The organism is Peribacillus sp. N1 (genome assembly GCF_054600815.1).
In genome coordinates, this window is the sequence record NZ_BAAHZO010000004.1 from 346,030 (window position 1) to 522,351 (window position 176,322).

Sequence of the window (176,322 nt, forward strand, 5' to 3'; positions counted from 1 at the left end):
ACGGAAGCGATTAATAATAACAGCGGTACGGCGACGGTGAAGGGATACATTGTCGGTACAGCTAAAAGCGGTACAAGCTATCAACAAACATCGCCTTTTACTGAAGGTACGAATATAGGTATTGCGGATAGACCGGATGAAACGGATGTTAAGAAAATCATGCCTGTTCAGCTTCCAGCCGGAAATATCCGAACTGCTTTGAATTTGGTCGAACATCCAGAATTACTCAATGCGCAGGTGACGATTACGGGGAAGCTTGAAAAGTACTTTTCAGTACCCGGCCTGAAATCCGCGACGGATTACAAAATTATCACTGATGGAGGAACGACTCCAGAACAGCCTGATGTAAAGGTACTGGACTCCATTGCCGAAGCACGCACGAATACTGAAGATGTCGTGCAGGTCGATGGGGTGGTCACCACGGGCCTTGGTTATTGGGGAGGAAAGGGTTTTTATATCCAGGATGAAACGGCTGGGCTATATGTTTATGGTTCTTCGTGGCCTGCGGATGTAAAGCTAGGGGATAAGGTTACTTTAATCGGACAAGTATCCGCTTATAATAATGAATTACAAATTCAACCAACCTCCCTTAAAGTGGTTTCCTCCGGGAATGAACTTCCTGATATCCAAAAAATTGATGCATCTGGCGTAAATGAGGAAACACAAGGTGAGCTGGTTACCATTGAGAAAGCAACCATTACAGAATTGGCAGCATCGGGAACATACGGAACATTCGAATTCAAGGCGGAAGATACTGAAGGGAAATCTGTTGTCGTTCGCCATGATAACCGGACCGGTTCAAGTTATGAAGATTTCGTGAAGAGCTTTAAAGCAGGGGATGTCATTTCTGTAACCGGAATCGGATCGAGGTTCAATGACACGTATCAGTTGAAGCCGCGTGGTATTGAAGATTATGAACTGTTGAACAAACCAGCCGTTTACACGGATATTTTCCCTGGTACGGTTAGTGAAAATACAAAGGTATCACTTGAATCTGGTTGGGAAGCAGCGAAAATCCATTATACGCTGGATGGATCCGCACCGACGTCTTCAAGTGCTGTGTACACAGAACCTATCATTTTAACGAAAGATACGGTCATCAAGGCAATCGCTGTCAATGACAAGATATCGGAAGTTTTCACATTTGCCTATACCGTTACCAAAACCAATGAAGTGAAGATTCGTGACATTCAAGGGATGAATCATTTTTCATCATATGAAACTCAACTCGTCTCAGGTGTGGAAGGTGTCGTCACGTATGTAAAAGATGCGAATAACTTTTACATGCAAGATCCCAACCCGGATAAGGACCTGAAGACATCCGAGGGAATACTTGTGTACAACAAAGCACATGGCCTGAAAGCGGGAGATCATGTCAAAGTGGCAGGTAAAGTTGCCGAATGGTATATCGAAGGATACGCTGAAATGAAAACGACGGATCTGCCAACAACTGAATTGACCAATACGACGATTGAAAAGCTTGGCACTGCAGCTATGCCAGAACCGATCATCATTGGAAAAGATGTCATTCCGCCGTCTGAGAACATCGATGATGATAGATTGACAGACTTTAACCCAAGTGAAGACGGCATTGATTTCTACGAGAGTTTGGAAGGCATGCTCGTAGAAGTATATAACCCGAAAGTGGTAGCTCCTCAAGACTATGGTGAATTGGTCGTGATTCCGGGGAATGTGGAAACGACGACTGCAGTTGGAGGCGTCAAAATAACGGAAACGGATTTCAATCCTGAAAGAATTACCTTGGATATAAATGATGAGTCATTTACAGCTAAAACCGGTGATTACTTTGAAGGCTCGGTTAAGGGTGTCATCAGCTATGGATATAGCAACTATAGGGTACTGACGGATAAAGCTCAGCTGCCGGCATTAAAGGATGGCGGTACGGCTCGGGAAGTGACATCCTTAGAGAAGGATGCTGATAAGCTATCGATCGCTTCCTATAATATCGAGAATTTCTCGACTCAAACCGCTAATTCGAAAGTTGAAACGATCGCAACATCCATCATTACCAATCTAAAACAACCCGATATCATCGGCGTAACGGAAATGCAAGATAATGATGGGGCAACAGATAGCGGGACAACGGATTCTGCTCAAAGTGCCAAGAAGTTAACTGACAAAATAAAAGAGCTGGGCGGACCTCAATATCAATACATCGATATCGCTCCAGAAGATAAACTTGATGGCGGGGCACCCGGCGGAAATATCCGGGTAGGCTTTTTATATAATGTCGACCGTGTCAAATTGACTGAAGGAACGAAAGGAACGGCAATACAGTCCGTGGCCTTCAAAGATGGAAAACTTACCTTGAACCCTGGACGAATCGAGCCTACCGATCCCGCCTTCACTTCTAGCAGGAAGCCTTTGGCTGCTCAATTCGAATTTAAAGGTGAAAGCGTAGTGGTGGTAGCCAATCATTTTAATTCCAAGGGTGGTGACCAGCCGTTATTCGGCAAAAACCAGCCTCCTGTCCTTTCAAGTGAAACGCAAAGGCTTCAAATTGCCTCCATCGTCAATCGGTTTGTCAGTGATATCAAGTCACAGGATGCCAAAGCGAATATTGTCCTGCTTGGAGACTTTAATGATTTTGAATTTTCGGCTCCGCTTAAAACATTAAAGGGCAAAGACCTAACCAATATGATCGAAAAAGTTCCATTTGAAAAACGTTATTCTTACACATATCAAGGCAATTCACAAGTACTGGACCATATCCTTGTTTCGAATAATATGGCCGCGACAACGAAAGTCGATATTATCCATATTAACTCATCCTTCATGGAAGTTCATGGAAGGGCTAGCGATCATGACCCTGTATTGATTTCAACCTCTTTATCTGAATCTGGTGGAGTCGAAACTCCTGCACCAGAAAAAACGTATAATTTAACAAACGTTAAAACAAAAAAACTTACGATCGCTTCACCTAGTGTTTTGATTGATCTTGACGAAACATCGAACATTGAAGAAGGTATCTGGTTAAAAGGTTCATATGCTGTACTCAAAGGCCTTGGGCTGAAGAATGCTGCTGTGACGATAAAACCGGATAAGGAAGGCGCAATCATTGATTTTGGAGGCATGGCGGTGAAGGAAGTCATCATTGATAACGCTAATGTAAAAGAAATCAGGGGCGCTGAAAATGTTCAGAAATGGTCGGTAACAGATGGCGTAGACACATCGAATATCAAGTTTGTCGATTCCAAGGGGGAAGCGATTGCTTCCCCTTTTGACCCTAAAGAAAATCATGCGCCCGTCGTGACGAAAAACCTGGAAAATCTTGAAGTGAAAGCAGGCTCCAAGGTCACCATCGATTTGAGTGAGCACTTCTCAGATCCAGATGGAGATGAACTTACCTATTCATCGACTATCGGTACGGTCACCGGCCAGACATTAATCCTTCCTGCAAATGAAGCTGGAACATACCTTGTCGCAGTCAAGGCCGAGGACCAGCAATCGGAAGCGGTTGCCCGTTTCACGTTGACCGTATCGAATGATAAGCCGCTTGAAGCTTATTACGAAACGGCTGCAGGAAAAACGGGAACGGAATTGAAAGCGGTTCTGCACTCGATTATTAAGGGGCACACCATGTTATCTTATGATCAAGTGTGGAATGCCCTTAAGGAAACGGATGAAGACCCTGTGAACAAGCAGAATGTCATCTTGCTTTACTCTGGAAAATCCATCTCTGAGAACGCGAATGGGGGCAATACCGGACAATGGAACCGTGAACATGTTTGGGCAAAGTCCCACGGTGATTTTGGGACAAGCAAAGGGCCTGGGACAGACCTTCATCACCTCCGTCCCGCTGATGTGACAGTGAATGGTAAACGGGGCCACCTTGATTTCGACGAGGGCGGTCAAACATATAGTGGATGTGAATGTAAGTTTGATTCAGATTCATGGGAGCCGCCAAATCATGTTAAAGGCGATATAGCAAGGATGTTATTTTACATGGCCGTCCGATATGAAGGAAACGGCGAGTTGGATCTTGAATTATCCGATACAGTCAATACGTATCCGAAGCCGCTTCATGGAAAGCTATCGACACTATTGAAATGGAATGAACTCGATCCAGTAGACGATTTCGAGAGCCATCGCAATGATGTCATTCAGGACTGGCAAAATAACCGCAATCCATTCATCGATCATCCTGAATGGGCATCCGAAATTTGGGGTGCCGCTAAATCCATCGATGAGAAAAAGGCAAGTTAAAATCGGAGATAGAAGGGAAAGCAGCCTGATGGCTGCTTTTTTAGTTTGCTGACACAAGGGGGGCGAAAGTGCAACCATGATGTTAAGAGGAGACTTGGTTTAACTAGCTAGCGGAGACCCTGTTAAATGAGTGCGTCGCTTGGCATTTAATGCGTGGACCGCAAAATAATGAAAAAAATTGTTAAAGGTCGAATAAAGGGCGGTTTAGGTCGAATCGAGCGGGTGAAAGGTCGAATCGAGCGGGTGAAAGGTCGAATAAAGTAGGTGAACGGTCGAATCGAGAGGGTGGAAGACCGAATAAAGTAGGTGAACGGTCGAATCGAGCGGGTGAAAGGTCGAATAAAGTAGGTGAACGGTCGAATCGAGAGGGTGAAAGGTCGAATAAAGTACGTGAACGGTCGAGGAAATGACCTTCTTATTCAATAAAGGGGCCCTTTAATGGATGAATTGAGTCGCTACTATTAGCTGGTTTGCTTAAAAAGAAAAAGTCGTGACTATGCAAGTGCTCATGATTTTTTATCTACAAACTAAGAGTGGCCACAAGGCTGCTTTTTTCATGCTTTTATATAAAGTTAATCATTGATAGTTAATTATCTTAAAATACTGAAAAATCAAACGTTTATTTTACAGTAAATAAAAAATATTTTGGTAGGTATGTTATGTAATATATGTTAATATGGGATATGCAATGAAAGGGTTTTCATTGCAGGAATGACAAAAATATTTTAATATAGTAATTATGCCGCTTTTTAATCTTCATTCATCCTTAAAAGACGGTTAAAAAATATATTGCCAGAAATGGGGCATTTCACGATGAAATACAGATCTGCATTCGATATAATCGGTCCCGTCATGATTGGACCTTCAAGCTCACATACAGCAGGAGCTGCCAGAATTGGCAGAGTAGCACGGACATTATTCGGAAAGCAACCGAAGAAAGCGATTATTTCTTTATATGGTTCTTTTGCAAAAACATATAGGGGACACGGTACGGATGTTGCTGTCGTAGGAGGGATCTTGGATTTCGATACGGATGATGAGCGAATTCCTGCCTCTTTAACGATAGCGGAAGAAGCCGGTATGGACGTTTCCTTTACAATCGAGGATACGGTGATGGATCATCCTAATACAGTCAAGATCAGACTGTTCGACGAAGATAAGGAATTAGAACTTGTTGGGATCTCGATTGGCGGCGGAACGATAGAAATAACGGAATTGAATACGTTCAAGCTTAAATTGTCGGGTGAAAACCCAGCCATTTTAGTCGTGCATAACGATGTATTTGGAATCATATCTTCCGTTTCGACAGTATTGGCGAATCATGAAATTAACATTGGCCATATGGAAGTTTCACGGAAAGAAAAAGGTCAAATGGCTCTCATGGTGATTGAAGTCGATCAGAAAATCAAGGGCGATGTCATGAAGGAAATTGAACGATTGGAAAACGTGTCACAAGTCATAAGGATGGTTGAATGATAAGTGCTGGCATAGATATGGAGGTAAAAACATGTTCCGAAATGTAGCAGAGTTAGTAGAACTTGCTGAAAGTAAACAGGTAAAAATCGCGGAAATCATGATTTTACAAGAAATGGAGTTCTCAGGCCTGTCGAGAGAACAGATCATCGAAAAGATGGACAGGAATTTGACAGTGATGGAACAAGCGGTGGAAAGAGGTCTGAAAGGTGTGCAATCCGTGACAGGCCTAACGGGCGGAGACGCTGTTCTTTTGCAAAATTATATCAAGTCGGGCAAGGCACTGGCAGGTAATTTATTATTGGATGCCGTCAGTAAAGCTGTTGCGACGAACGAAGTGAACGCAGCAATGGGAATGATTTGTGCCACTCCGACTGCAGGTTCTGCGGGCGTTGTGCCCGGTACATTATTTGCCGTGAAAGAAAAATTAAACCCGACCCGGGCAGAGATGATTGAATTTCTTTTCACTTCCGCTGCCTTCGGATTCGTGGTTGCAAACAACGCTTCCATTTCTGGAGCGGCTGGCGGCTGCCAAGCAGAAGTGGGCTCGGCAAGCGGAATGGCCGCAGCTGCGATAGTGGAACTGGCCGGCGGTACACCAAGCCAAGCCGCAGAAGCGATGGCAATCACATTGAAAAATATGCTTGGACTGGTTTGTGATCCAGTGGCTGGATTGGTCGAAGTTCCTTGCGTGAAACGTAACGCAATGGGGGCTTCCAACGCGATAACGGCAGCTGATATGGCGCTTGCAGGCATTACGAGCCGTATTCCATGTGACGAAGTTATCGATGCCATGTATAAAATCGGATTGACCATGCCGGTTGCACTTCGTGAAACGGCAGAAGGCGGCCTGGCTGCGACTCCTACTGGGCGTAGATTGGCAAAGGAAATTTTCGGTTCATATAAATAAACATTCAGTCCCATTAACAAAAGGTTTGTTAATGGGATTTTTAGTTTGTCTTAAAAAAACAACTCCAATCCCTTAACCTGCTCAATAATAAGATTATCTTTTTGTGAATGAAAAAAGGAAATTAGAGGAAGATGGAGGAATTTGGCGTTTATGGACACGGAGATGGAAAGAATCGTTAAAAAATCTGAATTATCAGTGAATATGGAGCCATAGCAACTTTGTTAGTTATCAATTTCAATGATAAGATGAGTACGAAATTCACTATGGGAAGGATTGATTCTTCATTAATTTTCTCGAATTAACGTACACGTCGGCAATGGAAAAAGCGATGTTTCAGGCTCATGGAATCGGCTATGCACTATATGCTCAAAAACTGGAGCAGCGCATGATGGTTGAACAAGAACGGGAACAGGATTATCTAAAAAGCAGGCGTATATCAGACGAGATGAGAGCCAATCTTTTTTTGGGTAGTTAATTTCGAAGATATCGAATAACATAAAACGAAAAAACATGAACAAGCGAAAGAGCAATCTTAAAGATTGCTCTTTTTGTCCTGCCCTAAAGGGGTATTTTCTATTAAAAAGGAGGTGACACCAATTTTAAATAGAATGTATGTTGATGAAGAGGAGGATTGATCTTAGTGGAGAGAAGAGCATTACTGGTATCAGCATTACCGGGATATGAAGAAGAAATTGGGCGGTGGCTATGGTGTTTAGAAGATGTTCGCCGTACGTTGATAACGAAATTGACTGGAATCAGCCAAAATATACTTGATACGAAAATCGATGAAAGGCAAACGATTGGCTCGATGTTGTATCACATAGCTCTGATAGAGGCAGATTGGTTATACGAGGAGGTCCTTGTTTCGGAATGGGATTCGGAAATACGCGCGTTGTTTCCATTAGGATGTCGTGCCGAAGATGGCTCCCTAAACCACATTGAAGGACAAACATTAGAAGAACATTTCTACCGCCTCAATAATGTACGTGAAGTATTTCTTTCAAACTTTCGCACAATGGACCTAACGGATTGGCGTAAACCGAGGGTACTTGAACAATATGACGTCACGCCTGAATGGGTCGTTTACCATTTGGTTGAACATGAATCACATCATCGAGGACAGATTTTTCAGTTGCTGAAGAAATTACGGAATGAATGACTCCTGTCGAATAACTGGCTAGCCGAGCCCCCAAAGCCGCTTGCTTTGATGAGGCTTGGCAGACAGTCGGCGGAAAGGGAGCGGATTTCTGAAATCAACTGGAACGTCTTTTAAATAAAAGGCTCTTTTCGTAAAAATGGTTGTTTTTAAAACGAAACTATTTAAGGTTGATTGGAGCGGAAGTGCGAGACTCCTGCGGGAGCAGCGGGACAGGTGAGACCCCACAGGCGTTCACGCCGAGGAGGCTCACCGCCCGCCCCGCGGAAAGCGAGCATCTGGAGTGGAGATCAACCACACCGCATTACTTGGTAAATAGCAACAAAGTATGCGAAAACAGCCAAAGAAAAAAACTGTAGGCAAACTCGCTTATCTTCGAGTTCGTCTACAGTTTATATGCCTGGACTGATTTTATTTCATTTAATCTATTTGGTGATTATGACCGAATTTCGACTTTAAGACGCTGCTTGCATACCCAATGAATCCTCCAACAATGGCAGGGACGATCCACCCAAGCCCAGCTTCATACATAGGAAGTATTGCAGTGAAGAAATCATTGATGAATGAAATGTGTACACCTGCTCCATTTAATCCATCAAATAAACTGACGATGAATGTTAAAAGTAAGCTGCCTTGATAAACTTCAGGTCTTCCCTTAAATAAGGAATGAAGAAATGTTAGGAAGATCAAAACAATGGCTAATGGATAAATGGCTGTCATAACCGGTACTGAAATGGCAATTAACTCGGTTAGTCCAATATTGGCAATGATTGCACTGAATATGGATAAACTTATGGCAATCGTTTTGTAAGGCAGACTTGGAAATAGTTTATGGAAGTACGTCGAGCAAGAGGTAATGAGTCCTACGCTCGTCGTTATACAAGCCACTGTGATCATTAATCCCAATAATAGCCCACCATACGATCCAAAGTAGTAATCCGATACTTTCGCCAAGATAATGCCTCCATTATCCAAGCGTCCAAGTTCCCCAACGCTTGAAGCACCCATATAAGAGAGAGCTGTATAAATGGTAGCAAGGATAACGGCCGCAATGGCAGTCGCTTTTCCACAAACGATCATTATTTGTTTTTTTGTTTTGGCACCTTTTTCTTTAATGGCATTAATGATGATGATGCCAAAAACAAAAGATGCAAGAGTATCCATGGTTAAATATCCTTCTCTGAATCCATTGAAAAATGGTTGAACCATATAATGCTCGGCAGGTGCTTCAAAATCACCAATTGGATTAACGAAAGCGACTACCACCAGGATTCCAATAAACGTCAACTTGATGGGTGTCAAAACTTTCCCCACAATTTCGACAATTTTCGCAGGATTGAGCGAAAGAAGGCACGAAACCGTAAAAAAGATGATGGTGAAAATAAGTAAAGGCAATGGACCTGGATCTTCAGGCAAAAAAGGTTTTACACCGATCTCAAAAGAAACGTTTCCTGTTCTAGGCATTGCGAATAATGGACCAATGGCTAAATAAAGAACGGTTGTGAATACAATACCAAAGACTGGATGGACACGGCTCGCTAACGATTGTAAGTCATCTTTTCCAGAAAAACCGAGAGCCAGCACACCAAGTAACGGTAATCCTACTCCTGTGACCAAAAACCCTGCATTAGCGGTCCAGATATTCATACCTGCCGATTGACCAAGCATTGGCGGGAAAATTAAATTCCCTGCCCCGAAGAAAAGGGCAAATAACATGAAACCAATCACTACTATAAATGAAGATGGAACCTTATTAGACAAAATAAACCCTCCGAAAAAACCAAAATTTGCTATTTTAGAAAATTATTAAATTTTCTAAAAATTATATAAACAGTAATACTAAGACCGTACAGTATTATAACTAAATTAATTTGATATTTCAATATATTTTTTGTTTTTTATTATTTACCTTGATGATCAGTGGTCCGCCCTTACCTTATTTTGAACATCTAAAGGCTGCTCATACTCATAAAATTTGAAATGTAAAGGAAATGAGGAGGTTGAAAAAAATGCTTAACGTCGCGAACCAGTTTGAACTCACGATAAAGATTGACGGTTTAGACGCGGGCTTTAATTGTGGAAAAATTAAGGAGGTGTTTAGAATGGTTGAGAAAATACTGGGATTGTTCTTTGAAAAACGGAAACAAAGCAAAAAGGATGTTTTATTACTAATTTTCATATTCATGCTTCCTATAATTAATTTGGTTAAGTATATCACGGATATGGACTTATCTTGGTTAGCTGGCATGGTATCAATTGCAATCATTTCTCTTGCGGCATCGATATATTTTGAAGGAAAAAGAAGCAGGGAAAATGATAGATGAAATTCGGTTTTTGTTTGAGGGGACGTTAGGCTAAATGTTGTAGTAAAGTAAAATAGTGGCGTTAAAATAACACACATGTCCACTCATTGTGTTAAATTAGGAACAATTTCAGTTGTTAAAAGTGAGTTTATATTATCGTTCTGGGATTAATAACAAAGATTGCTAAAGATTTTAGTGGCCTTCGATGTATAGTTTGCGTAGAAAATTTTCCTGGCTAAAATTGGCACGTTAAATGCAAGGATAATTAATATGAATTGTCTTAACTAAACGGGGAGTGCGAACATGTTGATTTCTTTATTTATTGAAAAAGGCTTGGATAAGGAATGGGCAGAAATGCTATTGGATGCCCGGGAGCTGGGGATTTCTATAGAAGAAATTAGAGAATTCTTGAATCAATCGCAATCTCTGAGACCTGAATAAGGTCTTTTTTTATTTCATTTAATAAAGCGTGAGAATAAATGGAAGAAGGCATATTACACAATTTCACTCGAATTGTGCACTAACGCACGAATCGTACTCAATTGGTCATTGAATATCTTGTTCCTGTTAATAATATTACACAGATGATCCTTATTGCACATATATGCAGAGCTTGTCATCGAAGAAGTACAGAATGAAGTAGATGTAAACGAAGGTAAAAATCAAGGATTAAGTAAAGAGGTTATCTTTCAATTATTTGGAGTAGCTATTGTTAGGATAGTAGAATCGTATTTCACGAATGGAATACCTGATCCACCTCAAGTCTTGGCAGAGCAAGTGGGGATTTTGTTAGAGAGGAATTTTTAATACTGGGCGTTTCTGGAGAAACGGGACGCCTTTTTCCCATTCCGAACAAGTACTTAAACTAATGGGGCTTTATTTCAAGGGGGTTGCTTTGGCAGCTCTTTTTTTCATGGAGCGATACTCCTTAAATTATTAGAAATTGAATCGAAGCTCTAAGATATCCTATCAACGGGAGTAAAAATAACTTGTACTCAACAGGGTTTGTATAGTCCTCTTCTGTCAATAATGGTTATGGAATCAGAATTTCTGCTTTTTGTATATAACTTACCGTTTAGTCGTGAAAGGAACTTATGAAAATGCTCGAGAAGGGTAAAATCGGAAGCCGTCAACTGATGATATTAGTGATTTTATATACGCTTGGAGATTCTATTTTAGTCATTCCCTCCGTTGTCGCTTCCGAAGCTGAACAAGATGCTTGGATTTCGGGCATGATAAGCGTGGCAATAGCACCGTTATTGATTGTTTTTATATATGACGCCTTAAGGAAATGCTATCCTGATTTAACATTAGTGGAATACAGCCAAAAAATTCTGGGTAAGTGGCTGGGAATGGCAATTTCTCTTTTATTTATAAGCTACTTTTTTATAACCGCAGCGGCTTATCTGAGTGAAATTGGGGATTTTATAAACAGTCATATTATGCCTGATACTCCAATTCAGGTGATCATGATTCTTTTTATGAGTGTCGTCCTCATGGCCGCGCGTCTTGGTTTGGAACCTTTGGCCCGAAGCGCGGAAATATTTTTTCCCTATGTTGTATTACTTGTATCAACACTGATAATTCTGCTGCTTCCCGAGATTAAATTACAAAACCTGCAACCCGTATGGGAGGGAGGATTGAAACCGGTTATAAGGGGATCTATACCATTTATTGTCTTCCCGTTTGTTGAATCGGTTGCGGTTCTTATGATCCTCCCGTTCGTAAGTCAAAAAGACAGAATAAGAAAAAGCCTTTTTGTCGGTCAATTGTTGGGTGGAATTGTTTTAATCATTATAACTATGTTAGCCACTCTTGTACTTGGTTCCGAGTCAACAGCAAGACATAGTTATCCAATCTATATGTTGGCAAAGAAAATAAATATCGCTGATTTCTTGATGCGGCTGGAAGCAATACTAGCCATAATATGGTTCATCACCATTTTTATTAGATTTAGTTTGTTTTTTTATGTGACCGTTTTAGGCTTGGCACAAACGTTTAAATTGCAAGATTATCGTCCTCTGATTTTTCCGTTTGGTATCCTTTTGATTGCCTTTACATTGATTATGACACCGAATATTGTTCATTATAGTGAATTCATTACCGAAATCTGGCCGTATTATGCTATGACATTCGGGTTTCTGCTTCCATTGATACTACTAATAATCGCCAAGGTTCAGAAAAATGATCGGCGTAACTAAGTTCGGGTCTTAAAAGGAAGTACGAAGTTCATGAGAAACATCGTAAGAGAACAAAAAGTAAGATATCTTTCGCGCTTTTGAAAGAATCATAGGATTAATGACACCAAGAGAGGTGAGGAACATGACGACAAGCGGGATTTCGAATAAAAATCCAAACGGCAGTGTCAGGTTAATCATGAATTTAAAATATTTTTCAGATGTGAACATCGTTTCAAATTGTCCTTCAGACAAGGATAGTAAAAAGGAAAGTACGGTTGGATACACAACAAAATAACCAAATGATAAGCCGGTAATAAAGAGGACAAATAATCCAGGAATGTACGATAGAGTCGTTTTTCGTTCTTTTTCAGAAAGCCCCGGTTTTACAAATAACCATGTTTGATGGGCAGCAATCGAAATAGTAAGAGCAATCGCGATCACTCCTGAAATCATAAAATACACCCAAAGGATTTCGCTTGGCCCCAATACAGCTAAATTATGGTTGAGATCACGGATAAGCCATGCGTAAATTTCCTGTACATAAATGAATGATCAAAATAAGAAAACGATAAAAGCTACCAAAGTATAGATTAACCGTTTCCTGAGTTCTCCGAGGTGCTCAACCAAAAGCATTTCTTGATTAGTCATACAACTTCTCCATTCCTAAAAACAAGAGGAAGATGCAAGCTTGTTGCTTACATCCTCTTCAAAATTACTTGGATTGCGTCTTTTCTTCTTCGTCTGAAGAAATTAAATCTTTCGTAGAGTTTTTAAACTCTCTTAATGTACTTCCAAAAGCACGTCCAATTTCGGGGGAAATTAAAGAGACCTTACTAATAAGGTTTCCCACCATTTTTTTTATCACGAACGATTTTACAACCAAGCAACAGTTACTTCGTGGTAAAACTCAATCACATATTTTGATAAAGGGCAGTAAATGTACTGTTCTGGTCCCATACTCATAATCTCTTCAATATTATCCAAAAGTGTATTTTATGAAGAGAAAGTTTCAGGACCAACAAAGGATCGCGAGCAACTTCAAAAAATGTTAGAAAATTTAAAGGAAGGTGATATTATATATGTTACAGACTTAACTCGGATTACTCGAAGTACGCAGGATTTATTTGAACTACTTGATATAATACGAAGTAAAAAAGCAAGCATAAAGTCACTCAAGGATACTTGGCTAGATTTATCAGAGGATAATCCATATAGCCAATTCTTAATTACGGTAGTGGCTGGTGTTAACCAATTAGAACGAGACCTTATCCGTATGCGTCAACGTGAAGGGATTGAACTAGCAAAAAAAGAAGGAAAGTTTAAAGGTCGGTTAAAGAAATATAATGAGAATCACGCAGGAATGAATTATGCAGTAAAGCTATATAAAGAAGGAGGTATGACTGTAAATCAAATTTGTGAAATTACAAACGTGTCTAGAGCTTCATTATATAGAAAACTGTCAGAGATTAATTATTAATCACTCTTCAAATTATAGAAAGAATATATTGAACAATAGAACTGGATGAAATAATAAATAAACATTTTAAGGAACGAATTGAAAAGAGGTTATAATATGGGGAGAGATCGGAAATTTAATACAGTTGACCTATTCCTTTGCACCAAAAAGCTTATTATTCAAACAGGGTATGAAGGGTTTACAATTGGCCAACTAGCAACACAATTAAATGTTACACGATCTGCAATTTATAAGTATTATCAAAATAAAGATGAGTTACTATTAGATTTTATGGTAGAGGAAATGAAAAATACATTAGCGAGTTTTTCTTCTCTTTCGGAGTCCTTGCCATTTTTAGAAAAGATAAACTTACTTTTGCAAAAGATATTCACCCACAGGGATTTACATTTGATTCTTGGGATTCAAGATGTCATCCCTACAAAAGGTGATCCACAATTAGAAGCTAAGAAAAACCATCTTTCTCTTATGCACCGCGAACTATATAAGCCTCTTATCCATATAGTGCAGCAAGGAAAGATAGAAGGCTTCATCGAAATGGATATGCCGAATGAATTGTTATTAGGGTTTATATTTCAAAGTATTTCTATTCCTAATCATTCAGAAATGAACGCTGAACAAGTGCTCATCTATACGAAGAAGTTGATTCTAAATGGAATTCTAAAAAAAAAGTGACGAATATGTAACTTATGTGTATAATAATATTTGTAAAAGACATATAAGTTATTTTTTTGTTTAAAAGTGACGAATGTGTAACTTATAATAATATTTGTAAAAGACATATAAGTTATTTTTTTGTTTGAAAGTGACGCATATGTAACTAATTTGAAGGGGGATTTTAGATTTGTTTTTAGCAATTAAAGAATTAAAGCATTCTAAATTTCGTTATGGAATGATGAGTATTATTATCATTCTTATTGCTTGGCTAGTATTTATTTTATCGGGACTGGGAAATGGTCTTTCAACACTAAGTGCTGCCACGATTAAAAACTTGGACGCAGATTATGTAGTTTATGAGAGAAGTGCTGGTGCTACGTTTAGTAAATCTATTATGTCTGGTAATTTAATTGACGATATTAAAAAAAATAAAGATGTAAAGGATGCAGCTGTTTTTGGGTCATCAATGGCAGCTGTTTCCAAAGGAAAAACTGATGATAGCAGTAAGAAAACAGATGTTTCTTTAGTTGGAATTACTGCCGATTCATTTATTGAACCAAACGTAATAGAAGGAAAACAACTTTCTACTAATAAGAAGTATGGTGTTCTTGCTAATAGTAATTTAAAAGATGACGGGTACAAAGTTGGGGATGAAATTCGTGTTTCCAATTCCAAAATGAAATTAAACATTATTGGTTTTGTCGAAAATGAAACCTTCAACCATTTACCAGTATTATTTGCGAATATGGATACTTGGAGAGAGTATCAGTATGCAGCACCAGGAGCTGACAACGGCATTGAAAATCCAGTCCAAGCAATTGTTTTAAAAGCTCCTCAATTAGATAAAGCCCAGCTGGATAAACAGTTCAAAGGGATTGAAACTGTTACAAAATCAACAGCTGTAAAAGGGATGCCGGGATATAAGGAAGAGAACGGTACAATTGTAATGATGCTTTCATTCTTAATTGTCATTTCGGCTTTTATAATCTCCGTTTTTTTCTATGTTATTACAATTCAAAAGACGTCGCAATTTGGTGTAATGAAGGCAATTGGTGCCTCAAATCGATTTATTTCTAAAGCTATTGTTGCTCAGGTGTTCGTTTTGTCGTTTTTGGGAATTTTAGTAGGTATAGGTTTAACATACTTGACAGCTCTTTCCTTCCCTAAGGATATGCCATTTAATTTAGATGGTAAGCTAGTAGTCTTGTACGCAATTACTTTATTAGTTATAAGTCTATTAAGTTCTCTTGTTTCAGTCCGGCAAATTACAAAAATTGATCCATTAACAGCTTTAGGGAGAGTGGAATAAATGAGTGGTATTCAGTTGCAACAAGTTACAAAACAATATAAAGAGGGGACTACTACTCTAACAGCATTAAAAGAGGCTTCTTTAACAGTGAATTCTGGAGAGTTGGTGGCAATTGTAGGTCCATCTGGCTCGGGAAAAAGTACTTTACTATCTATTATCGGTGCATTAATAAACTCAACGTCTGGGAAGGTAATTGTAAATGGAAAAGATGTGGGGTCGTTAAATGAGAAACAACTAGCCGACTTCCGTTTAAATGAAATAGGTTTTATTTTACAAACATCTAACTTAATTCCTTACTTATCTGTAATTGATCAGTTGATTTTAATAAAACGAATGGCGGGTAAAGTAAATAAAGAAGATCATCAATTTGCAAAAAGTTTACTGAAAGAACTTGGGTTAGTAAATAAGATGCACAAAATGCCTAATGAATTATCTGGCGGTGAGCGACAGCGTGTAGCGATTGCCCGAGCCTTTTTCAACCAGCCAAGCGTTATTCTTGCTGATGAACCAACAGCAAGTTTAGATTCAAAACGTGCTCACGAAGTTGTGAAATTAATTGCTGATGAAGTGAAAAAGCGAAATAAAGCAGCGATAATGGTTACGCACGATGAACGTATGTTGGCTTACTGCGACCAGGTTTATCATATGGAAGATGGGAATTTAAAGTTAAATATTATTTGAATAAGAAGGGGAGTTAATTATGTTTGTTATTACTAATCGCATTAAAACAAAAAAAGGATTTGCCAATCATTTAGCACCGGGTTTCACGAAAGATTCCCAAGTTCATCAATTTGAAGGCTTTATTAAAACTGAAGTTTTAGTCTCCGATGGCAATAAAGCGTTCGATGAAATGAATGTGAATATGTACTGGGATAGCTTAGAAAATTTTAAAGTTTGGCGTGAAAGTGATGCGTTCAGAAATGTCCATAAGCGATCTTCTGGAGATTCGGAATCAAAAGAATCTCCATTACTTGAAAGTGAAATTGTTATTTCTGAACTGATTTCTACAACCAAATAAAGGTACCAATGATTTCCTGAATAAAGATAAGCTAATGTTTTCAATTAACCATTGAGAACATTAGCTTTTTCATATTTGTATTTCTTTATCGTTGTAAATCCGCATTTTCCTGACGCTCCCCCAATAGAGAAGAAACTAAGTTCTGAATTTTGACAAACGTAAACTATCATAAGTATCAGTCATTTCAAATACAAATGATGTGAGTAAGAACTCTTTGATGTTGTGTTTTGTACTTTCGTTACTTCTGCTATCTACAAACAAGAACCACGCAAGATAGTTATCTATATACTTTGTAGCCACGCCTTTAAATCGGTTTATCCATTGTTTCATACGAGAATGGAGACCATTTACATTTTGAATGTGATACAAGCCCTTAATAACATGCTTACCATCGTTTGATTTAATGCGATTTGCTCTATTCCAATATTAATGAAGGTCAGCATAACAAGAATAGGTGCATTTAATTTAATAGAGGCAGGATTGAAAGAAAAGGCTACTTTGATCAAAAAGAGGATTTAATAGACAATAAAAAATAGTTTGACTTTTTTTACAACTATGTTTATATTTGGTTTAATACTAACTACCGTTAGTTAATAAAATTCTAAAAGTAGGTGTTAGAAATAAAAAGTAATTTAATGAATCATAGGTTGTAAGCGATTACACCTTGTGTTTGTAAATTTATATGAAAAGATTTTTATTTAAAACCAGGAGATGATACTTATGAAATATCCACTTACACCAGATGTAAAGCCAGAGTTTTGTACAACAGGAACCTTTATGCGTTTACCTTCTCAAAAGCATGATGCAAAGCTGGCAATTGTGGGTATGCCTTTTGATACAGCAGCTTCTTTTAGGGTGGGAGCCAGGTTTGCTCCTCAAGCCATTCGCCAAGCATCCATGACCCTGTTTCCTTATCATCCTATTCATAAGGTATATCCTTTTGAACAATTGAATGCCATTGATATAGGGGATATCCCTGTTATTCCCCATAATATTCATCGAAGTTATGATCTAATGAAGGAATCCATGTTTGAATTGATGTCCAAAGGGGTCATACCTATTGGATTAGGGGGAGATCATTCTGTCACTTTAGCTAGTTTACGAGCTGCGGCAAAGGTATATGGCCCGGTAGCCATGATTCATTTTGATTCCCATACAGATACTTGGGATACATATTATGAGGAAAAATATTGGCATGGATCTCCATTTATACGTGCACACGAAGAAGGTTTGCTGCAGGCAGATAAAGTATTTCAAGTAGGAATCCGAGGTACGCTAAACCACTCTGGAGATTTACAGGCAAGTCTTGATTTAGGTTATCGTTTGATTACAACTGGTGAACTTTCCAATCGTGGATTTGAAGATGTTTTGAAAGAGATTAGAAAAACCATTGGTAACACACCTTGTTTCTTGACATTTGATATAGATTTCGTTGATCCTTCTTTTGCTCCAGGTACAGGTACACCTGAAGCAGGCGGTTTTAGCAGCTTTGAAACACTTAAAATGATTCGTGCCCTAACTGACTTTAACTTTATAGGATATGATGTGGTTGAAGTGCTGCCATCATATGATCCAAGTCAAATCACTTCACTTTTAGCAGCAACACTTGTACATGAGTTTGCCAGCCTAGCAGCATTAAGTACGAAAGAAGTCAATCAATAAAAAGCAGTCATTACATTAGATAAAGGGGGCAGCTCTTTGCGATGAAAGGATTACCCGAGCTTAAGCGTTCACTAAATGCAAGATATGTTATTGTATTTGGACTTTCCTTTATGGCGCCTGTGACAGTCTTTAGCACATATGGTATCGCCATTGATCGTACCCAGGGAATGATTCCGACAGCATATATAATTGCTTTAATTGTCATGCTGTTCACTTCATATAGTTACGCAAAAATGGTTCAGGTGTATCCGACTACAGGTTCAGCTTATACCTTTGTGCAGAAAGGAATTAATTCACATCTTGGTTTTCTGGTAGGATGGGTAATTTTATTGGATTATCTTTTCAGTCCTATGATCAGTGCTTTACTTTTTGGGATTATGGTGAATGCTTACTTCCCTGGTATTCCTATCATTGCAGTTATTATTTCTTTTATTATAGGTGTGACTACCATTAATATTTTTGGGATTAAGGTTGCTGCAAATGTGAATACCTTTTTGGTGTTATTTCAATTTCTTTTTATCATTATCTTCAGCCTGCTTTGTATAAATGGACTTTTAGCAGGAAAAGGTACCGGAGAGTTGTTTTCGAAGGATCCGTTTTTTAGTCCTGACGTAAATTTTAATAATCTGCTCTCGATTGTACCTCTATTATGTTTTAGTTTTCTTGGGTTTGATGCGGTTACAACATTAGCTGAAGAAACCAAAAATCCGAAAAAAACACTTCCTAAAGCTATTTATGCTACGACATTGATCGGGGGGGTATTATTTGTTGCATCTACCTATTTTGCACAATCCATTTTCCCGAACTTCAATGCTTTTAAGAACCCTGATACAGCTATAGTGGATATCATGATTTATACCGGGGGTAATTTTCTGAATAGTTTGTTTATTTCCGTGGTAGTGACATCTGCTACTGCTTCTGCAATAGCTTCAGGAGGCAGCGGAGCTAGGATCTTATATGCAATGGGGAGAGATAATGTTCTGCCTAAGAGGGTTTTCGGATATGTTTCTCCAAAATTCCAAACGCCCATTTTCAATATCCTAATCATTGCTTGTGTTGCAATGAGTGCTGTATTTTTGGATATCGCAACAGCTACTTCTTTCATTAACTTTGGAGCCCTGTTTGCTTTTACATTCGTTAATCTTTCAGTGCTTATCCATTATTTTGTGAGGCAGAAGCAGAGATCGCCTAAAAGTATCGTTTTATATTTACTTCTTCCCTTAATAGGCACCGGTATAACTATATTGTTTATGACAAAGTTAGATATCCATTCTTTAGTATTAGGGATTACTTGGATGGCAGTAGGGTTCATATATTTATTGTACTTAACTAAAATGTTTAAGGAACGTCCTCCTGAACTGAATTTTGCAGAGCAAAAAGAAGAATTTGATGTAAAACTAGTGCAATGATCAGTTACTGTTTATTATTTTGAATGAAAAGAGGTAAACTCCATGGCTATTAAAAACGCGGATATTGTTCTTTCCAGTGATGCTATTTTTACAGGGCTTGCACAAGAGCCGACGTCTGGTGCAATTGCTATCTTAGGTGACAAAATTATGAGTGTAGGATCAAAAGCGGAGATTGAACCTTTTATAGGTAGTGAGACAAAAGTATTTAACTATGGAAATCAATTAATTATGCCTGGTTTTCATGATTTTCATCTCCACATCATGTTTAGTGCCCTAAGTTTAAATAGTGTCAATTTATTTGAAGCCAGGTCAGCTCATGAAGTAGCTGCAAAAGTACTGGAATTTTCTAAAGAATGTCCTGAGGAAGAATGGATCATTGGTATGCAATGGGACGCAGGTTATTGGCATGATAAACAAGAGCCCCATTATAAAATACTTGATGCTGTTATTCCAGATCGTCCTGTTGTTCTTTTTCATGCTGAAGGTCATTATACATGGGTGAACAGTAAGGCCATGGATTTAGCAGGAGTTACTGAGGATATACGTGATCCGGATTTTGGTCGCTATGAAAGAGATAAGAATGGTTTACTTACTGGGATTTTATATGAAGAAGCCCAGCAAATCGTTTTAAAAGAGGCATTACGGTTAACACAAGATAAAAAAGAAACGATACTAAAAAAGTATTTAAGATTGTTATCGCAATATGGGATTACTTCTGTAAACGATTTGTTTGCTCCAATAGATGACTTCCTTCAAGACTATGACCTTTTCGAGAAATTAGATAAGCAAGGAAAATTAACGACTAGATTTCATATCACTCCTGAATTAGATGGCAATTTGGATAAAGCCCAAAAGCTGAGAAATAAATATGAATCAAAGAAACTTCAATTTTCAGGATTAAAGCAATTTGTTGATGGAACAGTCACGGGTCATACCGCTTACTTCCTGAAACCTTACTCCGATCAAGTGGATATCTGTGGTCATCCAGCTCTAAATCCAGAAGTATTGATTGATCGAGTTGTTAAAGCAGATGAACTTGGATTTAGAATCCGGTTTCACGCTATTGGAGATGCGGCAATTCGTTTAGCTTTAGACGCTTTTGAAGAAGCAGTACGTAAGAATGGAAAAAGAGACTCAAGGCATACAATAGAACATATTGAAGTAATCGATTCGGATGACATTGAACGTTTTTCCAAACTAGGGGTCATTGCCTCGATGCAGCCTGATCACATGGCTGCTTCATCAAGAGAGGTATATTCTTCAATTATAGGTCCTGAAAGGGAAAAAAATGTTTTCCTGACGAAGTCGCTTTTAAATTCAGGTGCATCTTTAGCATTAGGAACAGACTTTCCGGTTTCCATCTCATTAAATCCAATGCGGCAAATATATACTGCCATTACAAGAGTTGATAGCAGTGGAGATCCAAAAAACACATGGCATCCTGAACAAAAGCTCACTTTGGCAGAGGCATTGCAAGCATATACATATGGCTCAGCCTATGGAAGTTTCAGAGAGCATGAGCTAGGTACAATAGAAGAGGGAAAACTTGCTGATCTTGTGGTTTTAGACAGAAATCTTTTCGATATTCCAGAAAGTGAAGTGCTCAAAGCTAAAGTGGAACTTACAATAAACGATGGGGAAGTTGTGTATAAAAGTGAAGAAACATCTTTATCCAGCATATTCTAATTCTCTAATCATTTAGAGAAACAGAGGTATCAAATCTTTAGTTTAAAAAGGGAAATGAGTTTATAATGATATTAACTAACGTTAGATAGTTTGGGGGATCATTATGACAAAAAATGAAATTAAAAACATTTCCTTAACGCTTTTTACCAAGTATGGATACGAGGGAACAGCTTTATCGGAAATTGCCAAGAGGGTAGGTATACAAAAACCCTCAATCTATAACCATTTCAAAAATAAGGATGACCTTTTCTTGTGTCTGTTTGAAGAAATACTAGAAGAGCATATAAACCAGGTCGAACAATTTGTCGAAGAAATAAATACACTCTCTTCTGAAGAAAAGTTAAAGCATATCCTTCTTGATACTTGTAACTATTATAAAAACCATGAAGATAAAGCAACTTTTTTAAAGAGGGCAATGATTTTCCCGCCGGAGCATTTGAAGCACATATTAAATGATAAATTCCTTAGATCTGAAGAATCATTTTCCGCTATCTTACATGATATCTTTGTCGAAGGAATTGACAAAAAAGAAATACGCCAAGGGACAATCGAGAACTTAATCATGTCCTATCTCTGTTTGATTGATGGGATATTCATGGAATTTTCTTATTATGGAAAAGAGAATATGGAACCTAGAATTCAGAATATATGGGAAAATTTTTGGTATGGACTAAGTGGATGATACATTCAAACAGTTCATGCTCTAAAAGCTATCTAATAGGAATACATTATTTGCTCATATAGAGTAAGTGAGTTTGTCGACAATAGGGATTCCATCTGAATTTTTAAACAAAGTTGATTGGATCGGGTGTTCGAGACCCCTGCGGGAAAAGCGTGTCCAGGGGAGACACCGCAATGCGCATAGGCGCCGAGGAGGCTCCCGGAACGCCCGCGGAAAGCGAGTGCCTGGAGTGGAAATCAACGTTCATATTCTAACACTCCCTCAAAAAATGTAGGCAATCCTAATTAATATCAAATTTGTCTACAGTCTGCCTTGCTCATACCGAGTATGTTTTTTAAATATAATAAAAGCTATGTGAATATAAGGTTTCACATAGCTTTATTATTATTTTTGGTTATGTGATTAGCATGGTCGTCATCTACACGTAAATCTTATTTTTAATCTGAAGCTAGGAATACCTGCCAAAAATCCTGCTTTAAAGTAAACTTACAATTCCTTTGACTTAATCCTTTTAATTAACTCTTCAAACCAATATATTGTGTGATCAGTCCTGGTCGAAAAATAGCTACCCAAAAATTCACGAATATTCTCGTTGCCATTAGGTTCTGACTCGAAATTCCCTAGCTGCTCCCAAATAGCCTTGATGGACTTTACTTTTTTTTCTAGTATTTCTACTACTTTGTCCCGATCTACATACTTGATGTTGGCTAAACCTACAATCATATCCTTAATTTCATCCGCACTTTCAAATAATTTATAGATTTTCTTTGGTAGTTCTTCGCGACCCTTAGCCGTAATCGCAAATACTTGTTTATCTGGCCGATGTTCTTCTTTTATGACTTCAACTGGTTCGACTAAACCTTGTTTTACTAATGATTCAAAATGGTAGTACAGTTTACTTTCAGTTAACCCACCCAGGCGATCCAACGGAATGGGTTCTGAAAGCTGTTTTTTTAATTTATAAGGATAGTTTTTATCCTCCATCAGCTTGCTCAATATAAAAATTTGAATAGACATTTACTACGCTCCTTTAAGAAGTATTATCTCCTTATTGTAGCAAAAACTAAGCTGAGATTTCTGCCGCTTTCTTTTCAACTTCTGTTTCAGAAACCTGTACTGGCATTGGTTTTTGTAAAAACGCGACAATAGCCATATTAATTAGCATTGCAACGGCACCTACCGCAGCCATTGACCAAATATATGGACTTGGACTGATGCTGCCAAATAGGTTAGCAAAGTATGCTTGCACCGAGTAATACATCGGTGAAATGTGGCTCATCCATTCATACGGTAAATGCATCATATCACGTGTGATAGTGGCACCATTAGCTATTGTTTGCATTAATAAAATCGGTAAGTTTAAAATCATGCCGCCTTCACCAAATAAGAAGATTAAAATCGCAGTGAAATTAAAACATACCATATAGTTTAGTATTTGTTGACCTACTATACCGAAGAATAGGTCACCGCTCGGCTTGTCAATTAAATATGCTACACCTACAGCGATGATTGATGAAACCACTGCAATCAATAATGCAGCCATTTGCACATAAGTGAATAACCGTGTTTTGCTTGCTTTTCCCCGGCTGGCTCTAAATGCACCCACTAATTGCATCGCCCCGATCATCGCCCCTACATAACCGGCCATTGTTAAGAACATAGGCAGCATATTATGATTCATGCCATCCGGTATTTCGTTGATTGTAACGACATTTCCTACATAGGATTTCTCAATCTTTTCGGCTAATTCAGCGGCTTGCTTTTCTGGTACATTAAAGTTCATCAATACGCCCTGAGCTGTTTGTTGCGAGAATTGTGTGCTTAACTGACTGTTAATTTCAGTTACGATCGCATTCATGGTAGAAGAAACGACCGTTGCCCCTGCCTCATTGATTGTAAAATCGATGCTTGATGACGCTTCACCTTTTTGTATATTCTCAGAGAAGGTTTTTGGGATGTGAACGACTAATGCTAAATCATTGTGCTCCAAATCTTTTAAGGCTTGTTTATTGGTTATATCCGTCTCGATTTCTTTAAAGGGTAAATTTTCTTGTAAATTTTCGGCGATCATCGCTCCATTTTTACCAGCATCATCATTGATGATGGCGATCGGTAATTTATCGACATTTCCTGGAATGGCTGTATACCCAGGCAAGAAGATGCCTAGCATGGCAACTGCATAGAAAATCCCCATAAAGATTGCCGCTGTTGCACCTCTTGTTTTTAAGAATGCAGTAAATTTCATATGTTGAATCCATCCTTTTAATTTCAGTATTTTACTCAATTTGAAGTACTTTAATTAGAGTACTTTGAATTTTATTTTATTTTTTATAAAAAGTCAATTGAAAAAATTTATGTATATGAAAAACTCGCAACAAAGCAGAACGTCAAAACTTCTGCTTTGTTGCGAGTAACTAATAGGGAGGGGGGGGGCATTTTGATTCCTTCGGCACTTCTCTGACTAGCATATATGACAACGATTTAGATACTCATTTTCTCAGTGTCATTAAACCTGTTTAATACAACTTCAACAAAAGCCTCTACTGCTGGAGACAGCCATTTCTTCTTTTTTATCAGCATATAGGAATAAATGGGATCGAGATTTTCTGAATGATTAAGGATTTTCAGCTTGCCGCTCTCCACTTCATCTTTCACTGTAATATAAGGCAATACCGAAAATCCAAGTCCGCTCATGACAATCTGTTTGATTGCTTCAATACTCCATAACTCCATGGTTTGAAAGATATCCATTTCATGCTTTATTAAATATTTTTCAAACATGGTCCGATAACTGCAGCCTTCTTCATTTGTGATGAAGAAATGGTTGGTATTTGTGCTGATATTTTTATATGCATCAAAATGATCAGGACCGTCAAGACTGCTCACAAGAACGATTCTCTCCTCAATTAAAGAATAATGAATGCATTTCTTCGGTTTTATTTCCGGATAGACCATTAAAGCGACATCTACCTGCCCACTTATTAAGTCGATATGGTTTTGTCCACATGGACCGTTGGTTAATATGATTTTTACATTAGGATATTGTAATGAATAATCCCTTATTATTGGACCTAACCTGGAGATTGTTAAAGACTCTGGCGCAGCCACTTTTAAAACACCTTTAACTTCGTGGGTACTCCGCATGTTCTTGATCTGTTCGTGAGTGGAAAGTAAATCCTCCGCTAAAGGTATTAAGTCCCTGCCTATATGAGTAAGCTGCAAATTTCTATTTGCATAAGTGAAAAGTTCCCCGCCAATCTCATGTTCAAGCGCCTGTATATGAGAAGTTATCGTGGATTGAGTATAACCCAACTTTGAAGCAGTCCCTGTATAACTTCCTATCTCTACAATGGTCAGAAACGTTTTAAGGTGTCTAATTTCCATATCGTCGGCTCCTTAAGATGGTTGATGTATCGAAAAAAATGATAACGAATTTTTTAATTTCAATTTTATTAATGGTTATAGTCATCTTACAATAAAGACTGTTCGTTAGGAAATAGTGAATGAAGGTGAGATTATGAGTATAGTAGCGTTTCTTTCATATGTGATGATTACTTCGATTACGCCGGGTCCAAGTAACATCTTATTGATGAATGAAGCAAGGAGGTTTGGCTTCTTTGGGTCTTGGAGGTTCACTAGCGGCATCATGGCAGGATTTGCAGTATTAGGGATCATGAGCGGAGTATTTACAACAAGCCTCTACAATTGGATACCTATCGTGGAGCCATATTTTAAAATGGCCGGTGCCGCATATCTTCTTTACTTAGCTTGGCAGATTAGTATGCCCAAAGGGTCAAAGAAGGAATCCAGAGATGTGCAGTCTTCTTTTATATCAGGCTTCATTCTTCAAATCATCAATGTCAAAAGCATTTTGTTCTATTTAACCGTGTTGAGTGTGTTTATTTTACCGTTTAATGAGTCGCTTGAATTCGTTGCTATATATTTAGCTTTAACGATTTTTCTGGGATGGATGGCATTGCTTCTGTGGTCTGGATTCGGCTCGCTTTTTAAAGATTTTTTTGCTAAACATGATAAGTCCTTTCGGTTAATTATGTGTCTATTATTGATTTACTCTGCCGGTACAATTTTTCTGTGATTACTCAAAAAGTAGCTGTCTTTAAGTTCTTAGCTTGCTTAAAAACGGTAAGCTTAAAAAAAATTAAGCAATCTTAATTTATGAACAATGACATTAATGAGGTCTTTTTTTCATACGATATTTTTGGGGTGAAAAAATGGCAAGAGTAAGTTACCGGAGCTCAGATGTCGACTTAATGGCAAGGATGATGAGAGCAGAAGCCGAAGGTGAAGGAAAACAAGGGATGTTATATGTTGGAAATGTAATTGTTAATCGTCTTAAAGCGAATTGTATAGACTTTATAGATTTAAGAACAATTCCACAGGTCATTTATCAAGTACAAGGAGGAAATTATTCTTTTGAAGCAGTTCAAAAAGGTAATGTATTTTATCAAAGAGCAAGATCTGCTGAAAAAAGATTAGCAAAACAGAATTTGGATTATTGGAGGGAACACCCAGGGAAATATGCCCTTTGGTATTTTAATCCATATGCCCCGTGCCCTCCAACATGGTACGATCAACCTTTTGCTGGTCAATTTAAAAATCATTGTTATTATGAACCAAAACCTGGAACATGTGAAAGTGTTTATACCGGAGGTTGACTGGGAGCTATTATTTCATTTCAAGGAGCTGATCAGCAGCTCCTTTTTTTATGCAACAATCGGGCATTTCAAAAAGGTAATATGGATTTTATGGTAAAATATAGTAAAAAACGGATTATTGTTTGGGGGACTTTTAGTGGAGGCTATAATATTTTTTGTTTATTTTACTGTTGGGTTATTCATTCTCTATATAGTTATTGAAACAGCAGTAAGAAAAGGAATTAACAATTCAATTATCGGTCAATTTCTTGAAAAAAAATATGGGGTTAAAGAAGATAAAAAGTCTTTTCTTGATGATGATTTAGATAATGAAAATAAAACGGATCAGTAAAATGAGGGAGGTTGCTGCGGTAACCTTTTTTTAGTGGGAATCTTTTAAAAATAAATTCAAAAAGACAACAATGATCTTACTCAAACAGACGCCAGTTTGTAGAAAAGCACACCTATTCAATGTCTTTCCGAGGGCGACGAAATTCTCCGTGGTAGACCTTCCGCTTTTCTCGTTCGGATTCAATATTTTCGATGAAAGCCGTTTTTACTTCCTCCAGTAACAACCCCTTTAATTTCCGAAGCTTTATTGGTCCCACTCCTGGTAACTTATCAGGTATAAGAACTTCGAAATTACCCCGCCTTTTATAAAAACGAATGCTGCCAAGCCCCGTCCTTTCGACTTTCCCCAAAGTATATGCGAATTCAAATCGTTGCTGAATGAATGAAGATAACTCAGGCAGCCCTAAACCTTCATATAGGGGAGGGAATTCATGATAAACTGGAGGTTCTTTGAATGATATTGAAGAGATCTTCAAATGGATACCTCTCCTTTGGTGGAATAAAGACAGACATACGTTGCCTATATTATTGTGCTATGGGCCGTTTTTTTAAACATCCTTACAGTGATGGTGCTTTCCTGTAAGGGGAATATTTCATGCTAGAAGAATTTTACAGGAATCTAGATAGTTATAAATCTTTTAAATTAATTGGGGCTAAAGTTCAATATGTAATGACAATAAATCTTCAGCAAACGTGCGCGATTCTTTAATAGGATCGCTTTTTTCATTGAACTAACGGGACACCTCAATAAGAAGTCTACGGTATTAAAAATAGATAAAACGATAAAACTTTAAATGGAAGGTTATTAGATGGTACATAAGTTGAAGGGGGCTAAATGATGACCGAATTAAATGGGAAAGTAATTATAGTAACAGGTGGGGGCAGCGGAATCGGAAAGGAGACTGCATTGCAGCTATCAACAAAAGGTGCATCCATAGTAATTGCAGATTATAATGAAAATTCTGCCAAGGAAGTGGTTGCTGAGATAGAAGCCGCATCTGGTATGGCAGCTTCCTATAAAGTTGATGTATCAAAAGGTGATGAAGTTAGTGCCCTTATTGATTGGACAGTAGAAAGATTCAGTACTTTAAACGGGATCTTTAACAATGCTGGAATTGGTCTGGTAAAACCTTTCTTGGAGATGGATCCAGAATCATATCATCGGGTCATTGATGTTGACCAACACAGTGTATATTATGGGATGTATTATGGAGCTAAAAAGATGGTTGAATTAAATGTAAAAGGTACTATCGTTAATACAGCATCAATTTATGGAACAATGGCAGCAGTTGGCAGCTTTAATTATAACGCAGCTAAGGCAGCTGTGGTCATGATGTCTAAATCCGGGGCATTAGAGTTAGCTGAACATGGTATCCGAGTCGTAGGAGTTGCTCCAGGATTCATCGATACGCCAATACTTGGTGACAATGAAGAAGTGAAAAATGCTCTAGCTGCACAGCATATGCGGGAAAAGCTCATCCAACCGAAGCACGTAGCTAGCGTAGTTACGTTCTTGTTTAGTGAAGGGGCCAGTGCAATTAATGGTCAAACAATTCCTGTTGACGATGGTTTCCTAAGCTTCAAATCTAAATAAGAATTCTTAAAAAAAGACTTAACGGTGTAAATTTTTTACGCCGTATTTTTATGTGAATTAGCTTTTAACCTACAATTGAGAAGCATACCTAAGATTTTTAGATCTTAGAAGAGAAGGTTAAAGGTTGTAGAATTGATACCAATTCTATTTAGGAATGTAACCTTCCGTTCAGTTGTTGTTTAAATCTTAATAATTTAAGAGAGTCGCGAGATTGTGATTCGGAACTTAACGTTTGTATCCTTTGAATAAATTACTCCTGTAAAAGCCAGATTATTAACATAGGAAATATAAGTGATATAAATGAGGGTCCTGTATGAACCAAGCTGGTGTGAATGAAAAGTATAAGGTATCGCCATTTTATGTGTTTTTTTTACTGCATTCCATGCAAACTGGGTTAGGCGTGTTAAATTTTCAAAGAGATTTAGCCAAGGCGACGGGAACCGATGGCTGGATCTCCATACTCCTAGCCGGACTGATTGTTCATATATTAATTTGGCTTATATATAAGATTTTCAGTATTGTTCCCGGTGATATCATTTCTGCTAATAATCATGCATTTGGTAAATGGATCGGAAATATCTTTAGTCTCTTATTCATTCTGTACTTTTTCGCCCTTGGAATGACGGTCATAATCGGCTATATAAATGTCATTCATGTTTGGATGTTTGAAGAGATACCATCTTGGGCATTTGCTTTGGTTTTCCTGATCCTGATTTATTATATATGTACGGGAGGTTTCCGAACCATTACGGGTATAGCCTTTTTAACCGTAATCGTTTCATACTGGCTATTATTTGTACCATTATATGGTTTTAAATACGCAGATTTCAATGGTTTTCTTCCTATTTTCGATCATACTTTAATGGAAATAATGAAAGGAACTAGAAGTACTTCATTATCAATGCTTGGTTTTGAAATGATCCTGATGTTTTATCCATTCATCAAAAATCCTGAAACATCACAAAAATATGCTCATGGAGGAGCCTTGGCCACTACGTTATTGATCCTATTACTTTATTTTGTTTCGACAGTCTTCTATTCACAGAAACAGTTGGTCCTTACCCTATGGCCAACACTCTCATTGACCAGTGTCATTGAATTCCCCTTTATTCAACGTTTCGAATACATAACTGTTTCTTGGTGGGCCATCGTCATCATTCCCAACATGGTCATTCCTTTGTGGGCTGCCAGCAGGGGTGTCAAGCGCTTATTCAACGTCCAGCAAATGTATCCCTTATGGGTAATGTCCATAATCATATTGCTTGTCAGTATATTTTTTTTCGATGTCGATTCCTTATATGTATTAAATAAAATAATCAATCCATACAGCGTGGGCTTCCTTGTTTTATACTTGCCGCTTCTTTTTGTTTTAATAAGCATAAAAAAATCGAGAAAACGTTTATGACAAATTATCATTTATATAAATATATTACTCAGACTGTAGACAAACTTGAAGAAAAGAGAGTTTGCCTGCAGTTTTTTATTTTAAAAACCGTTCCAGGTGATGTCAGAAATCCGCTCCCTTTCCGCCGACTGTCTGCCAAGCCGCATCAAAGCAAGCGTCTATTTTTAAATGAGCTATTACAGAACCTCTATCAGCTTAGTTTGGGGTTAAATTCACAATATCTTATGGAGTTAACGGCAGGTTAGTAACCCAGTATCTTCACATTTACATCCAATATTTATGGCACTATTCTGATCTTTTTAGAAAAAAAGCAATTACTCATTTTTGTATATATATTAATTTGAAAGTATTTAATAAAAAAAAGCCAGGAAACCCTGCCTATATATTTATCTTTTTATGAAATACTTCATATAGGAGAAGGCAGCATAAAAGGGTCATCTTTTTTAATTCGTTAATGATATCCCTTCTAAAACCTGATCCCAAATGGCATTATTACTGGGATCATTACGAGGAACTCGTACAAAGCATATCCCATCATGTGGCCAGTTCATGTCAGTAACTCCTTTTAGACCATCTACCGGCTGCATAAACAATAGGTTAAACTTACCCGTTGTAAGTTGAGATAAAATAGATTGTAATTCAATAATATCTTCATAGTTCGCCGTTGACCACTCATATCTGATGAATAAAGTATTTTTACTATGTTCGATTTTTGTAAAGAAGTTTTGGATGCGATGATTCAGCTTATTTTTAAATGCTGGATATTAACAATCCAATCTTGGTTTGGTATCTTCGGAAAATCATGAACGGAATCAATCTTATATTGGCTATCATGAATAAAATGGGCTTTTGATGGTTGAGTACCCCCTGGTTCAAGAACAACATTTCCTTCATCAACAAAATGAGCGAGTATATTTTTCTCATGCATATTTTCTAACTCCATATATCCCTCGAATTTATTCTTTAATAATCTATTTACTTCAGGGAGAAAACCAGACTGAACCCATCCAAGGGAAATGAATTCCTTCTTAAATCATGCCTCTTTGTATGGAGGGCAGGACCACACCAGCTGCCCAAACCAGCGATCAATTCATATGATCCTTTTATGTCCAATAAATTCAAATAATCACTCCTCTGCTTTTTAATATTCTATATCAGAGCAATTCTATTTGATTGGACAATTAAAAAATGTGTGTAAAAAAGATGTCAACTATGAAAAGTTTATAACTTTAAATATCTCTGTTTAAAAGGTTTTCACGGAAGCCTTTATTCATTGTTGAACCAGAGGAGTAAGATACCAAACTTTTCTTTTATCGAAAGCAAGTTCGTAAATTCTTGTACTTAAAGCATAGGGTGCGTTACTGAAGATCGGTGCTGTCTTTAAGGCAGCTTTTTCTTATGGCTCTAACGGGCCAGTTTGTTGAAGAAGGATATTTTCTGTTTTTAGAGAATTAAGATTTAAGAATACAGGATATTGCAAAATAACAGGAACATAGGAGGTATGAAATATGAAGATCCACAGAATAGATCATGTAGGTGTAATCGTAAATGATCTCTCTGCTGCTAAAGAGTTTTTTCTCGATTTTGGACTTGAAGTGCAAGGGGAATGGGAGATGGAAGGAGAATTGATGGATAAGATGAGTGGGCTTAATGACGTTAAAGTAGCATGTGTAGGATTGGGGAAGCCAGACGGTCAGGCATGGATAGAGCTAATTAAATTTCATACGCCGTCAGATGAAAAAGATATTCAGCAACCTTTTGCAAATACCCTGGGTATCAGGCATATTGCATTTGCTGTTGAAGATATTGAAGCACTTGTTGCCAAATTGAAAAAGAAAGGTACGGAAATCTTTAGTGAGATACAACAATATGAAGATAGTTATAAGTTATGCTACTGTCGTGGACCAGAGGGAATTATTTTAGAGTTGGCGGAGCAAATCAAATGAATTAAGGGTAATTAATGGTTGTTGGGTCAATTGTGGATTTAAAATAAAGTAACGATGCTTTGCCCCTTTAGATGTTATCAAAAGGATTATTTTTATAGTGAAAGGAAAAGTACATCTGAATTAAAAGTGGATAGGCAATTGTTGAGTGACAATAGAGTTGTTCCGCAATCGGGCAATTATATTGAATAAGAGGTTAGATAAAACTCCACATTTTTATGCAGCAACCAGGCTTTTTCAGAAGCCAAAAACGTTGATGTGAAAAAATGTATAAAATCATGCATGAATGATAAAAAACGAACAGATGCCAAACCCTTTAACTGTATGGGATTTACATTACTTTGTTTACTGGATATAAAAAAAGCCACCCTCAAAATGGTGGCTTGTGATATTTGTCATTCTTGTTTTATAAATAAAGAACCTGCTGTATCAAAGTCATTGATGGTATACCCTCTGTTAATTTTCATGAACAGCAATTCTTCCAATTACTTAGGAAACTTTATAAATAATAACACCACTAATCCTGAGATATATTAATAACAGCAATAATGCAACAATGCATATCGTTCCGATCAAAGCTAAAACATTAAGGATTTTATTTGCTTTTGTACTAAACAGCTTACAAAATACAATATAAACTCCAACTCCAATAATTCCACCTAATGTATTTCCCATAAAGTCAGTTATATCGCTAGCTCCTATAGCAAAGCTGAATTGCAATACTTCAAATAACAAACTAACTCCTGCTATTACTGCAATTTTATTCAAGAAAGACCAATTTGGTTTTAGCATACTGATATAAATTCCAAATGGGATAAATGCAAGTACATTATAGATTATTTCATTAAAATCTATTTGATTATTAACATTAGCTGACCCAGCAAAAGGGATTAAGTTGATTTCCCTAAAATCCGGCAAGCCTTGAAATGCAAATTGCATTTTAAAGACTATAATCCATGTTAATGCAAATAAATATACGGCCAACAAGCCAGCAGTTATTTTTTTTTGATTCTTCCATATAAATCCTCGATTCCTAATTCTATTTCAAATTTATAATCTAAGCTATATCCTACTTACTTTACACTATGCTATCATCTCCGGAAATTTTTCAGTTATTTCACTATTAAGTAATTGGTATCCGGTTGTTAATTCTTTGTATGTAAATAGATTTATGTTTTGATTTCTGCTCTTCTTCATTTTTAGTCTCCTCCTTGATGTAACTTGTTTATAGGATAGGAAAAACTTTAAAAATAAAAAGTGGGGTAAATATAAAATTTTTCTTAAATTTATACTTGGATCTTATTATTAATCTTCTTAGGAATCCGCCATTGGTAATTGTGTCTTTAAAATGAAATTGCGATGTTTGTAAGAAAGATGCAAATTTTTGATAAAGTAATGATACTTTATCTTTTCAATCAAAGATCTCTAAACGAGTTTTGATTAAAAAATTATGCCAGATTGCGAAGGAAGAATTGCTGACTTTACAAAAGTGAACCGAAAAGAAGGCGCTTTTGAGTGGAGTTATTATTTGGAATTTAATGCATACGATTGGAACCAATGCCCATTTCAAACGTAAGTAATGTAAAAGACTTAAGGTTGGGAGGCATAAGTATGAGGCAGCTTTATATAAAGCAGAAGGTATTCAGTCTTAGCGGGAAATTTACAGTAAAGGATCAGCAGGAGAAGGATATATATTACGTGGAGGGAAGTTTTATGCAAGTTCCAAAGACTTTCTCCATTATGAATACAGCAAGGGATGAAATAGCACTCATTACGAAAAAGGTGTTCAGCTTTTTACCAAAGTTTTTGGTTGAGGTGAATGGTCGAGAGGTATTAACAATAAAGAAGGAATTTTCCTTCTTTAAAGCACGATATACAATTGATGCGGCAGGCATTGATGTACATGGTAATTGGTGGGATATGGATTTTCAAATTTTACAGCATGGTAAAATCGTAGGCAAAGTGGGCAAGGAATGGTTCACTTGGGGCGATAGCTACAAGGTACAAATAATAGATGAAGAGATGGAAACCATTATTATCGCACTCGTTGTTGCTATTGATTGTGTGAAGGCTGATCAAGCAGCTGCTTCCTCAGCAGCGTCGATTTAAAGTAGAAGTGTAAAATTAAAAGGCTGACAGTTTTTAAAAAATCACTGCTTGAATAGGTGCGGTGAAACGTATCATAAATAAATGACAAGGCCATTTGGTACCAAGGTTTTATATTCGTTATTCAGTAATCGAGCGCGATTCTTGAATAAGGTTCGCATTTCTTATAGAACTAACAGGCTGAAGATCGGAGCTGTCTTTAAGGCAGCTTTTTCTTTATGGAACTATTGGGGCAGGTTAGTTGAATAAAGAAGGGAATATAAAATTTAAAGCGAATGAATTTATTTAACAAATTCGGTTTAGGAGTGAGAAATATGAACCCCATATTAAATCAAATCGGAACAATTTTTATTCCCGTAAGTAATATTGAAAAAGCTCGAAAATGGTATTGTGACTTATTGGGGTTAGCAGCAGCTGGTGAGATATTATACGGTCACTTATATATTGTACCTATGAATGGAATAGGGATTGTTTTAGATAGCAAGATTTATTCAGAGGAAAATATTTTTAAAACTCCAGTTTTTCATTTTAACAGTAATAATATAGACGAAGCATATGAATATATTAAGGAAAGAAAAGTGGAATTATCAACAGAAATTATGCATAATCATTGGTTTAATTTCAAAGACCCTGATGGGAATCATTTAATGGTATGCAAGTGTTAATCTTTTGAATGGGACTAAAGATAAATCGCTGTTGCGGTCATTTTTCTTGTTAAACTAACGGGTGCGTTAGCTGAAGATCGGGGCTGTCTATAAGGCAGCTTTTTCTTATAGAACTAAAGGGGCAGGTTAGTTGAATAACAGTTACAGAAATCAGTATGAAATCCTTACTTCAATGCAGGAAGTAAGGATTTTTTGTTGAACAAATAAAATTAGAATATTATGGGATTTTTATGTGAATAGGAGAGTTTAATATGTCGTTTATGATGGTTAAAAAAGAATTTAAGCTTGTTGGATTAAAAGGTAGTGGGGAGTTTGTTAACTTTGGTAATTTAGTACCCTTGCTTGCAAAGCAACTATTAAGTCGATTAAACGAAATCCTAAATCTAACAGAGAACGAAATTGCATTATTTGAGCCTAAAAAGGATGAGGAGCATAGGATAGGTCATTATTATGTAGGGTTAATTGTGAGTGAGAAATTAAATGAAGTACCAACAGGAATGGATTATATTGAAATAAATAACAGTTACATAACTACAAGAGGGAATATATCTAATTTGGGAGAACTTCATTTGAATTTATTGAATTGGGCAGAAGAACAAGGTTATCAAAGAGATCTCGATTCTTATATTATCGAGACATATCACCCTATGGGGGAAGGAGATGAAGAAGTACAGATTTATTTACCAATTCAAGCTTAAAAGACAAATCGAAAGCCTTCTTCAACAAACGGGTAGTTTAGTGAAAGAAAATAAGGGTCATTTTTTTATGGACCTCGAGTAGTTTACAATTATGAAAATTTGCCCAATTTGAATAACAAAAGTTGGTGAAAGAATGTACTTAAGCTAACGGGTGCGTTAGTTTTAGAAATGAGCTGTCTTTAAGGCAGCTTTTTCTTATGGAACTATCGGGGCAGGATAGTTCCATAAGTAGATGTTTTTAATGTGGTATTATATGGATATAGAAATAACTTACATAATTTGTAGGGAGATGATTTAATGTCATTTAATATTTTAATACCAATTATCATAATGGGTATCATAACTCTTTGCGGCTTTGGAATTTTCAAGATTGCCAAAATCATAAAAAGGTAATAACTTTCAATAATTTAAATATAGGTGCAATAGTTGAGAATTGAGGCTGGCGGATGTGGCAGCCTTTACTTAATGAATTGAGGGGGCAGGATAGTTGAACAGTTTACGGATTATAGAAAGTCATAAGTTGAGAGGAATATATAGATGTCAAACCATGAAAACGAAGAAATGCTAACTGGAGGGAATGTTTCAAATGTTTATCGTTCGGGAGATACTGTTCGACGAGAATTAAAGCCATATAGTCCCAAAATTCATAAGCTATTAAAGCATTTGGAGAGCAAAGGTTTCAGTTATGCACCAAAGTTTTTAGGTATTGATGTAAAAGGAAGAGAGATATTATCATTTATTGAAGGAGAAGCTGGTAATTATCCTTTAAAGGAATACATGTGGTCTGAAGATGTCTTAATAGAAATAGCGAAAATGCTCCGTCTTTATCATGATTCTGTCAGTGATTTTTCATTTGATGGTAGCTGGGAATCGATAGATAACACCCCCCAACAATTTGAGGTACTATGCCATAATGATTTTGCAATGTACAACATTATTTTTAATAATGAAAGACCAATGGGCATTATTGATTTTGATGTTGCTGGACCTGGTCCAAGACTTTGGGACATAGCTTATTCTCTTTATACTTGCGTCCCCTTAAGTAGATTTTATCTTTCTGAAACAGGTGAGAAAGTTTATTATAATTCATTACAGCATGCTAACTGTATAAAACAAAGAGTTAGATTGTTTTTTGATTCTTACGGTGAGGGAATAGAAGAAAATTATTTGGAAATGGTATTGCTACGATTAGAAGGGTTATGTAAAACCATTACAAGAAAAGCCAGTGAAGGTGATACTGCTTTTCAAAAAATAATTGCTGAAGGGCATCTCGAACATTATGAAAATGATATCAAGTTCATTCGACAACATGGAAAAGAGTGGATTTAAGGGTAGGTTTTTGTTGAACTAACCGGTGCTTAACTTCGGAGCTGATCAGCAGCTTCTTTCTCATGCAACAAACGGGGCAGGTTAGCTTGAAGAGGGAAAAGCGAGTATTTGGGATATTTTTATAATGGACAGTAATAAAGGGGAGTGGAAAATGGAAAGTGAATCTTCGTTAAAAGAACATTTACGTCAACTGGAAGAGAAGTTGTTAAAACCAGAAATTCGTACATCTAAAAAAGAGCTTAATAATTTACTTGCAGACAATTTTTTTGAATTTGGAAGTTCTGGTAAAGTCTTGTACAAAGATGAGGGGATTGGCGAAGAAGGAATAGGGGAGGTAAAGATGAGATTGAGTGATTTTGATATACATCCATTGTCTGAAGAAATAGTGTTAACTACCTACCGAATATTTAACGAAGGTAAAAAACAACATTCATTGCGAAGTTCAATTTGGAAATTAAGAGATGGAAGATGGAAAATGTTTTTTCACCAAGGTACAAAAACAACTCCTTCGCTTTAATTACTGACTAATGGGTGCGTAGCTTAAGATTGGAACTGCCTTTTAGGCAGTTTTTTCTTTATGGAGCTATCGAAATTGTACATCCTTCACAAAGTAAGAAAAAAAGCCGACTGCAACTATCCTCCATTTTTCGAAACTATGCGGCTATAGGCGGCCCCGGTATTGTACCGGGACCATTTTCTTTCGTCCCCTTTAGTGGTCAGTAGAATCGGACTGGTACACTCCTTGGTTAAAGAATTGGGTAAAAGTTGGCACGAAAACAATCTAACTACTGTTGAAGAAGCTTTTGTTTTTGTTAGGGATGAACAGAAAAAATACAAAGTATCACCAGAAAATAATTACTGACATGGTCGTAATTAGGAATTTAATCTTTAAGTAACGGGTGCGTTAGCTGAAGATCGGAGCTGTCTTTAGGGCAGCTTTTTCTTAAGGAACTTAACGGGGCAGGATAGTTCCAAAACATTAAAAGTTAACGTACTTCCCTTCTAAGATGTATTCGTCTCGATTTACTTTCTCAATATTGCACCTAACAGAACAATAGTATATTGTTCTGTTAGGTGATATGGTTCATCAACTTAAACCATTAAACTGATTACTGGAGGTATTTTACTGAATGAATAAACAGGACCAACTAAATATTATCAAAGAGGATTTTATTAATTGTCAAAAAGTACTATTGGCAATTGGTGATGAAACACGTCAATCGATCTTGTTAGTTCTAATGGGGACGGATTGTCAAACAGGATTACGTGTGGGTGAAATCACTAAACAAACACATCTTTCTCGACCTGCTGTGTCCCATCATCTTAAGGTTTTACGGGATGCCGGTGTTATTTTAATGCGTAAAGAAGGGACAAAAAACTTTTATTATATTAATGTACGTACAGAATTAGGTTTATTAAGAACGCTTGTGTTGGATATTGATAAGTTCATGCAGAACTTTTATTGAAATGATGGAATATAAACACACATAAGTTGGAGGTATAGGTATGAGAGCAATGGTTATTGATAGGTATGGGAAAGTTCCAATGCATTTGGTAGAAATGCCCACACCTGAAATTGGTGAATATGAGGTACTCGCAGAAATTCATGCAGCTAGTATTAATCCTGTTGATTTTAAGATACGCGATGGGAAAGTGAAATTGTTAGTTAAATATAAAATGCCTCTTATCTTAGGAAATGACTTTTCTGGTGTCGTTGCAAGGGTTGGCACAAAAGTGACTCGTTTTAAAGTTGGTGACGAAATATATGCACGTCCACGTAAGAGTAAAATCGGTACTTTTGCTGAATATATCGCTATTCATGAAGATGACATCGCTTTAAAACCTAAAAATTTAAGCTTTGAAGAAGCAGCATCGATTCCACTGGTTGGGTTAACCGCCTATCAAGCCCTAACTGACATTTTGAAATTACAAAAGGGACAGAAGATTTTAATTCAAGCTGGGGCTGGTGGTGTCGGTACCTTTGCTATTCAACTGGCCAAATTAATGGGTGCCACTGTTGCAACGACTGCCAGTGAAGCTGGTGCGAATTTAGTAAAATCTCTTGGTGCAGATGAAATTATCAATTACAAGATAGAAAAATTTGAAGAGATACTGAAAAACTATGATGCCGTATTTGATACACTTGGGGGTGAGATACTTGAAAAATCATTCGAAGTGATAAAAAACGGAGGGAAAATTGTTTCCGTTTCGGGATTACCGAATGCTCGTTTTGGTAAAGAATATGGTTCCGGATTTTTTAAAACGTTGTTGTTTTCTGCAGCAAGTAATAAACTTACTGCGCTTGAAAAAAGGCATAATGTTCAGTATACGTTTTTGTTTATGAAGCCAAGTGGAGAGCAATTACGTATAATCGCAAACTTTATTGAGACTCGTAAAATTAAACCTATAATTGATAGAGTTTTTCCTTTTGAAGATGCTCAAAAAGCGATGGAATATGCGGAGTCAGGAAGGGCGAAAGGGAAAATAATATTAAAAATCAGATAGTCGTCAAACGAAGTTAAAAATATTTCCCAACTTTCCATTTTTCCTTTTTAATAACTCTATAAAGTCACTCCCTTTTAATCAATCTTTTTTCAGTATGGAGTCTTTTGTAAGGATATTAAATCTAGGGTAAAGGTAACTTTTTTCAATCAATCTTTATTCTAAAGCTACAAATGATCTTCAACGCACAGGTGCTTTAATGAAGTAACCAAAGCCTAAATCACAATTATAACACCGGTAATTTAGGCTTTATGTATTGTGATTTCCTTAACGTTGTAAATCCGACACTATCCTGACGCTACCCCTTAATGAACTATCGGGGCAGGTTAGTTGAAGAAGGAACTATTTTGAACTATCTAGAAGTAAAGACTATAAAGAAAAAGGATAATGAGGTGTTTGTATAGAAAAGGTACCTGTTAAAACGATTAAGAAGATAGAAGAGGACATTGAAAAAAATGATTTAGGGAAAGCAAGGGATAGACTACACGGGTTAATTTCAACCTATCCTAATGAGTTAGAACTTCGCAGAAAGTTGGGGGACATTTATTTTGGATTAAAATACCCTTCGATGGCCGGTCGATATTGGTATCTAGAAAAGAATAAGACACCTGAAATGGTAGATGCGTGTATTCAGTTTGAAAATTCTATGGGTAACGATCCTATTAGAATAGCAAGAGTTCTAAAATTTAAAGGAGATAGTGAAATTATAAAAAGACTGCAAGATCAAGCAATTTCTCCTATACAAAATAAAGTTAAAGAAAAATTAACGGAAGAACCTGATGAGACATTGGAGGATAAGTTATTTACTATTGGGTGTATCACGATATTAATATTAATCATTTTCTTTACATTAATCGGAATTTACACTCTCTTTAGCTGGTTTTTTTGATCCCTAGAATCTGCGAGGTATTTATAGTTGCTGTTCTCCCTAACGCGTGCGTTGGCAGGAAATCGGAGCTGTCTTTAAGGCAGCTTTTTCTTTATGCAACTATAGGGGCAGGTTGGGGAGAAGGAAATTTCGGTAAGATAGCGAATTATGCAATAAAATGAAGCTAAAGGTGATTAGCTATGACCACAAATGATGTGCAATATCTACGCTCAGGATTAAGAGTCAGGTGTGAGAAGGATGTAAATCCATCAGTAAGACGAACTTTGTTTAAGCTTTGCGGTTTGGTTACGTACATATATGGAATTTCCTATAAGGGTTGTTGTATATCTAAAAACGGATTCTCAACTTAAAACCAGAGATACAAGAGAACTGGCAAGTGCTACTTTTTTTGCACCTTATGATAAAACTGTTGAACCTTACATAAGAATTGCAACAGGAGATTATGAAGAATTAGTTTCAGAAAGGAAAAAATGATGCTTTATGGGCAATTTTACGCAGCACGGCTCATGAAATAATCCATTATCAACAATGGCTAGAAATAAGGAAATGGATGAGAAAGAAGCAGAAAACAGAAGCGAAGAATTATTAGATAGTTACTATGAATTTTTGTGATTTGATATTATTGTTTGAATAAACAGGTCCATTAGTTGAGATATAGAGTTGCCATGTGGTGGCTTTTTTCTTTATGGAACTAACGGGGCATGATAGTTGCACGAGGCTTAATTATTTTCGTTGCAGAATATATGCTCATAAATAGTTCAGGTTGAGGAGATTAGAACTATAAAAGTTGTGAGTTGAGTTTAGCTGTAATTGCAATTAGTTCAGTAGTAATAGCTTTGAGAATGGGCAATGTAGCTAATTACTTGTATGACTTAGTTATCAGGAAATCGCTAATCTTTTCTCATCCTGCTAGGCCATTTTCTTTTTAACTAACAGGTGCTTTAGTTCGTAAAAAGATAAAAGGAGAGTACATATTATTCATGGTTAATATGTGCTCTCCTTTAATATTAAGGCTTTTATAATTTTGGTCTTGATAATTGAAGTTCAGTTATAAAATCTCCATCTTCGAAGGGTTGCTCTGTTTTGTGTAGCGTTGGGAAGATAAACAAAGTTACCATCATAAAAAATTGTCGCACTAAAAATCAATATTCTCTTAGGTAGATAATATAAAATCAAAGGGAAGGTGTTATTGATTCGAAGCACAAAGGAACAGGTACCAATGGTGGTACCCTATTGATATAGCTTATTTCATTTAACTTCTTACAATTGTATTTTCTTCTTTGCATGCTTTAATTACTTCTAACCAATGATTCGGCTTTTGTCCTTTAAACTTCTCTTTCAAATTGAATGTAGCTAATCTTTCTAATTTGTTTTTTGCTGCCTTAGACATGACTGAATTAAGATTAGAAACTTCTAACATTTGGATAGAACCATCTAGTTCAATTGATCTTCTTAATGCATGAATAGACGTTCCCGTTACTAATCGATTCATGGTTTCTTTAAAGCTCTTGCTATCCATAGTTTCACTTATCGAATCTAAAACCAATTCTTCTATATTAAATTCATGGGCGGCCTCTAACAACTCTAAATAAAGCGCGGCTACTCCCTTCATATAAATACTACGGACTAGTTTTATAGCAGAAGCGTCGCCAGGATTCTCACTCACCTTAGTTATATCCATGCCGTATGGAGTCATTAAGGCGATAAGCCGATCTACTCCGTTACCACTTGCTGAAATAGGAACTTTATGTTTATAAACTGGTAAGGGTCCTAACATTGCTGCGTCGACAAAAAATGCTTTTTTTTCTTGTATGTTTTTGTTAATATTTTGTTTTACTACAGGAGTCGAAGCCGATACATCAACGTAAATACAATCTTTCTTCAGATGAAGTTTTAACACTTCGCTAACCTCGTAAGCTTTATCAGCTGGTACTGCTACCATGACTACATCAACTTCATTTAATACGCCCTCGGGATCGGAACGAAGCTCCACTTGCGCTTGTATAGCCCGTTCTTTTATTTGCGGACCGAAAGTAGGATGGTCTAACATGACATCATGAGCGAGGATCTTTTCTAAACCTTCTTGTTTTAATCCAACGGATAATTCAAAGGCTGCTTCTCCAAATCCAATAAAACCTAATTTCATTCTAAAGTTCTCCCTTCTTTTTATAGTCCATACGCTTTTATTTGTTCTCTCAACCAAGGAGGTTCAATGCTTCCTTCTGGTTTACCTTGCTTGCGGGTTGTTTCATAAGCTGTAATGGTTTCTATGCGCGTTTTCTCATAATCTAGTTTTTTCTCTGCCTTAGAAAGAGCCACTTCAATCTTGTCTCTTGGAACCACAATAACACCATCATCATCACCAATGATCAAATCTCCTGGAATTACAGATACCCCTCCACAAGAAATAGGTTTATGAAGCTCACCAGGACCATCTTTAAGAGGACCGTTTGGAATAAATCCTTTTGCAAAAATAGGGAATTTTAATTGGCTAAGTGTTTCTTTATCACGAACTAATCCATCAATGATGACTCCTTCAAGTCCAATGGCTTTCGCAGCTCCTGCCATCAATTCTCCAAGGTAGGCGTTTGAAGTATGTCCTTTTCCATCCGCAACTAATACATAACCTTCTTTCCCATCATAGATAGCTTGATGAAGGAACAAATTATCTCCAGGTCTTAAGCTTACTGTTAGAGCAGTACCAACTACTTTCATACCTGGTGCTACAGGCTTTATTTTATAATCCATAGAACCTGTACATCCCATCGCATCTGATATAAGTGTAGTGTTAAGACGTTTTGCTCTTTCGATAATTTCTTCCGACAATAACGGTGCTAAGTTACTCAATGACATGCACTCCTTTTACTTTTTTATGTTTCCAATAACTAAACAATTAGCTACTAAATGTAACTTGTTATCTTTGATGTACTATCAACTAAGATAACGCTTTCAAAAATTACATAATTTTTAGTGTATTTCCTGTCTCTTCAACACTTTGTCACGTTATTTTACTAAGTTTATTGACAAAAAAAGAGTTGTAGGTCATTGGAAAATCCACTATTTTTGTTAACTTCAGTTCCAAAGTAATAAATATTACTAAAACTTGTTTGGGGGTAATATTTATTACTAATAACTTAAATGTATACTAACAGCGTTATTTATTAAAGTAAACCCTTTTTTTAATGACATTGAAAAGAAACTGAATTTTAAGAAGAAAAAGGGCTTAAGAACAAAGAAAGCGAATTAGATTGTTAACTTGAAAGGTTCAATCACCTTTATTAGCTCATTTATTCCGAAGTTCTAAAAGAAATTAATTTTATTTACTACTTATGAAGTAATCATGCATAACGTTTATGGATACGTTCTAGAAGTTTCAGGTAAGGAAATTATTAATACTCTTATTTAAGGGACTCCTTTTTACATTAATAAATAAAAATGCTAAAATTCAATTAAATATCGTAATAAATACTTTATTGGAATAAAAAAATATAAAATTTACACTATAATATGTTCAATTGGAGCGAATCTTATGGAAAACCCAATAATAAAATTAAAAAACAAGATATCAGAATTAACAGAAACACAACAAAGAGTTGCGGACTATATTATTAAAAATCCTGTGGATGTCGCTTTTTTAACCGTTGATCAGTTGGCTGGAATTGTAGGAACTAGTACTACCACCATTATGAGATTGACTTTTAGTCTGAATTATTCGGGATATACTGAATTTCAAAAAGGACTTCAGGAACTTTTACGTAATAGAGCAGCTCCTCAAATTAGATTAGAGGCAAATTTGAAAGATTTAAATGAAAGTGATTTGTGGATTCGCTCTGCAGAAAGTCAACTCGATAATATTCAATCTACAGTAGAGATGATTTCCACGGAGAGTTTAAATAAAACGATGGAAATGATTGTGTCTGCAGATCGAATATTTTGTACCAGTGTGAGAAGTGGATTACCAGTGGCACAACATTTAACTTTTGGACTTAATCGTCTACTTGGAAACTGTGAATTGATTGTTGCTGATTTAAGCGATTGGGTTGACAAAGGAATTAATTTTACTTCGAAGGATTTAGTCATCGCAACCTCTTTTCCAAGATACGCTAGAAGAATTGTTGAATTCGCGATGGTAGCTAAAGACAATAAGGCACAAATTATTTCTATTACTGATAGTTATTCTTCTCCTCTAGTTAAGTATTCGGATTTAGTATTGCCATGTAATTCTAGTAGTATCGCTTTTCATAATTCACCAATAGCATCTATGCTTGTAGCAGATTATCTTGTAAGCGCCATAGCCATTAATTATCCTGAAAAAACAAAAAATCGTCTTGATGAAATTAATTCAATTCTTACCAAAATGAATTATCACTATAGTGATTAAATTTAAAAGATGATAGGAGCAAGGATTCAATTGAACCCTTGCTCCTATCATCTTTTTATTTCTTCTTAACCAGATATCCTACTCACCATCATCTACTCTCTGCTTGATAAAAAAAGGTTTACTTTCAATAAGCATCCATGATAGTATGCTTTTAATAGTTAAAAATATTACAACATAAATTATAAAGGTAAAAAATATTACTACGAAAAAGGACGTTAATTCTTAGAGATATAGTTAGTTTTCTCCAATTTATGGTTTTGTTAAAAATATCACCAGTATATGCCTGAATTTTTTTACAAAAGAAATTATTATAATATGCTGAATGACTATTGGAATCTAAGAATCATCGAATATTGCTTTATTTTTAAAATTAAAGGTTTTTGAAAACGTTATCTTTTTGAGTTTTTTGTTTACAGATAATAAATGATCTTTATGTTACTTTAACTATTAGAAAAATTTCTTACATGTAATGAGCACTCTTTAATTAAAGTGGTGATTCATAAAAAAATTTTAAATGAAAAAGAGGTGTAATTAGGTGAATAATTTAAAACTGTAAAAATCAGATCAGACTATTAAAAGAGCAAGATACCAGCGTATTGGTAATATTATCTTAACGGATCTAATGATCAATTGGATGTATAATTACTAGTACTTCAAGATATGGTTCATAGCAACAATTACAGGGGAATTCAATAATGTCAGTTTTGTAAACCCTTACAATGAAGTGGTGTTAAGAGTCCATTAAGCAGTGCTAACTTATATTATAGAAAATTTTCATATATGATTCGAAATAACGTATTCAACATGTATTCTAAAAAGTCAGGGAAGATAAAGAGGGGGCATACTATGTTAACATTTCTGGGATTTGCCATGATTGTGGTCTTTATGTATTTAATCATGAGTAAGCGCTTATCAGCATTCAGTGCACTTACGGTTGTTCCGATAGTTTTTGCGCTAATTGCAGGATTTACGGATTTAGGACCGATGATGTTAAAAGGTCTAGAGACTATAGCTCCTACTGCTATTATGATTATTTTTGCCATTCTTTATTTTGGTGTATTAATTGATACAGGATTATTTGATCCACTAGTATCAAAAATTTTAAAAATGGTAGGCGGTGACCCATTAAAAATTGTGCTGGGCACTGCGATTTTATCATTGGTAGTTGCTTTAGATGGTGATGGTACTATTACCTACCTTATTGTAGTAACAGCTTTTCTTCCTTTATATAATAAACTGGGTATGAATAAACTCATTTTGGCCTGCATTCCTGCGTTAGCGATGGGGGTTATGAACTTGTTACCGTGGGGTGGACCAGCTGCCCAAGCTACGGCGGCGGTAAAAGTGGATATAATAGACTTGCTTTTGCCAATCATTCCTTCTATGATTGCGGGTGTGTTATGGATTTTAGGAGTGGCATACTTCTTGGGTCGACGTGAGCGTAAGAGATTAGGAGTTATCAATATTGAAGCTAGCTTTAATGAAGAAGAACTTGCTGCTGCACTTGAGGTAGGAATGGACTCATCAATAAAACGACCTAAATTATTTTGGTTTAACCTAGGCCTTACGATTTTAGTATTGGCAGCTTTACTTACGGGCTTCCTACCGTTGCCTGCGTTATTCATGCTCGGCTTTGCCATCGTTATGATTGTAAATTATCCAAACTTGCAGGACCAGAAGGATCGCTTACACGCACATGCAGGTAATATATTAACTGTTGTCTCCATGATATTTGCAGCAGGTGTATTTACTGGGATTATAGATGGTACTGGCATGGTTAGCGCGATGGCAGATACCCTAATAGCAGTTATTCCAGACTCTCTCGGACCAAAATTAACAGTCATTGTTGCACTTATAAGCATGCCATTTACATTTTTCATGGCGAATGCTCCCTTTTATTTCGGGATTATTCCGATTATGGCAGAAACAGCTGCCAACTTCGGTATCCATCCGATGGAAGTTGGACAAGCTTCTTTATTAGGACAACCCTTGCACTTGTTAAGTCCACTCCAAGGTTCTATCTATATATTAATGGGGCTTCTTGGTATAGAAATAGGTGATCATATTCGCTTTACAGCCAAGTATGCGGTAGGTACAGCATTAGTTATGATAATTGTTGGTGTTTTGTTCGGAGTACTATCCATTTAATCATATAAACATAATAAATTGCAGAGAGCTAGTAATTCAAAATAGCTCTCTTTTATTGGTCTAGAATTACTTATTATTGTAACTATTTTATTTCATGCTTATTTATAAAGTACTAAAGTTGATTTTACTTTTTAATTAACTTCTAATGCACCAGGATTAAGCAGCGTACAAAAGCTTTAAAAGAAGTCCAGGATGCTTAGTAGGCCTTGGTATAACAATGGGTAATGCAGATGAATAATTAATTTTTTTTGCTGATCTTTACAAAAAAAAACAGTGAATACGGTATAGCTTTTATATAGAAAAAGTAATTGAAATTTTGTACTTAAACTAACGGGTGCCTAAGTTCATTAACAGGGGTTGTTTCGGCAGCCTTTTTCTTATGGAACTAAAGGGGTAGGTTAGTTGAATTAAAGGGGAAAAAAGAATGCAATAGTTTTCATTTTACTTAAAAGCTGTAAGTTATTATAACTAAGCATTTATATTACATAAATAATGACATGACTGTAGGCTATTTTTCATACAATATTTTTGGGGTGAAAAAATGACAAGAGCAAAATACACAAGTTCAGACGTTGACTTAATGGCAAGGATGATGAGAGCAGAAGCCGAAGGTGAAGGAAAACAAGGAATGTTATATGTTGGAAATGTAATTGTGAATCGTCTTGTAGCTAATTGTTTAGACTTTAAAGGTTTAAGAACAATTCCACAAGTCATTTATCAAGTACAAGGAGGAAATTATTCTTTTGAAGCTGTTCAAAAAGGGAATGTATTTTATCAAAGAGCGAGAGGTATTGAAAGAAGATTAGCAGAACAGAATTTGAAGCACTGGAGACAGCATCCGGCTAGATATGCTCTTTGGTATTTTAATCCATATGCTCCATGCCCTCCAACATGGTATGATCAGCCACATACTGGTCAATTTAAAGACCATTGTTTTTATGAACCAAAACCTGGAACATGTGATAGTGTTTATAGAGGTTAAGCTTACTCTTTGAGTAAGCTTTTTTACATATTTAAAATATTTATACAATTTATAAAACTTTTAGTAATAGTTTTTATCTAAAAAAGTAAGATTGTGAATTATTGTACTTCAGCTAACGGGTGCGTTAGCTGAAGATCGGAGTTTTCTTAAGGCAGCTCCTTTTCTATGCAACAAACGGGGCAGGTTAGTTCCATAAGCGTTGTGTACTCGAAATACGAAGACTTAGTTTATTTATTTTTCCCCAACTTCTCGTTACCCGTTTAAAGTTACCCGTAATTTTAGCTAACAATAACTGTAGTTCTGTTATATTATTTTCAACTTCATTGATTCTTTCTATTAGACGAAGAGCCTCCCTATCCTTTAAAAATTTAATTTGTTTACCTTTGTAATAGATTACTACTGTTCCTTTTTTCGTTATTCGATAAGTAAATGGTTCTTCACTTAATCTGTTTCGTTTGTCTATATCGCTCACTACACCGTCTCCCTACTTATTTATAAAAGGCAGTTAATTCTCCTGTTTTCTTTAAATATTTTTATTCACAGTCTGTGTCAAATCTGCGATAAGTCTTATAGAACTAACGGGTGCGTTCGTTAATTAGTGAGCTGTGGCGATTGGCCTTTTTCTTATGGAGCTAATGTAAGCAGGGTAGTTTTAATTAGCTATAAAAAATGTCATTAATATTTCAAAATAGATGCATATCCGTTTCGGATCTATTCATTAGTTCATATCCTATTAATACTAGGGAGGAGATGAATAGATTGGCATCTAATGATGAATTGATTTGTCAAAAGTTTGCTAGGATTATCGGCGGCCAAGAAGGATTTGCGGGTGGCAAATGTGTGGTAACCATAAATCGAAATGAAATAAAAGTAAAAATTTTAGGGGAACGTTTTAGTGTAACCTCTTCTTTCTCATATGAATCCCGAGATAATCAGACTGGACGAGCATTGTGCCTAGGCAGGGTAGCACTCTTGCAAAAAGAAGTCGGGAATTTTGTTGCTTCCATTCTTAAACAAGGAATAATAGTTTCATCCGTACACAATGAGTGGCTATTCGATAATCCGAATTTGATTTACGTTAATATCGAAGCTGTTGATGATCCATTAGTTTTTGCAAGGAAAGTCAGAAAAGCGTTAAGGAACTAATGGATTTCCCACTAATGGTAAAACGGAGCTGTCATAAAAGCAGCTATAAACTGATCACGGTAAAAACCGAGTTTTGTTGAACTAAAGGTGTGTTAACTGAAGATCGGAGCTGTCTTTAAGGCAGCTTTTTCTTATGCAACCATCGGGCAGATTAGTGGAAGAAGGTATTTATTGTTCAGCTAAAGAATAGTATTCGGTAAAGGTTGATTTTAAGGAATAAACTAACTTAATACAGGAGGGGAAAATGGTTGATAATAGTTATGAGAAACAACATCTCAAAAAACTTAGGACTTTTACTTATATCACGATAGCATTAATATTTTCAATGATATTTCTATTTATTAGCATTTTTCTTTTGTATTTTCCTATGATAGGCATTTTAGACCTTGTGTACTTTACACCAAAAATAGCAATTTTCGCATTCTTGATTTCTTGTGTATTTTCTGTTTTAGCTATAAAAAATCTCTTTGGTAAGATATTGTTAGTATTAAACATATTTCTAATGCTATTTATGATTTTTTATGGACCATAACTAGATACAATTAAATGAGGACTACACATTTTAGATATCTAATATGTGTAGTCCTTTTCCTATCAATTGTGGAAAATATTTGTTTTTTGAAGGTGATTCTCTTATTTTGTTGTATTTTTATTAATTGATGGATTAATAAAAATACAACAAACGGAGGGAAATCACATGTTTAACAATTGGAAAAAAACACTGATGGCTGGAGTGATCAGCTTATCCTTGCTAGGTACTGGGTACGCCAGTCACGACCTGATCTCCTCGCAAAACGTCTCGGCTGAACCGGCAGCTAAAAATGCACCAGGGCATTTGAAAAAAGTGGAGTCTTCCCAGCTTGATGAAATTATCAAACGTGGATACATCAGGGTAGGAATGACCGGGGACTACAAACCATTTACCTATTTGAACCCGGAAACAAATGAGTATGAAGGCTTTGACGTGGACGCTGCCAAAGAGCTTGGCAAAGACCTTGGTGTGGAGGTGAAATTTGTCGCTACCACATGGCCTGCGATGATGAAAGACTTGCAAACGGACAAATTTGATATCGCTGTGGGCGGTGTGACTCGCAACACAGCCAGACAAAAAAGCGCTTATGTATCCCAAGGTTACCTTTCATTCGGTAAGGTGCCTTTGATTCGCAAGGAAGATAAAGACAAGTATCTTACCATTGAAGATATCAACAAGCCTTCTGTACGCATTGGCGTAAATCCAGGCGGAACAAACGAAGAATTTGTCCGTCAGTATCTAAGCAATGCTAACGTAACGGTTGTAGAAAACAATCTTGATATCCCACATCTTGTTGCAGAAGGTACGTATGATGTTATGATCACAGACACAGTAGAAGCAATGCTGTATGCAAAAGATGATCCAAGATTGTATGCGGCTCAAACTGACAAGCCTTTCACAAACAGTGAAAAAGGTTATATGATCCCAAGAGGCGATTTCATTTATGCAAGCTACTTGGAAATGTGGATAGATGAAATGAAGCTCCAAGGAAAATTTGATTCCCTCTACAAAAAGTGGATGGAATAGAATCTACCCTTAAAACTGCCGTGTAGGGAAGCATTTTTTCGCTAACAGGTGCTTTAGTTTGGTTAGAAGTGAATTAGAAGTTTTTTTACGGTTTATAAAACTATTAGCTTGTCTCAGTATTACTCTTTGGACATTACGCCCGGTCACCCCAATTTCCATAGCACATTAGAAATAATGTCACAAAAGTCTTAAATAGGTTAACATTCTTTAATTCCCACCGGTGTTTGTACCTTAAAAAAAGGCCATCATTTGATGGCCTTTTAAATGTAAAAAACATCCTTAATTAACTAAAATGGCAGGCTAGCTCATTAATTTTCAAGCAGAAAAATAAAAAACCACTCAGAGTGTTTTTTAATCGCGCATTGCTCCTGCCTCTCGGGAAGTCATTGCACCTTGTCCTTCGCTTACATCTTTTTGAATTTGTTGTTTTACTTTTTGTGCATCAGATCCGGCAAATTCCGGTTTCATAATTGAACCCAAGTTTCCTTTAGCTGGTTGATTTTGTTGCATACAAGTCCTCCTCAATTTATTGTTTGAAATCTTATTATTTACAAAAAAGTTCAAGAGTACTATTTGAAATTTGTTTAACAATTGGGCCCGATTGTTGAAGAAACAGAAGCAAATTACTTTTGCAAAAATAGCCCTGAAAACGAGTAACATCTCTCGGAAACTCAAGTGATGCTCTACATACTTCATCGTATTATTTTGTGGAATTGAGGGGAATAGCAGCTCCTTTTCTTATGCAGCTAAAGGGGCAGTGACTTCAAACAATTTAAGTTATTCAAATAGGTATTTTTTTGTTGAAAAACAATACTTTTAGTGTAAAATTACACTAAAAAGGAGAATTTAGTATATATGGAAAAAGAAGACTTCATCAATTTAATATCAGAAAAAATGAAACTTGTTCGAACAGAACAAAGTTTTTCTCAGGATAAGATGTCTGAAATTCTAGGGATTTCAAAAAAAACACTAGTTCAAATTGAAAAAAGAAGAACAGAAGCCAATTGGACCACCGTTGTTGCCTTTTGTGCTTTGTTTAATCATAGCCAATTATTGATATCATCAATTGGTGACAATCCAGTTGATTTTGTTCAGTTAATTGCTAGCAAAAATGGTGGTACGCCTAAAGAAAAAACAATGGGTGGTAAGATATGGTGGAAAGAAATAGAGTCTAGAGGGGATTTTCGTTTGCAACAAAATTTGATTAGTAACCATTACCGTATATTGGATCAATATGATTATCGTTGGCATAGTTCTTTTGATAAAGAAGAGAGTTTAAGTCGTTTAAATGAATTACAGGGGGGGAATATCGAGATAGACAAAGGTATAGGGGTATATGAAGAATAAGATTTTGCTTGTTCTATTGATAATAAGTTTAGGAGTGAATTTTTATATATTCGGAAAATGGTTTCTGACTGAACAAAGGTATGAACCTTCCTCTGAAGAAAAGGTTATTTTAAGTGAAATGGTACTGAAAACAATTGAGAGTGAAGAGTATAAAAAGATAGCAGAAAAAGAGAATATCATTGCTATTGATGCAAACATGGATAAAAATAAAGGTGGAGTATTCCCCTACTATTTTGAGGTAAGTGTTCGTACTGACATACAAACATATCTGTTTGCTTGCAGTAATGAACAATGCTCAGAAATGGAAAGCTCAGGAACGACTTATTCTCGATATAAAGAAGAAGAACCCCGAATTCCATTTGAAAAATAGAGAAAAGCCAAAAAATAACTGAAATAAAATAAAGCCTATAATAGCAAGGGTCGTAGGCTTATTTTATTCTTATAGTTGTTTAATTTACAATAAAGTCGTACCGATTTAAAAAAAGTTTAACCGTTTTTCTTATGAAACTATAGGGGCAGGTTAGTTCAAGAAACAAAAAGGGGTTCTACCTAAATTTTAAAACGAACAAGACTAGATTATACTTAATGTTTTTTTTACTATAATCCTTATTGGATTAAAGAAATTTGCGACACTCCTGCCGAATTACTGGCTAGCCGGGACACCGCAGCCGCTCGCGGCGAGGAGGCTTGGCAGGCAGTCGGCGGAAAGGGAGCGATTTCTGAAATCAACTGGAACGTTTTTTAAATAAAAAACTTCAGTCAATCTCTCTTTTCTTCGAATTTGTCTACAGTCTGAAACCATTCTATAATGAATGGTTTTTATCTTTATCATAATTTGGTGATGTACTGGAGTGTGTTAATATGCGGTCTAATACTTTTTTAGTAAATGGCATAAAGAAATTAAGTATTAGCCCCCCTAAACAAACGGTTAATAAAGTTCCAACGCCAATTGGTCCATTTGAAATCATTGCCAATATCAAGAATAGGAGGTAAATGAATGTTCTCGAAAGGAATATATTTGTTTTAGTTAATTCTTGTATGATTAATGTTAATCGGTCAACTGGGATCGGTGCAAAATTTGTGTGTAAATATGTTGCAGTTCCTAATCCTATAACAACTAAGCCGATTCCAAAACAAACAACTTTGCTGTACCAAAGTTCAGGTGTTATCAAATTGTGGAATAAAAAAAGCCACATATCAATACCGATACCAGTTATAAATGCTGTTAACAATCCCAATACTTCTGGTCTTTGTCTTTTTAAGAATGAATTACTGCATATCAATATTAAAGCTATTATTATTTCCCAACTTCCCACAGTAAGCCCCACATTTATGGACAGTCCCACCAAAAGTGCATCAAAAGGTGAAGTTCCAAGGTCTGATTGTATAGTGAAAGAAATACCAAGGGTTAATATTAAAATTCCCAATACATAAAAAACATATTTCACTTTACTTGGCCCCTCCATCATATTTTTTTGTTGCAAACGCAACAAAGCTGAGTTAAATTAAATATATGATATTTTTATTGCATTTGCAACAAAAATACGAACTAAGGGGTTAATTATGAAGGACATTCTTCGTGGAATTGGAATGATAGCAAGGGCATTAGATTCCATAAGTAATATTGAATTTAAAGAGTATGACCTTACAAAAGGGCAGTATTTGTACCTTGTTCGAATATGTGAAAACCCAGGCGTCATTCAAGAAAAGTTAGCTGAGATGATAAAAGTAGATCGAACAACAGCAGCTCGTGCTATAAAAAAACTTGAAATCAATGGCTTTATTGTAAAGAAAGAAGATAAACATAACAAAAAAATTAAAAAACTCTTTCCAACAGAGAAAGGGAATAAAGTTTATCCTTTCATAAAAAGCGAAAATGATTATTCCAATATCGTTGCATTAGAGGGATTTTCCAAAAGAGAAGTAGAAACCATTTTCAATCTTCTTCAAAGAGTTAGAAAAAATATAGAAAAAGACTGGGAATTTGTAAAAAAGGGAACAAGAGAAATTATTGATTATATAAAGGAGCGAATATATTTAAATGACTATAAAAAAGTGTACCCTTGAAGATACACGCAAACTTCAAGAAATTAGTTATGAAACATTTAATGAGACATTTAAGCATCAGAATTCTCCCGAGAATATGAATGCCTATTTGGAAAGGGCATTTAACTTAAAACAATTAGAAAAAGAATTATCCAATATTTCTTCACAATTCTTTTTTGTTTATTTTGATAATGAGGTCGCTGGATATTTAAAGGTCAATACCAATGATGCTCAGACTGAAGGAATGGGTGATGAATCACTTGAAATCGAGCGGATTTATATAAAGAACAAATTTCAAAAACTTGGGCTTGGTAAATATCTGTTAAATAAAGCTATGGAAATCGCAATGGAACGTAATAAAAAGAAAATCTGGCTGGGCGTATGGGAAAAAAATGAAAATGCTATTGGCTTTTATCAGAAAATTGGGTTTGTACAAACTGGAGCCCATTCTTTTTATATGGGTGATGAAGAACAAACGGACTTTATAATGACCAAAACACTCATATAACGAATTAAAGAACGGTAAAGGCAAAGCCCATAAAATAACCTTGAATGTTACTGCATGAACGGGTGAGTTAGCTGAAATAACCGAACTGGAACTTATTATTCACTTTGTTATTTTACCCGAATTACATGGAAGATTTTCATGTTACTATCGGTTTTAATTCGGGGTATATTTCTCCTTTCTGATCTCATACTAAAGTTAAGAAGGAGGGGTATACATGGCAAAACGAACAAAGAAAAATGATGCAGATCAAAAGAACAAACAAGGATTTGATTCAAGCAAAACCGATTCAGAATTCTCTAAAGAATTTGGCAGTGCAAACGCTAATCAAGCACATAAAAATAAAGCAAAAAAAGAAAAAGCATCTAAAAATCAAGGTGAATGGAAAGGCATGCATTAACTTATACTTGCCAGACCCACACTGTTTACTGAACTTTATGTAAAGGAGCTTATTTAGATGACTCAATCTAAGCGACAACAAGAACGCCAATGGAAAGATCGTAAACAATCGCAGCATCCACATGGTAAGGTCAATTCCTTTGAACAATTAGCTGAAGATACGGGCAAAAATGAATCTAAAACTAAGTAAAACTGTTTAAGAATGAGAGGCAATCCCAAAGGGTCAGATCCCCATAATAGTGAGGTCAACTCCCTTGGGGTAGCCTCTCTTTTAGGTTTACAATTTTTATGGTAATAGTATGGACAATAATTAGGATGTCTTCCCCTGAAGTAGATACTGTAAAAGTCAAAAGACAAAGACTACATAAAATACCGATTATTACAAAACCTTTTAGTAAGGAGCTTTTTGGAAGGGGGGAATGATCAGATATATGTTTTCGTTACGTGGAGATGCTCATAAAATTTATCTTCAATTAAAAAAAGCCTCAATCAAAGACCGAACTTTCAAAAGTATGAAGAAACTAATGGAAGTGGACGAAATTCAAAATTTTTATAGTTCGATTGATAGTGATACGTTAAAAAAAATTTATTATTGTATGATAAAAGAGAAAAACGGATCGGGAATCATTCCTATTATAATTTCCTCTGGGCCTTGGCTTTTTCTTCTGTTTTCAAATCAATTGCAGGATTTCCTTTTTAAAGATGGGAGTTTGCTTTGGGTTTTCTTTATTTTAATTTATATTATCATTCTTTCCATTAGTGTGTTTCTTCACTTTCATGAAAGATCATGGTCTTTTGTTCATATTGAAATCATTCAAGAAATTTTACATGAACGAAAAGGGATAAGGGAAAAGGCCTGAGGTTCCCTCAATGGGAGTCTTGCGGGAAAAACATATACTTTCTCACGGTTTTCTGGTGTATTATTAGCACGAAATATTATAGCAAAAATGAGGCATCGAAACCTTTAATGAATAGTGATTATTTTTCTGCATATTCAATCTTAATCCCATTTACTCTTTCATCCAACTCGTAAGTTCGGATGTTTTTTTTATACAGGGGCTTGTACAATTTGATCGATGATTGGAACGTAGGGCACCCAATCAACTTTGTTTTAACTTTTAGAAAGAACCCTTTTGTCTACAAACTGCGCGATTCTTAAAGAAGAATCGCTTTTCTTATTGAACTTACGGGGCAGATTACTTTAACAAATGTAATGTAATATATAATAAAAAAAGCGTGTAGTAGAGGAGTCAGAAAAAATATGGAATGTCATTGTGAACAAAAAGAAACAAGTGAGTTAAAAGTTGAAGGTGATGTTGGGGCGGACCCTATATGGTGCAATCAATGTGGTTGTAACTTGGAAATAGAGGACTTTCCGATTTCAAATAAGTTAAGTAGAGAATTGATTGAATGGGCAAATATGTATGGTGAATGGATTGATTGGGATGAAGATAAATTGCTTCCTAATGGGATAGAACTTGAAGAAGAACACAATAAACAAGGATTAAATTTAACAGAGAAAGTTAAGAAAGAACTTGAAGGGAAATATAGAATTAAATTTTCACCTTCGACAATGGCAAGAATGTATGCCAATAAAAATCATTAATCCTCATTCCATTAACGTTAGATGAATATCGGAGCTGTCTTAAGGCAGCTTTTTTTATATGCAACTATCGCGGGAGGTTAGTTCATGAAGGACAAATGAAAGTTTATATCGAAATTAATTAAGTAAGAGATTAATTAAATGTAAAAGAGGTAGAACAATGGCTGTTTCAATCAACCCCATTTCCAAAGATGAAAAGCATATTCTTCAGAATTTATATTCCCTTTATTTACATGACCTTTCGGAGTTTACCGAGGGTTTAGACATATCAACAGATGGTTCATTTGAATTTGATTCATTTGAATTAATTTGGAAGAAGGAAGGATTAACACCATATTTTTTGAAAAAAGATATGAAAATTGTCGGGTTTTTATTACTGTTAGAAAGGCCGTTTTTAAATAAGGACTATGATTACAGCATTAATGATATTTTTATTTTAAAAAAATATAGAAGAAAAGGTGCTGCAATTTCATTATTAAAGGAATTGTTTAAACAAAAAAAAGGTAGTTACTTTGTTGTTCAATTAGCCAAGAATATCCCTGCTGTTATATTTTGGAGAAAGATTTTTAGTGAGCTAAATATAGATTTTGAAGAAAAAAAGAAAATTGTCGATAATGAAGAATGTTTGGTTCAATCCTTTCAAATTTAAACAGATATTAAACAACGGGTGCATTAGCTGAAAATCGGAGCTGTCTTTAAGTCAGCCTTTTCTTTAGGGAACTAAGATTAAAAAGCGATCTTAAGATCTTAATATATTCAATTGATAATAAAAAAGGTTCAGGTTAGCACAACCTGAACCCAAAATATTATTGAAGCGTATTTAGATTTTGTGCCCTTAAGTAACTTACAACTACCTCTCCAATTTGTCTGCCTAACCTTAAGCCTTCATTGTTATCCACGTTAAAATGTACGCCAGCGTACAAACGAGATTGAGCACTTTCTTCCATTATTTTTTTTATTTCTGAAGACTCTTGAGGGAAGAAATAACTTAATACTGTCTCTGCACATCCCGCCACAGTTGCGTGTGCAGAAGGGTAAGCGGGAAAACGAGGGGTAAACAACACAGTAGACAGATTTCTGCCATATTGATTGGGACGTGCAACATCCCAATGATATTTAAGAAACCACGTGATAACAAAGGTATCATTCATAGCCGCGTGGAAATAACTCTGAACCCTTGCAACACTCGGTGATCCCAGCATATACTTTTCAGCTAAATTGAAAATTAGAGTGGTAATTTTCGCCGTTAATTCACCTGTTCCCCAATATTGTGCGATGCTTATTTGCTGGGATGTCAATGACTTTAATGTATCTTCTACAATGAATAACTCTGTTACCCAATCAATATCTAGAGGATTTTTACTTCGCCAAATGATTCGTTGATGAAAGGGGTCCAGGAACTCATTGTCTCTTCCCCTTGAAATAAAAAACATTGGCCAATTTCCTGCATCTGGAGAACCTTTAGGGGGGTTACTTTCCCCTGGGTAAGGAAATTCTGTCCATCTTCTATAACTTGTTCTCATAAAGACCACCCCCTAATAAATGTTCTCCTTGTTCCTTATGATTAAGAGTAATGAAATATGACCATATAACTTTTTGATCCCTTATCAGAGAGAAAGATCATGGGGTTGAGCCAATTTATGCCTTTATAGCTGATTCTCCCAGCTTTACAACATAAATTAACATTTAAAAGTTTTATTTTAAAAACTTCCAAATATTTAAAGGTATTCTAATGATCATATCCTGAAATAATAAAAAAAAAGCAGGAGAAATAATATGAACAGCAAAAAAATTTATAAAGGATTTATCGCTATTTTTATATCTGTCTTAATGTTGAGTCACTCGGTCTATGCGAATGAATGGGAAGATAAAGAAGTACCTATAAACTTTAAAACTGAGATATTACCTTGGGAGATAGTAAACAACACTATTCCTAATAAAACGACTTTCACCATTATAGACATTGAAACGGAATTATCATTTAATGTTCAACGAAGAGCAGGCAGTCATCATGTCGATGCTCAGCCACTAACCAAGAATGATACTCAGATTATGAAGAAAATTTATCATAATCAATGGAGCTGGAAAAGAAGAGCGATTATTGTATTAATTAATAATCAAATGATCGCTGCCTCTATGAATGGAATGCCACATGGTGCAGGTTCTCTTCAAAATGGTTTTCCAGGCCACTTCTGTATTCATTTCTATGGAAGTTTAACGCATCGTTTAAAAAACGAAGATTCCGCGCATAAATTGATGATACTGAAAGCGGCCGGTAAGCTTGATGAATATTTAGGCACGATAAGTCCCTACGAACTTATCCATATTTTTACCATTGCCATAAATCAAGGAGATCGAAAATTATTATCAATGACCTTATCAAATTCGGATCATTCCAATCGTTTCATTAAACTTGCTGAAAATATTACATACTTTGGGGTTGAAGATTTTTCAAGACAACCACTTGAAGACGCAAACGGGTTAATATTCGTGGATGTACCGGTTCAAGTGAAGGTTTATAAAGAGAGAAAAGGGAGTGAAAGCAAAATCATCCATTTTATGATCCGGAGGGAGAGTTTGACTGGTCGTTGGTTCATTGATCAAGAGGCGATTTATGAAGCCTTAAAATAAGATTTGTGAAGATACGGAAAAATAAATTCCAATCCATTGTGGGGGTGCATTCTATGCGATTAACATGGATTGCCGGACTTTTACTATTCGTTCAACCTGTGAATATTTCTGAAAGTTTATCGGTAACCCACCAAGGACAAACGATTGCCAGTGTCAACCATGCTGATATTACATTGCCCTTACTGGATGTTCCTATCATGGACGTGGATAAATACAATCAATTTGTCGAAAAAATAGATCGACAAGTGTACCAAAAACCTGTAGATGCCACAATAGACAAACAAGGTAATATTCTTCCTGGGCGGGTAGGTTACAGGCTATACCATCAAGCTTTTAAAGAGCAATTTTATTCCTTTTTGTACAGTAGTAAAGCATATAAACTAGAAGTACCTTTGCTTGCTATTCATCCAAAAGTTGACAGCGAATTACTTGCAGAGATTCGTGAAAAAAAGATAGGTGAATATAGAACTTATTTTAATGTGAACAACAAAAATCGTACAAATAATATCTCGCTTGCTACAGAAGCCATTAATAATTATGTCGTGTTTCCTGGAGAGGTATTTTCTTTTAATCAAGCCGTTGGCAAGAGATCAGTAAATAAAGGATATATGCTCGCTCGAGTTATCGTTAAAGGAGAGTTTTCTGAAGGGATTGGTGGAGGGGTATGTCAGGTGTCATCCACCCTGTTTAATGCTATCGACAATGCAGGATTGCAAACTATTCAACGCTATTCCCATACTAGGAGCGTTCCGTATGTTCCATCTGGCCGCGATGCTACAGTAAGCTGGTATGGTCCTGATTTTAGTTTTAAAAACACATACAATCAACCTATTCTAATCCGAGCTACAACCCAAGGAGGAATGGTAAGTATCATGGTTTACTCTTCAGATATGATAAATTATAAGACACGAAAAGTTCCCGCTGCTTCAAATCAGAAATCAAAAGAACAGATTTACCGTTCCTAAAAGTACACTTTTACGAACGGTTACTTTTTTATAAAATCATCTACTAAAATATTTCTGAAAAATTTCATTTTCAATCCAACAATATGGACGGAATACGCAATAGCCTTTCCGTTGTATAATTTCTGAGCCTTCCCCTTGCAGCTAATCTTCGGAGCTATAAATGAATTTCACCAACAATTAAATCCTGATACTAGCTATAGAATTGTTTCCTGTCTGCAGGAGTGACAAACTCCATTATGCCGGCTGGCTTTATCCGGTTATTTTCTTCAATTCCTAGAAGCAAACCAAATTTGTCTATTCTTAATCCGGTTATTAATGCATTGGTATATTGATAATTAATTACCTTATCAAGACCTAATTTATAAAAAACTTTAATAAAGAAAAGGAGAGCACATATTAGCCATGTATAATATGTGCTCTCCTTTTCTTTTTTATTAAACTAACGCATCTGTTAGTTTAAGTAGCCTTTTTGTAGAGTTGACACAAACTGTGCGGTGAACATTAATACACCTTAAGAATAGTAATAAAATAAATGAATGTGGTATCCTATTAATTAGTAATATTATCCAAATAAGTGGATGAATTATTATCGTTAGTATTAGATTTTTTATTCATTGCATCAATGTCACTGCATAATAATACGAAACATACGGACAAACACATTGAAATTTTAAAAGAATACGATTGGTTTACAGCTTTGTATTACAACCCTAAACTAGGCTTTTTAATTACGACAAACAAATTAGAGGTTACATAGGACAACGTTATTCAATTAATAGAATGATCAAAGAAAACGAGTGAAATGCTCATGTATTCACGTCTCTACCGCACAAAACATTCCTTGAAAATTTGACTGGAATTCCTTAACAACCATTTATACAAACATATCCTTATATAAATAACAACCCAAGGGAGAGATAAGTATTTTTTTATACGTTTATGAAGCAGGAATAATCCTAGCAATGATTGTATTCGGACTCGCTTATGTATTTGTAAAAGGGATAGAGGATAGAACGCAAATCTTACTTCAATTTTCGCTAGGCATATTGATTTTAGTGTTTTCCTTATCTGTGATTGGTGGGTTTGAGGGAATGCCGTATGCTGTGTTGAGCCTTGGAGTATTCACACTGGCGATTCTATACTTTTTCTTAAAGAAATATGTTATAGGAAAGAAAATACTTTTTATAGGGGTTCCACTCATCATCGTTATTCATATATTCATTGGGTTCATCAATCAAGTGGACTACTGGGTAGTGGATAAAGAAAGACTGACGGATGATGAAACCGGGAATTATATTGAAAAAATCGAGAAAGATACATCGATTGTCGGTTACAAAAAGTTTAATGGAGGTGAAGGGGAGGACTTTTTATTAATATCAATGGGTGGTGAAAGAAAGGGAAATACCATTGAAGTGTTGGAAGTGAAAGATGATAGTGAGAAGACTATCATTCGCATTCGGACATCTTATAATAAAAATCCTGAGCCCAATCCGTATATAGCTGTAGCACTTACTCGTATTAAATCAAAGGTAGTCATTTTGGATACGGATGGAACAAATTATGGGGATGGTATATTTGATTAAACCTTTTTAATTTGTTCATACTTGGATGGTTCCTTTTTCTTATGGAACTAACGGGGCAGGTTTGTTGAAGCAGGATATTTTCTGTTTTAAGCGATTTAGAATTTCAAACAAACTTTACACGAATACAGGTATTGAAAATAACAGGAATATAGGAGGTATGAGATATGAAGATCAATAGAATAAATCATGTGAGTATAAACGTAAATGATCTTTCAGAGGCTAAAGCGTTTTTTCTTGATTTAGGACTTGAAGTACAAGCGGAATGGGAATTGGATGGAGAACAGTTGGACAGAATAGTTGGGCTTAATGATGTTAAAATGTGTAGGATTGGGGATGCCAGATGGTCAGGCATGGATAGAGCTAGTCAAATTTTATAGGCCTTCAGATGAAAAAGATATTCAGCAACCTTTGGCAAATACGCTGGGTATCCGACATATTTGCTTTGCTGTTGAAGATATTGAAGCTATTGTTGCAAAATTAAAAAAGAAAGGCACGGAAATCTTTAGTGAGATACAGCAATATGAAGAAAGTTATAAGTTATGCTACGTTCGTGGTCCAGAGGGAATTATTTTAGAATTGGCGGAGAAAATCAAATAAATATTGAATGGGACTTTACATGATTTAGACCTCCAACTTTAAAGATTTCTTCTTAAACTATCGGGTGCTTTACTTGAAGAAGTCAAATAAAAAAGTCGGTTCCTTAACGTACAGGGAATTCGACTTTTTTATGTTTGGATTTGCTTAGCGTACAAAATTTCCGAAATGTTGGCGATACCCCTTTATACAACTAACGGGGCAGAATAGTTGAAGAAATGATATTATTATGGAATAAATTAACATGACATTTGGGAAGGTTGAGCAAAATTGGAGATTTGGAAATTAAGTGAAAAAGTATCGAAAATTAGCGATGTAATACCTTATTATTTTTTTAGTCTATTCTTGTCTTGTATCTCTTTTTCTGTTTTTATAATTGTATTTAGTGGAGAACCCTCTTGGTTGCAGTTAATGCCTGTTATTATTTATTCTTTTTATGTTGTTATACCTTATTTACTTTTTGCAGTACCATTGCAAATTATATTTAATAAACGCCCGAGAAAATTTAATGTGTTTTATCTTTTAATTTACACGGTACTTTCTTTTGTAGCAGTATTTTTATTTAATGTAATGTTATTTAGAGTTGAACCTACATATTTAGTTAAAACCCAAATATATTACTGTTTTAGTTTTGCAGCAGCTGCTATTTATTGGTTTTGGGATTCTGTCTTCTTACAAAAGAAAAACTGAAATATCCTAGTTCTTCAGCTAACAGGGTGCGTTAGCTGAAGATCGGAGCTGTCTTTAAGGCAACTTTTTCTTATGGCACTATCGGGGCAGGATTGTTGAAAAAGGAATTCAACCTATGTTTGTATAAATAGTAATATTTAACAATGTATGGCATTTCTCTAATAGTATTTTAACAGTTAAATTATTTTCTAAATGGGGAGGGGCATTTTTGCAAACTTTTTTTAGATATAACTGGATGGTAAGATTAGACTGGTATCGTTGGTGTGAAGAGTTAAGTGAAGAAGAACTTCTGCGGAACCGAACGGGTGGAATGGGAAGTATATTGCATACACTTTTCCATATTGTTGATGTCGAATGGAGCTGGATACGTCTCTTACAAGGTAAAACTGACTTTCAGGAGAGTTTCGATAGTTATAAAAGCTTGAACAAAGTTCGAAAATTGGACGCTGAATTTCATTTAGAAGTGGAAAAATTTATGAACAACTGGGATGCTAGTATGGAAAATCAATTATTTTATGATACCTTGCAAGATGGAAAAATTGTGACAGATACTTGGGGTGAAATAATGCGACATACTATTGCTCACGAAATTCACCATATAGGGCAATTATCAATTTGGGCAAGGGAATTAGGGAAAAAGCCTGTTTCTGCAAACCTTATAGGTCGGGGTCTTTCCTCTCATTCCAATAAATAATTCAAATAGATATTAATTTAGTCGGTTTCTATATATATTGGGTGTAATCCTTCAATTAGAAATCGCCTTTTCGAGGTTCTGCTGCAGGTGCTGCAGGTCAGTTTTGTTAAGCAATATCAGTTTGTGAAGAATGGTACTTAAAGTAACAGGTGCGTTAGTTCCTTAAGAAAAAGTAAAAAAAGTCGATTCCTTAACGTTGAACTGACCCCATAAAGTTAGACAGGTTATTTCGTTAGGCAGCCCGTTGGGCATGAGCTCGGTATTGTACCGGGCTCATGCCTTTTAATTTGCCTTGATTCGTTTGTGTTTATAGTATTCTATACATTTTGCTAGTTCTTGTTTCTAAGGATCGTTTCGTGAGAAAAGCCCGCCTCTTCAGCACGCATTGCGAAAACTGAAGAGCCGGACTTAACATAAGTTGAAATCATTTCACTTCTACCCATCCGTTTTTAATAGCAAGAACAACAGCTTGTGTACGGTCGTTTACAATCATTTTTTGAAGAATGTTAGTCACATGGTTTTTTACTGTTTTTTCACTGATATATAAAGTTTCGCCGATGGCACGGTTGCTTTTTCCGTATGCTAAAATTTGAAGAACTTCACACTCGCGTCGAGTCAATAGGTGAAGCGGTCTTCTGATCTCTACAGCATGCACTGAATCACGATCAGTAGCTAAATGGCGATATTCTTTGACTAGATTATGTGTCATCTTCGGATGAAGGTATGAGCCACCTTCTGCTACTGCACGAACAGCATCAATTAACGCATCTGCGTCCATTTCTTTCAACAGATAACCTTGTGCTCCTGTTTTCAATGCATGCTGTACATAGTTTTCATCATCATGAATCGATAAAATGATGACTTTCGTTTCAGGGTAACGGTTTACAAGCATTTTAGTTGCTTCGATACCGTTCATATTCTGCATGTTGATATCCAGGATAACGACATCTGGTTTGTGTGTGCTAACAAGATCCATAGCCTCGCTTCCGTCATCGCCTTCGGCAACAACATCAAAGGATGATTCAAAATCTAATATACGCTTAACGCCTTCACGGAAAAGCTGATGGTCATCGATAATGATGATACTAGTCTTCAATGGCTTCTTCCTTCTAATTTATTTAAATGCCTATTCTCTAAAATTTATAAATGATAGGGAATTCCTTTTCAGCAGCATTTACAAAGAATAGCATATTTTTTCGTTTTGGGGATAATCCTTTTTCTTAGCTTGATTGCGATGTGGCGGTACCCCTATAGTAACTAAATTGTAAACGGATTGTTATACAGATAGCATTGTTGGAGGAGACTTCATTGTATATAATTAATCCTCGTTAAGGAGTGTTGAAAGATGATAAACGTAACAGTAGATAAGTTAAAATTCAAGAAACAATTATCGATGCTTGAACAAATCACACTGAAAGATTTTCTGTATACCTGGGTAGGTAGCTCAAGCAAGGGATTGGATGATTTTTTTCACCTTGAGTACACAGAAGATGTATTTGCCAAAATAGAAAAAATGACGAATGACACCGATTTGTTAATTTCTGATGATGAGTATTTCAGATACATAACATTGACGGAAGATAATCAATTTGTGATAGGTGTTTTAGATATGAATTCAGAATTAAAACATAGAATAATTTCACTAGATAAGTTTAAATAATTCTTCGTTTTCTTTAACCCATACAAAAAGAGGCAGCGTGGTACGTTGTCTTTTTTATTTGTTCACTATATGTCATTGTTTGTTATACCTTGGATAATGATATTAAACGAGAAAAAATATTAAAAGGGCCAGATGTAAAGAAGGAAGACGTTCTACAAGATGCATTAGATGAGATAGTACGAAGTGATTACTTTATGGCGAAAACCGACCAAGGAGAGTATAGGATAAATTCTTCCTTAATATACAGGTTTTGCATGAAATGCATTGTTATAAATACCATACTGACCATAAATGGCTAGTGAGTAAATAAAAGGTTATTTCTTTGCATAGTTTTCTTAAATTTTGTTGAATAACTTGAATATGGGAGAGAAGATTAATGTCAGAAACGTATCGTTCTCGTCAGGAACGAAAACAAGTGGAAAAAACAAAACAAGATCAAAAAAAAGATAAAAATTCCCCTAAAAGAAGGTCTTTCTTGAATAAAGTTTTACTTTGGTTTTTACTGTTAGGTGTTGTTTCAATTGGAATAGGGGCAGTTACGGTTGCAGCAATGATTAAGGATGCACCTAAAATAGATGCTTCAAAACTAGTCGATCCGCTTTCTACCAAATTATACGATAAAAACGGGAATTTCCTTTACGAATATGGTAAAGAAAAGCGGACAAAAATTGAGTATTCTCAAGTTCCAAAAATGTTGGAACATGCTTTCATTGCCACGGAGGATGCACATTTTTATGAACACAATGGCATTGATATAAAAGGAACTGCAAGAGCAATCTCCAAGAACCTAATAGGGGATTTCGGATCTCAAGGCGGAAGTACCATTACACAGCAGGTCATTAAAAACTCCTTTTTGTCACCTCAGAAAACAATAAAGCGGAAGGTACAGGAATGGAGCTTGGCCTATCAGCTTGAGCAAAAGTATTCCAAACATCAAATCTTAATGATGTATTTAAATAAGATATACCTTGGAGACGGGACATATGGTGTAGCAGCTGCCGCCAAAAATTACTACGGAATCGATGCCGATCATCTAAATAAATTAACGCTTCCGGAGGCCGCTATGTTGGCGGGGCTCCCACAGAGTCCAAGTAATTACGATCCCACTGAACCCGAACATGTGAAAGCTGCAACAAATCGTCGTAATATTGTTTTAGAAGCTATGTATAAACAAGGGTATATTACGAAAAAGCAATTGGAGGATGCAAAGAAGGTTTCAGTTACAGCAGGACTTGTTCCAAAAACGAAACAGCAAGGAATGCCGTACGAGGCGTTTTTGGACGCTGTTGTAAAAGAAGTTGAAAGAAAGCTGAAAAATGTAGATATCAGTTCGGATGGATTATCTATTTATACGACGCTAGATCCAAAAGCTCAGACCTTTGCGGACAAAATAATGAACACCGATACGATTATTTCTTATCCAAATGACAATTTTCAAGGAGCTTTCGTATTTTCAGATACAAAAACAGGAGAAGTTCGAGCTATTGGAAGCGGTCGAAACCAATATAAAGCTTCCTTCCGAGGTAACAACTTTGCGATTGATATTAAACGTCAACCAGGATCTACTTTCAAGCCAGTCTTTGATTATGGTCCGGCTATTGAAAATTCAAAATGGTCTACAGCACACCAAATTAATGATCATGAGATAACCTACTCAAATGGTCAGTCTATTTCTAACTGGGATCATCAATATCACGGAATGATGTCGATTAGAACAGCACTTCAATGGTCATACAATATTCCAGCACTTCTTACCCTTCAAGATGTGGGGATGGATAAAGCACAAAATTTTGCAGAAAATCTGGGTATTACTTTTAATAATAATAAGGTGTATGAATCATATGCGATTGGAAGTAATACGGTTAATCCATTAGAGTTGGCAGGGGCATATAGTGCTTTTGGAAATAACGGTGAATTCAATACACCACATTTTGTTCGTAAAGTTGTCTATCCTGATGGCAGAGTTGTTAATTTAACTCCAAAGCCAAAACGTGCTATGCATGATTACACAGCTTATTTGGTGACGGATATGTTACGGACAGTCGTAAAATCTGGTACAGGAAAAACAGCAAATGTCCTTGGACTAGATGTGGCTGGAAAAACTGGCACAACCAATTTTGACAGTAAAACCAAAGCACAATATGGATATCCAACCGGTGCGGTAAATGATAGTTGGTTCGCTGGTTATACACCGCAATACACTATGGCGGTTTGGACTGGATATACTAAAAATGGTCCAGGTAATTATATGGATGGAAATACAACTAAAATCTCGCACCAAATGTTTAAGGCCATGCTGGAAGCGTTTGGAACAGACCAAAGTAGCTTCCAGCAGCCTAGTGATGTATACCAGGTGAATAATGAACTGTTCATTAAAGGTGCAAATCCTGAAGAAGGTCCACCAATTACAAAAAATAATAAAGATAAACCATTTTATATTGGTGGAAATAAAGAGGATAAAAAACATAAACAACAAGAGGAAAATAAATACCAACAAGAGGAAGAGAAGCATAAACAACAAGAGGAAAAGAAATACCAAAAGGAAGAGAAGCATAAACAACAAGAGGAAAAGAAACACAAACAATAAAGATTTTTAGGATGGGATCGCATTGGTTCCATCCTTTTTATGATACACATAAGAGAATGTGAAGGTTTCTACTTAAACTATAGGGTGCGTTAGCTGAAGATCTGAGCTGTCTTTAAGGCAGCTTTTTCTTATGGAACTAAAGGGGCAGTTTAGTTCAACAAGAAAAATTGGCTCATAATGATTGTTGTTCTCATAGTGGTATTTTTATTGAAAGTGTTATCTGTAAATTATCGGAATATTATTGGTATAAAAAAACTATTCAACTAATAGGTGCTTTACTGTAATGCAGAGGTTGCTACCGCAGCCTTTTTCTAATGGAACTAACGGGGCATGATAGTTGAACAAGCAAATCAATGTCTATGCTACAATTATTACAGGCGTAGCCATTAATATAAGTTGATGTTTGGGAGTTCACTATGGGAAAAATAAAAATAGCTTTATTACACCTATTGCCTATCGCTGGTGATGTGGAGTATAACCAAAAACTAATTGAACAAGCCATTCATATAGCATCAAATAATAATGCCGAATGGATTATAACACCCGAACTATGTGTTAGCGGACTTCAATTCAATCATAAGATTGGGACTGGATGGATTAACCGGCAACCTGATGCTTGGATGGGTAATTTGAGCCGTAAACTAAAGAGTTTGAAAAGCACTGTATTTTTGGGTTGCCCTGAAAAAGGCAGTAACGGAGAGTTGTATAATTCTGTGTTTGTCATAGATAAACAAGGTCATTTATTAGGCAAACAGAGAAAAATAAGTGTTATTGATGATTGGTCAGCATCAGGGGATGTAATAGAGCCAATAAAAACAGACAATGTTGAGATTGGTATTATGATTTGTGCAGACGCCTATCCCAAAGATATTGCTTACAGCTTATTTGAGAAGGTAGCAGAAATATTAATTGCACCGTCTTCCTGGGGTCCCGGATTACACGGTCCAGAGGGAGAATGGGAACAAAGGTCATTAGAAACAGGACTGCCCGTATTTGTCTGTAATCGTACTGGAGAAGACGAAACTGTCCGTTTTTGGGATGCAGAAAGCATGATCATAAAAAATGGAGTACGCCTTTTGACACATAAATCAAAACAATCAGCCATCCTTACTTTTGAATGGGATTTACAAAGCATGGAATTAATATCCCCTCATTTCGATATCGATTACATATAATGAGTACATACTAATATACTACACTCTTGTTGAATTAAAGGGTGCTTAGCTAAAGATCGAAGCTGCCTTTAAGGCAGCTTTTCTTTATGTAATTATAGGGGCAATTTTTATTGCCGATATTATCTTCAGAATAAAGTACAGGCTACTGGAATCAATCTAATCACCTCCTTATTTGCATGAGGGCAATTGATAAAATTCGAAATAATATTATGGATTTTATATCTTTTGAATAGTTTCACATGTATCTAGATAATTAACATGAGAAATTTGAGTGAAACAAATGAGGGGCTTAAATGGATCAAGCTAGTGTTAATAACTTCGGAAAAAAAACTTTAGGACTATGATTGTCCAATATTCATATTGGACAAATTACGAGCTTACCAGAATATTTCAGTAAGATGCTTTTACTGACGGAACGATTATATTATCTAGATGGCTAAAAACTGATTGACATTGATAATCATTATCATTATTATATAAAGTAATATTTGATATTGATAATCATTTTCAATTAATACTCTTGCAAATTCCTATTCCCTGTCAATAAATATTAAAAGGCGTCAACATATTGAATAAACAGTTTTGGATCAGGAAGAAAAATGAAAATAGTTCAACCTTAAAAGAATAGAAAGGTAAGTCTGACAAAAAACAGTCAACTGACTAAGTTAGCGATAACAAATAAAATTCAATAAATATTGAATATGGGTGGAGGAGGAACATCTGTGGATAAAAATTTTATAATATTGGAACAATTTCAGCATCAAGTAAGCTGCTGCTGTCCTGGGCAAAAGCACCAACATATGATTGAGTTCCTTCAAGGTGATGTTTGGACAATTACAAACGAGCGGAAGTATGTTGATTGCTTAGGATGGCACTTTTTAATAGATATCAATAACGAGTTTCAGTTTTTTATGCATGTGGAAGATATTGAGGAACTGTATTCCAAGGGAAGCATTTGCTCCATTTTGGATTTGAATCTAAAAATTAACCATTTAAGCTTTAAAATAAACGAAGCCCTCGATGCACATGATAGGCAGTCGTTTCTTTCATTTGCCGATGAACTGAGTAACGTACAGAAAATAAAGAATAAAATCAACACTGGAGATTTACATGCTTTTTGGGAAAACACGACAATTTTATGAACATATTCAATAAAGATGCAATTGGCTTTTATATTTCAAAAACATCGATACCTATCTTTTTTGCTAATAGGTGTGGAAATTCAATTTCACCAAATTTAAATTAAAGGTGATAATGCTGCTGAGTAGTTTGAATTTTTACTAATAATCATCAGTGTTGGAAGGGGAACTTATCATGTCTAAAATCCTTATGATTTTTGCCAGTATGAGTGGAAATACAGAAGAAATGGCGGATATCATTATAGAAGGAATCACAGAAATCAGTGATGTGAATATCGAAAAGATAGATATAATGGAAGGTCCTGAAGCCTCCATACTTGGAGAGTACGATGGTATCTTATTAGGTGCATATACGTGGGGAGACGGAGAATTACCGGATGATTTTTTAGACTTTTATGAGGAAATGGATCATATTGATTTAACTGGCAAGAAAGCAGCGGTGTTTGGATCCTGCGATTCCTCTTACTCACAATATGGTGCGGCCGTAGATATTTTGTCCGAAAAATTAAGGGAACAGGGTGCTGATATCGTCCTGGAAGGGTTAAAAGTAGAATTAAACCCAGATGATGAGGATATCAAAAACTGCCGAAATTTCGGGAGGGATTTTATAAAGAATAGTCTTGTCTCTTCAATATAGAATTAGCTATTTTATGAGGAAAGAGAGGTGAGGGGAATGATGGGTAAGGAACATCGGATTTCCATTGCTACTTTAACTGATTACCATTTACAAGATTTTATAAGATGTCCTTATCAATTTTACTTTCATCATATAGAAGGAAAAATCACAACTCGATTGGATTGGAGGAAAATGGTTCAAGCTGTGGTTAATCAAGTTGTAAGCCGCTATTATAAACTGCCTCCAATATGTCAGACATCTAAGAAAGTTATGGAGTTAATAGATGATCATTGGAGTGCCATTGATGTACGTCAGTTCGAGTCAAGGAGTCATTATTATATGGCTCTTGCTAATATAACTGACCATTTACTCCAATTTTTAACTTCCAAAAAAATTCAAAATCCACCTTTATTTTTATATGAAAAGTTTAACATCAATATTGAGGAGTTGGGGACCGAACTCTCCTTGACTTTTGAAGTAGCAGAATGGTCAAGCGGCTCATACATCATAAAAAAATATGTAGTTGATACACACGAAGAAATGAACTTATTATTTACTAATATGATTTCGGTGTTTTGTGAAAGGGCATTTGGTCAATTACCGGCAAGAATAGAGATTTTCTCGCTTATGGAAGGCAAAATAGAAACTTATATTCCAACGATGAATGATGTTTCGGATGGATTGGAATACCTCAACATAATCAAGAATCTTTTACAAGAACCAAAAAAGTATTTGAAAACGAATTCTTTACTGGTTTGCAAAAGCTGCTCTTATCAAAAAAGGTGTTATGACGGTAATAATACAAACCAAGAAATGGCGAATTTTCAATAATTTTATATATGTTCAGAAAACCTCGGATTATATCAGGTTATGGACAAAAGCATACATACAGATCAAGGTTGTTCCAATACTTATCTCTTAGTATATAAAAGGTGTGTATAAGGATGGATTACAAGATTGGTGCCAATAAGATTCTAATTGAGCTTACTAAGGGAGGTTGCTGAGGCAGCCTTTTTCTTTTTGGCTCTTTCTAGGCAGGATAGTTGAATAAAGATATCAAATATAAGTATTGGGGGAGTTGAAAGAAAATGAATGACGAAAAAATTGGCTCGGCTAGCGGAGTAGTAATAGCTGTAAGTAAAAGTGATAAACACACATTCAGCAAGGAAAATTGCAATAGTATAAAACTGCTGAAGGGTTTGGGCGTTGAAGGAGATGCCCATTCGGGTAAAACTGTTAAGCATCGTTCACGTGTAGCGCAGAACCCAAATCAACCTAACCTGCGGTAAGTGCACCTAATCCACTCAGAATTATTAGATGAATTGAAAGACAGGTTTAATGTTTCAACTGGACAAATGGGTGAAAATATTACCACAAAAGGTATCGATCTGCTTGAATTACCGAAGGATTCGTTACTATTTATTGGGGAAACAGCAGTTATTAAAGTAACAGGCCTACGAAATCCATGTGCCCAGATTGATCAATTTAAATCAGGACTTATGAACGCTGTTTTGGACCGGGATCTGCATGGGAACTTGATACGTAAAGCAGGAATAATGAGCATAGTTTTGGAAAGTGGTGTGGTTCACCCCGGGGACCTGGTTAGAATTCAATTACCACCGTTACCTCATACACCCCTTGAAAGGGTATAGTGTTTTCAATAGAACTGTTTTTATTTTCTTTAAAACAATTAGGGGGTTGCTGAGGCAGCCTTTTTCATATGCATTTAAAAGAAATTCGTTTGAAATATAGGTAAATTATGGTAATCTAAAATTAGAGGTGATTACTTGAGGAAATGCTTTGTTTTTATAAGCCTATTTTTTGTTTTATTCTTTTTATCAGCTTGTTCATCAAATCCTTCTCTGGAACTAGTGGATGCGAAAGTTGATATTGTTAAAGATAAGGATTTGCTCGGTGCAATTGTGATAACTGAAGGGGAAAGAAAGGGAGTTGAGCTGATCCCGACAGCTTTATTTTACGAATTCACCATTAAAAATACAGGTAATAAAACAGCAGATATTGAAGAAGTTGATAAAGGAATTGAACTTAAGATTGAGCCCAAAGACAAATTAAAAGCCGTGTCGGAAGACGTAATAGGCTTCAATATTTATGATCCTGAAGATTATAACGGGAGTGGTGTAGGGTTCGGTCATTCATTTTTACCGGTTCTTAATCCTGATCAAAAGGGTGAGTATACTCTTAACTACGATTTAGGTGTAAGCGAAGAAAATTCCCAAGTTCCACTGCTTGTACCTTCAAAAGAAAAATTAGCTAAACTTAAAGAGTATGCATTTGATGCTTTTTTAGTTGTGACAATTGATAATCAAGAAATAGCAAGATTTGACCTGAGTAAACTTAAAAACTAACGGGTGCTTTTTGAAGGTGGATTTAAAAGGTAAATTAAACTTGGTTCTGATATAAATTTGTTTTGAAGGAAGGTTGCTGAGGCAGCCTTTTTCTTATGGCACTAAAGGAGCGGGATAGCGGAAGTAAGCAATGGAATGATATGGTATATAGATAAGCAAACTGCTGAATAAGGAGGTTATTATATGAGTTATAAGAACACACTTATTACCATTTCAGAGGATTCAAAAGTTACTTCAGCAAAGGTACCTGTCATAAAAAACGAAAAACCCACAATTGCTTATATTGAACATGATTTAATTAACAATAACCCATATAAATTTACACAAGAAGACGTCCAATTTAAAACTTTTTTAATCAAGAGTCAAATAGAAGAGGAAAATACAGCTGAACTTCGAGAACAGTTCTTTTCAAAACCCAAGGCATGCTTCAGAGCTTCTACTTTGGTGAAAAATTATGGTTGGGGAATTCATTATGATAATCAAGGGAAAATTGCCATATATGATGTTAACAGTAAAATGTATAACCAATTGCTTAAGCAAGCTGACATTACAAAACTTAAAGGTATGCGTTCTAAAAGAAAATAAATACAAAATTACTTTTATATACGGGGCAGGTTAGAATACGTAAGATTGTATTATAAATACAAGGGGGGATATATAGAAATGATGAAAAAAAGTAAACAAAATGCTGAACATTACATATGGGGAGATAATTGTGATGGGAGTTTAGCGTAAGAAGGTATAGAATAACAGAATATTTCCAACAGAACCTATTCATAGGGGGTGCTTAGTTTGAATAATCACAATGAAACGCCTGAAGAGAAAAGAGAGAGATTAAGACAAGAAGAACTTAAAAAAAATCCAATAGGTACATTAAAAGATGGATTTAATGGAAATGGCAATTTAGCAGACTTAGTTGGTGGTTTAGGTTGGAAAGGAATGGGGATATTAATTGTTGTTTTAATAGTTGGATATGTTTTATATAAACTGTTTTTTTAAAGATGTTACTTAACCTTCTTCAACTAAAGGGTACTTACTTCATATCACGAGCTGATCAGCATCTCCTTTTCTTATTATTAACATAAGTACCTTTCAGAAATAATGAAAATATAAAAAAACTTGGCGTGATCAACAATATTTAAATGATTAAGGGAGGAAGAATTATGTCAATTAACGTAAGACCAAGAAGAATGATTTTAGATTTAGCAGTTACTTTAGATGGTTTTATAGAAGGAAAAAATGGGGAAGTTGATTGGTGCATCATGGACCCTGAGATGGGGTTTATTAATTTCTTAAATCAAATTGATACTATTTTATATGGAAGAAAAAGCTACGATTTATGGGGACAATTCACTCCAGGAATTGAAGATGCGGATACTGAAAAAGAACTTTGGGAAATGGTTCATAGTAAAGAAAAATACGTGTTTTCCAGAACGCAAAAAGGGACTGAAAATAAAGCGATCTATATAAATGATAATATTGTTGAAGAAGTAAATAAATTAAAGAATAAACCTGGTAAAGACATCTGGCTATATGGCGGAGCAAGTCTTATTACAACATTTATCAATTTAGGGCTTGTTGATGAATTTAGATTATCTGTTCATCCTGTTATTTTGGGAGAAGGAAAACCTTTGTTTATTGATATAAAGCAGAGGTTAAATCTAAAATTGGTTAATACAAGAACGTTCTCCTCTGGCGTTGTGCAACTAATATATCATTTGAATGAAAATTAATTATAGTGTTCATTCGTAAATATGCGATAGTTATTGTTGTCATTTCCCTTCAACAATCGGGCGCTTTAATGGTGCAATGAAAAAGCTTAATTTCTTAATGCTCAGAAATTAGGCTTTTTAATATTGTGAGCATGATTTAATTAAATAACCTATATAAATAAGAAGAAACCGGAATTATAGATAGTTCATGAACTTTAATTAAGCAAGGTTGATGAAGATGACGCAACAAAAGATGATTGAATTTAAGAAACTATAGTCATTTTTAATCATTTTAATAGTCAGTTTATTCTGATATTATGAAAGGGATAAAGATTGGAGGAGGAAATAACATAAAAAGCTTATTTTTAATCTTAAGTACCTTTGTGTTAGTTCTGGTAAGTGGAATCGTATTTGGTACTTCTTCTGCTCAAGCAAGTGTTCCTCAGTATTCTTTTCAAACAGAAGATGGAAAATGGGATGGTGAAATTGGAAATCCTAACAAAGGTAGTGACTTAGAGGTAGAACTGGTTTCCCCAATCTATTTAAAGACCTCTTCTGGAAGTAAGTTATTGACTAATTATAGTAACATATGGTCTCGTCTCTGCAATGCTAGTACTGGAAAGTGCACAGGCTATCATAGCTTAGCAGGTGGAAAGACATTATTCACAGATATGAAAATAGGTAAATTTTATGTTGATGTGAAAGATGGATACTCTTCTGGTAAAGTATCTGGAAAACTACAGATTGTTTTCAAATAACTTGTATTACTTGCTACCCACACTTGATGGGTAGCTTTTTTTATATGAAAAGTTTCTGAAATAAATTAAATCTAAGTATTTTTGTATAATTTTTTACGAAGATTGAGCTTTACCACTGCCTTTTACGGAAAAGAAGTGAAGTTTACTGACATGACTAGTACGTTACAAACGCTACAAAGGGTGTCGAGCTAAATGGTGTTTGTGTAGACATGAAATAAAGTTTGATATTTTGTTAATGAACTTATGGGGCAGGTTAGTTGAACAAGGATTGAAGCTTTATTAATTTAGGAATCGTTTAAAAGAGAGTGGCGGGTAGGAAACGATTACGATTATGGGTGGTGGTGTATAATTGAAACTTTTAGTAAATGCGGCAACGAACTTACGAGAGCCTATATTTCCGGATTTCAAGGAGAATTTCTGATAAACAAAAAACCAAGAGGTCTTTTCACCGATAGTCCGATTTACAGCAAGTATCTTCTTATGTTTGCTCTAAATGTGGGTATTTAGAGTTCTATGTAGAACAACCTGTGAAAAGGATTTCTACATCTTGAAAAGACTCAAGGTTGCTGAGGTAACCTTTTTCATATGTTATTAACGGGTGCGTTAGCTGAAAATCGGAGCGTCTTTAAGGCAGCTCTTTTCTTATGGAACTAAAGGAACAGGTTAGTTGAATAACAATTGTTGAATTTTATTAAGAAAAATAAATAAAAATTGACTAGAGAAAAAGTTAATGCTAAATTTAACTAACGAACGGTCGGAAGGTTGGGAAATTGACTGCAGAGCGAATTAAAGAAGTTGCCTTAAAGTATTTCGCACAAAATGGATATTGGCGTGGACTTTCTAATGATTAATGGTCTTGGAGGGGATTTTATGAAACGAAATTGGGCATATGTTATCATTGCCGGTATTATTGCTTGGTATTTGCATTGGCGTGGACTTTCTAATGATTAATGATCTTGGAGGGAATTTTATGAAACGAAATTGGGCATATGTTATTATTGCCGGTATTATTGAGGTAATGTGGGCAATGGGGTTGAAGTATTCAAATAATTTGATTACTTGGGCCGGTACATTTTTTCTTATATATGTATCCTTTGTTGTATTGATGAAAGCTACAAAAAAACTACCCGTTGCTACTGTCTATGCTGTCTTTACAGGAATAGGAACAGCGGGAACAGTCTTGGTGGAAATGGTGGTTTTTGGAGAACCTTTCAGTTGGACAAAAATATTGTTTATTCTCCTGCTTCTGTCTGGTGTAGTAGGATTAAAACTTGTCACAACTGAACCAAGCAAGAAAGAAGGTGCAGTATAAATGGCTTGGTTATATCTTATCTTGGCTGGAACTTTTGAAGTAGTTGGGGTTACGGGTATGAATAAAGTTGTTAAAGATAAAAACTTACAGTCGTATATAGTATTGTTTATGGGATTTATAATTAGTTTTGGTTTTCTAAGTCTAGCTATGAAAACTCTCCCTATGGGAATCTCCTATGCGGTATGGACAGGGATTGGAACTGTGGGAGGAGTAATTATTGGAATGTTGTTTTATGGAGAATCAAAAGATTGGAAACGAATTTTATTTATAGGGGCAATTTTAGTAGCGGTAGTGGGGTTGAAATTGACATCATAAATAATATACGTTGTTGAACTAACGGGTGCTTTAGCTTATGATCGGAGCTGTCTTTAAGACAGCTTTTTCCTTATGCAATTAACGGGGCAGGATAGTTGTAGAAGAACTGATAAATAAAAACAGCCAGGTTCTGGCTGTTTTTATATAAAAAATCCAAATGCTTGAAATAAAAACTAAAATTCAATCAGACTTATGGGATCATTTTATTAATTCCAGTTTTTCTCTATAAATTGAACTGCGGGTTGTAAATTTGTTTTGTTAGCAATTGAAATGACAGCTGGAACCACAGAAGGGTCCGTTTTGGAGAAATTGGGGATCCGTGGATTTAACCGAAAAAAACGATTTCCTAGAAGCTGAGAACTGACCATGGATTCATAGTAACCGGATCCACTAGCGACAATCTGTAGAAATGGCAGTAAGGGTTCATTGGGCGATCGGTCCAAAAGAACTCCCCAATTTTGGGGGAGGTTCTTCATATTTTCGGGACGTATGTTATCTGCACTTACCATCCCCCACCCCTTCGTATCTCTTCTTAATCGAGTCGGCTCTTCACCTGTTCCAATGGATAATACCGCAATTTGATCCAACGGCTGTTTGGCTTTCCCCACTGCAAACGCGATACTGGCTGTACTGGGGTTAGTTGCTACAGTATACCCATCCACATAGTTTTGATAGGCTCGTTGCGTCGCGGGAGCACCACTGCTCCGTAGTATTACATCACTCGCTTTCTCATTTAAATAGGGAGAGCCAGGAAAGTTGTGGAATAACACAGGAGTCCAACGATTCAGCTCCGGTGAGAATAAATGAAATGCAGGGACAACAATTCGTCTTTTTAAGTTTTTGAGGAGAAGATCTGATGGAAAAAATGTTTGTACCGCTTTAATGAAACCAGAATATGGCAATTGTTGATTGAAAACAGGTCCACCTGGTCGGGAAACGCTGAAAGCCGGCAGGATTTTATCCTTAAAAAACTGGAGTGTCTCCTTCGGCGATCTTCCACTTGCTAACGCAAGGGCAGTGAATGAACCGATTGAATTTCCCGAAAAAACATTGGTTCGACTAATTAATTTTGGGTTTTGCTGAGCCAGTCTGTTCAAAAGTTGTAAACTTAAAGCACCTAAGGTGCCGCCTCCATCAAAGGACATGATCCGGTATTTTGTCAAAGCTGATTTCTCCCTTCTAATCAGGTCACAAGTATCATTCAGTATATGTTTATTTTTCAGGGGCAGGATTATGTAGCTAAACATCCAAGAAAAGACTTCATCGAGTATAAAAAAAACTACGACGAGGATAGAGGAGACTACGTTTGAGTGGCAGTACGGGCAAGCCGAACAGGAATTATTATGCACGTACTTTGTTTGTAATGGGTGAAGAGAAAGTCAGAAAGTACAACCAAAAAAACTTGAAAGAAAATAAAAAAGCCATAGCGGTAGGCTACGGCTGCCTGTTCCGTCCTCAAACAGGCTATTTTGCAACCTTATGCACAAAAGGTTATTGATGATTATTATTATTAAATATCTTGCGATCCTTTAAGATGGAGATCGCTTTTTCCAACAACAGGATTGTGAACAATTAAATTAATTAATTGTCTTTTTGCTCTGTTTTTACTGTCATAAATGCACACGGTGCTGCGGCATCTCTTTTTCTTATTCAACAAACGAAGCAGTAGAGTTGAATAAGAAATAACTTTACAAGGCTCTGTTAAATAACTATGTTGATTTGCAGCTAAAATAATAGCTTGGCAAAAACGCCAAGCTATTATTATTTGTTTGGTTAGAACGTTGGTTTGACTATATTTCATATCTTCCATAGTCATTACCCAATATTAATATCCCCTATTAAGTAGAGTGATGCTTTTCCAGCCATCTTTACCCGTGTGTCCTCGTGCTTACAAAAAAGTGTACCGCCTCTATTGGATAACTGTCTTGCTACCATTTCACGTTTCTTTAGTTTCTCTCCCCAAAAGGGCACTAAACCGCAGTGGGCAGAACCGCATACTGGGTCCTCATTTACCTTTAACTTTGGGAAAAATGCTCTTGAAACAAAATCATAATCATTTCCTTTGGCGGTAACAATAACTCCAAGACCCTCTGGCAACTGTTCTAGTTTTGAAAAGTCAGGACTTAGATTTTTCACTGCTTCTTCTGACTCTAATACAAATAACAAATCTCTATTTAGATATGCTTCTATCGGTGTGGTTCCCAAAGCATCAATCATTTGTTCAGTAAGAGGTATCTCCTTTGAAGGGACAGTTGGGAAATCAAGTTCATACAAATCATCTTTTCTATTTACTGTAAGTACCCCACTCATCGTGTCGAATTGAATGGTTTTCAATTGCTTTTCAACATAGTTCATAATGACAAAAGCAGTTGCTAAAGTTGCGTGACCACAAAGGTTGATCTCTCCTCCAGGCGTAAACCATCTAAGTTTATAGTTTTCCGCACCTTTTACTGCAAATGCCGTTTCAGAAAGATTATTTTCAATAGCAACCTTTTGCATAATGTCATCAGAAATCCATTCATTCATAACACAAACCCCAGCAGGATTTCCTTCAAAGACCTTTTCTGCAAATGCATCAACCACATAATACTTCATAATTTTTTCCTCCTAGATTAATCAAATTGAACGTAAAATGTTCAGGTGTTATACTTGAATATCCTTATATTAATGGGTATATATGTATAACAGTCAACTTGATCATATAACACTTAATTTTCAACACAGTGCTGATGGAGGCTTTATTATGAAGATTGAAATAAACAGGAACTCCAATATCCCGATTAATCAACAAATTTATGAGAATATAGCAGATAGAATAAGGTCAGGGGGGTTATCGGAAGATGAACGTTTGCCTTCCGTTAGAGCGTTAGCAAAACAATTAGGGGTAAGTGTACTTACAGTTGTAAGAGTGTATGCATTGTTAGAAAAAAATGAGTTAATTGAACGGATACAAGGGAAGGGGACATTTGTTAAAGCTAATATTACATCAGAAGATAAAGAGAATAATAAAAAGAACAATTTCGAGTGGCAATTATCCGTTTTAGATTATCTTCCCCGGACTCAATTTGGTACACATTATGGATCATTTGAAAACTGTTTTCAGTTTTCTGTTGCAGCGATTTGTCCATCTTTACTTCCGAATCGTTATCTGGAGAAAGAAATCCATTCAAATTTAGAAAAGAATCCCAGTATTTTATCAAGGTATGGACCTGCACAAGGGGATGAGGAACTTAGAAAAGCTATGAGCGAGTATCTTCGCAAACAAGATTTAAGTATTGACCATAAAGATATATTGGTAACTAATGGAACTCAACAAGGAATAGATTTGGTGGCGAAAACTTTTATAGGACCAGGTGATGTTGTGGTTACAGAAGCACCCACTTATCCTAATGCAATTGATACATTTCGTGCTCGTGGGGCTACTATTATTCCTGTTCCATTAGATAAAGAAGGAATGAGAATGGACCTGTTACAAAGAGTTTGCGAAATATATAAACCCAAAATGATATATACCATCCCTAACTTTCAGAATCCATCTGGAAGGGTTTTAAGTCGAAAAAGAAGGGAGCAATTATTAATATTTGCCCAAGAACATCAAATAATCATTGTAGAAGACGAACCCTGGAGTGAGATATTTTTTGACAAGAAACCTCCATCACCTATAAAAAGTCTTGATACAAATGGTTTCGTCATTTATTTAAAGGGGCTAAGCAAGACATTGGTTCCTGGTTGCCGGATAGGACTGCTGGCCGCAAATGGCACTCTGTTTAATCGTTTAGTGGCATCTAAAGTGAATACGGACCTTGGTAGTCCATTATTAACACAAAAGGCAATTCTCCCATTTTTTCATTCGAAAAGGATGGAGGACCATATGGAAAAGCTGAGATTTGCTTTGAAATTAAGAAGGGATAAAGTTATAGAACTCTTCAATTCCCATATGCCGAATGAAGTTCAATGGATTGAACCAACAGGTGGATTAAATATATGGGTATCCATTCCATCAGAGTGGAACACGAACCATTTATTAATCGAATGTCAAAAAGAGAATATTTACTTTCTTCCTGGTTCAGCTTGTTTCGCAGGAGAACCGGAAAACCATCATTTAAGGTTAAACTTTTCCTATTTATCGGATAGTGAATTAGAAAATGGAATTTTAAAATTTTGCAATATCACAAGAAAATTTTTATCTTCAAATCAACTATTTAGACAATCCCCCATTATGTAAAGAAAGGCTGCAACAAAAATCCTTTCAGATTAAAGTTTGATGGTTGTAAATTTTCAGTTCATCTCATAGAAATTGTATAAAGACCCTGGTTTCCTGCTTACGTAAGGAAGTCAGGGTTTTGACGTATCCGCAACCTGAATTTGTAGGTTTATCTATACAGAAGCAATATATAACCCTGCAATAACATACTATAAGCTTTTAAAGTTAGGATGTACAATTACATGAGGATATCTTGAAAGGAGTTTACCTCATGAATATTACATCTTTTGTATTTTACTGTTTTATTGTTACATTTACACCAGGACCCACTAATATCGTCATATTATCCACCGTGCATAACTCTGGTACAAAAAAGGCATTGGAATATACGTATGGAGCAACGATTGCTTTTGGTTTCTTACTTGCTATTTCTGCTATGTTAAATACGATACTTGCAACGATCATACCAAAAATTTTAATTGTTATGCAGATAATCGGAAGCTTTTATATGTTGTATCTTGCTTATCAAGTTTACAAAATGGATTCATCAAAACCAACTGTAAACCAAACGGGTACCTTTATGTCTGGATTTCTTACGCAGTTTTTAAATCCAAAGGTAGTACTATTTACAATGACTGTCATTCCTACGTATATTATGCCCTATTATGTCTCAATGCCTGCGGTTACAATAAGCGTTATCGCTATAACTGTTATAGGATTCTTAGCATTTATTACATGGGTACTTTTTGGTGCAATCTTCAAGGAGTTTTTACAGAAGCATAAAAAGATTGTTAATATATTGATGGCAGTGTTTTTAGTTTATGCTGCAATCATGATCTGGATGTAGGTAGCTACTTAAGAGGTGAATGAAATGGATAAATTTATCTATAAAAAATCGGCGGGTATTACGGCTTTGTCAGCAAGTATTTCTGATTTCACATATAAGAAACACTCTCATAAAGAGTATGCAATAGGAGTCACATTGCGTGGCATTCAACACTATAACTTGGATGGCAGTTTACACTTGTCTTATCAAAATGGCGTTATGCTTTTTAATCCGGAACAGGCACATGACGGAATGGCACATGATGAGACAGGACTAGATTATGTGATGCTATATATTGAGCCACAATTGCTTCTGGAGGTTATTGAGAAGAAGGATATCATACGCTTTTCAAACCCCATTGTGTATGATTATAGGCTTAAACAAGGAATACTAAGTCTTTCTAATGCAATATTAAGCGAAAAAGACGAGGCATTGTGCAGTGAATTACTGTTATCCCTCACAGATAACCTTATTCAAACTGATCTTTCTACAGACTATAAGAAAGATAACACTCTAATTAGAAAAGCGAAGGATATGCTTCACACCAACTTAGAAACTATACCTAAACTTGACGAGCTATGTAAAGAGCTTGATTTATCGAAATTTAAGTTTATCCGGTTATTCAAGACTCATACTGGCATTTCACCATATCAATACTTTCTTAACTGCAAGATAGAATATGCAAAGCAGTTAATAGAAAAAAATAGAGATATTCATTCAGCTGTAGCTGAATGTGGTTTTGTTGATTTAACCCATTTAAATAAACACTTTAAAAGCGTATACGGAACAACAGCCTTTGAATATATTTCACATTTAAATTGATTAGTAGTTTGTTCGATTATTATTGGTGACTTTAAGGAGGAATGGCTTATTAAAAAATCCAGTATTATTTTCTTTGAAAGAAAATTCCCAAGTGCAAACATGTTCCTTATTAAGGATCAGCTCCCGGTCCTTATTGATACTGGTTTTGGAAGTGATGTGAAAGATACAGAGCAATTAATTAAAGAAGTAGGCATTTCACCAGAAGAATTACACCTTATTGTGAACACGCACTATCATAGTGACCATGTAGGAGGCAATTTTCATTTTCAAAAAAATTATGGAGTAAGGATTGGTGCTTATAAATGGGAAGCAGAATTAATTAATTCTTGCGACTCGGAAGCCTGTAGTTCAGAATGGTTAGATCAGCCTGTAGAACCTTATCGAGTCGATCTAAAGTTCTCTGATAACGATGATATTAATACAGGAAGCAGAACGTTAAAAATCTTGCACACACCAGGACATACGTTAGGACATATTTCTTTATATGAACCGGAAGAAGAAGTATTAATTTGCGGGGATCTCTTCCACAAAGGTGATATCGGATGGTTAAATATCTTTCGAGAGGGTGTTTCATCTATCCAACGATCGATAGAAAGTTTGGATCGGTTGGCCATGCTTCGAATTCAACATGCATATTCAGGACATGGACCACAAATAGAGAATCCTCTGGCTGCCATTGATACAGCAAGGGAACGGTTTGAAAAGTGGCTCAGAATGCCAGAAAAAGTTGCATGGCATGCCTGCAAAAGGATTTTTTCATTCACATTAATCATTAAAAACGGATTGACAAAAGAAGAACTCGATAACTACCTACTAAAGTGTGGTTGGTTCCAAGATTTTGCACGCTACTCTTTCCAACTTCAGCCAGAAGAATTTATCCCAATCCTGCTCGATGAAATGATTCGTTCTGGAGCAGCAAGCTGGCACAATAATCATTTAATTGCTTCCACCCCATACCAAGCACCACAAAAGAAATGGATGAATAAGAACATAAAGCCGAAAGATTGGAAACCTCAAGATTTTCTCACATAAGGATATCTGAAAAACGTTTCTGGTTTCTATGCAGCGTAATTATCTTCCTTGCCTCAGATAAAAATCTTATATCCAAAAGCTTAATCGAAAACAAATTACCAAAAAAATTCTTCAATGACGCTGTTAGTTATTAAGATATAAAATTCGCGTTTTTTCCGCGGGCATTAATCAACTTCATAAAACTTTCAGGAGGGATTTAAATGTCATTAAAAGTAGGAGATATCATTACGTTTGAACGGACTTTTACAGTAAGGGATGTTGAATTATTTACAGAGATTTCAGGTGATGAAGGGAATCATCATATAACCCCAGATGAACAGGGAAGACTTGTAATTCAAGGGTTATTAACGGCAACTCTACCAACAAAAATAGGTGGAGATCATCACGTAATGGCTCGTACTATGAATTTTGAGTTTTTAAGACCTGTGTTTACCGGGGATACAATAATTTGTGAAGTTAAAATTGAAAAATATGAAAGGCAAGAAAATAATAGAACAGCTATTATTGCATTCTTTTTATGTAAAAATCAGTATGAAAAAGAAGTATTAAAAGGGGATTTTTCAGGTGTAATACTTTAAATTTTGGGGGGAATATGTGTCTTAATGAACTAACGGGTGCGTTAGCTGAAGAGTGAAGATGTCTTAAGGCAGCTTTTTAATGGTTCAGATTAGCTTAACCTGGACCATATAAACATTATTGTGGCGTATTTAGATTTTGTGCCCTTAATAAGCTTACAACTAACTCGAGGTTGAGTGAATAATTTCTTGTTACAAATACTATTAGTTTTCTTCTTTCAATAAGGAAGGTTGTTGAAGCAGCCTTTCTCTATAGCACTATCGGGGCAGCTTAGTTGAAGAAGGTAATTGTCTTTTTCGTCTAGAATATGTCTATTGAGAACTGTGGAGTAAAAAAACCTGTTTTGCCAAAAGGCTAATTTATCAATGCAATTGCAGTATCAATCAATATTTTAGGAGGGGTTCAAATGGATAAAAGAGTTCAATTTGACTTTGAAATAGAGTTTACTAATGGCGGTGGGCTTCAAGGGCAGGAATTCCGCCTTGATATTGATGGAGATGACATTACTGACCAAGAGTTAGCCAAGTATATTGTAGAGGATATGAGGTTACTAATGGTTGGGGAAGTTAAGATATTTAATAAAAAAATAATTAATGAAATACATAAACGAAAACCTGTTGATGAGAACTCTGAAAAGTAATCGACTTCTTCAGCTAACAAGTGCGTTAGCTAAGATTGGAGCTGCCTTTAAGGCAGCTTTTTCTTATGCAATAAACGAGGTTGTTGAACAAACCTACATATATATTGTTGCAGTGTTTATTGAAAACGAAGAATTAAATTTAAAACCATAGAATAAGTATTAGATGGTAAAAGGGATTTCCTTAGTTATTTTTTCTTCTTTTGAATTTCTTTCCTGCTTATAAAACTACCCTAAGGTGAGTGAACATGAAAAATAGAATAAAAATAAAAATGATAAAAATACTCAGCGGAAACAGGGAAACTAGATTAACCGTTCAAGTTGCAGATACTCAAAGAAAAAGAGATAAGGGCTTAATGTTTGTTGGGAAATTACCCGAAAACGAGGGGATGTTATTTGTGTTTCCAGTAAAAATATATGGTGGCTTTTGGATGAAAAACACATTAATTCCTTTATCTATTGCTTTTCTTGATTCAGATGGGGAAATTCTAAAAATACTACATATGGAGCCTTGTAAAGAAGATATATGTCCTACCTATGATCCAGGAATTTCTTATCACTATGCAATTGAAGTGAATCTTGGCTGGTTTGAAAAGAATCAAATTAAAGAAGGGGATTATGTAAGATTTTATTGAAATTCATCTCACCTTACCTCTAGTTTTAGTGGTGAGGTGATTTTTTAGGTAAAATTACTGAAAAAAGGGTGCATTGGCTGAAGGTAGGAGCTGTCTTTAAGGTAGCTCTTTCTGATGCAGCTATTGGTCAGTTTATAGGAGTGCCATTTGATCTTTGTTCAAAGCTCTTTTCATAATGCTTATTGATTTTAAGTAACATGAGGGGTAATTTACTTTTTATGGTATTGTAAATACAGGGACTTATTCAGCTAAAGAGCAGTTATTACAAACGTTTATCTGAAACGATTGAATTGTGCTTTCTTAAGGGGGGATTAGCATAAATCGCTCACGGACCAATATGTTTCTCTTATTTTTGGCAATCCTATTTTTCGCAGGTATTATTCTTTTTTCATATAGGTTGTTTGTTTGGGGATTATTGCCACTCATATTCTTGCTTATTCTCTACATCTCACCTAATAAATACCGTTCATCAGTTTCTCTGTTCATTTTCTTCTTATTAGGTACATTGGTGTATCAACTCGGAAGCAGCTATATCAATGAATGGAACATATCAAAAGAAATGAAAATCATAATAAACAGATGTTTACTTATGTTCATTATGATTGGAACAATGATTTCACTATTGTTGTCTAAGCAGAAGATATTTTTCTACACACTATTACCAGATTGGCACAGGCGTATCACAATGCCGTTTCATACAATTAAATTACCGTATTTTTTACTTATTGGGCTAATGGTATCGAGCACATTACTTATACCATTATTTAGTCAAGAAATGAGCGATTTAAAAACAGTATTACTTTTCGGTATATTGTTTGCCATCATAAACGCTACACTTGAAGAAGTAATTTGGAGAGGTATTATGTTATCTAGTTTAAAAAGAAATGTTTCCACCTTTTATGCTGTCGTAATAACCAGTATCGGGTTCGGGCTACTACATATATCAATTGGAATTCCTGTAATCATAAGCTTACTTTTTTCTTTTGGGGGGCTTTTTTATGCAATCGTAGTTTTAAAGAGCGATAGTATATATCCATCCATAGTTTTTCACATTGTTATCAACTTGGGTATGGTTTTCAATGGCTGGATAATTTGAACTTATTCCAAACCGGGTTCTTAATGTACTACCGGGTGCTTTAGCTGAAAAATCGGAGCTGTCTTTAAGGCAGCTTTTCCTTTTTGCAACTTCGGGGCAGATTAAGATATATCCATCTGTTTAATTGAGTGCCAGCTCATGTTATAATGAATAGCTTACGATAATTACTGTTTCTGAACGGATGCCAGAAAAGCCTCCGCATAGCGATAAAATATGGAGGTGTAAGAGAATGAATAAACAATGGACGATTGGTAAAATTAAAGAATTTGTTGAGAACAATTCGGAAAGTAAGTTGCTGACGACGGAATATCACGGTTTTTCTCAAAAGTTACTATTTAAATGTACATGTGGCAGCAACTTTGAAAAAACATTCAAGAAATTCAAAAATAATAACCAACGTAAATGTGATGTGTGCCAACCGCCTAAAGCGGCACGATAACATATAGTGAATAAACCGAAGTGCTAATTTCTATTAAAGAGAAGTTGGCACTATTTTTATTTTGAGAAATAAAAGTGGATTTCACTAAAGGGGAGTTTAGACGAATAATCCTTCTGGAACTACCGGGTGCTTTAACGGAAGATCGGAGCTGAAGCTTTTTCTTTGTGCAACTAAATACCCAGGAAAGTTGAGTAGCATGTTACAATAAAAGGCGGTTTGCGTAAATTTTTTCTAATAATAATTTTAAAGAAGCGGGATCAGCTAATAGTGAGGTGCGGAATGAAAAGTTCGAAAAAGAGAAAAAAACAATCCGAAAAAATATTAAAGACCCTAAAGGTACCAATAAATAAACATTTACCCTTAACGGAAAATGAAGAAGAAGTTTCCCTTAGAACAAAGGAAGAAATTATAAACAGAATTATTTCATTAGCAATAGTCTCAGCAAAAGCCATGGAGGCTCCGCCAGAAAAAATTGAGGAATTTATTGAAAGGTATAATGCTAATGAATTATTCACAGAAGAGGAACAAAATTTTTTAAAGAAAAAACAACCTAATCAGAACGAGCTGATCCAATACTCTTGGAAGTTAGAATGTATTTGGCTTCTGCTTTGGTCTGTAAATCTAATATCCGATATAGATGTCCCAGCCGATACGTGCAATGCTGAATATGTTTTTGAGAAGGTTTTTTCTCTTCATTCTAAACAAGAGCTGCTTGGTGAATCCACTTTAAAACCAACCAGTGATATATTAGATAGTCTTGATTTTATATATAGGGCACATTGGGCGGTACGAGAAGCCCAAATAAATCATTTGGAAGTTGCATCATCTCTAGATGAAGGCGTTGTATATGAAAGGCACTACACTCTTAATTGGCTAGTGAATTATATGGATCAAGAATGGGAGGAAATAAGTACAGATACATAAAAGCTGCAATACATACTTTTTTGCTCCTATATCAGGGTTAAATGTGAAGTTATCCACTTAATTTAACAGGTAGGAAGGTTGCTCAGGCAGCCTTTTTCTTATGGCACTACGGAGGCAGGCTAGCTGAATAAGGGACGAATTACCAGTACAAAAGTTTTGATATTTTGAGATAATCAATAAGCACCAAGACTTTGATTTGTGCTTGGTTTTAGGTATGTATAAAATTAAGTAAACATTTCATGGGGAATGTATACTAGGTCTATCAATCGGAATATTTATTGCGGCCTAAGGCAATACACAGATAAAATTACATATAAATTGTAGGTTCCATAAAATAAATAGTTAAATAACTTAAGCTTAATTAACTAAAGGTCGGTTTAGTTGAAGAGTGAGTCGCGACGAGAGCTCTTTTTTCACGTAAAAGAACAGGCATGTTATAGTATAGGAGAACCGGATTTTATATGATCTGTGGTAATCTTAATCATCAAAGGAGTTTATTCATAATGCATGTGCTACAAAAAACACAAAAAATAGTTCGCTATCAGAATCAACAGGGCAAAATACATTACGGTATTGTTGAGGATGACATGATATTACAACTGTCTAGCAGTTTTGCTGAACTTGTCAACAAGGAAATAAAGTATGACGGGGTCGAGCTGAAATATAGTGACGTAAAAATCTTGGAACCTGTAAAACCATCGAAAGTGGTTAATTTCGGCTGGACATATGCTGGTCATGCGAAGGAAACGGGTGGAGAGGCAAACCTTGTTGAACCATTTTTATTTTTAAAGCCATTATCTTCGCTTATTGCAGACAAGGAGAATATTATCCTTCCTCCAAACGAGCTATCCAACCAAGTGGAACTTGAAGGGGAAGTGGCCCTTGTCATTGGAAAGCGCGGAAAAAACATCAAAGAAGAAGATGCGCTTGATTATGTATTTGGTTGCACGATATTTAATGATGTCACAGCAAGAGATCTAACAAAAAAAGATCCGCAGTTTACGCGGGGCAAAGGATTTGATACATTCGGACCTTTGGGACCGTGCATCGTTACCGGGGTGGATCCTACAAATTTAAGGATTGTGACCACTTTAAACGGCCGTGTTGTCCAAGACGGAAATACCAATGAAATGTCACTAAGCATTCCTTTTCTAATCAGCTGGCTTTCACAGGTAATGACACTGGAGCCCGGTGACATTTTGGCTACGGGTTCACCATCTGGCAGCTGCACGATCAAGTCGGGGGATGAAGTCGTTGTTGAAGTCGAGAATATCGGTCGGTTATGTAATGGTGTTCAGTAAGATTTGCTTGAATTTCTAATAAGTTAACAAAGATCAGAGCTGCCTTTAAGGCAGCTTTTTTTCTTTAATTAAGGATATAATGGATGATAATTTTTTGAGTAATAGATGCATAAGTACGGAGTCCCAGCCAATGGCTGTCTTGTCAATGTAGTAATTATACGTAAGAGTGCATGGCATCTATGAAAATATTTTTTAGCTAACATGGCTTGATATATGACTATAAAATTTAATAATGATTGGAATTCGATGATGTTTAGTAAAATAAAGTACACAGCATCAGAGGCGGTGTTAACAGTCGGGAAAAGTAAACTTCTTATGGAACTAAATGAATTTTTCTTGAAGTATAGATAAGTGGAATGTAGTGCTAGAGGATGTTTTACATAATAAAAAATAGAAGCAGACGATACAGTGAGGATCTATAGAGATTCTCTCTGTACCTCTGCTTTTGAATGAACATTAAAATAAAATCACCAATTATTTCTCAAAACAATTTTTCCCATCGCCTTGCCTGACTCCAAGTACTCATGGGCTTTTGAGACTTCTTCAAACGTAAACATGTTTGGATCCACAAGCGGGCGCAGCTTACCTTCCTCAACCACACTGGCAACCTTCTTCAAAATTTCTCCATATTGCTTATGCATGTCCTTGTTTAATATCTTCAACAACATAAAGGTAACATGTAGGGAGAGCCCTTTTGAATGCACGGGGGAGAGGTCATGAGTGGAACGGGCAGCAATGGCTGCCACTGTTCCATGTACCGCGGCTGCCTCAAAAGAGCGATCCAGGTTTTCTCCGCCTACCGTGTCAAAAACAACGTCAAAACCTTTTCCGTCTGTATATTTTTGTACATAATCGTGAACGCTTTCTTCTCGATAATTAATAGTTACATCTGCACCAAGACGCGTGCCAATCTCCAGTTTCTCTTGCGAAGAGGCAGTTGTATAGACTGTTGCGCCTCCCCATTTGGCTAGCTGAATGGCAATGTGTCCTACACCCCCGGTGGCTGCATGGATCAGTATATTTTGTCCAGGGACAAGATTTGCCCGATTAAATAAAGCTTCCCATGCTGTAATGGAAACTAGTGGTAAAGCAGCGGCTTCTTCCATCGTCAAGTTTTTCGGCTTGTGAGCAAGTAAATCAGCATCTGCAAGCATGAACTCTGCAAGTGCACCGCCAGTCCCTTTAAAACCACCCGCGCATCCAAACACTTCATCGCCAACTTTAAACTCAGTCACTCCTTCACCCACTGCAGATACCAAACCTGCGACATCACCATGTAAAACGGCTGGGAACTCGGGGGAAACGGCTGGAACTGCACCAGCACGGACTTTCGTATCAATAGGATTTACACTTGTAGCCTTGACTTGAATAAGTACATGTCCAGGTATTAATTCGGGTTTTGGAACCTCTTTAAATTGAAATACTGATGGATCACCAAATGATTGAATAATTTGTGCTTTCACTCAAATCACTCCTATTTATTTTTTTATGGGAAAATGTCTGGTCACTATTCATCGTTAGGATGAATTAAAGCAAGCAGATTTTTTGATATTGCCACACCAGAAACATAAGCATCCGAATAGTAACATCCTAAAATGGTGTGAAAAATACGAATATTTAATCTTTGCTTGCAAAATCAATGATACTTTATATAATATAAAATTAAAAGTACGCACATTTTTGTTGAATAGGATAAAATTTGTAATATAGTATACAATTTGATACTAAAAAGATTGGGGTGGCAATATGAAGGAATTTAAAACGGAAAAGTGTCCCGATACTACTGCTTGTCCTGTTGCAGTTACAGTAGATGTGATAGGAGGCAAATGGAAAGGGATCATATTATATAACTTAATTTCCGGCCCTAAACGTTTTAACGAATTAGGGAGACTTATGCCCTATACCACAAAACGTATGTTAACGTTGCAACTTCGTGAATTGGAACAAGATGGTATTGTCCATCGTGAAATATATCGCGAGATTCCTCCAAAAGTTGAATATTCCCTTACTGTTTTTGGAGAAACATTAAAACCTATTATTTACCTAATGAGAGATTGGGGACACGTGTACGGAAATGAGGTATTAATGAAACGAAAGGTCTCAGAAAATATGTAGCATCCATAGGGGGCTCTGCCGACAAAACCAGAAAGTTGGCTTTCAGCTTATCTATGACTTTTGTTTTTTTTACCTAGAAGATTAAGGGGAATAATTGGATGTAAAATGAAGTTAAGAAATTATATTGCGAAATATTCCCTGATTTTATAATACGCACAGGTGCTTTACCTTCTTAAGGGAGTTGCTTCGGCAGCTCTTTTTCTTTATGGAGATAAAAGCAGGTGAGTTCAACAGTGCAGTTTGATCTTTGTTCAACAATTGGGTTATTTTCTTGAATATGAGAAGGGATTATTCGTAAGAAAATCGAAGTGAATCAAAGGAATAAAAGTTCAAAGCACTTTTGAAAAAATATTCTTCTCCACTGACATACTGTTGTCAGCATTAGACGTATACAATAGCTATTGGAACAGCAACTAGGAAATTACCCGGCGACCTAAATTAAAGTATAGTTACTTACTCGAAGTTGAGGAGGAAATCGATTATGAGCGACACAAAGACATTACGAGGACTCACCACCGTCAGTTTTTGGGCGGCTGATCTAGTGGCGGCAAAGAAGTGGTACGCCGAGCTGTTGGGTATCGACCCATACTTCGAACGCCCAGGATATGCCGAGTTTCGCCTCGGCGACTACCAGCACGAGCTTGGCCTGATCGATAGCCGCTACGCGCCCGATGGTTCGTCGACCGGCCGGGCAGGTGGTGCTGTCGTGTACTGGCACGTCGACGATGTGACAGCAACTTTCGAGAAGCTGCTGTCTATGGGGGCGAAAGAACACGAGGCACCCACAGTTCGCGGTCAGGGGTTCATTACTGCCTCAGTGGTTGATCCCTTTGGGAACATCCTAGGCATTATGTACAATCAGCACTATTTGGAGGTTCTGGGTTCGACCGGAAAAGCGTGATCCGTACTTTGGACATTCAGCTTAACGCATGTCCAGTTTGTACTACTCGCATCGATGGTTTGTTTACACAATTTATTTTACAGAATCATTTACTCGAACAAATGATAATGATTAATTAGTATTCCGCGAAAGGGAGGGATTCTTTAAGAAGAATCCCTTTTCTTAATGAACTAACGGGGCAGGATAGCGGCAACGAATTGGACTTTTACATCATTAAAGGGGGAGAAGGATGGAAATTCGTTCAGTGAAAGGGGCAGATTACTATGCCATATCTCCGCTAATCAATGAATGGTGGGGCGGAAGGCAAATGTCTGATATGCTACCGAAATTATTCTTTGAACATTTTACAAATACAAGTTTCATAGCCGAAAAGGAAGGGAACATAGTCGGTTTCCTAATAGGGATTCTATCTCAATCTCAATCTGATGAGGCATATATACACTTTGTCGGAGTGCATCCTGAATACAGAAAAAATGATATCGGAAGACAGCTATATAATCAATTCTTTCATGTCGTTAATCAAAATGGCCGCAATGTTGTCCGTTGTGTAACGTCTCCGCTCAACAAATCTTCAATCGCCTATCATACTAAGATGGGATTTGAAATGGAAGAGGGAGATACATTCATTGATGGTGTTTCAGTCCACTCTGACTATGACGGACATAATCAAGATAGAGTTTTATTCATGAAACAGTTATCAAATTCTTAATGAACTAAGGTCGACCAGTAAAAATCCGGTTGACCTTTTTTATAGAATCCACTAAGGCAGGACTGTCAGCTAAAGCGTTTATTCATTCCTAATGCTGCCTGGAATAGCACGTACAATACCCGTTCTTTGTAATATTTCTCTGAAGAACCTCATAATTATCTAATCTGCTCATTGTAAGCCCTTCATGATTGACTGGTTTTTTTTGTAATTTTCTTCTTCTTAGGCAGCTCTTCTTTTATGGTTCTATAGAAACAGGTTAGTTCACATAAGATAAGATATAATTTGGATTAATATACAAAATTTTAATGAAAATAGAAAGGAAGCATGAATATGACAGAAATGGTACCGCTAACATCGGAGAATTTGGAGCTATGTATCGAACTATACATAAATGTTTTTAATCGTGAACCATGGAATGAAGGATGGACATATGAAACGGCTAAAGAGAGACTTTCCGACTTATTGCATACGCCTAAATTTCTTGGCTTTTTATTTCATATTGATCACAATCCAGTTGGTTTCATTGCTGGAAATAGTAAGGTGTCTTATCAAGGTTTAACTTATTATTTGGCAGAGCTTTGTGTGAATAATGAAATGCAAGGCAAAGGGCAGGGCTCAAAAATGCTTCGTTCTTTAGAAGCTGAACTGCAGAAGAGAGAGATTAAAAGTCTATATTTATTAACGGCTAATGACGGTCTTGCAGAAGCATTTTATCTGAAAAATGATTATGTTGTAAATGAAGATAGGGTGGTTATGAAGAAAATTTTATTTTGAAAAGTAGTCAAGGGGTGATGGAATTGTCGAAATCTGTAAAGCTGTATCAATTAAGCCGAAAAATACATAAATGGACTGGTTTGGTTTTATCTGTTTTTTTTATGTTCATCGCAGTCACAGGCCTAGTACTTGTTTATATGTTACCACTCGGAGTGGCTGATGAGTTAAGGACGGGAAAAGAGGCGGGGCCAGCTCAAGCGATACCTATGGAGAAGGTCGTGTCCATTGCTACGTCTCAGGATCTTCCAGGTGCGGACTCGGTTGAAGATATATTCAGAATTGAATATAGACCAAGTGCAAATGTGTACCAGGTTCGCTTTAATAACGGTCAAGGTGTTCAAATAGATGTGAGTACAGGAAAAGTGTTATCCACAAATCCGGATTATTCGACTTTCCTGATTACTTTGCATGATGGATCGTTCTTTGGCGATTGGTATAGATACAGTATCCTCACAATGACCGGTTTATCCTTAATCCTGCTGTCATTTTCAGGGTATTACATGTTCGGTTATCCTCTCTATAAGCGTCTAATGGCGAAAAAAAAGCAATCTTAATATGAGGTGGTAATGTGTCTATAACTGGTTTGAATCACTTTTTATTTTCAGTTTCTAATTTAGAAAGTTCCATTGAGTTTTATCAAAATGTTTTTGATGCAAAATTGTTGGTTAAGGGGAGAAACACTGCCTATTTTGATTTGAATGGAATGTGGATTGCCCTGAATGTAGAAAAGGATATACCCCGTAATGAAATAAGCCAATCATACACACATATAGCATTTTCCATAGAAGAAGCTGACATTATGAACATGTACGAGAAACTAAAGCTATTGAATGTAAACATCCTGTCAGGACGTCCAAGAGATGAAAAAGATAAGAAGTCCATTTATTTCACTGATCCAGATGGTCATAAGTTTGAGTTTCATACAGGGACTTTACAAAATAGAATGGATTACTACAAACAAGAAAAAGCACATATGGAGTTTTTTGACTGATAAGTAAGCTATTTTCAAAGGAAAAGGGGAACATTCATGAAAACTATCGGCCTTATTGGCGGAATGAGCTGGGAGTCATCGTTAGCATATTATCGACTCATCAACGAAGATGTAAAAGTCAAATTGGGAGGATTGCATTCAGCCAAGTGCATTTTATATAGCGTCGATTTTGAAGAAATCGAACGCTATCAAGCTGATGGAGATTGGGAAAGCTCTGGTAAATTATTAGGCGATGTAGCCCTGTCTTTGGAAAAGGCAGGTGCCGAAATGATTGTGATTTGTACAAATACGATGCATAAAGTGGTCGGATATATTGAAGAAAAAGTCAGTTTACCGATTTTACACATTGCTGATTCAACAGCTAAACAAATTCAAAAGTCCAAAATCAGTACGGTTGGTTTACTTGGCACTAAATATACGATGGAGCAAGACTTTTATAAAACACGAATTAAGTCTAATGGTATCAAGGTTTTGATACCAAATGATGAGGATAGAAAAGTGATCAATAAAGTAATTTATGAAGAATTATGTTTAGGGGAAATTCAACAATCATCAAGGGAATATTACAAAAAGGTTATCAAGGGGTTAGTTGATGATGGAGCGGAAGGAATAATATTAGGCTGCACAGAAATTGGTTTACTAGTTAAACCAGAGGATTCAGAAGTGCCATTATTTGATACAGCTGTAATCCATGCCATTGAAGCTGTTAATATGGCATTAGAAAAATGTTAGACACGGTAATAAGGAAGGTTGCAGCAGCCTTTTTGTTTTGCAACTAAAGGGGCAGGGTATGTAAATATTAGGCAAAAAGACGTTTGGGAATTCTTCCAAACGTCTTTTATTTAATTAGCATTAACTCTAAAGGTAAGAAACGACTCTCCTTTAAGTTCAGATGATTAAATGGTGGTTGCCATCAGCTCTCGTTCGTTTTCTTGTATGCAGACATGGAAGCATGCGCAGATTCATTGAACCCTTTAACGATGAGCCAGACTGCTAAAATCATTTCATTAGCTGCTACTGGCAGTGCCAAAATAGCACCCCAAACAGAAATTTGTTGAATTACACCGAACATTACTAACAGGGCACAAATAAAAACAAGAGTTGCCCCGGTCATACCTAAGATCGGGATAAACCTGGGTACGAGCTTGGTTTTATAAAATATATAACTGTACATCATCGTGTTTATACCCAACAGGAAGAGGGGACCAAGCATAAATGTCCAGTCATGTACTGCTTTTAATACTATACCTGAAGTTTGAAAAGATACGGTATCCGGGGCACCTGCTGCTACAAATTCGCGGCTTAAGGTCAACAGGGATAGTACGCTGATTACACCAATAGTGATGACAATCGCTTCGAGAAACCTGAAGCAAACATGCCAAAGAGCTATAGTTTCATTATACCTTCTTAAAATTGGAAACATTGTAGTTGCAGTACCAATCGCTGAAGCGACAAGAATTAATTCCATAAGCGCTCCAAGTGTCACCAGGTTGGCATGGTCAGACCCATTAATCAGATAATCCGGACCATTTAGGATAGGCTTGTATAAAATTAGACCTAATATTGCTGTAACTGCTGCAAGTATGAACAGAACCCCTACAATTATTGCGCTCTTTTTGGTAGTATTCATTTGTTCATCTCCCTTTTTAATGTATGGCGATAAGACTAATAACCGTTGGGTTACAAACAAATTTAATACTTCACTACTTGTTATTTATCATATTACTGAGCTTATTCCAATTATTACCCTATTAGAAAAATAGGCAGCTAATCGTAGCATTTCTGTCTTTAACGTCATTACTGTTGTCAAAATTATCATTTACAAAACCCTTATCTCAACTGTCGGCTACAGCTTAACTCCCAAAAGAAAGTCAATAACATTTGTATGTACATTCTTTAGAAGTGAAAGGAAAAGAAACGCTAATCAAAGTCCCCTTATCGAATAAGGAGTTCTGTTTTCATCAGACAAATGGGAATGAACGATTTTTTTATCTACAAGATGAACCATATTTGTATTTGAGGCTTGAAATACATTTATTCTGAAAGTTGATGATGGACTTTCTGTCTGAAAGATGTAAAATATAGGTTTAATTGAAGTTCATCTTATTTACATAATGGAGCTTAATAAAGGTTAAAGTGAAAAAACAATCTGGAGGAATTTTTCAATGGCTTTGTCCGAAATGAACAGTAAATTGTTTAGAATGATTAATGATCTAGGTAAACAATACCCCGATTTAAATCCATTTTTTGTATTCATAGCTGAATACATGATTTTTATCTTAGTATTGGCAGTCCTGATGTTTTTGTTTTCTCGAAGAAATAAAAATAGAATCATGGTAATCTGTGCATTTATTACACTAGTTATCTCGGAAATATTGGCGAAAATAGCAGGGCAGTTCCACTCGAATTATCAACCATTTGCTGAGTTGCCCAACGTTAATAAGTTAGTTGAAAAAGCAGTCAATAATTCCTTTCCAAGTGACCATACGATTATATTTTTTTCATTTTGTATAACCTTCTGGTTGTTCAAAAAGGGTTGGGGGTTTTTATGGGTAATTTTGGCTGTCTTTGTAGGTATTTCGCGAATTTGGGTAGGTGTCCATTATCCAGCAGATGTTCTTGTCGGAGCTATCATCAGTATCATTTCAGCCACGATCGTTTACAAAATTGTTCTTAAGTTAAGTCTTACTAAGAAATTTTTAGGAAATCAAGTAGAGGGCGAACAGTCCATTCTATCTGCCCTTTCCAAACAAAAGAAAGGTAAGTCAAAGGACTTTTAAAAAAGAGTTACCTAATATACTATTAAAATCATTGCTTCACTACAATTGTTGATATAAATATTATTTCAAGAACCAAACGGAGCAGGGCAGAAAATGATGTATTTATCAAAAGAAAAACATTTTGATGTTCTTCTTGAAATGTATGAATTATTAGACATTAAGTTTTAAATTAACCATTCTTCGACTGATCCGGATAGTTTAACAAAGGGTTGCTGCGGCAACCTTTTTCTTTGGAACTAAAGGGGCAGGTTAGTGGAATAAAAAGTGAATTAATCCATTATTATCTGTATTATGTTAACTGCATAAATCAGTTGTACAGAGATAATAAATTTGTTTAATTTGCAATTATTTTGCGGTAATGAAATTAAATATCAAATAAAGGAAATATGTTCCTGACAGTCGAATATTAGCCTAGAACCATAATTAACTATTCCGATGAGGAGGATTCTTGTGCGTCCACGACCATTATCTATTGAAAATCCAGAGTATGATAGGTATGTTAGTCTTGTGCCAGATGGAGATATTGAAGAAATACTTAGTAAGCAACGAACTAAGACCATTACCTTCTTGAGCAGCATATCAGAGGAGTCAGCAAGGAAGGCGTACGCACCAGGGAAATGGACTTTAAAAGAAGTGATTGGGCATTTGGCCGACGTGGAACGTGTGATGTCGTATCGAATGCTTGCCATTGCACGAAATGAAAGTGCACCACTCCCAGCAATGGATCAGGATCAATACGTTTCTGCGGCAAACTTCAACAAATTATCCTGGGAGCAGCTACTAGCTGGTTTAGACATGGTACGCTCCAACACGTTAAGTCTTATTTCAACCATTGATGATGCAGCGTGGGATCGTTATGGAACTGTAATGAACAGCCCAGTTTCGATAGGTACCTTTGCATATGGCATTGTCGGGCACGAGTTACACCATATGAAAGTGATTAGTGATAAATACTTATAAGTCTTTTCTATTAATGAAAAAACCTAATTTCTCATTTAATGCTGAGAAATTAGGTTTTTTAATATTGAAACTTCCTTAACGTTGTAAATCCGCATTTTCCTGACGCTACTGTACAGAGATAATAAAGTTGTTTAATTTACAATGAAGTCATTAAAAAATAATAATGTTGTTTAAAAACCCTTATGTCACTAAAGGGGCAGGTTAGTTGTATACGAACTGTGCATATTCAATTTATTAACTTATCGATTTCCTCTCTTTCAAAAGCTGAATAAAAAGCACTTTCTATTTAACTTTTCTAGAAATATAATGAAACGGAAAGGAGGCAATAAGAATGAAACATAATTCTATGCACCAATGGCATAAAGAGCATAATAAACGGGTAGCAGAATTTCACAAAAAACACGCTGCTCAAGTAGCTAATGGAGAAAACGGAAACGGTTGGTTAGCCAAGCTCGAAACGTCTTTTTTTAATAAAGTACTTGTTCCTCTTAAAGTTGTGAAATAACATCTTTTTTTCTGCTCCTGCTTTTTGAGGAGCAGTTATTTTTTGATTTTATATAAATACTTTATGACACAGTATGTGTCAACTCTGCAATAAGTCTTATAGAACTAACAGGTGCTTTAGCTGAAGATCGGAGCTGTCTTTAAAGGCAGCTTTTTCTTTATGGAACTATCGGGACAGGATAGTTCCATAAGGATACTAATATTAGATCTAACGAGGAACTTATTTCTAAAACAACTGATAAACATCAGTTCTATAAAAACAAAAAGATCTCTAATCTAAACTTTTAGAGATTTTTTTATGCAAAAGCACAACTTTTATTTAATTATTACGTCTAAGTATTGAATTTAAGAAAAGGAGGGGTGGAAACTTGTCGGAGTACATAAAAGTAGAAATTGCAGATTGGTATGACCAACATAGTAAATCCATTTTAAGCTTTATTTTTTTGATGGTTAAGGATTATCAACAAGCAGAGGATTTGACCCATGATACCTTTGTAAAAGCGTACTTATATTATAATTCATTTAATCAGCATTCCACTGAAAGAACATGGCTATTCAGTATCGCTCACAACTTAACGGTTGATTTTTTAAGAAAACGTAAACCCAGCAGGTTCTTTAAAGAAGTATTTCTTTTGCAAAAGGATAATAACTCATTGCCTGAAGAAATGATTCGAATAAAAGAGGAATCATCTGAACTATATAAAGCGTTAGGGGAAATCAAAGATACATATCGAATGGTGATCGTTTTAAGAAAAATCAAAGGTTTTTCTATTGAGGATACAGCAAAGATATTGAGTTGGTCTGAGAGTAAAGTTAAATCAACTCTTTTTAGAGCTATTCCAGCATTAAAAAAACAACTAATAAAGGAGGGGTATTTGGATGAAAAAACAATATGAAGATACTGATTTAGATATCTCCTTAAAGAAGTTAAATGCCGATCTACTGTGGAAAACAAAGCAAAAACAAAAACTGAAAAAACGAATCATTTCTGATATTGAAAAGTTGGAGTCCCAAGAGAGAAGCAAAATTCCCCTCCTATCAACTAGTTTCAAAAAAGTAAGTTTGATAAGGAAAATTACATACTCTGGTATCGCGTTGATCATATTATTGGGTTTATTTATTGGCTCAGCTTTTATTTCTCCTGCAATGGCAGAGGTTGTATCAAAAGTCTCCTTCATAAATCAAATTGTGCAAAGCTTGAAGGAAACGGATGACAGGAAAGGAAAGCTAGATGCTTTATATGACGAGATATCTAAAAAGTTAAACGAGAATAAGGAGTATAAAGGAAAAGTAGAAGTTGGAATGTCATGGCTTTTTTCCTCTGAGCCCCCTTCATTCACTGTTTGGGTAGAGGATGTAGATTTTAAACAAGAACATGGGGATGAAATTAAAGATATTATTTTTAAATGCGCTAAGTCTTATAAAATTGATGAAGTTGAGATTGTATTAGAAGTACGGGATAATGTTGAACCAAGTGAAAAAAATATAGAATTAGAGAAACTTACAGATGAAATACTTACAATAACGCAAGAGGTTGTAGAAGAAAAGGGTTATACCATTTTAGCTAGTGGAGTAACTACGAACCCCAAAAAGGTTTCCGTTAAAGTGGGGATTGAAGGAACAGAGCAACATTACAAAGAAGTGAAGAATCAAATAGAAAAACATGTACATGATGTCATATATGCAAAAAAGCATGAGAAGTTTGAAGTTGAAGTCAAAAGAGAAAGTGAAGACGAAATTAAGGGTCAGAATTGGCAGCCTATTTTTACAGCAGTCATGGAAGAAACACATAAAAAGTTTAAAGAAACAAATGGTTTTGCCTACTCCTTTCATCCAAAACCTCTTGAAATCATTTTAAAGACTTCATTATCCAAAGGAGAGGAGACTGAAGAGCAAGCTGAAAGAATTGAAGAGTATGCAAGACAGGTAGTTGAAGTAAAAAGGAAGGAATTATCCGTTGAAGCAATACCATATAAAATCATTATACGTGATAAAGAACATAAGAAATTGTATGAGAAATTGCACAATTAAAATATATTGCTTCTTCAACTAACAGGTACTTTACTTCTCTATGGAGCTGGAAACAGCTCCATAGAGAAATAAAGGGGCAGGATAGTTTAAGTACACTTTTTAACAATGTTACTAAAAAAGCCCTGTTTAACAGGGCAATTCTTGACTAACTATTATTTAATTTGTTTTATTCCTCATCTATTGTTTTGTAACATAATTCATCCAAAACCCGCCATCATTCAATTTATCTATTTCTTTTAAATAAAAATTTAATGGTCCTGCCTTTGGGAGATGAGAGCTAGATTCAAAAAGTGTCAAAGAGTTAGTAGAACCATCAGCTATTGTGACTAAGACCAAACTTAACTCATCAATTAAACCCTCATTTAGAAACGCTCCGTTTAAAACGCCCCCGCCTTCCAACATTATTTTGTCGATTGAAAATAATTTTTTAAACTTTTGAACTACTACCATAAAATCTAATTGTTCTTTTCCACCGAAAATATACGAAATACCTATTTTTTGTAAATAAGCAAGATAAGCATCAGAGACTAGCTCTGTAAGAACTTCTACTATATGATCTTCTGTCCTATTCTCGCTCCATTCTGAAATGTAGTTTCTTGTCCATCCTAATTTCCCAGAAGGGTCTACTGCAATTGCATACGTTTTAGCATCTGTAGTTGCTACATAATCAGTTCTTGGTATTGACGGAATGTTTTCATGTGTTAAATCTAATTTATGTCCAAAGGTGAAGTTTTCCTCCATGGTAATCCTGCCACACATCCATGCTTTGCATCCGTAACGTTCATGAATTTTTTCATACTCGTCAATTAAATATTGGGTGCGTTATTCCTCCAAATAATCCCTAATTATTTTCCCATCCAATGATGTCAGCATTTGGCATATTATATATGGCCTTTCCAAAGTATTCCTCCTTTCTATAAGAACACATCATAATCCTAGGATTGATATAAAAAATGCCCTGAATAACAGGGCATTTTTTATCCTCAACTATTATTTTACTTTACTGTATTCCTCATCTGTTACTGGTTCCAACCATTCCGGTGTACCTGCAGTGATTGCAATGTGTTCAAACCAGCTATCTTTTGTAGCACCATGCCAGTGTTTTACACCATCGTGGGTGACAATAACATCTCCAGCTTTTAAGAATTGAGCAGGTTTACCTTCTTCTTGGTACCAACCTTCGCCACCAGTTACTAATAAAAGTTGGAATCCATCACGATGAATATGCCAGTTATTTCTGCATCCTGGTTCAAAGGTCACATTCCCTACACCAACACTCACTTTAGGGTCAGCAATTAATGATTTAAGATAACTTTGTCCCACGAAATATTCTGCATATGCTTCATTTTTCTCACCCACTGGGAAAATGACGCCATTTTTTACTTCTTCATGTTTTGCCATTTTAACTCCTCCATGAAACTATATTTTTTATTATTAACCTACTTGAACTGTGGGGCGTATAATCATTTCATTAATTCCTACATCAGATGGTTGTTCAATGGCAAAGGCTATTGCACGAGCGATACGGTCAGAATCGATGGCAGCTTTGTAAAATTCATCTAATCCTGCTTTCATCGCTGGGTCTGTTGTAGTCTCTAACAATTCGCTTGTAACAGCTCCAGGAGAGATATTTGTTACACGGATATTCGTGGCACTCATTGCTTCTTCTTGGCGTAAACCTTCAGAAATGGCTTTTACAGCAAATTTAGTACCACAATATACCGTTCCACCAGGGTAGATGTTATGTCCAGCTACAGAAGAAAGATTAATAACGTGACCTGATTTGCGTTCTCTCATAGATGGAACGATAGCAGCGATAGCATACAATACACCTTTGACGTTAACATCAATCATCATATCCCATTCATCAACTTTATTTTCTGCAAGAAATGCTTGTGGCATGATTCCAGCATTGTTGACTAGCACATCAATTTTTCCAAACTCATTAAGAGCATACGCAGCGAGTTCTTCCATCTGTTGACGAGAAGTAACATCCGTTACTTTATAAATAGCTTGTCCACCATTGTTTTTAATTTCATCTTGTAATTTCTTTAAACGATCTTCACGACGAGCTGCAAGTACCAACTTTGCACCTTTAGACGCAAGTTCTTTTGCAGTAGCTTCTCCAATCCCAGAAGAAGCACCTGTAATAATGACAACTTTATCTTGAATATTTGGCATAATAAATAACACCCTTTCTTAATTTTCAGGAATAATTTCGTTCACACATGTTAATGCATTCAATGTCCTTGGAAAACCTATATATGGAAGGCAGTGGGTGATTGCGGTGATTAAAATTTCCTTATCATTGTCCACATTTTTGTTACCCTGCACATGTGCTTTTACTTGACCTTCAGCACCACCTAAAGCAGTTATGATACAGAGTGTTAACAACTCTCGTGTTTTCAAATCAAGTCCGCTCCGGGTGTAGAAGTCTCCGAAGCAAAAAGAGGAGAGATAATCCTGTATGTGCTTTTGATTTTCTGGTGCGCCTTCTCTCACTTTTGCAATGACATCACCAAAAATCTCTACCTGTACTGAAAGTCCCTTGTCAAAACGATTATCTTCAACAACATTCTTTTGGCTTTCAATTGGTAACGCAATATTCTTGGATTTGAAAACCTCATTGACTTCATTGATAGCATTTAACGTTTTCGGGAATCCAATGTACGGAGCACATTGGTAAACAGCCTCTTTGATCTCTACAGCAGTTAGCCCTACATTCAGTGCAGCACTAACATGTGCTTTTAGTTGGGGCAATGTTTGATTGGTCGCAAGAACCACCAGGGTAATCAACTCACGCATTTTATCGTCAAGGTTACCTTGATAAAATACTTCCCCGAAAATGAAATGGCTTAGAATGTCCTGAAAATCAGGATCAGTAGCATGTGCGGCAGTTACTCCCTCACCAAATAGCTGTTTGAACTTTTCCTGGCTCTTTTCAACACGGTCCATAACTAAACCCCCTCTTTGGATTTAATTAACTCTTCTATTATTCCAAGGTAGTAAAATTTGATGTGTTAGTAAATCATATATTGATGCGGTATCGCACATCTGTATATAATGTAAAATGAAAAGAGGATGTCTGCAACAATCAAAACGCCAGGATTTGTGCGTTATTGCACAAGTTAATTGAAATTGTGCGATAATTTTTAAGAAAGTTTGGTGAAAACTACAATGTCAAGGGTAGATAGAAGAGTACAAAAATCTCAAGAAGCAATAAAAAATGCTTTTATTGAACTAATGTCTGAAAAAAGCTTTGATCATATTACGATACAGGATATTTCCGACAGAGCAAATGTCGGTCGCAGAACGATTTATGACCATTACATGGATAAATTTGATTTACTGGATAAGCTTATTGAAGAACATATTAACGAACTAAGGATACTGTGCGAATCGGCATCTGAATTGAATTTTGTCGAGGGAAATCTGATTTGGTTTGAATACTTTGAACTTAATAGTTCATTCTTTTCAACAATGTTAGGGAGTAAAGGAGCCCCTGCTTTTCGTAGTCATTTCCTGGAATTTGTAATCCAAGAGTTAGAGGGTGAAGTAGATGTAACTGAAGGGAAAAATCAAGGTTTAAGTAAGGATTTAATTCTTAAATTCTTTGGGGCAGCTATAGTAGAAATAGTAGAAGCGTGGTTCACTAATGGATTATCAGAACCGACTCAAGTCGTGGCAGAACAAGTGGGGCTTTTGTTAGATAGGAATTTATAGTTAAAGGATAGCTTCTCAGCAGCGTCGATTTAAAGTAGAAGTGTAAAATTAAAAGGCTGACAGTTTTTAAAAAATCACTGCTTGAATAGGTGCGGTGAACCGTATCATAAATAAATGACAAGGCCATTTGGTACCAAGGTTTTATATTCGTTCTTCAGTAATCGGGCGCGATTCTTGAATAGACTTTATAGTGGGTAATTAAAGATGTTCATTTAATCTTGTTCATTTAACCTTCTTAATCTATAGTAGATGGATATATAAGGTGTAGAGGTGAAGAGATGGCATTGCGGCTATTACGGTATTTTATTTTTTTTCTTGGATTAACTTTCTTTGGATTAGGGAATGCGATTGCGGTGAATGTTCAATCCTTGGGGCTGCATCCTTGGGAGGTTTTAAACGTCGCCCTGTTCGAGCGGTTCGGGTTCACAATTGGTACGTGGAGTGTCATGTGTGGTTTAGTACTTGTGTTGATAACCTTTGTCGTGGATAGGAAGTATATTAATATTGGTACCTTTCTAAATGCCTTGTCAATCGGCCCGATCATGGATTTCTTTTTGCATCTCGACATTCTTCCTCATGAAACGGAGCATTGGTGGTTGAATATACTCATCTTGTTGATGGGTATCATCATAACCGGAATTGGCGGAGGAATTTATGTGGCTGCGGGAATTGGGGCTGGTCCTAGGGATGGTTTCATGCTTTCCGTTTCGGAAAAAACCGGGTTATCGGTCAGTTGGGCAAGAATCGTTGTCGAGAGCCTCATCTTGATTATCGGGTTCATCCTTGGAGGTCCAGTGTTTATTATGACGTTTGCATATACCTTTATTCAAAGCCCGATCTTTCAGTTTTCCATGAAGCTGATGCGTTCCTTTATCGTTAGTTTGGAGCAGAAGAGAAAGGGACAATTTGAGATTCCGTTATAATTGGAAGGAGGATGTCCTTTGGTCACCTCCTTTCGTGCTCTTATTCCACTAACGGGTGCTTTACTTCATTATCAGGAGCTGATCAGCAGCTCCTTTTCTTATGCAACTATCGGGTCAGGTTAGTTTAATAAGAGGTATAATTTTATAAAAGCTCACAGGTGGTGGGAAGATGACTTTAAAAGAGTTTATTGAGTTCCAAGAAGGTATAGCAATCGGGGAAGAATACTCATTTATATATCAAAATGAAGAATATTGGATAAGCCAAAATCCAGGTGCATATTATCTTACGCGAGTCAGAGGTGCCTATACTCAAGAGTTTGAAACTTCTGAGGCTCTTTTTAAATACGGAACAATCGAAGAAAAACTACTTTCAGAAATTTATATGGATTTTGAGTGGTAAAATAAGTGTTGATATATTCTTGTTGAACCAACGGGTGAGTTAGCTGAAAATCAGAGCTGTCTTTAAGGCAGCTTTTTCTTATGGGACTAACGGGGCAGTTTAACTCTATAAAAAATTGGAAGGTAAATCCAATTAATAGTATAGTCATATGTAACAGATCCTTTTTGTGGTCTTTTTCTTGATCGAAGAAAAATTCAGCTGAGGGGTATTGTACCAAATAATTTACATTGCTTTTATTTTTTGAGAAAGTAAAGGTACAATAGTACTTATATAGTTTTATGATGATAAAAGATAATGAGGTAGGTAAAAAATGATTGCAAAAACAGAAGAAGATTTTAATGGTTTGAAGGAAATTGGCAAAATTATTGCCTCAATTAGAGATGAATTGGTACAAAGAACAATTCCTGGCATAACGACCAAAGAACTTGATGATATAGCCGGAGAACTTTTAGAAAAAGCAGGTGCAGTTTCAGCTCCAAAAGGTGAATATGATTTTCCTGGCTACACTTGCATTAGTCTTAATGAAGAAGTGGCACATGGTATTCCGGGTCATCGGGTTATTCATGAAGGGGATCTAGTTAATATAGATGTATCTGCTTCAAAGAACGGTTATTTCGCAGATACAGGAATCTCATTTGTAGTAGGAGAAGGAGAAGAAGTATTAACGAGATTATGCGACGTTGCTAAAAAGGCATTTGAAGCAGGTCTTAAGAAAGCAAAACCCGGTTCCAAAAAAAGTAGAATCGGAAAAGCAGTATTCGAAACAGCGAGACAGCATGGATTCACTGTTATCAAAAACCTTACAGGACATGGTGTTGGTCGTAGAATACACGAAGCACCTGACCATATTTTAAATTATAATGATCCATGGGATAATGAAATATTAAAGGAAGGGATGGTTATCGCATTCGAACCATTTATCTCAACCTTTGAAGAAGAAGTATTCCAAAAAGAAGACGATTGGACCTATGCTACAGAAAAAAGCTATGTAGCTCAATTAGAACATACGATTATTCTTACTAAAAATGGTCCGATTATTGTCACACTTTAATTTAAACAATGAAGTTTCAAAATTATAAGCCTTATTTAGATATTGTGATTGTAAATAAATGTCCTTAAACTAACGAGTGCATTAACTTAAGATTAGAGCTGTCTTTAAGGGAGCCTTTTCTTTATGGAACTAAAGGGCCGGATTGTGGGGGATTGGAAGAAGGAAAGCTATGTATAATTAGTGATGTAAGTTTATGCTTTTTATGTAATAATTATTTTGTAGAGATGTAAAGTTACAATTCATACATAGTGAAGGTGGCGATCATAATGGCAACGGGAACGCATACTGTAGTAGTTCCAGTAGATGTACAAGCAGTTTGGGATTATGTAAGTGATCTCGAAAAATGGGCAACGACAGTACCAGCCTATAAAGAACATGAAATCATAAATGACAAGCAATCTATTTGGACGTTTGAAGGTAGTGTGAAAGGTATTAAAAAAACAATACAAGCACAGGTAGATATTACCGAATGGAATGAACCTTCAAATATTAAGTTTGTACTAAAAGGTTTATCAGATAATTTTACAGGGAGCGGTCACTTTACTGCAGAAGATGTTAATGGTAAAACAATAATGACTTGTACGGTGGAAATCCATGCAGGCGGATTATCTGGTGCGGTGTTAACACCAATTATTAAATGGGCTGTTCCAAAAGTAGCATCTCGTTTAACAGAATCTATCGCACGTAAAATTGCAGTATTCTCATAGTTTTCAAAGATTGAAAGCCAATTCATTTTGGAGATACCTTCTCTGAAGTATAGATGGTAACATTCTGAAGTGACCAATATAATTATTTCGAGAAATTTTATAATTAGCGGAAGGGGGGCTGTCCAAAAAGGATGGCCTCTTTTTTTCAATATTCCAGAATCGCTTTTCTTAATGAACTAACATGAGCGTTAGCTGAAGATCGAGCTGTCTTTAAGGCAGCTTTTTCTTTATGGAACTATCGGGGCAGGTTAGTGGAATAAGCGTAGTGTATTCCTAATGCGACATAGCAAAATATTGTTTCTGTTTCTTTTTTTAAATTTGTAAAATTATAAATAGGGATAGTCCAATGACTATCCCTAACATTACATATGATTTCGATTAACGAGTTCTTCCGCCTAATTGTTGTTCAGCCATTTGCACTAAACGTTTTGTAATTTCTCCACCAACAGATCCGTTCGCACGAGATGTTGTATCAGCGCCAAGTGTAACACCGAATTCACTAGCGATTTCGTATTTCATTTGTTCTAGAGCTTGCTCTGCACCATTAACTACTAATTGATTACTGTTGTTATTTCTAGCCATGTTGTCAGCTCCTATGAATGTAATGTGTTGCTAGTCATAGGTTTTGATATTGTTAAGAGTTATATGCATAGAATTTAAAATAAATCAAGGCAGTGATTAAGTGAAATTAAACTCTTCTGTTGCTCTAGAAGGGAAGAGTTACAGGAAAACATTGAAGCCACCGGCAAGGTAAGGGTTTCAGAAGCTCCGAAAAGCAAATAATCTGATGTAGAGTTTTTCTCCTCCTATTGCACAGTTTATGTCATAGCCGAAGTTAAGGTAAAGAAAAGGCGATAATAAACGGGATATTAATATGAGAGCTGTTCTTAGACGGCTTTTAATTTTTGAATAGAAGGTACAGATTAGTGTGAGGAGGCACTGCCTTCTGTTAACAACGGAAGGCCTCCCTTATGCCGGCGGTTCTCGGTTAGAATCAAAGGCTAAGAAGTTATAACATTAATTTGGAGCCGGTGTTTTAGCACTGATGATAACACCTGTAACGATTGAATAAATAGACTATTGTCTTTTATAAATCTAAAACGGGCGCCGGCAATTTCGTATAAAAAATTCACCATGAAGTATTATATGAAGATAATATCTATTTCGAAGGAGGAAAAAATTGAGCGGTCATTAAAAGCGAATTATCATTATTCACCGAGTACCTTGTATCATTATTATTCACAGCTTGCCTTGCGGTTTTTCTCACAAAGTTCACTGATTCATTTCCATGGCTTTCCTTTATTGGTGTTTCAATAGGTCTTGCCCTCATGATCTCCTGTTGGGAACAAAAGAAAAACCAATGGTCTCTTTTTATTACAGGCTTATTATTGAACACCGTTGTTTGGTCTATTGTTTTGAATTGGTCCTCATTTTTTTAAATATATTTACTCCTGAAAAATACAAAACAGCCTGATCCATATTGATTGGATTTGGCTGTTTTATTTTAAGTTTAATTAAGGCCATCACTATTTTTGAAACTTACCTGCAAATGTGGGATGCTGAAAATGTATTTGTTGATGGTTCTTCGGCATTTCCTCATAACAGTTCGTTTAACCCAACTGGTACATTAGGTGCTTTTTCATATAGAGCGGCAGAGGGAATTGTAAAATACCTTAAAAAAGGGGGTTCTCTCGTATAAGCCCTTTTCTTTGACCTAAAAATAACATGACCTGCTCCCACAATAATTGGGTGCAGTTTTTTAATTTTAGGATGCTAAAAAAACAAACATGCATGCTCCATTTAAGACTAAGGGCATCGTTTAAGGTACATATTAAAATTAATACCAAAAACTTAAGATACGGGGGGTTATAAAATGAAAGGCAAATGGAAAATCACTATTTTATTCGCATTACTTTCGGTAAGTATTCTGTCAGCATGTAACGCTGGTAATAACGACTTTAATGATCAAGAGGAAGTAGATTATCGTCCTGTTCGAAATGACACTGACACGAATCCAAATAATAATGATGATAATAATCGATCATTTAAGCATGATGAAAACCCTGATCAAACAGATAAACAAATGGAAAAAGGCGATAACCTTGAATTTAATAAAACGAGAGGCGATTTATAGAACCCTACTAAACTAATGTCCAAAGGCTTTTCGATTCGATTTCTGGTGATGTTAGTCTAATGTTGTTGGAACTGTTTCCATAAGAAGACAAAATTTTATTTGGGATACCATTGGTAAAACTCCCAAAACCCGCTTATCCTCCAGTTTGACTTTATTTCTCATTCTTGCACAAATGTATTCCATGGAGTTGACATGATAAAATGAAATTTAACAAGAAAAAAATCAACGTTGTAGATATTAAAAAAGCGAAGAAAAGTGTGTTTGCTACAGGGGTAGGAAATGCAATGGAGTGGTTTGATTTTGGCTTATATTCCTATTTAGCTGTTATCATTAGTCAAAACTTTTTTAGTGCTGTTGAAAATGATGAGCTAAAATTAGTGTTCACCTTTGCAACATTTGCGATTGCCTTTTTAATGCGCCCAGTAGGCGGTATCATATTTGGTAAAATCGGAGATAAATTAGGAAGAAAAGTCGTTTTAACAACCACGATTATTTTGATGGCTTTTTCAACATTACTAATTGGTTTATTACCTACATATGATCAAATCGGTATATGGGCACCTATACTCTTATTAATAGCTAGAATTATTCAGGGTTTTTCAACTGGTGGCGAATACGCTGGTGCAATGGTCTATATTGCAGAGTCTTCTCCAGACAATAAACGTAATATGCTTGGAAGTGGATTGGAAATTGGTACGCTCATTGGTTATATATTAGCTTCACTACTTGCCAGTACACTCTTTATCTATCTGATCAACAGATGGCCTCATGGGGTTGGAGAATACCGTTTCTACTTGGCTTACCTTTAGGGCTTATTGGGTTGTACTTAAGAAAAAGTTTAGAGGAATCACCGATTTTTGAAAATGAACTTTCTGATGATGAAGCCCAAGAGGAAAGCTTTCTATCTATTTTTAAAAATCACAAAAAGGATATTCTTGTATGTTTTGTAGCTGTTGCATTCTTTAATATTACAAGCTATATGCTATTATCATACATGCCTTCTTATTTAGATGAGATTATTGGATTATCTAGTACAGTAGGAACCCTATTAATTACGATTCTAATGATTATTATGGTGCCACTTACTTTAATGTTTGGAAAGCTCAGTGATAAAATTGGAAATAAGACTGTTTTCTTAATCGGTTTAGGCGGTTTAAGTCTATTATCTGCCTTTGCTTTTTATTTAATTAACTTGAATGCTTTAGTATTTATTTCGTTAGGTGTTCTAATTCTAGGTGTTCTGCTTTCAATTTATGAAGGCACAATGCCTGGATCGTTACCAACCATGTTCTATACTGATATTCGATATCGAACATTATCAGTGACATTTAATGTTTCGGTTTCAATATTTGGTGGAACTACCCCTTTAGTTTCCACATGGTTAGTTCACCAAACTGGGAATAACTTAGCACCTGGTTTCTATCTAACAGCCGTGAATATTATCGGATTTTTAGTGATATTATTCTTGTTCAATAGTACTTCAGGAAAATCCCTAAAAGGTTCTTACCCAACAGTTGCTTCTAAATCTGAATATCAAGAAGCTGTTGAAAATCCAAAAGATTCCCTATGGTGGAAAACGGAAAAAAGAGAAAAATAAATGGAATTAAAAAGCACCCATTCAATGGGATGACTACTCGAAATACAGACACTCAAACATGAGTGTCTGTATTTCGGGTTTTTGTTTTACTTATTGAGGTCTCGCCAGCTATTTAACATTATCTATAAAGGGTGGTGAGGAATTATGAAAAAGAATTATACGGTTTTCTTTTTACTTTTGTTTATTGAAGCTATTTCTAGTGGTATGCCACTTAAAAATTATTTCGACTATTCTATGATTACTGGAATTGGTTTAGCGACAGTATATTCGCTTGGAAAAAGGAACAGGGTAAATAATTCACATCATTAAATGGTTTATAATTGGTAGTCAGGGCAGGTGAGTTTTTTGTTAAATTACATCATTTTTATTATAACTTTTTTTATTATTGCAATAGTGTTTGAACGTTGGTTGAAGAGGAAATTGAAGATTGATAAAAGTAAGGGGGCATTTTATAAAGGTGTCAATCCATTTCAGAGGTGGACTGAAATGGCTATGATAATAGCATTTCTTTTATTAATATGGTTTGTTGATAATCCTATTTCCTGGCTTATTGGCTACTTTCTTATTTCATTAAGTTTTCGTGCTTTCATGGAATGGAAATATAAAAGGGAAGAAAAAGAATACATCTTAACTTTATACTCTATGTTTATATACCTTTTTGTTTTGGTCATAGGCTTTTATTTAATTTAATATTATCTAAATAAATACAGCCCCAATAAGGGACTTTTTTTACTGTGTCCTTAATGAACTAACCTGTGCTTTAGCTGAAGATCGGAGCTGTCTTTAAGGCAGCTCTTTCTTTATCCAATTAACGGTGCAGGTTAGTTTGTTTAATAAGCGTAGTATGTTCGTACTGTGTAAAAACAAACACGAACATTTTATGGAAAAAATTACATTAATTAGTTAAAATGTTTACGAGGTGATTTTGTTTTGGGATACACAGGTTTGTTCGTAATGCTGGCAATTATCTTTTTAATAGTAATTTCCAATAGGCATTTATTTTGGTGGATAAAAGCCACAATAGCAGCCTATTATTTTGTAATTTCTTATATCTTTATCACTACTAAAAACAAAATTGATAAACAATATGAGAATATACTTCCTGTACCAGATGCATATTGGGATAAGAATTCAGGATGGGTTAATACAATGGTTGGTTATTATTTCTGGCCTTTGGCTGTAATTCTCCTTTTTATTTACTACAAATGGTATAGAAGTGTACAAAGCAGGATAGCAAAAGGATGAATTGTTGTTAGTTTCATTCCAGCAACTGCTATTTTTTTAATTATTACTTTTTTCTTTGGATTCGGATACGGGTACAGACCATAAGGTTTGTACTTTATTTTTATTGCATAGTTAGTGTCAACTCTACACTAAGCCTTTTAGAACTAATGGTGCTTTACTTCAATAAGGCGAGCCTTTTTCTTATAGAACTATCGGGGGAGAGGGCTGTTTGATCTTTAATTGGGCCATATTCTGGAGTAACTGATTGTGCAAATGACTAAAATTAGAAAAAAAAATGGTGGATAAAAAAGGTAATATGAAGACTGCAAGTAACTCCATAGTTCTTTCCCCCACTAATGGGTTCCTTTCCGGAATATCCATGCTGCGTGAATATTCCAGGCACGAGCGTTCCGCACACTACTAGTAAAAAATTTTAAAAGAATTTATGGATTTGAATTTGTTGCCATACAATTTTATAATTGTATGATTAATGATTGTATGAAAAAGGATGAGGAATGTGCCGATTAATTCGTTTGAGGATTATCCAATGACATGGAAGCCGACAATAAATCGAGAAGACAGACCGATTTATCAGGCATTAGCTAAGCAGTTAGAATATGACATTATAGAGGGGCGCTTAGTGCCTGGCACGAAACTTCCACCACAAAGGGAGTTAGCAGATTACTTAGAGGTGAATCTAAGTACGATTTCGAAAGCTTTTAAAGTATCTGAGTTAAAAGGACTGGTCAGTGCGACCATAGGTAGCGGCACTTATGTTTCGTATGATGCGATTTCGAACGCTTATTTGCTTGCAGAAGAAAAGCCAAAGCATTTAATTGAAATGGGAGCAATTTTACCAGATCGTGTGTCGTATGGGCCTTTATTTGACTTATTGCAATCGATGTTACAAGAATCAGATTGTGCGAGATGGTTTGGATACAGTCGACCAGGCGATTCGATTTGGCAAAAAGATGCAGGCGTCAAATTATTGAAATTTGCCGGTTTTGAAACGACCAGAGAACATATCTTACTTGCTAATGGCGGACAAAACGCCATCACAGCAACACTTGCAAGCCTTTGTCAGCATGGAGATCGAATTGGAGTAGATCACCATACATATCCAGGCTTAAAGACAGCAGCCGCGATGCTGGGAATTCAGCTTGTACCGATTCGTTCAGAGTCTGATGAAATGAGTCCGGAAGCACTTCTTTATGCATGTAAAAATGAAAATATTAAAGGATTATATATTATCCCAGATTATCAGAATCCGATGACATATACGATGAGCGTTGAAACTCGTAAGGCTATTGCTGAGATTGCTGTAAAGTATAATTTATTTATTATTGAAGATGGAGCGTACCATTTAATCCAAGAAAAAGTATTGCCGGCTGTAGCGACATATGCCCCTGAGCATACGATTTATATAGCGAGTTTATCGAAATCGATGGCACCTGGACTCCGTCTTGCTTATGTGGCAGTTCCTTTAAAATACCTGAATTCTACTCGAAAGGCTCTTTATAATTTAAATATTTCCGTATCGCCACTACTTGCAGAGTTAGCATCACGAGTAATTGTATCGAATCAGTTTGAAAACATTGTTGCATTTCATAAAGAGGAAACAAAAGCTCGCAATCAGTTGGTTAATCAATATTTAGGTAAAGAGAACTGTTTAGGTGAAGAAACAGGGATTTTTCATTGGTTACATCTGCCGCATCAGTATACAGGTGACCAATTTGAACAACTAGCTGCAGCACAAGGTGTACAGGTATATAGTGGACGGCGATTTGCGGTAGGTAATGTCGCTCCAGCAAATGCCGTACGTGTGGGGTTTGTGCTCCAGAAACGAGAGAGGAACTTGAAAAAGCTCTTATTATACTTAGAAAAATAATTGAAATGTAAAATAAATATTGTTTGCCATACAATAATTATATTGTATGGCTTTTTTTTTACGTGTTATGATAATTCAAACTTAGTTGGGGGATGAAAGGCAATATTAATTTTGGTGTCATAAGCTTATCATTGGAATAAGTTTATTGTAAAAAATCTGAATATTCCAATAAAATCGGAATTGGGTAGGTAAAAAAAATTGAAATGTTAAAGGAAGGAAGGTTTACAAATGGATAATAAATTTGCTGAGAGGGCCCGTCTAGTTAATTCGTCTGAGACCCGTGAAATATTAAAAGTAACAGAAAGGCCAGAAGTCATTTCTTTTGCGGGAGGACTTCCAGCTCCGGAGCTGTTTCCTGTTGAAGCCCTTAAAGTTGCTTGCAATGTTGTATTGAATGAAGAGGGCGCGGCTTCTCTTCAATATAGTACCACTGAAGGCTATGGTCCTTTGAGAGAAGCTATTTGTCAAAGGATGAAAGCCATTGGGATTAACTCTGCTATTAACAATGTTCTTATCACTTCAGGGTCCCAGCAAGCGATAGATCTTACTGGAAGACTATTTATTAACGAAGGAGATACTATTATTTGTGAAAGCCCAACCTATCTTGCAGCAATTAATGCATTTAAATCATACAATGCAAACTTTGTGGAAGTTGCTATGGACAATGATGGGATGATAATGGAAGAGCTGGAGAGGAAACTGCAAGAGCATCCAAGCGCAAAATTCATCTATACTATTCCCGATTTCCAGAACCCTACAGGTCGTACATTAACACTTCAAAGACGTAAAAGAATGATCGAACTTGCTAATCAATACGATGTACTGATTGTAGAAGATAATCCCTATGGAGCTATAAGGTTTGCTGGAGAGGAGATACCGCCGGTGAAACGTTTTGACACAGAGAACAGAGTAATTTATATGAGCACGTTCTCTAAAATTTTCACTCCAGGCATGCGAATTGGATGGATTTGTGCAGATCAATCGTTTATTGATAAGTACGTGGCTTTCAAGCAAACAGCTGATTTACATACTGACAGCTTTGCTCAAAGGATAACAGCAAAGTATATGGAACTTTACGATATGGAAGAGCATATTAAAAAAATCAAAGCAGTTTATAAAGCAAGATGTACAATAATGTTAAAATGCATAAAAGAATTCTTTCCGGAAGATTTGTCTTACAGTAAGCCAGAAGGTGGATTGTTTATTTGGATTGAGCTCCCAATGGGGGTTGATTCCAAACATATATTTTCAGAGTGCTTGAAAAATAATGTTGCTTGTGTTCCTGGTGTTCCATTCTTTCCAAATGGCACACAGAAGAACACTTTACGTTTAAATTACTCGAATATGCCTGAAGAGCAAATCATTGAAGGCATGAAGCGTATGGGTGATGTATTACATCGTGAACTAAATAAAGAGACAATATGTTTGTAACTAAAGGAAACAAAAATATAATTAAATCAAACACCAAAACCATTAATAAATACCTTCTAAATGTTTAATGAAAGCACTAATCTTAAAAATATCCAATTCAAAAAATAAGATTTTAATTATATTTTTTTATAAATCTTACATTTGAATAATCAGGAGGCTTATTATGCCAATATCATTTATAAATCCATATATTACAAAGTCCGTTTCGACATCACCACCACCACCGTTTACTCCTTTATATACGCTTATATATAAAACAGATTAAGAATCTGCGAAATATATAAGCTGTTTCGCAGATTCGAAGGAGTAGACGATGAAATCTAAAATTCAGTTTATATTATCAATGATTATTTTCGGTACAATGGGTTTAGTTGTGAAATACATTGATTTATCTTCGAGTGAAACAGCTTTTCTAAGCAGTTCAATTGGGTGTCTATTTTTAATGTTTGTATTTTTCATTATGAAGAAATCCATTCCATGGAATTTAGTGAAAGTTAATGCTTCTGCCCTTTTTCTTTCTGCGATTGCATTAGGAGGGAATTGGATTTTTCTTTATCAATCCTACGATCATACAACACTTGCTAATGCAACACTGGGGTATTATTTTGCGCCAGTGTTTGTCATGGTTCTCTCGCCATTTGTACTTAAGGAGCTTTTACCAATTAAAAAAATTGTTTGTATTGGTGTAGCGATATTAGGTATGTTATTGATTATTGGAAACGGCATTAGCGCCTCTGGTAAAGATGATCTACTTGGAATCCTTTTCGGATTAGTTGCGGCTGCATTTTACGCGGCCTTAATGTTATTAAATAAATTCATTCAAAACATGGGCATGTTAGAGATTACAATCATTCAACTTGGAACAACTGCTTTACTTCTCTTTCCCTATGTATTATTCACTGAGGGATTTGGTATCTTGGAAGTCTCAAGATCTTCCATTCCTTTTATAATACTATTAGGCGTTGTTAACACTGGTATTGGCTTTTGGTTATTTTTTTCTGGTATGCTAAAGTTAAAGGGACAAAGCATTGCTATGCTAAGCTATGTAGATCCTTTTGTAGCTATACTGATTTCTGCTGTAATCTTACAAGAAAAAATGACAATTGTTCAAATTATAGGTGGCACACTCCTTTTAGGTTCAACTTTTATTAGTGAAAATAATTCAATTAATTTTCGAAAACGACATACGAAGATTTTAACAAAATAAAGAAATGGGGCAGTGAGGGGAAATCCCGCACTGCCTTTTATTATGTTCAAGTAAAAAGACTAAGCTTTATTAATCACCTTACTTCCACTAAACTACTTCTTTATTTAACTTACGCAGAGTTTGTGTCACTCTACAATAAGTCTTAATGAGCAAACGGGGCAGGATAGTTCAATAAGATGTCGCAGCACACACTAAAAGAATGGTACAGCTTTCAAGAAAAATAGAAAGCGGAAACCAAAAATGGTTTCCGTTTGTTTATTTTGAACTTAGGATTCTAATTGCATGATATGCTTTTCTTGGAAAATACTTAAACTTTTTGAAACTTTTCTTGTTTATAGATTCCACTAATTAGTAAAGGGGGTCAAATAAGATGGAAATAGAAAGCCACCGGCTAGTTAAAAAAGCAATCAAAGGTAATAAAAGCGCCTTTGAAAAGTTAGTTCAACAACATTATGAAAGAATCTACCGTACTGCCTATCTTTATGTACATAACGAAGAAGATGCGTTGGATGTTGTCCAAGAAGCAACCTATCAGGCCTTTACATCTATCCATTCGTTAAAAAATCCGGAGTATTTTATGACCTGGCTCACCAGGATTGTCATACGATGTTCGGGACATGTCCTAAAGAGAAAAAGCAATGTCGTTCCTTTGAGTGATGAGATATTGTCAAACCTGCCGGGTCAAGTTAATCCAAACATTGAAGAATCATTACTGCTGATTGATGCAATTCAGCAGCTGAAAGAGAATTACCGTACTGTTATTATTCTATTTTACTATTACGACTACTCGATAAAAACGATTAGCAGTGTCATGGAAATTCCAGAGAATACCGTAAAAACTTATTTAAGCAGAGGGAAAGCGGAGTTGAAAAAGTCCTATAAAAATGAGGAGGAGGACAAATGCCATGGATAAGAAGGAACTCAAAGAAGCAATAGAACAAATAGCTGTACCGAAAGAAAAAGTATTTAGTGCCATTTCCAAAGGGATAAACAAGGAAGGTAATAGTGGAAAGGCAAAGAAAAAAAAGGTTCTTGCAGGTGTGGCGACTGCTGCTGCTCTTCTTGGAATCACCGTAGCCTCAGGATTTGTTAATCCTACAATGAATAGAGTATTAGCTAATACCCCTTTAATAGGCGGGATTTTTCAAGAATTTAATGATTCAACAGGCGTGGAATTAGCTAACCAGGATGCAGTTACAGAATTAAACCAATCAATTACAAAAAATGGGGTAACTGTAAGACTGACCAGCGCTTACTTTGATGGCAATGTAGTATCAATTACAGGATTTGTAGATGAAGATGTGGAAAAGGGGCATAACGAAAAAGGAGAAGTAAGCTTTGATGTAAACTTTGAACACAATAAAGGGGATCATGACCCTTGGTTAAATGGAAAGTCAAATGACATTAAGAAAGTGGAAAATGGATATAACTTTCAATGGAAAATGGTATATCCTTATAAATCATTTAAGGAGAATTCTACTCTTCCCATAACGATTCATAATATCAACGGGATAAAAGGTGAATGGAATTTTGATATTCCAATTCAACAAGAAAAAAATCGTACATTAGCCATTAATCAAGAGCAAGGGTACCCGGATGATGAGGTCAAAATCCGTATTAAAGAGGTCCTCACCGCAAGGGCGTCATCTTCGCTTATTTATGAGACGGTGGAAAAATACAAAGATGATGAAATTTATATACTAAAAGCAATTGATAATAAAGGAAAGGTATATAGGTTTGGAAACGGAACATCTCTAGAGGAGGCAGCACTAGAGGATGGATATCATAGTACTGCTCGAACAAAAATGACCAAGCTGAACTCAAATACTACTTCACTTACTTTTTATCCGCAGCTATCTGTTGCAGACCCAAAAGTACAACAGCTATTGGACAAAAAATCATTTACGTTAAAAAGCAAACGGCTCAATTTAGGCCTTCAGGTAAATGATATAACTAAAAAGGGTAGTAAACTAGTAATCGATTATCAATTTACAGGGCTCTCCAAGGAATTGAGTAAACACCAGCTTGATTTATTTGAAAATAATTTGAAATATGAATTATTGTTGGTAGATAAGGAATATATAGGGGGAATAGATCCTGAAAATCCAGTGCCACCTAAAAATCATAGCATTCGCATTAATAAAGTGAAAACTATCGATAAAAAGACAGCGCACTTCCAATCTACATTCGATATAAATGGAGAAGAAAAAATCATGAACTTTAAACTGGAAAATACAATTTTGCAATTCAATTTTTCAAACTTTATTCCAGCTAAGGAATTACAACCATTTACTGTTGTACTTCCAGTGGGGAATGAATAAACAATTAAAGTAGCTCATTTTAGGGACCATATAGTTGACGAGTGGAATGCTACTAGTGCATTGAATAATTAGTAATATCGGGGCGATGACTTATATAAGTCACCGTCTTTTTTTATTAGTTAGAAGTCTGTGAAATATTGTACTTAAACTATAGGGTGCGTTAGCTGAAGATCGGAGCTGTCTTTAAGGCAGCTTTTTCTGCATTTAAAGTGGGAAGATAATCCGATAATAAAAAAATACCGATTAATTAGAGGAGAAGGGTGTTTAATAATATTTAGGGGCTATTTCGTTTGCTTTAATTATCTTGGTTATTTGTTTCTTTTATGGAAATATAAAACAAGTAATTGACCCTGGAGTAACAACTTTTCGTGTATTGACGATATGTGGAAATCAATATATCTTTCTCTTTCTCTTTTCTTAGTGAGAAAGGACTTTGGAGAAATTTAGCTTTAGGTCTTAGTATATTTGTTGGTTTAGTTTACTTTATGAGCTGTTGAATTAATGAGAATAATATTCCAGGGTAATGGATTTTAAATTGTTTATTCAACAAACAGGTGCTTACTTCATTACCAGGAGCTGATCAACAGCTCCTTTTTCTTATGGGCGTACCCTAATAGTTCTCACATGTCACTGCAAAATTCTATATACTAAAATTAATTAAACTAGAATACACGAAGAACCTTTAAATAGAAGTGTAATACGAGGAGGAGATATCATGCTTATTACGGAACGGCATCAATTAATTATAAAGCTATTAAAAGAAAAGGAGAATGTTAAGATTCATGAGCTAGTAGAATTAACAAATACTTCAGAATCTACTTTGCGTCGTGATTTAGATCAATTAGAAAAGCAGAACTACTTAAAACGTGTACATGGTGGAGCTTCACTTTTACATAGTAAACGAGACGAACCAAGTGTGTTTGAGAAAATAACGCAGAACCTTGAGGAAAAAGCTAAGATAGCAAAATATGCGGCAGAACTAATTTTGGACGGCGACTGTGTTTATCTTGATGCTGGAACAACAACGTATCAGATGATCAAACATTTAAGACAAAAAGATATCGTTGTTATTACAAACGGAATTGGTCATTTAGATGCATTACTTGAAAATGAAATATGTACATATTTTATTGGTGGATTTGTTAAAAAGATTACCAGAGCAACAGTTGGACGTTATGCATACGAAAGTATAAAAAAATACAGATTTGATAAGTGTTTCATGGGTGCGAACGCTATTCATTATAATTTTGGATTGACTACCCCTGATCCAGAAGAGGCGCAAATAAAAGAAAGAGCCATTTTTTTGTCACGTGAGGCCTTTGTATTAGCGGATCATACAAAATTTGGAGAAGTATCATTTTCTAAGTTTGCAGATTTAAACCAGACAAAAGTTATTACGAATGAGGAAGGTACAATAACGTTAGGAAAATATAAGGAGAAAACGGAGATAATTATTGTGAGGGACTAAAAACTAAATTAGTTATCGTTGAAGGAAAGCTGGTATTCAAACTGTCTGATTAGACATTTAGAATACCAGCTTTTTTTGAATATTCTGAAATTATTTTATTGAAAATTTTTCCCTTTGTTGTATCAATATAATAAAGAATGCTTGATTAATTGTAATGTGGCCAATTAACAATGAGGGAAAATCTGCTCCATCTATTAAATCTTCCATTTGAAACGTTTAATATTTTATTTTATCAATATATTTTTTGGAATAATTGGAACCATTGACAATTATAAACAGCTTTAATATAATCAAAATCAATCAAAAACAACCAAAATCAATCAATTGTAATTCTAATGTGTAAAGGGTAATTATATTGTTTTACAAGATATGAAAGCGTTATCAATAAATTGGATGTTATGTGAAAAAACTATCAAAATCAATCATATTTCCATTATTTCAATCAAAATTATTCATTTAAGGAGGTGATCTAGTTTAAGAGTTTAAGAGATTGAGAGCGGTAACAATTTCTCGTTCTGTAGCTAATTATTTTCATCTTCAAAAACTAGGGGGATTAATATGGATAAATATGTAAAAATAATAGGAATACTAGTTTTGGCGTTTGTAATTGCCGCGATGACGGCATGTAGTGGGGCTAGTGAATCATCAAATGGATCAACAGACGGTAACGAAGGACAAAAAGGTAACAAACAATTAACGATCGGTGTAGCGGTGGGTAGTTTAGCAAACCCTTTCTTCGTCTCCATGGCTAAAGGTGCTGAAGAAGCAGGAAAAGAATTAGGTGCTGAAGTTCTAGTTGAAAGCGCTGAATATGATTTAGCAAAACAAGCTGCTCAAATTGAAAACTTTATTACGAAAAAGGTAGATATTATTCTTTTAAATGCTGTTGATACAAAAGGAATTGCGGCAGCTGTTCAACAGGCCAAAGCTGCTGATATTCCAGTAGTTGCTGTAGATACTAATGCTGAAGGTGGTGTCGATGCCACTGTTACTTCAGACAACTATCAAGCTGGTAAACTAGCCGGAGAATATGTGATTGAACAATTAGGTGGAAAAGGAAAAATAGCTATTATTGATGGACCTCCTGTTTCGGCTGTATCTGATCGTATTCAAGGATTTGAAGATGCAATAAAGGATTCCGAAATTAAAGTAATTGCGAAGCAAAATGGAGAAGGGAATCGCGAAAAGGCATTAACGGTGATGGAAAGTATTTTACAAGCTAATTCATCTGGCTCTATTGACGCTGTTTTTGCGATTAATGATCCAGAAGCAATTGGTGTTGAAATTGCTCAAGAGCAAGCGAATCGTAAAGATGAATTTTTCATTGTCGGAGTGGACGGTGCTCCTGAAGCCACAGAAGCAATGGCAAAGGAAGGAAGTACAATTGCTGCAACTTCAGCTCAGTCACCTAGTAACATGATCAAAAAAGCTGTTGAAATCGGAATGAAAGTGAAAAATGGTGAAGAAGTTGAGGAGCTTATTAAAGTTCCAGTTGAGATTGTAACTCAAGATACATTAGATTCTTACCAAGGTTGGTAAGAATCTTTCAATAAATAGGCTGATAAGGATTCCTCCTTTAATCAGCCTATTCAAATCAATATAAGGGGTGAGATAAAGGTATGGCTGTCAATGAAATGTCCCTTAAAGGCCAACAAAGTCTAAAAAAGCCAGTGTTGAATATGGAAGGGATTAGTAAAACGTTCTCAAGTGTAACCGTATTGAACAATGTGAGAATTGAACTTTATCCAGGTGAAGTACATGCATTAATGGGAGAGAATGGCGCTGGAAAGTCAACTTTCATGAAAATCCTCGCAGGCATTCATACACCTGATGACAATGGTGGGAAAATCTACTTAAAAGGTCAACCAATTTTATGGAAGGACCCTACTGATGCAAGGAACAAAGGAATTAGTGTTATTCATCAGGAGTTAAACCTTGCTCCTAATTTAACAATAAGTGAAAATATCTTAATGGGTTCGACCTTTCCTAGAAATGGTTTAGGAATGGTGAAATGGGATGAGGTCCATGAACGTGCCCAAGAGGTGTTAGATTCAATGGGGTCGAATCTAAATCCACGCCAATTGGTTTCGACCTTAAGTGTTGCTCAACAACAAATGGTCGAGATCGCTCGAGCATTATCCTTTAATGCAGAGGTACTCATAATGGATGAACCAACCGCCTCCTTAACAGATAAAGAAATAAAAAAGCTGTTTGAAATTATTGATGATTTGAAAAAGCAGGGAGTTGCTATTGTATATATCTCTCACAGAATGGAAGAAATCTTTAAAATTTCTAATAGGTTCACTGTATTACGTGACGGTGAATGGATTGCAAGTGGGCCGATTGAAGAGACAAATCCTGATCATCTTGTAAAGCTAATGGTAGGACGGGATTTAAAGGACTTGTTTAATCGGTCAAAAGCTTTTGGTACAAAAAATTCAAAGGAAGTTTCACCTGTACTTGAATTGAAAAATGTTTCTGATAACACGATTGTAAAGAATGTATCTTTAAAAATTTACCCAGGTGAAATTGTTGGTTTGGCGGGGCTTGTTGGAGCTGGCAGAACAGAATTGGTTAGGGCCATTTTCGGTTTGTCCGAGTTGAAAAGTGGCGAAATATTGGTTGATGGTCAATCTGTTAGAATCAAATCCTCAATAGATGCTATTGCTAATAGGATTGCACATGTACCTGAAAGCAGGAAAGAACAAGGGTTATTTTTATCAATGTCCGTAAAAGAGAATATCATAATGGCTGAATTGAAAAAACATGCTAAAGCAGGAATTGTTAGTTGGAAGCAAGCAAATGAAAGCGCTAACCAATATATTGAAGACTTAAATATAAAAATAGCTTCCCCAGAACAGCAAGTATCAAACTTAAGTGGTGGGAATCAACAAAAGGTAGTGATCGCTAGGTGGCTATCAATTGCACCAAAGGTATTACTACTTGATGAGCCAACACGAGGGGTTGATATAGGTGCCAAGACTGAAATCCACAAGATTGTTTCGAAGCTTGCAGATGAAGGATTGGCCGTTTTAATGATATCATCTGAACTTCCTGAAGTATTGGGGGTAAGTGATCGAATACTTGTCATGAGTGAAGGAAGGTTAACAGGCGAGCTTTCGAAGGAAGAAGCTACACAGGAAACAATTATGCGTTTAGCTACCAAAGGGGGGAGAGAGAAATGAGAGGGAATACGCAAACTATTACACATTCACAACGCCTAAATATAGGAAATGTCCTTTATTCTTTATGGAGTAGGCTTGGCATGATCATGATTTTATTATTATTGTGTGTAGTACTTTCATTTACAGCACCAAATTTTTTAGATACAGCCAATTTATTGAATGTATTAAAACAAGTCTCTATTATTGCTATTTTAGCTGCTGGGATGACAATTGTTATTTTAACTGGTGGAATTGATTTATCAGTTGGTGCAACAGTTGCTCTATCTGGCGTTATCTCAGTCATGGTCTCTTCTACAGGAGTTAATCCTATAATTGCGATGTTATCAGGCGTACTAGTAGGGTATGCAGTAGGACTGATTAATGGGTTTCTCACAGCCAAAGCAAAGTTACCAGCATTTATTGTTACACTAGGCAGCTTCACATATGTTCGTGGACTCGCTTATGTCATTAGTGGCGGTTATCCAATTGTTTTACAAAACGAAACATTTAAATTCATCGGTGGTGGAAGTATTTTCGGAATCCCCACTCCTATTTATATCATGTCTTTAGTATATGTTGTGATGTTTTTTGTTCTTAAATATACGATGTTTGGTCGTCATATTTATGCGATTGGTGGCAATGAAGAGGCGGCTCGGTTAACTGGAATTAAGGTTGAAAAGTCTTTAATCAATGTGTATTCGATTAGTGGTTTACTAGCTGGTTTAGGAGGAGTCGTTTTAGCGGGAAGGTTGTTTTCTGGACAGCCAACTGCTGGTCAAATGTATGAATTAGACGCAATTGCTGCTGTAATTCTAGGAGGAACAAGTTTAACAGGTGGAAAAGGGAAAATAATAGGAACAATTATTGGGGTTTTAATTATGGGGGTAATCAGTAATGGGTTAACTCTAATGGATGTCAACTATTATTGGCAGTTAGTTGTAAAAGGTGGAGTTATTGTAGCAGCCGTTTTATTAGATCGATTGCGCGGAAATAGTCCAGCATAACGATCACATGTCATTTTAGATTTTAAAAAAGGGATGTGATTAAAAGTGAAGAGGATTATTAGTATTCTACTAATATGTTCAACTGTTACTTGTTTACCATTTAATAGTGCAAATGCAGAAGACCCTGGGTATTATAATGAACCATACCGTAATCAATTTCATTTTTCTCCTGAAGCTAACTGGATGAATGATCCGAATGGTATGGTTTTTTATAAAGGTGAATATCATTTGTTTTATCAATATCATCCGTATGGAACGGCATGGGGACCTATGCATTGGGGGCATGCTGTCAGTAAAGATCTTGTTAATTGGGAGCATTTGCCGATTGCTTTATCGCCGGATGAAAACGGTCAGATTTTCTCGGGGAGTGCTGTTATTGATTGGAACAATACAGCTGGCTTTGGAAAAGAAGCAATGGTTGCCATCTTTACGCATTCAGGGGATAAGCAAGTCCAAAGTATAGCGTATAGCCTAGACAAAGGAAGAACTTGGGAAAAGTATAAAGGGAATCCCGTAATGCCAGACCCTCCTATACAAGATTGGCGCGATCCTAAAGTATTTTGGCATGAAGAATCAAACCAATGGGTTATGTCGTTAGCGGCTAAGGATAAGATCATGTTTTATACCTCACCTAATTTAAAAGAGTGGGAGTATGCAAGTGAATTCGGCGAAGATGGTGGAATACAAGCAAATAGCTTAGACAGAACTTCTTATACCATGTCATCCCAGAAAGGTGAATCATTTAGCTATGAGGGAGATATTACCCTTAATGAGAAGAATGGGAGAGAAGGGGCAGGCGGTTTAGTTTTTCGGTCAGATAGGAGTGCAAAGAACGGCTATGTTGCGAGCTTAGATGCCAAAAACGATGTCATAACATTAAGTAAGAATGTAGATGGAACAAACGAGGAAATTGCGAGAAAACCTTTTACCCTCAAAACTTCAACTACCTACCATGTGAAGGTGGAAACAGATGGGGATCAAATTCAAGTCTTTGTAAACGATCAATCCGTTATAAAAAAAACAGATATAGAATTCGATTATGGATACTATGGATTGTCAGCGTGGAATTCAACGGCTGCCTTTCGAAATGTGGAGTTCAAGAATACATCTAACTTTGAAACCAATTTATCAAAATGGACAGATGTAAACGGAAGCTGGGAGAACACGATGGTCGGAAAAAGTGGAGCCTCTACCGAGGATGCTTTTGTAATGAGTGGTCAAACAGGGGATAACTTTTTTTATGAAGCAAACATTGAGGTATCTGGGGAAAAAGGCGGCAACGGAGCTGGCTCGCTCGTTTTTCGTGCAGATCCTAATGCAACAAACGGTTATATGGCGAATATCGATGCTTTAAACGATACAATAAAAATCATGAAAATTGAAAATGGAGAAATATCCATTCTAGCTGAAAAAACAATAAATCTAGATACAGATAAAAGGTACCATTTAAAAGCAAGCACTCATGGGAAAAATATTAAAATTTCTTTAGATGGTAATCTCATTCATGATGTAAATGATTCAACTTTTTCATCAGGGCATTTTGGCTTAAATGTTTGGAATTCATCCACGTTATTCCAAGATGTTCAAGTTGGTAAGAACATCATGACAAATGAGAAGGAAATTACTAATCATGATTTTGAGACAGGTGATATAACTGGGTGGAGTACAATCGAAGGTAATGCTTTCACAAAAGATCATGTGACAAATGTACCATCATACTGGGGAGGGGATTTCGGCCATCAAGGAAACTACCACTTATGGGGGTTTACTGATCTTCAAAAGGGAGATGACGCAACAGGTGAACTGCACTCCGCATATTTTAAACTAGATGGCTCTGGAGAAATCAACTTTCTGTTGGGCGGTGGTAATGATATCAACAACCGCTATGTTTCGTTAGTGAGAGCCTCTGATGATCAAGAATTAATTCGACAAGCCAATACCAAATTTAAAGAAGAAAAATATCAAAAATACGTCTGGGATGCTTCTAAATACATTGGTGAAGTGTTATATATTAAAGCTGTAGACCAAGCTACAGGTGGTTGGGGTCATTTAAACATGGATGATGTTAATGTTTATAATGAAGGGGCCATGCCAAATGAAGTAGACCAAGTTGCCAAAGAGCCTGAGAAAGACGATTCGAAAGAAAGCGGCATCCTTACAGACTGGTCTGCTGTTTCTGGAGAGTGGATACCTTCTACTCATGGTAGTAACGGAGGGATTTGGGAATGTCCTACTCTAATCGAATTACCAATTGATGGTGACCCTTCAAAAACAAAATGGGTACTACAGGTAAGCATTAATGATGGCGCTCCTGCAGGCGGGTCAGGTATGCAATATTTTGTAGGTACCTTTGACGGGAAAACGTTTAAAAATGAAAACCCTTCCGATCAAGTGTTATGGACTGACTACGGGGCAGATTATTATGCCGCAGTTGATTGGAGCGGAATTGAAGGGAAGAATGGCGAAAAATATTGGATTGGCTGGATGAGTAATTGGCAATATGCAAATAATACACCAACTTCGACTTGGAGAAGTTCAACGACATTGCCAAGAAAGATGGAACTAACTCAGACAGAAGAAGGTTTACGTTTAAAACAAACACCAGTTTCTTTAAAAACCATTCGAGATAAGAGTGAAAAAATTTCATATAAAAATAAAGTCATATCTGGTGAAAGTAATCTCCTATCTAAACTATCAGAAGATACATTTGAAATGATAGCAGAGTTTGATGTAGATGATATAAAAGCAACTGAATTCGGCTTTCAAGTTCGTAAAGGAGCAACTGAATATACGACTATTGGCTATGATGTTGCGACCAAACAGTTATTCGTAGACCGTTCAAATTCAGGAAGCTTTGATTATGGGAACAATGTAGTTGGTAAGCATGACGGACCGTTAAATGCATTAAATGGGACTTTGAAAATGCATATTTTCATTGACCAATCTGCTGTAGAAGTGTTTGGAAACAAAGGTGGGACGGTTATTTCTGATCAAATTTTCCCGGATTCATCAAGTAAAGGATTACAAATTTATAGTAAAGGTGGAGAAGTTACATTAAAGTCTTTGAAAATATACCCTTTAAAGAGTATATGGAAAAGATAAAGACTAATATTTCAATCCTATTAAAGAGGGGTTGATAGTAAGAGTTTATGAAGGCTGTCGAAAATGATCGATAGCCTTTCATTTTACCTAAATCACAAGAATGGAGAGTGTAATGTAAATGAATAAAACAAACCGCGCAGTCATATGCGTTGGGGAGCTTTTGATCGATTTTTATTGTACAGATATTGATGTTAATTTAATAGAAGGTAATCATTTTCTAAAGAAAGCCGGGGGTGCACCAGCGAATGTCGCAGCTACTATTTCAAAGCTAGGTGGGGAAGCGAGTCTTATAGGAAAAGTAGGAAATGACCCATTTGGATTATTTTTAATAGAAACGATAAAAGAGGTGGGGGTTGATACATCGATGATTGTTACTGACGATTTAGCACCAACTACTTTAGCATTTGTTTCTTTACAAGCAAATGGTGAAAGGGATTTTGTATTCAATAGAGGAGCGGATCGAAATTTAACAGAGGATAACATATACCTAGATAGATTAAGTGGTGCAAAGATCATTCACTTTGGATCTGCAACTGCATTTCTGGAAAACCCTTTTAAAACAACTTATTTAAAGGCAATGGAATTTGCACAAAATAGGGGGATATTTCTATCGTTTGACCCTAACTTCCGACATGATTTATGGAAAAATAGAGTGGCTGAATTTATTAGTTTAGCTAGAAAGGGTATATCAATGGCTGACTTTGTAAAACTAAGCGAAGTAGAGCTTGAACTAATCACGGGAAAAATTGATAAATATGATGGAATAGCAATGCTCCATCATTTAGGGGTAAAAATAGTGGCTGTCACCCTTGGATGGGAAGGCACTCTTCTTTCAAATGGAAGTGGAATGAGTGTAATAAACAGCGTCGAAGTAAATTCAATTGACTCAACTGGTGCTGGTGATGCATTTGTCGGTGCTGCTTTATTTCAATTTGCAAATCTTGAGTCTTGTGACACAATTCTTAGTGATTTTAGTAAACTTAAAGAGATCATTCTTTTTGCAAATAAAGTAGGTGCCGTCGTGTGTACGAAGGTAGGAGCGATTTCTTCTCTACCAAACGAAGAGGATATATATAAGATTTAGTCTTCATCGTATTGTTTCGGATTGTGAAAAAATCGCGGTACACCTGGCTTAGGAGGTCTAGGTGTATCGCTATTTTTAGTTTATATTGGTCCCTTAGCGGATAAATATTATATATATATAAATAAGAAGAACCGTGAACTGAAGTGAATTAGGTTTGATTTTGATTAACTAGTAAAAAAACAGATGAATAACAAAATCATGCCTTAATCGTTACTTAGAACAGTAATTAGGTAATTACTAATAGTGCCTCGCCCATTTGGATTGAAGGCACTATTTAGTGATTTAAGAAAAATGTGCCCACTTAATGTGAACTTTGTGAAATATTGTACTTAAACTAACGGGTGCATTAGCACCATAGGATAATGGGTTGGATGGCATGTGTGGCTGTCCTAGTATCTGGCGTAGGCGGGGCCAATACTAGGAAGAGGGCTTAGGAAATGTCCTGTTTTATTTTGTTAAAACTATTTTTTTATGCGGTCAGAAGTCAAAATGTTAATGTCCAACGATGTATAAATACATACATAAACAATAAAAACGAAAGACATTAAACCCCTTGAGACCTAAGGGGTTTTTAGCATGCTGCTAAATAAATACGAACCTACAGCTTTCATAATTAGATAAATAAAGATGAAATAGAAAAGCTCTAGTGGTTAATCTAGTGATTTTATTGATCATCTAGCAAAGCCTTGCTACATCAAGGTTGTATAAAATCCTGAATATACGATAATAAATGACTAAGAACCAAACCCTTGATACACATGGGTTTGGCTTTTTTAGCTACTACCTAAAATAGAGTTGTATAACATATTCATTCGTTCCTTTGAGGTCTTCTTCAACGAGGTAGTTTATTTTCTTAATTTAATGGACAAATTATTATAAGTTGAATTGTGTAATGGTACGTTAGTACAAATAGGTTTATGTTTGTCAAAAAACATATAGAAATTGGAGAGAAATGAATAGTAAAATAGAGAACTTAACAAAACGACTATCTGCTGCTCAAATAATTGTTTTTTATTACCTAGTGGCTGTAGTGGTTTCAACCATTTTATTGCTGCTTCCTATTACTCAAACGCAGAATGCAGAGCTCTCATTTATTGATGGAGTATTCATTTCTATTAGTGCGGTAACTGTAACAGGATTATCTCCGGTAGATGTAAGCCAGCTGCTTAGTGTTCCCGGTACGTTTATTTTTGCAATCATCCTCCAGTTTGGTGGAATTGGGATCATGGCTTTCGGAACAATACTATGGCTTGCATCAGGAAAGAAAATAGGACTCAGGGCAAGAATACTCATGACGACAGAACAAAACAGCCCCACTTTTTCCGGGATTGTTCGGTTCATACGAATGATCTTCTTTTTCTTTGTCATGATTGAGCTATTAGGGGCTATTGTCTTCGGTACATATTTTTTGAAGTATTTCCCAACATGGCAAGAGGCATATTTGCAGGGTTTCTTCGCCTCTGTGTCTGCTACGACAAATGCCGGTTTTGATATCACAGGAAAATCACTGATGCCGTTTGCAGACGATTATTTTGTCCTGACCCTTAATATAGTACTCTTTATTATCGGATCCCTTGGGTTTCCTGTTCTAATGGAGGTAAGTCAGTGGCTGAGGCATAAGGGTAAGATGCCATTCCGGTTCACCTTGTTCACAAAAATTACAACCGTAACTTTTTTCATACTGATCGTAATCGGAGCCATTTTCATCTATCTGTTTGAGTACAGTCATTTCTATTCAGAAACCTGGCATCAATCCTTTGTCCATTCTTTGTTTTATTCGATATCTTCAAGGACTGGCGGAATGGCGATCAGCGACGTCAACCAATTTTCAGTGCCTACCATTTTGTTACTGAGTATTTTTATGTTCATAGGGGCATCCCCTAGCAGTGCTGGGGGTGGGATAAGAACCACCACGTTTGCTGTGATGCTGCTTACCATTTACAACTATGCGAAAGGGAACAGAACAATAAAAATATTCAAAAGGGAGATCGATGAGGAAGATATCATCAAGTCATTCATCGTTTTCACAACAGGTATGATACTGTGCAGTTTGGCAGTTGTCATTCTTGCATGCATTGAATCTGCCTTTTCCCTAATGGAAATTTTATTTGAAGTTTCCTCTGCTTTTGGCACTGTAGGCCTTTCGCTTGGCATTACACCGGAATTGAGTACTGCCGGGAAGGCCGTAATCATGATTTTAATGTTTATAGGGAAAATCGGGATGTTTACCTTCTTATTCAGTATGGGAGGCAAACCAGTTAAACATCCGTATCACTATCCCAAAGAGCGCATCATTATAGGATAAAAAATGTACTACAGCAAAGGTAATCAATTAATAAAGATATACAAAAGTGCAATAGTTGTATTGAAAATCCTTTTCTTCTTCAACTATCTCCTCCACTTATATTAAATAAGCAGTAAAAAGGATCCTTCAGTTTTGAAGGTCCTTTTTTTATACCGTCTCATGAGGATAAATACGTATAAGAGACATATATAAATCAGACTCTCGAATATACCCCGTAATTCTTCTAATAATGCGTTCCAAAAAAATCGTGAAATCTTCATTATTTAAACATAATCAATTTTGTTATGCATAAAAATAAACGTAATTAACTTTTGTTTGCAATATAACAAACATAATAATATAATGTTTGTTAATTAGTAAGAGTAGAATGTGGTGTTTAAAATATGAATTTCGCCTGTCCTATGTTTATCAGAAATCTTAAATAAGAAGATAATTAGGATTTTTAAGCAGAAATTTCTGACGGAACATCGTATTGGGGGAAGGAAAATAACGAAAAAATAAAAAGGAGCAATGATATGAATAAAGATGAATATAAGTATAAATCAATTATCACTGTTGAAAATTACGACAAAGTAGATGGTAAGGCTGCCTATGGTAAAGAAATCGAATCGTTAAGCACAGGAATGCTACAGGGGAAATCTCCTAGAACAGGAGATATCGTTGGAAAAATTGTAATGACTGATGATTCTGCTCAAGAAATTAAGTTATCTGCCACTAGAATTTTAGATTTAGCCATCCTTATTTTATCGACCAACTTATATTTTAGAGATGCTTATAAATTTGAAAAGCTGTATGATCCTGAAAATCAAATCGTTACTGCTTTAGGGTTGCAGGGAAATAAGATGCAATTAGAAATTGACACAAAAAATGAGAATTTAGATAAAGATATTCAATATTTTTATGATATGTTGCAATCGGATGGCGAAATTTTGGGAGAAAGATTTAGAATCATCAACAATATTATGAAGGAAATGGGATATCGGTAAGGAGAATCATAAAATGATAAGAGGATTTGTCGTTTCAGATGGCAGAAAATTTACAGAAGAAGAAAAACAAATGATTTGGAAAAAGTCTCCTAGCCATCAAGAAAGTGTGGAGGAATTACGTGTTGCAGATACAATCAATAGGAATTGGCATAATGGAGAACTGCGAGTCATCAATGTACTGCTAGAGGGGGATGCTGGCTCAGGTAAAACACAACTTGCCAAAGCTCTCTCTCATGATCTTCGATTGCCATATACGAAAATTACCTGTTTTGCCGACATGGATAAATCAGATGTTTTCGGCTCACTTTTGCCAGTAATGGAAGAAGCACAAGTGGAAGATAAAAAAATAATTCAGTTTTTTGAAAATAATAGCACGGCTCAGCAGCTTTTAGAAAATTTGTCTTCCTATCTACAGTTAAATATGGCAGAAACGAAAGAATACTTGGCAAAACTTGAAAAGAAAATCAAAGACATCGGTAAGAATGTAACATATAAGTATTATCCATCAGAAATTGTTCGTGCACTACAAGAAGGCTACCTGTTAGAGATACAAGAACCTACTGTCATTAGAGATGCATCGGTTTTAGTTGCATTGAATTCTGCTCTTGAAATTGATGGTATTTTAAATACTCCAACTGGAATGATCAAACGGCACCATGATGCTGTAGTAGTTATTACAACCAATAGAAATTATCAGGGGAATAGACCTCTTAATGAATCATTACGTGATCGAGTTCAACACACGGAACGAATGAATCTTCCTTCTAAGGAAGTGATGGTCAACCGGGCTCTCAGTAAAGTTGGTTTTGCAGATGAAGAGCTATTAGCAATGATGGCTGAAATCATTATTTTATTAGATGCTACTTCAAAAGCTAATGGAATCAAGGGTGTAGCAGGAATGAGAAGTTATTTCTATTGGGTGAATGCAGTGCATCAAGGAGAAAATATCTTTGATTCTATTTATCAAAAAGTCATCTATAAAATTACCACCGATGAAACTGAGATTAGAATACTAGAAAAAGAATTAGAAAGCAGTCAATTATTGGAGCGTATTCAATCTTATTTACTGAATCAAAAGAATCCAATGAACAAACCGCAAGCTCCTCCAGGGTCAACAATGGTAGATAATTATGAGGAACAACAAGACGGTGAGGAGGAACTTCAAAAAGATACATCTTCCATTGATTTTACAAAAGAAGAGGAGGAAATTCAAAATAGTGATTCCGCTCTGCCTCAACAAGAAAAAGGGAAACCATTAGAAATTTTTTCTGAAAAGAGATCAAAGGACATTGAAATCGATAGTAATAAAGGAAAAGAGCATGAGGAATCTCAAACAGGCATTTCTCAGCAACAAGTAAAACAGTTGCCGGAAATACTAGAGAAGCAAGAAGCTGATAAGAAAAAAGAGTTGAATAAAGAAGCTCGAACGCTTATGAAAAACACGATTCATCAAAAAGAAGGGATCATTATTCACCGCCCTCATGCAACGAAGGAAAGTATGAGTGAAGCAGAACATATTAAAAAGGAAATAACACCTCTTGTGGAGAGTATGGCAAGAAAAATTCTTGCTGTATTAGAAAAAGAAGAGTCAGTAACATACACTCCAGGGAAGTTATACGGTACGCGATTTAATGCTTCTAAGGTTGTGATGGGAGACTATCGTTACTTTGATAAAAAAAATCCTCCAACTGAAAATCCCTCTCTAGCTATAGCGATACGTATAGATGAGTCTGGTTCCATGGTTCGGGCTCAACGAATGGAGAGTGCCAAAAAAGCAATAATCTCTTTAACAGAGTTTTGTAGAATGTTAAATGTTCCTTTGATGATTTATGGAGACACTGCAGATATTAGTCAAAGGGAAATGACTTCACTATACTCGTACAAAGAGTTTGATGATGGGTACGATGGGGCTATAGGGAAAATTGCGACAATGAAGCCTCGCCAAAATAATCGAGATGGTGTTAATTTACGAATATTGGCAGAAAAACTATCGAAACAAATCGCTTCTACCAAGCTATTGATAAATATTAGTGATGGACAACCAAAAGCCATGCCTAATTATTCAGGGGATGCAGCGAGGGTGGATATCCAATCAGTTATTAGAGAATATGAAAGAAAAGACGTGCTATTCCTATCTGTTGCTATTGGAGAAGATAAAGAAAAGATTGCAGAATTACACGGAAGAGAGAGGTTTCTCGATATGACTGACCTTAAATTGTTTCCTCAAAAATTAGTGGAAACAATCAGTCGCTTTTTATAGGAGGGATTTGAAAATGGTTGAAAAAAGCAAAAAGACACTGGTACGGTATCAATAAAGATTTTTTCTGTTTTTTTAACCCCGTCCTATATTTAGAACGGGGTTATGCTTGTTTGAGGTTTTAAAATTAAATAACTTTATTGTCTTTTTACAATTTTCTCGGTATTGTAAGCGGAAAATTAGGCCTTTTCTTCAATATGCCTTCAGTGGTCGGTGTATTCCATGATAAATTATAGTCTAACCTTAACCTCAGTACCGTCCTTAGCTTTAACATCTACTAGCACGATTCCCTTATAATTTTTCAGTTCCTTGACGATAGGCTTTAGCGTTTTTTTGTCTATTAGTGGAAAGGTAAAGTCCAGTTTTTTTCTTTCGAAGTGCTCTTTTGTCCATTTGTTTGCATTTTGCTGAATAAGTTTTGAAGATAAAATTGAAATAACAATGTTTAAAATGGCATATGGAATTGGGAGGGTAAACCGAACGCCTTTCGCTTTCACTTTAACATGCATCATAAGCGAATCACTAATCAATGATGACCGAAACGGTATCCCCGTTTGCCGATTTAATATCAACAATTTGGCCATCTAATTCGTTTTCGATTGCTTCAATAATAAGGCTTATGTCTATATCTTTAACGTATTTTTCCGATTGAGGAATACTCGCTGCGATGCTATGTCCAGCCACTAATACTGCCTTGACAAGTTTTATAGGCAAATTGACCGTGACGTTATCATTTTCGGCTGATACAACACGAACTTTTAATGTTTTATCTAAATATTTAGTCGGTTTTTCAAGAAGCTTATTACCTGTTTCTTCTTTCTCTTTTAATATTTGAATCAGTTCTGATCCCTTATCTGCATCAATCTTCCCTTCTTGAACCATTGTTAACACTCTTGTAATTTCCTCTTTCATGATAAATTCCTCCTATTCCTCTTTTAAGAGCTTAATGGCTTCTTCTGGTGTTATTTCGCCATTTTCCAACATGGTGACAACTTTTTTCTCGTCCACTTCATTTTTCTTCTTCTGCACATATCCAAGGGATGAAATGATGTCTGTTAGCTTGCCTCGAACCGTTGGATACGAAATCCCCAGTTCCTTTTCAACTTCTTTGATATTCCCTCTGCATGTTAAAAATACTTCCACAAAATGAAGCTGATCCTTTGATAAGGATGCCAGCTTAGATATTTCAAATTCATTTTCAATCGTAGTGTGACAATGAGAGCACTGCAACTTTGTAATTTTCAATGTTTTACTGCAGACAGGACAATTTGTGATTAATTTATAAGCCATAATGAAATCCCTTCCTTTTAGTTAATTCGATTATAAAACAACAAATTAAAAATATAAATAATAAAATTTAAATTTTTAATAAAAATAATCAATAATATTAATTCGTAATTTAATATTATTGATTATTTGTTATTCATTCAAGAATTATATTTACCATAATGGTTGAAATTGTAGACATTCTTCTTGGGCGAAATCCCCAGTTACATAATGAGCACGATTACTTAGTCTTTGAACACCTAGTCTTTATTAGGAATACCTTTTTCAGTTAAACTCCTCTGAGGTCCACCAAAACAAGGGTGATTAGGAGTTTGAGATTTTCAAGTATTGTACTATGATAAATTTAAATTATTTGAGTTCGGAAGGGTATGGTACAGTGACCCTACTCTTACAGAATTATCTAAGGAGTGGTAAAATGGCACGTGTTTTATTTATTAATGGTGGATCAGAAGGACATATCAATCCAACTATTGGAGTTGTGCAAGAGCTTATTTCACGAGGAGAAGAGGTAGTGTACTTTACGATAGAAGCTTTTCGAGAACGAATTGAGAAGACGGGAGCTACTGTACGAACAATTGACGGTGAAAAATTTATAGAAGCTTTTCTCTCAGGGGGAAGAAATTATTTACTCGAAAGAATCAACGGTCTTTTACATACGGTAGATATCGTCATACCTAGCGTGCTTGAACAGATCAAAGGAGAGCATTTTGATTACATCATCCATGATTCCATGTTTGGCTGTGGACGTATGCTTGCCCAAATCCTTAAGCTTCCCGCAATCAATTCTTGTACTTCTTTTGCACAGACAAAAGCATCATTCGATAAAATGCTGGAACAGCTTTCTAAAGAAATTCCTCCAGAAATAGGTAAAACTATACACGATGAATTTCAAAGATTGACGGTAAGGGTGAAGGAAAAATATGAAGTGGAGATCCATTCTGCTTACGAAGTTTTTTGTAATCCTGCACCACTTTCAATCGTCTATACAACTAGGGAGTTTCAGCCTTTTAAAGAAGCATTCGACCAAACTTACAAATTTGTAGGTCCATCCATCTCTTCACGATTAAAGCAGGATAACTTTGACCTTGCTGATATCAAAGGAAAAAATCCCCTTTACATTTCTCTTGGGACAGTTTTTAACCGGTCTCTTGATTTTTATAAGCTTTGTTTTGAAGCATTTGGAAATAGTAATCACACGGTTGTTATGTCGGTCGGTCAACAAACCCCGCTAATTGAATTAGGAGAAATCCCCAAAAACTTCATTGTGAAAAAATATGTTCCACAAACGGAAGTGCTAAAATACACTAAATTATTTATCACACATGGTGGAATGAATAGTACCAATGAGGGGCTCTACTACGGGGTTCCGCTAATTGTCATCCCGCAAAGCGCGGATCAGCCGATGATTGCAGGGCAAGTTGCCAATATCGGAGCCGGTATTACATTACAAATGCAAAGCTTGACTGCAAAACAACTGCGTAAGGCCGCAGATCATGTGTTAAACGACCCAACTTTCCATAAAACTGTTTCAAGTTTAAAAGAATCCTTTCAAAAATCGGGTGGGTATCACCAAGCTGTTGATGAGATTTTTGAATTTATAGGTCAATACGATATTTAAAATAAATTATCGGTGGCATTTTCTTGGTGGCAATTCTTTTTTTATTGTAAATGAAGGAATTCTGCTATTTATATGGTTATCCTTAGAATAATGGATATGGTATATTTTTTGATTCTCAGGATGCTGGCTATATGCTTAATATTAAGGATGATTGAAAATTTCGAGTAGACAGAAACGAGAGTGTCGTATATTTGAGAAAATAGGCAAGGGTTTAAATGAGGGTGCTGCGGCACCCTTTTATTATGGAGCTACGGGGCAATTTAGCTGAAGAGTAGTGACATATAAAGGTATTGTCCTATTTACATAGAATATTTTAAGAGAATAGCATGTGAAAAATTGGGGGACATATATGGACATTTGTTTTATTGGTGGCGGAAATCACACGAATAATGAATTAGGTGAAGTGTTCCTGGAACTTTCAAAAATGATTAAACATGATGCTAAGATTTTAATTATCCCTTTTGCAACCGACAATTCCAGGTATGAAAGTTGGATGGCAAGTATAAAACAAGCCTTTTCAATCATGGAGAATGTAAGTATTGAATTATTAAACGAAGACCTTTCAGACAAAGAAATGAAAGAGTCTATAAAAGAACATGATATTCTTTACTTTATTGGTGGAAAGCCAGAAAGGTTAATCCATGTTATAGAAGAAAAAGGACTTGTCCCAATTATCAAAGACTTTCAAGGTTTAATCATCGGATATAGTGCGGGTTCATTAGCCTTCTGTAATGATTGCATAATTACAAAAGATAAAGACTATCCAGAAACGACAGTGATCAAGGGCTTAGGATTAGTGGGGTTTAGCGTTGAGGTCCATTACGGGGATAATATAGATGGAGAATTATTTCCCCTATCAAATGAGCGAAAGATATATGCAATACCAAATGGAAGTGCAGTTTTCTCCAAGAACGGGGAACTATTTAAATGTATAAATGATATCTATTCCTTTCAAAATATGAAAAAGGAAATAGTGAATTCCTAAGTCTAAAAGAACCAACAAGCCCTTTCCCCCAATTGGAGCAAGGGCGCCGGGCGCTAAAGGATAGAGAAAAGGAGACTGCAATGAAAATAAATTTAATGATTTTCATTACATCAATAAAAGAACAAGAAAATGGTATATCAATGATGAAAACAGTTGAATCTGATATTCGTCCTGTCAAAGGGGATATAATGGATGATCCAGGATTCGATTCAGGATTTCATAATGGATATGAAGTTGTAAAGGTTTCGATTAATTATGCCTCAAATGAATGTTTTGTTTCGCTGCACCCGCTTGCGATTGAGATTAAGGAAATCAGGATGGAAACCTATATAGAGAAACTGGAAGCAAACGGTTGGCGTGCTGTCTCAAAAGAGGAATTGAAAAGTATGTAAAAAGGTAAACCCATAAAATTGACGTAAGGAGCATGTAAATGGAAAAATACTCAACAACCACTTTAAAGATGATTAGAAATTTTGATGTAATGCCTGAAAGGGTATTTGATGCATGGTTGGACCCTGGGATGATGAGAAAATGGTTTTTTACATTGGAGGGGACAAATAAAGTGGCACAAAATGATCCTCAAGTGGGAGGAACTTGGGAGATTATTGATCATCGCGGTGGAAAAGATTATCGGGCGATAGGGGAGTACCTTGAAATGGACCCTCCCAATAAATTAGTGTTCACTTTTAAAATGCCGCAATTCAGTGAAGCGGCAGATACAATTACAGTTGAACTGCAAGAACTTCAAAAGGGCTGTGAAATGACATTTTCACAAAACATCACCGTTCCTCATGAAGAAAATTGGACACAATCCGATATCGAAAAAGCTCTTAGAGAGTATCACGATGGATCTGAACATGGCTGGAACTTAATGTTTATGGGACTGAAGGAACTGGTTGAAACTGGACAAGTTAGCTATAAAGGTTAATAGTCGTTGGCCACAGTTATTAGACAAAAGGGAATCGGAATCGCATCCCGAACCCTGAAGGTTGGAATGGATTGAAGAAATTTGCGACATCCTGCCGAAAAACTGGCTAGCCGAGACCCCACAGACGTTTGCGCCGAGGAGGCTTGGCAGACAATCGGCGGTAAGGAAGCGGATTTCCTGAAAGCAGCTGATGTTTTCTTGAAGAAACTATAGGCTGATCTCACACCGAATTATGTATAAGACTAGGTCCTTTAAGTTTTTTTCCTGTACTCCTTATTGGATGGAAGAAATTTGCGACACTCCTGCCGAAAAACTGGCTAGCCGAGACCCCACAGGCGCTTGTGCCGAGGAGGCTTGGCAGACAGTCGGCGGAAAGGGAGCGGATTTCTGAAATCACTGGAACGTCTTCTTGAAAAAAACTGTAGGCTGATCTCACACCGAAATATGTATAAGACTAGGTCCTTTAAGTTTTTTCCTGTACTCCTTATTGGATTTTTGAAATCAGATGGAACGTTTGCGAAACTCAATTACCGAGTTTGTGCTAATAGTCGTTTGCCAATGAAAAGCTCTCCAAATTAACTGGAGGGCTTTTCGAAATGTATTTTTATATATTGACAATCCCCTTTTAATTGGTAATATTTACTTTATTATTACATATGTGATTTTTAATAGAAGGCGGTTTAATTATGGATGGGAAAAACAGTTACGACGAGTTTCATAAACTGATAGAAAGTGGGCAATATCGCAAATTGGTCATGTTATTATGACTAACTTTATGTACATATTTTGTTTATTAGTATGGGGTCTTAATTTTATTGCCGTTAAGATTCAAGGTACACCTGTGAGTTTAGAATTATCTTTAACCTATCGTTTAGGTTTGACGGCCATCCTATTTTTCATTTTATTGTGCATGCTTAGACCTAAAGGAAAACCTAAGAAAAAGGATGTTCCATTCATTATTGTGTTTGGAATTTGTAATTTTGCTTTAAGCTATTTATGCCTTTATTACGCCACTATCTTAAGTTCAGCAGCAATGGTTACGTTAATATTTTCATTGAAAGTCATTTTAACGCCCATTGCCCTTCGTGTTTTTTTGAAGGAACCATTGCATTCACGTATCTTAATTGGCGGGATAATTGGTGTGCTGGCTGTTTGTATTGTTATTTATCCGAGTTTACATGATATTCATGGATTCAATGATATAAAGGGCATCATGATGGCTGTTCTTGGTACCATCCTCACTGCATTGGGCGATGCAAGCTCAGCTAGAAATGCCAGGAAGAAAGTGAACCCAATCTATGCCAATGTACTTGGATTTGCAGCAGGAGGAATTCTTTTGGCGGCCATTGTGTTCATCCAAGGACAAGCAGTCACTATACCGACATCCATTCCATATTTATCTGCTTTGTTCTATTTAACTATATTCGCTTCCTTTGGAGCTTGGCTATTCTACCTCAAGCTTGTAGAAAAGATAGGCGGGGCGAAAAGTGGATACATGGTTGCCCTTTTTCCGGCAATTGGAGGTATAGCTTCAGTGATGATTGGTGAATCAAATCCAACCATTTTCTTGGGAGCTGGCTGTCTTTTCAGTTGTTTAGGTGCGGCGATTGCATTAGGTTTTGGCATGAATATTGGTAAAAGTAATTTGAAAGAAGAAATTTAATTCGATTTTCAGAGAGGGATGGGACAATGGAAAGTAAATGGCCAACTGAAATGAAAGTAGCGCAGATCCGGGTTGCACGTCCTACTGATCAACTAAAAAAGGTTATACACTTCTATTGTGAAGGATTAGGTTTGAAAAAAATCGGTTCTTTTGAAGGGCACGAGGGATATGACGGTATCATGATCGGTCTTCCTGATTCCAGCTATCATCTGGAGTTTACTCAACATAAGGATGGCAGTCCTTGTCCTGCCCCATCAAAAGATAATCTGCTTGTCTTTTATATTCCTGAACGTAAAACCATTGAGGAAATCACGAATAGGTTGAAAGGTATGGGCTATGAACCGGTTTCTCCGGAAAATCCATATTGGGAAAAATCAGGTGTTACTTTTGAAGATCCGGATGGTTGGAGAATTGTATTGATGAATTCGCCCGGCATAGGAAATTAAATTTTGAAATGAAAACGACCGAAAAGCACCATGCTTTTCGGTCGTTTTGGGTTTATGAGGACATCGTGATCCCGCCATTGATGTGAATGCACTGTCCTGTTATATAGGCACCTTCATCAGATGCCAGCAGCACGTAGGCACCTGCATGATCTGCAGGCTGCCCGGGGCGGCCAAGCGGTGCCTCGGTACCAAATTCGGCAACGGATTGTTCGTCGAATGTCGCAGGGATGAGCGGAGTCCAAATCGGTCCTGGTGCAACCATATTGACCCGGATCCCTTTTTTAGCCACATTCTGTGCAAGGCTGCGTGTGAATCCGACGATTGCTCCTTTTGTCGCTGTATAATCCATCAAAGTTGCATGGCCTCTGTAAGGATTGATCGATGTTGTGTTGATGACCGAGTTGCCTTGTTTCATATGAGGAACCGCGTGCTTGCTCATGTAAAATACTGAATAAATATTGGTGCGGAACGTTTTGTCCCATTGCTCGTCCGTGATATCTTCAATGTTTTCCGTCGGAAATTGCACCGCTGCATTATTGACGAGGATGTCCAGCTTTCCGAACTCGTCCAGCGTCTTCGTAATCAATTCTTTACAATTCGCCTCCACGGAAACGTCACTTGGAAGTAGGAGGCAGCGAACGCCTTCCGCTTCAATCAGCTGCTTTGTTTCTTCGGCATCACCGTGCTCATCTAAATAATTCACAACCACATGGGCGCCTTCCTTTGCATAAGCAATGGCAACCGCACGTCCGATGCCGCTATCTCCGCCTGTAATCAAGGCAACGCGGTCCTTAAGCTTACCGCTTCCTATGTAATCCTTTGGCTGAATCGGAAGTGGATTCATCTCAGATTCAATACCAGGCTGTCTTTCCTGCGTTTGTCCGGGCTGTCCATTCTTTTGCTGTTCATATATATTCAATGAAATCTCCTCCTCATAAACTATTGATCTAGTCATACTTTAGCCGTTAAAAAGTACGGTTAAACATCGACATTCCCACCGATTCCATCTGCAAACGATTACAAAAATATAGTGAAGAAGGACTTACGGTGTTCAAAGTTGAATTACATTTAAATAAAAATTTCAGGGGTGTTAATATGAATTCGACAGGAACAATACAAGAATTGACCAAAAAAGAACAATGGTTAGAAGCCTTTCCAATCATGAATCAGTTGCGTACTGACTTAACTCAAAAAACATATCTGGAGTTACTTGAAGAAATGAGGAAGGACGGATACTGTTTGTTTGCTTTATATAAAGATAACCAGGTTGTATCCTTGGCTGGTTTAAGCTGGAGAGTGAACTTTTATAATAAACGTCACGTGTTTATTTATGACCTTGTAACAGATTCTGCACACCGCTCATTTGGATATGGAGAGAAGTTATTAAGTTATATACATAACTGGGCAAAAGAAAACGGAGCTGCATATGTGGCATTGGAATCTGGGATCCAACGAAACGAAGCCCACCGTTTCTATGAAGAGAAATTAGATTATGATAAATGGTGCTACTCATTTAGAAAAACGCTGTGAGTAAGAAAAGCGACGTAAAAGAGCTGAGTATTCAGCTTTTTTTGTGCCATTTTATGGAGTAAATGGAGTGAATGTAGACACGTTGTCCACTATGTGTATTGGATTATTAACATTTTAAGTAAGAAGAGATCAATTTAAGATAAATTCACGAGTAAACACGTGAAATTCACGAGTAAATTGCCAAAACTCCCGACGATTCACAAGTAAAAGTTCGAAATTCAAGAGTAAATCGCTGAAACTCACAAGAATAAGCCCCAAACTCACCGCATGGTTCTGGCGGATTTTGTTCATCGGAATCAGTTTATTCATCATTTTTACGACTGTAAATTCATTCTTTCGCTGAAAAACCCAAATTTTTGTAATGATTTATTTAGCCTTGGACATACTTAATTAAGATATCAAAATGTAACATTTAATTAAGGAGGAAACCAAATGGCTAACGAAAATATACAAATGAAAATGGAACATATTTGGCAGGATACCTGTGGTTCTTGGGAAAATTGTACGGAAACCACAATTCAGTCATTCTTGGCAAAATCCGAAGAAGGCAATATAGATCCGCAGTATTGCATGAGCTGGGTGGAACAACATAAAGCACAAATACCTGAGTGGGATGCCGTTTCAAAAGTGTCGCTCGACTGGGTTAATCAACATACGTCAACGGGTTCACCCATTTCAATCAAGGAAGATTATTAAAAGGCTTATGAATGGTTCGAACTCCACTATATTTAAGAGGTGAAGATAGTTGTCAAATAATGAGGAAAACGGTAAAGCAAATCGTCGGGATCCAGATTACAGAGTTAATGCTTGGGATGAAATGAATGGTGAAGATAAGTTTGTACAATCAGCCATCCAAGAGGAATTCAATAATCCAGTAATTGAAGAAACGATTTTGAAGTTCAATAAAATAGCGAATGAAGAAGAAAAGGAAACTTGATTTTTGGACGCGCCCTATAGGGCGTTTTTTTTTTGAAAAAAGGAAGAAGGAGCTGCTAATAACTTATTATTCAAAAGCTTTATCTTTTAGATTTATAAAAAACAATAATATACAAATAAAGGGAAAAGGCATCTTGGTATCGTATAAAGCATAGTATAAATCGTTTTTAATAATAAGTTAGCAATATCATTATGGGAGTGAAGATCATGGAAGCTGCTGTAGAACGGATTTTTTCTAATGAATTGGTGAAATTGGCTGGAGATTTTTTTCAAGTGAATGCGGGGAATCCGGTTAAACTTGGAGATGCAGAGAACTACGTATTTGAGGTTTACAGGGATGGAACGCCATACATTTTAAGAATGACACATCAATCACATCGTCCAAAAGCTCAAGTGCTTGCTGAGTTAAAGTGGATTGAGCATTTACAGAATAATGGTATTGAAATTCCTAAGGTTCTCTTTTCGAAAGATAATAACTTAGTTGAAATTGTAAAGGGCTCGGATGGTTCAGAATTTTATTGTTGCCTGTTTGAAAAAGCTCCTGGTGTAAGAATGAAAGTCACCGATGAAAATTTCAATGAACCTTTATTTTTTGAATGGGGAAGAACCATTGGCCAAATGCATAAACAAACTAAAAGTTATAAGCCAGAAGCGGAATATAAAAGGCTGGATTGGCATGATGAAGAATTATTGAATGCTCAGCTCTTTCAATCCGATGTACCGGAGCAATTGATGCGCCAACAAGAATTAGTCACGAAGAAGTTAAATGCCCTTCCGGTTCATCAAGATAATTTTGGATTGATTCATTCTGATATACATAACGGCAATTTCCATTTTCATGAGGGGAAGATTCATGTTTTTGACTTTGATGACTGTTCTTATCATTGGTTTGCCAGTGATTTGGCCATACCTCTGTACTATCTGATGTGGAGCTTGGAACGTGAAGGGACAAAAGGGCTCGATGAATATGCTGCCAAGTTCATGAGGGAATTCATAAAAGGCTATGAGACGGAAAATATTCTTGCGCCTATAGAATATGAAACGATTCCTCTATTTTTAAAGCTAAGGGATTTAACGTTATATAATTTTTTCAATAAAAAATACGATTTGAAGAATGCGGATAGTCCATTATACAAAACCGTTCAAAAAATCGAACAAAGAATCATCGAAAGCCGTCCTATTGTTCACTTCGATCCGAACATGGTTCATTAAGGGGGATTGGAATGTCAGATATAAAAAATAATGGGCTTGCATATAGAATTCGGACTGGTGTATTGGAAGATGCGGAAGCGGTTTTGGATGTGCAAAATTCCGTTATTTCCGAAGGCGAGTATTTTATTGCCGTATCGGAGGAGTTCAATAAAACATATGAACAGCAACGAGATTGGATACGAAGGTTATTGGAAAATGAACGGGAAACCATCATCGTGGCCGAAATGAATGATAAAGTGGTTGGATGGATAGCCTTTCAATCGGAGAATAGGAAGAGAATGTCCCACAAGGGCTCATTTGGGGTGATGATCAGAAAAAATTTCAGAGGGATGGGATTGGGAAAGGAGCTTATTGAAGCGTTATTGGATTGGGCAGAAGCCAATCCGTTGATTGAGAAGGTGAGTTTAGGAGTTTTTTCCACTAATCATCGGGCAATATCATTGTATAAAAGGCTGGGGTTTGTTGAAGAAGGCCGTAAAATAAAAGAATTCAAGATGAGCGAAAGTGAATACGTTGATGATATTATCATGTACAAAATGGTTTGATCAGACCGAAAGAGCATGAATGGATTCATTACATGCTCTTCCGGTTTGGTTATGTATCTATTTTTATAGTAAAACGATATTTATGTCATGCATTATTTAATTACTCTTACCTTCACTTGCTTTCTTCCCCACGTTAAAGCATCCGCTTCCTTCGCGATGAAGACATCGATTCTGTTTCCTTTTATCGCACCGCCCGTGTCTGCAGCGATAGCTTGTCCGTAGCCTTCGACTTCAACGATGGAGCCTAGCGGAATCACGTTCGGATCGACTGCTATCAGTTTGGCATCATCATATTTTTCTAAATCGACACCCATTCTTGTAGTGCCTGAGCATCCCTCGCAGCTTGCTGTATATGCTGTACTTGTAACCGTCAGTTCTTTAACGGCTGAGCTTGCCGAACTGGCTCTTTCTTCTAATTTACTGATGGTCCGTGCACCGGCTATACCGTCAGCGGATAAGCCCTTTTGCTTTTGAAAGTTGATAACGGCTTGCTTTGTACCTGAACCATAAATGCCATCGACCGTTGATGAGTAAACATCCCAGGCTTTCAATAGCCTTTGCAGTTCAGCTACAGGCCTTCCCATATCCCCGCTTTTCAGTACCTGTATTTTCTGATTCGTTTGTGTTCCTGCTATTCCATCGACTTTCAGCCCTGATTTTTCCTGGAACTTCTTTACGGATTCCTTTGTAATCGGTCCGTAGTAACCTGTTGCTTCATGATAGGGAAAAACCCCTTTTGTCAGTAATAATTCTTGTAATTGTTTTACATCACTATTACTCATCCCAAATGAAAGTGTGCGATCCAAAGCAGCGGCTTCGCCTTTTGTTGGCATGCAAACTCCTAGAATGAATACAGAAGCCGTTAGGATCGTTAATAAAATTTTCTTCATGTTTATCCTCCTCGTTGTTTCCTGCAATTAAACCATTCGTTAAACTATCACTCTTTTAGGCGCAGTTAAGGAAAAACACCGCGAAGGCACTAAGTAATTGTTAAAACATGTAACATATAAAAAAGAAATGAGGCGGACATCGGGTTACCATATCCTTAGTGATTAACTAATTATGGAAAAAATCACCTTTATATGGAAATGGACCGAAACCGTTTGGTTGAACAGGGGCATTCATTCATGTACGTTTAAGTTAATAGAAGTTCTATTTTAAGGTTAAAGGAGGAAATCATTTGATTAAGGCAGTTATTTTCGACTTTGATGGTTTAATTTTAGATACGGAAACGGCTTGGTATGAGGCTTATAAAGAAACGATGGCTTTTTATGAATCTGATTTGCCCCTCGAACATTTTGTTACATGTATCGGAACGGATAATACTGAGCTTAATCAGTACTTTAAAGATCAGTTGGGGGAAAGGTGTAATATTGAAGAAATTGAATCCAGAGCAAAAAGCCTCCATGAAGTAAAGATGAAAACATCACAGGCACGTGAAGGTGTGAAGGATTATTTAGAAGAAGCAAAAAGAAATGGATATAAAATCGCCCTCGCTTCAAGCTCGACAAAAGAGTGGGTCACTCATCATTTGGCGGAACTCGGACTGTTACACTATTTTGAAGTTATTATCACAGGGGATGAAGTCGAGAAAGTAAAACCAGCGCCTGATTTGTATGTAAAGGCAATTGATGTTCTGGCCATTCAGCCGACAGAAGCCGTAGCATTTGAAGATTCGTTAAATGGGCTTCAAGCGGCCCTGACTGCAGGTTTAAAATGTGTGATCGTTCCTAATCCCGTGACGGAAGCTTTAGCTTTTGTAAATCATCATTTACGCCTCCGTTCCATGATGGATAAGAGCTTGTCTGACGTCATAAAACATATTGAGCAATAAGCGTTCGAAGGAAAGTATAGTATGATAAAGGGATGAAACCGAGCCGAAGATGGCAGAGTCTTCGGTTTTTCTGGTTTTAATGAAAGTTATATTTTGGTGGGGAGGGTGAGTTTATGGGATTGCATATCAATGACGAAGGAGTCCGGCTACGGGAGGTCAATGAGAGTGATCTTCCAATCTTTTTCGAGCAGCAATTGGATCCTGCCGCAAACTATATGGCTGCCTTCACATCTAAAGATCCATCAGACAAGGCGGTTTTTTTGACACACTGGAAGAACATCTTATCGAACCGGGATATTCAAAAAATGACCATAATCCACAACGGATGTGTTGCGGGCAGTATTCTCAAGTTTGAACAGTTTGGTAACCCGGAAGTGAGTTATTGGATCGGGAAGCAATATTGGGGGAAAGGGATCGCTACAGGGGCACTGCTCCATTTTTTGCCGAAAATAAAAGTCCGCCCTCTTTATGCCCGCGCAGCCAAGGATAATCTTGGTTCCATCAGGGTGCTGGAGAAATGCGGATTTGAAAGATTTGATGAAGACAAAGGTTATTCCCATGCAAGAGGCAAAGAGGTTGAAGAATTCATTTTGAAACTTGAAAGTTAAGATAATAATAACAATATCGTTTAGCCTATGAGGAAACGGGTGACAGACAATGGGATATAAGATTTTTTCCATCATTTTTATTTTATGCGGTCTTTTTGTAATGTGGTTCGCCATTTTTGGCAAAAAGAAAGAGATTAAAGAGATCGGCATACCAACGAATTTCATCGATGTAGTTTTAATGATGATATATAAGCTTTTACCTTCCATTATTAGAAAAATCCTTCTTTTTGCATTGGGTCTGTCCATTTCTATCGGATTTACCTATATATTGATTAAGTTATGAAAAATTTTCCTTATTAGATTAAATAATCCTGAAACTTTATTCTTGCGGAATCGTATTAAATGGTAACGATATATAGGAGTTGTTGCTATTTCGAGGAAAAAAAGTGATGGCAGTGTTTAGGATAATTGGGGCGGGAAGTTGACGCAGACGGAAGGCTTGATGTTATTTCACAATAAGGTCAAGAACGGGAAACCATAAAATTCAAATCTATTGATTGCAGCTGATTCAAGGGGTGTTTATATCCAAATGGAAGAATATCAGTATAGTAATAATATGCATAATATGGTAATGTTGAATTTGTGTGATTTTGGAAATTTATAAAAAAGGAAGGTATTATATGTCTGAATCGGTTCTTAAGGTTCAATCCTTAACTAAAAAAATTGGAAAAGCAACCATCGTAGACAATGTTAGCTTTGAAATAAAAAGCAATGAAATATTCGGTTTGCTTGGTCCGAATGGAGCGGGTAAGACCACGATCATCCGTATGATCACAGGTCTCATCAATCGTACGGGCGGTACTGTCATGATCAATGGCAGTGACCTGGATAATGATTTCGAAGGTGCGATGAATCAATTGGGGGCCATTGTTGAAAACCCGGAGTTCTATAAGTACATGACAGGCAGAAAGAATATCCTGCATTATGCCCGAATGTCATCCAATGACATATCCACTGAGAGAATAGAAGAGGTCATTAAGCTTGTCAAACTGGATCATGCCATCGATAAGAAGGTTAAAACCTATTCATTAGGAATGCGCCAGCGCCTTGGAGTGGCACAGGCCATTTTACATAAACCGTCGTTATTGATTTTTGATGAACCGACGAATGGCTTGGATCCGCAAGGGATCCGCGAGTTTCGTGATTATTTGAAAGTACTGGCAAGTGAAGGCGTCGGGATATTGATTTCATCACATTTACTATCGGAAATGCAATTGATGTGTGATAGTTTTGCCGTTATCGAAAAGGGAAAACTGATCCATACGAAAGAACATATTGTTGATGAAAAAACCGAAACGATCAATGAAGTTTCATTCACTGTCAGTGATGGGAAGCTAGCTAAAAAAATCCTTCAAGAACAGTTTGCGGATATTACGATTCTAAAAAATGGTGCGAAGACAATCTCCGTATCGGCCACCCGAGAACAAACGGCCAATATAAACCGGAGTTTTAATGTAAATGAACTGGATGTCTTTGAAATTGGCATAACCAGAAAATCGCTGGAAGATAAATTCTTCGAAATCACTGAGCAGGAAATGAGGGAGTCTGTATGATGTCCTTAGTAAAAAATGAATGGATGAAAATCTTTTCAAAAGTATCAACTTATATATTCATCGCTTTTCTATTATTGGCAGCATTAGGGGCTGCGGTCATCGATTATAAACTAAGTCCTGACGAAACGAATAAAGATTGGAAGCAAGAGTTAAACGCAGATATCCAAGAACAGGAAAAGGCTTTGGAAGCTAAGGAAATCAGTGAAGATGAAAAAGCCGCCATCATGGAAGACATTAATTACAACAAGCAACTGTTGGCTGATAATATAAACCCTGACTTAAACACGAATTGGACCTATATGGCTGAATGGACTACATCATTAACATCATTTGTCACTTTATTCGTCGTTATAGTTTGCAGCTCACTCGTTTCTTCTGAATTTTCCGATGGCACCATTAAACAACTGTTGATCAGGCCTTATAAACGTTGGAAGATCCTATTTTCCAAATATATTACTTCCCTGTTATTTGCAGCGTTACTACTTGCGAGCCTGCTTATATTCAGTTATCTAATCGGAATCATATTCTTTGGCAATGGTTCGTATTCAGACAAAATCATGGATCCTGCATCTTTCGAATTCAGTCCGGTGGTAGTCGGCGAATATTTCGTGGACATGATCGTTTACTGGATACCAGGATTCCTAGTCATCACGACCATCGCTTTCATGTTAAGCACATTATTTAAAAACCAAGCACTTGCAGTAGGGATATCCATTTTCATCCTATTTGCATCTTCGACATTAAATATGGTCATTCAATCATTCATCGGAAAATACGAGTGGTTAAAATTTGTCTTATTCCCCCACCTTGATTTAAGGGGCTATATTTCCGGAACCATAGAAATGTTCGATGGAGCTACACTTGGATTCTCGATGGGTGTACTCGGCATCTATTATCTTATCTTTTTAGCGCTAACTTTCTTCTTCTTCCAGAAAAAAGATATCACTAATTAAATAATCCTTACTGGAAAAACCGAAATCAGTGGCTGATTTCGGTTTTTTCTTATTGAGGCCATGAATATTGCCGAGAGTGAAATATAAATGGAAGATTTGTATGCATTGCTATTGCCACATATAAATTGTTTATTCTCTTGAGATCAGGGAGGGAAGAAGTGGTTATTCCCCATCCCAAGGACCTCTGGTATAACTCAGTCTGTAGTCTACGAAGAGACAGTCGTTCATTTAATCGAAAAAATCAGGGTTTTCACGTTTAAAGAATTACCAAGCTTGTCGAGTTCCTTGTCAGGCTCTTCCCCTAAAACCTTAGTCACTCATGCTTTTCTTTATAGATGAAGTAATCGAAGTCTGCGTGCTGACCTTGACCGGATGTATCCTGGCACTGCATGCCCACAAAGGCTCCAGTAAAGAATCCTCCTCCTTGAATATAATCATCAGAGAGCTTGTATGATTGGAATGTGATAGGAATCAGGGTCCAGGTTTCGCCATCGAATGAATAGGAGTATTCGTAAATCGCCGTTTTCACATCCACTCGCAGGTAAACATAGTTGACATCGTGCGGAATGACAATTTCCTTATTCTTAAGCGGCAGATCGAAAGAAAAGTTATCACAGGTCACGAACTCAAGGATTCTTCCCTTTTCCTCGTGCCAGGAAATCTGAAGGGATGTCCAATTTTGCGTATTATAGTAGTTTACTAACCCTGCTGATTGTTGGAAGGTATCCGGTCTGAAAGCTACTTTGGTTTCTGCAGTGAAGGTAAAGTGCTGCCAGCGTCTTGCGACAAAGGCTTGTGTGAATTTAGATGTTAGCGATTCTTTGCCATATATACGTAAATGTCCCGGGTTGTCATTTAGTGAAACGATATCCTCACCAAGTGGGATACGTAAGGTTTGGAAATGTTGATTCAATGTCTTGAAATTGAAATCATCCTTTTCCTCATATCCTTTTTCCCACTTTACTTCCTTGATGTCCGGGCCTTCAATTTCTTTGGACGGTTGATTGCCTCCAACCACATAAGGCCAGTCATTTTTCCATTCCAAGCGTTGGATGGCCGTTTCCCTTCCTAATGGGCAGAATCCTCTTGGATCCAATAGGGGTTGATTGTCCTGAGGTAATGGGCGGCCTGTTAAATGAACTAGAAACCATTCATTTGTATGTGTTTGAATGATGGATGCATGTCCAGATTTTTGCAGCGGATTTCTGGGATATGGCATGGAAGTGATCAATGGATTCTCAGGATGCACTTCATAGGGTCCCCGTAAATTTTCTGAACGGGCGATAGTGGCTTGATGATCATATTTTGTCCCGCCTTCTGCTGTTAACAGGTAGTAATGGCCATTCATTTTATATAAATGCGGGGCTTCCGTCAGTTTGATATCCGTTCCCTTGAAGATGATTTCGGCTTTTCCGATAAGTTTCTTTTGGTCAACACTATATTCCTGGAGCATGATTCCATAAAAATTATGATTGCCGACGCGATGATCCCAATACATGTTAACGAAATACTTCCTGCCATCATCATCATGGAATAGTGATGGATCAAAGCCTGAGCTGTTCATGTGAATGGGTTCTGACCACTCCCCATCGATGGTATCGCAAGTAACCAGGTAATTGTGACAATCCTTCCATTGACCTTCTGTAACCTTCACATCGGTATAGATAAGCCAGAATTTCCCGTCACTAAAAGATAAAGCGGGTGCCCATATCCCCCCGGAATCCGGGTTACCCATCATATTCAATTGACTCAGCCGATTCAGGGGTCTTGATGCCAATCGCCAATTCTTTAAATCCTTTGAATGGTAAATCCCTACACCGGGAAACCATTCAAACGTTGAAACAGCAATATAATAATCTTCCCCTGCTCGGCAAATGCATGGGTCGGGATTGAATCCAGTTAAAATGGGGTTTTGAATCGTTGTCATGGGAATCCACCTCGTATATTGATATTTTTTATGAATAATAGCAATGCAATGAATAACATAAGCAGAGCGGCAATCCAAAAGAGTGTATGCGCTTTCTTTTTCTTGCATGGTCCTTTTTTCAATAGGAAACCATCCCTGGGAGGGAGTTGTGATATCTGTGGAATATCTAAGATGGGCAAAATTCACTACGATTCCCTGCAGGACAGTTTCCTATTCAAATTTAAGGGTTTGTAATCTTTAGAGTATCGCCTCTATATTCGGAATATCATCCTTGAAAAAGTTTTCGACGGAAAATGCGGCTACCCCTAAAGCTGTTGAATGGGTCGATAGCTCTGAAAAATTTATTCGTAAATCTTTTTGGTGAAACCATTGTGTTTGATTGACCATTCGTTTGTTTAATGGATCAGTCAGCCATTGTTTCGCAGAAGCCATCCGATTGCCTATGATGACCTGCTGGGGATTGAAGATATTAATGATGTTATTGATGCCCACGCCTAAATAGTCACCGATATATTCAAATAAGTGAATGGTTTTCAAATCTCCATCTTCCGCAAGAGACAATAAACTTTCCAAGGAAAGCTCCTCGTCTGCAGGTGGGGCTATTCCTAAACGAATGGCTTGTTTCATTAAGGATTGTTCCGATGCATACAATTCCCAGCATCCTACATTTCCACATCTGCACTCCGCACCGTGTATATCGATCGTCATATGGCCCAATTCACCTGAAAGTCCATTATTTCCTCTGTAGAGCTGATCATTAAGAATGAGGCCGACGCCTATCCCGATTCCAACACTTACATAGACAATATTGTTGAAATCCTTGCCGGCACCAAATTTTTTCTCCCCATAAGCACCAGCATTCGCTTCGTTTTCAACGATGACAGGAAGACTGTATCTCGTTTGCATCAATGATTGTAAATCGATGTTTTTCCAACCGAGATTAGGTGCAAGCAAGATTTTTCCGTTTGTGCTGACCGTTCCCGGAACCCCAATTCCAATTCCTACGATACCGTATGGACTTTGCGGTGCAGAAGAGATGAGGTGATCGATGGTTTCGTACAATTTGATCTCAAGTTCTTCGAATGATAGCTCATTGAATTTCAAAGTTTTTTCGTGACAGATATTCCCATCGAGATCTGTTAGCACCCCCAGTAAATAATTGACGCCTAAATCGATACCAATGGAATATCCAGCTGCCTGATTAAAGAGCAGCATGACTGGCCTCCTGCCACCGCTTGATTCGCCTGGTCCAGATTCATAGATGAACTGTTCTTCCAGCAGTTCACTTACGAGGGAAGAAACAGTCCCTTTGTTCAAACCGGTGTGGGCGGCAATATCAGCTCTTGAAATGGGCGAACGATCCTTGATGGTTTGCAGAACTAATGATTTATTTCCTTCCTTGACTACATGTTGATTCCAAGTTTTATTCAATCGATTTTCACCTTCGTTTTTTTAGACTTTATTACATTGTAGCATTTTATAAAACGATTACAAACTTTGTTTGTCGACTAGACAAACGATGTGTTGTTTGATAATCTATTAATAAGCTCAAAAAACAGAATAATCAATATTTTAATATCTTGGGGAGGGTTAGGAGTGGGCAAAAAGAAAGCGTTTACATTATTATTTGCCGTTATATCATCTATTTTATTAATCTCAGGTTGTTCAGGCTCGGGTACTGAAAAAGCAAGTTCTGATGACAAAAAAGTGGTTAAATTCATGCATTTATGGCCGGAAGGAAGTTCTAAAACGCATAATCAGATTGTAAAAGAGATCATCGGGGATTTTGAAAAGGAAAATCCTGATGTGAAAATCGACCTGGAGGTACTAAGTAATGAGCAATATAAAGATAAATTAAAAGTACTGTCCACTTCTGATGAATTACCGGATGTGGGGATGACCTGGGCAGCAGGGTTCTTGGAGCCTTATGTCAACGGCAAGAAGTTTGCCCCTCTGGATGATTTATTGGAAGGGGATCTTAAAGACCGTTTCGTATCAGGAACTGCAGAGGCTTACGCAATCGATGGTAAAACCTATGGTCTCCCTTTGGAATTGAATGTTGCGAATGTATTCTATAACAAAGCAATATTTGAAAAATATGGCCTTGAAGTGCCCAAAACGTATGAAGAGTTCGAACAGGTAGTGAAAACGCTATCCGACAAGGAAGTGGCACCCATCGCACTTGGAAATAAAGACCGTTGGACAGGTTCATTATGGTATATGTATTTGGCTGATCGCATGGGCGGTTCAGACGTATTGACAAATGCAATCAATAGATCTGGCTCTTTTGAAGACCCTGCATTGGTTTCGGCAGCGAAAAAAGTCCAGGACCTTGTGGATATGGATGCTTTCGTGAAAGGCTTTAACGGTTTATCCGATGAGGAAGCTAAAAGCATGTTCATGAACGAACAGGCAGCGATGTATTTGATCGCTACTTGGGACTTGCCCAATTACACGACAAATGAAGGGGTTCCCCAAGAATTCAGAGATTCTGTAGGCTATTTCAAATTTCCGACAGTCGACGGGAAAGGGGACATGAACAGTTTCGTTGGCGGACCTGGTGTTGGGTTATTCGTTGCAGAGGATTCGGAAGTAAAAGAAGAAGCGAAGGCATTTACATCATTCTTCGTAAAAGAATGGGGAGAAAAATCCGTGACTAAAGCAGGCGTGATTCCCGCAACTAAAGTGGATGCCGAGTCTTTGGATCTACCGCAAATGTATGTGGATGTGTTGAATGAATTGAATGCAGCAACGAATATCACATTATTTGCTGACGTTCAAATGAATTCAGATGTAGCGCAAGTCCACTTGGATATGATCCAGGCTTTGTTCGGTAAGGAAGTAACACCGAAAAAATTCGCAAAAGAACATGAAGAGGCCCTTTCGAAAGAATGAATGATTGATAGAAATTGATTTCACTTTATGTAATCTTAGTCAAAACATGAGGAGGGCATATCCTTGATGATGGATGGTCCTTTTCAACTTTTTATAACGATGGGGTTGAATGGTTATGAATAAAGTAATGTCCAATAAGTGGATTATAGCCTTGTACGTCCTTCCTGCACTCTTATTAATCGCTGTACTCATATTCATCCCATTATTTTTAACGGGATATTATGGATTGATGAAGTGGGATGGTATCGGCCCCATGGAATTCATTGGGCTGGAAAATTACACCGAAGCATTGAAAGACGATAAATTTTGGTATAGTGCCTGGCATTCCTTTTTGCTGGCGATATTCTCTACACTCAGTTTAGTGATCTATTTAGCAATATCACTTGTGTTAGCTTCAAAAATAAAAGGATCCGATCTATTAAGGAAAATATATTTGATTCCGATGCTTTTGTCTTCAGTTGCGATAGCTCAGCTTTGGATTAAGGTGTTTAACCCGACGAACGGAATGTTGAATAGTCTGCTTATGGCAATCGGGGTCGAAAATCCCCCGGCATGGCTGGCGGAGCCAACTATTGTGCTCTATGCGATATTCATCCCGATCTTATGGCAATATGCCGGTTTTTATATTTTGATTTATTATGCAGCTTTGAAAAACATACCTGAGTCATTGGTGGAAGCGGCAAAAATCGATGGGGCAACCAGTTTTCAAATCGCTTGCAAAATCAAATTGCCATTAATAATGGGTGTGGTTAAGGTGACCATAGTATTGGCTGTGGTCGGATCCTTGAAATACTTTGACCTGATTTACGTAATGACTGGCGGCGGACCGAACGGATCTAGTGAGGTCATGGCATCCTACATGTATAAGCTGGCCTTCTCGAGCAATAACTTCGGCTTTGGCAGTGCAGTTGGCTTTTTGTTATTGATCATCACCCTGATCGTGACGGTCTTCGTCCGTAAAGTTACAGCGACAAAAGAAGAAATCCAATACTAAGGGAGGGTTACATAATGGGGCGCGTGGGTTACTTTTTTCTCTATCTCTTATTAACGCTGGTAGCTGTTTTTCAAATCTTCCCGGTCATTTGGCTATTCCTGTTTTCCTTAAAGGATAACCGTGAAATCTTCTCAGGTTCTCCGTTTGCATGGCCAGCTGAATTAAGATGGGAAAATTATGTGAAGGTTTGGGAAAGCGGTATAGGCGTTTACTTCTGGAATAGTATTTGGATTACAGGCATAGCGATCATTCTTACCGTTTTATTAGCGAGCATGGCCACTTTCGCCATTTCACGGATGAGGTGGAAATTAAGCAAGCTTGTGTTGGGATTGTTCATGGTTGGCCTGATGATCCCGATTCATTCCGCAATAATCCCCTTATTCAGCATGTTCTTAAATATTAATCTGATTGATAATCCATGGTCGATCGTTATAACGTATACGGCTTATAACTTGCCCATCACCATGATGATCCTGCTTGGGTTCTACTATACTTTGCCGGTTGAAATAGAAGAGGCAGCCATCATAGATGGATGTTCTGTCCACCGGATGTTCTTCCAGGTCATTCTTCCGATGACGTTACCGGTCATGTCCACAACCGTCATTATCAATATGATTTATAATTGGAATGAATTCGTATTCGTCAATACGTTTATAAGTTCAGATAAATATAAAACGCTGACAGTGGGCATCCAAAACTTCATCGGGCAATATATGACGGACTGGGCGGCAATCGGGGCTACATTAATCATTAGTATCCTACCGATATTGCTTGCATTCGTCTTCTTTAGCAATAAAGTCGTCGAAGGGATTTCTTCGAGTGCCGTGAAAGGATAAAGAGCGATAAAATAAATCACCACACCGAAGCGAATCGATAAACGGTGGGTGATTTTTTATTTATTTATTTATTCTGTTTTCCTTGGACTTTATTGAAAGCATGTAAACAAAGCCACATTGTAATGAAGGCATAAGTGCTTCCGCCGAAAATGAAGGCCAGTGCCGGAAGTGTTCTCATCACCATGAAAAGCAAGCCTAGGCAAAGCAGGATTAAAAAGCTGTTGAGCGGATTGATCAACATGATCAAAAAAGCATTCTTCATGACCTTGAACACAGGTAAGTCATAATGAACAAAGGCAGGAAATAGATAGAATATGAATATAGTGAATACTAAGATGAAGGCGAATAACGGGATGTAAGTCCATGTCAAAACATCGTTTATATGATTCTGGATATAGTAGAGGTCGATGCCGATGATGCCGGCAATGGCTGTGATGAATATTCCCAGTCCATTACTTTTCAAGAAATCGCGTTTGAAAAATTTCCAGTAGGTATTAAAGAGGGGAATATCCGTGTTTCCTCTTAACCAATCCCGGATGATTGCGAACATGGCTGTTGTGGATGGAAAGAATCCGAAAAGGACTCCGCCTGCAATAGTGAAAAATATCCACAGAATATGCAGGTAAGCGAATTTAGTGATCCATTCAAGTATGTTATAAATGACTCGGCTGGCATTGTCCATAAATGTGTCGTTCCTCCTTGAAATGAGTCGCATGATGGGTGAACTTAGAGAGGGAGCGGCTTAATTCACGCCAATAATAAGGCTACATTACTCATTTTACATGATTAACTAGTAAAATGGGGGTATTTTCATAAACTTAGTTTATCTAATATACAAACTAACTTAATGTTGCTATAATGGAAATGTAAGCAGTTACATTTACCGGATATCATTCATGAAATAATAAGGGGGTAAAAACAATGTCCTATTTTAACAACATCAGTAAAATAAATTATGAAGGTGCCACCTCTTCAAATCCATATGCATTTAAATTTTACAATCCGGAGGAGGTCATCGGCGGGAAGACAATGAAGGAATACCTGCGTTATGCCGTGGCATATTGGCATACATTCACTGCCGATGGGTCAGATCCATTTGGTGCAGGCACGATGATCCGTCCATGGGACAAATTCAGTGGAATGGATATGGCAAAAGCGCGTGTAGAAGCGGCCTTCGAATTCTTTGAAAAACTAGGTGTACCATTCTTCTGTTTCCACGACGCCGATATTGCTCCTGAAGGAAGTAGTTTGAGAGAAACCTATAACAACTTAGATGAAATCGTCGCAATGATCAAAGACTATATGAAAGATAGTCAAACCAAATTGCTTTGGAATACGGCGAATAACTTCACGAACCCCCGTTTCACTCATGGCGCAGCATCTTCAAATAATGCGGATGTTTTCGCCTATTCTGCTGCGAAGGTAAAAAAAGGATTGGAAATCGGTAAGGAACTAGGCGCGGAAAACTATGTATTCTGGGGCGGACGTGAAGGATATGAAACGCTGCTTAACACCGATATGAAGCTTGAATTGGATAACCTCGGGCGTTTCTTCCATATGGCGGTCGATTATGCGAAAGAAATCGGGTTCGATGCACAATTACTGATTGAACCAAAACCGAAAGAGCCGACAACACATCAATACGATTTCGATGTAGCGACAGGTCATGCATTCCTGCAGAATTATGGTCTCCAAGATCACTTCAAATTTAATATTGAAGCAAACCATGCCACTCTTGCCGGCCATACATTCGAACACGAGCTTCGCTATGCACGGATAAATGGTATGCTTGGATCCGTTGATGCCAATCAGGGAGATCCATTATTGGGCTGGGATACGGATGAGTTCCCAACCGACTTGTACTCTACAACCCTAGCAATGTATGAAATCATTAAAAATGGCGGTTTAGGCCGTGGTGGCTTGAACTTTGATGCTAAAGTCCGTCGTGGTTCATTTGAATTGGAAGACCTATTCCATGCACACATTGCAGGAATGGACAGTTTTGCAGCCGGCCTGAAGGTTGCCCAAAAGTTGATCGACGATAGAATCCTTGATGATGTGATTGAAAACCGCTATAGCAGCTATACAGAAGGAATCGGGTTGGAAATCGTCGAAGGGAATACAGACCTTCGTAAACTGGAAGAATATGCGCTTGGATTGAAAGAAATCAAAAATCAATCAGGACGCTTGGAGAAAGTTAAAGGGACGATCAACCAATATTTGTTAAGAGCTTACGCAGGGGAATAAAGCTTAATAGAATGAGGTGCTGCCATGAAATACGTAATCGGTATCGATCTGGGGACAAGTGCGGTAAAAATTTTACTCGTGAATCAACATGGCGAGGTCATGCAGGAAGTAGCTAAATCCTATTCATTGATTCATCTGAAAACAGGCTACAGTGAACAGGACCCTGACACGTGGGTGGAACAGACAGTTGCCGGGCTTGCCGAGCTACTGAAAAGCTTTGATGGAAACCCGGAAGATATTGAAGGGATCAGCTTTTCCGGGCAAATGCATGGACTTGTCCTGCTGGATGAAGAAAACCGTGTATTGCGTGATGCTATCCTTTGGAATGATACGCGGACGACCGATCAGTGTCAGACCATTTATGACACGGTCGGGGAAGAACGACTGTTGGAAATAACGAAAAACCCTGCATTGGAAGGATTCACTTTACCCAAAATCCTATGGGTGAAAGAGCATGAGCCTGAAGTATTTAAAAATGCAGCGAAATTCGTCCTTCCAAAGGATTACCTGAGATATAAACTGACTGGGGAATTACATATGGAATACTCCGATGCAGCCGGCACATTATTATTGAATGTCAGCGAGAAGGAATGGAGTAAAGAAATCTGTGAGATGCTTGGTCTTGATATCGGGCTATGTCCGACATTGGTCGAATCACATGCGGAAGTGGGCAGGATAACGGACGAAGTGGCAGAACGCACGGGGCTAACCGTTTCCACCCGTGTATTTGCAGGCGGTGCAGACAATGCTTGCGGTGCCATTGGCGCTGGCATTTTAGAAGACGGAAAAACACTCTGCAGCATCGGCACTTCAGGGGTGATATTGTCCTATGAAGCAAGGGATGACAGGGGTTTTCAAGGAAAAGTCCACTACTTTAATCATGGTGCACCTGATGCCTTCTACACGATGGGAGTAACCTTGGCAGCAGGCTACAGCCTCACTTGGTTTAAAGAAGTTTTTGCCAAAGGTGAATCATTTGAAACGTTATTGGCAGATGTAGGTGATGTGCCCGTCGGATCTAATGGACTTTTATTCACTCCGTACTTAGTGGGCGAAAGGACCCCGCATGCAGATGCGGCAATACGCGGAAGCTTCATTGGAATCGATGGCTCCCATCAGCGTAAAGACTTTGTACGGGCGGTGCTTGAAGGCATCACTTTCTCCTTGAATGAATCCATTGATATCTTCCGCAGGAGCGGAAAAAATATCGATACAATCATTTCGATTGGCGGAGGTGCCAAAAACGAAGCGTGGCTGCAAATGCAAGCGGACTTATTCAATTCGAAAATTGTCAGGCTATCAAGTGAACAAGGCCCAGGCTTGGGGGCAGCCATGTTAGCTGCTTATGGCTGCGGCTGGTTCGATTCTTTAAAGGAATGTGCAGCCCAATTCATAAAAGAAGAGAAACAGTACATGCCCAATAAAGAGAATGCTGAAAAGTATGAAGCCTTATTCCTGATTTACCAAGAAATCTATGCACAAACAAAGAACTTGAATGAAAAACTATTGGAATATCGCAATTGATGATTCATAAGCTTTATTGAAACTTAATATAAATATTCAATTCCCGTCCCCTTTAAATGGAACGTGTAAAAAGACCACGAGCGATCGTGGTGTTACACCTCTGTTTGAAGGGGATTTTATCATGGGAAAAAACGGAGGGTATCTGAATCTACTAGATATACTCTTCTTACTTCGATTGGATCATTGAATCTGGTACAGAATGAAACCTTAACCAATTTTATCCGTATAAGATAATATAAGGATATTTTGGTTGGGTAATAGGGGTGCAAAATGAATGAAAAAAAGGTTCTGTTAATTGGACTTATAGGATTCTCTTTATTTTTAATAGGTATGATCATATCACAATGGACGGTTTTTGGAGTAGCGATCGGGATAGGCGGAGGATTCATAATGGGAATCAGTTCAGTTCTGTTTTCTAGTTAGTTCCTCCTTTTTAGTTTTACAACAGGGAAGATAGTCGAAAATGACTTCACGCGCGAATCGACTAATTCAGTTAGGTTAAAGTTCAAAAAGGAAAACGGTATTGCCAATACTTTATTTCCGATATGGATGGAGTAGATTTAAAGATGGGGAAAATGCATTATAAACGAAAGTTAATCATTGTACTTATTATTATTGGAACAGCATTAGGGCTCTATGTGTACTCGGCATTCTCTGAGAAATTGACAAAATCAACAGATTTGTCTGATGAATCCATCGGGGGATTTAAAGTGTTGGATAACATATCGAGTCCAGAATTCATTAGGGAATATGGTGAACCCATCGATCAGGATAATAACTATTCATATAATTATTATTATTGGAAAGGCGGGTTAAAAACGGCCTCTATAAATTCAGACGAAGATAAAGGGAAAATTGTGCGGTTAATCATTTCAAGTACGGACGACGCTCCATTTGAAAGCTCCCTTCAAACAAGCAAAGGGATTAAATTAGGGAGTAAGAAAGCAGAAGTTCTTTCGAAGTACGGAGATCATTATTATAAAAGTTATGAACAGGGAGCGGACATTATCGGCTACATTGACCATAAACGAAATATTACCTTAGAATTTTGGTGTGTTCAAGGTGGAAAGGTTGCAGAAATACGATTGGATGATGCAGATGTTATTTGATGTTTTTTCACCGAAAAGAATGATTAGAATCTAATTTAAAGTAAGATTTTATAGGAGTGTTCCATATTAAACAATTTGGCCGTTTAAGTGAATAAGAAAGCGATGCGATAAAGAATATGTTCATTGAAAATTTCATCTATCATTACATCATTTATCCGATCATATTTGTTGGGATATATGCATTATTTGCTATTTTTAAGCTTGATGATACCCCCGTTCCTATAAGTGATGCTATGCATATGATTTTAATCTATTATTTTGCAATTAGTGTGTATAATGCTTTGCCTACCATAAAATCTAATCGTAATAAAAAAGCAGCCAGTAAAACAGTACTCAATGGAATTTACATATTTTTGCATGAATTCCGAAACCATTTATCCACGTCATCCGTATATGTAATTATGAACGGTGCTGGGAAGCTCCGGTATTTATAAGCATTTATCATTTTAATAAATTTGGGAGATGAAGGATCATGAGCGAAAAGGGTTGTATGAAATGCGGAAGCAATGATGCTGCTAAGAAGGATGTAGCGATGACAGGAACAGGCTTGTCAAAAATGTTCGATGTCCAGAATAATCAATTTACGGTTGTGTATTGCAAGCAGTGCGGTTATTCGGAGTTTTATAATAGGCAATCATCTGCAGGCAGTAATCTGCTGGATTTATTCTTGGGATGATCACTGGCACGGAAAGAATCCCCTTTTTCATGAAAAGGGGATTCTTGTTTTTTCATACTGCCCATTACCCGATGAAGTGATCTTGAACGACTTTTGTAAATTCCTTGGCGACGGGTGTAAGGTGTTTAGATGATTTCATGACCAATCCGATCTCCCGGGAAAGTTCCGGGTTCAAGGGCATGCTTTTGAGGCGTTCGGGTTTTTCCGGTAAAGCCAGGTCTGGCATAATCGTGATGCCTAATTTTCCTGCTACCATTGAGAGCACGGTTTGATTGTCTTTAATGTCGTATGAAATGTTTGGTTTTATCTTGGCTTCCAGGAATCTATCTTCTATGAGTGTTTCACAGCCAGATCGCAGCATGATGAATGGTTGATCAATGAAGTCTTCCAGGTTCAATGAGGTTTTCCCTGAAAGCGGATGGCCTTTGTATACGACAGCTGATAAAGGATCATTTAGCAAAGGGATGAATTCCACGTTCTTTACTGGTTTTGCTGCAAAGCCGATGTCCACTGTTCCTTCTTCGATCCATGTTAAGATTTCCTCATATCCACCTTCATGAATCAGCAAATCGATATTAGGGTATTTTTCTTTAAAGATAGAGAATAGCTTTGGTATGAATCTGGCAGTGAAGCTTGGAAAACTGCCAATCGTTATTTTACCGATTTCCATTCCATTCACTGCTGCAATCTTTTGTTCGATATGTGCAAGGTTGGCAGCGATGGTCCGCATATGTGGAATAACTTGTTCTCCCGCAGTCGTGAGTGTTATTCCTTTTCGGTCACGCTTCAATAAAGTCACACCAAGTTCCGTTTCAAGTGCTGTAATGTTATGGCTCACGCCTGATTGAGTCAGTCCGATCCGGTCTCCCGCTTTCGTAAAACTTCCGTGTTCAACAACATGTAAAAAGACTTCCAGTTGAAAAAAATTCAAATGCCCCACACCCTTCTTTTATGAATTATACATGAGAAACTCTAATCCAAGTAATGAAAAACATTCATTTTACTTATGATTTGGTCGAGAATACAATAAAATTACAAATTAAAATACGAATGGGTGATGGGAAGATGATGAAACGGAAATACGGGCAAATTTTTTCACCGTACACGCTTTCTAATGGAACGGTTCTTAAAAACAGGATTGTAGTTGCGCCGATGACCACTTATTCAGGTCAAGAGGATGGCTTGGTTTCTGACGAGGAATTAGCTTACTATAAAAGAAGGGCAGATGGACCTGCGTTGTTCATTACTGCAGCTGCCGCCATTTCCCCTGTTGCGACAAGCTTTCCCCGGCAAATGAAAGTATATGATGAACAAAGCATCGCTGGACTTACTGAGCTTTCAAAAACAATCAAATCCAAAGGTGCAAAAGCCATTCTCCAGCTTCATCATGGTGGAAGCGAGAGCCTTCCAAGCTGTACAGGCGGAGAAAAAATGGTTAGTCCGAGCGGAATCATTGCAAGCGTTTATAAAGGAATGGGCGAAGAGTACATTCCAAGGTCAATGAGCCACACTGAGATTCTATCCACTATTCAAGACTTTGGAAGAGCCACCCGCCATGCCATTCGTTCAGGATTCGACGGTGTGGAAATCCATGGAGCGAATGGCTATCTCCTTCAGCAGTTTTTCTCACCCCACTCCAACAGACGGAGAGATCATTGGGGAGGGAGTTTGAAGAATAGAATGCATTTTCCACTCGCTGTCATCGCGGAGGTGAAGCGGATCTGTGATCTATATGCAGACAAGGAATTCGTTATTGGGTATCGCTTCTCCCCCGAAGAACCGGAAGAAGGCGGATTGAAAATGGATGATACAGTTGCATTGGTAGATGAATTGGCAACTCAGGGGCTTTCCTATTTACATCTTTCTGTTAAAAATGTCTGGTCCATGCCTAGAAGCGGATTGAACAGGGGATTGACAAGGACCGAAATTCTCCGCGATGTCATCGCTGACAGGACCAGTTTCATATCTCTTGGATCGATTCATACTCCAGAGGAAGCAAATGCTGTGCTTGAGAAAAATATACCGCTTTTCGCATTAGGAAGGGAATTACTGATGGAACCGGACTGGGCCGCCAAAATAAAGGAAGGCAGGGAAGATGAGATCATGACAATCTTGCCACGTGATAGCAGGTGCAAATTAAGTATTCCGGATCAAATGTGGGCGAATATCATTACTCGTGACGGCATGCCCGAGAAATGATAGTATTAATGTAAAAAATGGAAATTTTATGAGGGGAAATTAAATGAATAAAATAGCACTTCTTCAACTGTCTCTAGCCATGACAATCTTCGGTTCTGTCGGTTTCTTTTCGGAACTTTCAGGACTTCCTGCATTGGAATTGGTTTTTGTTCGCTGCATTTGTGCTGCCGTATTCTTATGTACAGCCTGGATGATTACCGGACATTTCAAGAACGAAATATGGAATGGCAGGGAGGTAATGCTCATCATTTTCTGCGCGGTGGCCAACTTGTTAAACTGGATATTCCTCTTTAAATCTTTTGAGCTGATATCAGTGACAATCGCCATTTCGCTTTATCATTTAGCGCCAATCATTGTACTCATTATAGGGAGCTTCATCTTTAGGGAGAAAATGAATTTATTCTCCATCTTGGCCATTTCCCTTTGCTTCATTGGCACATTACTCATTATGGGAACAGATGGATTTCGATCATCATCTCCTGAATGGGAGGGCATCATGTATGGAATCATTGCTGCATTTTTCTATGCGGCAACCATGCTTTTAGGAAAGAGCATTACAAAGACCAGTGTATATGCGACCACATTTCTGCAAATGTTCATTGGATTTCTATTACTGATTCCTTTTGTCGATTATTCCATATATACAACTTTAAATTCTTCCGAATGGTTTTATACGGTTCTTACCGGCATCATCCATACAGGCGTCGTGTATTTGCTGTTTTTTAATAGTATTCGCCATTTGCCTACAAATGTAGTATCTTTCATGATTTTTGTCGATCCGGCAGTTGCCATCCTTTTGGATATTCTGCTTTCAGGATTTAAACCGGACGGTATTCAAATTCTGGGTATTTCCTTGATATTTATTGGGGTGGTCTATTCACTTAAAACGACTAGACCGACTGAAAATGATGTCATGCAGAAAAGGCCGCACACAATGTGAGGCCTTTTTCCTTTATGCATTTACCTATTGATTAAAATGATAGACATCCCAAATGTCAGGGGTTTCTGATCCAATGTACCAAGCAGCTGCACCGCCTAGATGATTTTGTTTTACCAGGTCAATCCGGAGCTTGATCGATTTTTTATCCTCTATCCAAATTTGATGCTTTTTCCCTTTGGAAGTATAGACCACGTAATTTTGTTGAGTCTTTTTATCCCATACCTTTTTAAGTTTTTGAGATGAAATGATTTTGTTGACCTCAGCCATGGTACGGTCATGACTTATCACTTTTTTGGTCGACAAATCGGTCACCCATTCTCTCGTATAAAATGGTACAGCCAATATGATCTTATGAGCAGGTACTTCTTTCATTAAAAGCTTGGTTCCTTCTTTGATCCAAGGTAACGAGGAAACGGACCCGGCTACTGGGCTCCCTCCCCAATGCTCGTCATAACCCATTATGATTATATAGTCCGCTATTTTGCCAAGTGCTTTCCTATCTAGGCTTTTTGACCAATAAGGGTCTTCATTTTCTCGGGTGACATCCACAGACACTTTAATTCCATGCGGTTTTAGTGCCTTTTTTAGTTCGCCTATGAAAAGTACAAAGTCCTTCTTATTTTTTGGGTCGATGTTTTCGAAATCTACATTTATTCCATCACTTTTCGTTTTAACAAGTGAATCCCGTAAAGTTGAAACCAATTTCTGGCGTTTTTTTGTATTGCCTAGTACTGAACCAGTTAAAACAGGGTCAAATTTATTCCCGATAAGCTGCCAAACTTGTTTTCCTTGTTTATGTGCAGCTTGGATGTATTTTGTATCTACAGAAACCGAAACGTAATTACCGGTATCCGTCAGCGTATAAGAACGGGGAGAAACTACATTCAAATTGGGTTGTTTAAGTTGCTGGGTATAGTTTTCTTTCGATCCATTATGCTTCCAGCCCATGACGATACGGTTTTGCGCCTTTTTTTGAAGCTGGGATTTCTTTATCCATCCCTTTTTTCCGCCAAGCAATTGGACCTGGTAGTAATAATCCGGAACCTTCAATTTTTGGCCCACTTTAAGGGTAACCGAACTTAAGTTATTTAATTTCGTCAAATCACTTGTTGTTACCTTGTATTTAGTAGAAATCTTCCACAATGTATCTCCTGATACAACCTTATGAATCTTATATTTCTGGGGAATCTTCAGGTTTTGGCCGACAGTTATTTCGGAAGATGTTAATTTATTTTCGTTTTGTAGCGCACTTACTGTAACACCATATTGATTTGCTATTTTCCATAGTGTGTTTCCAGTCTTTACTTTATGAATGATGGGCCCAGCGGAATCCCCTACTGAAGAAGAAATGACGGGAAACGCCTCGCCCTTTTTTAAAGTCTTTAATAGAGTAGAACCTAATTTAGGAGAACTAAAAACTTTTGTATTGTCCACTTTAACAGAACCTATGTATTGGGTTTTACTTGATGAATGACCACTGGTTGGAAAAAGACACATACAAAGAAGGCTTAACATAATAAAACATCTATAGAATTTTTTCACAATTATTTTATTCCCCTTTGTAAAATTTAACTTTACTAGTTTACTATGGAGAATAGCTTTAAAATAGAGGTACATTGTGGAAAGGCATTTCTAACCTTTGTGTGGGTTGAATAAATCTGTTCGTGGGTCGAATTAATTCGTGTGTAGATAGAATTAATTCATGTGTAGGTCGAATAATTTCGCTGTAGGACGAATTAATTCATGTGTAGGTCGAATTATTACGCTGTAGGACGAATTATTTCGCTGAGGGTCGAATTAATCCAAGTGTAGGTCGGATTATTACGCTGAGGGTCGAATTAATTCATGTGTAGGTCGAATTATTTCGCTGAAGGACGAATTATTCCTTATGAAGACCGTTAATTCGTAAGTTCTAGTCCATATATGAAGAAGGGGAGATTTCATATGTCACATTTTGCATTACAGTTTCATGAATTTAACGCATGGGCAAACGAACAAATCTTTAACCGCTTAAAAGAGCTTCCAAAGGATGTTTACCATCAAGAAGTACAAAGTGTGTTTCCATCGATATCGAGTGTGATGGCCCATGTGTATCTTTCCGATTTGGGGTGGGTGGAGGTTTTTTCCGGTAAAAGCATGAAACATGCATTGGAGTTGGCTGAACAACTGAAGGAACAAACAGAGTCAAAGGAATTAGAGGAAATGGAGGCCATGTTTTTTGAGTTGTCCGGTCGGTACAAATCGCTGCTTGGTCAAAAAGAAAATTTAGATAAGCCTCTTATAATTGAGAATCCAGCTGGCGGTCTAATGAAAACAGGTGTTGCCGAATTGATTCCGCATGTCGTGAACCATGGAACATATCACCGTGGCAATATCACAGCTATGTTGCGACAAATGGGTCATGCCTCTACTTCAACGGATTACGGTCTTTATTTATTTGTAAAAGGAGGGTAACTGGATTTCATTTGCTTACTGCTGGGACTTTTAGCCTGACATTGAAAAATTGACAGTCCTGTTCTTAATGTGAGGCTACCTGTCATTTTGAAGATAATGAAATCCTATACATGTGAGCAGGTTAACCGGTTTTTACTGGTTGGCCTTTTTTACGTTTGCAGCTGGAAATGACTAGTACATGACATTTGTCATCTTCTAGTCATGACACCTGGTACTAATAATTTCAGGTTGATTTCTTTATACTATGTAATAACGACAAATAAAAGGAAGTGCAATTGAATAATGACCTTGCAAAATACGAAGAACTTGAAAAAACAAATTGCTCCTTTTGAACATTCAACGACAAAGCAAAGTATATGGCAGATCATCAATACCTTGGGGCCATTCATTATTTTATGGTACCTAGCATATATAAGTCTTTCCGTTTCTTATTGGTTAGCTTTAATTCCTGCTGTGTTTGCTGCTGGCTTCTTGACAAGAATATTCATCATATTTCATGATTGTACGCATCATTCATTTTTCAAAAACCGCCGTGCGAATAGAGCAGTCGGTACGATCATGGGTGTTTTGACTTTATTCCCGTTTGATCAATGGGGACATGAGCATTCTGTTCATCACGCAACAAGCGGTAATTTGGATAAACGGGGTACAGGGGATATTTGGACCCTTACGGTCGATGAGTATTTGGCTGCACCGTTTAAACTTCGTTTTGCCTATCGTTTTTATCGCAATCCAATTGTTATGTTCGGTTTGGGACCAATTTATGTTTTCCTTCTTAAAAATAGATTTAACCGTAAAGGCGCTAGAAAGAAGGAAAAAAATAATACGTATTTGACGAATGCATTAATCGTCGTTTTAGCGGCATTGCTTTGCCTGGCAGTAGGCTGGCAGTCGTTCCTTCTTGTACAAGGTTCCATTTTCATGATTTCTGGTTCAGTCGGCATTTGGCTGTTTTACGTCCAGCATACATTTGAGGACTCTTATTTTGAAGAAAATGAGGAGTGGGAATATGTATTGGCAGCAGTGGAAGGAAGTTCTTTTTATAAACTTCCAAAACTGATGCAGTTCCTCACTGGTAATATCGGTTACCATCATGTTCATCATTTAAGTCCAAGGGTACCTAACTATAAATTGGAAATGGCGCACAACAATACGCAGCCTTTAGAGAACGTTCCAACGATTACTCTTGCGACAAGCTTGCGCTCACTCCGGTTCCGTTTATGGGATGAGGAATCCAAGAATTTTATCGGTTTCAAAGATATAAAATATTTAACGAAAAAAAGCGTTCCCGCTCAAGTGAAATCTGAACTGTAACGTTCATGTATCATACCAGACTCCCTTAATAATCCTCGGATTTGGGGGAGTCTTTGCTTCATATAAGGAACTCGATAAAGGAGAGAACTTAAAATGATTCGAATTGTCATTGCAGAGAATCAGCAAATGCTGTTAGAGGCAATAAGTTCTCTACTCAATCTTGAAGAAGATATAGAAATTGTCGGGCAAGCCGGTAATGGAGAAGAGGCGGTGGCTCTTGTACACCAATTACAGCCTGATGTGTGTATCATGGATATGGAGATGCCTGTAATGAGCGGACTTGAGGCAGCAGAAGCATTAAGGTCAATTGAATGTAAAGTGGTCATTTTAACGACATTCCGAAGGACTGGTTATTTTCAACTCGCACTAAAGGCTAATGTAAGTGGTTATTTATTGAAGGATAGCCCGGGTGAAGAGTTAGCTTGCTCGATTCGCAGCATAATGGATGGCAAGCGAATATATTCCCCAGAACTTATAGATGAGTCTTCCAGCAATAATGGCCGGGAAATGGGAGTGTTAGGTTTGTTAGCCGATGGTCAATCAAAAATTGAGCCGTCTAATCAGCAAAGCGGCACAATTGGAACAGTAAGGAAATATTTTTCCACCATCAAAGATAAAATCAAGTTACCGGCTGGTTAGGATTTGTTTCTTAAATCCTGTTGACACGTTTTTTTAAATTGTGTACGATGGATTAAATTATAATATTGAAAATTCTGTGATAAAGAGAGTAGTTCATTTTGAAATGGAAAGCGAGTTAGGGATGGTGGGAGCCTAATGCAGGACGGATGAATGAAGCGCACTTTGGAGAAATTTCTTGAACCGTTTAGTAGGGAATATCGGGGAGTCACCTCGTTAACAATGGAAAGTGGTCACAATTTGTGGCAACTAGAGTGGTACCACGGGAATTCATGCTCTCGTCTCTTATTTAGAGGCGGGGGCTTTTTTGTTTAGGAGGGAAAATGACGATGAATAAACCAATTGCAGAATTGATTTCAACTGCTTTGAACAATGAAATGCCAGCTAGTGAAATAGAAAAATTAATGGAAAAGCCAAAATTGATGGAATTAGGCGATGTCGCCTTTCCATGCTTTACTCTTGCGAAAAAATTCAGAAAGTCGCCTCAGGTGATTGCGTCTGAAATAGCCCAACAATTAAATAGTAAGTTGATCCAAGAAGTGAACGTTGTGGGTGGTTATCTGAATATCTTCGTCAATCAACAGCTGGTGACGGAAAACGTGCTGCAAACGATATTAAGTGAAAAGGATCAGTATGGTTCGATGCAGCCTGTACAGGAAAATGTCGTGATTGATTATTCCTCCCCGAATATTGCCAAACCTTTTTCCATGGGGCACTTACGCTCAACGGTCATAGGGAATGCACTGGCTAACATCGCTGAAAAAAGTGGCTACAATGCCGTGCGTATTAATCATTTAGGAGATTGGGGCACGCAATTCGGCAAGTTGATTGTCGCATATAAGCTGTGGGGCGACAAAGAGGCAATCGAAGCTTCGCCGATTCAGGAATTATTGAAGATCTATGTGAAGTTCCATGATAGAGCCGAAAGTGATGAATCGTTGAATGAACAAGCACGAGCAAGCTTCAAGTCGCTTGAAGATGGGGACGAGGAAGCACTGGCATTGTGGAAATGGTTCAGGGATGCGTCTCTAAAAGAGTTTGAGACGATTTATGATTTATTGGGCATCCGTTTTGATTCCTATGCCGGCGAAGCGTTTTACAATGACAAAATGGATGCGGTTGTCGGGGAACTAAAAGAAAAAGGCTTACTTACCCTATCCGAAGGTGCCTATGTCGTGCAATTGGAAGATATGCCGCCTTGTTTGATTACGAAAACGGATGGTGCGACACTTTATGCCACGCGTGATTTAGCTGCCGCCATGTATCGTAAAAAACAGTATGAGGCGAAGAAAACATTTTATGTTGTCGGAAACGAACAATCCCTGCACTTTAAACAACTCTTTAACGTCATTGAAAAAATGGGGTATGAATGGTCAAAAGATTTGCAGCACGTAGCTTTTGGCATGATGTTAAAAGATGGTAAGAAAATGTCGACTCGTAAAGGGAAAGTCGTGCTCCTTGCGGATGTATTGGCAGAGGCGATCGAAACTGCGAAGCGCAATATTGAAGAAAAAAATCAAGCGCTTGAACAGAAGGAACTGGTTGCAAGACAGGTCGGTGTCGGAGCGGTAATTTTTAACGATTTAAAAAATAACCGCATGAACGATATTGATTTTTCATTAGAACAAATGATGAATTTTGAGGGAGAAACAGGTCCATATGTACAGTACACATATGCGCGAATTTCCTCATTGCTTGAAAAAGGTGAATTTAACGAGCAGGCCATCCATTTTGACGCTTTAGGTGAATATGCGTGGCCAGTCATCCAGCTGCTGGAGCAATATCCGAGCATTGTCCAAAAATCGTTTGAACAAGCCGACCCATCACAAATCGCGAAATTCAGCTTGCATTTATCGCGTGCATTCAATAAGTATTATGCACATACAAAAATTCTAGTTGAAGACGAATGGAAACAAATGAAACTCTCATTCGCTTTTTCCGTAGCGATTGTATTGAAGGATGCGCTAAGTTTATTGGGAATTTCCGCGCCGAAAAAAATGTAAAGGTAAAATGAAAGAATCCATTTTTAACTTTCAAAATGGATTCTTTAAAATCTTATTCAATGACATCAAACCATAAGGGGGATTTATCATCAATTTCACCGTTGTAATTGATCGTGATTTCTTCGCCAGCCTTTATGTCTTTATGTGCATAAAAGTCTATCGTTAAATCATCTAAATTATTATCATACTTCGCATTCGGAGTGTATGAATGATTGAATAGCGATCCATTTCCCAAGGCAATGGCCGTTTCATCGTCATCTCCCCAATAGAAACAGTGATGAAAGAGTGACGTTTTCTTTAAATATTTCCATTCTCTTTTGGGTGAAATGATGACAGGTGATGCCTCAATGAGTTCATCCTTTTTAATATCCCTTACCGCATATATTCCCCTGCCGTATTTCCCCGTATTTTTAATACAGATTGGTGATACGGCCTCTATTGCTTTTTTCCAGTCCTGCTTGGCTTTCAGTTTTGTTTCGTCTAGGTCACCAAGATGCTTATTTAAGTAATCACTGCGATTGCGAATGAAATCGAAGATGAATTCTGGTTCCTTGTCAAATAGATCCACTTTATTCTTTTTATATGGATCAAGAAGGATGTGGGGGCGTATCGCCTGGTGCAGTGATAATACTTTATTTTCCATGTGATTCACAGTAAATGTGGTTTCCAATTGTTCAACCAAGAGGTCTTTGTAGAACTTGCGGTATTCCGGAACCTGCAATAGAAGATAACTAAGGTGATTTGTCCTTTTTCCTCCAATAGGGACATATGTGTGTTCCATGATCCCGCCACTGACTTTGCGTCCCCAAGTGGCATCATAATCCCAAGGAATGATTTCAAATAAGTTTGTTTCACTATTGCGATATAATGCATAGTTATGAGTGAAACCGTCGTTATTCATTGAACATACAGCTCCAGCCAGCCAGCGTAAGTATTTATGAATATCAAGATGCTGCGAGACTTCTTCAGGAAATTTGGCAAGCGGGGTGGTATTGATTTTTCTGATCAATTCAATAAGGTATTCATCGTCGGACGGTTTTCCAAACGCTTGTTTATAGCCTGATACAAGGGAATCTTTCGGTTTCCCATCCCTTTCCAATGAAAAGTTGGCATGATTGTTGACTGCATAATAAATGGGACCGGCAGGAAGTCCTCTTTTTTCCAAAAAGAATTCATCAACGGACTCCAGTTGTAAATATACCCCTTTACACGAGCCGTTACGATATAAGTCAATATGCTGACTATGGGGGGAAAGAACTCCAAGGTCTTGGAAGTAATCGAGTGAGAGTTTATTGCGAATGAGGGAAGGATCTTTGTATTCGGCATTGAGATGGATTTTGTGGGCGCCAAAGAATTTTTCTGGCTTGATGAAATCAATCCAATAGGATCTTTTCCTGAATTTTCGGGTATAAGAGCCCCGATAGGCAATATCGATATCATAAATGTCGTTTTCCACTTTCAAATAGGCGGGAATGGGGTCATTACTCCATACGTCCGCACGTAAATCTTCTAGATCTTCTTCTTCAATCATTAAGAAATAAGATGGAATATGATAAGGCATACACTCACCTTCCTTTCTTGAAGATGTATTATGGTCAAGCGCAAACATGTAATGTATGAAAAAATTCAACTTAATCAACCAGAGATTGATCAAGTTGAAGCTTTTTAGATTTAACTATCTTCTTCTTTTTTTCTTTCCACTTCCAGTGGATGTACTAGATGTAGATGTGCTGCAAGTAGATGTGCTGCCAGTAGATGTGCTGCAAGTAGATGAGCTGCCAGTAGATGTGCTGCAAGTAGATGAGCTGCCAGTAGATGTGCTGCAAGTAGATGTGCTGCCAGTGGATGTGCTGCCAGTGGATGTGCAGCCAGTGGACTTGCTGCCAGTGGACTTGCTGCCAGTGGACTTGCTACCAGTGGACTTGCTGCCAGTAGATGAGCTACAGCTGCTGCTGCTGCTACTGCTACTGCTACTGCCAGATGAACCGCCTTTTCCTTTTTTTCCTTTCGGCATAAAGACCCCTCCTTTAATAAGGTTAATTTCATGATATGCAGTATGGTACAAACTTGAACGTTGGTTAACGAGAAACGGGCTAATAAAAATGGCGGAGATTAAAATAATAATGTAGAGTTATGGCGGGTCACTTCAATTAGATTGTCTGCCTTTTCTGAAATGAAAAATGCCCCTTACTCCCAAATGGGAATAAAGGGCATGTACCGCGAACTTGTCACGGCGATCATGAATTAATAAGCCAAGCTGAATAGAGCTTTGATGTGTGATAGATAGCGAACATTACTTGCTTCTTTCATCAATGTAGCCGGAAGGCCTTTAAGGGACGTGTTATTGGCCCCAACCGTTGCCACCGCATCCTTACGGCCAAGGCTCGCAAGCGTACCTGAGTTTACAGGTGAAAATGCTTCAAGTTTCTTGCCTTCAAAGGCTGCAAATAGGTTGTAACCAACAAGCTCACCCATTTGCCAAGCATTTTGAGCAGTAGGAGCGTATGGACGGCCGCCTTCTGGAGGGAAAGCAACGGCACTGTCGCCGACAACGAATACGTCTTTATGGGATTTGGATTGCAAATACTCATTAACGGTTGCTTTGCCGCGATCCACTTCAAGGCCTGATTCGCCTACGATAGGAAGAGCCGCAACTCCGCCTGTCCAAACAAGCGTATTGGCCGTTATCGTTTGTCCATCTTTCAATTCGATTTGATTGCCTTTAACACCCGTTACAGGCAGACCTGTCAAGAATTCAACGCCGCGTGCTTCCAAGCTTGTCATCGCACGTTCGATTAAGTGGTCAGGCAGGACCGGAAGGATTTTTGGACCTGCTTCCACAAGCTTGATTTTCAAGTCCTTGAAGTCCACTCCGAACTTTTTGGCGATTTTAGGGAAATGATCCACGATTTCACCGATTAATTCGACGCCCGTCAAGCCGCCGCCGCCGATCACGATGGTTGCGTCCGCTTCATTATTCGTTTGTGCATATTCGCGAATGCGATCTTCGATATGTTTGTAAATCTTGTTTGCATCATTTAC

Annotated in this window: 181 protein-coding genes, 9 pseudogenes and 1 other annotated feature (1 of these 191 only partly in view); of the genes and pseudogenes, 147 read left to right on the forward strand and 43 right to left on the reverse strand. The window is 36.8% G+C overall.

What is annotated here, in order from left to right:
• From ACYP5M_RS17495 to ACYP5M_RS17510, 4 genes are all read left to right on the forward strand, one after another.
• Nucleotides 1–4,227, forward strand: partial view of an endonuclease gene (locus ACYP5M_RS17495; RefSeq protein ID WP_459735327.1) — the 3' portion only. The gene continues 105 nt to the left of window position 1, outside the view; only the last 4,227 of its 4,332 coding nucleotides appear in the window; the start codon falls outside the window, past its left edge; the stop codon is at nucleotides 4,225–4,227.
• Nucleotides 4,228–5,040: 813 nt separating this feature from the next.
• Nucleotides 5,041–5,703, forward strand: a complete 663-nt coding sequence (gene sdaAB / locus ACYP5M_RS17500) for an L-serine ammonia-lyase, iron-sulfur-dependent subunit beta (RefSeq protein WP_101224774.1) — start codon at nucleotides 5,041–5,043, stop codon at nucleotides 5,701–5,703.
• A gap of 31 nt (nucleotides 5,704–5,734) precedes the next feature.
• Nucleotides 5,735–6,610 carry an L-serine ammonia-lyase, iron-sulfur-dependent, subunit alpha gene (sdaAA, locus tag ACYP5M_RS17505; RefSeq protein ID WP_230177759.1) on the forward strand — a complete coding sequence of 292 codons (876 nt, stop codon included), beginning with the start codon at nucleotides 5,735–5,737 and terminating at the stop codon, nucleotides 6,608–6,610.
• 640 nt (nucleotides 6,611–7,250) lie between these two features.
• Nucleotides 7,251–7,769, forward strand: a complete 519-nt coding sequence (locus tag ACYP5M_RS17510; RefSeq protein ID WP_230177755.1) for a DinB family protein — start codon at nucleotides 7,251–7,253, stop codon at nucleotides 7,767–7,769.
• 417 nt (nucleotides 7,770–8,186) lie between these two features.
• Here ACYP5M_RS17510 and brnQ read toward each other — a convergent pair whose 3' ends face one another.
• Complete coding sequence (gene brnQ, locus ACYP5M_RS17515; protein ID WP_133353042.1) at nucleotides 8,187–9,527, reverse strand: branched-chain amino acid transport system II carrier protein; 1,341 nt, start codon at nucleotides 9,525–9,527, stop codon at nucleotides 8,187–8,189.
• 341 nt (nucleotides 9,528–9,868) lie between these two features.
• Between brnQ and ACYP5M_RS17520 the strand changes: the two genes are divergently transcribed.
• From ACYP5M_RS17520 to ACYP5M_RS17535, 4 genes are all read left to right on the forward strand, one after another.
• Nucleotides 9,869–10,090: a hypothetical protein gene (locus ACYP5M_RS17520; RefSeq protein WP_434168517.1), complete on the forward strand. Its 222-nt coding sequence runs from the start codon at nucleotides 9,869–9,871 to the stop codon at nucleotides 10,088–10,090.
• A gap of 282 nt (nucleotides 10,091–10,372) precedes the next feature.
• Nucleotides 10,373–10,510 (forward strand): anti-repressor SinI family protein, encoded by a 138-nt coding sequence (locus ACYP5M_RS17525; RefSeq protein WP_434168518.1) that lies wholly within the window; start codon nucleotides 10,373–10,375, stop codon nucleotides 10,508–10,510.
• Between the two features lie 153 nt (nucleotides 10,511–10,663).
• On the forward strand, nucleotides 10,664–10,876 hold the full coding sequence (locus ACYP5M_RS17530; RefSeq protein ID WP_459735328.1) for a hypothetical protein: 213 nt from the start codon (nucleotides 10,664–10,666) through the stop codon (nucleotides 10,874–10,876).
• A gap of 293 nt (nucleotides 10,877–11,169) precedes the next feature.
• Complete coding sequence (locus ACYP5M_RS17535) at nucleotides 11,170–12,270, forward strand: GerAB/ArcD/ProY family transporter (protein ID WP_459735329.1); 1,101 nt, start codon at nucleotides 11,170–11,172, stop codon at nucleotides 12,268–12,270.
• 51 nt (nucleotides 12,271–12,321) lie between these two features.
• Here the strand turns inward: ACYP5M_RS17535 and tatC are convergent.
• Together tatC and ACYP5M_RS17545 are read right to left on the reverse strand one after the other, a co-directional pair.
• Nucleotides 12,322–12,897: pseudogene (gene tatC / locus ACYP5M_RS17540) on the reverse strand (twin-arginine translocase subunit TatC); the annotation flags it as partial.
• Nucleotides 12,898–12,961: 64 nt separating this feature from the next.
• A complete protein-coding gene (locus tag ACYP5M_RS17545) occupies nucleotides 12,962–13,102 on the reverse strand; it encodes a twin-arginine translocase TatA/TatE family subunit (RefSeq protein WP_459735378.1) in 141 nt (46 codons plus the stop codon).
• Nucleotides 13,103–13,240: 138 nt separating this feature from the next.
• Here ACYP5M_RS17545 and ACYP5M_RS17550 point away from each other — a divergent pair.
• From ACYP5M_RS17550 to ACYP5M_RS17570, 5 genes and pseudogenes are all read left to right on the forward strand, one after another.
• Nucleotides 13,241–13,726, forward strand: a pseudogene (locus ACYP5M_RS17550) (recombinase family protein); the annotation flags it as partial.
• A 78-nt stretch (nucleotides 13,727–13,804) separates the two neighbouring features.
• Nucleotides 13,805–14,398 carry a TetR/AcrR family transcriptional regulator gene (locus ACYP5M_RS17555; protein ID WP_434168522.1) on the forward strand — a complete coding sequence of 198 codons (594 nt, stop codon included), beginning with the start codon at nucleotides 13,805–13,807 and terminating at the stop codon, nucleotides 14,396–14,398.
• Nucleotides 14,399–14,567: 169 nt separating this feature from the next.
• Nucleotides 14,568–15,689 carry an ABC transporter permease gene (locus tag ACYP5M_RS17560; RefSeq protein WP_434168523.1) on the forward strand — a complete coding sequence of 374 codons (1,122 nt, stop codon included), beginning with the start codon at nucleotides 14,568–14,570 and terminating at the stop codon, nucleotides 15,687–15,689.
• Nucleotides 15,690–16,370, forward strand: a complete 681-nt coding sequence (locus tag ACYP5M_RS17565; protein WP_434168524.1) for an ABC transporter ATP-binding protein — start codon at nucleotides 15,690–15,692, stop codon at nucleotides 16,368–16,370.
• Between the two features lie 19 nt (nucleotides 16,371–16,389).
• Nucleotides 16,390–16,707: a heme oxygenase gene (locus tag ACYP5M_RS17570; protein ID WP_459735330.1), complete on the forward strand. Its 318-nt coding sequence runs from the start codon at nucleotides 16,390–16,392 to the stop codon at nucleotides 16,705–16,707.
• Between the two features lie 135 nt (nucleotides 16,708–16,842).
• On the opposite strand, the pseudogene ACYP5M_RS17575 reads toward ACYP5M_RS17570, so the two are convergent.
• Nucleotides 16,843–17,115 (reverse strand): annotated as a pseudogene (locus tag ACYP5M_RS17575) (IS1595 family transposase); the annotation flags it as partial.
• A gap of 312 nt (nucleotides 17,116–17,427) precedes the next feature.
• Here ACYP5M_RS17575 and speB point away from each other — a divergent pair.
• The 4 genes from speB to ACYP5M_RS17595 all read left to right on the forward strand — a co-directional run bounded on the left by speB (nucleotide 17,428) and on the right by ACYP5M_RS17595 (nucleotide 22,146).
• On the forward strand, nucleotides 17,428–18,369 hold the full coding sequence (gene speB, locus ACYP5M_RS17580) for an agmatinase (protein ID WP_137018541.1): 942 nt from the start codon (nucleotides 17,428–17,430) through the stop codon (nucleotides 18,367–18,369).
• Nucleotides 18,370–18,410: 41 nt separating this feature from the next.
• The gene (locus tag ACYP5M_RS17585; RefSeq protein ID WP_459735331.1) at nucleotides 18,411–19,778 is read left to right on the forward strand and encodes an APC family permease; all 1,368 of its coding nucleotides are present in this window, start codon (nucleotides 18,411–18,413) and stop codon (nucleotides 19,776–19,778) included.
• Between the two features lie 42 nt (nucleotides 19,779–19,820).
• Nucleotides 19,821–21,464, forward strand: coding sequence for an amidohydrolase (locus ACYP5M_RS17590; RefSeq protein WP_459735332.1), 1,644 nt, complete (start codon nucleotides 19,821–19,823; stop codon nucleotides 21,462–21,464).
• A 103-nt stretch (nucleotides 21,465–21,567) separates the two neighbouring features.
• Nucleotides 21,568–22,146 (forward strand): TetR/AcrR family transcriptional regulator, encoded by a 579-nt coding sequence (locus tag ACYP5M_RS17595; RefSeq protein ID WP_101224765.1) that lies wholly within the window; start codon nucleotides 21,568–21,570, stop codon nucleotides 22,144–22,146.
• 486 nt (nucleotides 22,147–22,632) lie between these two features.
• Here the strand turns inward: ACYP5M_RS17595 and ACYP5M_RS17600 are convergent, their stop codons facing one another.
• The 3 genes from ACYP5M_RS17600 to ACYP5M_RS17610 form a co-directional block, all read right to left on the reverse strand.
• Nucleotides 22,633–23,163, reverse strand: a complete 531-nt coding sequence (locus ACYP5M_RS17600) for a PadR family transcriptional regulator (protein WP_230177750.1) — start codon at nucleotides 23,161–23,163, stop codon at nucleotides 22,633–22,635.
• Nucleotides 23,164–23,209: 46 nt separating this feature from the next.
• Entirely contained in the window at nucleotides 23,210–24,391 is a 1,182-nt protein-coding gene (locus ACYP5M_RS17605; RefSeq protein ID WP_230177749.1) for a YhgE/Pip domain-containing protein, read from the reverse strand.
• A gap of 236 nt (nucleotides 24,392–24,627) precedes the next feature.
• Nucleotides 24,628–25,530, reverse strand: coding sequence for a LysR family transcriptional regulator (locus tag ACYP5M_RS17610; RefSeq protein ID WP_459735333.1), 903 nt, complete (start codon nucleotides 25,528–25,530; stop codon nucleotides 24,628–24,630).
• 133 nt (nucleotides 25,531–25,663) lie between these two features.
• Between ACYP5M_RS17610 and ACYP5M_RS17615 the strand changes: the two genes are divergently transcribed.
• From ACYP5M_RS17615 to ACYP5M_RS17625, 3 genes are all read left to right on the forward strand, one after another.
• Nucleotides 25,664–26,242 carry a LysE family transporter gene (locus tag ACYP5M_RS17615; protein WP_459735334.1) on the forward strand — a complete coding sequence of 193 codons (579 nt, stop codon included), beginning with the start codon at nucleotides 25,664–25,666 and terminating at the stop codon, nucleotides 26,240–26,242.
• A 136-nt stretch (nucleotides 26,243–26,378) separates the two neighbouring features.
• Nucleotides 26,379–26,822, forward strand: a complete 444-nt coding sequence (locus tag ACYP5M_RS17620) for a cell wall hydrolase (RefSeq protein ID WP_101224760.1) — start codon at nucleotides 26,379–26,381, stop codon at nucleotides 26,820–26,822.
• A gap of 136 nt (nucleotides 26,823–26,958) precedes the next feature.
• Nucleotides 26,959–27,153 carry a hypothetical protein gene (locus tag ACYP5M_RS17625; protein ID WP_434168530.1) on the forward strand — a complete coding sequence of 65 codons (195 nt, stop codon included), beginning with the start codon at nucleotides 26,959–26,961 and terminating at the stop codon, nucleotides 27,151–27,153.
• A 112-nt stretch (nucleotides 27,154–27,265) separates the two neighbouring features.
• Here the strand turns inward: ACYP5M_RS17625 and ACYP5M_RS17630 are convergent, their stop codons facing one another.
• The gene (locus ACYP5M_RS17630) at nucleotides 27,266–27,628 is read right to left on the reverse strand and encodes a hypothetical protein (RefSeq protein ID WP_434168531.1); all 363 of its coding nucleotides are present in this window, start codon (nucleotides 27,626–27,628) and stop codon (nucleotides 27,266–27,268) included.
• Nucleotides 27,629–27,990: 362 nt separating this feature from the next.
• Between ACYP5M_RS17630 and ACYP5M_RS17635 the strand changes: the two genes are divergently transcribed.
• The 3 genes from ACYP5M_RS17635 to ACYP5M_RS17645 all read left to right on the forward strand — a co-directional run bounded on the left by ACYP5M_RS17635 (nucleotide 27,991) and on the right by ACYP5M_RS17645 (nucleotide 30,396).
• Entirely contained in the window at nucleotides 27,991–28,746 is a 756-nt protein-coding gene (locus ACYP5M_RS17635) for an SDR family NAD(P)-dependent oxidoreductase (protein ID WP_459735335.1), read from the forward strand.
• A 313-nt stretch (nucleotides 28,747–29,059) separates the two neighbouring features.
• A complete protein-coding gene (locus ACYP5M_RS17640) occupies nucleotides 29,060–30,151 on the forward strand; it encodes a GerAB/ArcD/ProY family transporter (RefSeq protein ID WP_101224756.1) in 1,092 nt (363 codons plus the stop codon).
• The gene (locus ACYP5M_RS17645; RefSeq protein WP_459735336.1) at nucleotides 30,148–30,396 is read left to right on the forward strand and encodes a hypothetical protein; all 249 of its coding nucleotides are present in this window, start codon (nucleotides 30,148–30,150) and stop codon (nucleotides 30,394–30,396) included. The genes ACYP5M_RS17640 and ACYP5M_RS17645 overlap by 4 nt, the downstream gene beginning before the upstream one ends.
• A 494-nt stretch (nucleotides 30,397–30,890) precedes the next feature.
• Here ACYP5M_RS17645 and ACYP5M_RS17650 read toward each other — a convergent pair whose 3' ends face one another.
• Both ACYP5M_RS17650 and ACYP5M_RS17655 read right to left on the reverse strand, forming a co-directional pair.
• Nucleotides 30,891–31,094: a hypothetical protein gene (locus ACYP5M_RS17650; protein ID WP_459735337.1), complete on the reverse strand. Its 204-nt coding sequence runs from the start codon at nucleotides 31,092–31,094 to the stop codon at nucleotides 30,891–30,893.
• Nucleotides 31,095–31,126: 32 nt separating this feature from the next.
• Nucleotides 31,127–31,273 (reverse strand): DUF1796 family putative cysteine peptidase, encoded by a 147-nt coding sequence (locus ACYP5M_RS17655; protein ID WP_459735338.1) that lies wholly within the window; start codon nucleotides 31,271–31,273, stop codon nucleotides 31,127–31,129.
• 386 nt (nucleotides 31,274–31,659) lie between these two features.
• Between ACYP5M_RS17655 and ACYP5M_RS17660 the strand changes: the two genes are divergently transcribed.
• The gene (locus ACYP5M_RS17660; RefSeq protein ID WP_402940264.1) at nucleotides 31,660–32,097 is read left to right on the forward strand and encodes a VOC family protein; all 438 of its coding nucleotides are present in this window, start codon (nucleotides 31,660–31,662) and stop codon (nucleotides 32,095–32,097) included.
• A gap of 486 nt (nucleotides 32,098–32,583) precedes the next feature.
• Here the strand turns inward: ACYP5M_RS17660 and ACYP5M_RS17665 are convergent, their stop codons facing one another.
• Nucleotides 32,584–33,081 (reverse strand): VanZ family protein, encoded by a 498-nt coding sequence (locus ACYP5M_RS17665; RefSeq protein WP_459735339.1) that lies wholly within the window; start codon nucleotides 33,079–33,081, stop codon nucleotides 32,584–32,586.
• Nucleotides 33,082–33,705: 624 nt separating this feature from the next.
• Here ACYP5M_RS17665 and ACYP5M_RS17670 point away from each other — a divergent pair.
• The 9 genes from ACYP5M_RS17670 (at nucleotide 33,706) to ACYP5M_RS17710 (ending at nucleotide 40,757) form a co-directional block, all read left to right on the forward strand.
• Nucleotides 33,706–34,203: an LURP-one-related/scramblase family protein gene (locus tag ACYP5M_RS17670; RefSeq protein ID WP_459735340.1), complete on the forward strand. Its 498-nt coding sequence runs from the start codon at nucleotides 33,706–33,708 to the stop codon at nucleotides 34,201–34,203.
• A 311-nt stretch (nucleotides 34,204–34,514) separates the two neighbouring features.
• Nucleotides 34,515–34,865, forward strand: a complete 351-nt coding sequence (locus ACYP5M_RS17675) for a VOC family protein (RefSeq protein ID WP_260356619.1) — start codon at nucleotides 34,515–34,517, stop codon at nucleotides 34,863–34,865.
• A gap of 251 nt (nucleotides 34,866–35,116) precedes the next feature.
• Entirely contained in the window at nucleotides 35,117–35,563 is a 447-nt protein-coding gene (locus ACYP5M_RS17680; RefSeq protein ID WP_434168538.1) for a GyrI-like domain-containing protein, read from the forward strand.
• A 537-nt stretch (nucleotides 35,564–36,100) separates the two neighbouring features.
• The gene (locus ACYP5M_RS17685) at nucleotides 36,101–36,892 is read left to right on the forward strand and encodes a phosphotransferase (RefSeq protein ID WP_434168539.1); all 792 of its coding nucleotides are present in this window, start codon (nucleotides 36,101–36,103) and stop codon (nucleotides 36,890–36,892) included.
• Between the two features lie 151 nt (nucleotides 36,893–37,043).
• Nucleotides 37,044–37,409 carry a nuclear transport factor 2 family protein gene (locus ACYP5M_RS17690; protein ID WP_459735341.1) on the forward strand — a complete coding sequence of 122 codons (366 nt, stop codon included), beginning with the start codon at nucleotides 37,044–37,046 and terminating at the stop codon, nucleotides 37,407–37,409.
• Nucleotides 37,410–38,022: 613 nt separating this feature from the next.
• A complete protein-coding gene (locus ACYP5M_RS17695; RefSeq protein WP_137020278.1) occupies nucleotides 38,023–38,358 on the forward strand; it encodes an ArsR/SmtB family transcription factor in 336 nt (111 codons plus the stop codon).
• Nucleotides 38,359–38,398: 40 nt separating this feature from the next.
• Entirely contained in the window at nucleotides 38,399–39,397 is a 999-nt protein-coding gene (locus tag ACYP5M_RS17700) for an NADP-dependent oxidoreductase (RefSeq protein WP_452445037.1), read from the forward strand.
• Nucleotides 39,398–39,794: 397 nt separating this feature from the next.
• Nucleotides 39,795–40,283 (forward strand): DUF6584 family protein, encoded by a 489-nt coding sequence (locus tag ACYP5M_RS17705; protein ID WP_101224750.1) that lies wholly within the window; start codon nucleotides 39,795–39,797, stop codon nucleotides 40,281–40,283.
• 297 nt (nucleotides 40,284–40,580) lie between these two features.
• On the forward strand, nucleotides 40,581–40,757 hold the full coding sequence (locus ACYP5M_RS17710) for a hypothetical protein (protein ID WP_434168542.1): 177 nt from the start codon (nucleotides 40,581–40,583) through the stop codon (nucleotides 40,755–40,757).
• A 778-nt stretch (nucleotides 40,758–41,535) separates the two neighbouring features.
• Here the strand turns inward: ACYP5M_RS17710 and ACYP5M_RS17715 are convergent.
• Nucleotides 41,536–42,429, reverse strand: coding sequence for a prephenate dehydrogenase/arogenate dehydrogenase family protein (locus tag ACYP5M_RS17715; protein ID WP_434168543.1), 894 nt, complete (start codon nucleotides 42,427–42,429; stop codon nucleotides 41,536–41,538).
• A 20-nt stretch (nucleotides 42,430–42,449) separates the two neighbouring features.
• Nucleotides 42,450–43,130 (reverse strand): RraA family protein, encoded by a 681-nt coding sequence (locus tag ACYP5M_RS17720; protein ID WP_101224748.1) that lies wholly within the window; start codon nucleotides 43,128–43,130, stop codon nucleotides 42,450–42,452.
• Between the two features lie 682 nt (nucleotides 43,131–43,812).
• Between ACYP5M_RS17720 and ACYP5M_RS17725 the strand changes: the two genes are divergently transcribed.
• The 3 genes from ACYP5M_RS17725 to ACYP5M_RS17735 all read left to right on the forward strand — a co-directional run bounded on the left by ACYP5M_RS17725 (nucleotide 43,813) and on the right by ACYP5M_RS17735 (nucleotide 47,794).
• Nucleotides 43,813–44,664 (forward strand): MurR/RpiR family transcriptional regulator, encoded by an 852-nt coding sequence (locus ACYP5M_RS17725; protein ID WP_101225846.1) that lies wholly within the window; start codon nucleotides 43,813–43,815, stop codon nucleotides 44,662–44,664.
• Nucleotides 44,665–45,510: 846 nt separating this feature from the next.
• A complete protein-coding gene (locus ACYP5M_RS17730; RefSeq protein ID WP_434168544.1) occupies nucleotides 45,511–46,812 on the forward strand; it encodes a CitMHS family transporter in 1,302 nt (433 codons plus the stop codon).
• 541 nt (nucleotides 46,813–47,353) lie between these two features.
• The gene (locus ACYP5M_RS17735; protein WP_034310898.1) at nucleotides 47,354–47,794 is read left to right on the forward strand and encodes a cell wall hydrolase; all 441 of its coding nucleotides are present in this window, start codon (nucleotides 47,354–47,356) and stop codon (nucleotides 47,792–47,794) included.
• A 184-nt stretch (nucleotides 47,795–47,978) separates the two neighbouring features.
• Here the strand turns inward: ACYP5M_RS17735 and ACYP5M_RS17740 are convergent, their stop codons facing one another.
• Nucleotides 47,979–48,266, reverse strand: a complete 288-nt coding sequence (locus ACYP5M_RS17740) for a hypothetical protein (protein WP_434168545.1) — start codon at nucleotides 48,264–48,266, stop codon at nucleotides 47,979–47,981.
• Between the two features lie 287 nt (nucleotides 48,267–48,553).
• Between ACYP5M_RS17740 and ACYP5M_RS17745 the strand changes: the two genes are divergently transcribed.
• Together ACYP5M_RS17745 and ACYP5M_RS17750 are read left to right on the forward strand one after the other, a co-directional pair.
• On the forward strand, nucleotides 48,554–48,940 hold the full coding sequence (locus tag ACYP5M_RS17745; protein ID WP_434168546.1) for a DUF1259 domain-containing protein: 387 nt from the start codon (nucleotides 48,554–48,556) through the stop codon (nucleotides 48,938–48,940).
• A gap of 697 nt (nucleotides 48,941–49,637) precedes the next feature.
• Entirely contained in the window at nucleotides 49,638–50,498 is an 861-nt protein-coding gene (locus ACYP5M_RS17750; protein ID WP_434168547.1) for a transporter substrate-binding domain-containing protein, read from the forward strand.
• A gap of 351 nt (nucleotides 50,499–50,849) precedes the next feature.
• Here the strand turns inward: ACYP5M_RS17750 and ACYP5M_RS17755 are convergent, their stop codons facing one another.
• Entirely contained in the window at nucleotides 50,850–51,008 is a 159-nt protein-coding gene (locus ACYP5M_RS17755) for a hypothetical protein (protein WP_202190661.1), read from the reverse strand.
• Between the two features lie 345 nt (nucleotides 51,009–51,353).
• Here ACYP5M_RS17755 and ACYP5M_RS17760 point away from each other — a divergent pair, with 345 nt between their 5' ends.
• The gene (locus ACYP5M_RS17760) at nucleotides 51,354–51,845 is read left to right on the forward strand and encodes a helix-turn-helix transcriptional regulator (RefSeq protein ID WP_459735342.1); all 492 of its coding nucleotides are present in this window, start codon (nucleotides 51,354–51,356) and stop codon (nucleotides 51,843–51,845) included.
• Entirely contained in the window at nucleotides 51,835–52,215 is a 381-nt protein-coding gene (locus ACYP5M_RS17765) for a hypothetical protein (protein WP_434168548.1), read from the forward strand. The genes ACYP5M_RS17760 and ACYP5M_RS17765 overlap by 11 nt, the downstream gene beginning before the upstream one ends.
• A 433-nt stretch (nucleotides 52,216–52,648) precedes the next feature.
• Here the strand turns inward: ACYP5M_RS17765 and ACYP5M_RS17770 are convergent, their stop codons facing one another.
• Complete coding sequence (locus ACYP5M_RS17770) at nucleotides 52,649–53,293, reverse strand: YczE/YyaS/YitT family protein (RefSeq protein ID WP_434168549.1); 645 nt, start codon at nucleotides 53,291–53,293, stop codon at nucleotides 52,649–52,651.
• A gap of 115 nt (nucleotides 53,294–53,408) precedes the next feature.
• Here ACYP5M_RS17770 and ACYP5M_RS17775 point away from each other — a divergent pair, with 115 nt between their 5' ends.
• The 6 genes from ACYP5M_RS17775 (at nucleotide 53,409) to ACYP5M_RS17800 (ending at nucleotide 57,047) form a co-directional block, all read left to right on the forward strand.
• The gene (locus ACYP5M_RS17775) at nucleotides 53,409–53,912 is read left to right on the forward strand and encodes a MarR family winged helix-turn-helix transcriptional regulator (RefSeq protein WP_459735343.1); all 504 of its coding nucleotides are present in this window, start codon (nucleotides 53,409–53,411) and stop codon (nucleotides 53,910–53,912) included.
• Nucleotides 53,887–54,399 carry a GNAT family N-acetyltransferase gene (locus tag ACYP5M_RS17780; RefSeq protein ID WP_101225793.1) on the forward strand — a complete coding sequence of 171 codons (513 nt, stop codon included), beginning with the start codon at nucleotides 53,887–53,889 and terminating at the stop codon, nucleotides 54,397–54,399. The genes ACYP5M_RS17775 and ACYP5M_RS17780 overlap by 26 nt, the downstream gene beginning before the upstream one ends.
• A 214-nt stretch (nucleotides 54,400–54,613) precedes the next feature.
• On the forward strand, nucleotides 54,614–54,796 hold the full coding sequence (locus tag ACYP5M_RS17785; protein WP_034310968.1) for a hypothetical protein: 183 nt from the start codon (nucleotides 54,614–54,616) through the stop codon (nucleotides 54,794–54,796).
• 57 nt (nucleotides 54,797–54,853) lie between these two features.
• Nucleotides 54,854–54,985 (forward strand): DUF6254 family protein, encoded by a 132-nt coding sequence (locus ACYP5M_RS17790; RefSeq protein ID WP_434168551.1) that lies wholly within the window; start codon nucleotides 54,854–54,856, stop codon nucleotides 54,983–54,985.
• 1,071 nt (nucleotides 54,986–56,056) lie between these two features.
• Nucleotides 56,057–56,401 (forward strand): hypothetical protein, encoded by a 345-nt coding sequence (locus ACYP5M_RS17795; RefSeq protein WP_434168552.1) that lies wholly within the window; start codon nucleotides 56,057–56,059, stop codon nucleotides 56,399–56,401.
• 157 nt (nucleotides 56,402–56,558) lie between these two features.
• The gene (locus tag ACYP5M_RS17800) at nucleotides 56,559–57,047 is read left to right on the forward strand and encodes a GNAT family N-acetyltransferase (protein ID WP_459735344.1); all 489 of its coding nucleotides are present in this window, start codon (nucleotides 56,559–56,561) and stop codon (nucleotides 57,045–57,047) included.
• 157 nt (nucleotides 57,048–57,204) lie between these two features.
• Here ACYP5M_RS17800 and ACYP5M_RS17805 read toward each other — a convergent pair whose 3' ends face one another.
• The gene (locus ACYP5M_RS17805; protein ID WP_459735345.1) at nucleotides 57,205–57,921 is read right to left on the reverse strand and encodes a vanadium-dependent haloperoxidase; all 717 of its coding nucleotides are present in this window, start codon (nucleotides 57,919–57,921) and stop codon (nucleotides 57,205–57,207) included.
• A 253-nt stretch (nucleotides 57,922–58,174) separates the two neighbouring features.
• Between ACYP5M_RS17805 and ACYP5M_RS17810 the strand changes: the two genes are divergently transcribed.
• From ACYP5M_RS17810 to ACYP5M_RS17835, 6 genes and pseudogenes are all read left to right on the forward strand, one after another.
• Nucleotides 58,175–59,029 carry a hypothetical protein gene (locus tag ACYP5M_RS17810; protein WP_459735346.1) on the forward strand — a complete coding sequence of 285 codons (855 nt, stop codon included), beginning with the start codon at nucleotides 58,175–58,177 and terminating at the stop codon, nucleotides 59,027–59,029.
• 53 nt (nucleotides 59,030–59,082) lie between these two features.
• On the forward strand, nucleotides 59,083–59,994 hold the full coding sequence (locus tag ACYP5M_RS17815) for a VanW family protein (RefSeq protein WP_459735347.1): 912 nt from the start codon (nucleotides 59,083–59,085) through the stop codon (nucleotides 59,992–59,994).
• Nucleotides 59,995–60,947: 953 nt separating this feature from the next.
• Nucleotides 60,948–61,577 (forward strand): YesK family protein, encoded by a 630-nt coding sequence (locus ACYP5M_RS17820; RefSeq protein WP_434169606.1) that lies wholly within the window; start codon nucleotides 60,948–60,950, stop codon nucleotides 61,575–61,577.
• 164 nt (nucleotides 61,578–61,741) lie between these two features.
• Nucleotides 61,742–62,174 (forward strand): annotated as a pseudogene (locus tag ACYP5M_RS17825) (VOC family protein).
• Nucleotides 62,175–62,441: 267 nt separating this feature from the next.
• Complete coding sequence (locus ACYP5M_RS17830; RefSeq protein WP_459735348.1) at nucleotides 62,442–62,861, forward strand: UPF0715 family protein; 420 nt, start codon at nucleotides 62,442–62,444, stop codon at nucleotides 62,859–62,861.
• Between the two features lie 208 nt (nucleotides 62,862–63,069).
• The gene (locus ACYP5M_RS17835) at nucleotides 63,070–63,555 is read left to right on the forward strand and encodes a DinB family protein (RefSeq protein WP_459735349.1); all 486 of its coding nucleotides are present in this window, start codon (nucleotides 63,070–63,072) and stop codon (nucleotides 63,553–63,555) included.
• A gap of 232 nt (nucleotides 63,556–63,787) precedes the next feature.
• Here ACYP5M_RS17835 and ACYP5M_RS17840 read toward each other — a convergent pair.
• Together ACYP5M_RS17840 and ACYP5M_RS17845 are read right to left on the reverse strand one after the other, a co-directional pair.
• A pseudogene (locus ACYP5M_RS17840) lies at nucleotides 63,788–63,897 on the reverse strand (IS3 family transposase); the annotation flags it as partial.
• A gap of 82 nt (nucleotides 63,898–63,979) precedes the next feature.
• The gene (locus tag ACYP5M_RS17845) at nucleotides 63,980–64,651 is read right to left on the reverse strand and encodes a response regulator (RefSeq protein WP_459735350.1); all 672 of its coding nucleotides are present in this window, start codon (nucleotides 64,649–64,651) and stop codon (nucleotides 63,980–63,982) included.
• 249 nt (nucleotides 64,652–64,900) lie between these two features.
• On the opposite strand from ACYP5M_RS17845, the gene ACYP5M_RS17850 reads away from it, so the two are divergent.
• The 15 genes from ACYP5M_RS17850 (at nucleotide 64,901) to ACYP5M_RS17920 (ending at nucleotide 77,195) form a co-directional block, all read left to right on the forward strand.
• Entirely contained in the window at nucleotides 64,901–65,215 is a 315-nt protein-coding gene (locus ACYP5M_RS17850) for a hypothetical protein (RefSeq protein ID WP_063592358.1), read from the forward strand.
• A gap of 376 nt (nucleotides 65,216–65,591) precedes the next feature.
• The gene (locus ACYP5M_RS17855) at nucleotides 65,592–67,802 is read left to right on the forward strand and encodes a transglycosylase domain-containing protein (RefSeq protein ID WP_459735351.1); all 2,211 of its coding nucleotides are present in this window, start codon (nucleotides 65,592–65,594) and stop codon (nucleotides 67,800–67,802) included.
• 416 nt (nucleotides 67,803–68,218) lie between these two features.
• Entirely contained in the window at nucleotides 68,219–68,977 is a 759-nt protein-coding gene (locus ACYP5M_RS17860) for a carbon-nitrogen hydrolase family protein (protein WP_459735352.1), read from the forward strand.
• A gap of 722 nt (nucleotides 68,978–69,699) precedes the next feature.
• The gene (locus ACYP5M_RS17865) at nucleotides 69,700–70,119 is read left to right on the forward strand and encodes an IDEAL domain-containing protein (protein WP_101225807.1); all 420 of its coding nucleotides are present in this window, start codon (nucleotides 69,700–69,702) and stop codon (nucleotides 70,117–70,119) included.
• Between the two features lie 172 nt (nucleotides 70,120–70,291).
• Nucleotides 70,292–70,753, forward strand: a complete 462-nt coding sequence (locus tag ACYP5M_RS17870; RefSeq protein ID WP_452445047.1) for a flavodoxin — start codon at nucleotides 70,292–70,294, stop codon at nucleotides 70,751–70,753.
• Nucleotides 70,754–70,789: 36 nt separating this feature from the next.
• Nucleotides 70,790–71,563 (forward strand): hypothetical protein, encoded by a 774-nt coding sequence (locus ACYP5M_RS17875; protein ID WP_452445048.1) that lies wholly within the window; start codon nucleotides 70,790–70,792, stop codon nucleotides 71,561–71,563.
• Nucleotides 71,564–71,820: 257 nt separating this feature from the next.
• The gene (locus ACYP5M_RS17880; RefSeq protein WP_459735353.1) at nucleotides 71,821–72,021 is read left to right on the forward strand and encodes a hypothetical protein; all 201 of its coding nucleotides are present in this window, start codon (nucleotides 71,821–71,823) and stop codon (nucleotides 72,019–72,021) included.
• Nucleotides 72,022–72,384, forward strand: coding sequence for an MOSC domain-containing protein (locus ACYP5M_RS17885; protein ID WP_459735354.1), 363 nt, complete (start codon nucleotides 72,022–72,024; stop codon nucleotides 72,382–72,384).
• A 135-nt stretch (nucleotides 72,385–72,519) separates the two neighbouring features.
• Nucleotides 72,520–73,098 (forward strand): putative periplasmic lipoprotein, encoded by a 579-nt coding sequence (locus ACYP5M_RS17890; RefSeq protein WP_452445050.1) that lies wholly within the window; start codon nucleotides 72,520–72,522, stop codon nucleotides 73,096–73,098.
• A gap of 183 nt (nucleotides 73,099–73,281) precedes the next feature.
• A complete protein-coding gene (locus tag ACYP5M_RS17895) occupies nucleotides 73,282–73,683 on the forward strand; it encodes a DUF6157 family protein (protein ID WP_452445051.1) in 402 nt (133 codons plus the stop codon).
• Nucleotides 73,684–73,890: 207 nt separating this feature from the next.
• Nucleotides 73,891–74,097 carry a DUF6366 family protein gene (locus ACYP5M_RS17900; protein ID WP_101225813.1) on the forward strand — a complete coding sequence of 69 codons (207 nt, stop codon included), beginning with the start codon at nucleotides 73,891–73,893 and terminating at the stop codon, nucleotides 74,095–74,097.
• Between the two features lie 164 nt (nucleotides 74,098–74,261).
• Nucleotides 74,262–74,831 (forward strand): dihydrofolate reductase family protein, encoded by a 570-nt coding sequence (locus ACYP5M_RS17905; protein ID WP_452445052.1) that lies wholly within the window; start codon nucleotides 74,262–74,264, stop codon nucleotides 74,829–74,831.
• Nucleotides 74,832–75,127: 296 nt separating this feature from the next.
• The gene (locus ACYP5M_RS17910; protein WP_230178850.1) at nucleotides 75,128–75,568 is read left to right on the forward strand and encodes a hypothetical protein; all 441 of its coding nucleotides are present in this window, start codon (nucleotides 75,128–75,130) and stop codon (nucleotides 75,566–75,568) included.
• Between the two features lie 970 nt (nucleotides 75,569–76,538).
• The gene (locus tag ACYP5M_RS17915) at nucleotides 76,539–76,880 is read left to right on the forward strand and encodes a DMT family transporter (RefSeq protein WP_452445053.1); all 342 of its coding nucleotides are present in this window, start codon (nucleotides 76,539–76,541) and stop codon (nucleotides 76,878–76,880) included.
• Nucleotides 76,881–77,195: a DMT family transporter gene (locus ACYP5M_RS17920; RefSeq protein WP_101225815.1), complete on the forward strand. Its 315-nt coding sequence runs from the start codon at nucleotides 76,881–76,883 to the stop codon at nucleotides 77,193–77,195.
• A gap of 206 nt (nucleotides 77,196–77,401) precedes the next feature.
• On the opposite strand, the gene ACYP5M_RS17925 is transcribed toward ACYP5M_RS17920, so the two are convergent.
• A complete protein-coding gene (locus ACYP5M_RS17925) occupies nucleotides 77,402–78,358 on the reverse strand; it encodes a patatin-like phospholipase family protein (protein WP_459735355.1) in 957 nt (318 codons plus the stop codon).
• A gap of 143 nt (nucleotides 78,359–78,501) precedes the next feature.
• Here ACYP5M_RS17925 and ACYP5M_RS17930 point away from each other — a divergent pair, with 143 nt between their 5' ends.
• Nucleotides 78,502–78,693, forward strand: coding sequence for a hypothetical protein (locus ACYP5M_RS17930; RefSeq protein ID WP_452445054.1), 192 nt, complete (start codon nucleotides 78,502–78,504; stop codon nucleotides 78,691–78,693).
• Nucleotides 78,694–78,705: 12 nt separating this feature from the next.
• Here ACYP5M_RS17930 and ACYP5M_RS17935 read toward each other — a convergent pair whose 3' ends face one another.
• Together ACYP5M_RS17935 and ACYP5M_RS17940 are read right to left on the reverse strand one after the other, a co-directional pair.
• The gene (locus ACYP5M_RS17935) at nucleotides 78,706–79,005 is read right to left on the reverse strand and encodes a hypothetical protein (RefSeq protein ID WP_452445055.1); all 300 of its coding nucleotides are present in this window, start codon (nucleotides 79,003–79,005) and stop codon (nucleotides 78,706–78,708) included.
• 5 nt (nucleotides 79,006–79,010) lie between these two features.
• Nucleotides 79,011–79,790, reverse strand: a complete 780-nt coding sequence (locus ACYP5M_RS17940) for a PhzF family phenazine biosynthesis protein (protein ID WP_452445056.1) — start codon at nucleotides 79,788–79,790, stop codon at nucleotides 79,011–79,013.
• Between the two features lie 148 nt (nucleotides 79,791–79,938).
• On the opposite strand from ACYP5M_RS17940, the gene pdxR reads away from it, so the two are divergent.
• The 11 genes from pdxR (at nucleotide 79,939) to ACYP5M_RS17995 (ending at nucleotide 89,687) form a co-directional block, all read left to right on the forward strand.
• The gene (pdxR, locus tag ACYP5M_RS17945; RefSeq protein ID WP_452445057.1) at nucleotides 79,939–81,420 is read left to right on the forward strand and encodes a MocR-like pyridoxine biosynthesis transcription factor PdxR; all 1,482 of its coding nucleotides are present in this window, start codon (nucleotides 79,939–79,941) and stop codon (nucleotides 81,418–81,420) included.
• Nucleotides 81,421–81,670: 250 nt separating this feature from the next.
• Nucleotides 81,671–82,246: a LysE family translocator gene (locus ACYP5M_RS17950; protein ID WP_459735356.1), complete on the forward strand. Its 576-nt coding sequence runs from the start codon at nucleotides 81,671–81,673 to the stop codon at nucleotides 82,244–82,246.
• Nucleotides 82,247–82,270: 24 nt separating this feature from the next.
• A complete protein-coding gene (locus ACYP5M_RS17955) occupies nucleotides 82,271–83,047 on the forward strand; it encodes a helix-turn-helix domain-containing protein (protein WP_452445059.1) in 777 nt (258 codons plus the stop codon).
• Nucleotides 83,048–83,146: 99 nt separating this feature from the next.
• A complete protein-coding gene (locus ACYP5M_RS17960) occupies nucleotides 83,147–84,079 on the forward strand; it encodes an MBL fold metallo-hydrolase (RefSeq protein WP_452445060.1) in 933 nt (310 codons plus the stop codon).
• A 200-nt stretch (nucleotides 84,080–84,279) separates the two neighbouring features.
• Nucleotides 84,280–84,657 (forward strand): hotdog domain-containing protein, encoded by a 378-nt coding sequence (locus ACYP5M_RS17965; protein WP_101225823.1) that lies wholly within the window; start codon nucleotides 84,280–84,282, stop codon nucleotides 84,655–84,657.
• Nucleotides 84,658–85,061: 404 nt separating this feature from the next.
• Nucleotides 85,062–85,295, forward strand: a complete 234-nt coding sequence (locus ACYP5M_RS17970) for a cyclase (protein ID WP_434168578.1) — start codon at nucleotides 85,062–85,064, stop codon at nucleotides 85,293–85,295.
• A gap of 245 nt (nucleotides 85,296–85,540) precedes the next feature.
• Entirely contained in the window at nucleotides 85,541–85,927 is a 387-nt protein-coding gene (locus ACYP5M_RS17975; RefSeq protein ID WP_434168579.1) for a DUF192 domain-containing protein, read from the forward strand.
• Nucleotides 85,928–86,702: 775 nt separating this feature from the next.
• Nucleotides 86,703–87,023, forward strand: coding sequence for a CPBP family intramembrane glutamic endopeptidase (locus ACYP5M_RS17980; RefSeq protein ID WP_260356673.1), 321 nt, complete (start codon nucleotides 86,703–86,705; stop codon nucleotides 87,021–87,023).
• Between the two features lie 229 nt (nucleotides 87,024–87,252).
• Nucleotides 87,253–87,462, forward strand: coding sequence for a hypothetical protein (locus tag ACYP5M_RS17985; protein ID WP_063235826.1), 210 nt, complete (start codon nucleotides 87,253–87,255; stop codon nucleotides 87,460–87,462).
• A 279-nt stretch (nucleotides 87,463–87,741) separates the two neighbouring features.
• On the forward strand, nucleotides 87,742–88,386 hold the full coding sequence (locus tag ACYP5M_RS17990) for a DUF4272 domain-containing protein (RefSeq protein ID WP_434168580.1): 645 nt from the start codon (nucleotides 87,742–87,744) through the stop codon (nucleotides 88,384–88,386).
• Between the two features lie 503 nt (nucleotides 88,387–88,889).
• Nucleotides 88,890–89,687 carry a fumarylacetoacetate hydrolase family protein gene (locus tag ACYP5M_RS17995; protein WP_101226022.1) on the forward strand — a complete coding sequence of 266 codons (798 nt, stop codon included), beginning with the start codon at nucleotides 88,890–88,892 and terminating at the stop codon, nucleotides 89,685–89,687.
• Between the two features lie 467 nt (nucleotides 89,688–90,154).
• On the opposite strand, the gene ACYP5M_RS18000 is transcribed toward ACYP5M_RS17995, so the two are convergent.
• A complete protein-coding gene (locus ACYP5M_RS18000; protein ID WP_434168581.1) occupies nucleotides 90,155–91,150 on the reverse strand; it encodes a zinc-dependent alcohol dehydrogenase family protein in 996 nt (331 codons plus the stop codon).
• 283 nt (nucleotides 91,151–91,433) lie between these two features.
• On the opposite strand from ACYP5M_RS18000, the gene ACYP5M_RS18005 reads away from it, so the two are divergent.
• The 7 genes from ACYP5M_RS18005 to ACYP5M_RS18035 all read left to right on the forward strand — a co-directional run bounded on the left by ACYP5M_RS18005 (nucleotide 91,434) and on the right by ACYP5M_RS18035 (nucleotide 95,909).
• Complete coding sequence (locus ACYP5M_RS18005) at nucleotides 91,434–91,802, forward strand: winged helix-turn-helix transcriptional regulator (RefSeq protein ID WP_434168582.1); 369 nt, start codon at nucleotides 91,434–91,436, stop codon at nucleotides 91,800–91,802.
• A 481-nt stretch (nucleotides 91,803–92,283) separates the two neighbouring features.
• A complete protein-coding gene (locus ACYP5M_RS18010) occupies nucleotides 92,284–92,703 on the forward strand; it encodes a VOC family protein (RefSeq protein ID WP_434168583.1) in 420 nt (139 codons plus the stop codon).
• Nucleotides 92,704–92,932: 229 nt separating this feature from the next.
• Nucleotides 92,933–93,412, forward strand: coding sequence for a GNAT family N-acetyltransferase (locus tag ACYP5M_RS18015; protein ID WP_434168584.1), 480 nt, complete (start codon nucleotides 92,933–92,935; stop codon nucleotides 93,410–93,412).
• 330 nt (nucleotides 93,413–93,742) lie between these two features.
• Nucleotides 93,743–94,186: a GNAT family N-acetyltransferase gene (locus ACYP5M_RS18020; protein ID WP_434168585.1), complete on the forward strand. Its 444-nt coding sequence runs from the start codon at nucleotides 93,743–93,745 to the stop codon at nucleotides 94,184–94,186.
• A gap of 23 nt (nucleotides 94,187–94,209) precedes the next feature.
• Nucleotides 94,210–94,740: a PepSY domain-containing protein gene (locus ACYP5M_RS18025; RefSeq protein ID WP_434168586.1), complete on the forward strand. Its 531-nt coding sequence runs from the start codon at nucleotides 94,210–94,212 to the stop codon at nucleotides 94,738–94,740.
• 14 nt (nucleotides 94,741–94,754) lie between these two features.
• Entirely contained in the window at nucleotides 94,755–95,177 is a 423-nt protein-coding gene (gene fosM, locus ACYP5M_RS18030; protein ID WP_434168588.1) for a FosM family fosfomycin resistance protein, read from the forward strand.
• Nucleotides 95,178–95,213: 36 nt separating this feature from the next.
• Nucleotides 95,214–95,909, forward strand: coding sequence for an aspartate/glutamate racemase family protein (locus ACYP5M_RS18035; RefSeq protein ID WP_434168589.1), 696 nt, complete (start codon nucleotides 95,214–95,216; stop codon nucleotides 95,907–95,909).
• 181 nt (nucleotides 95,910–96,090) lie between these two features.
• Here the strand turns inward: ACYP5M_RS18035 and ACYP5M_RS18040 are convergent, their stop codons facing one another.
• Nucleotides 96,091–96,807, reverse strand: coding sequence for a DUF4386 domain-containing protein (locus tag ACYP5M_RS18040; protein ID WP_434168590.1), 717 nt, complete (start codon nucleotides 96,805–96,807; stop codon nucleotides 96,091–96,093).
• Between the two features lie 535 nt (nucleotides 96,808–97,342).
• Here ACYP5M_RS18040 and ACYP5M_RS18045 point away from each other — a divergent pair.
• From ACYP5M_RS18045 to ACYP5M_RS18065, 5 genes are all read left to right on the forward strand, one after another.
• Entirely contained in the window at nucleotides 97,343–97,957 is a 615-nt protein-coding gene (locus tag ACYP5M_RS18045; protein ID WP_434168591.1) for an undecaprenyl-diphosphatase, read from the forward strand.
• Between the two features lie 450 nt (nucleotides 97,958–98,407).
• A complete protein-coding gene (locus ACYP5M_RS18050) occupies nucleotides 98,408–98,917 on the forward strand; it encodes a DinB family protein (protein ID WP_230178584.1) in 510 nt (169 codons plus the stop codon).
• A 331-nt stretch (nucleotides 98,918–99,248) separates the two neighbouring features.
• Nucleotides 99,249–99,422 carry a hypothetical protein gene (locus ACYP5M_RS18055; protein WP_169803995.1) on the forward strand — a complete coding sequence of 58 codons (174 nt, stop codon included), beginning with the start codon at nucleotides 99,249–99,251 and terminating at the stop codon, nucleotides 99,420–99,422.
• Between the two features lie 367 nt (nucleotides 99,423–99,789).
• The gene (locus ACYP5M_RS18060) at nucleotides 99,790–100,317 is read left to right on the forward strand and encodes an RNA polymerase sigma factor (protein WP_434168592.1); all 528 of its coding nucleotides are present in this window, start codon (nucleotides 99,790–99,792) and stop codon (nucleotides 100,315–100,317) included.
• Entirely contained in the window at nucleotides 100,301–101,452 is a 1,152-nt protein-coding gene (locus tag ACYP5M_RS18065) for a DUF4179 domain-containing protein (RefSeq protein WP_434168593.1), read from the forward strand. The genes ACYP5M_RS18060 and ACYP5M_RS18065 overlap by 17 nt, the downstream gene beginning before the upstream one ends.
• A 177-nt stretch (nucleotides 101,453–101,629) precedes the next feature.
• Here the strand turns inward: ACYP5M_RS18065 and ACYP5M_RS18070 are convergent, their stop codons facing one another.
• The 4 genes from ACYP5M_RS18070 to ACYP5M_RS18085 form a co-directional block, all read right to left on the reverse strand.
• On the reverse strand, nucleotides 101,630–102,193 hold the full coding sequence (locus ACYP5M_RS18070; protein ID WP_434168594.1) for a dihydrofolate reductase family protein: 564 nt from the start codon (nucleotides 102,191–102,193) through the stop codon (nucleotides 101,630–101,632).
• 249 nt (nucleotides 102,194–102,442) lie between these two features.
• On the reverse strand, nucleotides 102,443–102,853 hold the full coding sequence (locus ACYP5M_RS18075) for a cupin domain-containing protein (protein ID WP_260356699.1): 411 nt from the start codon (nucleotides 102,851–102,853) through the stop codon (nucleotides 102,443–102,445).
• A 33-nt stretch (nucleotides 102,854–102,886) separates the two neighbouring features.
• Nucleotides 102,887–103,633 carry an SDR family oxidoreductase gene (locus ACYP5M_RS18080; protein ID WP_459735357.1) on the reverse strand — a complete coding sequence of 249 codons (747 nt, stop codon included), beginning with the start codon at nucleotides 103,631–103,633 and terminating at the stop codon, nucleotides 102,887–102,889.
• Nucleotides 103,634–103,651: 18 nt separating this feature from the next.
• On the reverse strand, nucleotides 103,652–104,407 hold the full coding sequence (locus ACYP5M_RS18085) for a carboxymuconolactone decarboxylase family protein (RefSeq protein ID WP_402940532.1): 756 nt from the start codon (nucleotides 104,405–104,407) through the stop codon (nucleotides 103,652–103,654).
• 222 nt (nucleotides 104,408–104,629) lie between these two features.
• On the opposite strand from ACYP5M_RS18085, the gene ACYP5M_RS18090 reads away from it, so the two are divergent.
• From ACYP5M_RS18090 to ACYP5M_RS18110, 5 genes are all read left to right on the forward strand, one after another.
• Nucleotides 104,630–105,175, forward strand: a complete 546-nt coding sequence (locus tag ACYP5M_RS18090; RefSeq protein WP_260356702.1) for a TetR/AcrR family transcriptional regulator — start codon at nucleotides 104,630–104,632, stop codon at nucleotides 105,173–105,175.
• A gap of 278 nt (nucleotides 105,176–105,453) precedes the next feature.
• Nucleotides 105,454–106,098, forward strand: coding sequence for a YczE/YyaS/YitT family protein (locus tag ACYP5M_RS18095; RefSeq protein WP_402940535.1), 645 nt, complete (start codon nucleotides 105,454–105,456; stop codon nucleotides 106,096–106,098).
• A gap of 169 nt (nucleotides 106,099–106,267) precedes the next feature.
• Complete coding sequence (locus ACYP5M_RS18100) at nucleotides 106,268–106,498, forward strand: hypothetical protein (protein WP_260356704.1); 231 nt, start codon at nucleotides 106,268–106,270, stop codon at nucleotides 106,496–106,498.
• A 310-nt stretch (nucleotides 106,499–106,808) separates the two neighbouring features.
• Nucleotides 106,809–107,549, forward strand: a complete 741-nt coding sequence (gene map / locus ACYP5M_RS18105; RefSeq protein ID WP_101226155.1) for a type I methionyl aminopeptidase — start codon at nucleotides 106,809–106,811, stop codon at nucleotides 107,547–107,549.
• A 266-nt stretch (nucleotides 107,550–107,815) separates the two neighbouring features.
• The gene (locus tag ACYP5M_RS18110) at nucleotides 107,816–108,256 is read left to right on the forward strand and encodes a CoxG family protein (protein WP_434168596.1); all 441 of its coding nucleotides are present in this window, start codon (nucleotides 107,816–107,818) and stop codon (nucleotides 108,254–108,256) included.
• A 378-nt stretch (nucleotides 108,257–108,634) separates the two neighbouring features.
• Here the strand turns inward: ACYP5M_RS18110 and ACYP5M_RS18115 are convergent, their stop codons facing one another.
• Entirely contained in the window at nucleotides 108,635–108,838 is a 204-nt protein-coding gene (locus ACYP5M_RS18115) for an alpha/beta-type small acid-soluble spore protein (protein WP_034304517.1), read from the reverse strand.
• Between the two features lie 898 nt (nucleotides 108,839–109,736).
• On the opposite strand from ACYP5M_RS18115, the gene ACYP5M_RS18120 reads away from it, so the two are divergent.
• The 21 genes and pseudogenes from ACYP5M_RS18120 (at nucleotide 109,737) to ACYP5M_RS18220 (ending at nucleotide 135,431) form a co-directional block, all read left to right on the forward strand.
• The gene (locus ACYP5M_RS18120; protein ID WP_434169750.1) at nucleotides 109,737–109,955 is read left to right on the forward strand and encodes a hypothetical protein; all 219 of its coding nucleotides are present in this window, start codon (nucleotides 109,737–109,739) and stop codon (nucleotides 109,953–109,955) included.
• 174 nt (nucleotides 109,956–110,129) lie between these two features.
• Nucleotides 110,130–110,390: a hypothetical protein gene (locus ACYP5M_RS18125; protein ID WP_230178574.1), complete on the forward strand. Its 261-nt coding sequence runs from the start codon at nucleotides 110,130–110,132 to the stop codon at nucleotides 110,388–110,390.
• A 200-nt stretch (nucleotides 110,391–110,590) separates the two neighbouring features.
• Nucleotides 110,591–111,987: pseudogene (locus ACYP5M_RS18130) on the forward strand (MFS transporter).
• A gap of 144 nt (nucleotides 111,988–112,131) precedes the next feature.
• Entirely contained in the window at nucleotides 112,132–112,296 is a 165-nt protein-coding gene (locus ACYP5M_RS18135) for a hypothetical protein (RefSeq protein WP_459735358.1), read from the forward strand.
• A gap of 84 nt (nucleotides 112,297–112,380) precedes the next feature.
• Nucleotides 112,381–112,677 (forward strand): DUF4181 domain-containing protein, encoded by a 297-nt coding sequence (locus ACYP5M_RS18140; protein ID WP_434169608.1) that lies wholly within the window; start codon nucleotides 112,381–112,383, stop codon nucleotides 112,675–112,677.
• A 240-nt stretch (nucleotides 112,678–112,917) separates the two neighbouring features.
• Entirely contained in the window at nucleotides 112,918–113,232 is a 315-nt protein-coding gene (locus ACYP5M_RS18145) for a hypothetical protein (RefSeq protein ID WP_434168598.1), read from the forward strand.
• Nucleotides 113,233–113,728: 496 nt separating this feature from the next.
• Nucleotides 113,729–115,110 (forward strand): annotated as a pseudogene (locus ACYP5M_RS18150) (aminotransferase-like domain-containing protein).
• Between the two features lie 217 nt (nucleotides 115,111–115,327).
• Nucleotides 115,328–116,530, forward strand: a complete 1,203-nt coding sequence (locus ACYP5M_RS18155) for an aminotransferase-like domain-containing protein (protein ID WP_434168599.1) — start codon at nucleotides 115,328–115,330, stop codon at nucleotides 116,528–116,530.
• A gap of 313 nt (nucleotides 116,531–116,843) precedes the next feature.
• Nucleotides 116,844–117,737: a DMT family transporter gene (locus ACYP5M_RS18160; protein ID WP_101225732.1), complete on the forward strand. Its 894-nt coding sequence runs from the start codon at nucleotides 116,844–116,846 to the stop codon at nucleotides 117,735–117,737.
• A gap of 370 nt (nucleotides 117,738–118,107) precedes the next feature.
• Nucleotides 118,108–118,650: a sigma-70 family RNA polymerase sigma factor gene (locus ACYP5M_RS18165; protein ID WP_397314200.1), complete on the forward strand. Its 543-nt coding sequence runs from the start codon at nucleotides 118,108–118,110 to the stop codon at nucleotides 118,648–118,650.
• The gene (locus tag ACYP5M_RS18170) at nucleotides 118,643–120,058 is read left to right on the forward strand and encodes a DUF4179 domain-containing protein (protein WP_459735359.1); all 1,416 of its coding nucleotides are present in this window, start codon (nucleotides 118,643–118,645) and stop codon (nucleotides 120,056–120,058) included. Before ACYP5M_RS18165 ends, ACYP5M_RS18170 begins: the two co-directional genes overlap by 8 nt.
• Before the next feature lie 715 nt (nucleotides 120,059–120,773).
• Nucleotides 120,774–121,526, forward strand: a complete 753-nt coding sequence (locus ACYP5M_RS18175; RefSeq protein ID WP_434168601.1) for a DeoR/GlpR family DNA-binding transcription regulator — start codon at nucleotides 120,774–120,776, stop codon at nucleotides 121,524–121,526.
• A gap of 558 nt (nucleotides 121,527–122,084) precedes the next feature.
• The gene (locus tag ACYP5M_RS18180) at nucleotides 122,085–123,065 is read left to right on the forward strand and encodes an ABC transporter substrate-binding protein (RefSeq protein WP_434168602.1); all 981 of its coding nucleotides are present in this window, start codon (nucleotides 122,085–122,087) and stop codon (nucleotides 123,063–123,065) included.
• An 80-nt stretch (nucleotides 123,066–123,145) separates the two neighbouring features.
• Nucleotides 123,146–124,711 (forward strand): sugar ABC transporter ATP-binding protein, encoded by a 1,566-nt coding sequence (locus tag ACYP5M_RS18185; protein WP_459735360.1) that lies wholly within the window; start codon nucleotides 123,146–123,148, stop codon nucleotides 124,709–124,711.
• A gap of 80 nt (nucleotides 124,712–124,791) precedes the next feature.
• Complete coding sequence (locus ACYP5M_RS18190; protein WP_241637511.1) at nucleotides 124,792–125,694, forward strand: ABC transporter permease; 903 nt, start codon at nucleotides 124,792–124,794, stop codon at nucleotides 125,692–125,694.
• 63 nt (nucleotides 125,695–125,757) lie between these two features.
• Nucleotides 125,758–126,783 (forward strand): annotated as a pseudogene (locus ACYP5M_RS18195) (glycoside hydrolase family 32 protein); the annotation flags it as partial.
• Between the two features lie 999 nt (nucleotides 126,784–127,782).
• Nucleotides 127,783–128,796, forward strand: a complete 1,014-nt coding sequence (locus ACYP5M_RS18200; protein ID WP_434169609.1) for a glycoside hydrolase family 32 protein — start codon at nucleotides 127,783–127,785, stop codon at nucleotides 128,794–128,796.
• A gap of 118 nt (nucleotides 128,797–128,914) precedes the next feature.
• On the forward strand, nucleotides 128,915–129,880 hold the full coding sequence (locus ACYP5M_RS18205) for a carbohydrate kinase family protein (protein WP_434168604.1): 966 nt from the start codon (nucleotides 128,915–128,917) through the stop codon (nucleotides 129,878–129,880).
• Between the two features lie 952 nt (nucleotides 129,881–130,832).
• Nucleotides 130,833–132,185, forward strand: a complete 1,353-nt coding sequence (locus tag ACYP5M_RS18210; protein WP_434168605.1) for a TrkH family potassium uptake protein — start codon at nucleotides 130,833–130,835, stop codon at nucleotides 132,183–132,185.
• Nucleotides 132,186–132,700: 515 nt separating this feature from the next.
• A complete protein-coding gene (locus tag ACYP5M_RS18215; protein WP_434168606.1) occupies nucleotides 132,701–133,171 on the forward strand; it encodes a DUF6530 family protein in 471 nt (156 codons plus the stop codon).
• A gap of 13 nt (nucleotides 133,172–133,184) precedes the next feature.
• Complete coding sequence (locus ACYP5M_RS18220; RefSeq protein ID WP_434168607.1) at nucleotides 133,185–135,431, forward strand: AAA family ATPase; 2,247 nt, start codon at nucleotides 133,185–133,187, stop codon at nucleotides 135,429–135,431.
• 227 nt (nucleotides 135,432–135,658) lie between these two features.
• Here the strand turns inward: ACYP5M_RS18220 and ACYP5M_RS18225 are convergent, their stop codons facing one another.
• Genes ACYP5M_RS18225 through ACYP5M_RS18235 form a run of 3 tightly spaced genes read right to left on the reverse strand, consistent with a single transcriptional unit; the run spans nucleotide 135,659 to nucleotide 136,718 of the window.
• The gene (locus ACYP5M_RS18225; protein ID WP_434168608.1) at nucleotides 135,659–135,940 is read right to left on the reverse strand and encodes a hypothetical protein; all 282 of its coding nucleotides are present in this window, start codon (nucleotides 135,938–135,940) and stop codon (nucleotides 135,659–135,661) included.
• Nucleotides 135,941–135,950: 10 nt separating this feature from the next.
• Nucleotides 135,951–136,340 carry an SHOCT-like domain-containing protein gene (locus tag ACYP5M_RS18230; protein WP_063236560.1) on the reverse strand — a complete coding sequence of 130 codons (390 nt, stop codon included), beginning with the start codon at nucleotides 136,338–136,340 and terminating at the stop codon, nucleotides 135,951–135,953.
• A 12-nt stretch (nucleotides 136,341–136,352) separates the two neighbouring features.
• Nucleotides 136,353–136,718, reverse strand: coding sequence for a DUF2089 domain-containing protein (locus tag ACYP5M_RS18235; RefSeq protein ID WP_350301414.1), 366 nt, complete (start codon nucleotides 136,716–136,718; stop codon nucleotides 136,353–136,355).
• A 412-nt stretch (nucleotides 136,719–137,130) separates the two neighbouring features.
• Between ACYP5M_RS18235 and ACYP5M_RS18240 the strand changes: the two genes are divergently transcribed.
• The 6 genes from ACYP5M_RS18240 (at nucleotide 137,131) to ACYP5M_RS18265 (ending at nucleotide 142,355) form a co-directional block, all read left to right on the forward strand.
• A complete protein-coding gene (locus ACYP5M_RS18240) occupies nucleotides 137,131–138,333 on the forward strand; it encodes a macrolide family glycosyltransferase (protein WP_459735361.1) in 1,203 nt (400 codons plus the stop codon).
• Nucleotides 138,334–138,682: 349 nt separating this feature from the next.
• Nucleotides 138,683–139,318 carry a Type 1 glutamine amidotransferase-like domain-containing protein gene (locus ACYP5M_RS18245; RefSeq protein ID WP_434168610.1) on the forward strand — a complete coding sequence of 212 codons (636 nt, stop codon included), beginning with the start codon at nucleotides 138,683–138,685 and terminating at the stop codon, nucleotides 139,316–139,318.
• Between the two features lie 80 nt (nucleotides 139,319–139,398).
• Complete coding sequence (locus tag ACYP5M_RS18250; protein ID WP_101225754.1) at nucleotides 139,399–139,710, forward strand: hypothetical protein; 312 nt, start codon at nucleotides 139,399–139,401, stop codon at nucleotides 139,708–139,710.
• A 38-nt stretch (nucleotides 139,711–139,748) separates the two neighbouring features.
• Nucleotides 139,749–140,246, forward strand: coding sequence for an SRPBCC family protein (locus ACYP5M_RS18255; protein WP_434168611.1), 498 nt, complete (start codon nucleotides 139,749–139,751; stop codon nucleotides 140,244–140,246).
• A gap of 763 nt (nucleotides 140,247–141,009) precedes the next feature.
• Nucleotides 141,010–141,909: a DMT family transporter gene (locus tag ACYP5M_RS18260; RefSeq protein ID WP_459735362.1), complete on the forward strand. Its 900-nt coding sequence runs from the start codon at nucleotides 141,010–141,012 to the stop codon at nucleotides 141,907–141,909.
• 26 nt (nucleotides 141,910–141,935) lie between these two features.
• Complete coding sequence (locus ACYP5M_RS18265; RefSeq protein WP_230178541.1) at nucleotides 141,936–142,355, forward strand: VOC family protein; 420 nt, start codon at nucleotides 141,936–141,938, stop codon at nucleotides 142,353–142,355.
• Nucleotides 142,356–142,407: 52 nt separating this feature from the next.
• On the opposite strand, the gene ACYP5M_RS18270 is transcribed toward ACYP5M_RS18265, so the two are convergent.
• Nucleotides 142,408–143,274 carry an SDR family oxidoreductase gene (locus tag ACYP5M_RS18270; RefSeq protein WP_192206554.1) on the reverse strand — a complete coding sequence of 289 codons (867 nt, stop codon included), beginning with the start codon at nucleotides 143,272–143,274 and terminating at the stop codon, nucleotides 142,408–142,410.
• Nucleotides 143,275–143,450: 176 nt separating this feature from the next.
• On the opposite strand from ACYP5M_RS18270, the gene ACYP5M_RS18275 reads away from it, so the two are divergent.
• From ACYP5M_RS18275 to ACYP5M_RS18295, 5 genes are all read left to right on the forward strand, one after another.
• Nucleotides 143,451–143,885: a GNAT family N-acetyltransferase gene (locus ACYP5M_RS18275; RefSeq protein ID WP_427575475.1), complete on the forward strand. Its 435-nt coding sequence runs from the start codon at nucleotides 143,451–143,453 to the stop codon at nucleotides 143,883–143,885.
• A gap of 432 nt (nucleotides 143,886–144,317) precedes the next feature.
• Nucleotides 144,318–144,581 (forward strand): hypothetical protein, encoded by a 264-nt coding sequence (locus ACYP5M_RS18280; protein WP_101225759.1) that lies wholly within the window; start codon nucleotides 144,318–144,320, stop codon nucleotides 144,579–144,581.
• 49 nt (nucleotides 144,582–144,630) lie between these two features.
• Nucleotides 144,631–144,822, forward strand: coding sequence for a hypothetical protein (locus tag ACYP5M_RS18285; RefSeq protein ID WP_452445491.1), 192 nt, complete (start codon nucleotides 144,631–144,633; stop codon nucleotides 144,820–144,822).
• Nucleotides 144,823–145,028: 206 nt separating this feature from the next.
• A complete protein-coding gene (locus tag ACYP5M_RS18290; protein WP_459735363.1) occupies nucleotides 145,029–146,033 on the forward strand; it encodes a phosphotransferase enzyme family protein in 1,005 nt (334 codons plus the stop codon).
• Nucleotides 146,034–146,044: 11 nt separating this feature from the next.
• Nucleotides 146,045–146,578, forward strand: a complete 534-nt coding sequence (locus ACYP5M_RS18295; protein WP_452445493.1) for a GNAT family N-acetyltransferase — start codon at nucleotides 146,045–146,047, stop codon at nucleotides 146,576–146,578.
• A 92-nt stretch (nucleotides 146,579–146,670) separates the two neighbouring features.
• Here ACYP5M_RS18295 and ACYP5M_RS18300 read toward each other — a convergent pair whose 3' ends face one another.
• A complete protein-coding gene (locus ACYP5M_RS18300) occupies nucleotides 146,671–147,468 on the reverse strand; it encodes a peptidoglycan-binding protein (RefSeq protein ID WP_101225763.1) in 798 nt (265 codons plus the stop codon).
• 293 nt (nucleotides 147,469–147,761) lie between these two features.
• On the opposite strand from ACYP5M_RS18300, the gene ACYP5M_RS18305 reads away from it, so the two are divergent.
• From ACYP5M_RS18305 to ACYP5M_RS18325, 5 genes are all read left to right on the forward strand, one after another.
• Nucleotides 147,762–148,412 (forward strand): HAD family hydrolase, encoded by a 651-nt coding sequence (locus ACYP5M_RS18305; RefSeq protein ID WP_459735379.1) that lies wholly within the window; start codon nucleotides 147,762–147,764, stop codon nucleotides 148,410–148,412.
• A 113-nt stretch (nucleotides 148,413–148,525) separates the two neighbouring features.
• Entirely contained in the window at nucleotides 148,526–149,020 is a 495-nt protein-coding gene (locus ACYP5M_RS18310; protein WP_459735364.1) for a GNAT family N-acetyltransferase, read from the forward strand.
• A gap of 49 nt (nucleotides 149,021–149,069) precedes the next feature.
• A complete protein-coding gene (locus ACYP5M_RS18315) occupies nucleotides 149,070–149,303 on the forward strand; it encodes a hypothetical protein (RefSeq protein ID WP_101225766.1) in 234 nt (77 codons plus the stop codon).
• A gap of 337 nt (nucleotides 149,304–149,640) precedes the next feature.
• A complete protein-coding gene (locus tag ACYP5M_RS18320) occupies nucleotides 149,641–150,573 on the forward strand; it encodes an ABC transporter ATP-binding protein (RefSeq protein WP_101225767.1) in 933 nt (310 codons plus the stop codon).
• Complete coding sequence (locus tag ACYP5M_RS18325; protein ID WP_402940645.1) at nucleotides 150,573–151,526, forward strand: ABC transporter permease; 954 nt, start codon at nucleotides 150,573–150,575, stop codon at nucleotides 151,524–151,526. The genes ACYP5M_RS18320 and ACYP5M_RS18325 overlap by 1 nt, the downstream gene beginning before the upstream one ends.
• 313 nt (nucleotides 151,527–151,839) lie before the next feature.
• Here the strand turns inward: ACYP5M_RS18325 and ACYP5M_RS18330 are convergent, their stop codons facing one another.
• Nucleotides 151,840–153,453, reverse strand: coding sequence for a glycoside hydrolase family 43 protein (locus ACYP5M_RS18330; RefSeq protein WP_434168621.1), 1,614 nt, complete (start codon nucleotides 153,451–153,453; stop codon nucleotides 151,840–151,842).
• Between the two features lie 237 nt (nucleotides 153,454–153,690).
• On the reverse strand, nucleotides 153,691–154,884 hold the full coding sequence (locus tag ACYP5M_RS18335) for an ROK family transcriptional regulator (protein WP_434168622.1): 1,194 nt from the start codon (nucleotides 154,882–154,884) through the stop codon (nucleotides 153,691–153,693).
• 165 nt (nucleotides 154,885–155,049) lie between these two features.
• On the opposite strand from ACYP5M_RS18335, the gene ACYP5M_RS18340 reads away from it, so the two are divergent.
• The 3 genes from ACYP5M_RS18340 to ACYP5M_RS18350 all read left to right on the forward strand — a co-directional run bounded on the left by ACYP5M_RS18340 (nucleotide 155,050) and on the right by ACYP5M_RS18350 (nucleotide 158,178).
• The gene (locus ACYP5M_RS18340) at nucleotides 155,050–156,348 is read left to right on the forward strand and encodes an extracellular solute-binding protein (RefSeq protein WP_370016414.1); all 1,299 of its coding nucleotides are present in this window, start codon (nucleotides 155,050–155,052) and stop codon (nucleotides 156,346–156,348) included.
• 115 nt (nucleotides 156,349–156,463) lie between these two features.
• Nucleotides 156,464–157,342, forward strand: coding sequence for a carbohydrate ABC transporter permease (locus ACYP5M_RS18345; RefSeq protein ID WP_459735365.1), 879 nt, complete (start codon nucleotides 156,464–156,466; stop codon nucleotides 157,340–157,342).
• Nucleotides 157,343–157,356: 14 nt separating this feature from the next.
• On the forward strand, nucleotides 157,357–158,178 hold the full coding sequence (locus tag ACYP5M_RS18350; RefSeq protein WP_459735366.1) for a carbohydrate ABC transporter permease: 822 nt from the start codon (nucleotides 157,357–157,359) through the stop codon (nucleotides 158,176–158,178).
• Nucleotides 158,179–158,242: 64 nt separating this feature from the next.
• Here the strand turns inward: ACYP5M_RS18350 and ACYP5M_RS18355 are convergent, their stop codons facing one another.
• Nucleotides 158,243–158,860, reverse strand: coding sequence for a YesL family protein (locus ACYP5M_RS18355; protein ID WP_434168624.1), 618 nt, complete (start codon nucleotides 158,858–158,860; stop codon nucleotides 158,243–158,245).
• Nucleotides 158,861–159,099: 239 nt separating this feature from the next.
• On the opposite strand from ACYP5M_RS18355, the gene xylA reads away from it, so the two are divergent.
• From xylA to ACYP5M_RS18380, 5 genes are all read left to right on the forward strand, one after another.
• Nucleotides 159,100–160,425 carry a xylose isomerase gene (gene xylA / locus ACYP5M_RS18360; protein WP_434168625.1) on the forward strand — a complete coding sequence of 442 codons (1,326 nt, stop codon included), beginning with the start codon at nucleotides 159,100–159,102 and terminating at the stop codon, nucleotides 160,423–160,425.
• Between the two features lie 24 nt (nucleotides 160,426–160,449).
• Nucleotides 160,450–161,949: a xylulokinase gene (gene xylB / locus ACYP5M_RS18365; RefSeq protein WP_434168626.1), complete on the forward strand. Its 1,500-nt coding sequence runs from the start codon at nucleotides 160,450–160,452 to the stop codon at nucleotides 161,947–161,949.
• A 270-nt stretch (nucleotides 161,950–162,219) separates the two neighbouring features.
• Nucleotides 162,220–162,372, forward strand: coding sequence for a hypothetical protein (locus tag ACYP5M_RS18370; RefSeq protein ID WP_434168627.1), 153 nt, complete (start codon nucleotides 162,220–162,222; stop codon nucleotides 162,370–162,372).
• A 143-nt stretch (nucleotides 162,373–162,515) separates the two neighbouring features.
• Nucleotides 162,516–163,058 carry a hypothetical protein gene (locus ACYP5M_RS18375; RefSeq protein ID WP_434168628.1) on the forward strand — a complete coding sequence of 181 codons (543 nt, stop codon included), beginning with the start codon at nucleotides 162,516–162,518 and terminating at the stop codon, nucleotides 163,056–163,058.
• A 472-nt stretch (nucleotides 163,059–163,530) separates the two neighbouring features.
• A complete protein-coding gene (locus tag ACYP5M_RS18380) occupies nucleotides 163,531–163,734 on the forward strand; it encodes a zinc ribbon domain-containing protein (protein WP_034304303.1) in 204 nt (67 codons plus the stop codon).
• A gap of 64 nt (nucleotides 163,735–163,798) precedes the next feature.
• Here ACYP5M_RS18380 and ACYP5M_RS18385 read toward each other — a convergent pair whose 3' ends face one another.
• Nucleotides 163,799–164,665: a LysR family transcriptional regulator gene (locus tag ACYP5M_RS18385; protein ID WP_434168629.1), complete on the reverse strand. Its 867-nt coding sequence runs from the start codon at nucleotides 164,663–164,665 to the stop codon at nucleotides 163,799–163,801.
• A gap of 134 nt (nucleotides 164,666–164,799) precedes the next feature.
• Here ACYP5M_RS18385 and ACYP5M_RS18390 point away from each other — a divergent pair, with 134 nt between their 5' ends.
• Nucleotides 164,800–165,933, forward strand: coding sequence for an NADH-dependent flavin oxidoreductase (locus ACYP5M_RS18390; protein ID WP_459735367.1), 1,134 nt, complete (start codon nucleotides 164,800–164,802; stop codon nucleotides 165,931–165,933).
• Between the two features lie 43 nt (nucleotides 165,934–165,976).
• The gene (locus ACYP5M_RS18395; RefSeq protein WP_434168631.1) at nucleotides 165,977–166,873 is read left to right on the forward strand and encodes a DMT family transporter; all 897 of its coding nucleotides are present in this window, start codon (nucleotides 165,977–165,979) and stop codon (nucleotides 166,871–166,873) included.
• Between the two features lie 24 nt (nucleotides 166,874–166,897).
• On the opposite strand, the gene ACYP5M_RS18400 is transcribed toward ACYP5M_RS18395, so the two are convergent.
• Nucleotides 166,898–168,307, reverse strand: a complete 1,410-nt coding sequence (locus tag ACYP5M_RS18400; RefSeq protein WP_459735368.1) for a LysM peptidoglycan-binding domain-containing protein — start codon at nucleotides 168,305–168,307, stop codon at nucleotides 166,898–166,900.
• A 510-nt stretch (nucleotides 168,308–168,817) separates the two neighbouring features.
• On the opposite strand from ACYP5M_RS18400, the gene ACYP5M_RS18405 reads away from it, so the two are divergent.
• The 4 genes from ACYP5M_RS18405 (at nucleotide 168,818) to argS (ending at nucleotide 173,280) form a co-directional block, all read left to right on the forward strand.
• Entirely contained in the window at nucleotides 168,818–169,327 is a 510-nt protein-coding gene (locus ACYP5M_RS18405) for a DinB family protein (RefSeq protein WP_434168633.1), read from the forward strand.
• A gap of 282 nt (nucleotides 169,328–169,609) precedes the next feature.
• The gene (gene desA / locus ACYP5M_RS18410; protein WP_459735369.1) at nucleotides 169,610–170,641 is read left to right on the forward strand and encodes a Delta(5) desaturase DesA; all 1,032 of its coding nucleotides are present in this window, start codon (nucleotides 169,610–169,612) and stop codon (nucleotides 170,639–170,641) included.
• 93 nt (nucleotides 170,642–170,734) lie between these two features.
• Nucleotides 170,735–171,280, forward strand: coding sequence for a response regulator (locus tag ACYP5M_RS18415; RefSeq protein ID WP_452445500.1), 546 nt, complete (start codon nucleotides 170,735–170,737; stop codon nucleotides 171,278–171,280).
• 67 nt (nucleotides 171,281–171,347) lie between these two features.
• Nucleotides 171,348–171,566: a binding site (T-box leader), on the forward strand.
• A gap of 34 nt (nucleotides 171,567–171,600) precedes the next feature.
• A complete protein-coding gene (gene argS, locus ACYP5M_RS18420) occupies nucleotides 171,601–173,280 on the forward strand; it encodes an arginine--tRNA ligase (RefSeq protein WP_452445501.1) in 1,680 nt (559 codons plus the stop codon).
• Nucleotides 173,281–173,332: 52 nt separating this feature from the next.
• On the opposite strand, the gene ACYP5M_RS18425 is transcribed toward argS, so the two are convergent.
• The 4 genes and pseudogenes from ACYP5M_RS18425 to ACYP5M_RS18440 all read right to left on the reverse strand — a co-directional run.
• Nucleotides 173,333–173,749: an SET domain-containing protein gene (locus tag ACYP5M_RS18425; RefSeq protein ID WP_232783037.1), complete on the reverse strand. Its 417-nt coding sequence runs from the start codon at nucleotides 173,747–173,749 to the stop codon at nucleotides 173,333–173,335.
• A 12-nt stretch (nucleotides 173,750–173,761) separates the two neighbouring features.
• Nucleotides 173,762–174,841: pseudogene (locus tag ACYP5M_RS18430) on the reverse strand (CotH kinase family protein); the annotation flags it as partial.
• A gap of 110 nt (nucleotides 174,842–174,951) precedes the next feature.
• A complete protein-coding gene (locus ACYP5M_RS18435) occupies nucleotides 174,952–175,326 on the reverse strand; it encodes a hypothetical protein (protein WP_459735370.1) in 375 nt (124 codons plus the stop codon).
• Nucleotides 175,327–175,524: 198 nt separating this feature from the next.
• Nucleotides 175,525–176,322 (reverse strand): NAD(P)/FAD-dependent oxidoreductase (locus ACYP5M_RS18440; RefSeq protein WP_459735371.1); only part of this gene is annotated, 798 nt, incomplete at its 5' end.

What these genes read in the sequence shown, in the direction of transcription:
- ACYP5M_RS17780 (WP_101225793.1), top strand. Translation starts at nt 53,887, where the DNA reads ATGACTATAAAAAAGTGTACCCTTGAAGATACACGCAAACTTCAAGAA.
- ACYP5M_RS17895 (WP_452445051.1), top strand. Translation starts at nt 73,282, where the DNA reads ATGAGTTATAAGAACACACTTATTACCATTTCAGAGGATTCAAAAGTT.
- ACYP5M_RS17910 (WP_230178850.1), top strand. Translation starts at nt 75,128, where the DNA reads ATGAAAGGGATAAAGATTGGAGGAGGAAATAACATAAAAAGCTTATTT.
- ACYP5M_RS18250 (WP_101225754.1), top strand. Translation starts at nt 139,399, where the DNA reads ATGAAAATAAATTTAATGATTTTCATTACATCAATAAAAGAACAAGAA.
- ACYP5M_RS18090 (WP_260356702.1), top strand. Translation starts at nt 104,630, where the DNA reads ATGTCAAGGGTAGATAGAAGAGTACAAAAATCTCAAGAAGCAATAAAA.
- ACYP5M_RS18040 (WP_434168590.1), bottom strand. Translation starts at nt 96,807, where the DNA reads ATGAATACTACCAAAAAGAGCGCAATAATTGTAGGGGTTCTGTTCATA.
- ACYP5M_RS17730 (WP_434168544.1), top strand. Translation starts at nt 45,511, where the DNA reads ATGTTAACATTTCTGGGATTTGCCATGATTGTGGTCTTTATGTATTTA.
- ACYP5M_RS17635 (WP_459735335.1), top strand. Translation starts at nt 27,991, where the DNA reads ATGACCGAATTAAATGGGAAAGTAATTATAGTAACAGGTGGGGGCAGC.
- ACYP5M_RS17785 (WP_034310968.1), top strand. Translation starts at nt 54,614, where the DNA reads ATGGCAAAACGAACAAAGAAAAATGATGCAGATCAAAAGAACAAACAA.
- ACYP5M_RS18280 (WP_101225759.1), top strand. Translation starts at nt 144,318, where the DNA reads ATGGCTAACGAAAATATACAAATGAAAATGGAACATATTTGGCAGGAT.
- ACYP5M_RS17600 (WP_230177750.1), bottom strand. Translation starts at nt 23,163, where the DNA reads ATGTCTATTCAAATTTTTATATTGAGCAAGCTGATGGAGGATAAAAAC.
- ACYP5M_RS17565 (WP_434168524.1), top strand. Translation starts at nt 15,690, where the DNA reads ATGAGTGGTATTCAGTTGCAACAAGTTACAAAACAATATAAAGAGGGG.
- ACYP5M_RS18295 (WP_452445493.1), top strand. Translation starts at nt 146,045, where the DNA reads ATGTCAGATATAAAAAATAATGGGCTTGCATATAGAATTCGGACTGGT.
- ACYP5M_RS18070 (WP_434168594.1), bottom strand. Translation starts at nt 102,193, where the DNA reads ATGGAGGAAAACTTCACCTTTGGACATAAATTAGATTTAACACATGAA.
- ACYP5M_RS17700 (WP_452445037.1), top strand. Translation starts at nt 38,399, where the DNA reads ATGAGAGCAATGGTTATTGATAGGTATGGGAAAGTTCCAATGCATTTG.
- ACYP5M_RS18435 (WP_459735370.1), bottom strand. Translation starts at nt 175,326, where the DNA reads ATGAAATTAACCTTATTAAAGGAGGGGTCTTTATGCCGAAAGGAAAAA.
- ACYP5M_RS17545 (WP_459735378.1), bottom strand. Translation starts at nt 13,102, where the DNA reads ATGGTGGGAAACCTTATTAGTAAGGTCTCTTTAATTTCCCCCGAAATT.
- ACYP5M_RS17690 (WP_459735341.1), top strand. Translation starts at nt 37,044, where the DNA reads ATGGAAAGTGAATCTTCGTTAAAAGAACATTTACGTCAACTGGAAGAG.
- ACYP5M_RS17870 (WP_452445047.1), top strand. Translation starts at nt 70,292, where the DNA reads ATGTCTAAAATCCTTATGATTTTTGCCAGTATGAGTGGAAATACAGAA.
- ACYP5M_RS18325 (WP_402940645.1), top strand. Translation starts at nt 150,573, where the DNA reads ATGTCCTTAGTAAAAAATGAATGGATGAAAATCTTTTCAAAAGTATCA.
- ACYP5M_RS18085 (WP_402940532.1), bottom strand. Translation starts at nt 104,407, where the DNA reads ATGGACCGTGTTGAAAAGAGCCAGGAAAAGTTCAAACAGCTATTTGGT.
- ACYP5M_RS17860 (WP_459735352.1), top strand. Translation starts at nt 68,219, where the DNA reads ATGGGAAAAATAAAAATAGCTTTATTACACCTATTGCCTATCGCTGGT.
- ACYP5M_RS18315 (WP_101225766.1), top strand. Translation starts at nt 149,070, where the DNA reads ATGGGATATAAGATTTTTTCCATCATTTTTATTTTATGCGGTCTTTTT.
- ACYP5M_RS17795 (WP_434168552.1), top strand. Translation starts at nt 56,057, where the DNA reads ATGGAATGTCATTGTGAACAAAAAGAAACAAGTGAGTTAAAAGTTGAA.
- xylB (WP_434168626.1), top strand. Translation starts at nt 160,450, where the DNA reads ATGAAATACGTAATCGGTATCGATCTGGGGACAAGTGCGGTAAAAATT.
- map (WP_101226155.1), top strand. Translation starts at nt 106,809, where the DNA reads ATGATTGCAAAAACAGAAGAAGATTTTAATGGTTTGAAGGAAATTGGC.
- ACYP5M_RS18200 (WP_434169609.1), top strand. Translation starts at nt 127,783, where the DNA reads ATGCCAAATGAAGTAGACCAAGTTGCCAAAGAGCCTGAGAAAGACGAT.
- ACYP5M_RS18065 (WP_434168593.1), top strand. Translation starts at nt 100,301, where the DNA reads ATGAAAAAACAATATGAAGATACTGATTTAGATATCTCCTTAAAGAAG.
- ACYP5M_RS18095 (WP_402940535.1), top strand. Translation starts at nt 105,454, where the DNA reads ATGGCATTGCGGCTATTACGGTATTTTATTTTTTTTCTTGGATTAACT.
- ACYP5M_RS18225 (WP_434168608.1), bottom strand. Translation starts at nt 135,940, where the DNA reads ATGATGCATGTTAAAGTGAAAGCGAAAGGCGTTCGGTTTACCCTCCCA.
- ACYP5M_RS18290 (WP_459735363.1), top strand. Translation starts at nt 145,029, where the DNA reads ATGGAAGCTGCTGTAGAACGGATTTTTTCTAATGAATTGGTGAAATTG.
- ACYP5M_RS18255 (WP_434168611.1), top strand. Translation starts at nt 139,749, where the DNA reads ATGGAAAAATACTCAACAACCACTTTAAAGATGATTAGAAATTTTGAT.
- ACYP5M_RS17805 (WP_459735345.1), bottom strand. Translation starts at nt 57,921, where the DNA reads ATGAGAACAAGTTATAGAAGATGGACAGAATTTCCTTACCCAGGGGAA.
- ACYP5M_RS18380 (WP_034304303.1), top strand. Translation starts at nt 163,531, where the DNA reads ATGAGCGAAAAGGGTTGTATGAAATGCGGAAGCAATGATGCTGCTAAG.
- ACYP5M_RS18275 (WP_427575475.1), top strand. Translation starts at nt 143,451, where the DNA reads ATGAATTCGACAGGAACAATACAAGAATTGACCAAAAAAGAACAATGG.
- ACYP5M_RS18165 (WP_397314200.1), top strand. Translation starts at nt 118,108, where the DNA reads ATGGAAATAGAAAGCCACCGGCTAGTTAAAAAAGCAATCAAAGGTAAT.
- ACYP5M_RS17775 (WP_459735343.1), top strand. Translation starts at nt 53,409, where the DNA reads ATGAAGGACATTCTTCGTGGAATTGGAATGATAGCAAGGGCATTAGAT.
- ACYP5M_RS18035 (WP_434168589.1), top strand. Translation starts at nt 95,214, where the DNA reads ATGAAAACTATCGGCCTTATTGGCGGAATGAGCTGGGAGTCATCGTTA.
- ACYP5M_RS18235 (WP_350301414.1), bottom strand. Translation starts at nt 136,718, where the DNA reads ATGGCTTATAAATTAATCACAAATTGTCCTGTCTGCAGTAAAACATTG.
- ACYP5M_RS17735 (WP_034310898.1), top strand. Translation starts at nt 47,354, where the DNA reads ATGACAAGAGCAAAATACACAAGTTCAGACGTTGACTTAATGGCAAGG.
- ACYP5M_RS18215 (WP_434168606.1), top strand. Translation starts at nt 132,701, where the DNA reads ATGAATAAAGATGAATATAAGTATAAATCAATTATCACTGTTGAAAAT.
- ACYP5M_RS18185 (WP_459735360.1), top strand. Translation starts at nt 123,146, where the DNA reads ATGGCTGTCAATGAAATGTCCCTTAAAGGCCAACAAAGTCTAAAAAAG.
- ACYP5M_RS18320 (WP_101225767.1), top strand. Translation starts at nt 149,641, where the DNA reads ATGTCTGAATCGGTTCTTAAGGTTCAATCCTTAACTAAAAAAATTGGA.
- ACYP5M_RS17605 (WP_230177749.1), bottom strand. Translation starts at nt 24,391, where the DNA reads ATGAAATTTACTGCATTCTTAAAAACAAGAGGTGCAACAGCGGCAATC.
- ACYP5M_RS18175 (WP_434168601.1), top strand. Translation starts at nt 120,774, where the DNA reads ATGCTTATTACGGAACGGCATCAATTAATTATAAAGCTATTAAAAGAA.
- ACYP5M_RS17710 (WP_434168542.1), top strand. Translation starts at nt 40,581, where the DNA reads ATGGAATTTCCTATAAGGGTTGTTGTATATCTAAAAACGGATTCTCAA.
- ACYP5M_RS18110 (WP_434168596.1), top strand. Translation starts at nt 107,816, where the DNA reads ATGGCAACGGGAACGCATACTGTAGTAGTTCCAGTAGATGTACAAGCA.
- ACYP5M_RS18405 (WP_434168633.1), top strand. Translation starts at nt 168,818, where the DNA reads ATGTCACATTTTGCATTACAGTTTCATGAATTTAACGCATGGGCAAAC.
- ACYP5M_RS17905 (WP_452445052.1), top strand. Translation starts at nt 74,262, where the DNA reads ATGTCAATTAACGTAAGACCAAGAAGAATGATTTTAGATTTAGCAGTT.
- ACYP5M_RS18055 (WP_169803995.1), top strand. Translation starts at nt 99,249, where the DNA reads ATGAAACATAATTCTATGCACCAATGGCATAAAGAGCATAATAAACGG.
- ACYP5M_RS18020 (WP_434168585.1), top strand. Translation starts at nt 93,743, where the DNA reads ATGACAGAAATGGTACCGCTAACATCGGAGAATTTGGAGCTATGTATC.
- ACYP5M_RS17765 (WP_434168548.1), top strand. Translation starts at nt 51,835, where the DNA reads ATGAAGAATAAGATTTTGCTTGTTCTATTGATAATAAGTTTAGGAGTG.
- ACYP5M_RS18390 (WP_459735367.1), top strand. Translation starts at nt 164,800, where the DNA reads ATGATGAAACGGAAATACGGGCAAATTTTTTCACCGTACACGCTTTCT.
- desA (WP_459735369.1), top strand. Translation starts at nt 169,610, where the DNA reads ATGACCTTGCAAAATACGAAGAACTTGAAAAAACAAATTGCTCCTTTT.
- ACYP5M_RS18245 (WP_434168610.1), top strand. Translation starts at nt 138,683, where the DNA reads ATGGACATTTGTTTTATTGGTGGCGGAAATCACACGAATAATGAATTA.
- ACYP5M_RS17650 (WP_459735337.1), bottom strand. Translation starts at nt 31,094, where the DNA reads ATGGAGTTAGAAAATATGCATGAGAAAAATATACTCGCTCATTTTGTT.
- ACYP5M_RS17960 (WP_452445060.1), top strand. Translation starts at nt 83,147, where the DNA reads ATGTTCCTTATTAAGGATCAGCTCCCGGTCCTTATTGATACTGGTTTT.
- ACYP5M_RS17615 (WP_459735334.1), top strand. Translation starts at nt 25,664, where the DNA reads ATGAGTATAGTAGCGTTTCTTTCATATGTGATGATTACTTCGATTACG.
- ACYP5M_RS18115 (WP_034304517.1), bottom strand. Translation starts at nt 108,838, where the DNA reads ATGGCTAGAAATAACAACAGTAATCAATTAGTAGTTAATGGTGCAGAG.
- ACYP5M_RS17965 (WP_101225823.1), top strand. Translation starts at nt 84,280, where the DNA reads ATGTCATTAAAAGTAGGAGATATCATTACGTTTGAACGGACTTTTACA.
- ACYP5M_RS17590 (WP_459735332.1), top strand. Translation starts at nt 19,821, where the DNA reads ATGGCTATTAAAAACGCGGATATTGTTCTTTCCAGTGATGCTATTTTT.
- ACYP5M_RS17760 (WP_459735342.1), top strand. Translation starts at nt 51,354, where the DNA reads ATGGAAAAAGAAGACTTCATCAATTTAATATCAGAAAAAATGAAACTT.
- ACYP5M_RS18155 (WP_434168599.1), top strand. Translation starts at nt 115,328, where the DNA reads ATGGATAATAAATTTGCTGAGAGGGCCCGTCTAGTTAATTCGTCTGAG.
- ACYP5M_RS18375 (WP_434168628.1), top strand. Translation starts at nt 162,516, where the DNA reads ATGGGGAAAATGCATTATAAACGAAAGTTAATCATTGTACTTATTATT.
- pdxR (WP_452445057.1), top strand. Translation starts at nt 79,939, where the DNA reads ATGAAGATTGAAATAAACAGGAACTCCAATATCCCGATTAATCAACAA.
- ACYP5M_RS17640 (WP_101224756.1), top strand. Translation starts at nt 29,060, where the DNA reads ATGAACCAAGCTGGTGTGAATGAAAAGTATAAGGTATCGCCATTTTAT.
- ACYP5M_RS18075 (WP_260356699.1), bottom strand. Translation starts at nt 102,853, where the DNA reads ATGGCAAAACATGAAGAAGTAAAAAATGGCGTCATTTTCCCAGTGGGT.
- ACYP5M_RS17855 (WP_459735351.1), top strand. Translation starts at nt 65,592, where the DNA reads ATGTCAGAAACGTATCGTTCTCGTCAGGAACGAAAACAAGTGGAAAAA.
- ACYP5M_RS17810 (WP_459735346.1), top strand. Translation starts at nt 58,175, where the DNA reads ATGAACAGCAAAAAAATTTATAAAGGATTTATCGCTATTTTTATATCT.
- ACYP5M_RS17980 (WP_260356673.1), top strand. Translation starts at nt 86,703, where the DNA reads ATGAGCGATTTAAAAACAGTATTACTTTTCGGTATATTGTTTGCCATC.
- ACYP5M_RS17660 (WP_402940264.1), top strand. Translation starts at nt 31,660, where the DNA reads ATGAAGATCCACAGAATAGATCATGTAGGTGTAATCGTAAATGATCTC.
- ACYP5M_RS18005 (WP_434168582.1), top strand. Translation starts at nt 91,434, where the DNA reads ATGAAGGAATTTAAAACGGAAAAGTGTCCCGATACTACTGCTTGTCCT.
- ACYP5M_RS18240 (WP_459735361.1), top strand. Translation starts at nt 137,131, where the DNA reads ATGGCACGTGTTTTATTTATTAATGGTGGATCAGAAGGACATATCAAT.
- ACYP5M_RS17675 (WP_260356619.1), top strand. Translation starts at nt 34,515, where the DNA reads ATGAACCCCATATTAAATCAAATCGGAACAATTTTTATTCCCGTAAGT.
- ACYP5M_RS17535 (WP_459735329.1), top strand. Translation starts at nt 11,170, where the DNA reads ATGCTCGAGAAGGGTAAAATCGGAAGCCGTCAACTGATGATATTAGTG.
- ACYP5M_RS17875 (WP_452445048.1), top strand. Translation starts at nt 70,790, where the DNA reads ATGATGGGTAAGGAACATCGGATTTCCATTGCTACTTTAACTGATTAC.
- ACYP5M_RS18370 (WP_434168627.1), top strand. Translation starts at nt 162,220, where the DNA reads ATGAATGAAAAAAAGGTTCTGTTAATTGGACTTATAGGATTCTCTTTA.
- ACYP5M_RS18210 (WP_434168605.1), top strand. Translation starts at nt 130,833, where the DNA reads ATGAATAGTAAAATAGAGAACTTAACAAAACGACTATCTGCTGCTCAA.
- ACYP5M_RS18265 (WP_230178541.1), top strand. Translation starts at nt 141,936, where the DNA reads ATGGAAAGTAAATGGCCAACTGAAATGAAAGTAGCGCAGATCCGGGTT.
- ACYP5M_RS17680 (WP_434168538.1), top strand. Translation starts at nt 35,117, where the DNA reads ATGTCGTTTATGATGGTTAAAAAAGAATTTAAGCTTGTTGGATTAAAA.
- ACYP5M_RS17585 (WP_459735331.1), top strand. Translation starts at nt 18,411, where the DNA reads ATGAAAGGATTACCCGAGCTTAAGCGTTCACTAAATGCAAGATATGTT.
- ACYP5M_RS17990 (WP_434168580.1), top strand. Translation starts at nt 87,742, where the DNA reads ATGAAAAGTTCGAAAAAGAGAAAAAAACAATCCGAAAAAATATTAAAG.
- ACYP5M_RS17520 (WP_434168517.1), top strand. Translation starts at nt 9,869, where the DNA reads ATGGTTGAGAAAATACTGGGATTGTTCTTTGAAAAACGGAAACAAAGC.
- ACYP5M_RS18220 (WP_434168607.1), top strand. Translation starts at nt 133,185, where the DNA reads ATGATAAGAGGATTTGTCGTTTCAGATGGCAGAAAATTTACAGAAGAA.
- ACYP5M_RS17755 (WP_202190661.1), bottom strand. Translation starts at nt 51,008, where the DNA reads ATGCAACAAAATCAACCAGCTAAAGGAAACTTGGGTTCAATTATGAAA.
- ACYP5M_RS17670 (WP_459735340.1), top strand. Translation starts at nt 33,706, where the DNA reads ATGAGGCAGCTTTATATAAAGCAGAAGGTATTCAGTCTTAGCGGGAAA.
- ACYP5M_RS18230 (WP_063236560.1), bottom strand. Translation starts at nt 136,340, where the DNA reads ATGAAAGAGGAAATTACAAGAGTGTTAACAATGGTTCAAGAAGGGAAG.
- ACYP5M_RS17725 (WP_101225846.1), top strand. Translation starts at nt 43,813, where the DNA reads ATGGAAAACCCAATAATAAAATTAAAAAACAAGATATCAGAATTAACA.
- sdaAB (WP_101224774.1), top strand. Translation starts at nt 5,041, where the DNA reads ATGAAATACAGATCTGCATTCGATATAATCGGTCCCGTCATGATTGGA.
- ACYP5M_RS18170 (WP_459735359.1), top strand. Translation starts at nt 118,643, where the DNA reads ATGGATAAGAAGGAACTCAAAGAAGCAATAGAACAAATAGCTGTACCG.
- ACYP5M_RS18160 (WP_101225732.1), top strand. Translation starts at nt 116,844, where the DNA reads ATGAAATCTAAAATTCAGTTTATATTATCAATGATTATTTTCGGTACA.
- ACYP5M_RS17815 (WP_459735347.1), top strand. Translation starts at nt 59,083, where the DNA reads ATGCGATTAACATGGATTGCCGGACTTTTACTATTCGTTCAACCTGTG.
- ACYP5M_RS17685 (WP_434168539.1), top strand. Translation starts at nt 36,101, where the DNA reads ATGTCAAACCATGAAAACGAAGAAATGCTAACTGGAGGGAATGTTTCA.
- ACYP5M_RS18010 (WP_434168583.1), top strand. Translation starts at nt 92,284, where the DNA reads ATGAGCGACACAAAGACATTACGAGGACTCACCACCGTCAGTTTTTGG.
- ACYP5M_RS17985 (WP_063235826.1), top strand. Translation starts at nt 87,253, where the DNA reads ATGAATAAACAATGGACGATTGGTAAAATTAAAGAATTTGTTGAGAAC.
- ACYP5M_RS17975 (WP_434168579.1), top strand. Translation starts at nt 85,541, where the DNA reads ATGAAAAATAGAATAAAAATAAAAATGATAAAAATACTCAGCGGAAAC.
- ACYP5M_RS17940 (WP_452445056.1), bottom strand. Translation starts at nt 79,790, where the DNA reads ATGAAGTATTATGTGGTTGATGCATTTGCAGAAAAGGTCTTTGAAGGA.
- ACYP5M_RS18350 (WP_459735366.1), top strand. Translation starts at nt 157,357, where the DNA reads ATGGGGCGCGTGGGTTACTTTTTTCTCTATCTCTTATTAACGCTGGTA.
- ACYP5M_RS18190 (WP_241637511.1), top strand. Translation starts at nt 124,792, where the DNA reads ATGATCATGATTTTATTATTATTGTGTGTAGTACTTTCATTTACAGCA.
- ACYP5M_RS17850 (WP_063592358.1), top strand. Translation starts at nt 64,901, where the DNA reads ATGATAAACGTAACAGTAGATAAGTTAAAATTCAAGAAACAATTATCG.
- ACYP5M_RS18180 (WP_434168602.1), top strand. Translation starts at nt 122,085, where the DNA reads ATGGATAAATATGTAAAAATAATAGGAATACTAGTTTTGGCGTTTGTA.
- ACYP5M_RS18015 (WP_434168584.1), top strand. Translation starts at nt 92,933, where the DNA reads ATGGAAATTCGTTCAGTGAAAGGGGCAGATTACTATGCCATATCTCCG.
- ACYP5M_RS18395 (WP_434168631.1), top strand. Translation starts at nt 165,977, where the DNA reads ATGAATAAAATAGCACTTCTTCAACTGTCTCTAGCCATGACAATCTTC.
- ACYP5M_RS17645 (WP_459735336.1), top strand. Translation starts at nt 30,148, where the DNA reads ATGACAAATTATCATTTATATAAATATATTACTCAGACTGTAGACAAA.
- ACYP5M_RS17715 (WP_434168543.1), bottom strand. Translation starts at nt 42,429, where the DNA reads ATGAAATTAGGTTTTATTGGATTTGGAGAAGCAGCCTTTGAATTATCC.
- ACYP5M_RS18355 (WP_434168624.1), bottom strand. Translation starts at nt 158,860, where the DNA reads ATGGACAATGCCAGCCGAGTCATTTATAACATACTTGAATGGATCACT.
- ACYP5M_RS18045 (WP_434168591.1), top strand. Translation starts at nt 97,343, where the DNA reads ATGGCTTTGTCCGAAATGAACAGTAAATTGTTTAGAATGATTAATGAT.
- argS (WP_452445501.1), top strand. Translation starts at nt 171,601, where the DNA reads ATGACGATGAATAAACCAATTGCAGAATTGATTTCAACTGCTTTGAAC.
- speB (WP_137018541.1), top strand. Translation starts at nt 17,428, where the DNA reads ATGAAATATCCACTTACACCAGATGTAAAGCCAGAGTTTTGTACAACA.
- ACYP5M_RS17570 (WP_459735330.1), top strand. Translation starts at nt 16,390, where the DNA reads ATGTTTGTTATTACTAATCGCATTAAAACAAAAAAAGGATTTGCCAAT.
- xylA (WP_434168625.1), top strand. Translation starts at nt 159,100, where the DNA reads ATGTCCTATTTTAACAACATCAGTAAAATAAATTATGAAGGTGCCACC.
- ACYP5M_RS17880 (WP_459735353.1), top strand. Translation starts at nt 71,821, where the DNA reads ATGAATGACGAAAAAATTGGCTCGGCTAGCGGAGTAGTAATAGCTGTA.
- sdaAA (WP_230177759.1), top strand. Translation starts at nt 5,735, where the DNA reads ATGTTCCGAAATGTAGCAGAGTTAGTAGAACTTGCTGAAAGTAAACAG.
- ACYP5M_RS17950 (WP_459735356.1), top strand. Translation starts at nt 81,671, where the DNA reads ATGAATATTACATCTTTTGTATTTTACTGTTTTATTGTTACATTTACA.
- ACYP5M_RS18260 (WP_459735362.1), top strand. Translation starts at nt 141,010, where the DNA reads ATGACTAACTTTATGTACATATTTTGTTTATTAGTATGGGGTCTTAAT.
- ACYP5M_RS17620 (WP_101224760.1), top strand. Translation starts at nt 26,379, where the DNA reads ATGGCAAGAGTAAGTTACCGGAGCTCAGATGTCGACTTAATGGCAAGG.
- ACYP5M_RS18080 (WP_459735357.1), bottom strand. Translation starts at nt 103,633, where the DNA reads ATGCCAAATATTCAAGATAAAGTTGTCATTATTACAGGTGCTTCTTCT.
- ACYP5M_RS17790 (WP_434168551.1), top strand. Translation starts at nt 54,854, where the DNA reads ATGACTCAATCTAAGCGACAACAAGAACGCCAATGGAAAGATCGTAAA.
- ACYP5M_RS17915 (WP_452445053.1), top strand. Translation starts at nt 76,539, where the DNA reads ATGAAACGAAATTGGGCATATGTTATTATTGCCGGTATTATTGAGGTA.
- ACYP5M_RS17920 (WP_101225815.1), top strand. Translation starts at nt 76,881, where the DNA reads ATGGCTTGGTTATATCTTATCTTGGCTGGAACTTTTGAAGTAGTTGGG.
- ACYP5M_RS18135 (WP_459735358.1), top strand. Translation starts at nt 112,132, where the DNA reads ATGAAAAAGAATTATACGGTTTTCTTTTTACTTTTGTTTATTGAAGCT.
- ACYP5M_RS18310 (WP_459735364.1), top strand. Translation starts at nt 148,526, where the DNA reads ATGGGATTGCATATCAATGACGAAGGAGTCCGGCTACGGGAGGTCAAT.
- ACYP5M_RS18100 (WP_260356704.1), top strand. Translation starts at nt 106,268, where the DNA reads ATGACTTTAAAAGAGTTTATTGAGTTCCAAGAAGGTATAGCAATCGGG.
- ACYP5M_RS17595 (WP_101224765.1), top strand. Translation starts at nt 21,568, where the DNA reads ATGACAAAAAATGAAATTAAAAACATTTCCTTAACGCTTTTTACCAAG.
- ACYP5M_RS18415 (WP_452445500.1), top strand. Translation starts at nt 170,735, where the DNA reads ATGATTCGAATTGTCATTGCAGAGAATCAGCAAATGCTGTTAGAGGCA.
- ACYP5M_RS17995 (WP_101226022.1), top strand. Translation starts at nt 88,890, where the DNA reads ATGCATGTGCTACAAAAAACACAAAAAATAGTTCGCTATCAGAATCAA.
- ACYP5M_RS17935 (WP_452445055.1), bottom strand. Translation starts at nt 79,005, where the DNA reads ATGGAAGATATGAAATATAGTCAAACCAACGTTCTAACCAAACAAATA.
- ACYP5M_RS17955 (WP_452445059.1), top strand. Translation starts at nt 82,271, where the DNA reads ATGGATAAATTTATCTATAAAAAATCGGCGGGTATTACGGCTTTGTCA.
- ACYP5M_RS17695 (WP_137020278.1), top strand. Translation starts at nt 38,023, where the DNA reads ATGAATAAACAGGACCAACTAAATATTATCAAAGAGGATTTTATTAAT.
- ACYP5M_RS18205 (WP_434168604.1), top strand. Translation starts at nt 128,915, where the DNA reads ATGAATAAAACAAACCGCGCAGTCATATGCGTTGGGGAGCTTTTGATC.
- ACYP5M_RS18125 (WP_230178574.1), top strand. Translation starts at nt 110,130, where the DNA reads ATGAAAGGCAAATGGAAAATCACTATTTTATTCGCATTACTTTCGGTA.
- ACYP5M_RS17610 (WP_459735333.1), bottom strand. Translation starts at nt 25,530, where the DNA reads ATGGAAATTAGACACCTTAAAACGTTTCTGACCATTGTAGAGATAGGA.
- ACYP5M_RS18345 (WP_459735365.1), top strand. Translation starts at nt 156,464, where the DNA reads ATGAATAAAGTAATGTCCAATAAGTGGATTATAGCCTTGTACGTCCTT.
- ACYP5M_RS17525 (WP_434168518.1), top strand. Translation starts at nt 10,373, where the DNA reads ATGTTGATTTCTTTATTTATTGAAAAAGGCTTGGATAAGGAATGGGCA.
- ACYP5M_RS18330 (WP_434168621.1), bottom strand. Translation starts at nt 153,453, where the DNA reads ATGACAACGATTCAAAACCCCATTTTAACTGGATTCAATCCCGACCCA.
- ACYP5M_RS18300 (WP_101225763.1), bottom strand. Translation starts at nt 147,468, where the DNA reads ATGAAGAAAATTTTATTAACGATCCTAACGGCTTCTGTATTCATTCTA.
- ACYP5M_RS17970 (WP_434168578.1), top strand. Translation starts at nt 85,062, where the DNA reads ATGGATAAAAGAGTTCAATTTGACTTTGAAATAGAGTTTACTAATGGC.
- ACYP5M_RS17750 (WP_434168547.1), top strand. Translation starts at nt 49,638, where the DNA reads ATGTTTAACAATTGGAAAAAAACACTGATGGCTGGAGTGATCAGCTTA.
- ACYP5M_RS17800 (WP_459735344.1), top strand. Translation starts at nt 56,559, where the DNA reads ATGGCTGTTTCAATCAACCCCATTTCCAAAGATGAAAAGCATATTCTT.